This window comes from Helicobacter sp. 219-2, assembly GCF_030053225.1.
GTDB lineage: Bacteria > Campylobacterota > Campylobacteria > Campylobacterales > Helicobacteraceae > Helicobacter > Helicobacter pylori_C.
In genome coordinates this window covers 1266450-1497135 of the sequence record NZ_JASGBS010000001.1, presented here as the reverse complement: position 1 = coordinate 1497135, position 230686 = coordinate 1266450, and the positions used below count along the sequence as shown (strand labels likewise).

Here is a 230686-nt window from a genome sequence, read left to right as displayed (position 1 = left end):
GCGTTGTATAGCTCTTTAACGGTTTTAGAAAATGTGGGTGTCATGCTAGAGCAATACGGCGCTTATTCTAAAAAAATTGTTGAAGAAATTTCTAAAATGTGGATTGAAAAAGTGGGTTTGCCCCCTAGGGCTTACCACCTTTACCCCTATGAATTGAGCGGGGGGATGAAAAAGCGCGTGGGTATCGCTAGGGCTATGGCGACTAATCCGGAGATCTTATTTTTAGATGAGCCAACAAGCGGACTAGATCCTTATAGCGCGGGCAAATTTGATGAACTTATCATGACGCTCAAAGAGAGCTTGCAGCTTACGGTGGTGATGATTACGCATGATTTAGACTCCGTGCATGATTGCGTGGATCGGTTTATCATGCTCAAAGACGGGCTATTAGAGTTTAATGGGGATTTAAAAGATTTTATCAAAAAAGCTCAAACTCAAGGGCTAGATGAAGGCAATTTATTCAATTCAACACGAGGAGAGAAATTTTGGAAAGGCATGTGAATTACACTTTAATCGGTGGGCTCTTCTTTTTATGCTTAGTGTGCATGGTAGGCTTTATTTTATGGCTGGGCCATTTGGGATTAGATGACGGGAAATATTATGAATATGTGGTTTATACGGACAAAGACTTGGGGGGCATTGCGACCAACTCGCCCGTTAATTACAAAGGGATTCAAGTGGGTAATGTCATCAAGGTGGGTTTTGCAAAGGATAAAGTGGGGGTGGTCCGTTTGGATTTGATGATTAAATCCAGCGTTAAGATCCGTAAAGACTCCAAAGTGGCGGTTTCTTCTAGGGGGCTTATGGGGTTAAAATTTTTAGCATTAGAGCAAAGCCACAACGAAGAATTTTATGGCAGTGGCGATAAGGGGGAGCGGATTTTGATCTTTAAAGAAGGGCTTATAGATCGCTTGAGCGTGGATGCTAATCAAGCGATGCAAGAAGTGATGAAAGCGATTAAGAATGTGAATAAGATTTTAGATGATGAAAATGTGGAAAAATTCAAGCACATTCTTGCTTCAATAGATGATCTCATCGCTAACTTGGATTCAAGAAAGGCGCAATTTGATTCCTTGATTGGCAACGCTAACAATCTTGTTTCTAATGTCAATAATGTGGTTTTAGATGTGGATAAACGCATCAAACAGGGGCAATACGACTTTAAAGCGATGTTCACTCCCTTGATCATGCAAGCGCAGTTGAGTTTAAGAAACATTGATAATTTTGTGGAAAAAGGCTCTGCTTTGATAGATAAATTTGACGCTAACCCCTATAAAACGATTTTTGGAGAAAGGAAATAATCATGAGAGCTACGGCGATAAAAATCTTTTCACTCTCATCAGCATTAGCCCTATTGCTTCAGGGTTGCTTGAGCATCAATTTAAAACAAATGCTACCAGAGATCAGAACTTATGATTTGAATGCGAGTTCTTTTGAAATCACGCAATGCCCTAAACCTTTGATCGAAGTGAGGCTTATTAGTATTTTGAGTGCGGATTTATTCAACACTAAAGAGATCGTGTTTAAAGCCCAAGACGGGCAGATCACGCATGGGAAGCACCAAAAATGGATAGACTTGCCTCGCAACATGTTAAAAACCATGTTCATGCAAGAAGCGCAAAAAGCATGCTTAGGCGTGGCTTTGCCCCCTTATGGCGCGGGCGCGCCAACTTATGCGGTTCGTTTTACGATCTTATCGTTTTCTCTTTTAGAAAAAGAAAATTCTACCTATAGGGCGGAATTTGCACTAGGCTATGATATTAGCGTGAAAGGCGATTCGCATTCTGGAGTGATCATTAAGCATGAAAATATTTCTAGTTTGGAAAACAAAACGACCAAAACGACTAAAAATGGCAATCAAGATTTTCAAGAAAGCGCGATACAATCCCTCCAACATGTAAGCGAACAAGCGATGCAAGAAGCGATTTCTTTGATTAAAAAAGCGGTTGAAGCGCAAAGCGTAAGCCCGTTAAAAAAATAAAACATGAGGAGGAATTGTTTGAATTTACGATTGGCTGGAGCAAGCGTTTTAACGGCTTGTGTCTTTTCTGGGTGTTTTTTTTTAAAAATGTTTGATAAAAAACTTTCTAGCAATGATTGGCATATCCAAAAAGTAGAAATGAACCATCAAGTGTATGACATTGAAACCATGCTCGCTGATAGCGCTTTTAGAGAGCATGAAGAAGAGCAAGATTCCTCTCTAAATACCGCTTTACCTGAGGATAAGGCAGCGCTTGAAGCCAAAGAGCAGGAGCAAAAAGAAAAAAGAAAACACTGGTATGAGCTTTTTAAAAAGAAGCCAAAGCCTAAAAGCTCTATGGGAGAGTTTGTGTTTGACCAAAAAGAAAATCGTATTTATGGCAAAGGCTATTGCAACCGGTATTTTGCCAGCTATGTATGGCAGGGCGATAGGCACATTGGAATTGAAGATAGCGGGATTTCAAGAAAGGTGTGTAAAGATGAGCATTTAATGGCGTTTGAATTGGAATTTATGGAGAATTTTAAGGGTAATTTTACGGTAACTAAGGGCAAGGACACGCTCATTTTAGACAACCAAAAAATGAAAATTTATTTGAAAACGCCTTGAATGGGTTTTTGATTTCAAAAACAATCTAAAACCGCTAAATTAGGGATTAAAAAGAAATGTTTGAGCGCTTTTTAAGAGATGATCGCTTGCTTTTTGCTGGCTTTTTTATCCCACTAGTGCGAAAAACTTTGTCCTTTAGGGTGCAAAGAGCGCATAGCCGTTAGGCTGTATTCAAAGCTAAAAGAGGTTAAAACCCCCCTAGTCTAGGAAATATCCATGCAGACTTTAAAGAACAAAGCCTTTCGTGTTGGCATTCACATGTTGGCATTCAATGGAACGCTTTAGTTAGGAAGCTCCTTTCTTTAAGAAAGGGTGCTCTCATTATTGATCGCAAAAGACGCTTGGAGCGTTTTTAGATTTAAGCGCCAAAAGCCCCCTAAAAAGACTTTTTAAAATCAAAAAGAGGGTTTAGGGGTTTTGTCTGTTATTACAGGGAGTTCTGGATAGAGTATTTTAGGTTTTTTACCCTTTAAGGCTTCAAAGAAAGTTTCAATTTTTTTCGCTTCTTCATCGCTGATTTCAATGCCTAACTGGATAGAGCCCATTTCTTTAATCGCATCCTTGACATCCCAAAATTGCCCGTTATGGAAATAAGGCATCGTTTCGGTGATATTCCTTAAAGTAGGCACTTTCACAAGCCCGTTTTTATCGCCTTTGAAATCGCCCACATTAGCGAATTTATAAGGTTTGACCACCCCAAAAGGCTGCATCGTTCCCCCAAGATTAATGCCGTTATGGCAAGCCACACAGCCTTTAGAAATGAATAAATCCAGCCCTTCTTTTTCGGCTTTACTGAGCGCTTTAGGACTGCCTCTTAAAAAATCATCATAACGGCTTGGGGTGATAAGCGTGGCTTCAAACATAGCGATACTATCTGCGATCAATTTAAAATCAATTTTGACTTTAGTGCCATAAGCTTTTCTAAAGAGTTTGACATAGCCTGGCATGGAATTGATTTTTTCTACCACCACTTTTGGATCGGCCCCCATTTCAAAAGAAGACTGGATAGGCCCTTGTGCTTGTTCGTTTAAATGCGTAACCCTCCCATCCCAAAACTGCACATCGTTAAACACAGAGTTATACACCGTTGGGGAGCTTAAAAGGTGGGGGTTTTTCTTCCATTGAGAGCCTACAGCGCTTGGGATCAAATCCACCCCGCCTAATCCTAGGTTATGGCATGTGTTGCAAGACACGAGATAGGAAGTGGAAATCCTAGGGTCAAAGTAGAGCATTTTGCCTAATTCCACTTGAGCGGGGGTCATAATCTCGCTGTTTTTGGTGCCAATACCCACATCTTTAGTTTTTTTAATCTGGTATTCTTTGAGCGCTTTGCCCATAGGCATAGGCTCTAATTGGCTTTCCCTCGCTTTTTTGATCAAATCCATATCGCTTAGAGCATGAACGCAAGAAAAAGCCAAGCAAACGCCCAATAAAATGGATTTCTTCATGATGAACTCCTAAAATGGCATTAAAAATAATAAAAACTTTCTTATTATAACCACCATTTTAAAATAATTTACCACTAAATGAACCGATAAAGAGTTTTTTAAAGAGCGATAGGTATAATGGCATTAAATCCAAATAGGGGTTATACAATGAAAGAGAATAAAGCCTTCACGCATCTGCACTTGCACACGGAATATTCGCTTTTAGACGGAGCGAACAAGATTAAAATTCTGGCCAAACGCATTAAAGAATTGGGCATGAAAAGCGTGAGCGTAACTGACCATGGGAACATGTTTGGAGCGATTGATTTTTATACGAGCATGAAAAAAGAAGGCATTAAGCCTATCATCGGCATGGAAGCGTATATCCATAATGACGACAACCTTTCTAGCAAAGAAACCAAACAACGCTTCCATTTGTGCTTATTCGCTAAAAATCAAGAGGGCTATGAAAATTTGATGTTCTTAAGCTCTATGGCGTATTTAGAAGGGTTTTATTATTTCCCGCGCATCAATAAAAAGCTTCTAAGGGAGCATTCTAAAGGCATTATCGCTTCTAGTGCGTGCTTGCAAGGGGAAGTCAATTACCATTTGAATACTCATAATGAGAGAAACCGCAAGTATGGGGCTAAAGGCTATGATGAAGCCAAAAAAATCGCTTGCGAATACCAGGAGATTTTTGAAGACGACTTTTATTTAGAAATCATGCGTCATGGCATTTTAGATCAGCGATTCATTGATGAGCAAGTCATTAAAATGTCTTTAGAAACGGGGTTAAAAATCATTGCCACCAACGACACCCACTACACCATGCCTAATGACGCCAAAGCTCAAGAAGTGGCGATGTGCGTAGCGATGGGTAAAACCCTAAACGATAAGGGGCGCTTGAAACACTCCGTGCATGAGTTTTACATCAAGTCTCCCGAAGAAATGGCAAAGCTCTTTGCAGATATTCCAGAAGCTTTAGAAAACACCCAAGAAATCGCTGATAAATGCGTTTTAGAGATTGATTTAAAAGACGATAAAAAGAACCCCCCAACCCCTCCAAGCTTCAAATTCACTAAAGCTTACGCCCAAAATGAGGGGCTGAATTTTGAAGATGACGCTTCTTATTTTGCCTATAAGGCTAGAGAGGGCTTGAAGGAGCGCTTAGTTTTAGTGCCTAAAGAAAAGCATGATCAATACAAAGAACGATTAGAAAAAGAAATTGAAGTCATTACGAACATGAAATTCCCGGGGTATATGCTGATTGTGTGGGATTTTATCCGTTACGCTAAAGAAATGGGCATTCCTGTAGGGCCTGGTAGGGGGAGCGCGGCCGGGAGTTTGGTGGCTTTTGCTTTAAAAATCACAGATATTGATCCCTTGAAATACGATTTGCTCTTTGAAAGGTTTTTAAACCCTGAAAGAGTCAGCATGCCTGATATTGATACGGATTTTTGCCAGCGCCGGCGTAAGGAAATCATAGAATACATGATTGAAAAATACGGCAAATACAATGTGGCTCAAGTCATCACCTTTAATAAGATGTTGGCTAAAGGCGTGATCAGAGATGTCGCAAGGGTTTTGGACATGCCTTATAAAGAAGCCGATGATTTTGCCAAACTCATTCCTAACCGCTTAGGCATCACGCTTAAGGGCTATGAAAAAAATGGCGAGTTCATAGAGGGGGCGTGGGAATTAGAGCCTAAAATCAAGGAATTAGTAGAGAGTAATGAATTAGCCAAACAAGTGTGGGAGTATTCGCTCAATTTAGAGAATTTGAATCGCAACGCAGGCGTGCATGCTGCAGCCTTAGTGGTGGATAGCCAAAAAGAGTTGTGGCACAAAACCCCTTTATTTGCCTCTGAAAAAACCGGCGGTATCGTTACGCAATATTCCATGAAGTATTTAGAGCCGGTGGATTTGATTAAGTTTGACTTTTTGGGGCTTAAAACCTTAACCGTGATTGATGATGCGCTTAAAATCATTAAAACGCAGCATAAAATTAGCGTGGATTTTTTATCGTTGGATATGGACGATCCGAAAGTGTATAAAACGATCCAAAGCGGGGATACGGTGGGGATATTCCAGATTGAATCCGGGATGTTTCAGGGGCTTAACAAACGCTTAAGGCCTTCAAGCTTTGAAGACATTATCGCCATTATCGCGCTAGGGAGACCGGGTCCCATGGAATCAGGCATGGTGGATGATTTTGTGAACAGAAAGCATGGCATTGAGCCTATTGCTTATGCGTTTAAAGAATTAGAGCCGATTTTAAAGCCCACTTACGGCACGATTGTCTATCAAGAGCAAGTGATGCAAATCGTGCAAACGATCGGCGGTTTTAGTTTGGGTGAAGCGGATCTCATCCGCCGCGCTATGGGGAAAAAAGACGCTCAAATCATGGCGGACAATAAGGCTAAGTTTGTAGAAGGCGCTAAAAATTTAGGGCATGATGGCCAAAAGGCGGCTAATTTGTGGGATTTGATCGTTAAATTTGCCGGCTATGGTTTCAACAAATCGCATTCGGCCGCTTATGCGATGATCACTTTCCAAACGGCGTATTTAAAGACTTATTACAAGCATGAGTTCATGGCAGCGATGCTCACTAGCGAATCCAATAAGATTGAATCCGTGGCACGCTATATTGATGAGGTCAGGGCTTTAGAAATTGAAGTGATGCCCCCGCACATCAATTCTTCCATGCAAGATTTCAGCGTGGCGGAGTTTAAAAACCAAAAGGGCGAGCCAGAAAAGAAAATCGTGTTTGGTTTAGGAGCGATTAAAGGGGTTGGGGGTGAGCCGATTAAAAACATCATTGAAGAAAGGGCTAAAGGGGATTATAAGAGTTTAGAGGATTTTATTTCACGGGTGGATTTTTCTAAACTCACTAAAAAATCTTTAGAGCCATTAGTGAAATCAGGGAGCTTGGATAATTTAGGCTACACCCGAAAAACCATGCTCGCTAACTTGGATTTGATCTGTGATGCTGGGCGCACTAAAGACAAGGCTAATGAAATGATGCAAGGGGGTAATTCCCTTTTTGGAGCCATGGATGGCGGGACAAAAGAGCAGGTTATTTTGGACATGATTGATTTGGGCGAACATGATGCTAAAACGCTTTTAGAATGCGAATACGAGACTTTAGGCATCCATGTTTCAGGCAATCCCTTAGACGAGTTTAAAGAAGAAATTAAGGGCTTTAAAAATTTAGTCAAAAGCATTGATATTGAAGAGTTAGAGATTGGCTCGCAAGCTTATTTGCTGGGCAAAATCATGGAAGTTAAAAAGAAAATTGGTAAACGAAGCGGTAAGCCTTATGGCACAGCGGACATTTTGGACAGATACGGCAAGTTTGAACTCATGCTGTTTGAAAAGCAATTGAGCGCTTTAGAAGAGTTGGATATTAATAAGCCCCTAGTGTTTAAATGCAAGATTGAAGAGCAAGAAGAGGTCGCGCGATTAAGGCTTTTTGAAATCTTGGATTTAGAGAGCGCTAGGGAGGTTAAAATCCCTAAAGCCCGCTATAAAGACCCTGAAAAGCAAAAAGAAGAGGTGCGCGAAATCCCCCCCATTGAAATACTCGCCTCCAGTTCTTGCTCTTTAGCGATCGTGTTAGAAAACGATGTGAAAAAAGAGTTTTTAAGACAAATCAAAGAGAGCGCTTTAAAACACCAGGGCAAACGCCCCTTGTATTTGATCATCAAAGATAAGAATAAGCAATTCAAAATCCAAAGCGATTTAATGGTAAATGAAAAGATTAAGGACGATTTTAAAGGGTTAGAGTGGAGGGATTTAGCTTGAGGATCAACCAGTTTTTAGCCCATTACACCAAGCACTCAAGAAGAGAAGCTGAAAAATTGGTTTTAGAAGGGCGGGTGAAAATCAATCATGAGCATGCCAAACTCGCTAGCGTGATTAAAGAAAACGACAAGGTGTTTTTAGACAAGCGACTCATCAAGCCCTTAAAAAACAAAAAATTCAGCGTGCTGGTCTATCACAAGCCAAAGGGCGAATTAGTGAGTAAAGCCGATCCCTTAAAACGGCGCGTGATTTATGAAAGCTTGGAGAAAAAATACGCCCATTTTGCGCCTGTGGGGCGTTTGGATTTTGCGAGTGAAGGGGTGCTACTATTGAGCGATAGTAAGGCGGTGGTGAGCGCTTTAATGCATGCGAATTTAGAAAAAGAGTATCTTATTAAAATTCAAGGCTTTGTTACAAGAGAGATGGAAAATGCGATGCAAGAGGGCTTGAAATTAGAAAACGCTACTAAGGGAGCGCACCAAAAAACCCCCATTAAAAGCATGGAATTTGCCCCCTTTATTGGTTATGAAATTATCAAAAACCATGCCAAATACTCTAAACTTAGAGTCATTATCAATGAGGGGAAAAACAGAGAATTGAGGCGTTTTTTTGCGTTTTTTAACGCTGGAGTGTTGGATTTGAGGCGCGTTCGTTATGGTTTTGTGAATTTGAACGCCTTGCCGGTAGGGAAAATGCGTTTTCTAAACCGCCAAGAATACAACGAGTTGCATGCGTTCATGGCTAATGCGGCTAATCTTAAAGGGGATTAGCTTACGAGTTATGCTATACTTTGGAGTTGGGGGAAATAAAAAATAAGGGTTATCATGTCAGAAATTATTAATGCGAAGAATTACGCAGAGAAAATCGCTCATCAAGCGGTAGTGGTTAATGTTGGGGCGAGCTGGTGTCCAGATTGCAGGAAGATTGAGTCGATTATGGAAAATTTAGCCAAAACTTACAAAGGCAAGGTGGAATTTTTTAAGGTTTCTTTTGATGAGAGCCAGGATCTAAAAGAGAGCTTAGGCATTCGCAAGATCCCTACTTTGATTTTTTACAAAAACGGGAAAGAAGTGGGTGAAAGGCTTGTAGAGCCTGGATCTTCAAAGCCGATTGAAGACGCGATTAAAACGCTCTTATAAAGGGCGTTAAAGAGCCTTGTTGTTAAAAAGAACCCATGGGAATCTTTTTTAGCCCCTTTTTTGATAGGGGGCTAACTTCAAATAGCTTTTATCTTTCTTTATCCTAAAAAATCGTTTTTTATCGTTTTTAAATGAGCATGTTTGTTAAAAAAGTTTTTTTAATTAAACTAAAAATGAGCGAATTTGTGGTATTAATGCTCGCAGTGTGAAATTTGTAGGGCTAGAACTTGTAAAATGTGAAAAAAAAGACACATAAAATGCTAAAATCCGCAAAAACACTGTGTGTTTATATTAGAAGTTTAAAATTAGGAACGGAAGTATCTGTTTTAAATTTTGAATAGGGAGTTTCTATCACTATGGTATTGAAAACAAAATTAAAAATTATAAGCTCGGTGATTTTGAGCGCTTTATTATGGGTGGGTTGCTCAAGCGAAATGGCAACTTATCAAAATGTGAATGATGCCACTAAAAATACGACTGCAAGCATTAATAGCACGGATTTATTGCTAACCGCTAACGCGATGTTAGATTCCATGTTTAGCGACCCTAATTTTGAGCAACTCAAGGGCAAGCATTTGATTGAAGTTTCAGATGTGATTAACGACACCACACAGCCCAATTTGGATATGAATCTTCTCACGACTGAAATCGCGCGGCAGTTGCGGTTGCGATCTAATGGGAGATTCAATATTACAAGGGCGAGTGGAGGGAGTGGCATTGCAGCCGATAGCAGAATGGTGAAACAGCGCGAAAAAGAACGAGAAAGCGAAGAGTATAATCAAGACACCACTGTAGAAAAAGGCACTTTAAAAGCCGCTGATTTATCTTTAAGTGGTAAAGTATCTAGTATCGCAGCCTCTATTAGTAGTTCTAGGCAACGCTTAGACTATGACTTCACCCTAAGCCTTACCAATAGGAAAACGGGTGAAGAGGTATGGAGCGATGTTAAGCCTATTGTGAAAAACGCTAGCAATAAGCGTATGTTTTAAATTTATATTTGAAAGGATGAGCGATGAAAAATCAAGTTAAAAAAATTTTAGGAATGAGTGTGATAGCAACGATGGTGATCGTAGGTTGTAGCCATGCCCCAAAATCAGGTATCAGTAAAAGCAATAAGGCATACAAAGAAGCGACTAAAGGCGCTCCTGATTGGGTTGTAGGGGATTTAGAAAAAGTGGCGAAGTATGAAAAATATTCAGGCGTGTTTTTAGGAAGGGCTGAAGATTTGATCACTAATAATGATGTGGGGATTATTCCACTAACCAGGCTACAGCGAAAGCTAGGGCTAATTTAGCGGCGAATTTAAAATCCACTTTACAAAAAGATTTGGAAAATGAAAAAACTAGAACCGTAGACGCTTCTGGTAAAAGGTCCATAAGTGGCACTGATACTGAAAAAATTTCCCAATTAGTGGATAAGGAATTGATCGCTTCTAAAATGCTTGCCCGCTATGTTGGTAAAGATAGGGTTTTTGTTTTAGTGGGCTTGGATAAGCAAATTGTGGATAAAGTGCGCGAAGAGTTGGGCATGGTTAAAAAGTAGGGTTTTAATGAAACGCCTTACTATCGCACTCGCTTTGGTATTGGGGGTTGCGTGGGGGAAAGCCTTGCCTAAGTGGGCGAGAGATTGCTCAAAAGAAGTGCGGATTGAAAAGACCCAAACCAAAGATGAAAAAATTTTAGTGTGTGGGATGAGCGATATATTGCTTTCGGATATGGATTATAGCTTGTCCTCAGCCAGACAAAACGCCTTAGAGAAAGTGATGGAAGCTTTCAAGGGGGGTAAAATAGAGATTAAGGCTAGTGAGCTAAAGGCCACTTTTATTGATACGGATAAAGTTTATGTGCTTCTAACAATCACTAAGAAGCATATCGCTTTAACGAATGAGTAAGGATTAATAATGAAAAAGATTATTCTTGCATGCCTTATGGCTTTTGTGGGTGCCAATTTAAGTGCAGAGCCCAAGTGGTATAGCAAGGCCTATAACAAAACAAACACCCAAAAAGGCTATCTTTATGGGAGCGGTTCAGCCACTTCTAAAGAAGCTTCTAAACAAAAAGCGTTAGCGGATTTAGTGGCGTCTATTAGCGTGGTGGTCAATTCCCAAATCCATATTCAAAAAAGTCGTGTGGATAATAAGCTAAAATCCAGTGATTCGCAAACGATTAACTTAAAAACCGATGACTTGGAATTGAACAATGTAGAAATAATCAATCAAGAAGCGCAAAAAGGGATCTACTACACCAGAGTAAGGATTAATCAAAACTTGTTTTTGCAGGGTTTGAGGGATAAGTATAACGCTCTTTATGGGCAGTTTTCTACCTTAATGCCTAAGGTTTGCAAAGGGGTTTTTTTACAGCAATCTAAGAGCATGGGGGATTTGTTGGCTAAAGCGATGCCTATAGAAAGGATTTTAAAAGCGTATTCTGTCCCGGTGAGTTCGTTAGAAAATTATGAAAAAATCTATTATCAAAACGCTTTCAAACCTAAAGTGCAAATCACTTTTGATAACAACAGCGATGCAGAGATTAAAGCCGCTCTCATAAGCGCTTATGCCAGAGTGCTAACCCCTAGCGATGAAGAAAAACTCTATCAAATCAAAAATGAAGTTTTTACAGACAGCGCTAATGGCATCACACGCATTAGAGTGGTTGTTAGCGCGAGCGATTGTCAAGGCACGCCTGTATTGAATAGAAGCCTTGAAGTGGATGAAAAGAATAAGAATTTTGCTATCACGCGCTTACAATCTTTGCTTTATAAAGAATTGAAAGATTATGCCAATAAAGAAGGGCAAGGCAATACGGGGTTATAAGCAAGATATTAATCTTGCTTGTGCTTATTGATCCAGTTTTGTAGCGTTATTATTTGTTTGGCTTTTGCACCCATTAAAATAACTTTCCGAAAGTTTGTGGCTTTTGTTCTTGCCAAATAAACTAAAACACTATTCAACACTCTTTGTTTCACAACCTCACTTAAAACCACACTCGCTAAAAACTAAAATCTTTTTAAAACCGCCCAAGCAGAAATCCCAAACATCTTTAGCGTTTGGAATGAATGCCGCTAATTTGTTATAATACCCCCATATTTGTATCTAGTGTAGGAAGCGTGCAAAGTTACGCCTTTATAGATATGATGCGTGAGAGCTGTAGGGAATGCGTTGGAGATCAAACTCTGTAAAATCCATTACGGACACAGAGTGAGAGCTCTCCCCCAACATCAGGAAGCCCAATCATCTTTAGCGTTTGGCGCTTTAAGAGCCTACACAAGCGAGATTATTTGAAAAACCAAATGACTTTGGGCTTTCAAATCCCCAAGCTAGGGTCTGTCTTTTCATCCCACAAACTAACAACTTTTTTAAAGGCTAATGCAATTTTAAACCAAACAAACGCCTAAAAAGGAGCGTTTGAATACGAAAGGAAGTAGTAGGCGATATATCCAATGATGAAAGACCCAATCACGCAAGCGATACGAGAATAAAAACAGCGGACTCTCACACCCACACATAAAACAAGGTTAAAACCGCTTACAAGAGAGCCTAAAAAGAGCGTTTTAGAGCCAGAGTTAAAGAATTTTAACCCCTAAAACACCCACCCATAATTAAAAAACACTTTAAAATGGCTGCCCCCTTCATTGAGGGTGATAGAATTGGTGGTTGCGCCATCGCTAGAAACGACCCTAGATTTCAACTGGACTAAAGGAACGCTAATGCCTACAGAATATTTAGAATGCTTGTAGCGGTAATTCAACCCACCGGTTACATTTAAATTACCGCTCCCTTTGTATTGATTCAACAAATAATAGCTGTTGTATAAGCCCCTTAACCCCCCAAACACCCCAAGAGATGAAGTGAAAACTTTCTTGGTTAGATTGTTTTTAGGGTTCTTTTCGTTAGTGTAATTGGTGATAAAATCAAACAACACATCCATTCCCACACCATAGCTTAATTGTTGGATTTTTTCGTTATTGGCTTGGGCGTAGTTGTATTTGATAATGCCATAAGAAGACAACCCTAGGTAATCATTAAAATATTTTTGATAGCCCATTTTAAGATTAACGCCTAATAGGGGGGCTCCAAATGGTCGTGAGGTTTTTGAAGCGCGATAGGTAGTGGCACTAGATTTAGAAGATGAAAGGCTTTGACTGATCGCACTAAGCATAGTGGTCGCAAAATCTTGCGTGTTCAAACTAGCGTTTAAATAGTTGGTTTGGCTGCTCAAATTAGTGTAATCCACCGGTAGGGCGTTTTGATCAATGAGTTGCTGCCAAACCGCACTTGTAACGCCTATAACCCCAGCGGGGACTTGAGAGCAATCAGTATAGATGGAGTTAGGATAGCTGCCCGCTGTATAGGGCTTATCTTTAAAACGAGAACACACATCATAGAAAGAGCCATCGGTGTCTCGCACTTCGTGCCCGTTGTCAAACACTTGCACTTCTTTCCCATCCACTTGCTCTATCCTCCCACCCTTACAACGCTCTTCTGGCCCACTGCCTTCTTCGCACATGCGCACCCTTTGATAAGTCATGTTCCCATTATGCGTATAGCCTAAAGTATGCCCATATTCATGGATAATATCTCTTAATTGCATGATGGCGACTTTATTTAAATCTTTGCCAAACAGTATTTCAGGATCTAAGAAAGGAGACAATATCCCTAAAGCGCCATAGTTGATGCCATCATCGCCTGGGCCATTCGGACCACCATATTGAGACCCTAACCCTAAATCCCCTCCTCTTGGGGGCAAGAGATTCACATAAATATTATTAGCGACTCTATAGCTATAGATGACATCTTGCGGCGTTAATATCACTGAGCCCGTTTGCCCGTTTTCTATATTGTATTCATCTCCAGCGTTTTTAGCGATCAATTTAGGATCAACAAGCCCATCGTTGTAAGGATTCACGCATGTAAGGTAATCAGAATAACATGGCGCTGACAGGTTGTTGTCGCTAAACTGGAAAGGAGCGTTTTTAACGGCATCTTCCCAAGATTTAGAATCAAATACCGCCATCATGTTCAGCATTAAATTGGTCAAATTTTTAGCGTCTTGAGAGGTGAAAGGCGGCACTTTAGCCACACAATTTGCATGATCTTCGTATGGAGGGCATGGGGGTTTAGAACCACTGCCATTACCGCTAGAAAATTGGTTGTAATTGATATAGGTCATTTGAAGATTGGTTGTAACCTTACTGAGCTTATCAAACAGATTCTGCGTGCTGGCATCAGAAAATCGTGTGGTGGTGGTTTGGAGTTGTTGGAAACCATCAGCGTTAAGTTGCGGATCGTTAAACAAGCTTGCGGGCAGAATGATTTGAGATTGTTTAGGGATAGTTTCTATCACGCCCAAACTTACTACATTGCCTTGATCGTCTGTATAGCTAAGCTCAATATTGTTTAAATTATAAGGCAAGAAGTTTTGTATCATAATCAAGCTGTTATTGCCATAGCCTGCTTCCTCAGCGCTTTCTTGGTTGTAAGCGGTTACATACACAGGGGTTAAAGAATAAAAGGTTAAGTTGGTGATATTGTCCTCTGCAAATAACTCAGTCGCATTCTTTAAAATGGTGCTTTGGGATATGTAGTATTTCCCATAGGTGCTTTGAGGGGTAATGGGTTTGGGTTTGGGTTTTGGTTTGGGTTTTTCTTGAGTTGTGGCTATGGTTTGTTCTTGGGTTTGCGTGCCTTGTAATAGCCCAGTTTCAAACCCGGCTTCTATAAAAAAGCCGTCTTTTTGGTGCTTTTGGTAGGCTTCTAAAGCAGTGAATGAGCTGATTAGGGACAAACAAATCGTTTTGCTAACGAGTTTTAACATAAAATCTCCTTAATGGTCTTTTCTAACATTTTTACTCAAAAATAGCTTATAGTATGTATATATTTTAAACTAGCTTATTTTACCCCTTTTTGAAAAATGGCAGTATTGTTTTTGTGAATAATATGGGTATTAAATGGCGCTAATGCGTAAAAAAGTCTTAAAAAGTGGCACTAAAAAGGGGTTTTAACCCATTCTTTAAGCGGTTTCACTTGCCTAAGCAAAATTCGCTAAACATGCTGTCTAGCATTTGGCTGGTTTCATAAGGGCGGGTGAGCGAGTTCAAGTTTTCTATCGCGCTTAAAAGATGATAAGAAAAAAGCTCTAAAGTTTCTAAATGGTCTTTAGCGTTTTGCAATTCAAAAATGGCATTTTCTAGGGCGGTTTTTTGGGCTAGGGAAGTGAGTAAGAGCTTGTTTTGAGTGTCTAGTTTGGGGAAAAAGGTGCTGATTTTTTGGCTCAAATCTTTCAGACAAGCCTTGGAATTTAGGGTGTTGGTCTCTAGTAAAGAATAAGGGATTTTAAGATAAGATTTTAAGGTTTCAAGCTCCAGCTTGGGCGCTAAATCGTTTTTATTCAAAACAACAATGCAAGGCTTTTTAGCGCGATTGAGGGTGTCAATAAGGTTAAAATCTTCTTGTTCTAGGGGTTTAGAAAGATCAAACACGCCTAAAACGATGTCGCAATTTTCTAAACTTTTAAGGCTTTTTTCAATCCCTAATCGTTCTATTTTATCCGCGCTCTCTCTAATGCCAGCCGTATCAATCAAGCGCACCTTATGCCCTTGCAATTCAATGACTTCTTCTATAGTGTCTCTTGTTGTGCCTTTAATATCGCTCACTAAAGCCCTTTCTTCTAAAAGCATGGCGTTTAATAGGGAGCTTTTGCCAGCATTGGGTTTGCCAACAATGCTTAAGGCATGCCCTTTGTTTCTTTGTTTTTGCGTGTTAGAAAAATCTAGTAAGTCTTTAAAAGAGGCGATTTGTTTTTCTAAATTAAGAGACACTTCATCTAAAAAATCGCTAGGAATGTCTTCTTCGCTATAATCAATCAAAACTTCTGAGCTGGCTAAAAGCTTTAAAAGATTGCCTCTAGCCTCTTCAATAAAAATTTTTAACTCACCCTTAAGCTGCCTGGCTAGAGCGTTTAAAACGCTTTCATCTTCACAAAGGATGAGCTGAACGCTCGCTTCAATCTCGCTCAAGTCCATTTTATGGTTTAAAAAGGCTTTTTTGCTAAATTCCCCCGCTTTAGCAAGCCTAGCCCCTAAATTCAAGCAAGCTTGTAAGATATTTTGCGCTAAAAGGGGGTTTCCATGGCATTGGATTTCGCACACATCTTCGCCGGTGAAACTATAGGGGGCTTTGAAATAAATCACTAACGCTTTGTCTAATAAAACACCACTAGAAAAAATATTGCGCACATAAGCGTATCTGGGGGTGAATTCTTGTTTTTGGGTGAGTTGTTTGAGGATGTTTAGAGCGTTATTGCCGCTGATTTTAATAACGCTAATCGCTCCCTTGCCTAAAGGGGTAGCGATAGCGGCAATGGTGTCATTCATTGTTAAAGTCGTTGATGACGATGTATTTTTCATCGTTCAAGTTGGTTTTGATGGAAACATATTTGTTAGGGAATGCTTTTCGTAACTTCTTTAAAGCGATATAAGTTAAAACGCCATCAGGGGCTTTCATCTGCCCCTTACCCACTTCATGAACGGTCATGATCGTGTTTTGGAGTTGGGTGTCCATAACCTTTTCTTGGTTTTGTAAAAAGGTGGAGATTTCTAAGCGGATATTATAGCCATAAGCAGGGTGGATCCAGTTAAAGAGCAAGTAAGAAAGGGCTTTGTAACGATAACCTTTTTCGCCAATCAAAAGAGCGGAATCTTCGCCATCAATATTAATCAATAAAACCCCCGGTTCATAAAGACTCACTTCCACTTTGTTGATTTTATAGGGCAAGTGGGAGAACAAGTCTTTCAATTCTTGTTTAATCTCATGGAGTTTGTCTCCATTATGAGATTCTTCTTTAAGGTTTTTTTTAGGGGGTTTAGGGGTGGTTATTTCTTCTTGCGGTGTTTCTATTTCTGAGTTTTGTTTTTTTTCTTCTACACTTTGATGGATTTCTTTCGTGTTGGTTTCTTTAACGCTCTCTTCTTGAATCTCTTTAACGCTTTCTTTAACGCCCACTAAAATAATGGCTTCTTTTTTGCCTATATTTAAAAAACCTTTAGAGGGCGTTTGAATGACTTCGTATTGCAAATTGATAATGGGGCAATTCAAGGCGATAGAAGCTTGAATGAGGGCTTCTTCTAAGGTTTTGGCTTTGATTTCAATAAAATTTTGCATCAACTTTCCTTTTTGTTTTGCGCATGCGCGCGTTTTTTATTCTCTAATACTTTATTAATAATGAGTTGTTGCAACACCGAAAGGATGTTGTTCGTGGTCCAATACAAGACTAACCCTGCAGGGAAAGTGATTAAAAAGATTGTGAATAATAGGGGTAAGAATTTAAAAATCTTCGCTTGCATGGGATCGGTCACGCTACTTGGCGTAACGCTTTGGTGCCAATACATAGACGCTCCCATAAGAAGCGGCAAAATAAAATACGGATCCATGATGGATAAATCATGGATCCATAAGATCCACTCTGAGCTTTTCAATTCCACCGCATTATAAAGCACTCTATAGATCGCAAAAAACACCGGGATTTGTAAGATTAAGGGCAGACAACCCCCTAGCGGGTTAGCCCCATGTTTTTTGTAAAGCTGCATCATGTGGGCTTGCAACTTTTGGGGTTCGCCCTTGTATTTTTCTTGGAGTTCTTTCATTTTAGGGGCTATTTCTTTGAGCTTTTGCATGCTCACCATGCCCTTATAGCTTAAGGGGTAAAGGATTAGGCGCACGATAATCGTTAAAAGAATGATGGCCCAACCCCAATTGCCCACAAATTGATACAAATAATCCAGTAAAACAAACACGCCTTTCGCAAAGAAAGTGATTAAGCCATACTCTATCACATCAGTGAGCATGGGCGAAATCGCTTTCAAAGAGCGGTAATCTTTAGGGCCAATATAGCCATGCAAATTCGCTTCATTTTTAAGGGAAATGAACCCTAAGGGGTTTTTAGTGCCGATTTCTGAATCAATTAAGGCTTCAAAACCTTGAGGATCTTTAGTGAAAAGCAAGGTGGTGAAATACCTATCCACGCTGGATAAAAAGAGAGTGTTAGAAAAGCGTTTGATCTCTTTAGCGTCTTTATCTTCAATTTTTTCAATTTTTTTGTCGTTGTTTTCTAAAAGCACGCCTGAAAAGGTGTAGCTGTCCAAATCAGCCACCGGCTTATAACCATTAGTGATCACATAGCTAGGGATAATATTGTTGGGCGATTTGAATGCGATTTGCAAATCATAATGCAAATCATCATAAAAAGTCAGGGTTTTAATGATGGTAAGAGCACCTAAATCTTGGGTTAAAACAAGCTGTTCATTAGGCCCAAGAGTGGTTTTTGAAGCGCTATAAGGGGTGTTGAACGCTTTGTTATTGAGCGTGGGGTCTAAAAAACGCACTTCTAAAGGCTTGAGTTTATCGGCTGCTAAAAGGGGGAGCTCTTTTAGGGGGGTTTGCGGGTTAGCTTTGGGGTTAAAAAGATGGCTCACATGCTCTAAAAAGCCCTTTTGTTTGGGGGTTAGATACTTTTTATCCTTGAGATAAACCTGTTTGATACGCCCTAAAGAATCAATTTCAATTCTGGCATGCTCAAAAGAAATCGCGCTTAACAAATTCTCTTGGGGGATTGTTTGAGTGGCGCTAAAAGCGTTGGGTGTGTTGGAATTTGTTGCTGTGTGGTTGTTAGTTGTTTCTTGCTTTGTGGTTGTTGTTTGGTTTGGTTTTTGGAAAAAATAGCTATAAAGAGCGATAAACAAAAAAGACAGAGCGATCGCTAAAATCAAGCGAATATTGGTATTGTTGTTTTTATCCATTGTGATTAAACCTTAATGATGTAGTAAGTTGTGCGGCTTTTTGTGGGAACGAGCCAAAAAGTAATGGTTTTAAAATGGCGATTAAAATCTTTATGAGATTGGAGCAAACTCGGGCGTTTCAAGCGAGTAGTGGGGTAAGCGATGCCTCCAGAGCAAAAAGGGTTGCATGAGAGTATCCTTATAGCGATTTTACCCATAGCGCTCAAAGGGTTTTCAAAATAAAGCAACCACAGAGCGTAGTTGGAGCAAGTGGGGTAAAACCGACAGCTTGAAAAGGTGAAAGCCGAAAAAAAGCGTTGGTAACCCCTAATCAATGCCGTAAAAATTGCACTCAAAAAAGGCGTTTTATTGTTTCGCATAGGTATGAGTTAATCCTTTTTTCAAGTCTTTTAAGGCTTTGTTCATATAGTTTTTAATGGAAGTTAGCATTTCTAAAAAATGTTTTTCTAAAGCCCAAAAATCTAAATGGTAACAATCGCTTCTAGGCACAAACACCAAAGCAAGCCCTTGACAAAGCGCAGCATGCTTTAAAACAAGCGAACGCAAACGGCGTTTGATAAGGTTTCGTTTCACGGCGTTGCCGACTTTTTTGGACACGCTTAAACCTAATAAATAAAGCGCTTTTTTGTCTTTAAGCCTACAAGAGAGTGGATCTTTAAAGCCCTCTTTTTCTTTTGGTGGCTCTTTTGATAAATCCAAAACAAAGAGCGAAAAAAAAGGGTTGTGTTTTTTGAAACCCTTTTGATAAACCCTATCAAACTCACTCTTGTTTTTTAAAGAGTCATAGGGTTTAGACGGAAAGCTTTTTTCTGCCCTTAGCTCGTCTGGCATTAATCACCTTGCGCCCGTTTTTGGTTTTCATTCTTACAAGAAAGCCATGGGTTCGCTTTCTTGGTGTGTTGTGTGGTTGGTAAGTGCGTTTCATTTAAAACTCCCTTGATAAAAATTAAACATAAGCACAGATTTTAGCTAAAGAATGCTAAAAATTGACTAAAACTAATTTTTTTGGTTCTTTTTATCTTCAACAAGAATGTAAAGTTGCTTCAGATCGTTAGTTTGCAACAAATCCACTACTTTGATGAAGTTATCCAAATTGCTTTTTTTATCGCCTTGCAAGACAATAGGGGTGTCTTTAGCCAAAGTGGAAACCTTGTGTTTTAAATTTTCAAAGCTGATTTCTTTATCGTCTAAATAGAAAGAGCCTTTATTGGAAATGGAGATCGTAACTTGTTTTTTGTCCAACACATCTTTAGAATCAGTGCTATCTTTATCCACTTGGGGAATGCTGATAGGGAGCTTTGAAGTTTGCACAAAAGACGCTGTTGTAAGCACGATCACTAACAACACAAGCATGATGTCAATGAAAGGCACCACATTCATGGATTCTACTTTTTTCACCACTTAATCCTTAGCTTTGTTGTAAATCTCATGGGATTGCGTGTCAACCGGGTGGTGGAAAATATCCCATTTAGTGACTAAAATCTCGCTTTTTCTCACTAGCAAGTTATAAATCACAATCGCAGGGATCGCTACCAATAACCCCATGCCAGTCGCTTTTAAAGCAAGGGCTAAATTAGTCATGATCGCTTTAGTGTCAATGCCAGAAGCGGAGCCTAAATCCATAAAAGTGAGCATGATCCCCATAACCGTTCCTAAAAGACCGATATAAGGGGCGTTAGAGCCAATCGTGGCCACTAAAGTCAGTCGTTTGTGTAAGGCCAGTTCTAATTTACGCTTGTCTGTGTAGTCATCTACACGAAGAGTGGCAAAAAACCACAACCTTTCTATTGCGATCGCTATAACGATAACAGAGAGAAAGATCAAAAACCCTATAACCCCATAATCTACCATTTCTTTCATTATTATCCTTTAAAGTGGTGTTTTAAATCAGCAAGAATTTCTTTATTGAGTGCTTTTTCTTTGAGACTTTGTCTTTTATCGTGCAATTTTTTTCCTTTCACTAAAGCAATTTGGATTTTAGCTTTATTTCTTTGGTTAAAATACAATTTCAATCCTACGATACTCAAGCGTTCTTTAGACGCTTCAATCTGCCATTTCAATAATTGCTTTTTGTGTAAAAGCAACTTACGCTCTCGCCTTTCATTGGGCTTGTAATACGCATGGATTGTATCTAAATATGATATATGAACACCAAATAAAAAAGCTTCTCCTTTGATTATTTTAACAAAATTATCTTTTAAATTCACCCTAGTTTGCCTCAAAGCCTTCACTTCAGAGCCTAAAAGCGCTAATCCCGCTTCTAAAGTTTCCAAAATTTCATAGTCAAAATAGGCTTTTTTATTGCTGGCAATGAGTTTCATTCGCCCCCTTTTAGTGTAGGCTTTAGCCTAAAAAACGCGCTCCCGCTCCCGCTAAAAAACCACTCCTTGCCCAGTTCGCTTTCTATACCTCTTAAGGCTTGGTTAGTGAGTAAAGCCGGTTTTAAAAGATCGTTTAATCCGTTTCTGTCGCAAGTCTTTAGGCATTCTAAACTCGGTTTTTTAAGCCATTCTTTAGCTTGAGAAAAACAAGTTTCAGGCTTATAGGCTTGATAAACGGCTTTGGTGCTGCAAAAAACATGATTTGGCGCATAGATTTCTAGGCGATTTTCTAAAGGCTCTTCTTCAAAATTTTCAATAACTTCGCCATAAGAAGTAGCGTTAGCGCTTTTGTATTGCGAGATGAAAAAGTTGGTGTCTGCACCCACTAAAGATCCCATGCGATAAAGCTCTTCTAAACTCAAACGCCAGTCAAAAATTTGATTCAAATGATACAATAGCCCCCCAGCATCAGCGCTCCCACCGCCTAATCCAGCTTGAGTGGGGATGTTTTTTTCCACTTCAATCGCTAGGGTGTCTAGGGATTTGATGGCAGAATGAGAGAAATTTTTTGATTTTAAAAAATTTTTTAAAATTTGGAGGGCCTTAAAGAGCGAGTTTTCTTCTAAAGGGCAATCAAAATCCCCTTTTAGCGAAAAAGAAAGCGCGCTTTTGACGCTAATAATATCCTTTAGCTTATCTTTGACTAAGCACATGCGAGAAATGAGCTTATGGTAAGCCCCTTCTTTGTGAAGGATTTTTAAAAAAATATTGACTTTAGGATAAACTTCAAAAACATGCATCAAGGCTTAATGACCTTTTTGATGTTTTCTAACAAGCTTTCATCTACGGATGCAGAAGCTTTTTGGTTTTCGCTCACAATGGCCTCTTTGAGTTCAGCGCGCAAAATAAGGGTGCTTTCAGGCGCTTCAAACCCTAAACGCACACTCCCTCTATCTATGGAAATGACTTTAATGTGGATGTTATCATCAATGACAATCCCTTCATTAACTTTGCGGCTGAGTATGAGCATGTCTAATTTCTTGTTCCTTATAGAGAAGAGCTAAACACAACGCTCTCTATAATATCGCCTTGCTTGATTTTGTCCAAGACATTAAGGCTTTCTGCGTTTTTGATTTTGCCAAACACGGTGTGCTCGCCATCTAAGTGGGGCAAATCCACAAAACACAAGAAAAATTGACTCCCCCCTGTGTCTCTTCCAGCATGTGCCATAGAAATAGAGCCTCTTTTGTGTTTGTTGGGGTTATGGGCCACTTCGCATTTAATGCGGTGTCCTGGCCCGCCTGTGCCTGTGCCATAAGGACAACCTCCTTGAGCCACAAAGCCGGCGATCACACGATGGAAATTAAGCCCGTTATAAAAACCCTCTTTAGCTAGAGCTACAAAGTTACTCACCGCTTGGGGCGCGTCTTTGTAAAAAAGCTCTAGGGTGATATGGCCTTTATTGGTTTTGATCGTGGCGTAAGCGGTTTTTGCAAGCTCTTCTTCTTTGATTTCATAAGTTTTAATTGGATCCATACATAAACCTTTGCGATAAGCTTTTGTCATTCAAATGCTCTATTATAGCAACAAATTAAAACAAATGGTATTTTGGCCGATAGTGTTGTAGGATACTTTTGAAATTTAAGCGGTAAGTTGGATAATGGTGTGTTGGCATAAAAGATTGGCGGTGGGTTGTTGTATCGTTTTATTTTCGTGCATGATGAACGCTAATAACATTCAAATCGTCAGAGACGATCCGCCCCTTGATCCAACGCTTCCTGCATGGGTTTATTCTGTTGCATTATTGAAAGTGTATTTTAGCGATGGGACTTATAAAGAAGGCTATGCGACTTTGCTCAAAAACGGGCGTTATATCGCTTCTTCTGAAACGCTTTATTCTAATGGCTTATACCCTAAAACGATTTTAGCCAAAATGCAAGACAGCAGCGCTAAAGAGCTGATTTGTATAGCCAGCTTGCACCTTGAGGCGATGGATAGGGATCAAGGGCTTTCGCTTTTAAAAACCGCCGATTTTAGAGACGATTATTGCCATAAAAGAGAAGAGAGTTATTATCACGCAAGGATTTACACAAAATACGCTCAAACTTTTCATTCAAATCCTTACACAAACCAAAAAACACCCAATTCTGATCTCTACTACCCGGCGTTGAATGAGGGGAATTCTTTTTCTATACAGACAACGGACATTTCTGTGGCTGAACTTTTGAAATCTAAAAAGTTTCTTTCGCTTGATGCTTCTTTTAAAAAGGGGAGTGTGTTGTGGGGAGGGAGGCCTTATTTTAGCGAAGTGGGGGAGTTTATGGGAATGGCTAGCAGCACTTTAGAAAACCAAGAAAGTTTGGTGATTATCCCTAAAGAAAAGATTGTGCAATTTTTAAGCGATCTAAAAAATCAAAATATTTTTCAAAACATTCCCTAAATTTAAGCAAACCTTAAGCTTTCTATGACTATACTTTCATTTCCTTGTTTCAGCAAGGGCTTTTAAAAAGCCGCTTGATAGCTTGCAAGGGTAGCTGATTAAAGCAAACGATCTTTGAAAACTAAGCAAATTGATAGAAGTTCTTTTTAAAGGGATATTCTAACATTATTTAAGGATAACTTATTTGAAAGAGTGAGGATTCATTTTCATTCTTTTATAAGAAATTCTTATCCAACTAGTGCCATTCAATACCATTGATTGTATTGTTATATATAATGTGATGGTTGAATAGCATGAGAGTATTTTTAGGTTAGCGTTTAGATAAACCTTTTTAAAAAGTTTCTTTCTGTTTTGTTGTTGTAATACTTAAGAACACAACCCGTTTTATTCAATAAAGTATAAAACGAGTTCTTGTGATACGCTAGAGCTGTTATTAGGAATGATAACAGCCTATCAAAAAACAAAAGAGCTTTAGGACAAACACTTTTATGGAGAGTTTGATCCTGGCTCAGAGTGAACGCTGGCGGCGTGCCTAATACATGCAAGTCGAACGATGAAGCTTTCTAGCTTGCTAGAAGGCTGATTAGTGGCGCACGGGTGAGTAACGCATAGGTTATGTGCCTTTTAGTTTGGGATAGCCATTGGAAACGATGATTAATACCAGATACTCCCTACGGGGGAAAGATTTATCGCTAAGAGATCAGCCTATGTCCTATCAGCTTGTTGGTAAGGTAATGGCTTACCAAGGCTATGACGGGTATCCGGCCTGAGAGGGTGAACGGACACACTGGAACTGAGACACGGTCCAGACTCCTACGGGAGGCAGCAGTAGGGAATATTGCTCAATGGGGGAAACCCTGAAGCAGCAACGCCGCGTGGAGGATGAAGGTTTTAGGATTGTAAACTCCTTTTGTTAGAGAAGATAATGACGGTATCTAACGAATAAGCACCGGCTAACTCCGTGCCAGCAGCCGCGGTAATACGGAGGGTGCAAGCGTTACTCGGAATCACTGGGCGTAAAGAGCGCGTAGGCGGGATAGTCAGTCAGGTGTGAAATCCTATGGCTTAACCATAGAACTGCATTTGAAACTACTATTCTAGAGTGTGGGAGAGGTAGGTGGAATTCTTGGTGTAGGGGTAAAATCCGTAGAGATCAAGAGGAATACTCATTGCGAAGGCGACCTGCTGGAACATTACTGACGCTGATTGCGCGAAAGCGTGGGGAGCAAACAGGATTAGATACCCTGGTAGTCCACGCCCTAAACGATGGATGCTAGTTGTTGGAGGGCTTAGTCTCTCCAGTAATGCAGCTAACGCATTAAGCATCCCGCCTGGGGAGTACGGTCGCAAGATTAAAACTCAAAGGAATAGACGGGGACCCGCACAAGCGGTGGAGCATGTGGTTTAATTCGAAGATACACGAAGAACCTTACCTAGGCTTGACATTGAGAGAATCCGCTAGAAATAGTGGAGTGTCTGGCTTGCCAGACCTTGAAAACAGGTGCTGCACGGCTGTCGTCAGCTCGTGTCGTGAGATGTTGGGTTAAGTCCCGCAACGAGCGCAACCCCCTTTCTTAGTTGCTAACAGGTCATGCTGAGAACTCTAAGGATACTGCCTCCGTAAGGAGGAGGAAGGTGGGGACGACGTCAAGTCATCATGGCCCTTACGCCTAGGGCTACACACGTGCTACAATGGGGTGCACAAAGAGAAGCAATACTGCGAAGTGGAGCCAATCTTCAAAACACCTCTCAGTTCGGATTGTAGGCTGCAACTCGCCTGCATGAAGCTGGAATCGCTAGTAATCGCAAATCAGCCATGTTGCGGTGAATACGTTCCCGGGTCTTGTACTCACCGCCCGTCACACCATGGGAGTTGTGTTTGCCTTAAGTCAGGATGCTAAATTGGCTACTGCCCACGGCACACACAGCGACTGGGGTGAAGTCGTAACAAGGTAACCGTAGGTGAACCTGCGGTTGGATCACCTCCTTTCTAGAGAAAAGCTTTTGATATTCGCTTATTGAAAGCCAAGAGTATTACCTGACAAAAGAACTTCTTGTTGCTTAGTTTTGAAGGATTGGGCTTAATCTTTCTTTTTGTTTTGCTTGTTATCTTCTTTGTTTTATTGGATTATTGATTTTGGTTTGATTGATTTCAATCGCTTGTTTTTGGTTGTTTAAATCCTATTTTTTCATTCTTGTGTTTGAGCTTTTACTTCTTATTTTTTGTTTTCTGTTTTAAATTTTTTACTAGTTGTGTTGGATTTTTAAATCTTATTTTTTCATTCTTGTGTTTTGATTGCTTGTTGTTTGTTAATGTTTAATGTTTGTTTTTGTTTGATGTTTCTTAAATCTTGTTTTTATCTTATACTTGTATTCCTTGCTTGTTTTGCTTCTTGCTTCTTTTGTTTAAGTTTTGGTTGATTATGATTGAATGCGTTTGGATTTGAAAACTCCGTTTTTATCAGGTATTGATGTTTAAAGCCTTATTTTTAGAGTTTTAAACGCTCAAGGATTTGGGTTTTAATTTCTTTCGGATCTAGTTGAACAAGTGGTTGGCGTTCAAAATTGCGTGCTTAAAAATCAATGCAATAACTCAAAAATCATAGAATCGTTTTCATAGGGGACCACTAAGCGCATGCCTAAATGATGGAATTGAGCGCAAGAAAGCGCAATAAATACGCTGTAGGGTTTTAATAAGGGATTTCTATCGTGTGGGTTGAGTTTGATAACACTTTCAAAAGCAATTGGTTTTATATTTTTGTTTCCATCAGATGGGCTTTGTAAAATAACTTGTTCTAAAAAATGATTGATGGGTGGTTCTCTATGCGTTGATTTAAATTAAATTGATCTCATTCTATTATAAAATATAAAAAATCAAATCTTAAAGGAAAACCATGCAAGAAAATCAAACCCATTCTTTTAAATGTCCTAATTGTCAAGCACCAATTGATGTGAATGAAGCGCTATACAAACAGATTGAGCTAGAAAATCAAAGCCGGTTTTTAGCCCAACAAAAAGAGTTTGAAAAAGAGGTGAAGGAAAAAAGAGCACAGTATCAGAGCCATTTCAAAGCTTTAGAGCAAAAAGAAGAGGCCCTAAAAGAGCGAGAGAGGGAACAAAAGGCTCAATTTGATGATGCAGTCAAACAAGCGAGCGCGCTAGCCTTGCAAGATGAAAGGGCTAAAATCATTGAAGAAGCCAGAAAAAACGCTTTTTTAGAGCAGCAAAAGGGCTTGGAATTGTTGCAAAAAGAATTAGATGAGAAGTCCAAACAGGTCCAAGAATTGCACCAAAAAGAAGCGGAAATTGAAAAGCTAAAAAGAGAAAATAACGAAGCAGAGAGCCGATTGAAAGCGGAAAATGAAAAAAAATTGAATGAAAAATTAGATTTGGAAAGAGGAAGAATAGAAAAAGCCTTGCATGAAAAAAATGAATTGAAATTCAAGCAGCAAGAAGAGCAGTTAGAAATGTTAAGAAACGAGTTGAAAAACGCTCAAAGAAAGGCTGAATTAAGCTCACAGCAACTCCAAGGCGAGGTGCAAGAATTGGCGATTGAAGAGTTTTTGAGGCAAAAATTCCCCTTAGATTGCATTGAAGAAATCAAAAAAGGGCAAAGAGGGGGCGATTGCATTCAAGTGGTGCATACTAGGGAATTTCAAAATTGCGGGAAAATTTATTATGAGAGCAAACGCACGAAAGAATTCCAAAAAGCTTGGGTGGAAAAGCTTAAAAGCGACATGCGAGAGATTGGGGCTGATGTGGGGGTCATTGTGAGTGAAGCACTGCCTAAAGAGATGGAGAGGATGGGGTTATTTGAGGGGGTGTGGGTGTGTTCGTTTGAAGAGTTTAAGGGGTTGAGTGCGGTGTTAAGAGAGGGGGTTATTCAAGTGGGTTTGGCTAAAAAAAGTCAGGAAAATAAGGGCGATAAAGTGAATCTGCTCTATCATTATTTGACAAGCTCTGAATTTTCTATGCAAGTGAATGCGATTATAGAGGGGTTTGAGCAATTGAGAGCGGATTTAGAAAGCGAAAAACGCGCGATGGCTAGGATTTGGAAAAGCAGGGAAAAGCAAATAGAAAAAGTGTTTGAGGGCACGATTAACATGTATGGCTCTATTAAGGGCATTATGGGTAATGCGATAGGGCAAGTGAAGGCGTTGGAGCTTGGGTATGATGGGGAAGATTTAGAAGATTAGTTTTTGTGGGTGCTTTGAGATAATAATATTTAGGAGAGAAGATGGGTAATAAAGATAAACAACAACAGAATATAAGTAGTGGGATTTCTCAAATCGTATTAAAAAATGCGGCAACTTTTGATGAAAGTGGGGCGAGTTTTGAGGATTTAAATTCTATCAATTTTATTTATGGGACTAATGGGAGCGGTAAGACGACCACTTCTAGTTTTTTAAAAAATCTAGCTGAAAATAGGATTGAAGACAAGTTTGCTAATAGCAAAATAGAGTGGCATAACGATGAGATTTTAAAGATTGAAGTTTATAACAAGCAATTTAAAGAAGAACAATTTAGAAACTCTCAAGTTAAAGGCATTTTTACGCTCGGCAAAAAAACAAACGAGAATTTAGAAAACATTGAGAGCAAGAAAGAATCAATAAACAAAGAGAATGAAAAGAAGACAAAGAATGAAAAAAGCTTGCAAAAATTAAAACAAGAAAGGGAAGAGAAAGAAAAGGATTTTACCGATAGTTGTTGGGAAAAGCTTTATAAGAAAAATGAAGAGGATTTTAAAGAGACGCTAGAGGGTTTTAAGCTTAAAAAGAAGTTTAAAGAAAAAATTCTTGAGGAATTTAAAAACAATGAGCACAATGAAATCGAGATAGGAAAACTAGAAAAATTAAAAGAAAACATTAGGATTGTTTTTAGTAAAAACCAAACAGAATTGGTGCCATTGGAATGCAATTTAACAGATTTTGATTCTGTTGAAAATCATTCTATTTGGGAACAAAAAATTGTAGGGAGTGGTGATGTAGCCATTGCAGATTTAATAAAAAAATTAAGTAATGAGGATTGGGTAGCTCAAGGCAGAGAGTATCTCTCAAAAGATGGCAATGCATGCCCTTTTTGCCAAAAAGAAACCATTACCGAAGAATTTAAAAAACAATTAGAATCGTATTTTGATACAAGTTATCAAGAATCTACTGACACAATCAAAAAAATGAAAGAAGACTACGCAAGCAGAACCGCTGAAATGCTAGAGCGACTTGATGAAATTGTTAAAACGGAGCAGAATAATTTACAAACTAAATTGGACACAGAGATTTTTAAAAGAATTATTGAAACCTTGAGAAGTAAAATCAATGGGAATCGGCAAAAGATGCACGATAAGAGTAAAGAAATGAGCAGAAGTTTTGATCTGGAAAGCACCAAAAATGAGATAAAAGAAATTAGAGATCTGATTGATACGGCTAACCAGCAAATAGCCAATCATAATGAGATGATAAAGGATATTCAAAATCAGAAAAAGATTTGCGTGGAGCAAACTTGGAAATTTTTAGTCAATGAATTTAAAAGTGATATACAAAAATATAATGAAAAGGATTGCGGTTTGGAGAAAGGGATAAGCAATTTAAATAAAGAAATTAGTGAAAATCAAGAAAAGATAGAGAAATTAGAAAATGAAATTAGGGAATTAGAAAAAACCATGGTAAGTATAAAGCCCATTGTCAATGAAATCAATGCGCTTTTAAAAGGGTATGGATTCACGAATTTTAGTTTGGCATGCGCTGAAGATGAAAAATCTTATCGTATTCAAAGAGAAGATGGTCAATTGGTGGGAGAAACACTGAGTGAGGGTGAAGTTACTTTCATCACTTTCTTATATTATTATCATTTAACAAAAGGCTCTTTAAAAGAGAACGATATATCAAAAAATAAGGTTTTAGTGATTGATGACCCCATTTCAAGTTTGGATAGTAATATATTGTTTATAGTGAGTGTTTTAGTTAAGGATCTTATGAAAGAAACCATGGAAGAAAAAACAAACATCAAGCAAGTTATTATACTAACCCACAACACATATTTTTACAAGGAAATTACATTAGAATATGATTTAAAACGCTATCAAGGGAAATATTCTTTTTGGATAATTAAAAAGGATAGTAATATTTCAAAAATTGAAAAATTTGGAGAAAATCCTATTAAAAATTCCTATGAGTTACTATGGCAGGAAGTAAGATGGGCAAAAGAAAAACAAGCAAAAGAAAATAATATTTCTTGGGTATCTTTACAAAATGTTATGCGAAGAATTATTGAGTATTACTTTAGGATTTTAGGCGGTTTTAAACATAATCATAACTTGAGTGAATGTTTTGAGGATATTAGAGAACAGCAAGTGTGTAACTCTTTCATTTCATGGCTTAATGATGGTTCTCATGGGATTTCAGATGATTTGTTGGTGCAAAGTCAATATACAAGTATTGAGACATATTTAAAAGTTTTTGAAAATATATTTAAAATAACCGGTCATGAAGCTCATTATAAAATGATGATGGGAATAAAGTAATAAAACTAAAAACAAGGAATAACATGCGCATCGTATTTATGGGAACGCCGGGGTTTGCTGAAGTGATCTTAAGGGCGTTAGTTAAAGATAAAGAGATAGAAGTGATGGGGCTATTCACCCAAATGGATAAACCTTTTGGGCGTAAAAAGGAATTGAAAGCTCCAGAGACTAAAACATACATTCTAGAAAATCATTTAAATATCCCCATTTTCCAGCCACAAAGTTTGAAAGAGCCTGAAGTTCAAATCTTAAAAGCTCTAAAACCTGATTTTATCGTGGTGGTGGCTTATGGTAAGATTTTGCCTAAAGAGGTTTTATCAATCGCTCCTTGCATCAATGCACATGCATCGTTATTGCCTAAATACAGGGGGGCTTCGCCCATTCATGAGATGATACTCAATGACGATAAGATTTATGGCATAAGCACCATGCTTATGGATGTGGGGCTGGATAGCGGGGATATTTTAGAAAGCACTTCTTTTTTAAGAGAGGATTACTTGGATTTGGAAACTCTGAGTTTAAAATTAGCGCATATGGGGGCAACCTTACTCCTTTCAACACTCAAAAATTTCTCTTCCATCACAAGAAAACCTCAAGATCACGCACAGGCTAGTTTTTGTAAAAAAATCACCAAAGCCGATGGTTTAGTGGGTTTTAAAGACGCTAAAAGCTTGTTTTTAAAATCGCTTGCGTTTAATAGTTGGCCAGAAATATTTTTAGAAAATAGCCTTAAACTTTTAGGAGTGGAGTTGGTGGAGAATGAAAAGAACTACAAGGAAGGCGAGATTTTAGAAATTGATGAAAAAGGCGTTCTTGTGGGTTGCTTGAAGGGGAGCGTGCGTATAGCAAGGTTGCAAGCGGTGGGTAAAAAGCCTTTGAAAGCGAAGGATTATTTGAATGGCAAGCGTTTGAAAGCGGGCGATATTCTAACATGAGAAAATGTGAAAAAAGAGTTTTTGATAGCCTACCTTCCACGCAAACCTATCTTTTAGAAAAACTTAAAAACGATGGACTCAAAGCCCCTATTTTGATCGTGGCTAAAAACCAAAGCGCTGGGATAGGCAGTAGGGGGAATATTTGGGAGAGCGTAAAAAGTGCTTTGACTTTTTCGCTCGCTTTAAATGCAAGCGATTTGCCTAAAGATTTACCCTTGCAAGCGAACGCTTTGTATTTAGGGTTTTTATTCAAAGAAGTTTTAAAAGGTTTAGGCTCTCAAACTTGGCTTAAATGGCCTAACGACTTGTATTTAGGGGATCAAAAAATAGGGGGCGTGTTGGTTAATGTTTATAAAGACATGCGGGTGTGTGGCATTGGCGTGAATAGGGTTTCACAGAAATGGGCATGTTTAGATATTGGCGCGAGCGATGATTTGATTATAGAGGGCTTTTTAAAAAAAATAGAAGAAAATCTTTTTTGGGGGGAAGTTTTAAGTAAGTATGCGTTAGAATTTCATAGAAGCAACTCTTTTAGCTTCCATAATGATTGCGGTGAAGCGATGAGTTTGAAAGATGCGGAATTGTTAGAAGATGGCCGCATTTGTATTAAAGGTAAGATTTATGATAGGATGTGAGTATGATGAATGAAATCATTGCAGTGGCTAATCAAAAAGGGGGTGTGGGCAAAACGACAACAGCGGTTAATTTAGCGGCTTCTTTAGCAGTGCATGAAAAAAAAATCTTGCTGATTGATTTTGACCCTCAAGCCAACGCCACTTCAAGCTTGGGTTTTAGGCGCGATAAAATTGATTACGATATTTATCATGTGTTGATTGGCCGTAAGCAAATTTCTCAAGTGATCTTAAAAACCCAAATGCCTTTTTTGGATCTAGTGCCTTCTAATTTGGGTTTAGCCGGGTTTGAAAAAACCTTTTATGATAGCGTTCAAGATGAGAATAAACGAGGCGAACTCATGCTCAAAAACGCCTTAGAGAGCGTGGTGGGGCTTTATGATTATATCATTATTGATTCCCCGCCAGCTCTAGGGCCTCTCACGATCAATTCGCTTTCAGCAGCCCATTCGGTGATCATTCCTATCCAATGTGAATTTTTTGCCCTTGAAGGCACTAAATTATTGCTTAACACCATTAGAATGCTGCAAAAAAGCACGAACCCTAAGCTCAAAATCAGAGGTTTTTTACCCACGATGCATGTCCCTCAACTCAATTTGACAAAAGGGGTTTTAGCGGAATTGTTTAAGTATTTTGACTCAGAGTTTTTTAGAGATTCAACTACAGGAGAGTATATTATGATCCCTAAAAGCGTGAAACTAGCGGAATCGCCTAGCTTTGGTAAGCCCATTTTGCTCTATGATATTAAATCTAATGGCAGTATCGCTTATCAAAAATTAGCTCAAAGCATTCTTCAAGGGTAGCATATGGCAAAAAATAAAGTGTTGGGTAGGGGTTTAGCGGATATTTTCCCTGAAATCAATGAAGTGTATGAGCAGGGGCTGTATGAAAGAGCGAATCGGGTTGTGGAGCTTGGTATTGATGAGGTGATGCCTAATCCCTACCAGCCCAGAAAAATCTTTAGCGAAGATTCTTTAGAAGAATTAGCACAATCCATTAAAGAGCATGGTTTGTTGCAACCGGTTTTAGTGGTGAGTGAGAACGGGCGTTACCATTTGATCGCTGGTGAAAGGCGCTTAAGAGCGAGCAAATTGGCTAAAATGCCCACGATTAAAGCGATTGTTGTGGATATTGAGCAAGAAAAAATGCGTGAAGTCGCTTTGATTGAAAATATCCAGCGCGAAGATTTAAACCCTTTAGAGTTGGCTAGATCTTATAAAGAATTGCTTGAAAGCTATCAAATGACCCAAGAAGAGCTCTCTAAAATCGTTAAAAAATCCCGAGCCCATGTGGCTAATATCATGCGTTTATTGACGCTCTCTTCTAAGGTTCAAAACGCTCTTTTAGAAGAAAAAATCACTTCAGGGCATGCAAAAGTTTTGGTGGGTTTGGATGAAGAAAAACAAGAATTGATCTTAAATTCCATTATAGGGCAGAAACTCAGCGTGCGCCAGACAGAAGATTTAGCACGTGATTTTAAAATAAACGCAAATTTTGAAAATAAAAAACATGGTTTCAAGGAAACCCAAACGCTCATCGCTGAAGATGAATTAAAACGCTTTAATCAAAGTTTGTGGGATCATTACAAGCTTAAAGCCACTTTGAAAGGGGATAAAATCGTTTTACGATGTTATGAAAATTCTCTTTTAGAGGCTTTTATGAAAAAAATGATGTCTTAACGCTTGAGTATTCTCAAATTTTAAGCGATTTTTTGTTACAATGAAGCTAATGTTTTTATAACAAATGCGAGTTTTCAAATATTTTTAGGTTTTCAGGAAAGAAATAGGTCATGAATATATCGGTTAACCCCTATTTAATGGCGGTCGTTTTTGTGGTGTTTGTGTTATTGTTGTGGGCGATGAATGTTTGGGTGTATAGGCCTTTGTTGGCTTTCATGGATAACAGACAAGCAGAGATAAAGGATAGCTTGGCTAAAATCAAAACGGATAACACCCAAAGCGTGGAAATCCGCCATCAAATTGATGCCCTTCTTAAAGAAGCGGCTGAAAAGCGTAGGGAAATGATAGCAGAAGCGATTCAAAAAGCTATAGAGTCCTATGACGCTGTGATCAAGCAAAAAGAGAACGAGCTCAATCAAGAGTTTGAAGCGTTCGCAAAGCAATTACAAAATGAAAAACAAATCTTAAAAGAGCAGTTACAAGTGCAAATGCCGGTATTTGAAAACGAATTAAACAAGCGTGTGGCTATGGGTTTAGGGAGTTGATGGATGTTTTTAGTTAAAATGGTGTTAGGGTTTTTGATCCTTTTAAGCCCTTTGTGTGCTACTGGATTGGATATTTCACAAACAGATATTATAGAGCGTTCTTTAAATTTCCTCTTATTTGCGGGGATTTTGTGGTATTTTCTGGCTAAAAAACTGCGTTCATTTTTACACTCCAAAAGCCTTGAAATCTCCAAACGCTTAGAAGAGATTCAAGCCCAACTTAAAGTGAGTAAAGAAAATAAGAAAAAACTCTTAAAAGAATTAGAGCAGGCCAAAGAAAAAGCTGAATTAATCATTTCTGATGCGAATAAAGAAGCTTACACGATCACGCAAAAATATGAGTTGCAAACCAAAATGGATGTGGAAAATTTGATCAAAAATTCTAAGGCGTTGATGGATTTAGAAGTTAAAAAAATCAAAAGAGAGCTGGTTGAAAGCGTTTTTAAAGATCTAAGAGAGAGCAAAAAAGTCTCTTTCAATGCACAAGATTGCGTGAATATTTTGAAACAAAGGCTTTAAATGCAAGATTTAAAAGTGATCGCTAATCATTATACTAAAGCGTTGAAAAATCACACTAAAGGCGATTTAGCGTTACTAGAAGAAATTATTATGGGGCTTAAAAATGTAGCAGAAGCCATAAAATTGCACAAACTCAACCGGGTTTTAGCCCATGTTTCTTTAAAAGTGAAAAAAGAGGTTGTATTTGAAATCTTAGAAAAAATAACTTCCACAAAAGCATGTTCAGTTTTAAAGCCTGTGATGGAAGTGGTGTTAAAAAATAACAGGCTTGAGATGCTGGAATTGATCATTCAAGAGCTGTCTTTTGATTCTAAAAAGACTTTAGAAGCCACGCTTTTAGTCCCACAAAAGCTTGAAAACAATGAACTAGAAGCCGTGCAGCAAAAATTGCAAGCGCGTTTTAACGCTCCTGTAGAAATCGCTCAAGACACTTGGTCTAAAAAAGGGGTTTCTTTGAGCATTTCAAGCCTAGATTTAGAAATAGGCTTTTCTAAAGAAGATATTTTAAAGAAAATAGAAAAACAGGTTATTCAATCTATTTAATCAATCTAAGGAGATAAAGATAATGTCCCAACTAAAATTGGAAGAAATCAGCTCGGTTATTGAAGAAAAAATCAAGAATTTTGAACTTGATTGCGATATGGCTGAAGTAGGAAAAGTCGTTTCATACGCTGATGGTGTGGCTAAGGTTTATGGCTTAAATGGTGTGATGTCGTATGAAGTGCTGGAGTTTGAAACAGGAGATAAAGGCGTTGCGGCTAACTTAGAAGAAGATAGCGTTGGCGTGATTGTGTTTGGTTTTGGTAACAATATTAAAGAGGGGACTAGCGTTAAGCGCACGAAGAGTTTGATGAAAGTTCCTGTGGGCGATGCGGTTGTGGGGCGTGTGTTGAACGCTTTGGGTGAGCCTATTGATGGCAAGGGTGAGATAGAAACAAATGAATTTAGTCTTATTGAGCAAAAAGCCCCGGGCATTATGGACAGAAAATCGGTGCATGAGCCTTTGCAAACAGGCATTAAAGCCATTGATGCGTTGGTGCCTATTGGGCGCGGGCAAAGGGAATTGATCATTGGGGATAAACAAACCGGTAAAACCACCGTAGCGATCGATGCGATCATTAACCAAAAAGGGCAAAATGTGATCTGTATCTATGTGGCTATTGGGCAAAAAGAATCCACTGTCGCGCAAGTGGTCCGCAAATTAGAAGAATACGGAGCGATGGAATACAGCGTCGTGATCAACGCTCCGGCTTCAGATTCAGCTGCGATGCAATATTTAGCCCCTTATTCAGGTGTGGCTATGGGGGAATACTTTAGAGATCATGCCCGCCATGCCCTAATCATTTATGATGATTTGAGTAAGCATGCTGTCGCTTACAGAGAAATTTCTTTGATTTTGAGAAGACCCCCAGGTAGGGAGGCTTTTCCTGGAGATGTGTTTTATATCCACTCACGGCTTTTAGAAAGAGCGGCTAAACTTTGCGATGAAAAGGGTGCAGGCTCTTTGACCGCGCTCCCTATTGTGGAAACTCAAGCGGGCGATGTTTCAGCCTATATCCCTACGAATATCATTTCTATTACAGACGGGCAAATTTTCTTAGAAACGGATTTGTTTTATTCAGGGATCCGCCCGGCTATCAATGTGGGCTTATCGGTTTCAAGGGTTGGAGGGGCCGCTCAAATCAAAGCGACCAAGCAGGTTTCAGGGACTTTGCGCTTGGATCTAGCTCAATACAGAGAGTTGCAAGCTTTCACGCAATTCGCTTCTGATTTAGATGAAGCGAGTAAAAAGCAATTAGAAAGGGGGCAACGCATGGTAGAAGTGCTGAAACAAGCCCCTTATTCGCCCTTGCCTATTGAAAAGCAAGTGGTCATTATTTATGCTGGGGCTAAGGGCTTTTTAGATAGCGTGAGCGTGAAAAAAGTCGTGGATTTTGAAGAGCAACTGCACCCTTTCTTGGAAGCAAAATACCCTCAAGTTTTAGAAGAAATCCACACTAAAAAAGTGCTAGATAAGGATTTAGAAGCCATGCTAAGGAAAGTCTTAGAGGAATTTAAGCTCACTTATAGCGAGTAGGAGAGGGCTGGAATATGGCGAATTTAAGAGACATTAGAAAGAAAATTGGAAGCGTTAAAAACACGCAAAAGATCACGCATGCGATGAAACTCGTTTCCACTTCCAAGCTAAGAAAGGCCGAAGAAGTTGCAAGAAATTCCAGAGCGTATGCCTTGAAACTAGACGCTGTGTTTGATGATGTGCTGTCTAAGATGAAAAATCAAGGGATTGAAGACATTCAAAGCAAGTATTTTAGGGAACTAGAAAGACTTGAAATTAAAAAAGTGGATATTATTTTTATCACAGCCGATAAGGGGCTTTGTGGGGGCTTTAACACCAATACTATTAAAAAAGTTTTAGCATGCACGAATGAATACAAAGAAAAAGACATTAAAGTGCGTTTGCGCGGTATTGGTAAAAAGGGTAATGAGTATTTTAGCTTTAACGGGATAGAGGTTTTAGACAAGATCAATAATTTGAGTTCTATGCCTAATTATGAACGCGCTCAAGAATTCATGAAAAAAGTGGTAGAGGATTATTTGAGTGGGAAAACCGATAAGGTGATTATCATTCATAATGGCTTTAAAAACATGATCAGCCAAGAAATAAGAGTCAAAACAATTTTGCCTATTGGGTATAAAATCATCCACCAAAACCCTCAGCCTAATGAGACGCAAGAGACTATTACTAGCGAACCAAGCGGGAGTGAAGATGAAATTTTAGACTCTTTGGCAGAAAAATATGTGGAGTATAGTTTATACTATGCTTTGATTGATTCTTTAGCCGCAGAGCATAGCGCTAGAATGCAGGCTATGGATACAGCGACAAATAACGCTAAAGATTTGGTTAAAACTTTAACTATTTCTTATAATAAAGCCAGACAAGAGGCGATTACGACCGAGCTAGTAGAAATCAATGCAGGCGTAGAAGCCCTAAAATAAAAATTACATTTAAGGAGCGATGAAAGCGATGGAAGGTAAAATCATTCAGGTTTTGGGCCCGGTGGTAGATATAGAGTTTGAGTCCTATCTACCGGCGATTTTTGAAGCGTTAGACATTAATTTTGAAGTCAATGGCACTCAAAAATCTTTAGTTTTAGAGGTGGCAGCCCATTTGGGCGGTAATCGGGTGCGAGCGATTGCTATGGATATGACAGAAGGCTTAGTGCGTAACCAAGCCGTCAAAGCTCGTGGAAAAATGATTGAAGTGCCTGTGGGCGAAGAAGTGTTAGGGCGCATTTTTAATGTTGTGGGCGAGAGTATTGACAATTTAGAGCCTCTTAAGCCGTCCTTAACTTGGCCCATTCACAGAAAAGCCCCTAGTTTTGAGCAACAAAGCACTAAAACAGAAATGTTTGAAACCGGTATCAAAGTCATTGACTTACTAGCCCCTTATTCTAAGGGCGGTAAGGTAGGCTTGTTTGGTGGGGCTGGCGTAGGGAAAACGGTGATCATTATGGAGCTTATCCATAATGTGGCTTATAAGCATAATGGGTATTCGGTGTTTGCAGGTGTGGGGGAGCGCACCAGAGAAGGGAATGATCTGTATTTTGAGATGAAAGAAGGGGGCGTTTTAGACAAAGTCGCGCTGTGCTATGGGCAAATGAATGAGCCACCAGGTGCGAGAAACCGCATTGCATTCACCGGCTTGACGATGGCAGAGTATTTTCGTGATGAAAAGGGCTTAGATGTGTTGATGTTTATTGACAACATCTTTAGATACGCTCAAAGCGGTGCGGAAATGAGTGCGCTATTAGGCCGTATCCCTTCAGCCGTGGGGTATCAGCCCACGCTAGCCGGGGAAATGGGGAAACTTCAAGAGCGTATCGCTTCCACTAAAAATGGCTCTATCACTTCGGTTCAAGCGGTGTATGTGCCAGCAGATGACTTGACTGACCCAGCCCCTGCTTCAGTGTTTGCGCATTTAGATGCGACTACGGTATTAAATAGAAAGATCGCTGAAAAAGGGATTTATCCGGCGGTGGATCCTTTGGATTCCACTTCAAGGATTTTAAGCCCTCAAATGATCGGCGAGAAGCACTATGAAATCGCTACCGGTATCCAGCAGGTTTTGCAAAAATATAAGGATTTGCAAGACATTATTGCGATTTTGGGATTAGACGAATTGAGCGAAGAGGATAAAAAGATTGTTGAGAGGGCCAGAAAAATTGAGAAGTTTTTATCCCAGCCGTTTTTTGTGGCTGAAGTGTTTACAGGAAGTCCTGGTAAGTATGTGACTCTTCAAGAGACTTTAGAGGGCTTTGGAGGGATTTTAGAGGGTAAATACGATCACATTCCTGAAAACGCGTTTTACATGGTGGGCAACATTCAAGAGGTTTTAGAAAAAGCTAAAAACATGAAAAATTCCTAAAGGTTTTGCCATGGCTTTGTTGAAAATTAGTGTGGTAGTTCCTGAGGGGGAAGTTTATACAGGAGAGGTTAAAAGCGTTGTGTTGCCAGGAGTTGAAGGGGAATTTGGGGTGCTTTATGGGCATAGCAACATGATCACTTTGCTTCAAGCTGGAGTGATTGAAATTGAAACGGAAAACCAAAAAGAGCACATTGCGATCAATTGGGGTTATGCAGAAGTTACTAAAGAACGGGTGGATATTTTAGCCGATGGGGCGGTCTTTATTAAAAAAGGATCAGACGATAGAGATGATGCTATCTCTAGGGCTAAAAAGCTTTTAGAGGACGCAAGCTCTGACAGGTTAGCGGTCTCTAGCGTGCTTGCTAAGATTGAGTCTCTTTAAGGGGATAATCATGTTAGATTCAATCGTTTATTTTTTCAATAAGAGCGGGTTTGTTACCACGCTTGTGTTAGTTTGGATTTCGCTTTATTTGGTGATGACTTTATGGGTCTTTTTGTATAAAAGCATTGTGTTAAAGATTGAACTCAAGCACGAGATGCAATCTTTATCTAACATTCTTAATGGGGTGCAAGACGCTCCAGAGCATTTCATGTTTAATAAAAAAAGAAATGATGAAACCAAAAGGTATTCTAATGAATTGTTGCAGGCTTGGAAACACCAGGTTCTTAAGCAAAGCACGACAGGTTTAGTGGTATTGAGCATTATCTCTTCTACAGCCCCCTTTATTGGTTTGTTTGGAACGGTGGTTGAAATTTTAGAAGCGTTTAACAATTTGGGTGCGTTAGGTCAAGCTTCTTTTGGGGTGATTGCACCCATTATTTCTAAGGCTCTTATCGCTACCGCTGCAGGGATTTTAGCGGCCATTCCAGCCTATTCTTTTTACTTGATTTTAAAGCGCAAGGTGTATGATTTATCGGTTTATGTGCAGATGCAAGTGGATATTTTGTCTTCTAAAAAATAAAGCTTTTAAGGGGATTGTATAAATATCTTAAATAGGGAGTTAGAAGGTTTTTATGAATTATGATAACTATTGGGATGAGGACAAACCAGAACTCAATATCACGCCCTTAGTGGATGTGATGCTTGTTTTATTGGCTATTCTTATGGTAACAACACCCACTCTTACTTATAAAGAAGAGATTGCTTTGCCTTCTGGCTCAAAAACTGCTAGAGCCACTCAAGATAAAATGATAGAGATCCGCATGGATAAAGACGCCAAAATCTATATAGATAGTCAAACCTATGAATACAACTCTTTCCCGGATACTTTTAACTTGCTTTCTAAGAAATACGATAAAGATACTAGAGTTAGTATCCGTGCGGACAAACGATTGACTTATGATAAAGTGATTTATTTGTTAAAAACGATTAAAGAAGCGGGTTTTTTAAAAGTTTCTTTAATCACAAGTCCTTAAAAAGTAGGGCTAATTTGCATGAGTAAGAGCGCGATCTTTGTTGTTTCTGGCTTCTTAGCGTTCTTGCTCTATGCTTTGTTGTTGTATGGTTTGTTGCTAGAAAGACACAATGAAGAAGCGGAGAAAATTCTTTTGGATTTGGGCAAAAAAAACGAACAAATCATTGATTTGAATTTAGAAGATTTGCCAAGCGATGAAAAAAAAGATGAAAAAGTAGTTGAAAAAAATGCAACTGATAAGGAGGGCGATTTTATTGATCCTAAAGAACAAGAAGAAAGTCTTGAAAATATTTTTTCTTCACTCAATGATTTTCAAGAAAAGACAGACACAAACGCTCAAAAAGATGAGCAAAAAAATGAGCAAGAAGAAGAGCAAAGGCGTTTAAAAGAACAGCAACGCTTGAGAAAAAACCAAAAAAATCAAGAAATGTTGAAAGGTTTGCAACAGAATTTAGATCAATTTGCACAAAAACTAGAAAGCGTTAAAAACAAGACTTTAGATTTGCAAATCCCTAAACAAGATGGGGTTGATGAAAAAGCCTATCAAGAGTGGTATGCTCAAATCTATCAGATTTTATATAAAGGTTGGAAAGGGGTTTTTTACCACAAGGCTTCAGTGAGCGTACTGATTATGATCACTAAAGATGGAGAGTTTGATTATACCATTCTTAGCTACTCCGATTTTAAGGATTATAACAAGAGCGTGATGACCCTTTTAAATGATTTAAAGAAAGTGGATTTTCCCCCATATCCTGGAGGAAACATGGTTTCTATTAAAGTTAATTTCACCACTAAGGAAGAACAATGAGGTATTTATGGCTTTTTTTAATACACACTATAGGGCTTTTTGCAACAGATAAAACACTAGATATTATTAAAACCATTCAAAAACTTCCTAAGATTGAAGTGCGCTATTCTATAGATAACGATGCCAATTACGCTTTAAAATTGCATGAAGTCTTGGCGAATGATTTAAAGACCAGCCAGCATTTTGATGTTTCTCAAAACAAGGAGCAAGGCGCTATCAATTACGCAGAACTCAAGGATAAAAAAATCCATCTTGTAGCGCTTGTGAGTGTGGCGGTAGAAAACGGCAATAAAATTTCACGATTAAGGCTTTATGATGTGGATACAGAAACGCTCAAAAAGACTTTTGACTACCCCATTTTAAGTTCAGATTTATACCCTTTTGCAGCACACAACATGGCCATTGTGGTGAATGATTATTTAAAAGCCCCTTCTATCGCTTGGATGAAGCGCCTCATTGTTTTTTCTAAATACATTGGACCAGGAATCACAAACATCGCCTTAGCCGATTATACGATGCGTTATCAAAAAGAAATCATCAAAAACAACAGGCTCAATATTTTCCCTAAATGGGCGAACGCTGAGCAAACGGAGTTTTATTACACGCAATATGGCGAAAGAACGCCCATGATTTTAAAATACAACATTCAAAAAGCCACTCATGAGAATATCGCTAGTTCTCAAGGAATGGCTGTGGTTTCTAGCGTGAGTTCTGATGGCTCTAAAATTTTAATGTCTTTAGCCCCTGATGGCCAACCGGATGTGTATTTGTATGACACGCATAAAAAAACGAAAACCAAAATAACGCGCTATCCTGGGATAGATGTCTCAGGAGTGTTCTTAGAAGATGACAAGTCTATGGCTTTTGTTTCAGATAGATCCGGTTATCCTAACATCTATATGAAGAAATTGGGGTTAAAAGAGAGCGCGGAGCAACTCCTTTATGAAGGAAGAAGCAATGAATCCATTGACGCTTATAAAGATAGCATTGTGTATGTGAGCAGGGAAAATCTTAATGAATTTGGCAAAACGGTGTTTAATTTGAATTTGATCACTCTAAACAGCAAGTATATCCGTAGGCTTACCGTGAATGGCTCTAACCAGATGCCTCGTTTTTCTATGGATGGGAGAAATATCATGTATATCAAAAAGACACCCCAAGAATACGCCATGGGGCTTATTTTACTAGACTATAATCAGAGTTTTTTATTCCCTTTAAAGAATGTGAAAATACAAGCCTTTGATTGGTAAGGTTAGATTAAGCGAATATGAGTTAATATTGACATTTATTAAATTTTATTCTTGGAGAATTTATAATGAAAAGATCTTCTGTATTTAGTTTCTTGGTGGCTTTTTTATTCATAGCTGGTTGTAAACACAACATGGATAAAGAAACCGTGGCTGGTGATGTGAGCGCTAAAGCGGTTCAAAGCGCACCTGTTTCTACAGAGACAGTTCAAGAAAAACAAGAGCCTAAACAAGAGCCAGCTCCAGTGGTTGAAGAAAAGCCGGCTGTTGAGAGCGGGACTATAATCGCTTCTATTTATTTTGATTTTGACAAGTATGAGATCAAAGAATCCGATCAAGAGACTTTAGATGAGATCGTGCAAAAAGCTAAAGAAAACCACATGCAAGTGCTTTTGGAAGGCAATACCGATGAATTTGGCTCTAGCGAATACAACCAAGCGCTTGGCGTTAAAAGGACTTTGAGCGTGAAAAACGCTTTAGTCATTAAGGGGGTAGAAAAAGATATGATTAAAACCATCAGTTTTGGTGAAACCAAACCCAAATGCACTCAAAAAACTAGAGAATGCTACAGAGAAAACAGAAGAGTGGATGTCAAATTAGTGAAGTAATTCTAGGATGAAAAGGTTTTTTTTTATCCCTTTTATCGCTCCCTTTTTTCTCAATGGGGAGCCTTCAGCGTTTGATTTGCAAAGCGGAGCTACCAAAAAAGAACTCAAGCAGTTGCAAGTCAATAGTAAGAATTTTTCTAATATTTTGACCAAAATCCATTCGCAAGTAGAGGCTAACACTCAAGCTCAAGAGGGTTTAAGGAGCGTTTATGAAGGGCAGGCTAATAAGATTAAAGATCTCAATAACGCTATCCTTTCCCAAGAAGAATCCTTGCGAGCCTTAAAAGCTTCGCAAGAAGTGCAGGCTAACGCATTAAAGCAGCAATCGCAAACTTTAGAGGATTTGAGGAATGAGATTCACGCTAACCAGCAAGCTATCCAGCAGTTAGACAAGCAAAATAAAGAGATGAGTGAATTATTGACCAAGTTAAGCCAGGATTTGGTTTCACAAATCGCCTTGATCCAAAAAGCTCTCAAAGAACAAGAGGAAAAAGCTGAAAAGCCGCTCAAATCAAGCGCTCCGGCTAATAAAAACCCCCCTTTGAAAGCCGAATCCCCAAAAAATCAAGAGAGAAAAACTCAAGAAAAGGCGAAAATTGAGTTTGATAAAGACTTGTCTAAGCAAAAAGAGATTTTTCAAGAAGCTCTGTCTTTTTTTAAAAATAAATCCTATGCAGAAGCCAGAGAGCGTTTGTTGTGGTTAGAAGCCAATAGTTACCGCCTTTATTATGTGCGTTATGTGCTTGGAGAAGTGGCTTATGGGGAAAAAAAGTATAGAGAAGCGATCAAGTATTACAAAGAGAGCGCTCTTTTAAATAAAAAAGCGTCTTACATGCCTGTGCTTTTGTGGCATACGGCATGGTCGTTTAAAAAAATCAAGGACGATCAAAACTATTATAAATTTTTAAACACTTTGCAACACTTGTATCCTTCAAGCGAACAAGCTAAAATGGCAAAAAAAATCTTAGAAAACAAGGAGAAATACCATCATGCAAAACCATGATTTAGAGTCAGTCAAACAAGCCGCTTTGATTGAATATGAAGTGAGGGAGCAGGGGTCTAGCGTTGTGCTAGACAGCAATATTTCTAAAGAGCCTTTAGAGTTTATTATAGGCGCTAATCAAATCATAGCAGGGTTGGAAAAAGCGGTATTAAAGGCTCAAATTGGCGAGTGGGAAGAGGTTGTTGTCGCTCCAGAAGAAGCTTATGGGGTTTATGAAAGCAGCTATTTGCAAGAAGTCCCTAGAGATCAATTTGAAGGCATTGAATTAGAAAAAGGCATGAGCGTTTTTGGGCAAACTGAAGACCATCAAACCATTCAAGCCACCATCAAAGACTTTAGCAACACGCATGTGATGGTGGATTATAACCACCCGTTAGCTGGGAAAACTTTAGCGTTTCGTTTCAAGGTTTTAGGTTTTAGGGAAGTGAGCGAAGAAGAAATTTTAGCTTCACACCATGGCGGTGGGACAGGTTGCTGTGGCACTCATGGGGGTCATGGCGGAAAGAAAGGTGGGGGCTGTGGTTGCTCATGCTCGCATGGGTAGTAGGGTATAGGAATATTTAAAAGGCAAGGTCATGAATAGTTCTAATCTCAAAAATTGGCTGTTCCCTACCATTTGCTTTTTTTTGTTTTGTTATATTTTAATTTTTTTGATGTTTTTTATGTTTAAAAGTTTGCAATCGCAATCTTTTGGCTCTGTGGCAGAAACCGGAAAAAAACCCATCACCACCACCAAGAAATTTGGTAAGGAATTGCAAAAACAGATTTCAAAGATCCATTAACTTTTTTTCTTTTTTGCCGATACTTGCTGTAATGGAATGAATATCAAATTAAAGGATTTTACAATGATCAATGCCGTTTCTTCTCTTGCTCCGGTGCAATCTTTGGGGAATTACAAGCGTGTGGAAAGGAATGAAAAAGTTGAAAATAGCGAGATCGCTCTTGATAGGGTAGCTGAAATCAAGCAAGCTATTGAAAACAACCAGTATAAAATCAACTTGCATGAGACTTCTCACAAAATGGCACAGGATTTATTGGGGATAGGCTAGGGGTTTAAGGGCTTCATTTCTAGGGGGGTTTATTCTTGCTGTCGTTTTGTTTTTCATTAAATTTTAGTTTCTTTATGTTTTGAGTTTTTTGCTCTCTTAAATAGGGCATGTTTTTGTTGTGTGTTAGGAATGATTGATTGGGAATTTTAACTTTTATGGATTTTTGTTCTGGTATTGGTGGAGGCCGTTTGGGCTTGGAGCAATGCCATTTAAAATGCGTAGGGCATGCAGAAATCAATCATGAAGCCCTTAGAACTTATGAATTATTTTTTAAAGATACCCATAATTTTGGGGATTTGATGCGAATCAACCCTAATGATTTACCCGATTTTGATGTGCTCATTAGCGGGTTTCCTTGTCAAGCTTTTTCTATCAATGGCAAAAGGAAGGGGCTTGAAGATGAAAGAGGGACTATTATTTATGGGCTTATTCGCATTTTAAAAGTCAAACAGCCCAAATGTTTCTTGCTTGAAAATGTTAAGGGCTTGATCAACCATAAGCAACAAGAAACTTTTAAAACCATTGTTAAAGCCTTGCAAGAAGCGGGCTATACAACTTATTATCAAATTTTAAACAGCGCTGATTTCCAATTAGCCCAAAAGAGAGAACGCCTTTATATCGTAGGGTTTAGGAAGGATTTGAAACACCCGTTTAATTTCCCTTTAGGTTTAGCCAATGATTATTGTTTCAAGGATTTTTTAGATGCTGATAATGAATGCTATTTGGATACCAATAACGCTGCATTTCAAAGATACTTGCATAACCAATACAACCATAACCGGGTTTTTTTAGAGAATATCTTAACTTTAGAAAACGCCGTTTTAGACACAAGACAATCTGATTTGAGGCTGTATTTTAATGTTTTTCCTACTTTAAGGACTTCTCGGCATGGTTTGTTTTATGCCCAAAAAGGCAAGATCAAAAGATTGAACGCTATTGAAAGCCTGCTTTTACAAGGATTTTCTAGGGATTTGATCGCTAAGATTAAAGATAATCCTAACTTCAAAGAAAGCCATTTGCTATCCCAAGCAGGGAATGCGATGAGCGTGAATGTGATTGCTGCAATCACTAAACAAATGTTAAAGGCGATTCAATAAGGGAGCTTTAAGGGGAGAATGATTCCAAAATACCCCCTATCCCCTTAAAAAAATGGGTTTTATCATCAAATAAAATGGCATAGTATTTGCTTGAATACGGCTGAAACAAGAGCTAAAGGATTTGTTATGGTCGTTTTACATTCTCATTTAGAAAACGCGCTCAACCAATTGAAAGCGTTGATTGATTTAACGGAGCGCGATATAAGAGACATTAAGCTCGCTAAACACGCCGAAATTTTTGAAAGAAACCATCAAAAACAGCTAGCGATTCAAGCTTTTGAAAAAGAAAAAGCGAATATAGATGCGCAAATGTTGTCTTTAAAAAACCAATTCCCTAATAAAGAAATGAGTGAATTATTAGACGAAAAAACGAGCGATTTTTTAAACCAAATGCGAGAGTCCTTGCTTGTTTTGAAAGAAAAAAACTTGATTTATTCGCGCGTGGCGTTTGCGGTTTCTGAGTTTTATTCTTCGCTCATCCAACAAATCATTCCCCATGACACTTGCGATTATAAAGGCTCTAGGCATGTGGGGAGCCATTTTTTGAGAGTGCAGGCGTAAAATGGGCGGAATCTTATCTTCACTCAACACTTCTTACACCGGTTTGCAAGCCCATCAAAGCATGGTGGATGTTACGGGGAATAATATTTCTAACGCCAGCGATGAATTTTATAGCCGTCAACGCGTGATTGCAAAGCCCCAAGAGGCTTACATGTATGGCACTAAAAATGTGAATATGGGCGTGGATGTAGAAGCCATTGAAAGGGTGCATGATGAGTTTGTTTTTTCTCGCTACACGAAGGCTAATTACGAAAACACCTATTACGATACAGAGTTTTCGCATTTGAAAGAAGCGAGCGCGTATTTTCCGGACATTGATGAAGCGAGTCTTTTTACGGATTTGCAAGATTATTTCAACTCATGGAAAGAATTGTCTAAAAACGCTAAAGACTCCGCTCAAAAACAAGCCCTTGCGCAAAAAACAGAAGCTTTAACGCACAACATTAAAGACACTAGAGAAAGATTAACGACCTTACAGCATAAGGCGAGTGAAGAATTAAAAAGCGTGATTAAAGAAGTCAATAGCTTGGGTTCTCAAATCGCTGAGATCAATAAACGCATTAAAGAAGTGGAAAATAACAAAAGCTTAAAGCATGCGAATGAATTAAGGGATAAGCGAGATGAGTTGGAATTCCATTTGCGAGAGCTTTTAGGGGGGAACGTTTTTAAAAGTAGTATCAAGACTAGCTCGCTCACCGATAAAGACTCAGCGGATTTTGATGAGAGCTATAACCTTAATATCGGGCATGGGTTCAATATTATTGATGGCTCTATTTTCCATCCTTTAGTGGTTAAAGAGTCCGAAAATAAAGGGGGTTTGAACCAGATTTATTTTCAAAGCGATGATTTTAAGGTTACTAATATTACTGACAAGCTCAATCAGGGAAAAGTGGGAGCGTTATTGGATGTGTATAATGACGGCTCTAACGGGACTTCAAAGGGCAAATTGCAAGATTATATTGATTTGTTGGATTCTTTTGCTAGGGGCTTGATAGAATCCACTAATGCGATTTACGCTCAAAGCGCGAGTCATCATGTTGAGGGCGAGCCGGTGGAGTTCAATAGCGATGAAGTCTTTAAAGACACCAATTACAATATCAAAAACGGCTCGTTTGACTTGATCGCTTACAACACCGATGGTAAAGAAATCGCTAGAAAAACCATTGCTATCACGCCCATTACAACCATGAACGATATTATCCAAGCCATTAACGCTAACACTGATGACAATCAAGACAATAACACCGAAAACGATTTTGATGATTATTTCACGGCGAGCTTTAACAATGAGACTAAAAAGTTTGTTATCCAGCCTAAAAACGCTTCGCAAGGGTTGTTTGTCTCTATGAAAGATAACGGCACGAATTTTATGGGAGCCTTAAAGCTCAACCCTTTTTTTCAAGGCGATGACGCTTCTAATATCAGCTTGAATAAAGAATACAAAAAAGAGCCTACCACTATCCGCCCATGGCTTGCCCCCATTAATGGGAATTTTGATGTGGCGAACATGATGCAGCAATTACAATACGATAGCGTGGATTTTTATAACGACAAGTTTGATATTAAACCAATGAAAATCAGCGAGTTTTATCAATTTTTAACCGGTAAAATCAATACGGATGCTGAAAAATCAGGGCGTATTTTGGACACTAAAAAGAGCATGTTAGAAACCATTAAAAAAGAGCAACTCTCTATTTCGCAAGTGAGCGTGGATGAAGAAATGGTGAATTTAATCAAGTTTCAAAGCGGCTATGCGGCTAACGCTAAAGTCATTAGCACCATTGATCGGATGATAGACACTCTATTAGGGATTAAACAATAAGTTTTCTACCAATAGCGTTTTTATCAAATAGGCCTTATTTAACTTATTTTTTAAACTCTGTTTATTTTAAAACTCATTTTGAGCCTTTTTTATAACCAACACTCAAACGATAATGGTTAATAGCACCATATAAGCTATAAGCGAGAGGGTGTTTTGTAAAGCTTGTGTTATAATAACGATTATTGTTGATTGAAAGGAAAACAGATGAGACGGAGTTTTTTGAAAACGATTGGCTTGGGCGTGATAGCGTTCTCTTTGGGTTTGTTAAGCCCTTTGAGCGCGGCGAGTTACCCCCCTATTAAAAACACTAAAGTAGGCTTAGCCCTTTCTAGCCACCCGCTAGCTAGTGAGATCGGGCAAAAGGTTTTAGAAGATGGGGGCAATGCGATTGATGCGGCGGTAGCGATAGGTTTTGCGCTAGCGGTCGTCCATCCTGCAGCAGGCAATATTGGTGGTGGGGGTTTTGCGGTTATCCATTTGGCTAATGGTGAAAATGTTGCCTTAGATTTTAGAGAAAAAGCCCCCTTAAAAGCCACCAAGAACATGTTTTTAGACAAGCAAGGCAATGTAGTCCCTAAACTCAGCGAAGATGGCTATTTGGCGGCTGGGGTTCCTGGAACGGTGGCGGGCATGGAAGCGATGTTGAAAAAATACGGCACAAAAAAACTATCGCAACTCATTGATCCTGCCATTAAATTGGCTGAAAATGGTTATGCGATTTCACAAAGACAAGCAGAAACCCTAAAAGAAGCAAGGGAGCGGTTTTTAAAATACAGTTCTAGCAAAAAGTATTTTTTTAAAAAAGGGCATCTTGATTATCAAGAAGGGGATTTGTTTGTCCAAAAAGATTTAGCCAAGACTTTGAATCAAATCAAAACGCTAGGCGCTAAAGGCTTTTATCAAGGGCAAGTCGCTGAGCTTATTGAGAAAGACATGAAAAAAAATGGAGGGATTATCACTAAAGAAGATTTAGCCAGTTACAATGTGAAATGGCGCAAACCTGTGGTGGGGAGTTATCGTGGGTATAAGATCATTTCTATGTCGCCGCCAAGTTCAGGAGGCACGCATTTGATCCAGATTTTAAATGTCATGGAAAATGCGGATTTAAGCGCCCTTGGGTATGGGGCTTCTAAGAATATCCATATCGCTGCAGAAGCGATGCGTCAAGCTTATGCGGACAGATCGGTTTATATGGGAGACGCTGATTTTGTTTCAGTGCCGGTGGATAAATTGATTAATAAGGCGTATGCCAAAAAGATTTTTGACACTATCCAGCCAGATACGGTTACGCCAAGCTCTCAAATCAAACCAGGAATGGGGCAGTTGCATGAGGGGAGCAATACCACGCATTATTCTGTAGCGGACAGGTGGGGGAATGCAGTCAGCGTTACTTACACCATTAACGCTTCTTATGGAAGCGCTGCTAGTATTGATGGGGCAGGATTTTTATTGAACAATGAAATGGATGATTTTTCCATAAAGCCAGGAAATCCTAATCTCTATGGTTTAGTAGGGGGCGATGCGAATGCGATTGAAGCCAATAAGCGCCCTTTAAGCTCCATGTCGCCTACGATTGTGTTGAAAAACAATAAGGTTTTCATGGTGGTAGGAAGCCCTGGAGGGTCTAGGATTATCACTACAGTGTTGCAAGTGATTTCCAATGTCATTGATTACAATATGAATATTTCTGAAGCGGTCTCAGCCCCTAGATTCCACATGCAATGGTTGCCTGATGAATTAAGGATTGAAAAGTTTGGCATGCCCGCTGATGTGAAAGATAACCTCACTAAAATGGGCTATCAAATCGTTACTAAGCCGGTCATGGGCGATGTGAATGCGATCCAAGTTTTGCCTAAAACTAAAGGGAGCGTTTTCTATGGATCAACGGATCCAAGGAAAGAATTTTAACTTTTTAATTTTGACTTTTTGAAGAATGCAGGCTTTTTATCTCTCATCTTTCTCTATTTTTTTGGGGGGGGGGGACTTTTTAGCGAGAAAATCTTAAATTTAGTTTTAAAATTTATAAAAATAGTGTAAAATCTCTCATTACAAGAGACGATATTAGATCTAAAATGGTGTATGCAGAATGGAGTTTGAGAATGTTTTCTGGTTCTAGAACGCATGCAGTTTCTTTTTTAAGATTGGTAGCTATTGACATCATGTTTGATCTTATTAGTAACAGAGGAGCAACAATGGGATACGCAAGCAAATTAGCCTTGAAGATTTGTTTGGTAGGTTTGTGTTTATTTAGCACTCTTGGTGCAGAACACCTTGAAGAAAAAAGGAATTATATTTATAAAGGGGAAGAAGCCTATAATAATAAGGAATACGAGCGAGCGGCTTCTTTTTATAAGAGTGCTATTAAAAATGGCGAGCCGCTTGCTTATGTTCTTTTAGGAATCATGTATGAAAATGGTAGGGGTGTGCCTAAAAATTACAAGAAAGCGGCTGAATATTTTCAAAAAGCGGTTGATAATGACATACCTAGAGGGTATAACAATTTAGGTGTGATGTATAAAGAGGGTAGGGGCGTTCCTAAAGACGAAAAGAAAGCCGTGGAGTATTTTAGAATAGCTACAGAGAAAGGCTATACTAACGCCTATATAAACTTAGGCATCATGTATATGGAGGGTAGGGGCGTTCCAAGCAACTATGTGAAAGCGACAGAGTGCTTTAGAAAAGCGATGCATAAGGGTAATGTAGAAGCTTATATCCTTTTAGGGGATATTTATTATAGTGGGAATGATCAATTGGGTATTGAGCCAGACAAAGATAAGGCGGTTGTCTATTATAAAATGGCGGCTGATATGAGTTCTTCTAGGGCTTATGAAGGGTTATCAGAGTCTTATCGGTATGGGTTAGGCGTGGAAAAAGATAAGCAAAAAGCTGAAGAATACATGCAAAAAGCATGCAATTTTGACATTGATAAAAATTGTAAGAAAAAGAATACTTCAAGCCGATAACTCTCAAATTTGGGCTTGATTCAAGGATTTTTTGTTTTATGCTAAGTAGCGTGTTTTTTGAACAATTGATTTGAAGCGATAGATTAAAGATATTGCATTTTTCATGGCTAGATGGCTTTATACTAAAAACTTTAGCCAGAAAACATTGCTTGCTATAACTTTGCTTTGTTGGTCTCGCCTAAATATTCTCTTAACAAACCCCTAAATTCACCAACTCCAAACAATAGCGAGCGGTTTTCACAAGCTATTCAAAAACGACGCCAAGATCGCCGAGAGCTTAAAGCCAGCCACCACCAAGAACTTAAGCCAAGGTTTAGCGACCACTCTAAGCGGAGCGTTAAAATACCAATGGACTAAATTCACTTTAGGAACGCTATACAGAAACGCACCCGATCGCAGGCGTGAAATTAAGCCCTAAACGAAGCCGCTCTGCAAGCGAGTTTAGTAAGAATTTAAGGGCATTTACGATTTCATGCATTATTTTTTGATGGTGGATAGAGAAGCCAACAAATGAATTGCCCTAATTTGCCTAGATTTAGAGATAAGCGAACAAAGAGAAGTAAAAGAAACCACTAACGCATTACTGAAGTAATTACAAAGCACTTTAAAGAGTAACGTGCTTTTTATGGATCAAATACAGCTAATCCTTAAAGGGATTGTTAGGGTTTTAGAAGCGCTTAAGTTTGGATTTTTAAAAACGCCAACGAAATAGATCGCAGTTTAAGAAATTCCATTGAACGGCTTAGCCGGCGAGAGCTTGAAAGCGAAAATACAAGAATTTGAAAACTTTTTAGCGAGTTGTTAGCATGCATGCCAACCAGCAAGAAGCAACCGCTACACTAATACACTAAACGCTAATTAGCAAAAAACATTAGAAGCGAGGTTAAAAAGCTAGAAAACCAAATGATAGAAACCACAACCAAGCTTTTAACGAACCATCAAATCTTTTTAAAAGAAGCCAAAGGTAATGCTACAAATCAAATCAATAAGACCGAAAGCCTTGAAGCGATAGGGCAGCCAAAACGAGCAAGCTAAAAATGAAATTAGTGGAGTGAAAAACCGCTCATTATCAAAACATTGATTTTTTTGAGATTGAATAAGGCGTGTTAAAAAACCACTATAATACCCCTAAAAAATGCGAGTTTTAAAGATGCCTTTATTTGATTTAAAAAGCCCTTACCCACCAGCAGGCGATCAGCCACAAGCCATAGAAGCCTTAACGAAAAGCTTGAAAAATAACAACCATTATCAAACTTTAGTGGGGGTTACAGGGAGCGGTAAAACTTATACGATGGCCAATATCATCGCTCAAATCAATAAGCCCACTCTGATCATGAGCCATAATAAGACCTTATGCGCACAGCTTTATAGCGAGTTTAAAGCGTTTTTCCCGCATAATAGGGTGGAGTATTTTATCTCCCACTTTGACTACTATCAGCCTGAAAGCTATATCCCTAGAAGGGATTTATTCATTGAAAAAGACAGCTCTATTAATGATGATTTAGAGCGTTTGAGATTGAGCACGGCCACCTCACTTTTAGGTTATGATGATGTGATTGTGATAGCGAGCGTTTCGGCTAATTATGGTTTGGGTAACCCTGAAGAATATTTAAAAGTCATGGAAAAAATCAAAGTGGGCGAGAAGCGCGCTTATAAGAGCTTTTTATTAAAGCTAGTAGAAATGGGTTATAGCCGTAATGAAGTGGTGTTTGATAGGGGGAGTTTCAGAGCGACCGGAGAATGCGTGGATATTTTCCCCGCTTATAATGACGCTGAATTTATCAGGATTGAATTTTTTGGCGATGAGATAGAAAGGATTGCTGTCTTTGACGCTTTAGAAAAAAATGAAATCAAGCGCTTGGATTCTGTCATGCTTTATGCGGCCAGTCAGTTTGCCGTAGGGAGTGAGAGACTGAATTTAGCCATTAAAAGCATTGAAGATGAACTCGCTCTAAGATTGAAATTTTTTAAAGAGCAGGATAAAATGCTTGAATACAACCGCCTCAAACAACGCACTGAGCATGATTTAGAAATGATTAGCGCGACCGGTGTGTGTAAGGGCATTGAAAATTACGCGCGCCATTTTACAGGCAAAGCCCCTAATGAAACGCCTTTTTGCTTGTTTGATTATTTAGGGATATTTGAGCGGGAGTTTTTAGTCATTGTGGATGAAAGCCATGTGAGTTTGCCGCAGTTTGGGGGGATGTATGCAGGGGATATGAGCAGGAAAAGCGTTTTAGTGGAATATGGTTTTAGATTGCCTAGCGCTTTAGACAACCGCCCTTTAAAATTTGATGAATTTATCCATAAAAATTGCCAGTTCCTTTTTGTGTCCGCCACACCCAATAAGCTAGAATTAGAGCTTTCTCAAAAGAATGTTGCTGAGCAAATCATTCGCCCTACAGGGCTTTTAGACCCTAAATTTGAAGTGCGAGACAGCGATAAGCAAGTCCAGGATTTATTTGATGAAATCAAGTTAGTGGTGGCTAGAGATGAAAGGGTGCTCATCACCACGCTCACTAAAAAAATGGCAGAAGAATTGTGCAAATATTATGCTGAATGGGGCTTGAAAGCGCGTTACATGCATAGTGAAATTGATGCGATTGAACGAAATCATATCATCCGCTCTTTAAGGCTTAAAGAATTTGACATTTTAATAGGGATCAATCTCTTAAGAGAAGGGCTGGATTTGCCTGAAGTCTCTTTAGTAGCGATCATGGATGCGGATAAAGAAGGGTTTTTAAGGAGTGAAACAAGCCTCATTCAAACCATGGGACGAGCCGCTAGAAACGCCAATGGCAAGGTTTTATTATACGCTAAAAAAACCACCCAAAGCATGCAAAAAGCCTTTGAAATTACGAGCTACAGGCGCGCTAAGCAAGAAGAGTTTAATAAGCTTCATCATATCACCCCCAAAACCGTTACTCGCGCTTTAGAAGAGGAGTTGAAATTAAGAGACGATGAGATTAAAATCGCTAAAGCCTTAAAAAAGGACAAAATACCTAAAAGCGAAAGGGAAAAAATCATTAAAGAACTGGATAAAAAAATGCGAGAATGTGCGAAAAATTTGGATTTTGAAGAAGCGATGCGTTTGAGAGATGAAATCGCTAAATTAAGAACGCTTTAAAAACTATAAGTGTAGTTGAAATAAACCGAGTAATTGCGCCTGAAATCAACCCGATATAACACGCTGTTGATCCCGTATTCTAAAAATCGTAAAACCTTTAGGACATCTCCACTATTATTGCTAATGTTGTTCATGGAATAATAGTGGTTAAAATAATAAGTAGGGACTTTAATCCCAAAGCCAAATTGGTTGCGCTCATTCCCTAAACGAACCCCTAAATCCACCAAAAACTGGAAGCCACTTGGATCCACTTTCCCGCCAAAAGTGTCTTGAAGAAGCGTTTGATACAATAGTGCATCGCTTAATTTATTATACACCCCAGCAAAAGCAATCCCCAGATTGAACCCGGCAAAAAACTTATCCCCATTATAAGCGTTAAATAATAAATCCATATAAGTGCCGTAAGTGGAAATGATAATAGACTGCGATTCTTGTGGGCCATAAAGAGAGACGCTCAAATCATAAAATAGCCCCCACCTGAAACCAAACCACTTCGTTTCTTCATGCTTACCCACCCATTTATAACCCACTTGCACGCCAAGACCATTAGACACATACGAATTTTTAAAAACAGGGCTTAAGCCATCGCTGAAAATAATTTGGGTTCTGGTGAAGTTTTGGAATAAATTCAAGTTGCTAGAGTTGCACTGAATGCTCCCTAATTGATACCCAAGCCCCAGATAAAACGCCGATCTATCCGCATAGCGTTTGATGGGCGAAACCACCTTTTTATTAAAAAAAGTGTAATCCCCTTTAGTCAAAACATCTTTAAAACCCTTTGCATTAAGCACACAAAAAAGCCCTAAAATCAAACATAACGCTCGTTTCAAAAAACCCCTTAATTTAATTTTTTAGCGCTTATTGTATAGCTTTGTTTTTGTAAAAACGCGCCTTATTCAAACACCCTTTTAAAAATCGCCCCCACATTTTTAGTGTAATAACTGTAATCAAAACATGCTTTGATTTCATCCTCGCTCAAATATTTTTTCAAGCGTTCATCGTTGAGTAGGGCGTTTAAAAACAAATTTTCATCAGCGTTTTTAAAAGTGCCTTGTTGCAAAACCTCCCATATTTTCATCGCATTTTCTTGCACGATTAAATAGCTTTCTTCTCTGCTCAAACCTTTTTTAGGCAATTCCAATAACACCCGTTGCGAAAAGACTAACCCCCCACTCAAAGCTAAATTTTTAAGCATGTTTTTAGGATAAACCACCAAATTTTCAATCACGCTATTCAGGCGGCTGAGCATAAAATCGCTAGTGACAAACAGATCGGGTAATGCAAAACGCTCCACAGAGCTATGGCTCATGTCCCTTTCATGCCATAAGGCGACATTTTCTAGCATAGGGGTAGTAAAAGAGCGAATCACCCTGCAAAGCCCGGTGATATTCTCGCTCAATATGGGGTTTCTTTTGTGAGGCATCGCCGAGCTTCCTTTTTGTCCTGTTGAAAAAGCTTCTTCCACTTCATAGACTTCACTGCGTTGCAAATGGCGGATATTGACAGCGATTTTTTCACAACTGCTCGCTAAAAGAGCCAGATCGCATGCAAGCCTAGCGTAGCGGTCCCTTTGAATGACTTGATTATTGATATTGGCGGTTTTTAAGCCTAAAAATTTGCACGCTAATTCTTCTAATTCTAAGGGGGCGTGCGCGAAATTCCCCATAGCCCCACTGATCGCTCCCACGCTGATAAATTCCATCGTTAAATCCAAGGCCTTTAAATGCCGTTTGATTTCATCAGCAAAAAGGGCTAACACTAAACCAAAAGTAATGGGTTCGCCAAACACCCCATGGCTTCTGCCCACCATCAGCGTGTCTTTATGCTCTAAAGCCCTGTTTTTAAGGGTTTCATAGAGGTTTTTAACGCCTTTTTGAATGAGTTTTAAGCTTTTTGTCATCAATAGCGCCATAGCCGTATCAATGCAATCGCTAGAAGTGATCCCATAATGAAAAAAGCGCGATTCTTCGCCCAGGCTTTCAGCCACGCAAGTAGTGAAAGCGATTAAATCATGCTTAGTGGTTTTTTCAATTTCTTTGATGCGCTCAAGGTTGAATGCCGCTTTAGCGCAGATTTTTTCACAATCGCTATCTTGGATTTGCCCAAGCTTGTTCCACGCCCTAACGACAGCTTTTTCCACTTCTAAATAGGCTTCAAACTTGGTTTGCTCATTCCATAGAGCTTTCATTTTTTCATTCGCATAGCGTTCTAGCACCGACAATCCTTACAATCAAAATGGGATTTATGTTACTTTAAAGGGGTTTAAAAAGTCAAGGGGGAAAATCACACAAGACGCAACAGAGCGCCTTGATTTGAGAGAAGGGTTATACTTTAGCTTCTTCTCTGCGTTGCAAGTATTCCCAACGCTCATTCACATCTTTTTGCAATTCTTCAATAATGTGTTCGTTTTCCTTTTTGAAAAGGTGTTTGAAGCGCTTCTGAGCCCCTAAATAATCCCTTACAGGAATGATATTTCTTGGGCGGTAAGTGATTTTCAATTCCCTGCCATTAAAGATTTCAAATAGGGGGAACATCAAGCTATCCACAGCCATATCCGCTAATTCAATGGTTTTATTGGATTCAAATTTCCATTCAGTCGTGCATGGGCTAAGAGCGTTGATGAAGCAAGGTCCTTCAGTGTCTAGCGCGGTTTTAATCTTTTTGTTCATGTCTTTCCATTTGTTAGGCGAGAGCTGCGCCACATAAGGAACCCCATGGCTTGCCATGATATTGACGATGTCTTTTTTCTTTTCTTTTTTACCAAAGCTAACCGATCCTGATGGCGTGGTAGAAGTGCTAGCCCCTAATGGCGTAGAGCCGCTTCTTTGACCACCAGTGTTGGCATAGTTTTCATTATCCAAGCAAATGTAAGTCATGTCATGCCCTCTTTCCATGCAACCGCTGATGAATTGAAGACCAATATCATAACTGGCCCCATCGCCCCCAAACGCCACAAATTTTGGTTTTTGACCTTGATAGCGGCCCTTATTCGTAAGCGCTTTATACATCGCTTCCACCCCTGAAATCGCCGTAGAGCCATTTTCAAAACCAATATGAATCCAAGGCACATCCCATGAAGTGTGCGGATACACCGCCGAGCATACCTCTAAACAACCGGTAGAATTGCCTAAAACAATAGGCCCATCTACAGCGTTTAAAACTTCGCGCACAATAATGCCATGCCCACAACCCGGACAAAGCAAGTGCGAGCCTTGGAATTTTTCAGCGCTTTGGCTAAAACCTTTGAGTGTTTTGACTTCTTTTACCATGATATTTCCTTTTTAAAAAAAGCTCATTTTAGGACCACGCAAGCCTACGAATTGTTGGGTAGGGTGCGTGAGCGTGCCTTTAAGAGCGTCTTCATTGATTTCTTCAAAAATTTCGCATAAATGCACGATTGTCATATCCCTTTCGCCTAAACCATAGATATAGTTAGACACCACGGGGTGTTTAGTCCCTTGCGTTTGATACACCGCGCTCGTTACTTCGTTAAACATCGCCCCCATAGCACCCGCTGGAGAGCTCTTATCTAAAATCGCTAAAGCTTTAAGGTTTTTCAAATCCTGCCCTAATCTTTCATAAGGGAAGGGGCGCAAGGAATGGATAGTCGCCACGCCGGCCTTAATGCCTTTTTTACGCATTTCTTTAGCCGCTACGATCGCTGATTCATAAGTAGTGCCTAACGCAAAGATAGCGATTTCAGCGTCTTCTAGCTGGAAAGTTTTGGTCAAATGGTATTGTCTGCCGGTGAGTTTAGCGAAATCATTGAACACTTCTTCAATCACAGAAGACGCGCTCATGATCGCATGGTGGAGTTGGGCTTTATGCTCATAATGCCATTCTTCTTCAGCTTGCGCACCATAGCTTACCGGTTTATCAAAATCCAAAAGGGAATGCTTGGTTTGGTATTCGCCTACGAATTGGTAAGCCACTGCATCGCTCAAAGGGCGGACATTTTGCACGGTGTGCGAGCATAAAAAACCATCTTGATTGACAATAGTAGGCACACGCACCTTTTGATGCTCTGCGATTTTAAACGCCATTAAAGTGAAATCATAAGCCTCTTGAGGGTTGCATGTGCATAAACTTATCCAGCCAGAATCCCTACTCAAATACATATCAGAATGATCGCCATGGATATTCAAAGGGGCTGCTAAAGCGCGATTGACTAAATTCAAAACGATAGGCAAACGCATGCCAGAAGCTTGGTATAAAACTTCTACCATTAACGCCAAACCTTGGGAGCTAGTCGCAGTGCTGACCCTTCCCCCAGCTGCTGCAGCTCCCACGCATGCACTCATGGCGGCATGTTCAGACTCCACTAAAACAAATTCGCCATCAATATAGCCGTTATCCTTAAACGAGCCGTAATTTTGCACAATGGGCGTTGATGGGGTGATAGGATAGGCTGCGATGACATCAATTTGAGCCTGTCTTAAAGCGTTAGAGCTAGCGGTATTGCCATCCCACACCTCTATCTCTTGTAATTCAATACTTCTTGCCATATTTTTTCCTTACGATTTTTTCTTTTCTTGTTTTTGCGGCCATTGAGTGAGGGCGGTAGCAGGCTCAATTTGTTCTTCAAACATCCATAGCGATTTAGGGTTGGTGGGGCAGACATCCACGCATACGCCACAGCCTTTACAATGAGAATAATCCACGCCTTTTAACTTGCCCTCTCTTGAAAGAATAGCAGCGTCTGGGCAATAAACCCAACAATTAAAGCAATTGATGCAAATGTTATTGTTATGCACGGGCTTAACTACGCGCCAATGAGCCACCGAAGTGGTGAAGTAGCTTTGCTCGGTGTAATGGCGCTCATCATTGTGTTTTTCCATTTCGCTTTGTGCGTTTTTTTCAAAAGGGAAGAGCACCGCTCCCATTTCAAATTCATTCCAATCTTTCATCTTTGCTCCTTAATGTTATTGAACTTCTTCATAAGCTCTTTGGATAGCGAGCATGTTAGCGTCAATGACTTCTTGCGTGAGTTTTTTGCCTAAAACTTTCTTAAAAGCTTCTTTAAAAGCCCCAATTTCAAGCATACCAGACACTTTCATCAACGCCCCTAGCATGGGCGTGTTAGGGATGGGGCGTTTTAAGGTTTCCATAGAGATTTTTAAACAATCCACCAAAAACACCTTACGGGTTTTTAATTCAGGTTTTTTTTCAAACAATTCTTCTTTGTTAAGATAGCTGGTGATGATATAGGTCGTGTCTTCTTTTTCATTGGCGAAGATGTTTTCAATGAAAACCAAACCGGGATCAATCACCAGCACATAATCAGGCTGCATGAAGCGTTCATGGTTTAAAATAGGCTCATCATCAATGCGGTTATAAGCCATCATAGCAGCCCCCCTTTTAGCTGAACCATAGGAAGAGAACGCTTGCACTTCTTTGCCTGTTTTTGAAATCACATCAGCCAGCCCTTTAGCACCAGTGATAGCACCTTGACCCGCTCGTGCATGCCATCTAATTTGAAACATGGTAATATGTCTCCTTAATATCGTATAAGATAAATTGAATTTAGCCTAAAATTATACAATAAAAACTATTAATGTGTCTTATAACAATATCTTTTTAGGAATTTTTATAGAAAAATGGGGGCATACCCACAAGAATTATGGCTATTTTATGGCTATTTATTCTAAAAAGATAAGCGTTCTTAATAAAAATCACTAATATTTATTTTAAACTTTGTTATTATTTAGGGTGTGATTTGATTTTAGTCTGCATGGGGCAAGTGTGGGGCAGGATAACATAAGGAATTGGGTTATGAATGAAACAATGGTTAAAATATTGATGGGCATGGCGTTATTATCATCGCTTCAAGCCACAGAGGCAGAGCTTGATGAAAAATCAAAAAAACCTAAATTAGCGGACAGGAACACATTTTATTTAGGGGTTGGGTATCAACTTAGCGCGATCAACACATCTTTTAGCACCGAGTCTGTAGATAAATCGTATTTCATGACCGGCAATGGCTTTGGTGTGGTGTTAGGAGGGAAATTTGTGGCTAAAACGCAGGCTGTAGAGCATGTGGGTTTTCGTTACGGGTTGTTTTATGATCAGACCTTTTCTTCTCACAAATCCTATATTTCTACCTATGGTTTAGAATTTAGCGGTTTGTGGGACGCTTTCAATTCACAAAAGATGTTTTTAGGGTTAGAATTTGGCGTAGGCATCGCTGGGGCGACTTACATGCCAGGAGGGGCTATGCATGGGATTATCGCTCAAAATTTAGGCAAAGAAAATTCGCTTTTCCAATTGCTTGTGAAAGTGGGTTTTCGTTTTGGCTTTTTCCACAATGAAATCACTTTCGGGTTGAAATTCCCTTTCATTCCTAACAAAAGAACTGAGATCATTGATGGCTTGAGCGCGACTACTTTATGGCACCGCTTACCGGTCGCTTATTTCAATTATATCTATAATTTTTAGATATAGTTATTTAGAGGTTTTAGATTTGACAAAATCAATTAACTCTCGTGTGTCTATGGTTAGGGTTAAGAATTGCTGATAAGTAGTGATCCACTTGCCCCCTTTCCCATACAAATGATACCCATCACCCCCACCTAAAAAGTTAAAAAACGCATCCGCTCGCACGCTCACCCATTTATTTTTATAAACATAATAAAGCCCTATCATGTCAAAATTGGGGGCTCTATACCATGGCAACCCGGTATAAAGGGATTGGCCATAAGTGGCATAAAAGTGCATTTGGGGTTTGTTGGAAAAATAGTATCTGTTAAAAATCCCAAAGCCCTTGTATTGCGCTTGAGCGTAAAATTCCCCCCCAAAGCTGTTATAAAATTGGGCGTTTTTACACTCGCTAGCATAACGCACGCAATAATGGGTTTGAGACGACTGCGTGCCAAAGGTCATAAAAATATTGTCCATATAAGGCATGAGATTTTTAAAATCCGCTTTAAGATAAGCGTGGTAATAGACTCTATCTAAAATAGTAGGGTTAGAGTATTTCCCTATTTCTCCGCCTTGCGGGTTATTTTTTTGACTGAAATAGGGGTAGCCATTAGGCCATTGTGGGGTTGCATCGCCTGGTTTTAAGTAGGAATTTCCGCCATAAGGGTAGTTATCTCCCATGCTATGAGGGCTAGCGTTATGAAAAATGACAAGCTGGCCCCCTAAACCTAAATACCCTTTAAGAAACTGAAATTCTGAAGAAACAAAATACAAGAATTGATCAAAATCGTAATTTTTCTTTTTGGGCTGGTTGTTCCAATTACGCCCCCCATACCAATCAACAACGCCCTCAAACCACCCGTTCCACCAGCGATTAGGATCATAAGCCGGTTTGAATTGAAACGCTCCTCCCCTAAAAGTAGGGTCTATAAACCAAAAAAGTTTTTTAAAAGCGCTTAAAGGGTAATGCCCTATTTGATAGCTTCGTGGCACAATGCCTAAAAAAAATCTCAAATTTTTCCCTATGTATTGGTAATACATCGTAACCCCCCATGAGTAAGGGAAATAACTATAATGCGTGTGCAAATTTTGAATGAACCACGCTCCAAACATCAAGGCCTGTCTTTTGTCTAATTGAACGCCAATTTGAGGCATGAGACGCCCTTGCATTTTGGTTAGGCTATTCCAATAGGGGTTGTTATTTGGGGCCACTAAATTGAAATTAAAGCTCATAAACTTCAAGTCATAGACAAAACTAGCCGCTTTTATTAAGGGTGGTGTTAAAAAACCTGAAAATAACAACGCGCAAAGAGATTTTTTTGAGAAAATCAAATTAAAATACAGCCCCTTTCATCATCTTTTAAAATGGTAGCATTTAAAATAGCAACACTCAAAGACAAGATGCGATTTTAAATTAATTTTCATTAAAAACAACATAAAGATCAAAAACAGAACCTTTTCAAGTTTGGTTTTTTTTTTTTTGGATAAAATAGCTTTAAAAAAGGGTGTTTAATTTTTATGACTTCAGCTTCAAGCCATTCTCTTAAAGAACAAGATTTTCATATCCCTATCGCTTTTGCTTTTGATAAGAATTACCTCATTGCTGCGAGCGCGTGTATTTATTCCTTGCTAGAAAGTATCGCTAAAGCCAATAAAAAAATTCGTTACACCCTATACGCTTTAGTGGTAGGCTTGGATGAAGAAGATAAAGCAAAACTCCACCAAATTACAGAGCCTTTTAAAGAATTTGCTGCTTTAGAAGTGAAAGACATTGAACCTTTTTTAGACACTATCCCCAACCCTTTTGATGAGGATTTCACCAAGCGTTTTTCTAAAATGGTGTTAGTGAAGTATTTTCTAGCGGATTTGTTCCCCAAATATTCTAAAATGGTGTGGAGCGATGTGGATGTCATCTTTTGCAATGAATTTAGCGCTGATTTCTTAAACATTAAAGAAGATGATGAGAATTATTTTTATGGGGTTTTAGAAGTTGAAAAGCACCACATGATGGAAGGGTTTTTGTTTTGTCATTTAGATTACCAGCGCAAGAAAAATTTCACCTTAAGAATGCATGATCTTTTAAAGGGGAATGAGGCTAAAGAGGAGTTGGATTTTACGAAATGGTGTTGGCCTAACATGAAAGCTTTAGGGATTGAGTATTGCGTTTTCCCTTTGTATTACACCATTAAAGATTTTTCTAATGTGTATTTAAACGAGAATTACAAGAAAACCATTTTAGAGGCGCTCAAAAACCCTATAATCATCCACTATGACGCTTGGTGGGGGGCGGTGAAGCCTTGGGATTACCCCTTTGGTTTAAAAGCGGATTTATGGCTGAACGCTTTGTCTAAAACCCCTTTTATGAGCGATTACACTAAAAAAATGCACACCAATGAGAGCTTTTACACCACAAAAATGGCTCAACAACATTATTTTTCTTCAACAGCGCCTTCAAAAGAAATTCTTTTTAAGGCTCCGTATTTGTTTTTCAAATCGTATTTGTTTGTTGTGTTTAAAGAAAGGAAAATTCATTCAAGAGTTTTTGAATTAACTTGTGGTTTAGTGAAAAAATTTTTCAATAAGCTTATTTATTTTGGGTTTTTTATGCCTAAAGCGTTAGCTAAAAGGGTGGTTAGTAAGATCCTTAGAGTTTTAGGGCTTCATGGGATTGCTAAAAAAATCCTAATCAAACTCAAGCTCTTAAAAAAGAGCTAGAGTAAAGGGGTTAAAACCTTTCTTTAAATTAATTTATTAATTTTCATTAAAAACAACATAAAGATCAAAAACAGAACCTTTTCAAGTTTGGTTTTTTTTTTTTTTGGATAAAATAGCTTTAAAAAAGGGTGTTTAATTTTTATGACTTCAGCTTCAAGCCATTCTCTTAAAGAACAAGATTTTCATATCCCTATCGCTTTTGCTTTTGATAAGAATTACCTCATTGCTGCGAGCGCGTGTATTTATTCCTTGCTAGAAAGTATCGCTAAAGCCAATAAAAAAATTCGTTACACCCTATACGCTTTAGTGGTAGGCTTGGATGAAGAAGATAAAGCAAAACTCCACCAAATTACAGAGCCTTTTAAAGAATTTGCTGCTTTAGAAGTGAAAGACATTGAACCTTTTTTAGACACTATCCCCAACCCTTTTGATGAGGATTTCACCAAGCGTTTTTCTAAAATGGTGTTAGTGAAGTATTTTCTAGCGGATTTGTTCCCCAAATATTCTAAAATGGTGTGGAGCGATGTGGATGTCATCTTTTGCAATGAATTTAGCGCTGATTTCTTAAACATTAAAGAAGATGATGAGAATTATTTTTATGGGGTTTATGACAAAATATACCCATATGAAGGCTTTTTTTATTGCAACTTAACTTGCCAGCGAAAAAATCAATTTTGTAAAAAAATATTAGAAATCATACTCGCACAAAAAATAGATAAAGAACCGCAATTAACAGAATTTTGTCGATCAAAGATCGCACCATTAAAAATAGAGTATTGTATTTTCCCACATTATTATAGTCTTTCTGAAGAGCATTTAAGGGGTGTGGTCAATGCAATTTATCATAACACCATTAAACAAGCCTTAAGAGAACCTATCGTTATACAATACGACTCCCATCCTTATTTTCAAATAAAACCTTGGACATATCCTTTTGGTTTAAAAGCGGATTTATGGCTGAACGCTTTGGCTAAAACCCCTTTTATGAGCGATTGGTCTTATTTGATTACAGGAGATGGGGAGATAGGTGGAGAAAAATGGCACTACTACCATAGCATTATCGCTTACCATTACTACTTCCCTTTATGGAAAACAGAAGAACAGATCGCCCATGACGCTTTTAAGACCTTTTTAAATCATTATTCTTTACACATTCATGAGATTCCCAAAAACGCAAGGCGAAGATTATTTAAATACTGCATTCTCATACCGCTTAAGAGTCTTATTAGTAAAACCCTTAAAATCCTAGGACTTCATGGGATTGTTAAAAAAATCCTACTCAAGCTCTTAAAAAAGAGCTAGAACCAAAGCCTTTAATCAAACGATTTTTTCATATCAATCACATAGCGGAATTTCGCTTTCCCATGGGTTAGGTTGTGATAAGCGGTGTCAATATCCTTGCCTAAAATCAAATCTATTTCAGGGTAAATATTGTGTTTGATAGAAAAATCCATCATCTCTTGGGTTTCTTTAATGCCCCCAATCAATGAGCCATAAACCTTGCGATTGCCTAAATGGATAAAATCAAAAACGCTAAGCGTTGGAGCGACTTCTACAGGGGGGAGTCCCACAAGAGCTAGATCGCCATTATAAGTTAAGAGCTTGAGGTAGTCTTTTAAATCATAATGGGTAGGAATGGTTGAAATGATAAAATCCAATTCTTCTTTGCATTGTTTAGGGTCAGTGTAGAAATGTTTAACCCCCATGCTTAAAGCGTCTTGTTTTTTGTGTTCATTTCTTGCAAAAACGCTCACTTCAGCCCCCATAGCCACAGCGTATTTAACCGACATGCTTCCTAGCCCACCAAACCCAGCGACACCAACTTTTGTGCCTTTAGTAACCTTAGAAAATTTTAAGGGTGAATAAGTGGTGATGCCCGCGCAAAGCAAGGGGGCTACTTTTTCTAAAGGAGCGTTTTTATCCACGCTAATCACATAGTTTTCATCCACTACAATATTATTAGAGTATCCGCCCATGTGGGGTTCGTTGCCATGGAAAGAATCCAAACAATCGTAAGTGAATACCACTTTGGTGCAAAATTGCTCTTGGTGTTCTTTGCAGGGCTTACACGCTTTGCATGAATTGACAAAACAGCCCACGCCCACCACATCGCCAACCTTAAACTTCTTAACTTCCTTACCCACTTCTTTGATGACCCCAGCAATTTCATGCCCAGGAATCATAGGATAAATGCCTTCTTTCCATTCGCTATAAGCGCTATGAATATCGCTATGGCAAATCCCTGCATAAAGAATGTCAATCAGCACATCTTTAGGGCCTACAGCATGGCGGCTAAAATCATGGGGTTTGAAATGCCCGTCTTTAGAAAAAATAGCAAAACCTTTAGATTGAACTCTCATTAAAACTCCTTGTTTGATTAAAATACCGCTATTGTATCGTTTTTATGATTTGCTTATATTTCTATAGGTTTAACTAATTTTATAATTGTTGGTTATATGGTATCGTTGTTTGGTGTGCTTAAACACACCCCTTGTATAAGCCGCTTCTATTTTAATGCTGTTATATCTTATCATGCAGTAAATAATTCTCTAACGCAATGCCCGCCCCATTAAGTCCCGGAGTTTTTTTCAGCACGACATGCACAGGGATAGAAGCGAGAAACGCTCCCATGCGCCCTTTCGTTTCAAAACGCGCTCTAAAGGGCGAAGTTTTAAAATAATCAATGAATCGTGGGATAATCCCCCCACACAAATACACGCCCCCTCTAGCCCCCAAAGTGAGAGCCACATCAGCAGCGAGCGTGCCTAGCATGGAGCAAAAAGTATCCAAAGTCAATCGGCATATAGGGTAATCCCCATTCAAAGCGCGTTCGCTAATGATTTGTGGGGTTAATTCAGCCTTGCTTAACTTCGCCACTTTTTCTAAGCCTTTGCGTTTAGACAGGGCTTCATAAATCAACACCAAACCGCTCCCGCTCAAAAACCTTTCCGCGCTCACATGATTGAATTTAGAGCGGGCGTATTGCCACACTAAAATTTCTAAATCATCAAAAGGGGCAAAGCTCACATGCCCCCCTTCACCGGGCAAGACTTTTAAAGAGCCATCGCTGTTTTGGATAAGAGTGCTTACCCCAAGCCCAGTTCCTGGCCCTAAAATCGCTTTAGGAGCGTTGATTTCGCATTTAATCCCGCCTATTTGAGCCAGATCGTTTTCTTGCATCGCGCTAATGGCATAGGCTTGCGCGACAAAATCATTGATGACAAGCAATTTTTTTAAATTCAAACATTGCCGTGTCGTTTCAATGGAAAAAGTCCAGTGGTTGTTAGTCATTTGGACAAAATCCCCCATAATGGGCGTAGCCACCGCAAAAGAGCCATAAGTAGGGTGCAGTTTAAGGCTTTCTTTGCATTTAGAAAGATAAAATCGCACCGCATCGCTCAAGCTTTCAAAATCTTTGCATGGCAAGACTTCAATGCATTCAATCTGTCGTGGGGCGACTTCCAAGCCAAAGCGCGCGTTCGTGCCGCCAATATCGGCTAATAGTCTTGGGTAAGTTTCAGTTTTTGGCATAAAACACCTCCGTGGTAACTTTTTGAGAATGCAAAATCCGAGCAATCGGCAGAGAATAGGGAGCGTTTTCTTTTAAAGCTTTTTCTAAAACTCCCCTTTTTTGCACTCCGCTAATGCTTAAGAAAAGTTTTTCGCAATTTTCTAAGGCGTTAATAGACATGCTCAAGCGCTCATAAGGAGCGTTAGCTGGCTTAGTTAAGACGATATTTTCTTTTTCTTCGTTTAAAAAAGCGCTCGTTTCAGGAAAAAGACTAGCCGTATGCCCATCAGTCCCCATGCCCAAAATGGCTAAATGGGGCTGTTTGAAATGCTGGTTAGCAAAATTAAAAAGCGCGTTTGTATCGTTAGAAATCTTTTCAGGCAAAAGCGGGATGAAAGAAGCTTTTAAGGCGTTATTTTGCAACAAGTAGTCGTGTAATAGTTTGGTGTTGCTGTCATCATGATTGGTGTCTATAATGCGCTCATCCACCAAACTGACTAAACACGCATGCCATTTGAGATCTAAAACGCTCAATTTTTGCAACAAGCTAATGGGCGAACGGCCCCCAGAAAAAGCGATAGAAACTTGATGGTGCTTTTTTAAGGCGGCGTTAAAAAATTCTTCAAAACGCTCTGTTAAAGCCTGGTGGCAATCTTTCAAATTTTCAAATTCAAACAATTGATAACCCATGAAATCCCTTTTATTGGTAGAGTGGTTTTAAAAATTCTGATTCGTTTAGATTATGGCTTTCATAGGAATGTAAGGGCGTGGCGTTATTCATAAAACCTTCTATGAGCGTGTCAATAAAAACCCATGACGCTTCCAATTCCAACTGGTGGGCGAAATTATTGTGGTTATTTTGTATCGCATCATAGAGCAATTTAGCGTAGGGCTGTAAAAATTCTTGTTTGTTATGGGTTTCTAAAATAAGGGGGTTTTGATGATCTTGTAGGGTGAGGGTGATTTTATCTTGAGAGAGAAAAAATTCTAGCGTATTGACTGCATTAAAATGGATTTTCGTGCTCGCTTGGTTGTGGGGCATTTTTTTAGCGTGTTTAAGGTAGAAAGGCACGCCTTTAAATTTAGGCGTATCCAAAAAGGCTTTAATAGCGACAAAAGTTTCTGTCTGACTCTCTTTATTGACCTTATTTTCATCTCTATAGCCTTGATACTGGGCCCGAATAACCTGTTTTTTAAAATCTTTAGGGGGTTGTAAGGTTTTTAAAACTTTGATTTTTTCTTTCCTCAAATCCTTTAAATCGTTGGGTAAATCTGTAGCGATAAGGGATAAAACTTGCAAGAGATGGTTTTGAACCATATCCCTTAAAGCCCCGATTTTATCGTAAAATTCGCCCCTTTCTTCCACCCCTAAAGTTTCATACACGCAGATTTCAACCGCGCTGATTTGATCCCATAAAATGTTTAAGATAGGGTTATTTAAGCGCAATTCAAGGATATTTTGAACGCCCTTTTTCCCTAAATAATGATCGATTCTAAAGATTTGTTCTTCTTTAAAAAAAGTGCTAATGCTTTGGAAAATCTCTTTACAAGTCTTTAAATCATGCCCTAAAGGCTTTTCTAAAATCAAGCGCGTATTGGCGTGATTGAGCGCGTTTTTGGCGAGATGTTGGGCGGTCGTTGCAAAAAAACTAGGGGAGATAGAAAAGTAGAAAATCAAGAGTTTATTTTTTGTAGCGATTTTACTCAATTCTTCAAAGTCTTTAGGGTTATCCAAACGAACGCAAAAATAACTGATATGGGCTAAAAATTCCTCACCCTTTTCTCTTGAATGCAGTTGTGTCTTTTCGCAAAGAAGTGCTAAAAATTCTTCATTGGATAGCTCCTTACGCCCAGATGCGATAATTTTAGAATCTTTTTTAAAACCATAATGGGTATAAATTTCATAGAGCGAAACAAAGAGCTTTCGCATGGCTAAATCCCCAGTCGCGCCAAAAAGAACCAAATCAAAATCTAACATCAATAACCCTTTTAGAGTGTTTTTGAGTTATTATTATATATTAAAAATCTTAATTGAAGGGGTGTTCATGCCTAAGCATTCTTTAGAACAAATCAAAGAAAAAATTACAGAGCGTAGCAAAAAAACCAGAGAGCTTTATTTAGAAAATATCTTTAACCCTAAAAACCAGCCCAAGATTGAGAGCTTGGGTTGCGCGAATATTGCGCATGTTACAGCGAGCATGCCAGAGCATTTAAAAATGCCTTTAGGTTCGCATAAAAGAAAGCATTTTGCGATTATCACGGCTTATAACGACATGCTTTCAGCCCACCAACCTTTTAAAAATTACCCTGATTGGATTAAAAAAGAATTGCAAGAGCATAACGCTTATGCGAGCGTTGCTAGTGGGGTGCCAGCGATGTGTGATGGTATCACGCAGGGTTATGATGGGATGGAATTGAGCTTATTCAGTAGAGATGTGATCGCCTTAAGCACCGCCGTGGGATTAAGCCATAATGTTTTTGACGGGGCGTTTTTTTTGGGCGTGTGCGATAAAATCGTGCCAGGCTTGCTCATAGGAGCGTTAAGCTTTGGGAATTTAGCGAGTGTGTTTGTGCCAAGCGGGCCTATGGTGAGCGGGATAGAAAATTATAAAAAAGCCAAAGCACGCCAGGATTTTGCAATGGGAAAGATCAACAGAGAAGAGCTTTTAAAAGTTGAAATGCAAAGCTACCATGATGTAGGCACTTGCACTTTTTATGGCACGGCTAATTCTAATCAAATGATGATGGAGTTTATGGGGTTGCATGTGGCTAATTCTAGCTTTATCAACCCTAACAACCCCTTACGGAAGGTTTTAGTAGAAGAGAGTGCCAAAAGATTAGCGAGCGGGGAAGTTCTGCCTTTAGCCAAACTCATTGATGAAAAAAGCATTCTTAACGCTCTTATAGGCTTAATGGCAACCGGAGGTTCTACTAACCACACTTTACATTTGATCGCTATCGCTAGATCTTGTGGGGTGATTCTCAATTGGGACGATTTTGACGCTGTTTCCAATCTCATACCCCTTTTAGCTAAAGTCTATCCTAACGGATCGGCGGATGTGAATGCTTTTGAAGCGTGTGGGGGATTAGCGTTTGTGATCAAAGAATTGTTAAAAGAGGGGCTTTTGTTTGAAGATGTGCATACGATTATGGATACCAAAACGCAAAAAGGCATGCAAAATTACACCAAAACCCCCTTTTTAGAAAACGGCCAATTGGTGTATAAGGACGCTGTTAATCATAGCTTAAATACGGATATTTTACGCCCTGTTAGCGAGCCTTTTGCCGCTAATGGGGGGCTTAAAATCTTAAAGGGTAATTTAGGGCGCTCCGTGATTAAAATTTCAGCCATTAAAGATGAGCATAGGAAAGTCAAGGCTAGAGCGATTGTTTTTAAAACCCAAAGCGAATTTTTAGAACGCTTTAAAAATAAAGAATTAGAAAGGGACTTTGTGGCTGTCTTGCCTTTCCAAGGGCCTAAGTCTAACGGCATGCCAGAATTGCACAAACTCACCACGAATTTAGGGGCTTTGCAGGATATGGGCTATAAGGTCGCGCTGGTTACGGATGGGCGCATGAGTGGGGCGAGCGGGAAAGTGCCTAGCGCGATCCATTTAAGCCCTGAGGGAGCGTTAAACGGGGCGATCATTAAGATTAAAGATGGCGATTTGATAGAATTAGACGCTCCTAATAACGCCTTGAATGTGCTTGAAAAGGATTTTGAAGATAGAGGCATCAACCCCTTGTTTTTAGAAACCTTAGAAAATTTAGAAAAGCCCAGTTTTGGGTTGGGTAGGGAATTATTTACGAGTTTGAGATTGAATGTCAATACGGCTGAAGAGGGCGGCATGAGTTTTGGCATAAAGGTATAAAAATATAAAGGAGATAAAATGCAAGATAAAATAATAGAGGTTTTACAAATTAGCCCCATTATCCCTGTGGTGGTAATTGAGAATATAAAAGACGCTGTACCTTTAGCGCAAAGCCTAGTAGAGGGGGGTATTCACATCATAGAAGTTACTTTGCGCTCCAGTTGCGCTTTAGAGGCCATAGAGCTTATCGCTAAGAATGTGCCAAAAATGCGCGTGGGTGCTGGCACGATCCTAAATCCCACCCAATTAGAGCAAGCTCAAAATAGGGGGGCAGAGTTTTTGATTAGCCCAGGCCTTACGATAAAGCTTTTAGAATACGCAAAGAAAAAAGACATGCCCCTAATACCTGGGGTTTCTAGCAGTAGTGAAGTCATGCAAGCCTTAGAATTGGGCTATAGTGCTTTAAAATTTTTCCCGGCAGAGTATTGCGGGGGCGTTAAACTTTTAAACGCTTTTAATGGCCCTTTTAAAGGGGTGAAATTTTGCCCTACTGGGGGGATTAGCATAGATAACATGCATTCTTATTTAAATTTAGAAAATGTTTTGTGCGTGGGAGGGAGCTGGCTTACCCCTAAACATTTGATTCAAAACAAAGAGTGGGATAAAATCACAGAAATTTGCAAGCGATCGTTAGCTTTAAAATAACAAAGAGATCATGGCATTTTGTATTTGCTTAATAACACTATAATAAAATTTTTAATAAGGAGATACATCATGTTAGAAAATGTCAAAAAATCCCTTTTTAGGGTTTTGTGCTTGGGTGCGTTGTGTTTAGGGGGGCTAATGGCAGAGCAAGACCCTAAAGAGCTTGTGGGTTTGGGGACAAAGAGCTACAAAGAGCAAGATTTCACTCAAGCTAAGAAATATTTTGAAAAAGCTTGCGATTTGAAAGAAAATAGCGGGTGTTTTAATTTAGGGGTGCTTTATTATCAAGGGCAAGGGGTGGAAAAGAACTTGAAAAAAGCCGCTTCATTTTACGCTAAAGCTTGCGATTTAGATTACAGCAATGGGTGTCATCTATTGGGGAATTTATATTACAGCGGGCAAGGCGTGTCCCAAAACACCAATAAAGCCCTACAATACTATTCTAAAGCGTGCGATTTGAAATACGCTGAAGGGTGCGCGAGCTTAGGGGGGATTTATCATGATGGCAAAGTGGTAACTAGGGATTTTAAAAAAGCGGTGGAATATTTTACTAAAGCTTGCGATTTAAACGATGGCGATGGTTGCACGATATTAGGGAGTTTGTATGATGCGGGCAGAGGCGCACCTAAAGATTTGAAAAAAGCGCTCGCTTCGTATGACAAAGCTTGTGGGCTAAAAGACAGCCCAGGGTGCTTTAACGCAGGGAATATGTATCATCATGGCGATGGCGTGGCGAAGAATTTTAAAGAGGCTCTCGATCGTTATTCTAAAGCATGCGAGATGAAAAATGGCGGAGGGTGTTTCAATTTAGGGGCCATGCAATACAATGGCGAAGGCGTAACAAGGAATGAAAAGCAAGCCATAGAAAACTTTAAAAAAGGCTGTAAATTAGGCGCTAAAGGGGCGTGCGATATTCTCAAGCAGCTTAAGATCAAAGCTTAGTTTGAATAAGGCTTGATTAAACGGCTTTCAAAAGCGGTCTTTTGGGGATTAGGCGGATTTTAGGGAGGATTGTTTCAAAATACTTCCTATCCTCTTAAGATAATGAGTCTAAAATAAAGTAACCAAAATCCCTTTTTTTGAAGATAAATTAAAAGTTGTTAAAGTTTAAATTTATTTAAAACCCCTTAAGGGTTTTTATGGGTAGGTAGGGGAGCGAAAGTTTGGCTTATGGGCATGATTTCTATGCGGTTGATATTGACATGCAAGGGTTGTTCATAAATCCATAGCACGATGTTAGCAATATCTTGTGGTTTGAGGTAAATGGTGTTTTCATAGACAGATTGGGCTTTTATTTTATCGCCTTTAAAGCGCACCATACTGAATTCGGTTTCGCCGCACAAGCCGGGTTCAACATTACTCACTCTAATGTTAGTGCCAGCCAAATCTGCTCGCAAATTTAAAGAAAATTGTTTCACAAACGCCTTGCTCGCTCCATAGACATTCCCTCCAGGATAGGCGTAAGTGCCAGCGATAGAGCCAAGATTGATGATGATCCCTTGGTTATGCTCTATCATAGAGGGCAAGATCAAACGAGTGAGATGCAACAACCCCTTGATATTCGTATCTATCATGACTTCCCAATCGTCTAGATCGCATTCATAGGCCTTGTTTAAGCCTAGCGCTAGGCCGGCGTTATTGATTAAAGCGTCAATGCGATCCGTCATGGAAAAAATAGTTTCTATCGTCCGCTTAGTTTCAGGCTTGTTTTTAAGATCAAAACACAGAGGAATGAAATGCTTGGGATAAGCGAGCTGCAATTTTTGCAAATTCTCTTCTCGCCTCCCTGTGCCAAAAACCACATGGTTTTTTTGTAAAAACGCCTTAGCGATTTCTAGCCCAAACCCTGAAGTCGCCCCGCTAACTAAAATGTGCGCCATTTCTATCCTTAAAAATAGGGTTAAAAAAGCCCCTTAAGCCCTTTTTCAAGCTTTTCTTTAAGCTTATCATCTTTAAGCAAATGGTCTAAACCTTTTTTTAGGGTGTCGTTTTTTAGGATTTCTTTCAAGCCTTGTTGCAGGTTTTGTTGGATGGCTTTTTCGTTTAAGATGAGGGAAAATTTTGGCTGGTGCATGTTACCTTGAAGTTTCAATTTAAAAATGAATTTTAAAATTTCCGCATCCATGAGCATGTCTATTTGCTTGGTGTTTAAATCCAATAAGCCGTTATGGATTTTTAATTGGGTTTTGGGGCTTTTTAAGCTGAGGTTGGAGAGCAGGCGTTGCTGGTTGATTTGGCTTACTAGATTGACATCGTTATAAATTTCTTTAGTAATATCAAATTTAGAAATGGAGTAGAGGAAATCGCTGAATGAATTTTTAAGGAATCTTGCGTTTTTTAGGTGGGCTTTCAATACACCTTGCTTAGCGCTAAGGTCATAATCCAAATTAGCGTCTGCAACGGATTGGAAAAACTTGGGGTAATTGAATAAATCTAAGGCTTTTAAAGTGGAAATATTGGAAAAACGCCCTTTCAAATCTTTATTTAAAAGCGTGAAATCCAGCGTGCCGTCTAGTAAATTTGAATGGCCGCTGACTTTTAAGAATTTGGGGCTTTGCTCTATAGCGCCTTTTAAAGTCAAACTCCCTTTTAAGGGGTGGTTGGTAATGTTTTGGAATTTGGTTAGGTTGGGTATTTCTAAAGTGTAGGGGGCGTTGAGTTTTAAAGCAGAGAAAAGATATTCGCTTTTTAGGGCTGTAAAATTGGCTAAAGGGCTAGTTAGGGTGGTGTCGCTGATGGCTTTGTTCTCTTTAAAGTCGCTTGAGTGCGAGAGGTTGAAAACCAGCGTGTCTTTAAGGTTTAAATGAAAAATTTGATTGATTAGGGCGTTATTGATTAAAGCGTTATTGGCTGTTAGGATCAAATGCCCTTCTAAAGGCTTTAGAGAGTTAAAATCCGCTTGTAAGGACACTCTTGCGTTCGCATAAGCGGGGCGGTTGAATAAATAAAGCAAATCTTCTAAATTGGCGTCTTGCGCGTTCAAGTTTAAGTGAGAAAGCTTGAAATCATCTAAAAGGGCGTTGTAGGCAGTGTGGGATTGAGCGACATTAGAGACGCCTTGAATCAAGAGGGCTTTTCTATGCCCTTTAATATTCCCAGAAGTAATAATAGCCCCCCTTAAAGGGTAGGGTATCCATTCTTTGAAAGAGCGTAAATTTTTAATATCTATATGGTAATTCAAATCCACGCTTTGCTTTAAAAGTGAAAAATCCCCCTTAAGAATGAGAATAGAATCATCGTTGGCTTGAGCTTTAAAATCCAAAGAATTGAATCTCAATTTAAAGGCTTTAACGTTCAAGTAGCGCTCGTTTGGGTTGATTTTTTTCTCTATATACGAAGCGATGATTTTGTTCCCCCATTCTGTAAAAAGAATAAGATAGGTTGTTAAAAGGCCGATTAAAAGAAGCGCGAGTATGGTATAAAGAAATTTTTTCATGTTTGTTTGTCCTTGAAGCAAATTGAATAGAATATATTAGCTTGTTTTATAAGGGTTTCTAGCATTTTTTTATAAAGCCTTAACGAGCGGTAATAAGAATTTTTATAACCAAAAATCCCAATTTAATTCAATCTTTTATCAAGGAGTTTTAAGTTAAAAGACTTGCGGCGTTAAACAAGGACGATTCAATCGTTTAGGATTTTCTCAGCCAAACATGATTGATAAAAAGAAAAAATTCAAGGAGAAAAAAATGGTGGAGAATAGCGGGATCGAACCGCTGACCTCCTGCGTGCAAAGCAGGCACTCTCCCAGCTGAGCTAATTCCCCAAAGATGGTAAAAAATGGTGGGCTTAGGAGGAGTTGAACCTCCGACCTCACCCTTATCAGGGGTGCGCTCTAACCACCTGAGCTATAAGCCCTTTAAAGCCAATAAAGACGAAATTATAGGTTAAACTTTCTTAAAAAATCCTTAAATAATAAATGGGATTAAGATGTTATAATATTCGTTATTTTTTCATTTCAAAAGGGGTTTTTATGGCATTATTATTCACAGGGGCGTGCGGGTATATAGGCTCGCATACCGCAAGGGCGTTTTTAGAAAAAACCAAAGAAAACATCATTATTGTAGATGATCTCAGCACCGGTTTTTTAGAACACATCAAAGCGTTAGAGCATTATTACCCTAATAGGGTTGTGTTTGTTCAAGCCAATTTGAATGAAACGCAAAAATTGGACGCATTTTTGAACAAGCAGCAATTAAAAGATCCCATTGAAGCCATCTTGCACTTTGGGGCTAAAATCTCAGTAGAAGAATCCACGCGCTTGCCTTTAGAATACTACACCAACAACACGCTCAACACTTTAGAGCTTGTCAAACTTTGTTTAAAGCATGCGATCAAGCGTTTTATTTTTTCTTCTACGGCCGTGGTTTATGGCGAGTCTGATTCAAGCTTGAATGAAGAAAGCCCCTTAAACCCCATTAATCCTTATGGAGCGTCTAAAATGATGAGCGAAAGGATTTTGTTAGACACTTCTAAAATAGCGGATTTTAAATGCATTATTTTGCGCTATTTCAATGTGGCTGGGGCATGCATGCACAATGATTATACCACCCCTTACACGCTAGGACAGCGCACGCTCAACGCCACGCATTTGATCAAAATCGCATGCGAATGCGCGGTGGGGAAAAGGAAAAAAATGGGGATTTTTGGCACTAACTACCCCACAAGAGATGGCACTTGCATCAGGGATTATATCCATGTAGATGATTTGGCTAACGCGCATTTAGCGAGCTATCAAACCCTTTTAGAAAAAAATAAGAGCGAGATCTATAATGTCGGCTACAATCAAGGCCATAGCGTGAAAGAAGTGATAGAAAAGGTTAAAGAAATCTCAAACAACGATTTTTTAGTGGAAATTTTAGACAAACGACAGGGCGATCCAGCAAGCCTTATTGCCAATAACGCTAAAATCTTACAAAACACCCCTTTCAAACCCCTTTATAACAACCTAGACACCATTATTAAAAGCGCTCTAGATTGGGAAGAACACCTCTTAAGATTTCAATAATACACCCTGTGCAAATACAAGCCATTAGCCATTATGGGCGTTCTTATAGTAGCTTTGATGTTGTGGATTTGCGCTTGAATTTCAGCGAGCGTGATTTTTTCTAAGGAGTATTGAACGCACGCTTGAATGATCAAACGCACGTTGGAGCGCAAAAACGCATCGCCAATGATTTTAAACACCACGCACTCATGCCCTATGATAAAGGTTTTATAAGCAAAAGCGTTAAAAATGGTGCGTTTAGGGTTGGTTGTCGCCCCACCTTCTTTTTTAAACATGGAAAAATCATGCTTGCCTGTGAATTGCTTTAAAGCGGTGTTTAACGCATCCAGTGATCCATAATCCCCACAAGCGATATAAGGCGCTAAAAAAGGCGTTTTTAAATTCTTCGTCAAAAGGTAACGATACGCTCTTTTTTGAGCGTCAAAACGTGCATGGAAGTTTTTTTCTTCTAGCTTTTTTAAGACAATATGCGGGGCGAGTTTAGGGGCTAGATAATAAAATAATTTAGCGGCATTCCAGTGTTTTGGAGCGTAAAAAGACAGCACTTGGTTGTTCGCATGCACGCCTTTATCCGTGCGCCCAGCCGCAACCACAACGCTTTTAATCCCTAGCGCATTTAAAGCGCTCTCTATCTTATCTTGAACGCCGAGTTTGTTAGGCTGTTTGGCATAGCCTAAAAAATACGCCCCATCATAAGCGATAGTAGCCTTAAAACAACGCATTTAATAACGCTTTAAAATGAATTTTCTAAACAACAAATAAGAGACAAACGCCCAAATAAAGGGGAAGAAAAAGGTCATCAAAAACAAATCCGTAGAAATCACATGCACCATTAAAAAATAAACCCCAACCGCTCCAAGGACATAAAAATAACTCCAATTCGTTTTGAATCGTGGGTTGGCGATGCCAAATAAGGGGATTAAAAACACGCTCGCTAAAGGGAACAATGAAACTAAAATCGCTTGAGAAAAACGGCGTTTTTGATTTTTATTAGCGTTTTTACCAAAGGCTTTTTTCCAATAACCCAAATAATCCATGCCTTGCAAATAAGCCGCATCATTAGAATTGAAAGACTTGAGCTTGTTGCGCAAATGCAATTCTTCAAAATCAACTTTACGCATTTTATCGCCTTGAGTGAAATACGCATGCCCGCTGTATAAATTCAATTCAAACACGCCGTTTTGGTTGTTGATATCGCCTTTTTGAGCCAAAATAAAGCTTTCTTGAGAGAGGCTTTTATTGGAAAAAAGCACTAAATTATCATAGGAATTGTTCTCAGCTTTATCCACATACACGAGCCAATCGCCTAATTTTTGTCCAAATTCACCCGCTCTGATATTAATATCAATCTTGTCTTTTTTTTGACGCAAAAACCCGTAATAAGCGCTCTTAGAAGTGGGGATTAAAATCAGTGAAAACACCAATAAAATCGCACTCACTAACAAACTTAAAGGCACAAACGCTTTAGTCATTGTTTTAGGCGAAACCCCTAAAGAGAAAAACACTAACAATTCATGGTCATAGCTAAGCCTTGAAAGCCCTAAAGCGCAAGCCGCAAAAAAAGTGATCGGCAAAATAAAAAAAATGGTTCCAGGCAAGGAATACAAAAAGAGTTGCACCAGATCCAAAAAGCTCACTTTAATCACGAGCGTTACGCTTGCAATACTGATTAATAGCACGATAGAGGAGATGAAAAACAGCACTAAAAAGAAAGAGAAAAAGACTTGCGAAACTGCCATGAAAAGATAGTGTTTAATCATGCCTTAATCTTTATTGCACCCCATCTACAACAGGCACAAACAAGCATTTTTCTAACACTTTTTGGACGCGTAAGGCGTTATTTTGCTTCACGAAGCGTTTGATCACTTGCTCGTTATTTTCTTGAATGGGCGCGACTAATATCCCGCCTTCTTCAAGCTGATCAATGAGCGCTTGAGAGATATTTTTAGCGCAAGCAGAGAACAAAATCCTATCATAGGGGGCGTATTGCTCCCAGCCCTTATTCCCGTCAGCGAATTTAACATGGACATTGTTTAAACCGAGAGTTTTAAGGCGCAAACGCGCTTCTATATACAAGCTTTCAATCCTTTCAATGCTAAAAACGCGCCTGAAAATTTGAGACAAAACTGCCGCTTGATAGCCGCTCCCACAGCCAATTTCTAGCACGCTATCCACATGATCAATTTCTAAATATTGCGTCATTTTGGCCACGGTTAGGGGCGAAGAAATGTATTGTTGCGCTTGCATAGAAAGCGCGTTTAAAGTGTAAGCAAAATGTTTAAAGGGGGCTGGCACAAAGATTTCCCTTTCAACGCTCTCCATAGCCTCTCTCACTTTGGGGTGCAAATTGAAACGCTTATTGATTTCTTCACACATCAAATGGTTTTTAATACTATTCAAGAAAGCCCCTTAAAAATCATCAAAACTCACGCTCCCTTTAGCGTAATTGCTCACCCTAGCTTCAAAGAAATTAGAGCGTTGCTCGTTGAAACTTGAAAAGCTCTCTACCCATTTAATGGGGTGTTGGACGCCATAAACCTTAGCGATACCCACCTTACTCAAACGGCTATCCGCTAAAAACTGGATGTATTGCTCAATCAAGCTTGAAGTGAGCCCTAAAATCTTGCCTTGCGTGATATAATCCCCCCATGAAGCTTCAATTTCTACCGCTTTTTTAAACATTCCTATGACTTCATTAATCAATTGCGGCGTGAATAGATCCGCTCTTTCATTCCTTAAAGCGTTGATCATGTTTTGGAATAAAATCAAATGCGTTACCTCATCTCTTTGGATAAAACGAATCATTTGTGCTGATCCTAGCATTTTACCGCTCCTAGCCAAAGTGTAAAAATAGCTAAACCCGCTATAAAAATAAATCCCCTCTAAAATCTGGTTCGCAAAAAGCGCTTTGAGAATGTTTTCTTCTGTAGGGTTTTTGGCTAATTCCATATACACTTGTGCGATATAGTCATTCTTGCTTTTTAATTGCATGTCGTTACGCCACATGTCATAAATCTCTTCAGTATTCGCACTTATGCTTTCTACCATCACCGCATACGCATGGCTGTGTAAGGCTTCTTCATAAGCTTGACGCACCAAACACAAATTGATTTCGGGGCTGGTGATAAAGGGATTGACATTGTCAATTAAATTATTGGTTTGCAAGCTGTCCATAAAAATGAGTTGCGCTAAAGCTCTGTCATAGCCGATCTTTTCTTCTGCGCTTAATTTCAAATAATCTCTTTTGTCATCATTCATGCTCACTTCTTCAGCAAACCATGTGTTAGCGAGCATCGTTTTCCACAAATGATCCGCCCATTGATACTTGATTTTATTCAAATCAAACATGCTTGTAGGATTGCCTCCAAAAATCTTTCTTTCATTCACACTTTCTGTAGAATTGGGGTTGTAAATTTTCTTGCGTGAAACTTCCATTTTGTTCCTTAATTTCCTTAAGACTATCTAAATATAGCCTTGTTAGAATACCTTAAAAGAATTTAAAACTCCCTAAAGCCAGAAAAAACTTCAAATCTTAAAAAAACTTCAATTTTTCAGTATTTTTAAAGGATTAAACAGCTAAAATACTGCTTCTTTGTTTTCTACTTCTTATTGCATGCGATTGCGTGCGGTGTGCGGAAGTGGCGAAATTGGTAGACGCACTAGACTTAGGATCTAGCGCCGCAAGGCATGAAGGTTCGATTCCTTTCTTCCGCACCATTCTTAATGATTAAAATTTGAAGCCCTAAATGAAACTCATTCTATCTTAAGATTCTCAAAAGTTTTTAAAACGCCATGAGCGATGGTTTGAACGCTCTCTAAATCTAAATTCGCATGACAAGGTAAGGAAATTTCAGCGCGATAAAAAACCTCTGCGCTTTTTAAGGGGGCTGTGTTAAAGAGCTGTTGATACAATTGGTATTGGTAAATGGGTTTGTAATGCACTTGGGCTAAAATGCCACGCTTGTGCAAATTTTCTAAAATGAGTTTTTTGCGTGTAAAAAATTTTTGGCGCATTAAAATAGGATAAAGGTGGTTAGAGCTTTTGTCTTTTAACAAGGGGTGTAAAGGGGTGAAATAGGGGTTATCTTTAAAAATCCTATCATAAACTAGAGCGATTTCTTCTCTTTTTTGCATTAAAAGGGGGGCTTTTTTAAGCTGGCTCAAACCCAAAGCGCTTTGGATTTCATTCAAGCGGAAATTATGCCCTATGCTTTTGACTTCGCCTTCAAAAAAATCTTTTTTGATCATACCATGAGAACGAAACAATTTTATTTTCTCATACAATTCGCCATCGTTAGTAACGACCGCTCCCCCTTCAGCCGTAGTGATAGGCTTAATGGCATGGAAACTAAACACGCTCGCTAACGCAAAGCCTCCTACTTTTTTGTTTTGATACTCGCTCCCTAGAGCATGCGAGCTGTCAGAAAGGAAACTCAAAGAATGCCTTTTGCAAAGCTTTTGAATGCTTTCTATTTCCACGCTTTTACCGGCATAATCCACGCTCGCTATGGCTTTGGTTCTTTTGTTAATGAGCTTTTCTAGGGCCAATTCATCTATATTGCCATCGTTTTTAATTTCAGCAAATACGGGTTTGTAACCGCTTTCTAAAAGCATGTTAGCCGTCGCTACAAAGCTTATAGGGGTGGTGATTATTTCATTGCAATCAGCGTTAAAATCGCTAAAATTCCTATAGAGCGTTAAAAGGGCTGAAGTCGCGCTGTTAAACACTAACGCATGCTTAACGCCCAAAAACTCGCACAAAGCTTCTTCAAACAAAAGAGAGCGTTTGCCTTGCGTGAGCTGTTTGGAATTTAAAACCTCTAAAACGGCCTTTTTATCTTCTTCATCTAAACAAGGCTCGCTATAAGCAAACTCTTTCAAGCGAGCAAGTCTTGCAAGCGAGATGGGGTGATCTTGCTTGTGTCATGGACATCTTGGAATTTTTGAGCGTTTAGTCTTGTTTTATCTAAGGTGTTGTATTCCTTGTTTAAATGATTCGTTTCAGCGAGCTGTTTTTTCCACTGGTGCAAAGAGTTTTGAATGTTTTCTTTCTCACTTTCTAATGATTTTGAAAATTTTTCCAAAGCTTTCGTGTCGTCAATGTCAATATTGTTAGGGAGCTTCAAACTATCATTGCCTGATTTTTGATTGAAAGAATCAATCGCTTTATCCAAACGGCTTTTGAAATGCTCAAAATCGCTTCGATCTTTTTCATTATTATGAGCGTAAGCTTTAGAAATCCCCACCAATTCTTTAGCGTCTTTATCCATGCCCTTTAAGCTTTTAAGACGGCTTTCTAAATTCCCTATGGCTAGGTTATCCTGCTTGGCTTGTTTGGCTAATTTGATTTTTTCATCATTCTCTGAAAGATTTTGAATTTCCTTATTTTCTTCTTTTCTTGCGTGCGAGCTAACCCTTTGGGCGTGGTAATCTCTCATCATCAAAGACGGGTTATAATTATTTGAAATCTTAGACATCCTATCCTCCACTTCATTGGTTTTTCTTAAAGACAAGATAAGCAAACTCTATTCCTAAAAACATTTTGATCCACTCAATTCTATCTAAAAATATTAATCTAATCCTAAAACCCTTTCTAACTCTTTGATGAGATTTGTAATTTCTTTCAATTCTTTAATATTGAGAGTGAGTTTATAATTGACTTGATTATCAGGATTCATTGGCACCAATTGCTTTTTAAACTCATTTTGTTTCATAAAGTATTTTCTTTCTTTATGAATGTAATTGATTTCATCCTTTTTAAAAATTCTATAAAGCAATTTGTCTTCGCACACTCCTAAGCAAATCAAAAAATCATAGTTGTATCGTGGGTTTATACCATTGAACTGAAAAGTGTTGTTAGCTCTGCCTTTTCGCGCTGTTTTAACTTCAAAGGATACACCGCTTTTTGTCATAATATCGTATTCATCATGAATAATGCCATCATTGATGACTCCATCTATAGCGTTAAGCACACTTTTTAAAAACTCTTCACCAATCTGCCCTATAGCGTTGGCTTCAAAATCTCTAATTTTTGAAAAAATAGCGTTGTAATCTTGTCCTAAATTCAATTCTTCATGTTTTTTTCAATAATTTTTAAAAAAGTTTGTTCTAAGTCCATCAATTATCCTTTAAACTATCCAAGTGATCATATAAGGCTTGAAAAATATGACTTTTTCCTAAATGATAGCAAGAATTAGTCGCTAAACTTGCGTATTTTGTCCAATCAATCTCTTTGAATAGTTTTTTTAATTTAGTGTTTAAAGCCTTGTTGGCGCTAGTAAATACCACAGCAATACCAGATTTATACTTAACTTCCTCAAAGTTCTCTACAATTTGTGTGCTTTTATAAAAAGTTGATGAAAGGTAAAAAGACGCTTTTTGATTAAAAATCCACTCTTTACCGCATTCTCTGTTTTTAGCTAATGAAACCGTGAAAACCTTGATATACTCGCCAAAGGGTTCTTTATGGCGATTCTTATACCAAGAAAATTCACTTTTTTTGTTTTGATACTTTTTGCTCCAAATTTGAAACACGCAATGCACATCCACTTCTTTATTTTTAAAATCTATAAACGCATTTTTTTCTAAGCGTTCGCTATAAAGCAGATTTAAACCTTTCACACGATACTTAATAGAGCCCTTTCCTTGACTTTCAAAGAACATGGGTAGGATAAAACACACAAAATCACAATTTCTAGCATGGTTGATAAATTCTAACGCCATAACCCCACGATGCCCAAAAGGAGGGTTACCCAAGCAAATCACTTTTTGATGCGTAGGCAATTTATAATTTAAAAAATCGTATTGAATAAATCCATCTCTTTTGGGTTCAATGTCTATACCAATGCGTCTATTTTTAGGAAACAAGTCATAAAACACCCCATCGCCTGCACTTGGCTCTAAAAAAATAAAGTCATCTAGATTTTCATATTTTTTAATAATTTCACAAGCTTTTTGAAAGCATTTTAAAGCCACACTAGGCTTAGTGAAATACTGATCTAAAACATTGCTAGAATTTTCTTTCATCTCATTGCCATTGACATAGCGTTTAGGGGTAACTTCTTTGAACAAGGTTTGCATGAAAAAACTTTACTATAAAATCATAAAATTAAATGCCGATTTTTTCTGATCGTTTAAAATCCTTAAATCATGCTTAAGAAAATCCTTAAAACTTAAAAATTTTCTTCTAAATACTTCGTGTGGATTTTTGCTTGCCTGAAATCCGCATTTTCAAGCATTTCAAGGTGGAAAGGAATGGTCGTTTTAATGCCTTCTACTTTAAATTCCTTTAAAGCCCTTTTCATCTTAGCGATCGCTCTTTCTCTGTTTTCACCCCACACAATGAGCTTGCCAATCATAGAATCATAGTGCGTAGGCACGACATAATGGGCATGCGCATGCGAATCAAGGCGCACATTCACCCCACCAGGGGCGATCCATTCGGTGATTTTACCCGGGCTTGGGTAGAATTTTTTAGGATCTTCTGCAGTGATTCGGCATTCTATCGCATGCCCTTTGAGAGAAAAGCTTTCTTGCTTGGGCAATTCTTCGCCTTGAGCGATTTTAATCATCCATTCAATGAGGTTTAACCCGCTCACCATTTCGCTAATGGTGTGTTCCACTTGCAAACGAGTGTTCATCTCCATGAAATAAAAATCTTTCATGTTGGAATCCAGCAAAAATTCAAAAGTTCCAGCCCCCACATAGCCGATATATTTAGCGGCCTTGATCGCTGTTTCTAGCAAACGCTTACGAACGCCCTCTTCTAAAACCACTGCCGGGGTTTCTTCAATGAGCTTTTGTTGGCGTCTTTGCACCGAGCAATCCCTTTCGCCCACATGGATGACATTGCCATGCTTATCGGCTAGAATTTGGACTTCAATGTGCTTGGGTTTGTTGATGAATTTTTCTAAATACATGCTCCCATCGCCAAACGCGCTCAAAGCTTCCGTTTCTGCGGCTAGATAAAGGTTTTTAAGCTTGGATTTATCTTCTACGACACGCATGCCTCTCCCGCCCCCACCAGCGGCTGCTTTAATGATGACAGGGTAGCCGATTTTATCAGCGATTTCTTCAGCTTCTTGATAGCTTTTAAGCAGCCCATCACTGCCCTCAATCACAGGCATGCCGGCTTCTTTCATCACGCTTTTGGCTTTGGATTTATCGCTCATTAAAGCCATGACTTTCGCGCTCGGGCCAATAAATTCTAAAGAATGATGCGAGCAAATCTCTACAAAATTCTGATTCTCGCTCAAAAACCCATACCCAGGGAAAATCGCATCCGCTTCAAACAATTCCGCCGCGCTAATGATCGCAGGGATATTCAAGTAACTCTCGCTGGATTTTGCCCCCCCTATACACACTTTTGCGTTAGCTGTATTGAGGTAGTGGGCGTCCTTGTCAGCGATAGAATAAATGGCTATGGATTCTTTACCCATTTCTTGAATGGTTTGGATCGCTCTTAAAGCGATCTCGCCTCTATTAGCGATCAAAATGCGCGAAAGCTCTTTTTTTTCTACCTTTTTATTTTCTTTATTCATGGGTTTTAAAGCTTTTCAACTTTGATGAGTTTCGTGCCGTATTCTACCGGCTGGGCGTCCCCCACTTCAACAGAAATCACCTTGCAAGGGTATTCCACTTCAATTTCATTCATGATTTTCATCGCTTCTACAATGCCCACGATTTGCCCTTTTTTAAGCGTATCGCCCGCTTTGACATAAGGCTCAGCCCCAGGTGAGGGCGCATGATAAAAAGTGCCTACCATAGGCGAAAGCACAAATTCTTCTTTTTTATCCACAATAGGGGTGCATACCATAGGCACAGGGGTTTGAACGCTTGGCATGCTCGCTTCTACCATAATGGGGGCTGGAGAATGGGCGGGATTTAACGCATTTTTTTTCGCATAAGCGGATTCTTTATCCAAAACCAACTCAAAATGCTCATGCTTTAATTTCAAATGCCCCAAATCAGAAGCTTTAAATTCTTTGATCAACTCTTCAATTTCAGAAAGGTTCATAACGATTTATTCCTTATATTGTTTTAAAATATGCCACAAACACATAATCTTACTAAGCGTTTTAGCAAAAAATTATTGTTATAATAACATAATTATTAACAAACTTTAAAGGCTTTGTGCGTATGGGATTGAAAGCGGATTCTTGGATTAAAAAAATGAGTTTAGAGCATGGCATGATTAGCCCTTTTTGCGAAAAGCAAATCGGTAAGAATGTGATCAGCTATGGTTTGAGCAGTTACGGGTATGATATTAGAGTGGGGAGTGAGTTCATGCTCTTTGATAATAAAAACGCTTTAATTGACCCTAAAAACTTTGACCCTAACAACGCGACTAAAATTGATGCGAGCAAGGAGGGCTTTTTTATCTTACCCGCTAACGCGTTCGCTCTAGCCCATACGATAGAGTATTTTAAAATGCCTAAAGACACCTTAGCGATTTGTTTAGGCAAAAGCACTTACGCCAGATGCGGGATTATTGTGAATGTTACGCCTTTTGAGCCGGAATTTGAAGGCTATATTACGATTGAAATTTCTAACACCACTAATCTACCAGCTAAAGTCTATGCCAATGAGGGGATCGCGCAAGTGGTGTTTTTACAAGGCGATGAAGTGTGTGAGCAAAGCTATAAAGACAGAGGAGGTAAGTATCAAGGACAAATGGGCATCACTTTGCCTAAAATTTTAAAGTGATTTGAAGAAAAAGATAAAAGCGCTTATCCTTTGAGCGTTGTTTATTTTTTAATACAAACAATACCGCAATTTCTCAAAAATGTATTATAATACGAAACTTCAGTTTGATTGAATTGCAAACTCTTTGAGAACAAAACGCTAAACCATTTAGGAAATTACCATGCTAAGATTCGTTAGTAAAACGATTTGCTTGTCTTTAATCGGCTTGTTCAACCCTTTAGAAGCCTTTCAAAAACACCAAAAAGACGGCTTTTTTATAGAAGCCGGGTTTGAAACCGGGTTATTAGAAGGCACGCAAACTAAAGAAGAAGTCATAACCACCCAAAAAATCCAAAAAAACCCCCTAACCCACCCACAAACTAACGAGCAACCTAAAGAACAAAACAAAAGCGATACAGCCACCCCACAAAGCGTTTATGGGAGATACTACATCCTCCAAAGCACCATTTTAGAAAAAGCGACTGAGTTATTCACAGCGGCTAATATCAACGGCAACGGCTTAACTTTTTATTCTCAAAACCCTGTGTATGTGATGGCATACAATAAGGATAATGCCGAGTTTGAAGGCTATGGCAATAACAGCGTGGTTGTGATACAAAACTTTCTGCCCTACAATTTAAACAATATTGAGCTGAGTTATACAGACGCTCAAGGCAAGGTAGTCAATTTAGGCGTGATAGAAACCATCCCTAAAGATTCTCAAATCATTCTGCCGGCAAGCCTGTTTAATAATTTTTCAAACGATTCGCCATTCAACTCTGATGGTCTCCAACAACTTCAAACCACTACCACCCCCTTTTCTGACGCTAACACGCAGAGTTTGTTTGAAAAGCTCAGTCAAATCACGACCAACCTTCAAATGACTTATGAGAATACAGACCCATTTTCTAGCGGCAACAATGATCCTAGTGGCCCTCTTGCTTCTCCTAAACCTCATTATGAATGCCCTGGTTATAAAAAGAGTTGTCAAGTCGCTTCGGTGTCTTTCACCCCACAAACCGCAGAAGAATTGACCAATTTAATGTTAGATATGATTGCGGTGTTTGACTCCAAATCTTGGGAAGAAGCCGTTTTAAACGCCCCTTTCCAATTCGCTAACAGCCCATCAGAGTGCGGTATTGATTACCCTAAATGCGTGAATCCCTTTAATAACGGGCTTGTTGATCCTAAAGATGAAAAATATGTGCTAACCCCAGAAGAAGTTATCAATAGTTATAGAGTCGCTAATGAGCTTACGGTGAATCTCTTGAATGCGGCCAAGGGGTTTTTAGGGCTAGGATCCCAACTAGGCAGTGCAAACGCTCCCGGTGATAATGGCTTCAATCAAGGTGTTTTAGGGATAGCGCCTTTTGCCTTAAACCCTGAAAAATTGTTTGGCAAAAATTTGAATCAAGTTGCTATTTTGGCATTAAGAGATATTATCCATGAATACGGCCATACTTTAGGTTATACCCATAATGGGAACATGACTTATCAAAGGGTGCGTTTGTGCCAAGAAAGAAACGGGCCAGAAGTGCGGTGTGAAGGCGGGCATGAAGTGGAGAAAAACGGGAAAGAAGAGCTAGAATTTAGTAACGGGCATGAAGTGCGAGACCATGATGGTTACGACTATAATGTTTGCTCTCGTTTTGGCGGCAAAAATCAGCCTGCTTTCCCTAGCAATTACCCCAATTCCATTTATACGAATTGCGCTCAAGTCCCCGCTGGGCTTATAGGGGTTACCACCGCTGTCTGGCAACAGCTCATCAATCAAAACGCTCTTCCCATTAATTTCGCTAATTTGAATAGCCAAGCCAACTATTTAGACGCCAGTTTGAACGCAAGAGCTTTTGTTGGCTCTGTGTTTAACGCGTTCAATCAAAGCTTTTTGACTTCTAGCATCTCACAATCCTTTAGAAGCCCTATTTTAGGGGTTAATGTTAAAATAGGCTACCAACATTATTTCAACGACTACATAGGGTTAGCCTATTATGGCATCATCAAATACAACTACGCTCAAGCTAACGATGAAAAAATCCAGCAATTAAGCTATGGTGGGGGAATGGATGTGTTGTTTGATTTCATCACCACTTATACCAATAAAAAGCAAGATAATCCTACTAAAAAAGTTTTTGCTTCCTCTTTTGGGGTGTTTGGGGGGTTAAGGGGCTTATACAATAGCTACTATGTTTTCAACCAAGTCAAAGGAAGCGGTAATTTAGATATAGTGACTGGGTTTAATTACCGCTACAAGCATTCTAAATATTCTGTAGGTATTGGCGTTCCTTTAATCCAAAGCGATATTAAAATCGCTTCTAATAATGGCATCTATGCGGACTCTGTTGTTTTGAATGAAGGGGGCAGTCATTTTAAAGTGTTTTTTAATTACGGGTGGATTTTCTAGGATTTAAAACCCCCAACAACCCCCTAAACTTGCGCGACACTCGCTACAAACACGCATGCACTCTCAGACTTTAGCACCATATCCAACGGGATACGATAAATTTCGCGCTCTTTAAAATACCCTCTTTCTTGTCCGCTAAAGCCCCCTTCAGGCCCTATGATAACGCCCTTTTCAAAATCCACGCTTGCGGGTAAGGTTTCGCCCTTAAAATCCAAAACGCTCGCTTTTGGGTAAGCGTTTAGCACCTCTTTAGTGTTTGAAAACACTTCCAATTCCATTAAAGCGCTACGGCCGCACTGCTCGCAAGAATGAATCAAAATCTTTTGAAAGCGCTCTAATTTGGTGCTGTCTATTTTTTCATTGCGTTGGCTAAAATCCGCATAGAATAAACTCAGCTTGCTCACGCCTAACTGATTTAAAAAAGGTAGAATTTTTTCAATGCTTTTGATTTCAATCACGCTTAAAATCAAATGCGTTTTTTTACTGGCCATAACCTCTAACGCTTGCGCGCCCACTAGCCTTAAAAGGGCGTGTTTTTTAGTGATTTCTGCATGCTCATAGGTGTATAAAAAGCCGTCTTTTAAATTTCTTAAATCCAAACGACTCGCGCTTTTGACGCGTCTTGAGCGGTATAAATGCGTGTAACTCTCGCCTTCTATTTTTAAAACAGGCTCTTTGGCTAAAGGGTGATAGACAAAACGCATTCAAAGACCCATTAACACAACAATAAGAATTGTTTCTAAAAAATACAGCATTTTAGCTTTTTTGATATAGGCTTCCATCCTTTCTTTTTTAGTGATAGCGAATTTCACGCTTTTATGGCGTTTGATTTCTGCTATAAGCATTAACAACAGCCCCAAAAGCATGATAACAGCGCTAAAAGAAAATTCAAATTGTTGCATCGCCCAAATAAAAGTCCCGCTCAAAAGAGCGATGCTTAAAAGAATGTAAATCGCTGGCATGACAAGATAGATTTTTTTATTTAATTGGATAAAATTCTTTTCTTTAAAAAGGGTGTAAAGATTGATCATAAAGGCTAGGGCGAGCAAGGCGGCAAAAAAGGCATGGATAAGCAAGGATTGAGCCATCACAGAAGAATCTTGTGTATTTAATGCTTGCAAACTCATCTCTAACATTAACTTCTTTCTAACGATTTGTTTTTTATTAATCGTTTTATTTTAGCATGACCTAATGAATTTAATCAATGAAAAGCTTGATAATTTAGAAAATAACGCCACAAAATCCCCTAAAGAAGCGGTCATTCTTTTGAATATGGGAGGGCCTAACAGCCTTTATGAAGTGGGGGTGTTTTTAAAAAACATGTTTGATGACCCCTTTATCCTTACCATTAAAAATAATTTTATGCGTAAAATGGTGGGTAAAATGATTGTCAATAGCCGCATAGAAAAATCCAAAAAAATCTATGAAAAATTGGGAGGCAAATCCCCTTTAACGCCTATCACATTCGCCCTTACAGAGCGTTTGAATAAATTAGATCCTTCTCGCTTTTACACTTATGCGATGCGCTATACCCCCCCTTATGCGTCTATGGTCTTGCAAGATTTAGCCTTAAAAGAGGTAGAAAGCTTGGTGTTTTTTTCCATGTATCCGCAATATTCTAGCACCACCACCCTTTCTAGTTTCAATGACGCTTTTAACGCCCTAAAAGCTTTAGAAGCTTTCCGCCCTAAGGTGCAAGTAATAGAGCGTTTTTATGCCAGCAAAAAGCTTAATGAAATCATTTTAAACACGATTTTAAGCACCCTAAACAACCGCAAAAGCCAGGATTTTGTCTTAATCTTTTCCGTTCATGGCTTACCTAAAAGCGTTATTGATGCCGGCGATACTTACCAACAAGAATGCGAACACCATGTGAATTTGTTAAAAGAGTTAATGCAACAAAAAAATATCCCTTTTAAAGAAGTTTTACTCTCTTACCAATCCAAACTAGGGCCTATGAAATGGCTAGAGCCAAGCACTGAAGAATTGATAGAAAAGCACCGCAAATCTCATATTATCATCTATCCTTTGGCTTTCACGATTGATAATTCTGAAACGCTCTATGAATTAGACATGCAATACCGCTTGATGGCGGAGCGCTTGGCGGTTAAAGAGTATTTGGTTTGCCCATGCTTAAACGATTCCATAGAGTTTGCAAAATTTATCATTGAATTAGTGAACAACCTTAAAAGTGAGTGAAATTTGCATAAAAGAGCGATTATTATAGTAAAATACCGAGTTTCCAAATCTATTAAAAAATAAAGGTTATTACATGTTTTCACTTTCTTATGTTTCCAAGAAATTTTTAAGCGTTTTGCTATTGATTTCGTTATTTTTAAGCGCTTGCAAATCCAACAATAAGGACAAATTAGATGAAAATCTTTTAAGTTCCGGTTCTCAAAGCTCCAAAGAATTAAATGATGAGCGAGACAACATAGACAAAAAGAGCTATGCCGGTTTAGAAGATATTTTTTCAGACAATAAGTCCATTAGCCCTAACGATAAATACATGCTTTTAGTGTTTGGCCGTAATGGTTGCTCCTATTGTGAAAGATTTAAAAAAGATCTCAAAAATGTCAAAGAATTGCGCAACTATGTTAAAGAGCATTTTAGCGCTTACTATGTCAATATCAGCTACTCCAAAGAGCATGATTTTAAAGTCGGCGATAAGGATAAAAATGATGAAAAAGAAATCAAAATGTCCACAGAAGAATTAGCGCAAATTTATGCCGTCCAATCCACCCCTACGATTGTTTTATCCGATAAAACCGGCAAAACCATCTATGAATTGCCCGGCTATATGCCCTCTACGCAATTTTTAGCGGTGTTAGAATTTATCGGCAGTGAAGAGTATCAAAAAGCCACAAGCGATAAAGATTTCATCAAAAAATTAAAGGCTTACATCAAATATAAAACCGATCTTTCTAAAAACAAATCCAGCTAGGAAAACGCATGAAAAGCCTTAAGAGCTTGATTTATTTTTTGTTCGGTTCTTTTTGGGTCGCTATCCCTTTAATAGCACTCTATGCCTTAGCGTGTGCGATAGCCACTTTTATAGAAAACGATTATGGCACGAGCGCGAGTAAGGCGATTGTGTATAACACCCCTTGGTTTAATTTCTTGCATGCGTATTTATTGGTGGTTTTAATAGGCACATTCATCAATTCTAAAGCCTTAGAGCGCAAAAGATACGCAAGCCTTTTTTTCCACAGCTCCTTGATTTTAATCATTTTAGGGGCAGCCATCACACGATTTTTTGGCACAGAAGGGCTTATGCATGTGCGAGAAAATAGTGCGCAAAGCTCTTTTGAAAGTGCGGACACTTACCTTAATATCACTCTTAATGACACCACTAAACTTTCTTTAAAAACGCCTTTTACCTTTTATTATTCCAAACGATTAAAACCCATTCATGCGACTTTAGATCACAAGCCTTTAATTTTAGAACCCTTAGAGATTTACAAACAAAACGCCATTAAAAAAGATGACGCTGCTATTTTAGTGTTAAAAGCGACTTATAACGGCGTGAGCCGCAAATTCAACCTCATCAAAACCAACAGGAATGAAGGCATAGAAGAAAGCGAGATGTTTAAAGACGACAAGCTCTCTTTAAGTTTTGGATCGGCTTATATTGAATTGCCTTTTCAAATCAAACTGAAGCGTTTTGAATTAGAGCGCTACGCTGGCTCTATGAGCCCTTCATCTTACGCTTCAGAAGTGGAAGTTTTGAAATTGGATAACACCTTGATCAAACCTTATAGGATTTTTATGAACCATGTTTTAGATTATGAGGGCTATCGCTTTTTCCAATCTTCCTATGATACAGATGAAAAAGGCACGATCCTTTCTGTCAATAAAGATCCGGGTAAAATCCCCACTTATTTAGGGTATGCGATGCTTATTTTGGGGGCTTTGTGGTTGCTTTTGGATAAAAATGGGCGTTTTTTGAAGCTTTCACGCTTTTTAAAATCCCAACAAGTTGCTAGTTTCTTGCTCGCTTTAATTTTAATCAGCCCTTTTACTCCCTCGTTTGCTAATGAGGCTCCAATTGACATGCATGGGGGCAAAAGCACTCCAATAGAACGACAAAATGTAGAAAATTCTGCTAATAAAGAGGATTCTAAAAGCGTGATTTTAGAGCGTTTGAAGCATTTAAGAGAGTATTCCAAAGACCACTTAAAAGCCTTTCAAAGGCTTCAAGTCCAGGATTTTGACGGGCGTATCAAACCCCTTGACACCATTAGCATTGAATATGTCCATAAGATTTTAAGGAAAGATGATTTTCAAGGGCTAAACGCCATGCAGGTGCTTTTAGGGATCATGTTTTTCCCCAATGATTGGCGCAGTGTTAAGATGATTTACACTTCTAATAAAGCCTTAAGAAAGCTTATCGGCACGCCTTTAGATGAGAGTCGTATCGCTTTTAGAGATGTGTTTGATAGCCGTGGGTATAAATTAAAAAATCTTGTTGAAGAAGTCAATCAAAAATCCCCCAATGCGCGCAACGAGTTGGATAAAGATGTCTTAAAAGTAGATGAACGAATCAACTTAGTCTATACGCTTTTTAGCGCTCAATTTTTACGCATTTTCCCTAGCGATAAAACCACTGCATGGCTTTCGCCCATTGAAGCGATCAACAGTCCCAATAAAGAAATTTCAAGCGTGGCAACGGAGTTTTTAAAAAATATTTTTAACAGGTTTGATGACGCTTTAAAAACCAATCAATGGGATAAAGTAGAAAAAACCCTACAAGATTTAAGCATTTACCAAAAAGAGCATGCCAAAAACCTCTATTTACCTTCTTCTAAAGTGGATTCTGAAATTTTTTTAAACCACACCAATTTTTTTAACAGCCTGACTTTGCCTTATATCTTTCTTGGGCTATTGCTTTTTATCGTTGTGATCAGCTCTCTTGTTAAAAACACGATTCCAAATATTTGGCTCACTAAAACCCTTTATATGGCTATCTTGCTTTGCGCGATCGCTCATTCTATAGGGCTTGTTTTGCGCTGGTATGTGAGCGGGCATTCGCCTTGGAGTAACGCTTATGAGTCCATGCTTTATATCGCATGGGCTTCTGTTATTGCAGGGTTTGTTTTACGCTCCAAACTCGCGCTATCGGCTTCTAGCTTTTTAGCCGGTATCGCGCTTTTTGTGGCTCATTTAGGCTTTATGGACCCTCAAATTGGCCATTTAGTGCCGGTGTTAAAATCCTATTGGCTCAATATCCATGTTTCTGTCATCACCGCCAGTTATGGCTTTTTGGGCTTGTGTTTTGTGCTAGGGATTTTGAGTTTGGTTCTGTTTATTTTGCGCAAACAAGGGCGTTTCAATTTGGATAAAACCATTCTCTCCATTAGCGCTATCAATGAAATGAGCATGATTTTAGGCCTGTTCATGCTCACAGCCGGGAATTTCTTAGGCGGGGTGTGGGCGAATGAATCTTGGGGGCGCTATTGGGGGTGGGACCCTAAAGAAACTTGGGCGTTGATTTCTATTTGCGTCTATGCTTTAATCTTGCATTTGCGTTTTCTAGGCTCTCAAAATTGGCCCTTTATTTTAGCGAGCAGCAGCGTTTTGGGGTTTTATTCGGTTTTAATGACTTATTTTGGCGTGAATTACTACCTTTCTGGCTTGCACAGCTATGCCGCAGGCGATCCCTTGCCCATCCCCACTTTCTTGTACTTTTTGGTAGCGATACCTTTTGCTCTCGTGATCTTGGCGTCTTTCAAACGCCATTTGAGTTTGCCTAAATTGGTTTAAAGGATAACCATGTTCCAGCCCCTATTAGACGCTTTCATAGAAAGCACCCATTTAGATGAAACAACCCATAAGCCCCCATTAAATATAGCCCTAGCCAATTGGTGGCCCTTAAAGAATAGCGAAAAAAAAGGATTCAGAGATTTCATTTTGCATTTCATCCTAAAACAACGCTACAAAATCATTCTACACAGCAACCCCAACGAACCATCAGATCTAGTCTTTGGCAATCCTTTGGAACAAGCTAGAAAAATCTTATCGTATCAAAACACCAAAAGAGTGTTTTACACCGGCGAAAATGAAGCGCCTAATTTCAACCTCTTTGATTACGCCATAGGCTTTGATGAATTAGATTTTAACGATCGCTATTTGAGAATGCCTTTGTATTACGCTTATTTGCATTATAAAGCCATGCTTGTTAATGACACCACTTCACCCTATAAGCTCAAAACCCTTTATACTTTAAAAAAACCCTCCCATAAATTTAAAGAAAACCACCCCCATTTATGCGCGCTAATCCATAATGAAAGCGATCCTTTGAAAAGAGGGTTTGCCAGTTTTGTAGCGAGCAACGCTAACGCTCCCATCAGAAACGCTTTCTATGACGCTTTAAATGCTATTGAGCCAGTGGCTTCGGGAGGGAGCGTGAAAAACACTCTGGGCTATAAGGTCAAAAACAAAAACGAATTTTTAAGCCAATACAAATTCAACCTCTGTTTTGAAAACTCACAAGGCTATGGCTATGTAACCGAAAAAATCCTTGATGCGTATTTCAGCCACACCATCCCTATTTATTGGGGGAGTCCTAGCGTGGCGAAAGACTTTAACCCTAAAAGTTTTGTGAATGTCCATGATTTTAAAAACTTTGATGAAGCGATTGATTATATCAAATACTTGCACACCCACCAAAACGCTTATTTAGACATGCTCTATGAAAACCCTTTAAACACCATTGATGGGAAAGCGGGTTTTTACCAGGATTTGAGTTTTGAAAAGATCCTAGATTTTTTTAAAAACATTCTTGAGAACGATACGATTTATCATTGCAATGATGCCCATTATTCTGCTCTTCATCGTGATTTGAATGAGCCGTTAGTGTCTGTTGATGGGTTGAGGGTTAATTATGATGATTTGAGGGTTAATTATGATGATTTGAGGGTTAATTATGATGATTTGAGGGTTAATTATGATGATTTGAGGGTTAATTATGATGATTTGAGGGTTAATTATGATGATTTGAGGGTTAATTATGATGATTTGAGGGTTAATTATGATGATTTGAGGGTTAATTATGAACGCCTCTTATCAAAGGCTACCCCTCTTTTGGAATTATCCCAAAACACCTCTTTTAAAATCTATCGCAAAGCTTATCAAAAGTCCTTACCTTTGTTGCGTGCCATAAGGAGGTGGGTTAAAAAATAGGTTTGTAAGATAAATTAATCAAACCCCTTGCGCTATCATCGCAGACGCTACTTTTCTAAAACCAGCGATATTAGCCCCTAAAACAAAATTAGTAGGGTCTTTAAACTCTTTAGCGGTTTGAGAAACATTCTTATAAATCTCTTTCATAATGTGGTGCAATTTCGCATCCACCACTTCAAAACTCCAAGGGTGCATGCTCGCATTTTGCGCCATTTCCAAGCCGCTCACGCTCACCCCCCCAGCATTAGCCGCCTTGCCTATGCCATAAGAAATCTTAGCCTGTAAAAACAATTCAACCGCTTCATTGCTTGAGGGCATGTTCGCCCCTTCAGCCACGCATTTACACCCGTTAGAAAGGAGGGTTTTAGCGTCTAAAACGCTCAATTCGTTCTCGGTCGCGCTAGGAAAAGCCGCAAAACAAGGCACATGCCATACAGCATTCCCCCCTTTGGGGTAATTTTCTGTAGGCGTGTATTTCGCGCTTGGTTTTTGCAAGGCGTATTCTTTGATCCTCCCACGGCGTGCTTCTTTAATCTCTTTTAAAAGCTCTAAATCAATGCCGTCTTTATCATAAATCATGCCATTAGAATCGCTCGCCGTTACCGGTTTGGCTCCTATTTGAAGCAATTTTTCAATGGTATAAATAGCGACATTACCGCTCCCAGAAACGCTGCAAACCTTACCCTCTAAAGAGCTGTTCCTTTCTTGCAACATTTCTTCAGCAAAATACACGCACCCATAACCGGTAGCTTCTTTTCTGCACAAACTCCCCCCATAAGTGAGTCCTTTACCGGTCAATACACCTTCAAAACGATTGACTAATTTTTTGTATTGCCCAAACAGATAGCCAATCTCTCTTTCGCCCACTCCAATATCCCCGGCTGGCACATCAGTCGTAGCCCCAATATGGCGGTATAATTCATTCATGAACGCCTGGCAAAAACGCATGATCTCATGCTCGCTCTTTCCTTTAGGGTCAAAATCGCTCCCCCCCTTAGCGCCCCCCATGGCCAAAGTGGTGAGCGAATTTTTCAACACTTGCTCAAAGCCTAAAAACTTGATCACGCTTTCATTCACGCTAGGGTGGAATCTCAAGCCCCCCTTATAAGGGCCAATCGCTGAATTGAATTCAACCCTACACCCCCGATTGACCTGGATTTGGTTGTTATCATCTAGCCAACACACTCTAAAAAAAATCTCCCTTTCAGGCTCAATCAAACGCTCTAAAATGGCATGCTTTTCATAACTTTTATCGCTGTCTAAAAGGGGTTTTAAAGAAGTGATAGCTTCATAGACGGCTTGATGGAACTCTTTTTGATAGGGGTATTTTTTCTGTAAAGATTGGAGGATTTTTTCAATATACATAGCGGCATCCTTTATTATTTTAAGTGTTTTTATTGTAACACTAAAAGGGTAATTAAGTTTTAACTTTATCTTAAAAAACTTTTTAAAATGCCTATGAACCCTCTATCAAAGCCGCTCCAATCCTTGTAAAACTCCGCATCATAACCGCAAAATTCCAAGCATTCTTTCAAGCTTTTTAACTGATCATGCCCCATTTCACAAGCCAAAAAAGGGATTTTTAATTCAGCGGCTAAAAAGATGATTTCTTTTAAGATTTCATCGCCTTTAACCCCCCCAAAAAGGGCTTCATGCGGTTCTTTGAGAACGGATTTTTCCAAAGGATAATCTCTAGCGATATAGGGCGGGTTAGAGATAAGCATTTGTATCGTTGGCATGCGATCCCAAAGGCGCGTTTTTTTTAAAAAAACACGCTCTTTTAAATTAAAGCGTTCAATATTTTTGGACGCCACTTCTAAAGCTTTTGGTGAAATATCGCTCGCATGAATGGAAATTTTGGGGTTTTCTAAAGCCAAACTAACAGACACGCAAGCGCTCCCTATGCCTATTTCGCCTATCTCTTTTAAATGGTATTGAGAAATAATATCAAGGGCTTTTTTGACTAAAATCTCCGTTTCAGGCCGTGGGATTAAAACATGCTCATTCACGAAAAAAGAGTGCCCATAAAAATCACAGCTTTCTAATAAATACTCTATGGGGCAGTCGTTCAAGCGTTTTTCTACCAGTTCAAAAAAGCGCGCCTCTTCTTCGTGGTTTAACTCTAAATAAGCATGCGTGTGCAAAAAAACCCTTTCTTTTTGCAAGACAAAGCCCAATAAAATTTCAGACTCTAAGCCCCCCCTAAAACCTTTTTGCGATAATTCTTTTTTGGCTTTGTTTAGGGCTTGTGAAAGGGTCATTCAATTTCATAATCCAAAGCTTTCAAGCGCTCTAATAGGGGCGGGTGCGTGAAATGCAAGAAAACATAAAAAGGGTGCGAATAGGGGAACGCTTTATTCTCGCTCACAATAGACACTAACGCTTTGGCTAAAACCTCTTTAGAGCTTAAACTCGCCCCAAATTTGTCCGCATTGTATTCATTCTTTCGGCTAAAAAATCCGATCAAAGGCATAGCGTAAAAAGAAAATACCGGCAAAAACAAGAGCAAGATCGCAATCAAACTCGCTGGCGTTTGTGAAACATTAAAGCCTTCAAAAACCAACGGCGGCAAATGAGCGATCAAAGCAAAAACAAGAGCGAGCAAGCCTCCCATAATCCCCAAACTTTTCAGTAAATCCTTATTTTTAAAATGCCCTAATTCATGCCCTAAAATGGCTAAAAGCCCTTCTGTCCCAACTTTAGAGATCAAAGTGTCAAACAACACCACCCGCTTGTTTTTACCCAAGCCTCCAAAATACGCATTCAAACGCCCATTCCTCTTGCTAGCGTCCATCACAAAGATGCCTTCGGATTTAAAACCCACCTTATCCATCATGCTCTCAATTTGACTCTCCAAATCCCTATTATTCAAGGGAGTGAATTGGTTGAAAAGCTGAGCGATTTTAGGGTAAAAAAGATTAGCCAAGATCATAAAAACAAACACGACAAAAAACGAGCTAATCTCCCAATGTTCCACATGTTCAATGATCATAATGAGGATGTAAATCAACAACAATCCCACGCTTAAAGTGAGTAATAACTCTTTGAAAAAATCCTTAAAAAACAACGACAAGCTCACTTTAGAAAAGCCAAATTCCTTATCCAAATGCATGGTGGTGTAGAGTAGCTAATAGGTAAGGATAAAACGCTTTGAATCGCTAAAAACAACAAGGCAAACACCAAGTAGCCTAGCGTTTCAGAAAGGTTTAAATAATGCGTCAAATCTTCTAAATGCGTCAAACCAAAAAAGACCCAACCAGCAAAAATTATCTCGTCTAAAATTTGAGAAATAATGGATAATTGCATTTTCCTAATGGCGTAATTTCCCGCTTCTTCATAATCCTTTTGTGGGAGTAAAACAGGCTTCTCGCAGAGCTTTTGACGGATAAATTTCAATTGCAAAATATCGCCTACAATGTAAGGAGTCGTAAAAAAGAGCAAATAAAAAATACAAATTATCATATCTATCCATATGTCAAGCATGTTCTAAACTCCTCTCTTAATTAAATTTGCCAATAAAAGTGTAGGAATTATAACAATTTTTCAAAAATTTACCATAAAATTAAATAAATATGGTAAAAAAAAGGGCTGTTTTTGAGCGTTTTTAATCCTAAAAAGCTGTGTTATCCAACCCGCTATAAACAAAAAGGTTTGTCATGCCCTATTCTTTTAAAAAGCGTTTTTTAATCATTTACGCCCTTTCTACCTTGCTTTTAGTGGGGGTTTTGTTAGCGTTATTTTTCTTTTATGCGAAAAATAACCTCTTAGAAAACACCCAAATACGCATGCAATACACCGCTGATGCGATCGCTAAAAGCCTTTTAGAATTGGATAATGCCTCTTCTTTAGAGCCTTTAAAAATCTTAGAGGAACGATTCAAAAACACCCCCTTTGTTTTATTGGATGGGGACAATAAAGTCAAGTTTTCTAATATCGGGGCGTTTGTGGCCTCTTTTAAAAATGACGCCATCAAAACCCCTTATTTTATGCTTAAAAAACAAGGCTTTTACCTCACAGACAGCACCCCAACTAACCGCTTAGGGGTTTCTAAAATCATTATCGCAGAAGAAGAGATTCAAAAAAATTTTATCCCCCTTTATAAAATGATAGGCTATGTGTTTTTGGGCACGAGTTTGTTTGTCGCGCTAATAGCCATGTGGCTTTATAAGATCCAATCAAACTAAAGTAAAAATTACTTTTCCACCAACACAGGCTTATTCTTAAAATTTTTAGCCGCATTTTCAAGCTGTTTTAGGGCTTCTTCTTTCGTTTGATAAGGGCCGATAAAATAATGCGTGAGGGAGTCTTTTTTCTCCATTTGGTAAGGGAAAGTTTTGAGCGTTTGCAAAAAATCCTTACTGGGCGCGTTCAAAAAAGCACCAATTTGCAAGTAATACCCTTTAGGGATACTCGCATCTTTTAGGCTAGGCTTGATTAAATTTTCTTTATTCTCGCTTTTAGGCGGCTCTTTTGTTAGGGGCTTGGATTCATTTTGGATAAGCGCATGTTTATGGGCTTTCTTGATTTTTCTTTTCACCTTTTTGCTTTCTATATAAAAATCATATAAATCATGGATTCTTTGCTGCACATAAGCTTCATAGCAATTCTTATAAATCGGGCTATTTTTAATAGAAGCTTTGGGGCTTATTAGCATGACCAACGCCACGCATTCTTCATGGGCGACTTTGAGCCATTCTTCTTCGCTTTGTTCTAGGATTTCTTTAACTTTAGAGAACTCATACGGCGTGCCTTTCTCCATATTTTCTAACATTTCTATAAGTTCTTCATGGACTTGATTGAGCCTTAATTGGATAGGGGGTAAATTTTTGGGCGTATTTTGAACGCTTTTAGGATCCGCTTTTTTATCCTCTAAACCAACAGCGTTTTTTAAAAAGAGGAAAACCAACAACAGAGTCATTTTTAATATATTTTTTTGCATTTATCACTCCCATGTCAAGTTTTCTATCTTGTTGCTTTATGGTAATCAAAAATACCAAATACCGCCATAAGAATGGTTTAAAACATGGGGTTTTAGTTACTTTATTTTATGCTAAAGGTCATTACCTTAAGGGGATAGGGGTATTTTGCGATAATTAAATAGCTTTGATATAATAACTTTTAAAAACCATGAAAGGCTTACTATGCAATCTTTAAGTTTGTTAAACCAATTGGACGCTAAAATTGATGAATTGATTGAAAAAATCAAAAAACAAGAAGAAGAGTTGAACGCTTTACGCCAAGCAAACACCACACTGAATGCGCAAAATGAAGAAAAAGACATTCAAATCGCTATTTTATACGATGAATTGAGCGCTAAAGATAAGGGCATTCAAGGTCTTTATGACAAAATCTCTGATTTATTGTCATAAACCATTAAAAACATGCATTCAGAAAACGACAGCTTAGAAATCACTTATTTGGGCAAACGCTATAAAATCTCTCTCAATAACACCTTTAGCGATGAGATGAAACGCACCCTAAAGGAGCGTTTCCATAACCAAGAATTAAACGCTTTAGAGCTTTTAAAGGATTATTTGCATGAAAGTTGTCAAAACGAGTATTTGCACAATGAACTCAAAAAGCTTTTAGAAAAAATCTCATCATGTTCTATCACTTAATCGCTCCTTTAAAAAATAAAACCCCCCCTTTAACTTACTTTTCTAAGGAGCGGCACCAAAAAGGAGCGTTAGTCAATATCCCTTTAAGGAATAAAACGCTTTTGGGCGTCGTTCTTGAAGAAGTTTCAAAACCCTCTTTTGAATGCCTAGAACTAGAAAAAACCCCTTATTTTTTACTCCCCTTTCAAATAGAGCTCGCTCTATTTATCGCTCAATATTACTCGGCTAATCTTTCTTTAGTCTTAAGCCTTTTTACCCCTTTTAAAGAATACGATTTGGTGGGGTTAGAAAAAATTGAGCCTGTTCTTAATGCGTTAAGCCAAACGCAAACAAACGCTTTAAAAGAATTGCAAAAACATTCAGCAAGCTTGCTCTTTGGCGATACGGGTAGCGGGAAAACCGAGATTTATATGCACTCAATCGCTCAAACTTTAGAGCAAAAAAAAAGCGCTTTATTGTTAGTGCCAGAAATCGCCCTCACCCCTCAAATGCAACAACGCCTTAAAAGGGTCTTTAAAGAAAATTTGGGCTTGTGGCATAGCAAACTCTCTCAAACCCAAAAAAAACAATTTTTAGAAAAGCTTTATTCGCAAGAAATCAAATTGGTGGTAGGCACACGAAGTGCGTTGTTTTTACCCCTTAAGGAGTTGGGTTTAATCATTGTAGATGAAGAGCATGACTTTTCTTATAAATCTCATCAAAGCCCTATGTATAACGCTAGGGATTTATGCTTGTATTTATCCCATAAATTCCCTATTCAAGTGATCTTAGGCTCTGCTACGCCAAGTTTGAATAGTTACAAACGCTTTAAAGATAAGGCTTTAGTGCGCTTAAAGGGGCGCTACACCCCCACGCAAAAAAACATTATTTTTGAAAAAACGGAGCGTTTTATCACGCCCAAACTCCTAGAAGTGCTGCAACAAGTGATAGACAAAAACGAGCAAGCCATTATTTTTGTACCTACAAGGGCTAATTTCAAAACCTTGCTGTGTCAAAATTGCTACAAAAGCGTTCAATGCCCCTTTTGCAGCGTGAATATGAGTTTGCATTTAAAAACCAACAAACTCATGTGCCATTATTGCCATTTTTCAAGCCCTATCCCTAAAATTTGCAGCGCATGCCAAAGCGAAGTTTTAGTGGGTAAAAGGATAGGCACCATGCAAGTGTTGAACGAATTAGAAGGCCTTTTGAAAGGCGCTAAAATAGCCATTTTAGATAAAGATCATACCAGCACGCCAAAAAAACTCCACAATATTTTAAACGATTTCAACGCTCAAAAAACCAATATCTTAATCGGCACTCAAATGATAAGCAAAGGGCATGATTACGCTAAAGTGAGTTTAGCGGTTGTTTTAGGCATAGACAATATCATTAAATCCAATAGTTATAGGGCTTTAGAAGAAGGCGTGTCGTTACTTTATCAAATCGCTGGGAGGAGCGCTAGGCAAATTTCTGGTCAAGTGTTCATTCAAAGCACCGAAACGGATCTATTAGAAAATTTTTTAGAAGATTATGAAGATTTTTTACAATACGAATTGCAAGAAAGGTGCGAACTCTACCCACCTTTTTCAAGGCTGTGCTTGTTAGAATTTAAGCATAAAAACGAAGAAAAAGCCCAACAATTGAGCCTAAAAGCCTCTCAAACCCTTTCTTCGTGTTTAGAAAAGGGCGTAACGCTCTCTAGCTTTAAAGCCCCCATTGAAAAAATCGCTTCTTCTTACCGCTACCTTATTTTATTGCGTTCCAAAAACCCTTTAAGCCTAATCAAAAGCGTGCATGCGTTTTTAAAAACCGCCCAAAATATCCCTTGCAGCGTGAATATGGATCCTGTGGATATTTTTTAAAAAACTTAAGTTTTAATATTATTTCAAAAAACTCATGTTTTATATCTTTTTTAGAAAACTTAAGTTTTTCTAGCGACTAGTAGCGTGAAATTCACCCATTTAAACAGCGCTTCCACATGCTTAAACCCTACGCTTTCTAAAAGAGCGACATTTTCTTTTAAACTATAAGGCACAAGCACATTTTCTAACGCTTCCCTTTTGAAAGCGATTTCATTGTGGCTATAGCCTTGATTTTGTTTATAAAGGTAGTATAGCTCTATCATTTGCTTGTCTAATATCCGATCTTCGCTCATGATCTTTTCGCCCACCAATAAAACCCCATTCAATGCAAGGCTGTTATAAATCTTTTTGAGCAGCACCTCTCTTTGCATGGGGCGGACAAATTGTAGCACAAAAAGCAATGAAAACGCACTCGCTTCTTTAAACTCAACCTCTAAAAAATCCATGCATTCAAAACGGGCATTTTTAAAATCTTTTAATTTTTCTTGCGCTTTTTTAAGCATGGGCATGGAATTGTCAATCCCTACAAGCTCAATATCTTGTTGGATTTGTTGGTTAAGCGCGATAAAAAAGTTCCCGGTAGAACAGCCCAAATCATAAATCAAGGGTTTAGCATTGATATTTTCTTTTAAATTTTGAGCGATAAAATACGCCCCCAAATCCAACATTTCATAATAATAGGGGATGGAGCGCTCCAGCATGTCATCAAAAACATGAGCGACTTTCTCATCAAAACAAAAGCGTTTGTTTAGAGATTGGTTAAACAGAGTGTCTTTCATTCAAAAAAGAAGCGTGGTTTAAAAATCTTTAAACCACAACAGCAGTAACGCTTAAGCTTTTTTATGCACCAACTCGTTGATGTAGTAATCCACTGAGCCTAAGCCTTCTTTTTTCGCCCATTCATAGCATTGAGAAACAAAATGCCAATTGATATGCCCATAGAATTTTTCCAAATACACAGGGCGCGCGTTTTTATGGTCAATATAATAAGCATGTTCCCACACATCCACCACTAAAAGCGGCACTTTTTTATCCGTAACTGGGGTTTGAGCGTTGCTCGTTTGAATGATTTCAATTTTTTGAGTGTCTAAATTATACGCTGCCCAATTCCAGCCAGAGCCAAACAAAGTGGTCGCGCTCTTAATGAAGTCTTCTTTAAATTTTTCCAATGAGCCAAAATCTTTTTCTAAAGCCCCTTTTAACTCATCGCTTAAGGCAGTCGCTTTGGGGCTTAGGCAATCCCAATAAAAATCGTGGTTATAAATTTGAGCGGCGTTATTAAACACGCCTCCGCTAGATTTTGTCAAAATAGCAAACAAAGAACTTTTCTCAAAATCTGTGCCTTTGATGAGGTTGTTCAAATTATTCACATAAGTTTGATGGTGTTTCCCATGGTGGAAATCAAACGCTATGGGGCTTAAAAAATCTCCCATGCTGTCTTTAGCAAAAGGCAATTCTCGTAATGTAAACATGTTTTCTCCTTGTGATTAGATAGCCGTATTGTAATCATTTTTTAATACTTTTTGGTAAATCTTTTCTTAAAAATTGATCGTTATGCAAATTTTGTAGATTTTAAGGGGTTTTTTAAAATTGAAACGATTTTTTAAACAAATTCTTTTTAAATTTTTTAAAAGTTAATCTTAATGGGCTACTATTCTAACGCTATATAGCAATTCAATTAGAAAGGATTTAACAATGCAAAAAGTTACTTTTAAAGAAGAAACATACCAATTAGAGGGGAAACCCTTAAAAGTGGGCGATAAAGCTCCTGATGTGAAATTGGTAAATGGCGACTTGCAAGAAGTCAGTTTATTGAAGCAGGGCGTGCGTTTTCAAGTCATTAGCGCGCTTCCTAGCTTAACTGGATCGGTTTGCTTGCTCCAAGCCAAACACTTCAACGAGCAAGCCGGCAAACTGCCTTCTGTGAGTTTTAGCGTTATTTCTATGGACTTACCTTTTTCTCAAGGGCAAATTTGTGGCGCTGAAGGCATTAAGGACTTAAGAATTTTAAGCGATTTTAGGTATAAGGCTTTTGGGGAAAATTACGGCGTGCTGTTAGGCAAAGGCTCTTTGCAAGGCTTACTCGCTCGATCGGTGTTTGTTCTTGATGATAAGGGAGTGGTTATCTATAAAGAAATCGTTCAAAACATTTTAGAAGAGCCTAATTATGAAGCGCTTTTAAAAGTGTTGAAATAGGAAATCCTTAAAAGGAGGGGGCTATAATCTAGCGAGTTTCAATGCAAAAAGCCCCACTTATTAAAAAGTGTTGGTGATAAAAACTAAAAAATAAGAAGTTCTTTTTAATCCGTTTAAAAAAGTTTCACGCTATGTTTAAAAGAAAACATAAAGACTCTGTTTTCAATCAAACGCTTATCGCTTGATTAAAATCAAGCTTTTTTAATGGAATAAGTCTTTCTCAAAGCCCGCTTATGGATAAACTAAAATTTTTAGAAGTCTTTTTTTAAGATTTCTTCCACTCTTAAAATGGTTACGAGTCTGTCGTTTTGCTTCCCAATGCCGTAAGTTAAATTATTGTTATCGCTTAAAGTTTCTGGCACCGGGTCAATATCTGTTTGCTTGATGCGAATGGCTTCGGTTAGGCGATCAATGAAAAACCCAGCGATCTGATCGTTATGGCGCACTACCAAATAACGAGTGTCTTTGTTTTGCTTTTCGGCTTTCAAGCCAAATTTTAAACGCAAGCTGATCAAAGGGAAGACATTACCCCTTAAATTGAACACGCCAAGCACATAATTTGGGGTTTCAGGAACTCTCGTGTAACCAATGGGTTTGACGATTTCTAAAATATTCAAAATAGGAATGGCGTATTCTTCATCGCCAATAATAAAGCCAATGAATTGCAAAATTTCTTCATTGTCTTCTTGTTTAGAACCCGCACTAGCTTCTTTTTGTTTTTCAAATAAGTCTTTTAATTGATTGCTCATGATTCGCCTCCTTCTAATTTGATGCTGCGTTTCACTACGGTGGTTAAATACTCACCACTATAAGGTTTGGTGATGTATTCAGTCATGCCGGATTCAACGCCACGCATCCTATCGGTTTTAGTGACCCGACTGGTTACTGCAATCAAAGGCAGGTTTTTGAATTTATTGTATTTACGCACTTCAGAAGCGAAAGTGTAGCCGTCCATTTTAGGCATTTCAATATCCACTAAAATAGCGTCTGGGGTTTTATCGCCATTTTTAAGCATTTCTAAGCCTTCTAACCCGTTAGAGGCTTCTAAAAGCGTGATGCCTAATGGTTTTAAACATTTGCGGATAATCGCTCTATCCGTGCTGCTGTCATCAATCGCTAAAACGACATAATCGCTAGGGGAATTTTTGCTTTTCGTGTTTTCGGATTCGTTCATCAAGGTAGTGATATTGACCTTGATGCTTTTTACCATATCCATCATCGCCCCCACATCTACAATGAGAGTGATTTTCCCATCGCCTCTCACCGTAGCGCCAGCAATGCCTCTAGTGTTTTTAAGGTAATAACCTAAAGATTTGATGACCACTTCTTCTTGACCGATTAAATAATCCACGATCACGCCAATTTTTTGATCGGCCAAGCCAATGATAACCACATACACATCTGAGTTGGATTCCAAAATAGCATCCACTTTAAAAATATCAGAAAGGCGCACCAAAGAAAGCACCTCATCTCTCAAACGCAACACGCTCTTGCCATCAACGGTGTAGATTTCATCTTGGCTGATGCGCACGGTTTCTAAAACTGAAGAAAGCGGGATAGCGTAATATTCTTCTTGAACGCCCACGAGTAAAGCTTGAATGATAGCTAAAGTGAGAGGGATTTTAAGCTTTTGAGTCGTGCCTACCCCCACTTCTGAATCAATTTCAATGATCCCATTGAGCTTTTCAATATTGGTTTTCACCACATCCATGCCCACGCCTCTGCCTGAAACATTGGAAACGACTTTTGCAGTAGAAAAGCCTGGCTTGAAAATGAGGTTAAACGCTTCCCTATCGCTCATGCCTTCAGCGTCTCTTTCGCTAATCACCCCTTTTTCAATCGCTTTTTCTTTAAGCATCACAGGGTCTAACCCCTTGCCGTCATCAGAGATTTTAATCACAATGTGGTTACCCTCATTATACGCGCTCAATTGCACCTTACCGGTTTCAGGCTTGTTAAGCCTTCTTCTTTCTTCTAAAGGCTCAATCCCATGATCGCATGAGTTGCGGATAATGTGAATGAGCGGATCGCCAATCTCTTCTACAATGGATTTGTCTAATTCGGTTTCTTCGCCCTCAATGATTAGTTCAATACTCTTGCCTAATTCCCGGCTCAAATCCCTTACCATGCGAGGGAATTTATTGAACACTTTGCCTACTGGTTGCATCCTGGTTTTCATCACCGCAAGCTGCAAGTCTGTCGTTACCGCTGAAATAGAAGAAACCACCTGGTTTAATTCCTCTAAAAACTTTTCCCCATCATAGCGTTCTTCCACATCGCCATAAATCCTAATCAAGCGATTTTTTCCTAACACAAGCTCACCGATTAAATTCATTAAGTGATCCAAGCGGCGCACATCTACCCTAACGGTTTGCTCCACGCCAATAGAGGGGGCTTTATTTTCTTCAGTATCTGCCTTTAGCCTTAGTTTTAGTTTCGGTTTTAGGGGCTTTGGGGGTTTCTGTTTTGGGGGCAACTTCTTGTTTAGGTTTGGCTTCTTGCTTTTTTTGAGCTCTTCGTTCTTTATCGGCCTCTTGGCGTTTGTTCAACAGCCGCTCAATCTCCGCTTCCACTTCTTCAGCACTCATGTTAGTGTAATCCAAATCCGGCTCATCGGCTAGAGGGTTATCGCTTGCAAAATCTTTTGCAGTAGGGGATTTTGCCTTGTTTTCTTGATTTTCTTTTATATTTTCTTTTTTCGCTTCTTTTTTTACTTCTTTTTCATTTTCTTTTTGGGGGGCTTCTTTAGTCCCTTCTTTAGCGCCCTCTAAATTTTGGCTTGTAATGGCTTGAAGCTGTTTGACCGCTTCTTCAATCTCGTTTTCCTTGCCGTTATTAGTATCAGAGCCGGTATCTCTAATCGTTACGAGTAAAGTTTTCATCAAATCAATGGAGCGCAACACGACATCCATAATATCAGGCGTGATTTTGATTTCGCCCTTTCTGGCGCGATTCAAGACATCTTCCATGTTGTGCGTGAGATGCGTGAGAATGTTAAGATTCAAAAACGAGCTAGAGCCTTTAATGGTGTGAGCGACTCTAAAAATGCGATTGAGCAAATCCAAATCCTCAGGGTTATGCTCCAATTCCACTAAATCCTGATCCAACTGTTCGTTCATTTCAAAGGCTTCAATCAAGAAGTCTTCCATTATTTCTTGCAAATCATCCATTTTAAAACCCCTTTTTAGCGTTTGAGATAAGAGTATTTTACAATTTTATAAAAAGAATTACGCATTCTTGTCTAAAATCTTAGAAATTTCTTCGGTGAATTTTTCTGCGTCAAACTTGACTAAATACGCTACAGCCCCCATTTCTTTAGCCCTTTCAGCGCTATAATTATCGCAAATAGAAGAATTAAAAATCACAGGAATATAAGCAAACCTGGGGTCTTTTTGGAGCTTGAATAAGAAATGATAGCCATCCATTTTAGGCATTTCAACATCCGAAATAATGAATTTCAAATGTTTCCTCAAATTATCCCCGTATTTTTTGAACAACATTTCTAATTTGTTCAACCCATCTTCCCCATCCACAGCTTCAGTGATGCTAAAACCCAATTTACTCAAATGATTTTTTAAGGTTTTTCTTGCGGTCTTGCTATCGTCTAAAAACAACACTTCGCCTTCAAAACGCTCTTTAGGGGTATCTTTAGCGTTTTTAGCGTCTTCATTAAGCTTTAGATCGTCTAAAATGCTTTCTAAATCCAAAATGAGCATGGTTTTGTCGTTTTCAATGCGTGTTGTGCCGGTGATATTTTCCTTATTGATGCTATTAGATGCACTAAAGGATGCAGGTTCCACATCTTTCCAGCTAATGCGCCTGATACGCCTAGCGGAATGGACTAAAAAGCCCATTTTAACATTGTTAAATTCAGTGATAATGACGATTTTTTTGTTTTCCTTGCTTTTATCCGGGATAATCCCTATCCATTTAGCCAAGTCTATAAGCGGAATGATCGTGGAGCGCAAATCAAACACGCCGATAATGTAATCCAAATTCGTAGGGTATTCAAAAAGGGTGGGCATGGGGATGATTTCTTGGACTTTAGCCACATTGATGCCATAAATCCCCTCATAAGGGACACCCTCTTGCATGCCATAAATACGAAAATCCACGAGTTCTATCTCACTCAATTTTAAATCGTTAGCTGTTTTTTCTGCCATGATTTAGGCGTCCTTATTTTGAGATGGTTCTAAAATGCTTGATGATACCTTAAAAAGGCTTTGTTCGTAATAAAAGGAAGGCAGTGGGCAATAAATAGGTGCATTCAAGGGGATTTTTGCGCCGCTTTTGAGATGAAAATGCCCCTCTATAATGCCGTCAATGCTACCAATGTTAAGATCTTTAATATAGTTTTGGTAGGCTTTTAGGCGCTTTTCAATAAAAGATTGCAATTCTTTTGGTTCTAATTCCCAAAGGCGGATGGGTTTTTGATAGATGCGTTTTTTAAAAAGAGGGTATAAGGTTTTAAAACTTAATAAATTTAAAAAAGTTAGAAAAAATCTAGCCCAAGTGGAGGTGAGCTGCGTGATGTAAAATTCATACGCTTTAGTAATGAATAAATCCCCATGGGCTAGTAAAAAGCGTTTGTTATCGTATTGGAATAATACGGGCTGGTTTTGGCGCTCAAAAACCACCACTTTAAAATTGAATACAAAACGCATGGAAAAATCATGGTTGCCTTCAAAATAAAAGACTTGTGAAATTTCGCTTAAAGCATGGATTAGATCAATGATTTTTTGCTGCTCTTTATCTAGGGGTAAATAGCCCACAAGAACATGGAAAATATCGCCCATGAAAAAGACTTGTGGGGGTTTGGCGCTTAAAAGTTCTTTAAGCGTATTGATTAAATGAGGGCTTTTAGGCAAAAAATGCGCATCAGAGATAAAAACAGCCCCGCTTTTAAGCGCATAAGATTCTAGCATCTTACTCTTTGAACAAAAAAGAGCCAATCCTCAAAAGATTCGCCCCGCAAGCAATCGCTAATTCAAAATCATCACTCATGCCCATTGAAAGAACGCTCGCATTCTTTAATCGGTCAAAAAGCTTTTTGGTGGTGGTAAAGGATTTTTCAATTTCCTTTTCATCATCAGCATGAGCCCCTATACACATAAGCCCCTTAAGTTTGAGATGCTTGCAAGTTTCACTGATTTGAGAATAAATTTCTAGCGTTTCTTCAGGCATCACCCCGCTTTTACTTTCCTCATACGCGCTATTAACCTGTAAAAGAGCGTTTAAATTGACGCCCAACATTTCGCAACGCTTTTCTATCTTCAAAGCGAGTTTTAAGGAGTCTAAAGAATGCAAAAGAGCGGGTTTTAAACTCAAAAACGCATTGACTTTATTCTCTTGTAAAGAGCCTATCATGTGCCATTCAAGGGGTAAATGCTCTAAAGAATGCATTTTAATTTTTAAATCTTGAACTTTATTTTCTCCAAAAGCCCTTTGAGAGCAGTTGTAGTAATTTTGAATGGCTTCTAAGGAAGCGTTTTTTGAAACAGCCACGATTTTTACAATGTGGTGCCTTGAATAGGCGATGCGAGCCTTTTCTATTTTTGCGATGAGGGTATCAATCCTTTGGCTATAATCTGTCATAGCTCTTCTTTATGCGTGCTAAAAGAATGCGTGAGGTGGAATTTTTGATTTAAGGTTTCAAAATCTTTTAAAAGCCCTTTCTTTTTCAAATTCTCTATGATCTCCATGGAGCAATTGGTTTCTGCAGGCCATTCTCTAAAATGTTTATCCATAACGCCCTTATTGGTAGCGTCTATAAAAAAACAATGTTTAGAGGTGAGAATATCGCGTTGCGCATCAATGTTATTAACGATGCGCCATAACAGCATGTAAGGGTTGTTTAAATCGTTGCTGATATGCTCTACAAAGATGACAATGCGTAAATATTCTTCAAAACCGAGCAAATTTTTAGCCAATTCAATGACGCTTTTGTCTTTCTTTTCCACGCTAATGACGCAAATGGGGTTACGGGTGTGCGGATAATATTGCTTCAAAAGAACGATATTGGGCATTTTATCTTGTAAAAGCGCTAATAAGGCGTTATCGTTTAAAAGCGTGGGGTGGGGGGTGTTGCTTTTAGAGGTCGCATCAATACCGAGTTTCCCCCCCATAGCGTATTCAGGGCTTGCATGATCTAAAGCGTCGCATATGCCTTGAGAGATGAGAATTTTTTCTTTAGAAAAATTTTCTAGTATATACTCAATAATAGCGTTAGCGTCTCTTAGATTGGGAGCGTCTTCATTGACAAAAATCGCATGTTTGACAAAACTCATCTGCCCCACACCCCAAAAAGCATGCATGACTTGTTTGGCATGAGCGTTATAGCGCGTGTGTATTTTGGCTAAAATCAAATTATGAAACACCCCATTTTCCGGCATGTAATAATCTATGAGATTGGGGGCGTTCATTTGAAGCAAGGGCAAGAACAAGCGCTCAGTCAAATACCCCATGTATTTGTCTTCTAAAGGGGGCTTACCCACCACAGTGGCCAAGTAAATGGAATCTTTTTTATAGCTAATGGTTTTGACTTCTAAAACAGGGTAAGACTCAATGGGGGTATAATAGCCCGTGTGATCCCCAAAAGGTCCTTCAAGCTCTAGTTTTTCGCAATCCACAAACCCTTCTATCACAATATCGCAATCCCTTGGCACGCTCAAAGAATTACTCAAGCATGGCATTACTTGCGCTTTTTTTCCTCTCATAAAACCATAGAGCATGAGCTCATAAACCCCATAAGGTAAGGGGGCTGTCGCACACCATGTGTAGAGCAAATCCCCACCAATAGCGATACTGACAGGCATTTTGACTTTAGCCTTAGCGTATTCGTGGAAAAAGAGTTGGGAGTCTTTATGGATTTGCCAGTGCAAGCCTAAATGGTTTTTATCATAAACTTGCAAACGATACATGCCTAAATTCTTTTTTTGATGATCTAGGCTTTGGGTATAGACTTGCCCCATAGTGATAAAAGCCCCGCCATCTTTTTCCCAGGTTTTTAAAATGGGTAGATCCAACAAATTGACTTCTTTATCTTGCTTGATAATGAGATCTTTAGGGCGAGTGGTTTTTTTAGGGAAAATGTGTCTTAAATCCCATAAATCTTTTAAGACTTTCAAACCCTCAGTGAAATTTTTAGGAGCGTTAAAGTGCAAGAACGCTTGCATGCGTTGTTGCAGACTTTCTATAGGGGTTTTTAATAAAAGCTCCAAGCGTTTGAAAGAGCCAAAAGCGTTCATTAAAACAGGCATATCAAAGGTTTTGATTTGGTTATGTTCTTTTCTTATGGGTTGCGTGAATAAAAGAGCTTTGCCCCCATTAGGCTTTTTCGCTTCTATATAGGCCAAATGAGCGATTTCTAAATCCACTTCAAGGGGGGTATCAATGACTTCTAATTCATCATGCTCTTTTAAAAGCTTTAAAAAATCTCGCATCCAACTACCTTAAATAACCACATAATGAACGCTTAAGCACGCAGGAATGTTTTTAAGCTCTTCTAAAACTTCCAAAGAAACTTCTTCATCTACAATAATGAGCGCTAAGGCTTCTTTTTGCGTGTTACGCCCCAAACGAAAATCAGCGATGTTAATGCCATGCCTAGCGAACGCATTCCCCACACTCCCAATAACGCCTGGAATATCCGTATTCCTGAATAAAAGCATTTTACCCTTTGGCTCTATATCAATATGAAACCCATCAATCTCAGTGAGTTTTAAAATATCTTCTTCAAACACCGTGCCGCTCACGCTGATTGAACCATTAGCTGCATTTAAAGTTAAAGAGAGCATGTTTTTATAGGGCGAAGCGCTTTCTTTAAGGCTAACCTTAATCTCAATGCCTCTTTCTTTGGCCACAAAAGGGGCGTTAATGTAATTGATTTTATCCCCTACAACAGGTTTTAATACCCCCACTAGTGCAAAGGCTACAAGAGCGTCTTTAAATTGGTTGATCTCCCCACAAAGACTGAGCTCAATTTTTTGGCACACGCCCTTATGGATTTGACTGGAAAAATAACCCAATTTTTGCGCTAAATTCAAGTAGGCTTTTGCACTCGCATCAAAAGCTTGCATGGGTAAATTCAAAGCATGCGGGTGGCTTGAACCCCTTAAAGATTCCATAACCCCTTGAGCGGCTTGTTTGGAAATTTCTTCTTGGGATTCTAAAGTGTTCGCGCCAATATGGGGGGTCGCATAAACATTAGGCAAATCTAAAAGCTTGTTATGAATGCCAGGCTCTTTAGAAAAGACATCAATGCCAAGCCAACGCACTTTTTTAGTTTCTAAAGCTTCATAAAGAGCGTCTTCATTATAAAGCCCCCCTCTAGCGCAATTGATCAAAATAACCCCTTTTTTCATGCGTTCGATCTCTTTAGCGCCTATCATGTTAATGGTTTCTTTATTTTTAGGGGTGTGGATAGTGATCATATCGCACTGCAAAATATCTTCAAAATTTTTTGTGTAAATGACCCCTAAATCAGTGGCTTTTGAAGAAGGGATATAAGGATCATAGGCTAGGACTTCCATTTCAAAAGCTTTAGCCCTAATGCCCACCCTAGAGCCAATATTCCCAAAACCAATGATGCCCAGCTTTTTATTTTTCAATTCCGTGCCATACCAATCTTCTCTTTTCCACAACCTTTGGCGTTTGATTTGATCGTTTGCGCAAGGGAATGAGCGTACCGCATTGATCAAATGCGCCATGGTCAATTCCACAGCGGCAATCGTGTTAGCGGTAGGGATATTCATCACTACAATCCCTTTTTGAGAACAGCTTTCTAAATCAATATTATCCACTCCCACGCCCGCTCTCACGATGGATTTTAAGTGGGTTAAGGGCTTTAAAAAATCGCTGGTGATAGGAGTCATGCTGCGCGTGATGAGCGCATCCATGAGAGTGAGTTTTTCTAAAAGCTCATTTTTGGGGCATTTGGAATAATCATGCAAGACAATGTCTTTTTGAGCTTCTAAAATTTGAATGCCTTTAGCATGGATGGGGTCGCAAATGGCTACTTGATACATTTTTATCCTTTGAATTTAAAAAACAGCATGATAGCGTATTTTATAATAGTCTAAATCAGCTAAAAAGCGTTCTTTTTTATTTTTATCTAAATAGATGATGAGGTTAGGTTGGTTTTTGGTGTTATCGTAAGCGTAATCAATTTGTTCTTTTTTAAGGATTTCTTTTAAACACCACCATTGATAACCCTTTAAATCCTTAATGATAAGCTTTGAATACTCCCTTTTTTTTTCTTCAAAAGGGATTTCAAAATGATGCTCTATAACAGGGTAATTGATAACTTCTTGCGCATCAAGGTTTTGAGAAAGAGCGTTGTTGCGATCTTCTTGGTTATGGGGGGCTTTTTCATTATGAGAGATTTCATTTTCATTATGAGAGACTTCATTAGGGCTATTTTCTTCTAGGTTGATGCCATGGCTTTTTGCATCTGTTTGAGAGAGATTTTTATCGGCATGAGAAATAGCGGGCATTTCTTTTTTAACACTTAAAAACAAATAGGCTAAAACGCCAAGAGCGACAGCTAGGGAAATAAAAGCAACAACACTCTTAAATCTCATGCCATTCTCATGTTTTTAAAATCACTCTTTAGAGTTTTTCTTTAAGAATATCCCCTAAAGTCATTTTATCATCGCTCGTGTTAAAAGCTTGCAACTCTTCTTTTTCTTTTTTGCGCTCTAACCTATGCACAGAAGCACGCACCTTGTTGTTAGATTTTTCAATCGCAACCACCACGCATGTGATTTCTTGCCCTATTTTAATTTCATCTTTTTTCAAGGGGTTCAAATCTTCATTTTTGATGAGCACATCAATGCCATCAGCATTAATGAAGACGCCAAAATCCTTAATACTCACCACTTTGCCTTGAATCACGCTGTCTGTTTTATGCTTTTGAGCGAATTCTTCTGTAGGGGAAGTAACTAGGTGTTTCGCGCTCAAAGAAATCTTTTTATCTTTTTTGTTGATTTTAAGGATTTTCACTTTGATCACATCGCCAATTTTATAGTGGTCTTTGCATTTTTTATCTTTATCCCAAAAAGCGTCGTGATTGTGGAGCAAACCATCCACCCCACCCAGATTCAAAAACGCCCCAAAATCCGTTAAAGTCGCTACTTTGCCTTCTAAAACATCCCCCACTTGGTGTTTGGATTCAAAAACATCAAAAGGCCTGTTAGTGAGTTGCTTTAAAGAAACTCTTAAGCGGCGATTTTTTGGATCAATGTCAATGATCTTCACATCAATCTCTTGCCCCACGCTCAAATACTTGCTAGGGTGGCTGACATTTTTATCCCAAGAGATTTCAGAAACATGCAAAAAGCCTTCAATATCATTACCAATATCCACAAACGCCCCATAATTTTCAATATTGCTCACCACCACCTTAATGGCGTATCCGGGTTTTAGCTTGTCTTGGATCTCTTCCCATGGGTCTTCTATGGTCGCTTTTATGGAGAGTGAAAGGCGTCTTTTTTCTTCATCATAAGCGATGGCTTTGACACAGACTTCATCGCCTTCTTTATAGTATTTTTCAGGGTTGACCGGTCCTTTATGGCTGATTTCAGAATAATGGACTAAACCCTCAACCCCCTTAACTTCTACAAAAATACCAAAAGGGGTGATCTGGCGCACAACCCCTAACACCGGCTCTGTAGCTTCTAACAATTCTTTAGAAACTTCAAGCTGTCGTTTGTCATTGACTTCAAAGAATCGTTTGCGAGAAATATTGATAGAATGGTTTTCCTTATCCACACGAATGATGCACGCTTTAATGCGTTTGCCGATATGGTTTGCGTCATTCTTTAAAGAAGAGTGCGAGCGGGAGAGAAAATACTCCACGCCTTGAGACTCCACGATATAGCCCCCTTTATTCTTGCCTACAATCTTGCCTTCAATAATGGCGTTTTCATAGTTTTCGCCTAATTCTTCAATTTTAGCTTGAATCTTTTGTTGGGAAATGGCCTTTTTGTAGGAAACGCTAGGGTGTTCACCTTTTTCGGACACATGCACGATAATGGGGTCATTTTTTTGATACAGCAACTGCCCCCTTTCATCGGTGATCTCGCTCAAAGCCAAACGACCTTCTGTCTTACCGCCCACGCTCACCATGGCATAACCATCATTCTCATTGATGGAAACGATTAGCCCTTCTTTGATAGTGCCTTTTTCTAGGGTTTCTTCTTTTTTTAAGAGTTCTGCGAAGTTTTCCTCCTCGTCATTAAAGTTCTGATCATCTGGTATCTTGCTCATTGACTGCCTTACTATAAAATAAATATAAAATCCTTAGGGGTATTGTATCCTTTTTTGGCTTACAAAATCGTTTAAAAACTAACAATTAGCGGTTTTTTTAAAGAAAATTTTCAAAATGTGTTAAATCGTGCTGATTTTTTGCTTGACATTTTCTATAATCCAATCCGGCGTGGAAGCCCCAGCGGTAATCCCACACAATTTTTTATCCTTAAACCACGCTAACTCTAATTCGTTTTCATCTTCTACCAAGTAGCTGTCTTCACAATGCTGTTTGGCGATACTTAAGAGCTGTTTGGTGTTTGAAGAAGTTTTACCGCCCACGACTATCATAATATCCACTTCCTTACTCAAATCCAAAGCGGCTTTTTGGTTGTAAGAAGTAGCGTTACAAATCGTGTTAAAAATACGCACTTCAGTGCATCTTTCCACCAAATAAGAAGCGATTTGCAAGAGTTTGGGGGTTTGTTTGGTGGTTTGAGAGACTAAAGCCACTTTTCGTTGCAATTTTTTTTCTTGCAATTCTTCTAACGAATTGATGACTAAAGCCTGGTTAGTGGCATAGCTGATCACGCCCTTGACTTCAGGGTGGTTAATATCCCCAAAAAGCACGATTTGATACCCTTCTTTGCTCATGGATTCCACGATTTGCTGGGGTTTGATCACATACGGGCAAGTCGCATCAGTGATTTTGGCCCCCTTATTTTTCAAGTATTCTAAATCCTGCTTAGGAATGCCATGGGTTCTTATGATCACGCTCTTATTTTTAGGGATTTTTTTAGGGTCTTCTTCAATTTTCACATTGAAGTTTTTTTCCAAACGATTGATTTCTTTAGCGTTATGAATGAGCGAACCAAAAATCAAGCTGTTTTGATTTTTTTCAGCGATTTGTATCGCTCTTTTGACGCCAAAACAAAAACCATAATCCTTAGCCATTTTAATTTCCATTGAGACTCCCTTTTTTGAATAGATTGAGTAAGCGTTTGAATTGCGGGAAAGAAATGTTTGTGCATTCTAAATTGTCAATTTCTAAAGGCAATGCTAAAGTTAAGATAGCGAAACTCATCGCAATCCTGTGATCATTAAAGCTTTGGATAAGGGGGGTTTTTTTTTGAGAAAGGCGCTGTTTTAATTGAGTTATATCTTCTAATCCCTCTATGTAAAATCCGTCTTCAAACTCTTCGCACTCAATCCCTAAAGCTTTGAAATTAGAAACAACCGCTTTAATCCTATCGCTTTCTTTAGATCGTAAATCTTTAGCGTTTTTGACCATGCTTTTGCCTTTTGCAAAAAGCATAGCGATACTTAAAGCAGGGATTTCATCAATAAGGCTAGCGATATTTTGATCAATGTTAATCGCTTTTAAAGGGGCATGCTCTATATAAATATCGCCAATCATTTCTAAATCTCTGGATTGAATCGCATACTCTATGGAAGTGCCCATTTTTTTCAACGCTTCAAAAGCTTCTATGCGGGTGGGGTTAAGCAAGACATTTTTTAAAAGAAGGCGGCTTTTTGGCGTAATCGCGCAAGCGAGAGCGAAAAAAAACGCGCTAGACGGATCATTAGCTATGGTAAAATCAAAGGCTTCTAGGGGTTTTTCTAGGGGTGAAATCGTTAAAACGCCGTCTTGATTTTGAATATTAGCTCCCAAACTTTTAAGCATGATTTCTGTGTGGTTACGGCTAAGCTCACTTTCTTTATAGATGCTTGAGCCTTGAGCTTGTAGGGCACTTAAAATAAAAGCGCTTTTGACTTGAGCTGAAGCGATAGGGCTTTCATATTCGCAAGCTTTTAAAGGACTCCCTAAGATCACTAAGGGGGCGAAATGGTTATCCTCTCTCCCTAAAATCTTTGCCCCAAAAGCCTTCAAAGGCTCAATGATTCTTTTCATGGGGCGCGCGTTTAAGGAATTGTCCCCGCTTAAAACAAAAAGGCCTTTTTGAGCGCTTAAAAGCCCGCTGTATAAACGCATACTGGTGCCAGAATTGTTGCAATTTAAAATCTTGTTAGGCTCTTTTAAAGCCGTTGGGGGCGTGATTTTAAAAGAATTTTTGGCGGTATTTTCCACTTTAGCCCCTAAATTTTGAGCGATTTCTAAAGAGCTTAAACAATCCTCTCCCATTAAAAAATTCCGCACGACACAAGGCTTTTGAGCGAGCAGGCTAAAAATAACGGCTCTGTGTGAGAGCGATTTATCGCTAGCGTTAATGTCAAGCTCTATCACATGTCATCCTTTATTTATCCCTTAAGGCGGGCGTTAAATTCTTTTTCTAAAATTTCAAGCGCTTTTTGCACGGCTGAATTGACCTCTTCGTCATTTAGGGTTTTTTCTAAAGAATGAATCACGCAACGCACGCTTAAAGCTATGGAATTATTACTTTCTTTAAAAATATCAAGGGGTAGAATCTCGCTTAAATTAGGGATTTTGGCGTCTTTTAGGGCTTTTTTAATCCCGCTAAAAGCGGTGTTTTCATCAATGATTAGAGTCAAATCCCTCACACTGCTAGGATAAATGCTAAAGGGTTTTAATAGCATGGCATGGCGTTTGAGTTTAAAAGCGTCTATCTCAGCGTAATAGCTTTCAAACAAATCTAATTCCTGGATCACTTTAGGGTGGATTTTAGCGATCACGCCTATGATTTTGTGATTTTGAATGATTTTAGCGCTCTGGTAGGGGTGGTTAATGGGGGCTTGAGTGGTCAGTTTTTCCAAGCTAAAATCCCCTATAACTTTTGAAACGCATTCGGCAAAAGAATAAAAATCCCAAGCCTTGCCTTTAGCATCAGGGTAGCTTTCTTTTTTTTGTAAGCCGCTCGCTAAAAAGCCTAGTTTTTGGATTTCTTCTCTTTTAGAGTTATACACGCTCCCTTTTTCATAAAGGGCTATGCTTTTAAACCCTAAATTTTTATTCCTTAAACTGGCGTCTAAAAGCCCGCAAACAAGGCTCGTTCTCAGGGTGTTTAACTCCGTTGTGATAGGGTTTTGCAATTCTAGGGGATCTTCTAAAACTTCAAAGCCTAGTTTTTGCTGCTTTTCTTTAGAATAAAACACATAATGAATGACTTCTTTAAAACCGCAAGCGAGAGCCTTGTGTTTAAGGTTTTCAAAAAAGCGGTGCGTGTCGTAATGGGGGTTTGATTTCTTGTTACTGACGCTATCAAGGGGCTTTGAAATCAAATGATCAATCCCTACAAAGCGTAAGATTTCTTCAGCAATATCTTGGATCGTTTTAATGTCATGCCTGAAATTTGGTGCAACAACCTCTAAAATTTGGGGTTTTGAGTTTGGCTCTTTGATGCTGACTTTAAAGCCTAAATCTTTTAAAATGCCTTGAATGGTTTCTTCTTCTATGGCAAGCCCCAAAATCTCGGTAATGTCTTCAAGTTTGAATTTAAGGGTGCGATCTTTTAAGGCATGCTTAGTTTGTTTGCTTTCTAAAATTGCCGCTTTCAAATGAGCGCTTAAAAAATTCAAGCCGTCTGATAAATTAGGGTTGCTCCCCCTAGCGCTTCTATAAATAAGGGCGTTGTCTTTTTGAAGCGTTTTATCTTTTAGGGCGTGTAATTTTAAAGACAGGCTTATAGGATCAGTATAGCTCGCTTCTAAAAGCAAATACTCGCTCAAATCTTTTTGATCTTGATGCTTGATAGCGATAGTGGAGCGTTTTTGATGGTTAATATAAACGCTTTCAAGGTTGTTTTCATCGTTTTTCACGCTCAAATCAATAGGGGCTGCATTCATGCTATAAGCGTTCATTACCACCCCACTAAAATGCGCGCTAAATTCTATGAAATTGTTTAGGTCGTTTTCGCTTAAGGCATTGTTATGAGCGAGCGAAAGTTTGACGCTTAAAGGGGTTTTTAAAGAATGGTTGCAAATCAAATAATAGGCCAGATGCGATTCAATATTTTCACCCGCACAAAGCGTGATCAGATCGCTTTTTGGCGTAAAATTTAAAGCCTTAATAGGCTTTAGGGGCGTGTGATAAAACGCGCTAATTTCTCTGGCAATCCCTAAAACGCTCAAGCAATCCCCACGATTAGGAGTCAATGAAATTTCTAAAACATGCGTGTTGAAAGGGGCGTATTCGTTTAATCCTTTCCCTAAAACCAACTCCCCAACGCTCTCATCTAATTCCAAGATGCCATCATTGATTTTAGGGAAGCCCAATTCATTGCTAGAACAAATCATACCGTAGCTTTCAACCCCCCTAAGTTCAGTTTTAGCGATGGTTGTTGAGCCTATTAGCGCCCCATTTAAAGCGACTGGCACGAATTGGTTTGGCGCGACATTTTTAGCCCCACACACGATTTGTAACACTTCCTTGCCCACACCCACTTGACACACGCTGAGTTTTTCAGCGTTTTTATGGGGGGCTTTTTCTAAAACTTTACCAACAACCACATTTTTAGGAGCAACACAAGGGACAGAGCTCTCCACCTCTAAACCTAAGCGGCTCAAATCCTCACAGAGTTTGGCTATATCTTTAGGCGTATCTACAAAAACATTCAAATCATTAACGCTCAGTTTCATTAAAAGCTCTCCAACACTCTCAAATCAGTTTCAAAGAAACTGCGCAAATCATTGATTTGGCAAGTCAGCATGGCTAATCTTTCAATCCCCATGCCAAAAGCAAACCCGCTCACATTCTCATACCCTATGGCTTCAAACACCGCATTATTGACCATGCCACAGCCTAACACTTCCAGCCAGCCTGTGTGCGAGCAAACCCTACAGCCTTCTTGCTTGCAAAAGACGCAACTAATATCCACTTCAGCGCTTGGCTCTGTGAAAGGGAAAAAGCTAGAGCGCCATCTTAATTGCACGCCTCCAAAGAAATAATGCAAAAAGTCTTCGATCACGCCCTTTAAATGCGTGAAACGGATATTCCCTTTTTGATCCACGACAAGCCCTTCAATTTGATGGAACATGGGCGTGTGGGTCAAATCATAATCGCGCCTAAAGGTTTCGCCTAAACAAATCATTTTAATGGGTGGGGTTTGTTCTTGCATGGTGTGGATTTGAACGGGCGAAGTGTGGGTCCTTAAAAGCTTGTGATCTTTAAAATAGAAAGTGTCTTGCATATCCCTTGCAGGATGGTAAGGGGGCAAGTTTAAAGCGCTGAAATTATGGAAATCATCTTCCACTAAAGAGCCGATTTCAAGCTTGTATCCTAATGGGGTAAAAAATTCAATGATTTTATTTTTAGTGTGATTTAAGGGGTGAGAAGAGCTTGTTTTAATAGCGTTAAACAAACTCACATCAATTTTTTCTTTTTTCAAGCGTTCTTCTAATTCAAGCTCTAAAATCGCCTTTTTTTTCAACTCAAAGGCCTTTTCAAACGCTTGTTTATAATGGTGGATTTCTTTAGCAAAGGCGTTTTTTTCTTCGCCGTTCAGATTTTTGAGCTGGTTGAATTTATCCGCAAAAACCCCTTTTTTACCCAAAGCATTCAAACGCACTTCTTCTAACTCTTTGCTATTAGTAACCTTTTCTAATCGCTCTATTAAGGTGTGCAATAACGATCCTTATATTTTATTTTTAAAAAGCTATAATACAACTTTAATAAAAGAAAAACCTTAAAAGGGAGCAAAAAAGCATGAATGTGTTTGAAAAAATAATCCAAGGCGAAATCCCTTGTTCTAAGATTTTAGAAAACGAGCGTTTTTTATCCTTTTATGACATTAACCCTAAAGCTAAAGTGCATGCGTTAGTGATCCCCAAACAAAGCATTCAGGATTTTAATGGCATCACCCCAGAGCTTATGGCGCAAATGACAAGTTTTATTTTTGAAGTGGTGGAAAAATTAGGCATCAAAGAAAAGGGCTACAAGCTTTTAACGAATGTGGGTAAAAACGCAGGCCAAGAGGTGATGCATTTGCATTTTCATATTTTAAGCGGGGATAAACATTAAAAGCGTTGGTGGTATTTCGTGCAAGCGTTTTTAAATAGGAGTTTTGCTCCCTTACTCAACCCTAATGAGAGTCCTTTAGAGCAGGTTAAATCTAGTATTATTTTAAAAAAAGGGGTGTCTTATTTTGACTGGGGGGCTTCAGGTTTAGCGAGTGCTTTAGTGGAAAAGCGCGTGAAATCTTTACTGCCTTATTATGCGAACGCTCATTCTGTGGCTTCTAAACATGCGATTTTGATGGGCATGCTTTTAAAAGAGTGCCAAGAAAAGTTAAAGCGTTCTTTAAATTTGAGCGATGATCATTGCGTCTTGAGCGCGGGGTATGGGGCGAGCTCAGCGATTAAGAAATTTCAAGAAATTTTAGGGGTGTGTATCCCTTCAAAAACGAAGAAGAATTTAGAGCCGTATTTGAAAGATATGGCTTTAAAGCGTGTGATTGTAGGGCCTTATGAGCATCATTCTAATGAAATTAGCTGGCGTGAAGGCTTGTGTGAAGTGGTGCGTATCCCTTTAAACGAACATGGCTTATTGGATTTAGAAATTTTAGAGCAAATTTTAAAAAAATCCCCTAACAGCTTGGTTTCTGTGAGCGCGGCTTCTAATGTAACCGGACTGCTTACGCCCTTAAAAGAAGTTTCATCATTGTGCGAGAAATATAAGGCCGCTTTGGCTTTGGATTTAGCGAATTTTAGTGCGCATGCTAACCCTAAAGATTGCAAATACCAAACCGGTTTTTATGCGCCTCATAAGCTTTTAGGGGGCATTGGAGGGTGCGGTCTTTTAGGCATTTCTAAAGATTTGATTGACACGCAGATTGCCCCGAGTTTTAGCGCAGGGGGCGTGATTAAATACGCTAATTGCACACGGCATGAATTTATTGATGAATTGCCTTTGAGAGAAGAGTTTGGCACGCCAGGATTGTTGCAATTTTACAGGAGCGTTCTAGCGTATCAATTAAGAGATGAATGCGGTTTGGATTTTATCCACAAGAAAGAAAACAACCTTTTAAGAGTGCTCATGCATGGCTTAAAAGAATTGCCCGCTATTAATATCTATGGGAATTTAACAGCGAGTCGTGTGGGGGTAGTGGCTTTTAATATTGGAGGGATTTCGCCCTATGATTTAGCGAGAATTTTAAGCTATGAATACGCTATTGAAACCCGGGCAGGTTGCTCTTGCGCGGGGCCTTATGGGCATGATTTATTGAATCTTAACGCTCAAAAGTCAAGCGATTTTAACGCTAAACCCGGATGGCTTAGAGTGAGCTTGCATTTCACGCATTCCATAAACGATATTGATTATTTGCTAGACAGCTTGAAAAAAGCGGTTAAAAAATTGCGTTAAGCTAAAACTATTTTAAGGAAAAATTTGGATATTTTAGATTTGAATAAAGCGCAAGCGGTGCAACAAAATGAGCAAGAGGTAGAGGATAAAGAGCGAGAGTCTAAAGAGCCGGTGGTTTTAGAAGATTTGAGCGCTTTAGCATGGATTGAATTAGAAGAGTTTAGCCGCCTTTCAGGGCTTCCTAAAGAAAGGATCTTAGAATTAGTGAATATTGGTAAGATTAAAAGCAAAATAAGCGACAACAAGCTTTTAATTGATGCGAGCAGTGGGACAAACGCTTTAATCAAAAAGGTAGAAAACAATTTGATTTCTATGGATATGAACGGGCGTTCTTTAGAGCCTGTGTTTGTGGAAAAGACCATTAACACGATTTTAAACTTGCATGATAAGGTCATTGGCGCTAAAGATGAAACGATTTCAGCCTTTAAAAATGAAAACATGTTTTTAAAAGACGCTTTAATCTCTATGCAAGAAGTCTATGAAGAAGATAAAAAAACCATTGATCTTTTGCGAGACGAACTCAATCAAGCGAGAGAAGAAATTGAATTTATGAAGAGGAAATACCGCTTGATGTGGGGGAAAGTCGCTGACATGAGCAGCGTGAATAAAAAGTAGTTTTAAATTAACACCCCAGGCTTTGCGGGCTTATTAGCGATAATTTTATGTAAATATATATTAGAATTTGGGGTATTTTAATAAAATGTAAGCTTGAAGGAAAACCATGTCCATTTCACGCAGAAGTATCCTAACAAAAATCCCAATCGCACTCGCTAGCACTAATGTTTTAAAAGCTGTTGGTGTTTTTGAAAAAGTAGAATCCATTCCGCATGCAACGCATTTTGGCCTCTTTATCGCAAAGGTTCAAAATGGAGTGATTAAAGATATTATCCCCCAAAAGAGCGATTATAACCCTACCATGATGTTAAAAGCGATGGTTGATAGGGTGTATTCAGATAGTAGGGTGAAGTATCCTTGCGTGCGTAAGAGCTTCTTAGAAAACAAAAAAAACCACAAAGAATTGCGCGGGAGAGAAGAGTTTGTGCGTGTGAGTTGGGATGTGGCGTTGGATTTAGCGGCTAAAAAGCTTAAAGAAATCCCTAAAGAAAACATCTATAACGCCAGTTATGGTGGCTGGGGGCATGCGGGTAGCTCTTGCATCGTTGTCATCATTTGGCATGGCGTTTTTTTAACACGACTTTAGGGGGGGCTATTGGCACTGATGGGGAATATGGCAATGGCGCGGCCGCAAGAATAAACCCTATGATTGTAGGGGATATGGAAGTCTATTTGCAACAAACCACTCATGAAGAGATGATTAAAATAAGGTGTATGTCATGTGGGGGGCGGATTTATTCAAGTGCAACCGCATTGATTATTTTGTGCCAAACCATGTCAATGATGGCTACTACCCTAAATATAAAAGAGCTGGTATCAAATTCATTAGTATCGATCCCCTTTATACCGAAACCGCTCAAGCCTTTAGTGCTGAATGGATACCCATTCGCCCTAATACTGATGTAGCGTTAATGCTAGGCATGATGCATTATCTTTATACGAGCAATCAATACGATAAAGCGTTTATCGCTAAATACACTGATGGTTTTGATAAATTCTTACCCTATTTGCTAGGAGAGAGCGATAATGCGTCTAAGACTTTGGAGTGGGCGTCTCAAATCACTGGAGTGAGTGCAGAAAAATCAAAGAATTAGCGGATTTGTTTGTTTCTAAACGCACTTTTTTAGCGGGTAATTGGACCATGCAAAGAGCTCAGTATGGCGAGCAACCTGATTGGGCGTTAATTGTTTTAGCCAGTATGATTGGTCAAGTGGGCTTATCTGGTGGGGGCTTTGGCTTTTCTATGCATTATGGAGGGAACGCTCAAGCAAGCTCAGGGGCAAGAATTGTTCCTATGATCTCACAAGGGCATAATTCTGTAAAAAGCGTTATTCCAGCATCTAGGGTTTCTGAAGCGATTTTAAATCCGGATAAAGAAATTGATTTTATGGGTAAAAAACTCAAATTGCCTAAAATCAAAATGATTCATAATTGTGGGGCGGATTTATTGGGGCATGAAGCTGATACAAACGAGCTGATTCGCGCTTTAAGGACTTTAGATTGCGTGATCGTGCATGAGTCTTGGTGGACGCCTACGGCAAAATTTGCTGATATTGTCTTTGTTTCCACTAGCGCTATGGAAAGAGATGATATTACTTTTGGAGGGAGTTATTCTAAAAATGTGGTTTATGCCATGCGTAAGGTGATAGAGCCTGTTTATGAATCTAAAGACGATTATGAGATTTTCGGACAGCTTGCTTTACGCATTGGGGGCAATGAAACGGAGCAGAAATTCACTGAATCTAAGAGTTACATGGAATGGATTAAGAGCCTTTATGAAAAAAGCGATGGCCCTACTTTGAAATCGTTTGATCAGTTTTGGAGAGATGGCTTTGTGGAGTTTGAAATCCCTGAAAATGCGAGAAAGTTTGTGCGTCATGCGAAATTCAGGCAAGACCCTATTAATAATAAGCTGGATACAGAGAGCGGGAAAATTCAAATTTTTTCTCAAAAATGCGCGGATTTTAAACGGGCCGATTCTAAAGGGCATCCTACTTGGTTTGAGCCAGCTGAGTGGCTAGGCTCTAAAATGGCTGAGACTTACCCGTTCCATTTAATCTCCGCACCCAAAATACCGTGTCAATTCACAGCTTGATAACACTTGGGTTAGGAATGTGTATAAAATTCAAGGCAGAGAGCCTGTAATGATCAACGAACTAGATGCTAATAAATTAGGCATTAGGCATGGTGAAATTGTAGAAGTGTTTAACGCTAGGGGGAGGTTGTTAGTGGGGGCGTTTGTAACTAAGAATATCCGTCAAGGGGTTTTGAGTATCCAAAAAGGGGCGTGGTATGACCCAGAAGATGTGGGGGTTAGAAACCCACGATGCAATGCAGGGCATGTGAATACGCTCACTTCTTTACGCCCCACAAGCAGCATGACACAAGCCATTTCAGCCAATACCGCCTTAGTTAATATCAGAAAACTCAGAAGGTATGAATTAGTCAAGCCCTATCATTCCATTTCAACACCAAGCATTATTGGGGCTTAAAAGGAGTGAAAATACCAGCATGAGAGTGTTTTAGAAAGACTTGAGCACTAGCCAAGCTAAAGCATAATTCTCAATTTTTATATTATAATACCTAATCAATGCGTTTAATTTCTGTTTTTAATATTGATGCTTATAAGGATAAAAGATGAATATTTTTCAAACGAGTTTGAAATATTGCATGGGGTTGGTTTTGTCTATGGGAGTCTTATTAGGGGATTCCAAAGCCTTTAAGGTTAGGGTGGATAAAAGTTTAACTCCGCCCTTTTTGAATGTGCTTTCATTAGCTTTTAAACAAGACATGAAAAAAGAGGTTATTTTTGTGATTACCAAAAGCAACAAGTTGAGTAAAAAAGTGCTTTGTGATTTTGACGCTTTTTTATTGCCTGAGACTCTGATGAGCGGCATGCCTGAAAAAGCGCTATTCCATAAGGAGTTTTTATTCCAGTCTAAAGAAAATAAAACGCTCTATGCGTTTTCGCTGATTGATACTCAATATTGCTCAAAAGGTGGAAATTACAGATACGAATTAGAAAAATTAGAACGCTGGTTTGTGCAAAAAGTGCCTGAGTTAGCTGAGAACTACAGAGTGGATTATAAGAGCCAGTATGATAAAACACAAACAAAGATTAAAGAATGAGCGATGATTTTAGTATTAGATTTTGGGAGCCAATACACACAGCTGATTGCTAGAAGATTGAGAGAGAGCGGGATTTATGCGGAAATAGTCCCTTTTTTTGAAAGCATAGAAAACATTCAAAAAAAAGCCCCTAAAGGTTTGATTTTGAGTGGGGGGCCAGCGAGCGTGTATGCTAAAGATGCTTACAAGCCTAACGGGAAAATCTTTGATTTGAATGTGCCGATTTTAGGGATTTGTTATGGCATGCAGTATTTGGTGGATTTTTTTGGGGGGGTAGTGGCCTATGCGAACGAGCAAGAATTTGGCAAGGCTGTTTTAGAAATCACTCAAGATTCTGTGATTTTTGAAGGCGTGAAAATTAAAAGCCTTGTGTGGATGAGCCATATGGATAAAGTTATAGAATTGCCTAAAGGCTTCACTACCCTTGCAAAAAGCCCTAATTCCCCCCATTGCGCGATTGAAAACGGCAAGATTTTTGGCTTGCAATTCCACCCAGAAGTCATTCAAAGCGAAGAAGGGGGTAAGATTTTAGAAAATTTTGCCCTTTTAGTTTGCGGCTGTGAAAAAACTTGGGGGATGCAGCATTTCGCTCAAAGAGAAATGGCGCGCTTGAAAGAAAAAATTGCTAACGCTAAGGTTTTGTGTGCGGTGAGTGGGGGCGTGGATTCTACGGTGGTCGCTACGCTATTACACAGAGCCATTAAGGATAATTTGATCGCTATTTTTGTGGATCATGGCTTGTTGCGTAAAAATGAAAAAGAAAGGGTGCAAGCGATGTTTAAAGACTTGCAAATCCCTTTAAACACGATAGACGCTAAAGAAATCTTTTTGTCTAAATTAAAGGGCGTGAGCGAGCCTGAATTGAAGCGAAAAATCATCGGCGAAACCTTTATTGAAGTGTTTGAAAAAGAAGCCAAAAAGCACCATTTAAAAGGCAAAATTGAGTTTTTAGCTCAAGGCACTTTGTATCCTGATGTGATTGAATCCGTGAGCGTTAAAGGGCCTTCAAAAGTGATCAAAACCCACCATAATGTGGGCGGATTGCCTGAATGGATGGACTTTAAACTCATAGAGCCTTTAAGGGAATTGTTTAAAGATGAGGTCCGTTTGTTGGGTAAGGAATTGGGCGTTAGCCAGGATTTTTTAATGCGCCACCCCTTTCCAGGGCCTGGACTTGCGATAAGGATTTTAGGCGAAGTCAGCGAGAGTAAGATCAAACGCTTGCAAGAAGCGGATTTTATTTTTATAGAAGAGCTTAAAAAGGCCAATTTGTATGACAAGGTTTGGCAAGCTTTTTGCGTGCTATTGAATGTCAGTTCTGTGGGGGTTATGGGGGATAATCGCACTTATGAAAACGCTATTTGCTTAAGGGCGGTGAATGCGAGCGATGGCATGACGGCGAGTTTTTCATTTTTAGAGCATTCTTTTTTAGAAAAGGTTTCTAATCGTATCACTAATGAAGTGAGCGGTATCAATAGGGTGGTGTATGATATTACCTCTAAACCACCAGGAACGATTGAATGGGAATGATTATCCGTAAAAATAGTGCTAAAAGTGGGATTTTTTGGGTAAGATTAGAAATTGATTTTAAAAAAGAAAGGAAGTTAATGAAAAAAGGTAGTTTAGCGGTAGTTTTAGGATCGTTATTAGTGAGTGGGGCGTTTTATACGGCTTTGGCTGAAGAAACGCCTATGAAACAGCAGCACAATAATACGGGCGAGTCAGTGGAGTTGCATTTCCACTATCCTATTAAAGGCAAGCAAGAGCCTAAAAACAGCCATTTAGTCGTTTTGATCGAACCTAAAATAGAGATCAATAAGGTTATCCCTGAAAGCTATCAAAAAGAGTTTGAAAAATCTTTAGCCCTTCAATTGAGTAATGTTTTGGAAAGGAAGGGTTATAGCGTTTCGCAATTCAAAGATGTTAGCGAAATCCCTCAAGACATCAAAGAAAAAGCGTTGCTTGTCTTACGCATGGATGGGAATATGGCGATTTTAGAAGATATTGTAGAAGGGAGCGATGTGCTTAATGAAGAAAAGGTTATAGACATGTCTTCAGGGTATTTGAATTTGAATTTTGTTGAGCCTAGTAGCGAGGATATTGTCCATAGTTTTGGCGTTGATGTTTCAAAGATTGAGGCTGTGATTGAAAGAGTGGAATTGCGGCGCACCAATTCTGGAGGTTTTGTCCCCAAAACTTTTGTGCATAAGATTAAAGAAACCGACCATGACAGGGCTATTAAAAAGATCATGAATCAGGCTTACCATAAAGTCATGGCGCAAGTTTCTAGGGAATTGAGCAAAAAACACATGGATCATTATGAAAAAGTGGCGAGTGAGATGAAAAAACGAAAGTAATTTTTAAGAAACGAAAAGCTTAAAAATCCTTTAGAGCTGTTTTTAAAAAAGCAGTTTTTTAAAAGGGTGGGGGGAGTTGGATTAATAATTTTTGAATGCCGCTTTTGATTTTAGCGGCATTTTTGAAAAATTACGCTCAAAAATCAAAAAATTCAGCTATAATAACGCTTCATGTGAAAATTTCGGGGCGTAGCGCAGTCTGGTTAGCGCACTTGGTTTGGGACCAAGGGGTCGAAGGTTCGAATCCTTTCGCCCCGACCACTTTTTTGCATAATTTATTGTTCTGTTTAAAATTCTTTGGTAGAATATCGCTTCCTTTCATTGAATGGTGGGAGTAGCTCAGTCGGTTAGAGCATCAGATTGTGGTCCTGAGGGTCGTGGGTTCAATTCCCATCTTCCACCCCATCTCATAAAAATAAGCGTTTTACCAAATTTATATTAGTCGTTTCTTTATTTGAATTGTAAGCGTTCGTAGCTCAATTGGATAGAGCACCAGACTTCGGATCTGGGGGTTAGGGGTTCGACTCCCTTCGGGCGCACCACCTAACGCCAGTATCATGCGCTTGTAGCTCAGCTGGATAGAGCAACAGCCTTCTAAGCCGTAGGTCGCAGGTTCGAGTCCTGCCAAGCGCACCACTTTTGACATTCTTTAAAGAGGAGTTATGGATTCTTTAGAGTGGGGATTACTCATTTTCTTAATTCTTGTTTTTCTTATAGGCATAGGATACTACATCTTTATGGTTTTTTCTTCTAAAGATTGATCATCAAAATAGTCCAATCATAAGAGATAGGGTTGGAAATCTCTAAAACACAGATCTTACATGGAAACATTAATAAAAGCGGTTATCGCACCGAACAAGGAAAGCTTTTTGACTGCGATCTATTTTGAAATCCTACTATAAAAATATTAAAAATATTAAATAAAGCAATTTAATTGAACTTCAATCATAAAATTAAAAAATACTCAAAGCCATCAAGCAATATAGCGATCTGAAAAGAGGTTTACAATTGGGATAAAGCCCGCTTTTTAGGGATAAATAAAAAGCGCTTCCAAATTGCATGGGCAACTTTATGGGGTGAAGCGTTTCTAATTTTTGGTATAATCGCAAGAAATTATGAGAAAGATTTTATCTTGTTTTAGTAGGGTTTTGCATGCGTTGGTTATTGTATTGGGCATTGGTATTGTCATTGTTTTTAAATCCTTTGAGAGCGGTTGAAGAGCATGAAACAGATGCGGTGGATTTGTTTTTGATTCTCAATCAAATCAACCAACTCAATCAAGTCATTGAAACTTACAAGAAAAACCCTGAAAAAAGCGCTGAAATCTCTCTGTATAACACCCAAAAGAATGACTTGATTAAAAGTTTGACTTCTAAAGTGTTGAATGAAAGGGATAAAATTGGCATTGACATCAATCAAAATTTAAAAGAGCAAGAGAAAATCAAAAAGCGTTTGTCTAGAAGCATTAAGGGCAATAATTTCTACACTTTCATGAAAGACAGATTGTCTTTAGATATTTTGTTGATAGATGAAATTTTGTATCGTTTTATAGATAAAATCAGGAGCAGTATTGATATTTTTAGCGAACAAAAAGATGTGGAAAGTATCAGTAATGCTTTCCTTTTGCGTTTAAGGCAATTCAAACTCTACACTTTCCCTAAAAATTTAGACAATGTCAAAATGCATGAATTAGAGCGGATGTTTAGCGATTATGAATTGCGTTTGAACACTTATACCGAAGTCTTGCGTTACATTAAAAACCACCCTAAAGAAGTGCTTCCTAAAAACCTGGTCATGGAAGTGAATATGGATTTTGTGTTAAACAAAATCAGCAAAATCTTGCCTTTCACAGCCCATAGCTTGCAAGTGAGTAAGATTGCGCTTGCTTTGATGATTTTAACCTTATTGCTAGGTTTGAGGAAGTTGATCACTTGGCTTTTAGCCAAATTCCTGGATTGGATTTTTGAAATCATGCAACGCAATAAAAAAATGCATGTCAATGTGCAAAAAAGCATTGTTTCGCCGGTTTCTGTCTTTTTAGCCCTGTTTAGTTGCGATATAGCTTTAGATATTTTCTACTACCCTAACGCATCGCCCCCTAAAGTTTCTATGTGGGTGGGTGCGGTGTATATCATGCTTTTAGCATGGTTAGTGATAGCGCTTTTTAAAGGCTATGGGGAAGCGTTAGTTACGAATATGGCTACCAAAAGCACGCACAATTTTAGAAAAGAAGTGATCAACTTGATTTTAAAAGTCGTGTATTTTTTGATCTTTATTGTCGCGCTTTTAGGGGTTTTGAAACAACTAGGGTTTAATGTTTCAGCCATCATCGCTTCTTTAGGGATTGGGGGGTTAGCGGTGGCTTTGGCGGTTAAAGATGTGTTGGCGAATTTTTTTGCTTCTGTCATTTTATTATTAGACAATTCGTTTTCTCAAGGGGATTGGATCGTGTGCGGTGAAGTGGAGGGCACGGTGGTGGAAATGGGGTTAAGACGCACCACGATCAGAGCCTTTGATAACGCTCTTTTATCCGTGCCTAATTCAGAATTAGCCGGAAAACCCATCAGAAATTGGAGTCGCCGTAAAGTGGGAAGGCGTATTAAAATGGAAATAGGCTTAACTTATAGCTCCAGTCAAAGTGCTTTACAGCTTTGCGTGAAAGACATTAAAGAAATGTTAGAAAACCACCCTAAAATCGCTAATGGAGCCGATAGCGCTTTGCAAAATACGAGCGATTACCGCTACATGTTTAAAAAAGATATTGTTTCTATTGATGATTTTTTAGGGTATAAAAACAATTTGTTTGTCTTTTTAGATCAGTTTGCAGACAGCTCTATCAATATTTTAGTGTATTGCTTTTCTAAAACAGTGGTTTGGGAAGAGTGGCTAGAAGTCAAAGAAGATGTGATGTTAAAAATCATGGGGATTGTAGAAAAGCACCATTTGAGTTTTGCTTTCCCATCACAGAGCTTGTATGTGGAGAGTTTGCCAGAAGTTAGCCTAAAAGAAAGGGCTAAAATCTAAAATTATTGGTAGATGTATTCTTTAGTTAATGGGAAAGTGTTATCCACGCTGTTGGTTAAAAGCAATTGGAATAAATCCGCACTCCCCACCCTAAAGGCAGACGCGCAAGTCCTTAAATACAGATCCCACATGCGGATAAAGCGTTCGTCATAGCCGAGTCTTTTCACTTGGTCTAGATTGTGGTTGAAATTGTCTCGCCAAATGTCTAAAGTCTTAGCGTAATGGATGCGTAAGCTTTCCGCCATGAGCAAGTGGAAATCGCATTCGCTCATCACGCTCATCACTTCTCTTAAAGAGGGCAAGTAGCCGCCCGGAAAGATGTATTTATCCACCCATGCGTTAGTCTTGCCTTCAAAACAGCATAAAATGGAGTGGAGCAAAAACATCCCGCCTCTCTTTAACACTTCTTTAACTTTTTTGAAATAAAAGGGCAAATTATCCTTACCCACATGCTCAAACATGCCCACGCTCACCACCTTATCAAAGCGGTATAAACGCCCGTCTAAATCCTGGTAATTCAATAACTTGATCGTTACTTTATCCTCTAACCCTAACGCTTGGACTCGTTTGTTAGCCTGCTTGTATTGCTCGCTAGAAATGGTGATCCCCATCACTTGCGCCCCGTATTCTTGCGCGGCTTTTATAGAGAGATAGCCCCAGCCACAGCCTATATCCAGCAGTTTTTCGCCCGGCTTTAAATGGAGCTTTTTTAAAGTGTGATCCAATTTTTGGAGTTGGGCGGCATGGAGAGTGTCATCGTCTTTCTTAAAATAAGCGCATGAATAGCTTAAGGTTTCATCCAACCAGATAGAATAAAAGTCATTCCCTAGATCGTAATGTTTAGAAATGTTGGAGCTTTCTTTGATCGGTTTTTGGATAGCTTTAGCGCCATCATGTTTGTGCAAATGCTCGTAATTGGTTTGCAAATACAAAGAATGCATCACCTCATCCATAGAGCCTTCAATATCAATCACGCCGTCCATATAAGCCTCAGCAATCGTCAAAGACATGTCTTTTTTAATATCGCTAAATTTTAGAGGGCGGTGGATCTTAAGGGTGAATTTAGGCGAATGTTCGCCATTCCTATAAACGCTATTGTCCCAAAAAACGACCTGATAATCGCCGTTTTTCCACTGCTTGAACATGCTTTTGAGCAAAAATTTTGAAATCATCTGTCTATTCCTTAACTCATTTTTCAATTTTTTGAGCGTCAATTATAATGAATTTTAAGCTAAAAACACCCCATGAATACGCATAAATTCAACCTCTATTCTCTAAATTTTTAAAAGCATGTTAAAATTAAGAGATTTCAAACAATTTTAAGGTAACACGATTATAAAGATGCAAAAATCACTGATCACAACCCCCATTTATTATGTGAATGATGTCCCCCATATTGGTCATGCTTATACGACTTTGATTGCGGATACTTTAAAGAAGTATTACACGCTTCAAGGCGAAGAAGTCTTTTTTTTAACCGGCACCGATGAGCATGGACAAAAGATCGAACAAAGCGCAAGACTTAGGAATCAAAGCCCTAAAGCTTACGCTGATAGCATTAGCGCGATTTTTAAAGACCAGTGGGATTTTTTCAATTTAGATTATGATGGTTTTATCCGCACCACAGACAGCGAGCATCAAAAATGCGTGCAAAACGCCTTTGAAATCATGTTTGAAAAAGGGGATATTTATAAAGGCGCTTATAGCGGGTATTATTGCGTGAGCTGTGAGAGTTATTGCGCGATCTCTAAAGCGGACAACACGAACGATAAAGTCTTATGCCCTGATTGCTTGAGAGAGACCACGCTTTTAGAAGAAGAGAGTTATTTTTTCAGATTGAGTGCGTATGAGAAGCCTTTATTGGATTTTTACGCTAAAAACCCTGAAGCGATTTTGCCCGTTTATCGTAAAAATGAGGTAACTTCTTTCATTGAGCAGGGTTTATTGGATCTGTCTATCACGCGCACGAGCTTTGAATGGGGCATTCCTTTGCCTAAAAAAATGAACGATCCTAAACATGTGGTGTATGTTTGGTTGGACGCTTTATTGAATTATGCGAGTGCGCTAGGGTATTTGAATAATTTAGACAATAAAATGGCACATTTTGAACGCGCTAGGCATATTGTGGGTAAGGATATTTTACGCTTCCATGCCATTTATTGGCCGGCTTTTTTGATGAGTTTGAATTTGCCCTTATTCAAACAGCTTTGCGTGCATGGGTGGTGGACGATAGAGGGCGTGAAAATGAGTAAGAGCTTGGGTAATGTTTTAGACGCTCAAAAAATCGCTATGGAGTATGGGATTGAGGAATTACGCTATTTTTTATTGCGTGAAGTGCCTTTTGGGCAAGATGGGGATTTTTCTAAAAAAGCGTTAATAGAAAGGATCAATGCGAATTTGAATAACGATTTGGGGAATTTGTTGAATCGCTTGCTAGGCATGGCTAAAAAATATTTCAATCATTCTCTAAAAAGCGCAAAAATCACCGCTTATTATTCTAAAGAGCTAGAAAAAGCGCATCAAATTTTAGATAACGCTAATTCTTTTGTGCCTAAAATGCAATTGCATAAAGCTTTAGAAGAATTGTTTAATGTTTATGATTTTTTAAACAAACTCATCGCTAAAGAAGAGCCGTGGGTTTTGCACAAAAACAACGAATCAGAAAAACTAGAAGCCTTATTGAGTTTGATCGCAAACGCGCTTTTACAATCAAGCTTTTTGCTCTATGCGTTCATGCCAAAGAGCGCGGCTAAATTAGCGAGCGCTTTTCATGCAGAAATCACGCCTAATAATTACGAACGCTTTTTTAAAGCTAAAAAATTACAAGATATGATTTTACAAGACACCGAGCCTTTATTTTCCAAAATTGAGAAAATTGAAAAGGCTGAAAAAGCGGAAGAAGTCCCACTAGAAAAAGAAAAAAAAGAAAAAAAAGGCGCAAAAGAAAAAGCCCCACTAAAACAAGAAAACTATATCAGCATTGAGGATTTTAAAAAAGTAGAGATTAAAGTGGGGCTTATCAAAGAAGCTCAAAGGATTGAAAAGTCCAATAAATTACTGCGCTTAAAAGTGGATTTAGGCGAAGGTTATTTGAGGCAGATTATCTCAGGGATTGCTTTGGATTATGAGCCTGAAAGCTTGGTGGGTCAAATGGTGTGCGTGGTGGCTAATTTAAAACCTGCAAAGCTTATGGGTGAGATGAGTGAGGGCATGATTTTAGCGGTGCGAGATAATGATAATCTGGCCTTAATCAGCCCTACCAGAGAAAAAATTGTAGGAAGTTTGATTAGCTAAATGCGATTAGGGGTGAATGAAGCCGTAGAATTGAGTTTGGGCGAATTGCAAAACACGCCCTCAATCAGCTATTTTAATTCTATTGTTTTGTCTTTAAACAAAGTCCAAAAAGGCTCTTTATTTGTAGCTAAAGATCACACTCTCATTCCTAAAGCTTTAGAGTTAGGGGCTTATGGGATTTTATACGCAGGAGAATACCCTTTAAGCGATAGGGATGTGGCATGGATCAAGCTTAAAGATATAGAGCATTCTTTGAATCATTTGTTTAAATTTTGCTTGTTGAATGAGCGCGTAATTGGAGCACTGTTAAGCCCTATAGAATTAGAGATCGCTTCTAAAATCATGGTGAGCGATTTTGTGTGGTGCTTGAAAGAGAGCCTTGAAGATTTGTTCATTATAGAGGGGTGTAAAATAGCCTTTTTTGATAAATTGGAGTGGCTTCATTTGTTTTATAAGCAAGAGCGTTTAAAAGAAGATTTAAAAGAAAGCCGTTTAATCGTTCTCAACCAATCGTTTTTTTGCAGCGCTTTAGTCTATGAAAAACAAGAATACGAATTGAAAATGCCATGCATCTTTTTAGAGCCTTTAAAAAGGGTCATTCAATTGTGCGAGAAATTACAAATTGAGTTTGATTTGAATCTTTTGGGCAAAAAAGAATACCCTTTAGATCATTGCAAACCCTTTTTTGTGAATAAGAATCTAGAAATAGCTCCTTATGGCACAACAGCAAGGGTGATTGTCGCTGAGATTTCAAAAGAATTGTTTGAAATGATGCTTCAAAAAGCCCTTGAGACTTTATCGTGGGGGAAAATTGTCGTGTTTTGCCGTAAAAACAGCGCGGCTTTCTTTAAAAAAGCCAACCCTTATTTTTACACCACCCAAAACAACTTAAAAGAGCAATTAAAAAATTTAGCGTTTAATTTCGCTTTTATTTATGGGATTAGCTCCCATCATTTAGAATCCCTTCTAAACCCCCCCTTTTTTAAAAAAACCCCCACGCTATGGTAAGTCATGCTCATTTGTAACGATAAATCCAATCCAAAAACCCTTTTAGAAGAAATCATGGCGTTAAGACCATGGCGTAAAGGCCCTTTTGAAATTTCTCAAATTAAGATTGACAGCGAATGGGATAGCTCTATTAAATGGGATCTAGTCAAAAACGCCACTCCTTTAAAAGATAAGGTTGTGGCTGATGTGGGTTGCAATAACGGCTATTACTTGTTTAAAATGCTAGAACATGGGCCTAAAAGTTTGGTGGGGTTTGATCCGGGCGTTTTGGTCAAAAAACAATTTGAATTTTTAGCCCCCTTTTTTGATAAAGAAAAAAAAATCATTTACGAGTCTTTAGGGGTAGAGGGTTTGCATGAAAAATACCCTAACGCTTTTGATGTTATTTTTTGCTTAGGGGTGCTATACCACAGAAAAAGCCCGCTAGAGGCTTTAAAAGCCTTATATTATGCCTTAAAGATAAAAGGGGAGTTGGTGTTGGACACTTTAATCATTGATTCGCCCCTAGACATCGCCCTTTGCCCTAAAAAAACTTATGCTAAAATGAAAAATGTTTATTTTATCCCCAGTGTTAGTGCTTTAAAAGGGTGGTGCGAAAGGGTAGGGTTTGAAAATTTTGAAATTCTTAGCGTTCTAAAGACCACACCTAAAGAGCAGCGTAAAACGGATTTTATTTTGGGGCAGAGTTTGGAAGATTTTTTGGATAAAACGGATCACTCTAAAACTTTAGAAGGGTATGACGCTCCTTTAAGGGGGTATTTTAAAATGCTTAAACCAAGCAAGCTTTAAATAAAGGATTAAGATAGTGCAAGAATCAGTCGTTCGTGTGGATTATGACTCTTTGGAAACTTGTAAGAATTTCAAACCAAGCGTTGGCACTGAATTGGTCGTTTTAGAAAAAGATATAGCCCATGCGCGTTTCAAGGGCAATGAAAGCATGGTGTATGAGGAAAATTTTGTGCATGCCGGGTTTGTGCTTATTGCGTGCAATTATGCGGCCTTGTGCGCGTTGAATAAAAGACACAGCGTGGTGGTTTCTAATAACATCAATTTTTATGCCCCCCTAGAATTGAATCAAGAAGCGCTCATTAAAGCGCAAGTGATTCAAGATGGCGTGAAAAAAGCTGAAATAAAAATAGAGGCGTTTGTGTTAGACATTCAGGTTTTAGAGGGAATGATAGAAATCGTGGTGTTTGATAAAAAGCCTTTTAAATTCAATTTTAAAGAAGAGTAGTTAAATGGTTATTGTTTTAGTCGTGGATAGCTTTAAAGACACCAGTAATGGCACTTCTATGACGGCGTTTCGTTTTTTTGAAGCGCTGAAAAAAAGAGGGCATGTTATGAGAGTGGTTGCCCCTTATGTGGATAATTTAGGGAGTGAAGAAGAGGGGTATTACAACCTTAAAGAGCGCTACATCCCCCTAGTTACAGAAATTTCACACAAACAACACATTCTTTTTGCTAAACCGGATGAAAAAATCTTAAGAAAGGCTTTTAAGGGAGCGGATATGATCCATACTTATTTGCCTTTTTTGCTAGAAAAAACAGCCGTAAAAATCGCGCGAGAAATGCAAGTGCCTTATATTGGCTCTTTCCATTTACAGCCAGAGCATATTTCTTATAACATGAAATTGGGGTGGTTTTCTTGGTTTAACATGATGCTTTTTTCGTGGTTTAAATCTTCGCATTACCGCTATATCCACCATATCCATTGCCCGTCAAAATTCATTGTAGAAGAATTAGAAAAATACAACTATGGAGGGAAAAAATACGCTATTTCTAACGGCTTTGATCCCATGTTTAGATTTGAACACCCGCAAAAAAGCCTTTTTGACACCACGCCCTTTAAAATCGCTATGGTAGGGCGCTATTCTAATGAAAAAAATCAAAGCGTTTTAATCAAAGCGGTTGCTTTAAGCAAATACAAACAAGATATTGTATTATTGCTCAAAGGCAAAGGGCCTGATGAGAAAAAAATCAAACTTTTAGCCCAAAAACTAGGCGTAAAAACGGAATTTGGGTTTGTCAATTCCAATGAATTGTTAGAGATTTTAAAAACTTGCACCCTTTATGCGCACACGGCCAATGTGGAAAGCGAAGCGATCGCGTGTTTAGAGGCTATTAGCGTGGGGATTGTGCCTATTATCGCTAATAGCCCTTTAAGTGCGACCAGGCAATTTGCACTAGATGAACGATCGCTATTTGAGCCTAATAACGCTAAAGATTTGAGCGCTAAAATAGACTGGTGGTTAGAAAACAAGCTTGAAAGAGAAAGGATGCAAAACGAATACGCTAAAAGCGCTTTAAATTACACTTTAGAAAATTCAGTCATTCAAATTGAAAAAGTTTATGAAGAAGCGATTAAAGACTTTAAAAATAACCCCCATCTCTTTAAAACCTTATCGTAACAAAAGGATAAAAAATGCAAGAAGTCCATGATTATGGGATTAATTTTTGGAGCAATAACGAATTTAAGATAGAAAAAGGCTTGGTTAAAGTTTGCCATGGCAAAAACCCCTCGCTTTTAGAAATCGTTCAAAGCGTGCGCGATAAGGGCTATAGAGGGCCTTTGTTGGTGCGATTCCCCCATTTGGTGCAAAAACAAATCAAAAGCCTGTTTGATGCATTTTCTTCAGCGATTAAAGAGTATCAATACAGCGGGGCTTTTAAGGCGGTTTTCCCTTTAAAAGTCAATCAAATGCCCTCGTTTGTTTTCCCTTTAGTGCAGGGGGCTAAGGGTTTGGATTACGGCTTAGAGGCCGGGAGCAAGTCTGAACTCATTATCGCAATGAGTTACACTAACCCCACAGCCCCTATCACTGTGAATGGCTTTAAAGATAAAGAAATGATTGAGCTTGGCTTTATCGCTAAAAGCATGCAGCATGAAATCACTTTAACCATTGAGGGTTTGAATGAGTTAAAAACCATTATCGCCGTGGCTAAACAAAACGAGTTTTTAGCCTGCCCTAAAATTGGCATTCGCATCCGTTTGCACAGCACTGGCACTGGCGTTTGGGCAAAGAGTGGGGGGATCAATTCTAAATTTGGTCTTAGCAGCACTGAAGTTTTAGAAGCGATGCGCCTTTTAGAAGAAAACGACTTGTTAGAGCATTTCCACATGATACATTTCCACATAGGCTCTCAAATCAGCGATATTTCGCCCTTAAAAAAGGCTTTAAGAGAAGCGGGTAACTTGTATGCGGAATTGCGTAAAATGGGCGCTAAAAATCTTAATAGCGTGAATATTGGAGGGGGGTTAGCCGTAGAATACACCCAACACAAGCACCACCAAGACAAAAACTACACTTTAGAGGAATTCAGCGCTGATGTGGTGTTTTTATTGAGGGAAATTGTGAAAAATAAGCAGGAAATAGAGCCGGATATTTTCATTGAATCAGGCCGTTATATTTCCGCCAACCATGCCGTTTTAGTGGCCCCGGTGTTAGAATTGTTTTCGCATGAATACAATGAAAAATCCCTAAAAATCAAAGAAAGTAATAACCCTCCCTTGATTGATGAGATGCTAGACTTGCTCGCTAATATCAATGAAAAAAACGCCATTGAATACTTGCATGATAGTTTTGATCACACCGAGTCGCTATTCACGCTTTTTGATCTGGGCTATATTGATTTGATTGACAGGAGCAATACTGAAGTTTTAGCCCATTTGATCGTCAAAAAAGCGGTGCAGTTGCTTTATGTCAAGGATCATAACGATATTTTACGCATTCAAGAGCAGGTCCAAGAGCGCTATTTATTGAATTGCTCGTTTTTCCAAAGCTTGCCTGATTATTGGGGCTTAAGACAGAATTTCCCGGTCATGCCCTTGAATAAATTAGATGAAAAGCCCACTAGGAGCGCGAGCTTGTGGGATATTACTTGCGATAGCGATGGGGAAATCGCTTTTGATTCCACAAAGCCCTTGTTTTTGCACGATATAGATATAGATGAAGAAGAATACTTTTTAGCGTTCTTTTTGGTGGGAGCGTATCAAGAAGTTTTAGGCATGAAACACAATTTATTCACGCACCCTACGGAATTTAGCGTGGTTTTTGATGAAAAAGGCGATTATGAAGTGGAAGATATTTGCGAAGCCCAAACGATTTTAGATGTGCTAGATGATTTAGACTATGACACTAAAGAGATCGAGCGCCTTTTAAAACAAAAAATTGAAGACAACAACCAACTGGACATGGAAGAAAAGAAAGAAATCATGGGGCGCTTGTATGTCATGCTGAGCGAAAACGGGTATTTGCGCACGATTTCTTAAAGAGCACTATCAATGGATTCAAACGACTTTAATCGCTATCAATCAATGAAAGAAAAAATAAGAGAATAAAAGAGAGAAAAAAAGAGCCACCCCATAAGGGTGGGGGGGTTATTCTACCTCCTCTATTGCCTCCGATAATCCATAATAATCGAGATTATCAGCTAATAACCCAGCGGTAAGACCCGCACAGCTTAAGCCGTATTTATTGATACCGCCATCGCATAAGAGTTGTGCCACAAACAACGCCTCATTTTTGTTTTTAGGTAAGACTTGTGCCCAAAAACCACTCGGCGAGAAATCGTTAAAATCGTTTTGAAACTCCTCACGCCCCTCCGCATAAGCCTTAATTACATTACAATACAAAGTAAGCGCAACCCTATCCAAATTATCAAAAGTATCCACCTCGCACTCATCCTCGTTGCGAGCCTCAATCATTTTAAACCACTCCGCATCGCTATGCTTATTTAAGTCTTTAGCGTGAGCAAGGGCAATAATAATGATAGCGGTAATTTGATTTCCCTTACCCTCATAAAACATCGGAGATAATAACACGCCGAGCCTACTTTTTCTCTCCTCTAAAGTATAGCTCTCAATCATAATCTCCGAGCTAGACATACCCTCTCTATTAAATCCAAAAGCGAGTTTATATTTGTCCTCTTTCTCTTTAGGAGTAGTAGTCCTTTGCTTAATAGTCGGACCGCTCGTTACGATTTTAAGACCCTCTAAAATGTCTTTCTTGCCGCTTTCGGCGTGATTTTTCGCAATTTCATTCAACGGCACTTGATTAAACCATTTTAAGAATTTTTCGCTATTGAAAGCGTAAGAAACTTCATTGCCTTTTTCACTCCTTAGGGTTACACGATTAAACCCAATACCAATGACTTTAGCCTCCACCACTTTGCCGTTGATCGTGGCTTTGACCAACGCGCCTACTTTTAACTGATTTTCGTTTTGAAAACCCATAAAATACTCCTTGATAAAAATTTTAAAATCCGCTTGCAATCAGTTATTCAATGTTCTTTATCTTTTCAGCATGGCGTTATTCCTCCTTGTTGTGGTTTGAATTTTGCTTAAAATTTTCATGATCTATTGCCCTTAAGATCGTTTTGAAAGCGATAAGCGCCATTAAAAATACAGCCAGTCAATATTTCTTCAATTTGCGATAATTGCGCATTTTTTAGCGCTTCTCTAGGCGCTTTAATAATCAGTTTAGTTTCTGTTAATCGCACCCACTCTAACGCTTCTTTTCTAGAAGATCTAAAACTCCCCAATTCCCCAATATGGTTGAGAAACTGCTCGCTCATGGGTCTATCAATGTCAATCACAAGATCAAGGGTAACATAAAGCGACTGAATGCTCAAAGAATCCCCAATAATAAAGGTAAAATCAAGCGTGTCATCAAGCGTGTTGTGTTGGATATTGTCTATTAGCGCGTAGTTAAGCTCTAATTTTTCTGCTTGCTTTATCGCTATTACGATGTCTTTAGAAAGAGAAGCACTAATTTTTTCTAATTGTTTTAACAAGTCTTTAGGCGGGATAAAACCACGCTCTAAATCAGCGTCTATCACGCTTAAAATCGTTATTTTATCCACTACCTTATTGCACTTTAAATCGTTAGCGATTTTGTTGATTTGAAGGTTTTGTTTATAGCTTTGTTCTGATGCTCTATTTTTTTCTCGCCATTTAATGACTTCCCTCTCTTCTTGTTCTATGTCTGCAACATCAAAGATTTTAGGAAAACCATAACGATTTTTTTTCGCTCTGATAAAACTTTTAATGCTATCTTCAAGATCCTTGCGAAAATCATCAAAATCATCACTAGATTGCGGCATATAAAACGCTTCTATTTGAGTTTTAGCTATTTCATTAAACTCCATGCCGTTATGTTTATCAGGGTGTTTTGAAAAGAATGCGGCTAGCTTGTTTTTAAGAGCGTTGAGGGATCGCTCTAATTGATTGGGTGTTGAGAATTTGATGTCTGGGAAGCTGTCTTGTGTCTTGTTAAAATCCTTACCCGGTGAAGCGTTGATTAATTCTATAGGGCATTTGCTTTCACAATAACAGATCGCTTGTTGGCTAAAGATTTGCACTAACACCAATAAATAATCCCTTAAATTAAACACGATAGTAGGCTCATTAGCGAACACTAAAAAGCTCGTTTCTTCATTGGGTAAAAAAGGATCTTGCGGGTTGTCTTTTAAAGAATTAAGCGTTTGAACAAACCCTATAAAATCACGCTTACTCTCTAAATACGATTGTAACTTTTTTGCTCTTTCTGTATTTTGCTTGGGGGTGTATCGGTATTTACTGACAAACTCCTTACTGGAAATAAAGTCTTTCACGCTCGCCTTAGCGTTATTTTTTAAAAATCTATCCATAAAATGCTTCCCTAATAAAAAACAAAACTTCCTATAAAGGTAATTATTGCCTTTAAAGAAGCCCTTAATCCCAATGGGTTTATCCCAATCCACTTTAACAGATTTGTCTTGCCAATAGAGTAAGCGCGTTTTTAACTGAGCCAGTTTATCAGCGCTAGATTGAATACAACCGCTTTTAGCTGCTCCTATGATTATTATTGAAATCTCTGTAAAAAGCGTCTTTAAAGGGTTTAAAGGCTGAGATGATCCCAAAGGGTAGTGCGCTTTTGATTTTCTCACACACCTTTTTAAGATCGCCGCTTCCAGTCGTTTCGTTCTTAATAGCAGAAGCTTTCGTGTTAGAAACTTCAAGGGCGCTGTTTTTAGTTTTAGAGGCTTTCTCGCTCCCAATGATCTCCTTAACGAATCGCTTCGCTCCATTTTGAGCCACTTCCCTAGCCACAAAATCCTTTTCAAAATCTTGTAACAAATAGTAGTATTTGGTTGGATTCGCGCTCTCATCATTCAATAGCAATAAAAAATCATAATCTAATAACATGTCAAGTCCTTTTTTTTAAAATTCATCATTAGCGTTATTTGACTTTATAAGGCTTGTAAGCTTTTTACCTTTTTTAAAATCCTCTTTTGCAAAGCTCAACCCAAAAGCTTCCTCATGCCCTCTAGCTTGTATTAAAGGAATGGTTTTAATCTGGCTTAAAAAATTCCTATCACCTCTAGCACTACCGCTATACTCGTCTTTATTATCCCTATAGATACAAAGGGAGCGATTGGAAGAATATCTTTTTAAAAAGTTATTAGTCACTAAACCGCTGATCCCCAATTTAACAGAGTAGCTTTCATCTAAAAGAGCCACTAATATTTTGTTACAAGAAAAAATTTGAGCGTTTTCTTCGCTTTCTTTCACCATTTTCTTTTTAATGTCGTTGTATCTTTTGAATTCCTTAACATTAAAGACGCTTAAATGCGGATCGCTTATGGGATTGAAATGTTTTAAAACCAGATAATGCAAATAGCTATCATAACAACCCTTAAACTCTCTAGCCCCACTCAAACGGCTTAAAGCGTTGATGTAATTGATGCAATTAAAGCCGTATAAGTTAGAAATTCCATCTAAATCGTCTTGGGCTAAAGAAAGATCTTTATCTTTGAAAAAGCATTGAATGCACTCATGTTTAGCTTGCACTAAATTCAAAACCATATCCAAATTATCCCCATGATCTAAATCAATGCAATCGCTTAAAAGCGTGATAGCGATCAATTCGTTTTCTAAAGGAGTGGTTTGCGTTTGAAAGATTTGACTAAACACTAAAGCGCTTGTGAAAGCCCCGCTATAATAATTAGCGTCTTTTTTGTTATTCAGGTTAATGTAGGCGATTTTATTTCCATCAATCAAACCAACTTCAAAACTCTTATGGTGGTCTGTGATGATGCATTGTTCAAAACGCTCTAATAAGATTTCTTGCAATTGTGTATCAGCGGCCAAATCCGCCCCCAAATCAGCGCTAAACAATAAGGGGTCTTTTTGAAATTGGTTTTTAATGCAATCCAAGCGGACTAATTGGTTGGTTTTAGGGTTAAAGATACAAGGTTTAGACAATAAATCATTGATAGCTAAATCAGTGAAACCATAGCCATGCGCATTCCTTAAGGGGCTAAAGAAAAAGAAATCCTTAATCCCCAATCTGTAACACATAGACATTAAAACGCTGCTAGCTAACATGCCATCACAATCATTATCTGTATAGAAAATAATGGGGCGGTGTTGTTTGGCTTCTTTTAAGAAGTCTTTAAAAATCCTTTTCTTTGACATCTTTAACAGCTCTTTTTTAGGCATTGATCACTCCTTTGTTGTTTTGATGCTTGATGATTTTTAATCATTCTAGATCAATTTTCTCTTCAAATTCTTCTTCTTGCCCTTCTATGTGTAAAATGGGTGTGATAATTCCATACAAAAAGTTGCGTCGCTTTTGGAGAGATTTCTCATCCCACTTCTCATAATCTCTATACAATTCTTTAGTGATGTCATAACAGCTAATCACTTTGCTCGTGTCTTTGCCGCCATAAATTTTTATTTTTTCATCAAAATCCCCGTTTAAAGCTTGTGCGTTCTTTTTACGCTTTAAAAGGGTTAAATTCGCGATATTATTTACCCATTCTTCTCTTTTTTTTTGTCAAAATCCGCATTCCATTGACTGCCTTCTTTGGGCTTTTGGGGCAAAATGTGCTCTACTTGGGTTTCTGCATCCATAACGATAAAATTGGGTTTCTCTTCATCCACCATGAAATAATTAGCTAGGGCTAAGACAGGACGCACCCATTTGCTAGGATAAACAGAAGAGCTATCCCATAAGTTATAAAAGTATTGGTCAAAGGTGTTATGAGAGTCTATGTTATTCAATATAAGCTCTTGGATGGTTTTAATGCCCTTATTGCTTTTAACATTTTTGATAATGTTGATACTCGTTTGCTTGATGCGCGTGATCGCGCCTCCTGCAATCTAAATTTGGTAATAATAAGACACCAAAAGCTTTTTCAAAGCGTCAAAATCAGGGTATTTGACATAAAGAGCTGTCGTTAAAATACTGGCCCAATACCTAGAGGGGAGATACCTCAATAAGTAGATGTATCGGTCTTGTTTTTTTAACAAATCGGTATAAGATTTCATAAAAGCGCTCACGCCATAAATAAACTCGCAAGCGTCTTTTTTGCTGTCTTTGAACACCTTTTTTAATCCCTTATCGGCTCTCTTTTTAGAAGCACTAGGATCAGCGTATTCCAAATACATGTTAAAAAAGTCTTCCAAATCAATATCCACGCCCTCAACGCTCTTGCAAGCTTCAACCAATTTGTCCCAAGTGGTTATAAAATCCTTACGCTTTTCACTATCTTGTTTGATTTCTTGCATTAAATTGGATTTTAAAATATCAATAGGGCTTAAGGGTTGGCCTCTATCGTTTAACACTTGAAAGATTTGCATCGCGCTGTCTTGTTCAAAACAAATGATCCTAGTCAAAACAATGTGTTCATAAAACCACTTGACAAAATCATCCATATCGCTTATTGAACCATTTTCCACGCTCTCATTCAATAGCTCCTTGAAATAATAAGCGTTACGCAAATAAGTGTTTTCTTCAAATTTCTTATTCAACTCGCTCTTTTTAATGTTGTCTTCAAACTCCAAATGGTTTAACACCGTGTTTTCAAAAATATTATTGTAATTTTGAGCGGTTAAGAACTTCAGACGCTCTTTTTCTTCATCGTGTCTGTCATGAATACTCTCTTTAATAAAAGCTTTAGATTTTTGCCCAAGACTATTTTTATAAAGCTTTAAAATCGTGCAAGCCAGAATGATAAAACTCGTTAACCGCTGTTGGCCATCCACAACATCCCATCTGTTATCTTTTTGGTTTTCAGCGATCACAATAGAGCCGCAAAAATACTCATCTTCTTTATTGTTTGTGTAGCTCTCCACCAGATCATCAATCAAAGCCCCTAAGTGATCCTTATCCCACACATAAAGGCGTTGGTAATCGGGAACTTGGTAAAAATATTCACTATCCACTAAAATTTGATGGAGTTTTTTTAACTCTACTTCTACTTTTGCCATCATCTCTCCTTTAAATTTAACTCTGTAAGCCCCACTGATTGAAAAATGGGGCTTATCGAATCAAATGGTTTAAAAATGTTGTGTGGGTTAATGAAAGGGGGAATAATAAAAAATAGGGGATTTTTAAATGGGTTTTTGTAAAAGTTATAACAACAGAGTAGCGTTGATTGATTAAATGATTAAATGATTAAATGATTGGATGATTAAATGATTAAATGATTGAATGATTGAATGATTGAATGATTGAATGATTGAATGATTGAATGATTGAATGCCATTTCTACCCCTTTTTAAAAAAAGATAACATGGGGTGTTGTATCTAGTGGGTATTTAATCAATGGTTAATGATGCGTTTTATCTTCTTATCTTATGATGCGTTTATTTGATGATGCGTTTTATTTTGCGATGCACTTTATCTTAATTCATTTAAGGCTTTATTGATTTAAGGCTTTATTTAATTTAAAGCTTTTTATTCCTACACCCTTCCCAATCATTTCCAAATCGCTTTTATCCATTTCTTTCAAATTCTAAAAAGTTTAAGCAAACTTTAAGCATTGCATGTCTATAATTACATTTCGTTTTTAAAGACAAGCTTTAAAAAGTTCTTTAATTTGAAACAACTCAAACAAGTTATAAAAGCTAAAAAGTTTTTAAACAAGTTCAAGTCATAAAAGCCAAAAAGCTTTCAACAATAAAAAGCTCATTAGCTGATAAAACTTGGCAATTAAAAAAGATTAAAGATTAGGGATCAAGCATTTTTAGTCTTCTTTAAAGGGTTTAACATTTAAGAGCGATTATAGCAAGTTTTTAAAGAAAAACGAAGTTATTTGATTTAATATTGTTAATAGCCTATGTAAAAGTAAAGTAAAACTACAATAACTCTGTCTTATATTCATTAAGGCAGTGGTAGCGCTGAAGAATATTCGTGCAATTGTCGTTATTCATTATAAAAGGGCGGGTTTTAAAGGATATTTTAAAATTTAAAACAAGCTTTTAAGAGCAGATGGCGGATGCCTTGCCAAAGAGAGGCGATGAAGGACGTACTAGACTGCGATAAGCTATGCGGAGCTGTCAAGGAGCTTTGATGCGTAGATGTCCGAATGGGGCAACCCAACTAATAGAGATATTAGTTACTCTAATTTAGAGAGCGAACCTAGTGAAGTGAAACATCTCAGTAACTAGAGGAAAAGAAATCAACGAGATTCCCTAAGTAGTGGCGAGCGAACGGGGAAAAGGGCAAACCGAGTGCTTGCATTCGGGGTTGAGGACTGCAACATCCAAGAGAACGCTTTAGCAGAGTTACCTGGAAAGGTAAGCCATAGAAAGTGATAGCCTTGTATGCGACAAGGCGTTCTTAGGTAGCAGGATCCAGAGTAGGCCAGGACACGAGAAATCCAGGTTGAAGCCGGGGAGACCACTCTCCAACCCTAAATACTACTCTTTGAGCGATAGCGAACAAGTACCGTGAGGGAAAGGTGAAAAGAACCGCAGTGAGCGGAGTGAAATAGAACCTGAAACCATCTGCTTACAATCATTCAGAGCCCTATGATTTATCAGGGTGATGGACTGCCTTTTGCATAATGATCCTGCGAGTTGTGGTATCTGGCAAGGTTAAGCGAATGCGAAGCCGTAGCGAAAGCGAGTCTTAATAGGGCGATTAAGTCAGATGTTGCAGACCCGAAGCTAAGTGATCTATCCATGGCCAAGTTGAAACGCGTGTAATAGCGCGTGGAGGACTGAACTCGTACCCATTGAAACGGGTTGGGATGAGCTGTGGATAGGGGTGAAAGGCCAAACAAACTTAGTGATAGCTGGTTCTCTTCGAAATATATTTAGGTATAGCCTCAAGTGATAATAAAAGGGGGTAGAGCGCTGATTGGGCTAGGGCTGCTCGCCGCGGTACCAAACCCTATCAAACTTCGAATACCTTTTATCGTATCTTGGGAGTCAGGCGGTGGGTGATAAAATCAATCGTCAAAAGGGGAACAACCCAGACTACCAAATAAGGTCCCTAAGTTCTATTCTGAGTGGAAAAAGATGTGTGGCTACTCAAACAACCAGGAGGTTGGCTTAGAAGCAGCCATCCTTTAAAGAAAGCGTAACAGCTCACTGGTCTAGTGGTCATGCGCTGAAAATATAACGGGGCTAAGATAGACACCGAATTTGTAGATTGTGTTAAACACAGTGGTAGAAGAGCGTTCATACCAGCGTTGAAGGTATACCGGTAAGGAGTGCTGGAGCGGTATGAAGTGAGCATGCAGGAATGAGTAACGATAAGATATATGAGAATTGTATCCGCCGTAAATCTAAGGTTTCCTACGCGATGGTCGTCATCGTAGGGTTAGTCGGGTCCTAAGCCGAGTCCGAAAGGGGTAGGTGATGGCAAATTGGTTAATATTCCAATACCGACTATGGAGCGTGATGGGGGGACGCATAGGGTTAAGCGAGCTAGCTGATGGAAGCGCTAGTCTAAGGGCGTAGATTGGAGGGAAGGCAAATCCACCTCTGTATTTGAAACCCAAACAGGCTCTTTGAGTCCTTTTAGGACAAAGGGAGAATCGCTGATACCGTCGTGCCAAGAAAAGCCTCTAAGCATATCCATAGTCGTCCGTACCGCAAACCGACACAGGTAGATGAGATGAGTATTCTAAGGCGCGTGAAAGAACTCTGGTTAAGGAACTCTGCAAACTAGCACCGTAAGTTCGCGATAAGGTGTGCCGCAGCAATGCGGTCTCAGCAAAGAGTCCCTCCCGACTGTTTACCAAAAACACAGCACTTTGCCAACTCGTAAGAGGAAGTATAAGGTGTGACGCCTGCCCGGTGCTCGAAGGTTAAGAGGATGCGTCAGTCGCAAGATGAAGCGTTGAATTGAAGCCCGAGTAAACGGCGGCCGTAACTATAACGGTCCTAAGGTAGCGAAATTCCTTGTCGGTTAAATACCGACCTGCATGAATGGCGTAACGAGATGGGAGCTGTCTCAACCAGAGATTCAGTGAAATTGTAGTGGAGGTGAAAATTCCTCCTACCCGCGGCAAGACGGAAAGACCCCGTGGACCTTTACTACAACTTAGCACTGCTAACGGGAATATCATGCGCAGGATAGGTGGGAGGCTTTGAAGTAAGGGCTTTGGCTCTTATGGAGCCATCCTTGAGATACCACCCTTGATGTTTCTGTTAGCTAACTGGCCTGTGTTATCCACAGGCAGGACAATGCTTGGTGGGTAGTTTGACTGGGGCGGTCGCCTCCTAAAAAGTAACGGAGGCTTGCAAAGGTTGGCTCATTGCGGTTGGAAATCGCAAGTTGAGTGTAATGGCACAAGCCAGCCTGACTGTAAGACATACAAGTCAAGCAGAGACGAAAGTCGGTCATAGTGATCCGGTGGTTCTGTGTGGAAGGGCCATCGCTCAAAGGATAAAAGGTACCCCGGGGATAACAGGCTGATCTCCCCCAAGAGCTCACATCGACGGGGAGGTTTGGCACCTCGATGTCGGCTCATCGCATCCTGGGGCTGGAGCAGGTCCCAAGGGTATGGCTGTTCGCCATTTAAAGCGGTACGCGAGCTGGGTTCAGAACGTCGTGAGACAGTTCGGTCCCTATCTGCCGTGGGCGTAGGAAAGTTGAGGAGAGCTGTCCCTAGTACGAGAGGACCGGGATGGACGTGTCACTGGTGCACCAGTTGTTCTGCCAAGAGCATCGCTGGGTAGCTACACACGGATGTGATAACTGCTGAAAGCATCTAAGCAGGAAGCCAACTCCAAGATAAACTTTCCCTGAAGCTCGCACAAAGACTATGTGCTTGATAGGGTAGATGTGTAAGTGCAGTAATGCGTTTAGCTGACTACTACTAATAGAGCGTTTGGCTTGTTTTTTGCTTTTTGTATAAGATAATGACAATAAGCGCGGATAAGTTACCACTGCCTTACTGAGTGTAAGAGAGTTGGAGTTTTATAAAGACTTTTATACGATTAAACTTTAATGAGAAACAAGATAAAATCTAACTTGTTTTAATTAAGGGCTATTAACTATCTTCTAAAAACAGCTCCCTATAAAGAGAAAGGGGAGTTAAGGGTAAATGCGTTTTATCTTTAGCTCCCTTTTCCTTGTGCCTTTAGAGAAGAGGAACTACCCAGTTAACCATTCCGAACCTGGAAGTCAAGCTCTTCATCGCTGATAATACTGCTCTTTTCAAGAGTGGGAATGTAGGTCGGTGCAGGGATAGGGAAATGTTTTTTAGTCTTGCTTTTTTATCTTTTTCTTTAATCTTATTTTTAATGTTTAGTGTTTGGTTTCAATGTTGTTGGTTTGTTTTAGGGGTTTATGGTTTTATAAGCTGTTTTTATCATAAAAGGAAGCGCTCAAAAAACTTTTGGCAAAAATTATTGTAGAATTATTCTAAAAAGGATCTTCATGCCACCATTAAAAGGGATTCTTGCCGATCGCAACGATTCTAATCAATCCTGCCTGTGCATTTTTAATGTAACCATTTCAAAAGACAAAATTTTATCCAATAGTGCGCTTCAAAGCTTCACTATTAAATATTCACAGAAAAGATTGGAACTTTATGGGAAAGTTAATCAATTTATTTTAAAAGGAAAAATTTATGGACGAAATTAAAACGCTGTTAGTGGATTTTGTCCCGCAGGCAAAGCATTTTGGGATAATCTTGATCAAGGCTGTCGTTGTCTTTTGTATAGGTTTTTATTTTTCGTTTTTCTTACGAAACAAAACCTTGAAACTTTTATCCAAAAAGGATGAGATTTTAGCGAATTTTGTCGCGCAGGTTACTTTTATCTTAACCCTTATCATCACCACAATCATTACGCTCAGCACGCTAGGCGTGCAAACCACCTCTATTATCACTGTTTTAGGAACGGTGGGGATTGCTGTGGCGTTGGCTTTAAAAGATTATCTTTCAAGCATTGCTGGAGGGATAATCCTTATCATTTTACACCCTTTCAAAAAAGGAGACATCATTGAAATCTCTGGCCTAGAGGGCAAAGTAGAAGCACTTGATTTTTTTAATACCTCTTTACGCTTGCATGACGGGCGTTTGGCGGTTTTGCCCAATAGAAGTGTCGCTAATTCTAATATTATCAATGGCAATAACACTGCATGTCGGCGCATTGAATGGGTTTGTGGGGTAGGGTATGGGAGCGATATTGAACTAGTGCATAAGACGATAAAAGATGTTATTGATACAATGGAAAAAATTGATAAAAACATGCCCACTTTTATTGGAATCACGGATTTTGGATCCAGCTCATTGAATTTCACCATTAGGGTTTGGGCAAAGATTGAAGACGGGATCTTTAATGTGCGTAGCGAACTCATTGAACGCATCAAAAACGCCCTAGACGCTAACCACATTGAAATCCCTTTCAATAGGCTAGATATTGCTATTAAAAATCAAGACTCTTCTAAGTGATTGGTGTGAGGTGCATTGTAGTAATACTTGAATTTTAAAGGAGTAACATGTGTCAAGCGATTTTAAAAACATTTTCATCGGTGCAAATAATTCTAAATGCACCAAGTCTAACTTGATTGATAACGAAAAAGATCCTATCAATTCCCATTCAGTGGGTTATGATGATTTGACTATGGCTCAAAAGATGAACACCACCGCTTTATTTGTATGAGCCGATTATACGAGCGAATGCTAACTGCCTAGTAGCGGTTATCTCTGGTTGTAGGACATATAACGATGGGGCCCATTATTAAAGAGTTTGGATCAAAAGAAGCCACCCCTTTTAAAGCCAATCAATTTGACACTAACGCTTGAGTATTGTTTCATTAACGAACAAGACCTTTTAAGTCAGCTCATCAATGTTAGCGGAATTATCCCACGACATCTCATTAGCGATAAGACAAGTAGAGAACATAGGCCTAGTTTATGTGTTGGTTAAAGGCATCGCATGCAAATAGCTTAAATAAGTGCCATGACTTCATCTTTGATGCAGATTGATAACCCTTTTGAGCGATAAAGTATTAATCAGCTAGTCATTGAAGTCCCTAAATCAGCCCTAAAGAATGCAGAACTCAATCAAATTAAAAATGTATTGACTTCTCAAATCTATAACGGAGTTTATGGATTTATGGGTGGCAAGCAATGGGTGGCAAGCATGAAAAACAAAGCCCTTGGTTTTTGCCCAATGAGTTTCTAGTGCTTCATTAACTAGGGGGTGTTTTTGGGATAATTTCCCTCTCTTTAAGTGCTTTAAAAAATCCCCCAAACGCCCTAAAAGTCAGCACACAGAAAATCAAAGCTCTTTAATTTTATTCTAAAAAATGAATGAGAAAAACCCAACAAACCGCTTTATTATGACCCTATAAAAATAGGGGAGAAAAGCGAGATCTGCAATTAATCTTGCTGGATCCTCATGGTTGTGGGTATGGATAGCTCTTCTTCAGTAGGGATCTTTAAATACTCACCATTACCCACTTTTCTTGTTTGTTTCACTACAGGCTGAGAGGGCGTAGCGATCGATTCCAAACTCGCTCCAGTGCTGTTTCTTTCAGCACCGGTTGCAATGATGGTAACACGCACATGATCAATGGGGATATTCTCGCTCGTGTGTTGGCCAAACTTAACATCAACATCTTGATGGGCTTGATCTTGAATAAAATCGCATGCGTTGGAATAAGCCATCATAGGATAATCAGGGTGGTGCTCAAAAAAGACAATGATGCTCTTAGCCCCTTCAATAGAAGCGTCATCAAGAAGAGGCGATTGGATCGCATTTTCCACCGCTGCTTTAGCAGAATCTTCGCCAGTCGCTTCACCAATACCCATTAACGCAAAGCCTTTAAAACCAAGAGCGCTCTTTAAATCGGCAAAATCAACATTGATATTACCGGGTTTAGTGATGATGGTAGAAATGCCGCTCACCGCCCTAACCAAGACATCATCAACTTCCCTATAACATTCCGTGGTGCTAGCGTTTTTTTTCATGGTGAGAAGGATTTTGTCATTAGGGATAACCAAAATAGAATCGCTAGATTGCTCCAATTCTTTCAATCCCTCTTCAGCCCTCTTCTTTTTTTGATTCCCTTCGTATTTGAAAGGCTTGGTAACGACAGCAATCGTGAGCGCTCCCACTTCTTTTGCGATTTTAACGATAGTAGGGGTGGCTCCAGTCCCAGTCCCTCCTCCAAGCCCTGTAGAGATAATGACTAATTTAGCGTCTTTAATCGCTTCTCTCACTTCATTAGCGCTTTCTTCAGCGGCTTTTCTACCAATATCAGGAATCCCTCCAGCACCCAAACCTCCAGTGGATTCTTTGCCTAAAAGGATTTTAACCGGAGCGGGATTGTTTTTGAGATGCTGGCCATCAGTATTAACAGCAATGGGGGTAACATCTTGATGCACGCCGTATTCAACCAAGTGTTTAATCATGTTAGATCCCCCACCTCCAACACCGATAACGACAATCTTAGCCCCTTTATAAGCTGGATCGCTTACTTCTTCAATGCTTGCTTGACCAATATTATAATTTTCCATCTCTGATTGATGAACCATAGCCACATTCCCCTTGAGATACGATTTTTGCAAATCTTAAACTTTGATAAATAGCTAAAGGATTATACCATGTTTTCTAGCTTTTGATAACTATTTATTAAGGCGTCTTTATCGCATAAAGAAATTGTTATATCTTAAAAGATTTTAGAAATCTTATCAAGGAAACTTTTAAAAAAACCTTTTTGCTCGGTGGGTTTTACGGGTAAAAAATCATCGTTTTTAGCGGTGTTTAAAGGAGCGCTAGGGGCTTTTAAATCGCTCAAATTCCTTTCTGTAGGCGATGAATGGATATGGGGGGTAGGGCTTGATTGGTGGGCTGTTCTTGTGTAATCATCAATTTCATGGTAGCGGATAATCCCTTTAGAGTCTCTTTCGTAATTGGTATGCCCCCCTGCTTTGTATAAAATCAAGCCGACCACGACTGAAAAGCGAGGGTCTTTCAAGTCTTCAAACATGCCCATGATATTGTATTTTTCCATAGGGGCGGCCAAACGCACGGGGTAATTAGTGAAATGGGCTTTAGCCAGCTCTTTAATCCCTTTCATTAAAGCCATCCCGCCGGTTAAAACAACGCCCCCACCCAAATGCTCTTCTAAACCGCTATCTTGAATGCTTCTGTGAATGATTTGAAAAGTTTCCAAAGCCCTGTCCCTCATGATATTTTGGATTTTGCTAAGAGGCACTATATGGCTTTCATTGCCATCCGATCCGGTGGTAGGGATTTGAACACTTTGAGAGGGCGTTTCTTCGCCGCTTTCAAAAGAAAGATCCCCGTATTTGATCTTAACTTCTTCAGCGTAAGGGAATGGGGTGTTGAGCATGGACGATAGATCCGTGCTTAAATGGTGAGAGCCTATGGGTAAGTATTTGTTATAGCGTATGGAATTGCCGCTATAAATCGTAAGGTTGCATGTCTCTCCGCCTATATCCACGCAAGCCACGCCCAATTCCCTTTCATCATTAGACAAGGTAGCAATTGAAGCTGCATAAGAATTGATCACGATGTTTTCAATCTCTACCCCAGATTGGATCATGATTTTTTCTAAATTTTCAATGTTGTTTTTTTCTGTATAGACAATGTGGATAAAGACTTCTAGGCGAGTGCCGCTCATTCCTAAAGGGTCATTCACTTCTTGTTTGTCTAAAGTGAAGCGATAGGGGAGGGCATGCAAAATATGTTTGTCGTTATCCAAGCCTGCTTTAGCGCATGCGTTATTGATAGCACGATTGATTTCATCAATGGTTACCACATTATCTTTGGTGCTCGCCACACCGGTAACATCTCTAATGCTTTCCGTATAAGCCCCAGAAAAAGAAACAATCGCTTTGGTTTTAGGGTAATACGATTCCCTAAAGGAGGAAATGGGGTTATTTCGGTCTTCATCAGCGTTCAAACCCGCCATTTTTTTAGCGCTATTAATCACTTCTTTAATGGCGTTAGAAGCGTGAGCAAGGCTATTGATACGCCCTCTTTTAATGGCTTTTGAATTGATTTCTTTGGAGTCTTGATGGGCTGTGCCAATGATGCGCAAAATCCCTTCTTTAAATTCAGCCACTATCGCGCAAATCTTTCTAGAGCCTATATCAACCCCTATAACGATTTCTTTATGTTCCATGATTTCCCCTTGCATTATTGAATGTATTTGACTATCTTGTAGCGTTTTTTTAATTCTTCTATCAACGCTTTATCAAAAAAATCCGTTTTAGTGTTATTGACTAAACGCTGCATATACTGGCTTTCTTCTGCGCTAAATGAGTGGTTGAAATTTTGTTCTGTGATTTGATAGAGCACCATTTTATTATTAATAGCGATAAACCCCTTTTTTTCCTGGCGGTTAAAAAGGGCGTTGATAAACTTAGCGCTTTCTTCTTGGTTAAGCTCATTAATAGTGCCTCCAAAATTAGGGCTCACATAGCCCACGCTTTTGCCTTTAAAATCCTTAAGTTTTTCTTTGGCTAAGGTTTGTAACGCTATAAGGGTTTTTTCTTGAGTCAAGCGGGTTTTAAGAGTGCTTTTAGCTTCATTGAAATTCTGCAATTCGTCTTTGGTTTGAGAGATGAGCTGCACCACAATAAAACCATCTTTAAAAGGCTCTGGTTTTAGGATTTCAAGGGGCTTGAGAGCGGCGAGTTTTTGTGTGATTTCAGCAGTATAGGGGGAGTTGTTTTCTTCAAAATCTTGCGTGGTGTAGTTTTGCGCGTTCGCTTTTTTTAAAGCGATATAACTCCTTAAGGCTTTTTCATTCGCTTTTTGCATGCTTAAATCATGCTTGACTTGCTCTTGAACGCTTTTAAAATCCTGTAATTTCCCCTCTTTATCCAAATAAGACACCTTGTTTTTATGGTAGTATTCCTCCAACTCTTTCAAATCAGGTTTTTCCAAACTAGCGTCAAAATATAAAGAGCGTGTTTTAAAGCTTGTGGGCTTTTTAAAATCCTTTTTATGGGACTCGTAATATTTTTTCATCTCTTCTTCATTAAGAGAAATTTTAACATCATTAGGGTTTAGGATAAGAATGTCTAATTTGTCTTGCAATTTTGCCCAAAGCGATAAACTGGATTGCTCCAAAGGGGTAGTGGTTTTGGGGAAGAGAGCGCTGATTTTTTGAAGGATTAAAAGCCTTTCAACGCTTTCTTCAAAGTGTTTGGGGCGGTAATGGCTTTGCTTTAAGATATTTTTATACAATTCTTCATCAAAAATGCCATCTTTTTGAAAAACACTCGTTTTTTTGATCTCTTTCGCCACTTCTTGCTTTGTAGCGCCAAGCCCTAAATCTAAAGCGAGATTTCTCAATAGGGCTTGATTGATGAGCGAATCTAAAGCGCTTTTTTCTAAATGCATGGCTTTGATTTGATCTTCAGTGAGTTCTTTAAAATTGGGGATAGACTCAGCGTATGCGTCTTTAAGGCGGCGGTATTCTTGGGCTAATTCTTCTTGAGAAATCTTAATCTGTCCCACTTTGGCAGCGCTACCGCTATCTAAAGAAAAGCTGTATTGCCCCCAGCCTATCATCCCGGCGGCAATAAAAGCGATCGTGCTTATCCATATTGTAACCACTAAATACTTTCTATGATTTTGCATCCATTCAATCATAAGAACTCTAATCCCTTTTAAAAGATAAAAAATGTGAAATTCAGGTTTAAACAACCTTATAGTAAAATCAAATAACCTTATTTTAACCAAAGGTTATTAAAATTATCCTTATTATAGAGAGTTTTTAACATGAATTTTCAAGAAAATTTAGCCGCTTTGGATTTGGAGTATCTTTGGCACCCTTGCTCGCAAATGCAAGAGCATCAAAATTTCCCTATTATCCCCATTAAAAAGGCTCAAGGGATTTACCTCTATGATTTTAATGGTAACGCTTACATGGATTTGATCAGCTCATGGTGGGTGAATCTTTTTGGGCATAATAACGCCTACATCAGCCAGCAGCTTAAAAATCAAATTGATAATCTAGAGCATGTCCTTTTGGCTTCTTTTAGCCATAAGCCCATCATTACGCTCTCTCAAAGGCTTTGCCAGCTCACTCATATGGACAAATGCTTTTATGCGGATAACGGCTCATCTTGTATTGAAATCGCTTTGAAAATGAGCTATCACGCCCATTTTTTAAAGAATCAAACGAGCCGCAAAAGGCTTTTTTTATCGCTCTCTAATTCCTATCATGGCGAAACTTTGGGAGCTTTAAGTGTGGGCGATGTGAAACTCTATAAAGACACTTACACCCTTTTATTACTCAAAAATCTCACTACGCCTGTGCCTAAAAACGACAATGAAATAGAAAATAGTTTGAACGCTTTGAAGCGTTTGTTAGACAAGCATCATGAAGAAATTTGCGCCTTCATTGCAGAGCCTCTTTTGCAATGCGCGGGGAATATGCATATTTATAGCGCAAAATATTTAAAACAAGCCGTTTTATTGTGCAAGCAAAAAAATATCCACATTATTTTTGATGAAATCGCTACCGGGTTTGGGCGCACAGGGAGCATGTTCGCTTTTGAACAATGCGAGATTGAGCCGGATTTTTTATGCTTGTCTAAAGGGATTAGTGGGGGGTATTTGCCTTTAAGCGCGCTATTAACCCATAATGAAATCTATAACCAATTTTACGCTCCCTATGAAGAAAATAAAGCGTTTTTGCATTCGCACAGCTACACAGGAAACGCCCTAGCATGTGCATGCGCGAACGCTACGCTGGATATTTTTGAAAAAGAAAATGTTATTGAAAAGAACAAGGCTTTAAGCGGGTTTATTTTTAACGCGCTCCAAAACGCATTAAAACCCTTGATAGAGCAACAAGTGGTGTCTGATTTAAGGCATTTGGGCATGGTCTTTGCCTTTGAAGTCTTCATTCAAACCAAAGAGCGTTTGAGTTTGGCGGTTTTTAAAAAAGCGCTAACCAAAGGCCTGTTATTACGCCCTTTAAACAACACCATTTACCTCATGCCCCCTTATATTATCACGCATGAAGAAATCAAAAAGGCGATTGTGGGGCTAGTGGAAATTCTTGATGAGTTAAAAAAAGGCTGAAAGCGCTTTTTTCTGTCTGTTTGATTTCAAGAATCAAGTTTTTAACTTGATATGAAACCTATTCAATAAACCTATTCAATAAACCTATTCAATGATTTTTGGCACAACGAAGTAATGATCTTGGCTGTGTTTGTTTTGGCTTAAAATCTCTTTGGCAATGTGGGGTTGGCTTTTGGGCTCATCTTCTCTTAAGGGGGTGCATAGCTTTGTATCTGTTTTTAGCGTGCTAGTTTCTAAAGCGAAAATGTTTTCTACAAAGCCTAAAATCTCTGCTAAATGGCCTTTAACGCTCTCTTTATGCTCATCTTTAATCTCTAGCATGCTCAATTTTTCTAAGCGTTGCAGTAATGCGTCATCAATTTGCATTCTCTTCCTTTAGTTTAAAATAAGGGTTCGTCCATCGTTGCTGGGGCTTTAATGCCCATGAGTTTTAACACGCTACTAGCGATATTGTTTAGCGCTCCGTTTTTAATGGATCTAACTCCATTCCCTAAAACAAAGCAATACACGCTCCCGGCGGTGTGGTTGGTTAAGGGGTTTTGATTTTCATCTTTCATGCGTTCGCAATTCCCATGATCGCTGGTTAAAAGCATGGCGTAATCCAATTTTTTAGCCAGTGAAAGGATTTCCCCTAAACATGCATCCACCGCTTCTACCGCTTTGATGCTCGCTTCAAAATTCCCCGTATGCCCCACCATATCGCCATTAGCAAAATTCACAATGATCAAATCCGTGCCTAATTTCATTTGCTCTAACACCGCAAGGGTTACTTCTTTAGCGCTCATTTCAGGCTTTAAGTCATAAGTGGTAACTTTTGGGCTTTGGATAAGCACTCGGTTTTCATTTTTAAAAGGCGTTTCCACTCCGCCATTGATGAAAAAGGTTACATGTGCGTATTTTTCAGTTTCAGCGATATGGCTTTGGGTCAGGTTGTGCTGAGAGACCACTTCAGCGAGCGTGTTTTGAACGCTTTCTTTGGGGAATAAAATAGGGTAGGGGAAAGTGTTATCATAAGGCGTCATGGTAGCGATATGGAGTTTTTTAAAAGTTTCGCGCTTAAAGCCGCTAAATTCCTTTTGGCCTAAAGCGCTCACGATTTCTCTAGCCCTATCATTCCTGAAATTGATAAAAATAAAACTTTCATCATCTTGCATGCCGCAATAATCTTTAAAACAAGCGGGCATGATAAATTCATCGGTGGTATTTTTATCATACTGGCTTTGGATATACTCGCTAGGGCTTAAAGGCGTGTGATTAAGCCCCATTAAGCTATGATACGCAAGCTCAATCCTTTCAAAGCGATTATCCCTATCCATGGCATAAAAACGACCGCTTATGGTAGCGATTTGAATGTTTTCATTGCAGATATTTTGCATTTGTTTTAAATAAGTTAAAGCGCTTTTAGGAGCCACATCGCGCCCATCGGTGATTAAATGCAGACAGACTTTTTTATGGGATTTTTCACACTCTAAAGCCAAAGCGATAAAATGCTCAATGTGTGAATGCACGCCTCCATCGCTCATTAAACCCATAAGATGCACCACTTTGCTTTTGTGGATCGTGTTTAAAAAAGCGGGGTTGTTTTTTAAGCCATCGTTTTGAAGGCTTAAAGAAATTTTAACTAAATCTTGATACAGCACCCTGCCAGCCCCAATACACATATGCCCCACTTCAGAATTCCCCATTTGCCCCTCAGGTAAGCCCACGCTCAAGCCATGCGTATCAATCAGGCTATAAGGCAAGGTTTTAAACATCAAGTCGTAAGTGGGTTTTTTAGCATGAAAGAATGCGTTATGATCGCTATCTTTACGATACCCAATGCCATCAGTGATGATCAAAAGAGTTTTTTGCGCCATTTTTAGGACTTTTTAAAGCTCTTGCATGAGGGTGATGTGGTTAGCTAAAATCGCATTCCTTTGCCCTGGAGAGCAATTTTTGCACACTTCTTGTTTTTTGGAAGCGGTTTTGGTGCTGCTTTTTGCATTATTTTTATTGTTTTTGGGGCGTTTTTGACTCACTTTAGCCGGTTTTTGAGGGCTTTTTTTAGCGGGTGTGAAATCAGCGTTGTTGATTTGAGCCAAATACATGGGTTTATCTTTTGCTTTTTCTGGCTTACTGGTTGTTTGCTCGCTAGTTGTCTCTTTCATTTCTTGGGATTTTTCTGCTTGGGTTTGCTCTGTTTGAGTTTCTTTGGTGGCTAAGGTTTGGGGCATGGCGTCGCCGATAGGGTCTAAATCCAGATTGCTATTAGCGCTTTTTTGCAATTCTTGGTCATTACTAGACTGCGAATCAAAGATTTTAGATTCTTTCAAACGCCTGATCCTGTCTTGTATATCTTCATAATATTTTTCAGCATCAGCGTTAGACTTTTCGTTTTTTTCCCAACGACTGCCCTTGTTGTAAGATTTAATCATGTTTTTTAGATTGTCATGGTAGCGTGTTTTCCAATAGAGCAACTCTTTTAAAGCCACTTCAGAAGCAAACGCATCGTTTTTAATGAGCAATTCCCCCATCACATTACGCAAAAAGGGGCTATCATTATGCCCATAGCTTTTTAGAACGCTTGGGATATAAGAATGATACACGCCCGCACTCGGATCTGAAAAATTGATTTTATAAACCCCTGCGCATGACTCTTTCCATGCAATGCCTGCCATTTCATAGCCTAAATTTTCTTTAGAGCCGAATTGATAAGCGGCTTTTAAGACTTCTTTTTGCTTAGCGTTAAAGTCTTTAATACTATCGCAATTGGTCATCATGACTTTAGTAACGGGCGATTTGAGTTTGTTTTTAACCCCTTTAGCGGACTTATGCTCTGTTTTAGTGGGGCTTTCTGTTGCGGCTAAGCTTAAAGATGCGCTTAAGGCTGTGCCTAGAAATAAGGCTTTAAAGATGGTGTGAGTGAGTGGGGTTAAATGTTTCAAAACGCCTACCTTTTGTATTGAGAAATAAACTAAACTAAGAATAAATTCAAGTATAATTCTAACATGATTTAGTCTTAAAAGTGATTTTGTTTTTTAGGGAGAATTGAGATTTTGCATTCAGATGAATTGTTAGTAGAGATTTTAGTTGAAGAATTGCCCGCGCAAGCGTTATTGAATGAATATAAAGAAATGCCTAAAAAACTCCACGCTCTTTTTCAAAAGTGCACTTTAGAAGTGGGAAATATAGAGATTTTTTACACCCCTAGGCGTTTGTGTTTGTTGGTTAAAGATTTTCCTCTTTTAACCCAAGAAACCAAAGAGGAATTTTTTGGGCCTCCCGTTAAAATCGCATGCAATCATCAAGATAAAACGCAAGGGTTGAACGAGTTAGGTTTAGGGTTTTATCAAAAATTAGGGTTAAAAGATCACCAGCATTTCCAAACAGCGTTTAAAAACAATAAAGAGGTGCTTTATCACGCTAAAATCCATGCGAAAGAGCCTACAAAAGACTTAATCATGCCCATTGTGTTAGAGTTTTTAGAGGGTTTGAATTTTGGGAAGTCTATGCGTTGGGGCAGCGTGGAAAAAAGCTTTATCAGACCCATTCATAATATTTGCGTGTTGTTTAATGGGGAAAATTTTAACGGTATTGAAGTTAAAGAGTATGGTTTTAAAACCAAGCAAGCCACAAAAGTGCACCGACAAGAGGGTTTTGATTTTATTCAAGTGGATAGCCCTAAAGCGTATTTTGAAGTTTTAGAAAAAAACCATGTCATTTTAGACCCTAAAAAGCGCGAAGCTAAAATCTTACAAGAAATTAAAGAGTTAGAAACAAAGCATAACATCATCGTAGAAATAGATAGGGATCTATTAGATGAGGTGGTAGCGATCACGGAATACCCCAGCGCGCTTTTAGGGGAGTTTGACAAAGCGTTTTTAAAATTACCCAGTGAAATCATCACCACTTCCATGAAAGAAAACCAACGCTATTTTGCAGCCTTTAATCAAAAAGGCCAAGAAAGCCCAACATTGCACAACGGCTTTATTGTGGTGAGCAACGCTATCAATAAAGACAAGCAAAAAATCATTGCAGGCAATCAAAAGGTTTTAAAAGCCCGTTTGAGCGATGCGGTTTTCTTTTATGAAAACGATCTCAAAAAGCCTTTAGATAACGCCCCTTTAGAGAGCGTGGTTTTTGTGCAAGGTTTAGGGACTCTGAAAGATAAAATGGAGCGAGAAGCAATCATCGCTCAATATTTGACGCAAAAATACGCTTCATCTTTAAACATGCCTTTAGAAAAAGCCCTTGAGTTGGTTGGTCGAGCCGTTAGAATCGCTAAGGCGGATTTACTCAGTGAAGTGGTGTATGAATTTAGCGAGCTTCAAGGGATCATGGGCTATTACTACGCTTTAAAACAAAACGAAAACGAGTTAGTCGCCTTGAGTGTGAAAGAGCAGTATTTGCCCGCAAGCGAAAACGCTCCCTTGCCCTCTAGCGTTTTTAGCACGATCGTGGCTTTGAGCTTGAAATTAGACAGCTTGTTTTCTCTTTTTAGCGTGGGTAAAATCCCTAGCGGATCTAAAGATCCTTTTGCTTTAAGGCGCTTGAGTTTTGGGCTATTGAAAATCGTTGTGCATTATGGGTTAGAATTTGATTTGAAAGCGGATTTAAAAAACCTCTTTGAAAGAGTGGGCGTTTATCAAAGCTTTGATTTAGAGATTTTAGAGAAGTTTTTACTGGAACGCTTTAATAATTTAATAGATTGTAACCCCTCTATTATAAGGAGCGTGTTAAACACCAACGAGCGAGACATTGTTAAAATCATTCAAAAAGTCAAAGCCTTAAAACGCTTTTTAGACGATCCCAAGAACGCTCAAAAAAAAGAGTTGCTTTTTAGCGCTTTCAAACGCCTAGCCAATATCAATAAAGACAGAAGCCCTAACGAATCAAGCGAGTTTTCTATAAGTCTTTTCAAAGAATCGCAAGAGCATGCCCTTTTTGAAGCGTTCAATGCGATCAAAACAAGCGCTTTTGAGAGTTTGGATAGCAAAATAGAGGCTTATTTTGGTTTGCATGCGCCTTTAGAAGAATATTTTAAAAGCGTGCTAGTGATGGATAAAGATATAGAAATCCAAAAAAATCGTAAAAATTTCTTGTGGAGCGTGTATCAAAGTTTCTTAGAAATTGGGGACATTAAAGAAATTGCGATTTAGCGGCTTCAAACGCAAAGTCCAGCGTTTTTGTTTGGGGGTAACTTTTTTGATGAGTATGTTTGGTGCGAGCATGCTTGAAGCAAAAACCTTTACCCTACAAGAATTTTTCAAAGAAGTAGAAACCAACTCTATGGAGTTGATCGGTAAAAAAGCCGATTTTAAAAGCCGTTTGAATGAGCAACGCTCCGTGAACGCTTGGGATTTCCCTTACATTGAGAATGAAACTTCTATGGTGAAAAACTTCCAAGGCATTATAGAAGCGCAACCCAGAACCCTTTTAGTGGTAAGACCCAAGCTCCCATGGGTGAGTTCGCTTTTATCCAAAAGCCTTTCTATTAAAACCATTCAATACGATAAAAGTTATCAATTAAATAAAAATCTCGCTTTTATTGGCGCTAAACGCCTTTATTTGACTTATGTGATGACTAAAGAAAAATATCAGGTGTATGTGCAACGAGAAGCAAACTTTTATTCGCAGCTCAAAATCGCTAAAGAAAAAGTCAAAGCCGGCAGCATGAGCGAAAAGGACTATATCAACTTCAATAATTCTTATTTGGAATCCAAACTCGCTAAAACCAATGTGGAAACCAAACTCATAGATTTAGAAAAAATGCTAGACACGATGCTAGCGATTGTGGAGCCGGTCAAAGAGGGGGCGCATTTTGACACTTATTTAAACCATTTGCATGATGTCAAGGTGATCGGTTTGGATTTTGAATACGTGCGATTAGAACCTGAAGCTTTAAAGTTCAAATTGGATCGCTCGTTGTATGTGGATATTTTGGATTTGACGGCCAAAGATTATCAGGTGAATGCGAAATTGGCTAATAGAGATGTGTTTAATGAGTTTGAATTTGGGATTGGCTCTGAAAGCTACAACTCTTCCACTAATCTTTCTGTAGAAGTGCGTATCCCTTTACCGGTAACGCCTAAAAATATCTATCAAAAGCGTAAATTCTTGGATTTGCAAAGCGGGACGCTCGCGCAAAATGAAGTGATGAAACGAAACATTAGAATCAACGCCAATTCCTACTTAAACCAGCTCAAAACCAAAGAAGCATACATTGAAACCCAAAAAGAAGCCATTGCCAATAAGAAGCGTTTGATGGAAATGGGGCGCATCGCTTATGAAGCCCAAAAAATCGGACTTTTTGAATACTTGATTTATCAAAATTCTTACATGGACGCCCTCATCACTCTAGCGGAAGCTAAAATTGAATACATTGACATTAGCGCGCTTTTAGAAGAAACTTTAGGGGAGAGCTTGACCAGATTAGGAGTATTGCATTGAAGCGATCACTATTGTGGCTGATGTTAATGGGCGTTTTTTCAATGGGCGTTTCTTTAAAGGCTAGAGAGTATCCAGAAATTGTTTTAGAAGAAAAAAATTTGCAACCCATGGGGTTAAAGGTTGTTAAATTAGATAAAGAAATTTTTAGTAAAGGGCTTCCTTTTAACGCTTATATTGATTTTGATAGTAAAAGCTCTGTGGTGCAGAGCTTGAGTTTTGATGCGTCTGTGGTCGCGGTTTATAAAAGAGAGGGCGAGCAGGTGAAAATGGGGGATGCGATCTGTGAAGTGAGCTCTATTGATTTGAGCAATTTGTATTTTGAATTGCAAAACAACCAAAATAAATTAAAAATCGCTAAAGATATTACTAAAAAAGATTTAGAGCTTTATAAGGCTGGGGTGATCCCTAAAAGAGAGTATCAAACTAGCTATTTAGCCAGCCAGGAAATGGGCTTAAAGGTGGAACAATTAGAGAGCGCGTTTAAAAGCTTTGGGGTGGATCCCAAAAACCCTAAAGGGCAGTATGGTTTTAGGATTGTGGCTAGCGATAGCGGTCTTTTAGCGTTAGCGCCTAAAAATGTGGGCGAGAAGATTTTAGCTTTCACTAGCTATGTGCGTATTTCAAAAAGCGATGATTTGATCGCTCAAATTAAATTACCTATAGGCGTTTCTAAATCCATTAAAAGAGATTCGCCGGTCTATAATGAAGAGGGGGAAAAAATTGGAAAGATTCAAAGCGTTTCGGTGGTGTTGGACAAAGGCTCTAACACGATTTTAGCCACCGCTTTATTAGATGAGGGCAATTACCATGTGGGGGAAATGGTAGAAATGTATATTCAAGGCTCACAGCCTAAAGGCTCGGTTTTGATCCCTTCAAACGCTTTGATTAGAAACGGAAAGGATTACCTAGTGTTTGTGAGGACGCCTAAAGGTTTTAGGCCTGTGGTGGTTCAAGTTTTAGAAGAGCGCAGCAAGATTTTTATCGTGAACGCTCAAAATTTACACCCTAATGACAGCGTGGCAGTGGGGTCATTGATAGGGTTAAAAGGCATGATCAACAATTTAGGGGAAGAATAATGCTCGCTTCCATTATTGAATTTTCCTTACGCCAGCGAATAATCGTGATTGTTTGTGCGATTCTTGTTTTGTTTTTTGGGACTTATAGTTTTATCAATACTCCAGTAGATGCTTTCCCGGATATTTCGCCCACTCAAGTTAAAATCATTTTAAAACTCCCTGGCTCTAGCCCTGAAGAAATGGAAAACAACATCGTGCGCCCTTTAGAATTGGAGCTTTTAGGGCTAAAAGGGCAAAAATCTTTAAGAAGTATTTCAAAATATTCTATTTCAGATATTACGATAGATTTTGATGACAGCGTGGATATTTATTTAGCGAGAAACATTGTTAATGAACGCTTGAGCAGCGTGATGAAAGATTTACCCGTAGGAGTTGAAGGGGGCATGGCGCCCATTGTTACGCCGTTGTCAGACATCTTTATGTTCACTATTGATGGCAATATCACCGAGATAGAAAAACGACAGCTTTTAGACTTTGTGATCCGCCCGCAATTAAGAATGATTAGCGGCGTGGCGGATGTCAATTCTATTGGAGGCTTTAGCAGAGCGTTTGTGATTGTGCCGGATTTTAATGACATGGCAAGGCTTGGGATAAGCATTTCTGATTTAGAAGAGGCTGTGAGAGTGAATTTAAGAAACAGCGGAGCGGGGCGCGTGGATAGAGATGGCGAAACCTTTTTAGTCAAAATCCAAACCGCTTCTTTGAGTTTAGAAGACATTGGCAAAATCACCGTTTCCACTAATTTAGGGCATTTGCACATTAAGGATTTTGCAAAAGTTATCAGCCAATCTCGCACCCGCTTAGGGTTTGTTACTAAAGATGGTGTGGGCGAGACCACAGAGGGCTTGGTGCTTTCTTTAAAAGACGCTAACACCAAAGAAATCATCGCTCAAGTGTATCAAAAACTAGAAGAATTAAAACCCTTTTTACCGAGTGGCGTGTCCATTAATGTTTTTTATGATCGATCAGAATTCACGCAAAAAGCCATTGCCACGGTTTCTAAAACGCTCATTGAAGCCGTTGTTTTAATCATTATCACGCTCTTTTTATTCTTAGGGAATTTAAGAGCGAGCGTGGCTGTGGGGGTGATCTTACCCTTAAGTTTGTCCGTGGCGTTTATTTTTATCAAACTTAGCGATTTGACTTTAAACTTGATGAGTTTAGGGGGGTTGGTTATCGCTATAGGCATGCTCATTGACTCAGCTGTAGTGGTGGTGGAAAACGCTTTTGAAAAATTGAGTGCTAACACTAAAACCACTAAACTCCATGCGATCTATCGCTCATGCAAAGAAATCGCTGTTTCGGTGGTGAGCGGGGTGGTGATTATTATTGTGTTTTTTGTGCCGATTCTAACCTTACAGGGGTTAGAGGGCAAGATGTTTAGGCCTTTAGTGCAAAGCATTGTGTATGCGCTTTTAGGCACTTTAGTTTTATCCATCACTATCATTCCTGTAGTGAGCTCTCTTGTTTTAAAAGCCACGCCCCATAGCGAAACCTTTTTAACGAGGTTTTTAAACAGAATCTACGCCCCTTTATTGGAATTTTTTGTGCGTAACCCTAAAAAAGTGATTTTAGGAGCGTTTGTTTTTTTAATCGCAAGCCTTTCTTTATTCCCTTTCGTGGGGAAGAATTTCATGCCCGCTTTAGATGAGGGCGATGTGGTTTTGAGCGTGGAAACCACCCCTTCTATTTCTTTAGATCAATCCAGGGATCTCATGTTAAACATTGAAAGTGCGATTAAAAAGCATGTCAAAGAAGTCAAAAGCATTGTCGCACGCACAGGGAGCGATGAATTGGGGCTGGATTTAGGGGGCTTGAATCAAACCGATACTTTTATTTCTTTCATCCCTAAAAAAGAATGGAGCGTTAAAACCAAAGATGAATTACTAGAAAAAATCATAGATTCTTTAAAAGACTTTAAGGGGATTAACTTTTCTTTCACCCAACCCATTGAAATGAGGATTTCTGAAATGCTTACAGGGGTTAGGGGGGATTTAGCGGTTAAGATTTTTGGAGATGATATTAGCGAATTGAATAAATTGAGTTTCCAAATCGCGCAGGCTCTAAAAGGGATTAAAGGATCTAGTGAAGTTTTAACCACGCTCAATGAGGGCGTGAATTATTTGTATGTAACCCCTAATAAAGAAGCGATGGCGGATGTGGGGATCACTAGCGATGAATTTTCCAAGTTTTTAAAATCCGCTTTAGAGGGCTTGATCGTGGATGTGATCCCTACAGGGATTTCACGCACGCCGGTGATGATCCGCCAAGAGAGCGATTTTGCAAGCTCTATCACTAAAATCAAAAGTTTAGCCTTGACTTCAAAATATGGCGTTTTAGTGCCTATCACTTCTATCGCTAAAATTGAAGAAGTGGATGGCCCTGTTTCTATCGTGCGTGAAAATTCAATGCGCATGAGCGTGGTTCGCAGTAATGTGGTGGGGCGCGATTTGAACTCTTTTGTAGAAGAGGCTAAAAAAGTGATCACTCAAAACATCAAACTCCCTCCCAGCTACTATATCACTTATGGAGGGCAGTTTGAAAACCAGCAACGGGCCAATAAAAGGCTTTCCACCGTTATCCCTTTAAGCATCTTAGCGATTTTTTTCATTCTTTTTTTCACTTTTAAAAGCATTCCTTTAGCCTTACTCATTCTTTTGAATATCCCTTTTGCGGTTACTGGAGGCCTTATTGCGTTGTTTGCGCTAGGGGAGTATATTTCAGTGCCAGCGAGCGTGGGCTTTATCGCTCTTTTTGGGATTGCGGTTTTAAACGGCGTGGTGATGATAGGTTATTTTAAAGAGCTTTTATTGCAAGGAAAAAGCGTAGAAGAATGCGTTTTATTGGGCGCTAAAAGGCGTTTGAGGCCGGTTTTAATGACCGCTTGCATCGCCGGTTTGGGTTTGATACCTTTATTGTTTTCTCATAGCGTGGGATCAGAAGTCCAAAAACCTTTAGCGATCGTGGTGCTTGGAGGCTTAGTCACCTCAAGCGCTCTAACCTTACTCTTACTGCCGCCCATGTTCATGCTCATCGCTAAAAAGATTAAAATCAATTAAGGGATTTCACATGCTCGCTTTAGAAATTTATATTGATATTTGCTTGAAAGACGCTTTAATAGATTATTTATTTGGAAAAGGCTTTGATGATTTTTTTTATGTGGAATGCTATAAATACGCCGCTTCTTCGCTGCTTTTAAGCCAAAAAGAGCAGGTGAGCGGGCGTAAAGACTACGCTAAATTCAAGCTTTTTTTAAGCGATGAGATCGCTTTATCTCTGGCAAAAGATTTAAAAAATCAGTTCGCTTCTAAAGAAATGAAATTGTTTTATTCTCAAACGCATGGGCTGTAAAACGCATGCGCTTATCAAACGGATTTCAGTAAAATATGCTATAACACAAACCAATAAAGGAGTGAAGATGTATGCTATAACCTTTGATCTTGACACCAATTGCCTGAATGAAAACGCAGTGAATCTCTCAAAAGTTTATTCGGATATTCGTAAATTCATGGAGCAACACGGCTTCAAATGGCAACAAGGCAGCGTGTATTTTGGCGATGAGACCATCAACGCCGTTACTTGCGTCGCTACGGTGCAAATTTTAGCCAAGCAAATACCAAGCTTTGCGATCTGTGTTAAAGATGTGAGAATGTTAAAAATAGAAGAAAATAACGATCTGATGCCAGCGATTAAAATTGTTTTGTGAAATTGAGTATAATAAGAGTCGCATAAATTGTATTAGCAATTTGTAATGATTGTTATTCTTAAAAATTCGCTTTCTCTCTCTAGTCAGCCGCTTTATCTTTTCACCCCCATATAAACCCACACCCATATAAATCTTATAAACCTTTTTTGGGGATTTTTTGGGGATTTTTGCGTCTTGTTTGGATTTTAGTTTTTAATTTTTAATTTTAAAGGATTGATGATGATTTTACACGCACAGACAAATTTTGTGAAGTTTTTAGAACAGGTTTTAGAAGTTTTAAAAGAAGTAGAGATTGATAAAACAGAATGCTCTACTCTTTTAGAAAGCATTCAAAAACAACAGCTTGTGATACCCATTGTGGGGAATTTTAGCGCAGGGAAAAGCACGCTATTAAACCGCTTTTTAGAAAAGAGCGTTTTGCCTACCGCTATCACGCCAGAGACTTCTTTAGCCACAGAGTTGCACTATAGCGCTAATGAACGCATAGAGGCTTTTTCAAACAATGATGAAAAAGCAGAAAGTTTTGAACTGAATGAGCAAAGTTTTGAGGTCATTAAATAGAATGCGCCTAAGTATTCCTACCTTAAGGTCTATTTGAATAATGAAGCTTTGAAAAACAGCGCTCCTTTAGTGTTTGTGGATATGCCCGGTTTTGATAGCCCTATTTCAAGCCACACCAATGCCATTTTGGAATATTTAGAAAGAGGCGTGCATTTTGTCATTCTCACAAGTGCAGAAGAGGACAGTCTTACTAAACGCATGGTTAGGGAATTAAAAAACCTTTTAGAGTTTGACAAAGGCCTTAGCTTTATTTTGAGTAAAACGAATTTAAGAACGCCTTCGCAAGTGGAAGAAATCTCTCATTATATTCAAGATCAAATCCAAGATCACCTTGATTTGACAACGCATCTTATTTATTCTAATAAAGACAATAACGCTCTTTTAGAGGTAGCGGATAAAATAGACGCTGAAAAGCTTTTCAGCTCTTTGTATTTGAAACAATTGAAGTTTTTAATTCCCGGTTACAAAACAGCTTAAAAAGCGTAATTGAAAGCTTTGATTACTCTAAAGAAAAGGCTTTAGAAGAGATCAAAGCTTTGGATTTGGGCGTTAAAGACATTGAAAAAAAAACTATGAAAAATCAAGGGCTAATTTAGAAGAAGAATATTCTAGCGTGGCTGTGGGATCTGTGGTTAAAAAAGTAATAGAAGATGTAAGGGAGGAAAAACTTTATTTAGTCTCTTTAACCAACAAACCTGATGAGCTTAATAGCGAAATAAAAAGCATCACGCAACAAAGCTTGATCAAAAACGCTAAATTAGAGATTGAAAAAATCAACCTTTCTTTTTCAAAAGATTTCCATGCGGAATTTAAAAGCTTGAACAAGCTTTCTAGCGGTTTTTCTGTAAATTTAGAGCATGGCCTTGAATTAGGGATCAACGCCTTAAGCGTGATTTTATCCAAGAACCCGGTTACAAGACCGTTCGCGCTGATTTTACAAGGGTTAAAACCTCTTTTAAAAGATTTACTGACATTGTTGCCTAATATCATTAATTCATTCTTTAGGAATGAAGAAAAAGAGCGGGCAAAATTAGAAAATCTGATTGAAGTCAAAGTGATACCAGAGATTCAATACGAGCTTAAAAAAGTTTTACCAGGCTTGTTTAATGAAGCTTTGCAAAATTCCCTAAAATCCCTAAAAGATCGGTGCGAATTAGAAATCACGCATAAAAAACAAGAAATCGCGCTCGCTCAAACAGAAAAAGAAAAACACCTAAACGATCTAGAATCTCAAAAACAAATCTTAGAAAACAAGATCAACGCTTTAAGCAATTTAGAACAACAATATTTAAAGGATTAAAATGAACGCTCAAGAACTCATTCAAAAAAGCGCTTTAATTGAAAAAGTCATCAAAGAGCAAGGCTTGCAAGAAAAAGCCGGGCCTTTTATGAGCGATAACGCTGTGATCAAAACAGAAGAGTTAGAGAAAACCCTAAAGGGCATGCAAGCTGAAAATAGGGGGCTTAAAGTCGGCATTATCGGGCGCGTGAAAGCGGGTAAAAGCTCGCTCTTAAACGCTTTGATTTTTGAGGGTGTAGAGGTTTTACCCAAAGCGGCAACGCCCATGACCGCTAGCCTCACTGTTTTAAAATATGCAAAAACCCTGAGCGCTCAAGTGGAGTTTTATAGCCCAAAGGATATTTCAGAGCTTAAAAACGAACATGAAAGGTATGTAAGGGAGTTTAACAGGATTGTTGAAGAAGAAGTCAAAAAGCAAAAAGAAAAACAGAATTGGAAAAATAAGACTAAAGAGCTTCGTAGCAAAGCGTTGAGTATGTTTAGCAAAGACAAAAGCGATAAAGAAGCGCCCAAAGAGAGAGTTTTAAGCGATGAAGAAATATTAGAAAAGTCTAGAAAAATTGCTAAAAACACATTAAATGAGGATACGAAGCTCGTTTCATCACACGATCAATACGAAAAAATGAAAAAAAGCGGATTGCTCAACACGGAAAAATTGGATCCACACATTCAAGCCAACAGCTTAGAAGAGCTGAATCAAAAATTGCTTCAATTCGTGGGCGCAAACGGGAAATATATGCCCTACACTAAAGCGGTGCAAATTTCTTTGAATAACCCCAACCTTAAAGATTTAGAGATCATTGACACCCCGGGCGTGAACGATCCGATTGCCTCAAGAGAAGAGCGCACCAAAGCCTTGTTGAAAGAATGCGATGTGGTGTTTGTGATAAGCCCTTCCAATCAGTTTTTAACGGATAGTGGCATGGATTTGTTTGACAGAGTTTCTAACAAGGAAGGCATTCAGAGGGTTTATTTTGTGGCGAGTCAAGCAGACTCTGCTGTCTGCGCTCCCAGTGAAGTGCAAAACTCTCGCCACCATCTCCCCACAGCCTTAGAAAATGCGCAAAAGATCCTTTCATCTTCCTTCAATGCGACCATGAGTTTGTTGGAGAAAAAATACCCCCATCAACAAGAGATCTTTGAAAGCGCGATCAAAAACGGCATCATTTTGACTTCAGGGGCTTGCTTTAGCATGTATAATGATTTCAAAAACCAAGCTTCTTGGGAAAGCAAAAAAGAAGAGTATTACAATGCATGGCGGAATTTAACCAACGCTTACCCTGACGCTTTCAGTAGCGATGATAAATCTAAAGAAAGTTTATTGCTCTTAAGCAACATTGATGCGATCAGAGGGCGATTGGAAGAAGCCGCCAAAGAAAAAGAATACATCATTTCTCAAAGACTGCAAAAATACCTAGAAGCTCAAGCCAACAACCTCCATAATTTGATCACGCAGTTATCACAAGACCTAGAAAAAGAAAAAAATAGGATTAAAGACGCTGATATGGGCGCTATTACTAAGCAAATAGAGGCTTATAAAAAGCTCTCTGATGAAATTGAAATAGGGTTTAGGGATGCGTATGAAGAATTTATCTTTGGTTTCATCAAAAACATTAGAGATGGTTTGGATGAAACCTTAACGAAAGCTATCCAAAAGGCTAGTGCGGGCGCTCAAAACGAAGAGGAAGAAGAGTATTACACCGAAAGAGTGAAGCAAGGCGGCACATTGGGAAGCTTTAAAAGAAATTTTTTGTGGTGGGCTGATGACGATGCGGGCTATGATGAAGTGGGACGCACAAGAGCAGTGGTTAAAGCCGGAGCGGTGGTGGATTATTTAATAGAGATGCATAAAATCTGCGAAAAAGCTTTGAACGACAGCGTTGGATCTTTTAAAATCGTTTTTAAAAAAGAACTCTACGCTAAAGTCTTTCCTGTCTTGCGTCAAATAATCAATGATGATGATTTGATTGATGAGGTGGCTTTCAAAAAAAGCATGCATGCCGTTTTAGATCCCATTGAATTTGAAGAGTTTGATTACACTCTTCCTAGCGAGATAGGAGCAAAGACAGGTTTTTTAAAAGGCGATGAAGCCGATCAATTCATACAAAGCGTGGAAAAGCATTTGAGGGATTTTGAAGCTGAGACTGAAAACGATGTGAAAGAATACTGCACTGATTTAAGAAAGGAGCTAGAAAAACAAGATTTTGCTAGTGGGGTGCTTTCAAAGCTTAAAACAGACATGCAAAATTTGAAAAATCAAGTTCAAAACAAAGAGCAATCCATCGCTCAATTAGACGCACAAATCAAGGCTTTAAAAGGGATTCAATGAGTGTTAATTTTTTTAAGGGCATTTTTAATGACAATAGCAAGGCTGAAAACCACCAAAACAACCACCAAGTGGGCTTAAAAGAGCGCTACGATTTAATCGTTCGTATTTTAAATGCTAAAATGAAAAATGAAGGGCTAGAAGAATACCAGAGCGTCTTGGATAACGAGTTTTTAGAGTTCTCTAGCGGAGTGGATTCGCTCAAAGAAAAGGAAATAGCGTTACTAGCGCTCCAAGAAATTAAAAAAGAATTGCAATTAGTAGCGAGCTACCCTAGTTTGTTTCAAAAGAGCATGGTTGCGGTGGGGGGAGGGTTTAGTGCGGGCAAATCCACTTTTTTAAACCAATTGTTGGGTTTGAAATTAAAACTCCCTGAAGACATAAATCCCACTACAGCTATCCCCACTTATTGCTTGAAGGGTAAAAAAGAGGTTTTAATGGGGTTTTCTCAAAATGGGGGCATGGTGGAATTACCCCATCTCGCTTTTGACCATCAGTTTTTAAAATCCCTTGGCTTTAATTTGAAAGAGATCATGCCTTTCATGCTTTTAAGCGCTCCTAGCGTGCCTTTTGAATCTTTATGCTTCATAGACACGCCTGGTTTTAACTCCTCCAATCAAGGCTATACGGAGAGGGACGAACAAGCCTCTAAAGAATCCCTAAAGCACGCCAAACACATTTTATGGCTCATTAGTTGCGAGCGTGGGGGTATTGAAGGCGATGATTTAGACTATTTGCAAGAATTATACGAAGAAGGCAAGCAAGTTTTTATCGTGTTGAATAAGGCTGATTTGAAAATAACAATCCAATTAGAAGAAATCGCTGTCCAAACTAAAGAAACTTTAGAGAATAATGGCATTGAGTTTTTAGGGATTGGCGCTTATAGCTCTGAAGGGTATCAAGAAATTAAAGAGTTCAGCGAAAAAAGCCCCGTTTTTGACTCGCTTGAGAAATTTTTAACGGAGTTAAATAAAAAGGGCGAAAAACAAAACGAAATTTTAAGCGTTTTATACGAGGTGCATTTGGCGTATGAAAAGGCTATCAAAGAAGATCTGAGCAAGTTCAAACGCTACCAAGATGCTTTGCATTCTATCAAATTGGATTTAATGCAAAAGGGCTTTGATGATTTTAGCGATGCTAGCTTTAATAAAATTGAATCGCTCAAAAAAGAATTTTCTGAGCAAGAGCGATCCAAAAGAGAGAATTTAGTGCAACTAAACCAAGTGATCAACTTGTTCAAAAAGAGCATTGATAAAGTCTTTGATCGTGTGAGCGCTTTTACTTGGGAAAAATACAAAGAAGAAACGACGATGAAGAAAACAATGATGAAGAAAACTACCAGGAGTTTGAATAGATCAAGGAAGAAACAAACCGCCGAGAGCGAGAGTTTGAAGAGATCAAAAAATAGTTTCAGAGTGTCGGGATTACAACAAGCTTTATATAGAAAACAGCGGGTTGAGTTTTGAAGAGCTTCAAGGGCATAGAGATGAAATAAATTATTTTAATGAATTGCTCCAACTAGAGTTTTCTATGAAAAACTTACTAACGCTCAGGCAATTCAAAGACACATATAGGGAATGGTATTCAAAATTAAGGCAATTGAATGAAGCTAAAGAGGTTGTCTCAGAACTTAGAGATTATTGGCTTCAAGAACTACCCCCTTCAGCAAAAGACTTGATAAGCTATTGCAGTACTCTGCTCAAATTAGATTACTCTTTAGAAAACTTGCAAAAGCTCCGACGATTTAAAGACAATTTTAAGAAAGATTACCAAAAATGTAAAAGATCAAGATAACCCACGCATAAAGACCGCATGCTTGTGCCAAAGAATTTGCTGATAAGGGCTATTTTAAACTTATTATTGTAAAATGGTGAGTTTTACAATCAATGAGATTAGGAATTTAATGGAAATTGCAGTATTTGGTGGCGGGGCGTGGGGGAGGGCTTTAGCCTTTGCTTTTGGAGAAAAGAATGAAGTCAAAATCATTTCAAGGCGCGATTTAAACGAGCCGTTAAAAAAGCTCAATGACGCTTTGATTTCTAAAGGTTCTGCCCCCATAGAGCAAGTGGATTTACAAAGAGGCTTAAAAGCAGTGCTCTATGTCATCGCTATTAGCGTGCAGCATTTAAGGGAATGGTTTCAAAACGCTTCTTTACCCAAAAACGCTAAGGTTTTAATCGCTTCTAAAGGGATAGAGGTTTTAAACAGGGCGTTTGTGAGCGAGATCGCAAAGGATTTTATCGATCCTAATTCTTTGTGTTTTTTAGCGGGCCCGAGTTTTGCGGCTGAAATCATTCAAGGCCTGCCTTGCGCGTTAGTCATTCATTCTAATAATCAGGCTTTAGCGCTAGAATTTGCCAATAAAACCCCCTCTTTTATCAGAGCCTACGCCCAACAAGATATCATAGGGGGTGAAATCGCTGGCGCGTATAAAAATGTGATAGCCATTGCTGGGGGGGTTTGTGATGGTTTGAAATTAGGCAATAGCGCTAAAGCGAGTTTATTATCTAGGGGTTTGGTGGAAATGCAGCGCTTTGGGGCGTTCTTTGGGGGCAAGACGGAGACTTTTTTAGGGCTTTCTGGGGCTGGGGATTTGTTTTTAACCGCTAATTCTATTTTATCTAGGAATTATCGTGTAGGTTTGGGACTAGCCCAAAACAAGCCTTTAGAGGTGGTTTTAGAAGAATTAGGCGAAGTGGCTGAAGGGGTGAAAACGACCAACGCCATTGTGGAAATCGCTAGAAAATACGGCATTTATACGCCCATTGCGAGCGAATTAGCCTTGCTTTTAAAGGGTAAGAGTGTGCTAGAGAGCATGAACGATTTGATCAGACGCGCTTAAAGGGAAAGAGAGCATGCAAGATTTTTCAAGTTTATTATTAAAATTACAAGAGTATTGGAAGAATCAAGGCTGTTTGGTGATCCAGCCTTATGATATTCCTGCAGGAGCTGGGACATTCCACCCGGCCACGCTTTTAAGGAGTTTGGATAAAAAGCCGTGGAATGTGGCGTATGTCGCGCCCTCTAGAAGGCCTACTGATGGGCGCTATGGGGAAAACCCTAACCGCTTGGGGAGTTATTACCAATTCCAAGTAGTCATCAAGCCAAGCCCTTCTAATATCCAGGAACTCTATTTAAAAAGCTTAGAAGTGTTAGGGATAAACCTTAATGAGCATGATATACGATTTGTAGAAGACAATTGGGAGAGTCCGACTTTAGGGGCATGGGGGCTTGGCTGGGAAGTGTGGCTTGATGGCATGGAGGTTACGCAATTCACTTATTTCCAGCAAGTGGGGGGCATTCCTTGTAACCCTATCCCCGTAGAAATCACTTACGGCTTAGAAAGATTGGCGATGTATGTCCAAAAAGTGGAAAATATCCTAGAGATTGAATGGGCTAAAAAAGATCATGGTAGCGTGAATTACGCGCAAGTGCATTTAGAAAGCGAATACGAATTTAGCAAATATCATTTTGAAATAGCGAGCGTGAAAAGGCTGTTAGAAATGTTTAAAAACGCTCAAGCCGAAGCCTTGCATTGCTTGGAAAACAAACTCCCGCTACCCGCTTATGATTTTGTGATGCTATGCTCGCATTTTTTCAATGTTTTAGACGCCAGAAAAGCGATTTCGGTGGCTGAAAGGCAAAATTATATTTTACAAATCAGGGATTTGGCAAAAGGGTGTGCCGTTCTTTATAAAGAGCAAGAAGAAGAGAGAGAAGAGCACCTAAAAAACGCTTTAACAAAGGCTTAAAATGGCGTTAGTTAAGGAAGTGTTGGAAGTTTTGAATCGCCTTTCTCCTTTTGAACTTCAAGAATCATGGGATAATAGCGGGTTGAATGTGGGGAGTGAAAATCATGAGTTTAGCCAGATTATCGCATGTTTAGAAATCACGCTTAAAATCGCTCTAAACGCTCCCAAAAACGCTCTAATCATCACGCACCACCCTTTAATTTTCAAGCCCTTAAAAACGCTTAATGATGAGGCTTATCCGGGTAATATTTTAAAAATCTTAATCCAAAAAAACATTTCAGTCATTAGCATGCACACGAATTTTGACAAGACGCATTTAAACAAGCATTTCGCTAGCGCGCTTTTAGGGTTTGATGGCTTGATGGAAAAAGGCCTTATGTTAGTGAAAGAAAACGCTAATATGGAATTTGATGCGTTGGTAAAAAAAATCAAATCTTCTTTAGGGGTGGGATCATTAGCGTGTGTCAAAAGTTCTCCAATCATTAAAGATTTAGCGTTTGTGTGCGGATCGGGAGCGTCCATGTTCTATTCTTTAAAAGCGCAAAGCTGTTTGGTTACAGGCGATGTGAAATACCATGACGCTATGATCGCTCAATCTTTAGGGATAAGCCTGATTGACGCCACGCATTATTATAGCGAAAGGGGTTTTGCGCTGATTATGGCTGAAATTTTGCATTCTTTCAATTATTTGGTTACAATAGAGAATTTTAAAAACCCCTTGCAAATCATTTAAAGGAAAGCGATGAACACCCATCTCAAACAATTGATTGAAATTTCGCATTTGGATAAAGAAATTGACTCCTTAGAGCCATTGATCAGAGAAAAACGGAAAGACTTGGATAAAGCCTTGAATGATAAAGAAGCTAAAAATAAAGCGATCTTGAATTTAGAAGAAGAAAAATTAGCCCTAAAATTACAGGTTTCTAAAAACGAGCAAACCCTACAAGACGCGAACGCTAAAATCGCCAGTATCCAAAAGAAAATGAGCGAGATCAAATCCGAAAGGGAATTGTGCTCTTTAAACATTGAAGAAGATATTGCTAAAGAGCGATCCAACCAGGCCAACAGAGAAATTGAAAACCTGCAAAATGAAATCAAGCACAAAAGCGAAAAACAAGAGGATTTGAAAAAAGAAATGCTAGAGCTTGAAAAATTAGCGTTGGAATTGGAAAGCTTAGTGGAAAATGAAGTCAAAAACATCAAAGAAACCCAACAAATCATCTTTAAAAAGAAAGAAGATCTCGTGGAAAAAACCGAGCCTAAAATCTATAGCTTTTATGAAAGGATTAGAAGATGGGCGAAAAACACGAGCATTGTAACGATCAAAAAACAGGCTTGTGGGGGTTGTTTTATTAGATTGAACGATAAGATTTATACTGAAGTGCTAACGAGTGGGGATATGATCACTTGCCCGTATTGTGGGCGTATTTTATACGCTGAGGGCGCGTATGAAAACAGCGCTCAATCTCCAAAAGAAAGCCAAAAAGAAAGTCAAGAATCAGTTTGATTGTTTAAGTTTTTCTACCTTTTATTTTTAACTTTGGGGCATCTTCTTGGTGCGCCTTTCATCTTTTTTTGGAGTTTTAAAGAAAAATACCGCCATTCTTTAAAAGCTCGTTTTTTCCTCAAAGACAATTTTTTAAAAAGCGAGCCGGTTTTTTGGTTTCATGCATGTTCTTATGGGGAGGTCAAATCCTTAGAGCCAATCATTCAAGCTTTAAAAGAGCCGATTTTAATTAGCGTTACCACTAATACCGGTTTTGAATTAGCCGCTCAAACTTACCAGAATTTGGAGCATATAGAAGTGCGTTACTTGCCTTTTGAAACCCTATTATTTGCATGGAAAAAAAACTTAAAACGCTTAAAAACTTTGGTGGTTACAGAAGCGGAATTGTGGTTTAATGTGTTTGATACGGCTCAAAAATTAGGGGCAAAAACCATGCTCATTAACGCTAGGATCAGCGTTCGTTCTTACCCTAAATACCAGCGTTTTTCTTTTTTTTATGCGCTTTTATTCAAACGCATTGATTTAGTTTTAGCGCAAAGCAAGGAAGATAAAAAGCGCTTGTTGAATCTAGGGGCAAAAAAAGTGGTGGATTTTTTGAATATCAAGCGTTTTTCAAAGCCTATAATCGCTTCGTTTTACCCTAAAAACCCAAGCGCTTTAAACATTGTTTTAGCTAGCACGCATGAGGGCGAGGAGGAATTAGGGTTAAAAGCGTTTTTGGAGTTCAAAAAGACTTTTAAAAACGCAAGGCTTTTTGTTGCGCCGCGCCACCCTGAGCGTTTTAAAAGCGTGCAGAATTTATTGCAAGATGTTTTAAAAACGACTCGTTTTAATTTGGAGTGTTTTTCTTCAAAAGGTTTTGTGGAATGCGATGTTTTGTTAGTGGATCGCTTGGGGGAATTGAATAATTTCTACAAAATCGCAGATATTGTCATTTTGGGGGGTTCGTTTGTCAAAATGGGGGGGCATAACCCTTTAGAGCCGGCGTTTTTTAATGCGCGTCTGATCACGGGGGAGTATATTTTCAACCAAGTAGCGTTGTTTGAATTAATCAAGCCTTATAGAATCGTTCAAAAAGAGGATCTGTTAGACGCTCTTTTGGATTACAAAAATTTAGGCGTGGCGCGTTTTTTAGAAAACGGGCATGATTTAAACGAATTGCTCGCATTCATTAAACATTAAAAAGGATAAACATGGAAAAAGCTTATAAAATATTGAGCGTTCAAGAAAACATTTCGCATAAAAAAGCCAAAGCTTTGATTGATTTGGGGTTAGTGAGTGTGGGGGGGAAGAAATTGATGGTCGCCAGAAAAGAATTGCCCAAAAACACGCATTTTAGCGTCCAAAAGGTTGAAAAACCCAGCGTGATTTTTGAAGATGAAAACATTCTAGCCCTTTTTAAACCCCCCTTTATAGAGAGCTATGATTTAGTTTCTTTTTTCAAAGGTTGGGCACTGTTGCACCGCTTGGATAAAGAAACAAGCGGGGTGATTTTATTGGTGAAAGAAAATTCAGAATTCCACTTAAAAGCTAAAAAGGCTTTTAAAGACAGGGCGCTTAAAAAGGAGTATTTAGCGCTCGCTCAAGGCATTATAGAAGAAGAGCAAGAAATTAACGCTCCCATTCTTACGATTAAAACCACTAAAGCTTTCAGTAAAATCTCTAAAAAAGGGCAAGAAGCGGTTACGATAATCACGCCTTTAAAAATCATCAACAAAAAAACCCTTTTAAAAGTGGGAATCAAAACCGGAAGAACGCATCAAATCAGGGTCCATTTAAAGCATATCAACCACCCCATTATAGGCGATACGCTTTATAATAATGAGCCAGGTTCAGCCAAACGCTTGATGCTCCATGCGCATAAAATCGCGCTACTAGGGTATGAATTTGAAGCGATCCCCCCTAAAGAATTTGAAATTTAAGGATTGATCATGAACGCTTGGAATACGATTTATGATCAATTTAACCCTATCGCTTTTAGTCTTGGCAGTATTGAAGTGCATTGGTATGGTTTGGCGTATGCGTGCGCGATTGTTACCGCTTTTTATATGGCGTTAAGAATGATCCAAAAAGACCCCAAGCGATTCCCCATTGAAAGGAAGGAATTTGAGAGTTATTTTCTATGGGCGGAGCTTGGCATCGTGCTAGGGGCAAGGGTAGGATACATTCTTATTTATGAGCCTAATTCCAGCTATTATTTGACGCATTTTTGGCAAATCTTTAACCCTTTTGATAGCAATGGGGATTTTGTAGGCATTCGTGGGATGAGCTATCATGGGGGGTTGGTGGGGTTTTTGATCGCTTCGTATCTTTATAGCCGTAAGGATCTAAAAAAGCTTTTGATTTATTTGGATTTGATTGCGATTAGCCTGCCTTTAGGGTATGTTTTTGGGAGGATTGGGAATTTTTTAAACCAGGAGCTTGTGGGGAGAATTGTCCCCAAAGACAGCCATTTAGGGCAAATCATAGGCATTATGGTGGGTAATGAATTGCGTTATCCCAGCCAATTGATTGAAGCGTTTTTAGAGGGGGTTATCGTGTTTTTAATGGTAATGTGGGCTAAAAAACACACCAAAACGCATGGGTTGCTGATTGTGGTTTATGGCTTGGGGTATTCCTTGATGCGCTTTATTGCGGAATTTTACAGAGAGCCGGACAGCCAAATGGGGGTTTATTTTTTAAATTTGAGCATGGGGCAGATTTTAAGCTTGCTTATGGTAATTGTTTCATTAGGGATTTTATTGTATGCTACGAAAAATTCTAAAAAAATAAAGGAAAATCAATGAAATTTTTGGATCAAGAAAAAAGAAGACAATTACTAAACGAGCGCCATTCTTGCAAGATGTTTGATAGCCATTATGAGTTCTCTAGCGAAGAATTAGAAGAAATCGCTGAAATCGCCAGACTATCGCCAAGCTCTTACAACACGCAGCCATGGCGTTTTGTGATGGTTACTAATAAGGATGTAAAAAAACAAATTGCAACACACAGCTATTTTAATGAAGAAATGATTAAAAGCGCTTCAGCGTTAATGGCGGTATGCCCTTTAAGACCCAGCGAGTTGTTGCCGCACAGCCACTACATGCAAAACCTCTATCCGGAGCCTTATAAAGTTAGAGTGATCCCGTCTTTTGCTCAAATGCTTGGCATGAGATTCAACCACAGCATGCAAAGATTAGAAAGCTATATTTTAGAACAATGCTATATCGCTGTGGGGCAAATTTGCATGGGCGTGAGCTTAATGGGATTGGATAGTTGCATTATTGGAGGCTTTGATCCTTTAAAAGTGGGCGAGATTTTAGAAGAGCGTATCAATAAGCCTAAAATCGCATGTTTGATCGCATTGGGTAAGAGGGTGGCAGAAGCGAGCCAAAAATCACGAAAATCAAAAGTTGATGCAATTACTTGGTTGTGATTAAACAAAATCAAAAACTTTTTAACTATAATCAAACCTAAAATTAAAGTTTAAGGAGTGGTATTTTGTTTAAAAGAATGGTTTTAATCGCTCTTTTAGGGGTGTTTTCAAGCGTTTCATTAAGCGCTAAGAGTATTTTAAGAGATGATGGGATTTTAGTCTCTGATTTAAAGAGCATGAAATCAGAATTGTCTGATGCTCCTGCTTGGGTTTTTGAAGACGCTAAAATCCCCTACGAAGAAATGGGCGTGGCGTATATCCCCGTTAGTAATAAATATTTAGGGATTGAGCAAGCGACTTTAAACGCTAAATTGAGCCTGATCGTGGTTTTTCATGAAATCATGATAAAGTATAAAAAGCGCTTCATGGAGCAATTCCATGAGTCCGAGCAAACGACTACGAATATCAGCTACGCTATCTATAATTACCTAGCGACTAAGATCCAGGTATCTGACACCTATACGAATTTAAAATCGGAGGTGGCTGTGGTGAAAATCAAGCTAGTGGGTTGCCAGATTGAGCAAATCAAAAGGTATTTAAAAGCGAGCGTTGAAAACCTTAACGATAATGAAATCGCTTACATCGCTAAGGTCGCTCAAAAAGAATTTGGTAGCGTTTGCGCATTAAGGTAGTTTATAGCATTCTAGCGAGCATGTTTAGGGCATGCTCTACGCTTTTATTTTGAATGCTTTCTCTGTTCCCTTCAAAAAAACAGCGTTCAATTAAAGCTTGAGATCCTAATTTTTGCACGCCAATATAAATCGTGCCTACAGGATTAGCCTTGCTCCCCCCATTAGGGCCAGCCACCCCGCTAATCGCCAGCACTAAATCCACTTTAAAATTTAAAAACACGCCTAGTAGCATTTCTTTCACGCATTCTTCGCTATAAACCCCAAAGACTTTTAAAGTCGTGGCATTGACTTTCAACAATTCGCGCTTAACCTCTTCATTGTAACACACAACACCCCCCATAAAAACCGCTGAAGCCCCGCTAATGGAAGTGAATGCATGCGATAACAACCCCCCAGAGCAGCTTTCAGCCACCGCAATTTTTAAACCTAAAGATTTCAAGCACTCTATTAAAGCGTTTGCACTTTTTTTATGATCGTCTAATTCCACAATATTGGAGTTAAAAAGCGTTTTAAGATAGATTCTTGCTTGTTTGATATTTTCGCCTTTTAATTCAATGCAATCTTCTTTGACTTGAGCGAGAATGTCCAATCGTTTCAATTCTTTTTCAATCAAAATAAAACCGCTCTCATTATCCATATTCAAAAATTTAAATTTCATTTTTAACCTTTCAAAACCCTAAATTCAGCGTGCGCCATAATTCTTCCACTTCTTCTATTTCTAAATCAATCGTGCTTTGAGTGCGAAAAAAAGCTTGGATTTTTTCTAAATTCAGGCTTTTAGTTTTCAAACAAGAGGGGTGTGCTAAAATAAACCCTTGCGCTAAAGCGACAGAATGCTCTAATTTTGCATCGCATAAAAAACAAGAATTGTAATTTTGCAAGCGCCCTTCAAAATTCAAAAGCGTGGCATACATTTCTAAAATCACTCTTAAGGGGTGCTGTTTGGAGAGTTTGTTAGCCCCATCATCTAAAGTGTCAAAATAGATACTATCCAAAGAATGCACGCCTTCTAAATGCTTGAACAAGAGGGCGCAAAAGCGTTGCCAAAAAAACAAGCGCTCCATTTCTCTTTCCCAAAGATAGCCTAAATGCAAAACATTCCTTAACTTGGGTAAAAATTGATCATCGTTTTCTTCTTCAAAATCAATTTTACGCCCCACATTCAGCACGCTATGGCGTTTGCCGTAGAAGCGATAGAGGGTTTTGATTTGGTTTTTGGTTAAAACGTGCACGATCAAATCTTCATCTCTTATGCTTTGTGTTTGTAAAAGAAACCCTTGCATCACTACTCTTAAGCTAATTTTGTTTATTATAAGCAAAACTTGGATACAATCCTAATAAAACTGCAAAATTAAGGAAAAACATGGGATTTGCAGATTTCTTTAAAAATTTCAAGATCAATAAATTGCGGACAGCGCCAAGTAAGGAAGAACAGCCAAGCCATTGGGTGAAATGCCCTAAATGTTATGCGTTAATGTATCATAAAGAAGTGTTTGGTAAATACAGCGTGTGTTTGAAATGCCATTACCATTTCCGCATGAAAGCGGCTGAAAGGATTGAATTTCTATGCGATGTGGGGAGTTTTGAAGAGTTTGACAAGCACTTGCGGCCTAATGATCCTTTGAATTTCGTGGATAAAGAGAGCTATAAACAACGTATTAAAAAATACGAAAAAAGGACTAACCGCCCAAGCTCAGTGATCAGCGGTGAGGCTAAAATCAACCGCATGCCTTTGCAGATCGTGGTGTTTGATTTCAGCTTTATGGGGGGGAGTTTAGGCTCTGTGGAGGGGGAAAAGATCGTAAGAGCGATCAATCGCGCGGTCGCTAAAAGAGAAGCGTTATTGATTGTTTCAGCGAGTGGGGGGGCTAGGATGCAAGAATCCACTTATTCGCTCATGCAAATGGCTAAAACGAGCGCGGCTTTGAACCGATTGAGTGAGGCCAAACTCCCTTTCATTTCGCTCTTAAGCGATCCCACTTATGGGGGCGTTAGCGCATCTTTTGCGTTTTTAGGGGATCTCATTATCGCAGAGCCTGGGGCGATGATAGGTTTTGCAGGGCCTAGAGTGATTAAGCAAACTATAGGGGCGGATTTGCCTGAGGGCTTTCAAACAGCGGAATTTTTATTAGAGCATGGCTTGATTGATATGATTGTGCACAGGAAGGATTTGAAAAAAACTTTGAGCGATCTCATCGCTATGATGATGCATAAGACTTCAAAGATTTTTTAAAGTTTTAACATTGATGCGTTGCGTGGTGTATTCTATCGCTAAAAGTTCGCCTTTAGAGTTAGTGAAAATCTATCAAAAGCAATGCAAGCAATTTGATTGCGAGCTGGAATTAGTGGATTTATTCCCTAAAAATACCGCCAACGCTCAAAAAGTTTCTAAAGAACTCGCTCAAAAGAGCTACTCTCTAGCTTTTGAGCCGTATTTAAACCCTAAGGCAAAAAATATTGCCTTACACCCTAAAGCTCAAAGGGGCGATAGCTTTGCGTTTAGTAAAATGTTAGAAAATCATCTTAATATTAATTTTTTTATCGCTGGAGCGTATGGGTTTGAAGAAAATTTTTTAAAGGATTGTCAAGCTTGGAGTTTGAGCGAGATGACTTTTAGCCATGAAGTGGCTAAAATTGTCTTATGCGAGCAAATCTATAGGGCTTTAAGCATTATTTTTAAGCATCCATACCATAAATAGGAGGTGCACATGCGTTTTTACATTATCTTTACATTTTTGTTTATTGTGGGTTTTGGTGTGTTTGTTTATAGTATTGATCCGCAAGCTTACGCCTTTAATTTAGGGAGTTACAGCTTTAATCTTCCCATTGCGGTATGGCTTATGGGCGTTTTGGGCATGTTCGCTTTTTTTTCATGGGTTTTTTTATTCAAACACAATCTCAGCCATAAAATCCGCTTATACCATGAAAAAAGGGATTTTGACAAATTGCTCAAACAAATCCTGTCTCAAGACACCCAAAAGACTTTTTTAAAAACGAAATTTAAAAGCGATCTCGCTAAAAACCTCTCTCAAATTTTAGCCCGCTATGATTTAAAGGCTGATTTAAACACGCCAAATAGCGGGTGCGAAAAAGTGGATAACCTTTTTAAGCATTACCACAATATAGAAAATAACACCCTTGAGCCTAAGGATCACGATAAGCACTCTCTGGCCTATGAGCATGCTTATTTTTCTAAACGCTTGAAAGCTTTCATTCATAACGATTTGAAAAACGCCTTTGAAGTTTTAACAAATGCACAAATCCCTTTGGAATTACGCCGCTACGCTTTTATAGAAATCGCCCAAAAAGGCAGCAAAAAAGAGGTTTTGAAGGCTTTGAATGCGATGCAAGATAACTTGGATAAAGAGTGTGTGAAATCTTTTTTAAAAGCCTTTTTTGAAAAATCTTTGAACACAGACACTTTAAAGATTTCAGAGCTTTGCAAAAGGGTGGGTTATGACAAGAACGATTATTTGAAGCTTGCGCAAAAAGCGCAAAAATTTCTTGTCCCTGATCAATGGTTCCAATTTTTTGAGATTTTAAGCCAAGAAGACGATAAGGCGCAAAAAGCCTTTTTATTCGTGTTGTTAGAATTAGAAATGAACGATCTCGCTAAGGAGCATCTAGCGGTTTTATCCTTTGAAGAATACATGCTTTTAAACGCTTACATGGATTTGAAACAAGAGCATAAAAAAGCTTATAAATTAGAAGCGTTTTTGTAGGGGTTTGTTTGGCTTCATGTTTTTAGGGCAGATAAAAATAGATGCTTGCAAAAAATTCAAGAAATGGGCTAATTGAGTCGCTTTTAGCGCCAAATGATAAGAGAAAAGAGAGTAATGCTTTAAACCTTAAACTAATCCTAAAAAGAAACAACTAAAGCCTACGCTATAACCCACCATAAAAAGCTTTAGTAATCCGTATTTGATAAAAACAAAAGCCTTTTTATTTTCTTCTATGAATTTTATCAATATCTTGAAAATACCCCACTCAATCAATGTGAGAAGCGCCCCTTTCTAAAGAAAGGGGTTTCCTAACTAAACATTGAATGCTAACACGAAAGGCTCTTTAAAGCCTGCATGGATATTTCCTACCCTATAAAAGACTAGGGGGATTTTAACCTCTTTTAGCCTAACGGCTATGCGCTCACATCTTGCGACCTAAAGGGCAGAGTTCTTCGTGCTAGTGGGATAAAAAATCCTAAGAATATTAAAAAAAGCTAGAAAAATAAATTTGTGTTTTTAAAAGATGATAAAGGTATTAAAGAATACCCCAAATAATGCTTTAAAAACGCACCACCATAGTGGCCATGTATGAACCTGATTTGAAGTTGCTAGGAGCGCCTTCAGGCAATTTGATATGGAAATACTTTTGACAACCATTGATCGCTTTTTCATAATTTTTAGTGAAAGAATGATGATGGCGGTTTTCCAAAGGCCCTTTCATGTGTTTGCTCATCAACGCAGAATGCTTTAATTTGACAAACAAAAGCAAGTTTTCACCGAACAACGATTTCATCGTGAAAGCGAACGCTCGTTTATAAAATGTCCGTTTGTCAATATCAATCCCAATAATCCCAGTTCCAGCCGAATAGACTAAAGGCTTTGGATACAATCTCAGATCATCGCCATTCAAAACGCTTAACAAAATCCCTAAACTTATTAGTGTCCTAACCCCATTTTCTTTCCTTAAGATATAACATTATCCGTATGTTTAACAGATAAGGAAATTTAACCTAAAACACCTTAATGGTTGATTAAAAAATTAAAAAAAATGTATTTTTTAAAAAAGCGTTACGATTTAGAGAATTGTGAAGATTTTTATAATTGATGGTTATTTTTGAATAATTTTTTTAAATTGATTGATAATGAGATAAGACTCTTTTTTAATCCAATAGGGATCGCTAAAACCTTATTTTAATTTTAAAAAATGAGATTTTTAAGCTTTACTTGAGTCAATATTCAAGTTTTCAGATTTTCACCATACAACCTTTTTAAAAGATAAAACACCCCCACAAGCAAAGCCACACCGATTACAAGCGCGAGCGAGCGCGAATGCATAAAACTTGCCACCCCTAAACTCACCGCGCTACAAAGCATCGCAATAGTCGCATAAGGGAGTTGCGTGATGAAATGGCTTTGCACCGAACACCCTGCCCCCGTAGCTGATAGTATAGTTGTGTCAGAAATGGGGCTTGTGTGATCGCCATAAACCGCGCCTGAAAGGATCGCTGAGACAATCAAAATAATATCGCTTTCATGAGCCATGCCCGCTCCAATGGGAAGCATGATCGCAAACGCCCCCCAGCTTGTGCCGGTAGAAAAAGCGATAAACCCAGAGATTAAAAAAAAGATTAAAGGCATATACGCACCTCCCCCACTATTTAAAAACTCCTTGCTGATGTGGGCCAAGTAAAGCCCTGTTTGAGCGTCATCTCTAATCACAGGCCCAATAGCCCAAGCGAGCGTTAAGACTAGTATCGCCGGCCCCACACTCTTAAAGCCATCAAGCATGAGTTTAAAAAAGCTCCCTTTTTCTAAAAACTTATAAGCTAAAAGATAAGTAACCATGAGCGAAAACAGCCCTCCATAAAAGAGCGAAAAACTCGCATCGGTGTTTTTTAAGATCACTCCTGTATAAAAAATCAATGATGAAATGGACACAATCAATAATAAAATAGAAAGGGGCAACAAACTCAAGGGGGCCAGTTTTGAAGAACTTTCTTCTTGTTCGCTATAAAAATCCTTCACGCCTATGTTTTGATACTTTCTCATGCTAGGGAGGTTGATTTGCCATAAAATGGTGAGAAAGACTGCAATGAGTGCAAAAATCGCATAATAATTACTGCTCAAGCTTTGCACAAGCACCGAAAAACTATCCTTTAATAAGGGCGAGCTGTCGTTATTCATGATCCCCATAATATATGCCCCCCAGCTAGAAATGGGGACTAGCAAGCACACCGGCGCTGAAGTGGAGTCTATGATATAAGCCAAGCGCTCTCGTGTGGAATTATGAGCGTCGTTTAAAGACTTTGAGATTTGCCCCACGGTCAGGGCGTTAAAATAATCATCTACAAAAATAATGATGCCTGAAAAAAAGGCGATAAATTCAGGGGTTTTGGCGTTTTTTGAGTATTTTTTAGCTTTTTTGACAAAGTTTTGCACGCTACCGGATTTTAAAATCACTTGGCTTAAGACGCCTAGAAAGATTAAAAACCCAAAAACATAGAGGTTGGAAAGATTGAAAATAAGCCCCTTTTCTGGCTCATAAGTGTAAAAAACGGAAGTGATTTTATGATAAATATATTCTACAAGTTGAGAAAGGTGTAAAGAATGCATTAAAACAGCGCTCACTAAAATGCCCACAAACAACGAGAGCGCGACTCTTTTAGTGAAAACCACCATTAAAATAACGCTAAAAGGAACAATAAGGCTTGATGCTGACAATCCCACCGAATAAAATCCTTTAAACTAATCTTTAAATTTCAATTAAAAGAGACAATCAATATTCACAAAATTCTTTGTTATAAAAGAAGAGATGAATTTGCCAAAACAAATCGCTTAAAAGATTTTAATCAAGTGGCCGGGAGAGAGGGATTCGAACCCCCGGAGGTATGACCCTCAACGGTTTTCAAGACCGCCGCTTTCAACCACTCAGCCATCTCCCGCTATTTTCATAAAAGTCCCTTACAAAAGTCCCTAAATGACTACAATATGGAGGCGACACCCGGATTCGAACCGGGAAATCAAGGTTTTGCAGACCCATGCCTTACCACTTGGCTATGTCGCCTTAAATTTAACAATAACACATCTATTGAGATAACAAAATCAAACCATGTTTAATTTGGTTTAATTTGCAATGATGGTGCCCAAAGCCGGACTTGAACCGGCACGGTATTGCTACCGAGGGATTTTAAGTCCCTTGTGTCTACCAATTCCACCACCTGGGCAATTCAGGCTTTAAGCCTAGAGTGGAACGAAGGATGATTCAACTACGCTCTCTAAATATTAAAACTAGTCGCCTTGAACGATCGTGGTGTATTTGCCAACAATACCTAAAAAGTTGTTTGTCTCACGGCTCACCATTTTAATCTTGGTAACACCGCCACTTTTAGCTGCTTTTTCTACCGAACAATTGCCGGTAGCCACAAGACTAAAAAAACTCCAACAACTCGCACGCCCTTCTTTGGAGTATTGTGCATCATTCCCAGAAACTGGCATCGTTACCATGGTGATAAGAGCACCAGTTGGTTGATAAGATGCACAACCACTCATCAAAACGCCCAAGCATGCACTAGCTAACTTCAAACGCAATCTTAAATCCTCTTAAATACTAATTAAGTTATGGAGCGGGAAACGGGGATCGAACCCGCGGCCCCGACCTTGGCAAGGTCGTGCTCTACCACTGAGCTATTCCCGCACTCTTTATTCAAAAAGACGATTGTTATTGTATCTAAACTCAATAATAAAAGTCAAGGTTTTGTTAAAATTTTCAATTCTCTTTTAAAAACAGATTGTGGATCTGCTCTCTTTTAGGCAGTGTCTATAAAAATGCTTTGTAAAATAAGCCATAAATTCAAACAAAACCCGTTTAAGAGTTGCTAAATATGGGTAAAAAATATACAATACCTTATAATGAAGATGAAAATTCAAAGCGTTTTGCGCTCATTTTTTATTTCTTTTTAATTTGATTGCATAATAATAGCTGTCATAACACATAATTATAGGAGTTTCAATCATGAAAGAAGTCATTCATTCAACGCTAGCCCCAAAAGCGATAGGTCCTTATTCTCAAGCTATCGCTACTAACGATCTTGTTTTTATCTCTGGGCAATTAGGTATTGATGCGAGCACCGGCGAATTTAAAGGCACAGATATTCATTCTCAAACCACGCAATCAATGGAAAATATCAAAGCGATTTTAAAAGAAGCAGGGTTAGGGATGGATAGCGTGGTTAAAACGACTATTTTATTGAAAAGTTTAGACGATTTTTCGGTGGTGAATGAAATCTATGGGAGTTATTTTAAAGAGCCTTATCCGGCCAGAGCGACCTTTCAAGTGGCTAAACTGCCTAAAGACGCTTTAGTAGAAATTGAAGCGATAGCCATTAAGTAATCTTGTTAAAGGGATTATCAGCATGAAAAAAGAAGTCGTAGTAATAGGTGGTGGGATTGTAGGGCTTTCTTGTGCGTATTCTATGCATAAATTAGGGCATAAGGTTTGCGTGATTGAAAAAAGCGATGGTGCAAACGGCACTTCTTTTGGGAATGCCGGGCTTATTTCTGCGTTTAAAAAAGCCCCGCTCTCATGCCCTGGTGTGGTGTTAGACACTCTAAAACTCATGCTCAAAAACCAAGCCCCTTTAAAATTCCATTTTGGGCTTAATTTAAAGCTTTATCAATGGATTTTAAAGTTTATGAAAAGCGCGAACGCCAAATCCACGCACCGCACCATGGCGTTGTTTGAACGCTACGGGTGGCTGAGTGTTGATATATACCATCAAATGCTAAAAGATGGCATGGACTTTTGGTATAAGGAAGATGGGCTTTTAATGATCTACACTTTAGAAGAAAGTTTTGAAAAAAAGATTAAAACTTGCGATAACAGCGGTGCTTATAAGATTTTGAATGTGAAAGAGACCAAAGAATACATGCCTATTGTTAATGACAATATCTGCGGGAGCGTGCTTTTAACCGAAAACGCGCATGTGGATCCGGGCGAAGTGATGCGCTCTTTGCAAGAATATTTACAAAACGCAGGCGTGGAGTTTCTTTATAATGAAGAAGTGATCGATTTTGAGTTTAAAAATAACCTTATTGATGGCGTTATCACGTATAAGGAAAAAATCCAAGCAGAAAAAATCATTCTAGCCACCGGGGCTAACCCCGCTCTCATTAAAAAAACCAAGAACGATTTTTTAATGATGGGGGCTAAAGGTTATAGCATCACCTTTAAAATGCCTGAAGAATTAAAGCCCAAAACCTCTTCTTTATTTGCGGATATTTTCATGGCAATGACCCCACGAAGAGACACCGTTAGAATCACCTCTAAATTAGAATTAAACACCAACAACGCTCTCATTGATAAAGAGCAAATCGCTAACATGAAAAAGAATTTAGCCGCTTTCACGCAGCCTTTTGAAATGAAAGACGCTATAGAGTGGTGTGGTTTTAGACCCTTAACCCCTAATGATATTCCTTATTTAGGGTTTGACAAACGCTATAAAAACTTAATCCATGCGACAGGATTGGGGTGGCTTGGTATCACTTTTGGTCCGGCCATTGGTAAAATCATCGCCGATTTAAGCCAAGACGGAGCGAATGAAAAAAATGCCGATGTTATGCTTTTTTCTGCATTTTTTAGGGATTAAGGAATTTCTTTTTTAAACCCTAGTTTATTAAGGAGTTTTTATGGAAACGATTGATTCGGTGGTGCGTTTGTTATCTAATTTTGTGTGGGGGATTCCCATGCAAATTTTATTAGTAGGCACCGGCTTGTTTTTAACCTTCTATCTTAGGGGTTTGCAATTCAGTAAGATTTTTTATGCGATCAAAATCCTTTTTGACAAAGAGTCCCAATCTAAGGGCGACATTTCGCAATTTTCCGCTCTCATGCTCTCTTTAGGAGCGACTGTAGGCATTGGGAGTATCGTAGGCGTAGCGACCGCTATCAGCATTGCAGGGCCAGGTGCGGTGTTTTGGATGTGGGTTACTGGGCTTGTTGGCATGGCGACTAAGTATTCTGAGGGGATTTTAGCGGTGAAATACAGGGAAAAGGGGGCGTTTGGATACAACGGAGGGCCTATGTATTACATCAAAAACGGTCTTAACATGCCCAAACTCGCCATGGCGTTTGCGATTTTTACGATTATTGCAAGCATTGGCACCGGTAACATGACGCAATCTAATGCGGTTTCTTCCATTTTGAGCGAACAAGCGAGTTTGCCCGGTTGGGTTTCAGGCTTGTTGCTCACGATTTTAACCGCTTTCATTGTCATTGGGGGGATTAAATCCATTGGCAAATTCACTTCTTACTTGGCTCCTGTGATGGTGCTTTTGTATTTGATCGCTATTATTTATATTATTGCTAGCCATTTTGATTTAGCCATTCAAGCGATCAAACTCATTTTTGAAGAAGCCTTTAACCCTAAACCCGTTGTGGGCGGAGCGAGCGGCGCGTTGGTAGCGACGATGATAAAAACGGGCGTGGCTAGGGGGTTGTATTCTAATGAAGCGGGGTTAGGAAGCTCAGCCATTATTGCTGCAAGTGCTCAAACGCACCACCCGGTGCGCCAAGCCTTAGTGTCCATGCTCCAAACTTTTATTGTAACTTTAATAGTGTGTTCGGCAACAGCGAGCGTGATTTTAATGGCGCCAGAATACAACACCTTGCTCCCTAATGGGGAAAAATTAAGCGCTAATTTGCTCACTCTAAAAAGCACGGAGTATTTTCTAGGCTCATTAGGGACGGTGGTGATTTTTACAACCATGATCTTTTTTGCCTACTCTACGATTATTGGTTGGGCTTATTATGGGGAAAAATGCACTGAATACGCCTTTGGTGAAAAAAAAGTGAAATATTACCGCTTGATCTTTTTAGCGAGTGTGATGGTGGGGGCTATGGCTAAAATTGATTTTGTGTGGAATTTAGCGGATCTTTCTAACGGGCTTATGACTATCCCTAATTTGATCGCTTTGATTTTGTTGCATAAGGTGGTTTCTTCAGAAACGCACTGGTATTTTAGCAAGCATTCTAACAAGTAAGACAGCATGTTAAAAAGGGCGAGTTTTGTAGAAGTGAATAGCGCTTCTTTAAGGCATAATTTTAGCACAGTCAAAAGCATTGTCCCTAAAGACGCCCACATCATGGCGGTTGTCAAGGCGAACGCTTATGGGGCAGGCGCCATTAAAGCGAGCGAAATTTTCTTACAAGAAGGGGCTAATTATTTAGGGGTAGCGGCCTTAGATGAAGCTTTAGAGTTGCGCTCTCATTTCCCTAAAACCCCCATTTTGGTTTTAGGCTATAGCCCTAATTCTAACGCTTCCATGCTGATTGATAACGATTTGAGCGCTATGGTTTTTAGCCTTGAACAAGCGGAAGTTTTTTCTCAAATGGCTTTAAAATCTCAAAAACGCTTAAAAATCCATCTCAAAATTGATACCGGCATGCACCGCTTGGGTTTAGAGCCTAATTTTAAAAGCATAGAAACCATTAAAAAAATCCGTGCTTTAAAGGGCTTGGAAGTGGAAGGGATATTTACGCATTTAAGCAACGCTGATGCTAAGATTAAAACCCATGCTAAAAACCAAATGAAAGCCTTTAACGCTTTTTTAGAGCAGCTTTTGGATCAAAAAATAGAGTTTCAATACCGCCATGCCTACAATTCCGCCGGTATCCTTTCTTTGTGTAACGGGAATGAAAATCGTTTGTTAAACCTCTATCGCCCAGGCATCATGCTCTATGGTTTTTACCCCTCTAATGGAATGAAAGAATCATGCCCAACCATCTTAAAAAATGTTATCAGTTTAAAAGCCCGAATCGTTCAAATCAGAAGCGTTAAAAAAGGCGAATTTATTGGCTATGGCGAGCATTTTTATACCAATGAAGAGACTTTAGTGGGTGTTTTAGCTCTAGGGTATGCGGACGGGTTAATGCGCGCTTTAGGCAATCGCATTCAAGTAGCGATCAATAATCAATTAGCCCCCCTTATTGGCAAGGTGTGCATGGATCAGTGCTTTGTCAAGCTCAATAATATTCAAGCCAAAGAGGGCGATGAGGTCATCTTGTTTGGGGATAAAAGCGCTAAGGCTAATGACGCAAGCGAAATCGCTGCACTTTTAAACACCATTGCTTATGAAACCATCAGCACCCTATCCAAACGCTTGGAGCGCGTCTATATTTAAAATCAAACCATGCAAAATCTTTATTTTGCGCTAGAATGCGCGAAAAATAAAAATGTAGGATTGATTAAAAAATGAAAAAAGTTTTATTTCTCTTTTTATTGGTAATAGGCTTTTTTTTGGGTTTTTTGAACGCTTCTGGCTTGTATGAAAAGCTGATTAATAAAGAAACGATCAGCGTTGGCACAGAAGGCATTTACCCCCCTTTCACTTACCATAATAAAGAAGGCAAGCTCACCGGCTATGATGTGGAAGTGGCTAGGGAGTTGGCTAAAGAGCTTGGCGTGAAAATCAAATTCCACGAAACTTCATGGGATATTATGCTTACAGGCTTGAAATCGGGGCGTTTTGATATGGTCGCTAATCAAGTGAGTTTGACGACTAAAAAACGCCAAGCGACTTTTGATAAAAGCTTGCCCTATAGCTATTCAGGCACGATCATGCTAGTTAGAAAAGATGAAAACCGCATTAAAGACATCAAAGACATTAAGGGTTTAAGAGCGGCTAACACTTTAAGCTCCACTTATGGGGAAATCGCTTTCAAATACGACGCTGAAATCGTTTCCGTGGATTCTATGGTGCAAGCTTTGTTGTTGGTGGCGCAAAAACGAGCCGATTTGACCTTAAATAGTTCTTTAGCGATCTTAAACTACCTAAACACCCACAAAAACAACCCCTTTAAAATCGCATGGGAGTCCAAAGAAAAAGATGGGGGCGCTTCCTTTGTCATCAACAAGCACCAAGAAAAAGCCTTAGAGCTTATCAACCAGGCGATGCAAAGATTGATAGATAAAGGGGTTTTAAAACGCTTAGGCGAACAATTTTTTGGAAAAGATGTCAGCCAGCCATAATCTGTCTTTGTTTTTTGAATCTTTAGATTTGAGCAAGGAGCGTTTGGAATTACTATTAGAGGCTTTCTACCCCATGCTAAAAGCCGCTTTTTGCATTTCTTTGCCTTTAGCGATCATTTCTTTTATTTTGGGCTTATTCATTGCGGTTTTTGTGGCCCTCATTAAAATCGCACCCCCTAAACGTTTCATTCATAAGGCTTTATTAGCGGGCGTGAATTTCTATGTTTCGCTCATTAGAGGCACGCCTTTATTGGTCCAAATCGTGGTGGTGTTTTATGGTTTGCCCGCCCTTGGGGTTTATATTGATCCAATCCCGGCAGGCATTATTGCGTTTTCTTTTAATGTGGGGGCATACGCTTCAGAGACTTTAAGGGCGAGCTTTCTTTCTGTCCCTAAAGATCAATGGGATTCAAGCTTGAGTTTGGGTTTGAATTACTTGCAAACCTTTTGGCATGTCATCTTTTTTCAAGCACTCAAAGTCGCCACGCCAAGCCTAAGTAACACCTTCATCAGCCTTTTTAAAGAAACTTCTTTAGCTTCTGTAGTAACTATCGCAGAGGTTTTTAGAATCGCGCAGCAAAAAGCGAACGCCAGCTATGATTTTTTGCCTATTTACTTGGAAGCCGCTTTGATTTACTGGCTTTTTTGCTTGGTTTTAGAAGTGATCCAAAAGCGCGTGGAAAAAATCTTAAATTAAGTTGGCTCAAAAAAGCCGATGAAAAAAGATAGAGCAACTTTTTGACTCCGTTCTTAGGGGCTATCCTATTGGCTCTTTTTTATTTTGGAAATTACAAAAGGAAGATATAGCCAAGAGCGACGAACAAGACGAGAATAAACTCAATTTCCAACTCTATCAATTCATTACAAATTACGATGAGCGAAAGCCTCACAATGAAAAAATCTATATTGAACAAATCAGTCGTGATGATTTGTCTATTGTCCTAGATGGCCAACAGCGCTTAACCTCGCTTTATATTGGGCTTAAAGGCAACGCTTAAGAAAAAGGGGGCTAGATACGATAACCCCAACGCTTATGAAGAGAAGCGTTTGTATTTGAACTTGAAGCACCAGCCAAACATGGACAATCCAGAAGACAATTACCAATTTGAATTTTATGCCAAAGCGCCTGCAAATGATGAAAATCATTTTTGGTTTAAGGTGGGGGATATTTTAGAGTTGGAAAGTGTTTGGAATTATGCAAAAGATCATGGCATAGAAGGTAATGCATTGAATTTACTAGAAAAGCTAAAAGACGCTTTTCACACCAAACAACTCATCTCATTTTTTGAAGAAAAAGAAAAAAATCTTGATAAAGTTTTAAATATCTTTATCCGTGTCAATAGCGGTGGGGAGAAGTTAAGCTATTCAGATTTATTGATGTCCATTTTGACAGCAAGCTTTTCAAGCGATATTAGAGAAAAAATGAACGAGTTAGTGGATGCTTTAAAAGACAAAGGCTTTCCAAATGTGGAGCAAGACCAGGTGCTAAAAACTTGCTTGCTTCTCATTGGTAAAGACACTACTTTTGAATTAAAAAATTTTAATAAAAATAATGTCAAAGAGATTGAAGAAAATTGGGAAAAAATTACAGAAAGCATCTATAACGCTGCAAAACTATTAGAAACTTTTGGTTATGCCGGCCATCTAGGTTCAGCTTATATTCTATCCAGTTTAGCCTATTTTTATTTTTTAAAACAAAAAATGGATAAAAACGATGAAGAACAAGCCCTAAAATTTGTCCGCAACGCTCAAATCATGGGTTATTTTGGTGGATCAACGGATGCAAAATTAAGTATCATATCTCATAGCATCAAAGAAGCTCGCACTTTTGAAGCATTCAACCACAATTTAGCCAAACACCAAACAAACCCTTTAAAAATCACTAATGATGCTATAGAAGGCATGGTGTTTTTTAATAGCCTTGCTAAAGTCTTTCCTGTTTTGCAAATCTTATACCCCAACTTGAACTATAAAACCACCACTTTTCATATAGACCATATTTATCCAAAGTCCAAGTTTAAAAAGGAAAATGAAAAATTGGATAAAGATTTCTATGAGTGTGGGAATCATTTATACAACCTCCAGCTTTTAGAAGGCACAGAAAACAGCGCCAAAAAGGATAAAGACCCTGAAGTGTGACTCAAAGAAGAATATAAAAATGAGCAAGCCATAGAAGAATATAAAAAAAGAAATTATATTGACCCTACCCTAAAATTAGAATGGGAAAATATAAAGGAATTTCGTAAGAAAAGAGAAGAAGCTATCATCAAAAGATTAAAAGAAGTGTTATTGCCCCAGTCTTAATAGGGGGTGTTTTCGTGGCTGATATAATTTAGGTAAGCGTTTTGACAAAACGGATAAAACAAAATTTAAATCCTTTTAAGTGATGCTTAATGATAAAAAAGATAAAATGACTCACTTTTTGAGCGCTAATTAAGATTTCATTTAATGCTTGTTATCTAAAAAATGCCGTTAGGGTGTAAGGTAGTTATAAATTAATCTTATCCATATTAGTTTCAAAATGAAAAATTTAAAATAGGGCGATAGCCTTAGTGAAAGGATAATCAATAAAACATTTAGGCAAAAAAGAGATAAGGACCTTAGGATTATCTTCGCTTGGAGGGACTTTAGAGTTTTATGATTTTATCATCTTTGTATTTTTTACGAGTATCATTGCCAAACACTTTTTCCCCAACACGCTCAGCCCTATTTGGTCTGAAATCAACACTTATGGTATCTTTGCTGCAGGTTATCTAGCGCGCCCGCTTGGCGGCATAGTGATGGCCCACTTTGGGGATAAATTCGGCCGTAAAAACATGTTCATGCTCTCTATTTTATTGATGGTAATCCCAACCTTTGCGCTAGCTTTGATGCCAACTTTTAATCATTTTGTGAGTTTTGGCATTAATAGCATGGGACTTGCCCAAAAAACGCTCATTATCTTGGTTACATAGCTCCTGTTTTTTTGATATTTGTTAGGATCTCTCAAGGCGTTGCTGTGGGTGGTGAATTGCCTGGCGCTTGGGTTTTTGTCCATGAACATGCTCCGCAAGGCCAAAAAAACACTTATATTGGCTTTTTAAGCGCTTCTGTAGTTTCTGGGATTTTGCTTGGGAGTTTGGTTTATATGGGGATTTATATGGTTTTTGACAAGCCTGTTGTTGAAGATTGGGCTTGGCGGGTTGCTTTTGGGCTTGGAGGGATTTTTGGTATCATTTCTGTCTATTTGAGACGCTTTTTAGAAGAAACTCCTGTTTTTCAGCAAATGAAGCAAGACAATGCCTTAGTTAAATTCCCGCTTAAAGAGGTGTTTAAAAATTCTCGCTTTGGCATATTAATCTCCATGCTTATCACTTGGGTTTTAACCGCTTGTATTTTGATTTTTATCCTTTTTGTTCCAAATTTTACCCTCATGCATCCCAATTTTAATTTCACTCCTTTTGAAAAAACCTATTTTCAAATTTTAGGGCTTGTAGGCATTGTAAGTTCTATTATTTTAACCGGGCTTTTGGCCGATAAAATCAAACCACACAAAGTTTGCATGGCTTTTAGCGCGGTCTTTGCTTTTTTTGGCTTTTTATTTTTTAAAGAATTTTATTCTAACGCGCCAAGTTTAGTGAATACCATAGTTTTATACTTTTTAGCTTGCTTTTGTGCGGGTATTATGAATTTTTGCCCCATTTTTATGAGCGATGTGTTTAGCGCTAGAATCCGTTTTAGCGGGATCTCTTTCGCTTATAACATAGCCTATGCTATAACCGCTGGCTTTACCCCTCAACTTTCAAGCTGGTTAAATGCAAAAGCTATAGCAGCACCTGAAAGTTTGCAAAGTTATGGTTTAAGCTTTTATATTGTTGTGGTTGCTTTAATCGCTTTTATCGTATCGCTTTTAATGGCGCCAATTTACAACAAATCTAACACCCAACACGAAGTGCCGCCCATAACATGAAAGAAGCGCCAACCTTTGAGTGATTTAATCAAAACTTAGCCGATAGCGTTGGTGGATTTGGTGGTGATGAAATCTTAACCCCACGCATCACAATGAAATCATCGTTTGATTAAGCTCTTTAATATTTTAGCGTTTTAAAACACCCACCCGTAATTAAAAAACACCTTAAAATGGCTAGCCCCTTCATTAAAAACAAAAGAGTTCGTATAATCGCCATCGCTAGAAACGATGCTGGCTTTTCTTTGGATTAAAGGAATGCTAATCCCTACAGAATATTTAGAATGCTTATAGCGGTAGTTCAATCCAGTAGCCACATCTAAATTGCCGCTTCCTTTGACTTTATTGAGCACATAATAGCTGTTATACAAGCCCCTTAACCCACCAAAGATACCAAAAGATGATGAAAAATTCCTTCTGGTTTGAATGTCTATAGGGCTATTTTTATTGGAGTAAGTGGTGATGAAATCCACCAATAAATCTATCCCCCCACCATAGCTCAGTTGCTGGACTTTTTGGTTAGCGGCTTTAGCGTAATTGTATTTGATGATGCCATAATAAGCTAATCCTATGAAATCATTAAAGTAGTTTTGATAGCCTATTTTAGCATTAACCCCTAAAATAGGGCTTCTAAAATTTTGCGAAGCACTTGAAAAATAGTGGTTAGTAACGCTAGAAGTTACAAAGGTTTTTTGAATGGTGCTGAGCATGGAATTGGCTAAATCTTGCGTGTTCAAACTAGCGTTTAGATTGTAGTTTATTTGACTACTCAAATTAGCGTAATCTATGGGTAAAGCGTTTTGATTAATAAGCTGCTGCCAAACCGCTGCTGTTACCCCTAAAAAGCCAGCTGGGACATCCGCGCAATTGTGATAGATGGAATTAGGGTAGTTGCTAGGGAAAGCGCTCTGACCTGAACCATTGAAGCGAGAGCACACATTATAGGGGAGGCCATCAGAATCTTTTGGTTTGCCATTATTATCCTTTTCCACTTGACCATCTTTCATCACCGGCACTCTTTGATAAGTCATGTTCCCGTTATGGGTGTAGCCTTTGGTGTGGCTGAATTCATGCAAGATGGTTCTTAAATCCTCTAACTTGATAGTCTTAAGGTCATTACCAAAGAGTTTTTTAGGATCTAATGCAGAAGCTACTACCCCCAATTGACCATAATGCTTACCATCATCATTGTTGCTAGGGGTAATATCACTCCCAAGCCCTACAACCCCTGAATCCTTTAAAACAACGACATCAAGATCCGCTTTGTTTCTAAATTTATTGACAATGTCTTGTTTGTTTAACACATATTTTTGATCGACTTTAGAATTGACGCGCCCGTTTGTCCCGGGATTTACGCATTCATTCTCTTTACTAGTATCGCATTCCTCTCCGCCTTTATTAGTGAACTCAAAAGGAGCGTTTAAAATCGCATCGCCCCAAGATTGGGAGTCTAAGACAGCGATCATGTTCAACATCAAATTAGTGAATTCCTCTGCGGTTTGTGGGGTAAAGGCTTCCCAATGATTTTGGTGACCTTCAAATTTGTTTTCATTCCTATAATTTACGATTAAATTTGTCTTAATCTTATTGAGCGTTTCAAACACCCTTTGCGTGTTAGCGTCAGAAATAGAAGTGCTGGTGGCTTCAATCTTTGGAAGAAATAAAGTATAGGGGTCAATTTTTAGACCATCAAACGCCTCCCCAGGTAAAACAATCTTAGAATGTTTGGGGATAGTCTCTATCACCCCTAGATCGATTACATTGCCTTGAGCGTCTGTAAAGCTAAGCTTAACATTATTTAAATTATAGGGCAAGAAGTTTTCTATAGTTAATTGACCATTATACATATATAACACTCTAACAGGGGATAAAGATGAGAATTTTAATTGTGATATGGATTTAGCGTCTGTGAACAAATTAGCCGCTCTTTTTAAAATCGTGTCTGTGGGTAAATAATTATAAGTCGCGTAAGTGTTTTTTGTGGTGGTGTGTCTTTTTTCTTGCGTTTGCGTGCCTTCTAATAGCCCGGTTTCAAACCCGGCTTCTATGAAAAAGCCATTTTTCTCATTCGCTTCTAAAGCGCTGAATAATAAAAGTGGGATGAATAGTTTTCTCATGGTTATCTCTTTTTAGTTTATAGTGTCTTTATTATACAATTTAAGGGGATGGTTTGTTTATTTTTTGAAAATTAAAGTTTTTACAAGGGATTAGTGTTTCATATTAAAACAAAATTTTAACAACAAGCGTTTGTTTTATAGTTTATTTATCATTAATTAGGCTATGTTAATGAAAGTTTGGTAGTTAAAAGGCGTGTGTCAAATGGATGCGCCAATCAAGATAAAATCTTTTCCATAAAAAGAGTAGGGAAAATCAAAGTCTCTTCGCCCAAATCCACCACGCAATCCTCTTCTTTGGTTGGCATAAAACCCAGCTTTTGATAGAGGTTGCATGCCTTGATTTGACTCTTGCTCACATGCAAAGAGATTTTAGTATAGCCTTTAATGAAAGCGTATCGCTCCACGCTCTCATAGAGTTTTTGACCCAACCCTTGGGATTGATAAGCGCTATTTATGTGGAATTTACACAGCTCTGCTTCTGTTTCATTGATACGATTAAGCCCACAGATCCCAATGAGCTTGTTACCCTCTCTCATTTCAAAAAATTCCCCGCCATGCTCGCACAATTTTTGAACGAACCCGCTAATGCTAGGCAAAAGATCCAAGCGTTGGATAAACCCTAAAGGGTTATCAGCGATACGCTCAGCATAAAATTCTTCCAATTCAGTAGGGTATTTGGGCGAAAAAACTTTGATGGTCATGATTAACTTTTTAAAACCCTTTTTGATTGTCCCACAAGCGGATATGGAGCCTGTCGCTAAGGTTAAAACCATGCTCTAGGGCTAGGGGAGCTAGGGTTTTGAGGTTTTTGTCTAATTCCTTACTCGTTGCGCCTAAGGGCATTAAAAAGATTTCATTATTTTTTAATGAAAGTTGTTTCAAAAGATTTTGAATTTCTATGATAGATTGAGCGGCGTTTTTGCTCTCTAAAACAAATTTAAAATGCGTGCTTTTAGCGTTATTTAAGATATTTTGTAAGGCCTTAAGGTTGATTCGCTTGCTTTCTTCCTCTAAAGAAAAAGAGAGTTTGACGCTCAGAGTGAAATGCAATTCTTTTAAAATAGGGCTAAATTCAAAAAAAATAGAGCCGTTACTCTCCACAAATAAAGGGATTTTTTTGTGATAAAAATGCTCTAAAACGCTGATTAAAATAGGGTTATTAAAATACAAACTTGGCTCCCCGCCTGTAAGAATGAAATCAAAATGTTTATAATTAGGGGCTAAATCCTCTAATCGTTCAATCAAAGATTTAGGCTCATGGTAATAATCCCAAGTTTCTTTGAATTTAGGATGCACCGCATACAAGCTATCACAACCTGTTAGGATTTCATCATGCAATATGGTCTTACAATTAAAGCCCTTACACGAAAGGTTACACCCCCCTAAGCGTAAAAAAAGACTGGGTTTGCCTATCCTTTTTCCTTCACCTTGTAAGGAAAAAAAGCTCTCAACGACCGGGAGTTTCATGGGATCTGGTGTAAGGGTTTAGCGTGGAAAAAGCATTGTTTTTCATCGCTAATGATTTTATTGAAAAAATCCTTATCATGCCACAATTTTTGAATGCCTTGCGAGAAAGAGACGCAATTTTGATGCACTAAAGATTTAAAGTGTGGGTTTTCTAAATCTTTTAAAAAGCTCTCCGCATAGCCGTTTTTAGTCTCATGCACGCGCACGCTAGAGATTTTTAACTCCCCTTCGTTATTGGAAAAAACGCTCTTTTGTAAAATCCTTGTCAGGTAGTATAAAAACATGAGAGCGTAACTCTCTGCGCTCAAATTGAACGAGCATTTCACATAACGAACGCAATGATTTTCTATAAAACGCTGAAACTCATCGCTTTCTTTGTCCCAAAAATGATGGGCATGATCAAACGACTCAATGAAAACTTGCATTTCTTGTTGCATCAGCCCAAAATCTAATGCCATGCTCGCGCTGTCTAAGTGGTTGGTTTCAATAAAAACCTCTACTTCATAATTATGCCCATGGATATTTTGAGCGCATTTTAAAGAAGAGCAATTGCGCACCACATGGCTAGCGCAAAATTGATACAATCGCCTGATAACCATTACTCATTCCCTATAACATGGCTGATAAAGGGGCAGTCTTAAATTATAATAGTAGCGTTCAGGGCGGTTAAAATCAATGCGTTTGATCGTGCTTTTAATCAAATCCCTATAGAGCATTTGATAGCCACAAGTCCTCCCGCTCACGCTCCCATCCACATATAAAACCCGTTTTTGCAGCACCACATCATACCAATCCAAAATAAAATGCGAATTAGCGCTCATTAAAATTTGCTCGCTAAAGCCATTGATAGCGTAGTAATCGGTAGGGGTTTGAGAGCAATAAAACTGCCCCCCAAGAAAATAACAAGGTTTATTGACTTGATCGATCAGTTGGTAATTGTATTGGTAGAACGGCACAGCTGAGATGTTACGGACAATGCGCGCATAGATCACATTTTTGGCTTTATCCAGTGGGAATTCCGCTTGCGTGAAGACATTGTAAAAGCCTAATTTTTGCAATTCATAAACAATCACATTGATATAATAAGAAGTCATCGCATCGCTTCTGTCATAAGCCACCACGATAGTGGAATTATAGTTGAACAAATAATCCCCTGTAACTTCTGAATAATACCCCATGTGCAAGCGGTGTTGGCATGCGCTAAAGAAGAATAGAACCCCAACAATCAGCCCTAAAAAAGCCAAGCGGTGATTTTTACTCACTTTAACATTCCCTTATGCCAAGATTCCAAATTTTTCAAATCATCATAACTGGTTAAGTCTAAATTTAAAGGCGTGATAGAGACATGGTTTGAAGCAATAGCGTCAAAATCAGAGAGTCTGTCTTCATTTTCGCGCTTTTGCCATTCTAAAGGGTGTAGCCCTAGCCAAAAATAGCTTTCATTTTTGGGGTCTGTGCGCTTATGCACTTCTTTTTTATACAACCTATAGCCCTTAGGGGTGATGCATTCGCCCTTATATTCTTGTAAGGAGCAATTAGGGACATTCACATTCAAGAGTTTGCGCCCTTTTAAAGGGTAGCCGTTTGTGAAAATGTTTTGGACTAAATCCTGGATAATCTTTTGAGCCAGATCAAAATTTAGGGGCGTGTTTTTGTTTTTGTTAGAAAGGATTTGAGAAATCGCAATGGAAGGCACGCCCTGAATGGTGCCTTCAATCGCTCCGGCCACCGTTCCAGAATAAATCGTGTCTTCACCCATGTTAGATCCAAGATTGATCCCTGAAATCACTAAATCAAAACAAACATGCTTAAAAAGCTCATTGATCGCTAAATACACGCAATCGCTTGGCGTGCCATCATCAATCCTGTAATGCCTGCCTTCTTTGCCCTTAATTTTCTCCGCTCTTAAAGGTGCAGTGATGGTGATGCATTGCGAGCATGCGCTTTTTTCATGCTTGGGAGCGACCACATAAATTTCTGCCATCTCTTCTAAAGCTTGTTCTAAAGCTTTAATGCCTTTTGCATGGTAGCCATCATCGTTGGTGAGTAAAATTTTTTTCATGTCTTGCCTTTAAATAGAGTGTTCAATAATGCGTTCAAATTTTCTTGCAATAGAGAATAAGCGGGTTTTAGCAGGTTTAAATCGTTTAAAACCTCTGTTTTTAAAGCTTGAGCGTAACCGCTTGCCTCCTCTAACCCCAATAAATTCACAAAGCTGTTTTTAGCGCTGTCTAAATGAGTGGTTTTACCGCTTTCTTCTTCATCTTGTGTAACATCTATAATATCATCTAGCACTTGAAAACAAAGCCCCATTTTTAACCCAAAAGCCTGAAGCCATTTAAAAAGCTCTTCATCTTTAATACCGCTCGCAACAAGCCCCATCATCAGACTTGCACTAATCAATTTAGCGGTTTTATGCTCGTGTAAGAAAGTGAGCTGCTCTAAATTTAAGGGCGTGTTCTCAAAATAGCAATCCAAGGCCTGCCCTAAGATCATGCCTTTAATCCCCCCATTAGCGCTTAAGATTTTGACTAATTCCACAATGATGTGGCTTTCTAGTAAAGCGTTTGAAAGCAATTCAAAAGAATAAGTGTTGAGCGCATCGCCGATTAAAACGGCTGTGGTTTCATCGTATTTAGCGTGTAAAGTGGGGTGGTTTCTCCTTAAAGAGGCGTTATCCATGCAAGGCAAATCGTCATGGATGAGCGAATAAGTGTGCAAGCATTCAATGCTTAAAGCGATTTTAAAATATTCTGTTTGTTGGTTAGGATAATCTTTTTGACCCACTAACGCGCAAAGCACGGCTAAAAAAAGCTTAGGGCGGAACCTTTTACCCCCATTAAGCACCATTTCAAAAAAGGCTTTTTCCAAATAAGGGTGGAAGCTTTCAAGGTGTAAATGATGGTGGTTTAAAAAGCTTTCAAAACGCTCACACTCATTATAGTAAAAGGATAAATTAGGGTTATTCATGTGTAGAATTATAACCTAAGATTTTAAGAGTTGCATAAATTCAGATCTGGTTTTAGGGTCTTTTTTAAAGAGGCCTTTTAGAACGCTTGTTTTAATGATCGCATTTTGCTTTTGCACCCCTTGCATGCTCATGCACAAATGCTTGGCTTCACAAACCACAATCACGCCCCTTGGCTCTATGATTTCATCAAAGGTTTCGGCAATTTGAGTGGTCAGCCTTTCTTGGATTTGCAAGCGTCTGCTATAAATTTCAATGAGTTTAGCGATCGCGCTAATGCCTACAATCTTTTCTTTAGGGATGTATCCTAAACTGATATTCCCCCAAAAAGGGAGCAAGTGGTGTTCGCAAGTGGAGTAAAATTCAATGTTTTGAGCCACTATCATTTCATCGCAAACGCCTTGAAAATACGCGCTTTTTAAAGCCACTTTAGGATCTTCTTTATAGCCTTTATACAAGAATTTCCATAATTCTTGAACCCTTTTAGGTGTCTCTTTCAAGCCTTCTCTGTTTTTATCTTCGCCGATATTTTCAAAAAACTGGTTGAAAAAATTTTCCATTTAAATGACACGCCTTGATAAAGATTGGATACGATTTTTAATGCTAGGGTGGGTGCTAAACATTTCAGTGCTAAAAAGATAAGCCGCCGATCGGGTGCTATTTGTATCTGTGTCTTTATAATCGTTTTCTTTGTAATCGTTAGAAATTTTTTGTAAGGCTCTAATCATGGGCTTATTGTCATGCATTAAAAACGCCGCCCCGCTATCGGCCATGTATTCTCGTGTGCGACTCAAATACATTTGCAAAAGGAGCGTTAAAAAAGGCAAAATGATCTGTAAAACTAATAAAATCATTCGGGCTAAATTCGCCCCGCTATTCTTGCGATTCCCCATGAAAAAATACACGCTAAAATTAGCCACCAACAGCATGATATTGCTTAAAATCCCCACACACATGGTCAAGCGAATGTCATTGTGCCTGATGTGGCTGAGCTCATGAGCGATCACGGCTTTTAATTCATCTCTATCCAACCTCTCTATTAAAGCGCTTGTAAGAGCGATAAGGGAGTTAGATTCATTCCACCCGCTCGCAAAAGCGTTCATGTAAGGGGCTTTAATGATATAAAGCTTAGGCTCAAAATGAAGCTTAGCCTCTTCTAAAAGCTCTAACAAAAGGCGATGGATTTGATTTTCTTTAGAGCTTAAAACCTTGCTTGAATCAATAAGCTTGTATTCATCACCGCTTAACATGATAGAGCTAAAATTTTGGATACAAACAACAATAATAATAAAAGCCACTAAAAACATAATGATGGTGATCGTAGGAAAAATTTGAAAAGTCATGAGTTTAAAAAGAGCTGTTCCTAAATCATTAGCATTAATTCTAATAACATCCACCAACAACCCAATAAAAGCAAAAATCACGCAATAAGTCGCTAAAACCGCGTTCGTTTTGAGTCTATTTTGCGCGATAATTTTTTCAAAATTCGTCATTATTTTCTCCTTTCTCATGCTTGATTTCTTTGAGCAACGCGCTCGCATAACTCCCTTTAGGCAAGTAAAATCCCAATTCAAATTGCGCTTTTTCTTTCACATATTGAGAAGTTATATTTTCTGCAAACACCCAAAAAAACCGCCTAGAGCCTAGCGTTTTAGCATGGCTACTTAAAAGATTATGCTGGAATTCTTTTTCAATTTCTAAACTCAAATTTTTTGCATAAAGAGCTTTTTTGCCGTCTAGTAACCCCGTAGGCGCAGCTTCTTTTTTCAAAAACCTTTCGCTCTCTTTTTCTAATTCTAAAGCGTCAAAAAACTTCCCATAAGGGTAATGGCACATCACATCGCCTTCTAAGATTTTAAAGGGATGGGCTTGGTTTTTGAGGGCTTTTAGGGTGTCTGGATTAATATTTAAATTTTTTTGTTTAAAAAATTTTAAATTTTCTTTGACACTAAAAGCGCTAATGATTTTACTGATTTCTAATCGTTTGCTTAAAAGCGCGTTAAACAAATAACTTTGATAGCTTGAAATTAAAAAAGCGTTTAATTTTTGGTGGGCGAATTTCGTTTGATTTTGCAAGATTTTTAAACCCTCTTGGTGGTTGTCATTGAACTTCCCAAAGCGTTGCGGGCCAAAATAATTAGGCATGCCAAACTGCGCGATTTGTTCTAAAACCTGTTCAGTCTTTTGAGCGTTTAAGGGGGTCATTTTTTTAAAACGCATAAAAAAGCGATTCCCTTTCAAATGCCCTAATTTGATCTTATTATGGTGGTAATTCAAAGACAAGATTTTAAGGTTTCTTTCTTGTAAATTATGCGTATTTTTTTCTAATAAAGGGGCGTATTTTTTAGGGAGTGAGATGAATTGAGTCGTCAGCGCGTTTTTATCTTTCAAGCCCGCATAACCCAATTCGGCGATTCTTACTCCTAGAATTTGAGAAAAAATTTGAAGCATTTCTAAAGTGCTTAAACCGCTTTTTCTCACTTGGATAACGGCATGTTCGCCTGTGTTGCTAAATTCATACAAAGGCACTTCATGCACGCAAAAATCCCTAGTGCTAGGATTGAAATGAAAATCAATGCTCGCATGGTTATAAGCATGCAATAGGGGCATAAAATTTAAATTCATGCTTTGATCCTTGAATTAAACGCCCTTGAGAGCGAAACTGAGTCAATGTTTTCAAAATTCACTCCAGTAGGCACGCCTTGAGCGATTTTAGTGAAAGTGAGCTGGAAATGCTGTAATTTATCTTCAATATAAAGCATTAGAGAATCATTAGCCAAAGTGGGAGGGAAAGCAAAAATGATTTCTTTAATGTTTTCTTCAATCAGGCGTTTTTCTAGGGCGTTAAAATCCACTTCTTCTATAGAATTTAACACATAATAGCGCCCTAAAAAATCCTTTAAATCTTCTAAAATAAACACATCTCTTGGGTGTAAAACCATGCAAAGCTGAGAATTTTGTCTGCTCTCATCAGAGCAAATCTCACAAACCTCACTCTCACTGAGCGCGTTACAAGATGAACATGTTTTAAGGTTTTCTAGGGCGTTCTCTAAAGCGTGCGTGATCCTAAGTGCCAGATAGGGGTTTTCTAAACCCAAATGATACGCCATTTTAAAGGCGGATTTTTTACCCACATTGGGGATTTTTTCTAAACAATCCACTAAATTTAAAAAGTGATTCAAGCTGTTTTTATAAGTATTCATTTTGTTAGTATATCAAACTTAACTTGACTTGAAAGCCACTAAAAGGGCTTTTATGGTTTTTTAAAAGAGGGTTTGATATGAAAGGCGCTAATAAAGCGTTTAAATAAAAGCGCTATAATGCGTTATCTCAAATTAAAGGAATACTATGCCGTTTATCAATATCAAACTTGTGCCAGAAAATGGAGGGCCAACAAACGAGCAAAAACAGCAATTGATTGAAGGGGTTTCAGATTTGATGGTTAAGGTGTTAAACAAAAATAAGGCTTCTGTTGTGGTCATTATAGATGAGGTGGATTCTAATAATTATGGTCTTGGGGGCGAGAGCGTCCATCATTTGAGGCAAAAAAACTAAATTTGGTTTTTAAAACTCAAAGGTTGCGATAACATTTAAGGGGTGCTTATTTTCTAACCCCCTAAAAACTATAAACATAACTCACATTAAACACCACAAGGCGTTTGAAAAAGAGAGAAGTGTTTAACCCTTTGCCATGCGTTTCATAAAAGGAATTCACCGCTAAAGGGATTTTTAAGCCCATTTCAAAGCCGTTATGCCTGTCCACATTCACACGAACCCCAAAATTCAAAGGGATTTGGAAAAAACTCGTGTGCATTTTAGCTTGATAGCCCGTCAAGTAATGGTTGATAAAATCCGTTTCACTCACCCACATGCTCAAACCACTCCCTACCCACGAACTCCCCGCTAAAGCAAAGCCCGCATAAAAACCCACGCTAGAATGTTTTTGTGAATTATCAATGAAATTATACAGATAGTCTATTCCAAGCCCATAGAGGTGGTTATTCATTTTGCCCAAACCATCAAAGCCATTACCCACAAAACCAAAATTAGTATAACCATAGTCATAGAACAAGTAATAGCGAAACCCTTGATTTTTTTTCTTGGTAAAGAAATGCTTATAACCCACATTCAAAGTTACCCCATACATGTTTGAAATGTTTTTAGAATAAGAGTTAGGATCAAGCGCGTTTAGGGAATTTGAAATTTGAGCGGTTTGAGAAGATAAAGAAGAAAGCATGCGGTTTTGGGATTGATTGAATTGCAATTCTAAATTTTTTAAGTTTTCTTCAAATTCCAAAGGGTTAGTGGTGGGTTCTCGTATTTTTTCTAACGCTTGGACTAATTGGGGGTTAGATGCAGCGCCACCACTAAGCATCACGATTTTTTCAATATTTTCAAAGCTGGATTGGAGGTAGTATTTCTCAGCTTGCATTTCAGTAGGGGTTAATTGAGAATGGTTTTTCAAATTGTTGTTGATGTATGCAAAGGTGTTAGGCATGTTGGTGATTTCATTTTTGACTTGATTGAGTTTAGAAATTTTATTTTGAGCGTTAGAAATGGTTTGGATGCGTTCTTGATTCAAAAAAGGGTTATTGTGTTGGATGGCATGACTGATAGAATATTCAAACCCCACGCTCGCATACGCTCCATTTTCTTCAGCGATGCAAAAAGATAAAAATAAAGGCAAAGATAAAAAAGAAAATAAGGTTTTTTGCATGGGTTGATCCTACTATGAATTGGGCTTGTTAAAAACGGGTTTAATGATACCATTAAAAAGCATAGCGCATACCAATATTTCCGGTAATATTAATATCTTTATAATCAAGCCCAAACCTAGCCCCTATGCCGGCATTCACATAAAAGGTTTTGAATAACCTTAGCTCCCCGCCTGTGATAATACTAGCAAAAGTGTTGTATCTGCCGCCATCTCTATAGCTTAGGGTGTTATTACCGATGAAGCGCACCATTTTATCCCCCATAGAATTGATGAATAAATCCCTGCCCACATCCGCAATCACAAAATAATAAGAGTTTTTGTTGAAATAATGCCGACTTTCTAGGGCAAAATTAATCGTTAGAACGGATTTTTTATTAGGGTCAGCATTGGCTCTGAATTGGTTGTAAATAGGATCATCCATAATACCCCTTAAACCAGACAAACCAATGTAATAATAGGCTAATCCTATTTGAGGTTTAAAAATAACGCTTTTATTTTTAAACATGAAATCATAGCCGTAATTGATTTTAGCGTCAGTCGTCCAGGTGTCGTATTTGTAAGACTGGTTGATGATTGAAAGTAGGGAGTCATAAGAGTTGATGAAAGTCTTATTGTATCCCCAAGTCTCATTCAAGCTCATCGTTAATTCGCTTCTTTTGATAAACGCTCGGCTATAAACACCCATATTGACATTGCTAGAGCCTGATTGAGTGATGTTTGCATGAAACCCGCTATACCCATAAGCGGCATAACCCCCCACAATCACGCCCTTAATAAACCTGTCATACCCTATATTGATACCATATAAAGTCCCAGTGCCTCCATTAATAAAACTAGCCCCTCCAACTCCTGTCGCCCACACATTATTTTTAACTCTGTTTCTTTGAGAGTATTTTAAAATCACATCCATAGCGTTAGGGATCGCATCAGCGAATCGCTTGTTTTTAAGGGCTTCTAAACGCTCATGGAAATCAGCGCTAGCAAAGGTTGAAGTGTCAGAGAGTTTGGCTAAACGGCTCATTTGTTGCGTGTAGGTGTTGATCTGTAAAATATTAGTGGCGTCATTTTTAAAATTAGGGTTAGCGATGACTTCTAAAGTGTTAGCAATGTCTCCAGCGATCGTGGTTAAATCTTTTGTGGAATGGCTTTCTAAATAATAGGGAGCGAATAAAGGACTTCCCTTAGTTTCAAAGATTTTATTGAGCCAATTAATCGCTTGAGTGCCTCCAGCTTGCTCAATGCTATCCACGCCTTGAGTGCCCTGAATTTGAGCGATATATTGTTTTAAAGTGGGGGCTTGTAGGTTATTGATAGGATCATTAGAAACAGCGATTTTCACTTTATTATAAAGAATGGAAGTGTAAATGTATTGATTTTGAGAATCCTTAAAGCCTACAATTAAACCGCCATCTTTAATATTCACGGCTTGGTCGTTATAAGTTAAGCCGTTATCAGTCATCACCATGTGTTTGCCATTAATGTTAATGAGCGTGTAAAGCTTAAGGTAATTATCTAGGCTACTGCCTCCTGTGATTTGGTCGTTATACCCGTAATAAATGGCCTTAGCGCTATCAATGAGCGTGTAAGCGCCTGTTTCTTTTGAAGAAGTGTTGAATTGGATTAAGGGGTTATTGTTATTAGCCATAATCGTCGCTGTGCCTTGAGCGTTGATAATGGCATGGCTAACTGAATGGCTGAGGTTAAACACCAAATCGCCATAGCTATTAAAATTCCCCATGACATTCAAACCACTAGCGTTAGTGCTTAAAGTCGCTTGTTGGTTTAAGGTGAAATTACCATTAATGTTAGCTGTAGAGTTAGAGGCGTTGTTAAAAGCGTTAGTGATCGTTAAATTATTGGCTTGCAAAGTCGCGTTTTCATTAAGATTGAGCGTGCCTATAACGCTATTATTTTTTACTTGAGACAAATCAATAGCCCCATTAGAAGCGATTGTGCCTAAGAAAGTGAAGTTGTTAGCGCGCACGCTTAAAGATTCATTAGTGGGGATTACGCTAGAATTTGTAGAAGAGCTGTTTTTTGTTGTGGGGCAATTGGCTAAATTGACGCAAATTTCCCCTTTTTGAACGCTCACATTATTCAAACCCGCATTAAGGCTTAAGCCATTAGTAGCGTTTAGGGTTGTGATATTGATATTAGAAACACCATTAGAAGCAAAAATCAATGTGCCTTGATACTTGCTAAAATCAATCGTATTATCGCCATTAAAAATAATAGACTTGTTGGCGACAAAATTCAAACTGCCCCCTGTAGCGTTGCTAAAAGAGCTATTATTGACAAAAACATAGCCATTGCTTAAAAAGTTAAAATACCCTTTTTGCCAAAAATCATGCAAGCCTCTAGGCGATAAAAGAGCGCCTAAATCGTTTTCTTTGAGTGCGTTTTGTAAAGAGGGTGGCAACACGCTCCCCAAACCTTGATTATAAACGCCGCTTAACCCGCCTTGAGAAATAATATTATTAATGATATTGCTCACTAAACCTTGACTTTCTAGCTTTTTAACAACATCTTGTCCTAAAAACTCGTTCAACAAGTCGTTCGCCACCACACCAATGTCTTTTTGCAAGCTTGTAGGGGGATTAGTAATATCTTTTAAAATCACGCTTAAAATAGAGCTTAATTCAGAAGCGTCTATATACCCACCGATAAAATTCAAAAGCCCTTTATCGTCTAGCATGCTTTTTAAAGACTGCTTAGCAAGGTAGTTTTCTATGATTGATGGGGTAACAAAATTACCAAAAATGCTTAGTTTTTTACTGATAATATTTTGGATTGCATTCATGACTCCACTATTATTCAATAAATTATCTAAATTATTTTGACCCATAAGTTGGCCTAAGGTTTCATTTTGCAAGCTAGTGGGCAATTCCTTACTCAAAGGGCTTAGAGCGTTTTCTATAAAGTTTCCTAAACCGCCGGCTTGCTTGATTTTTTCCATAGCCACTTGACTGAGAACATTCGCTAAATTCCCTTGATTAAAGATTTTATCAATCCCTTCTTGACCCAAAAGATTAAAGATATTGTCTGTGGCTTGAGCTTCTATGTTAGCTTTATCCAACACTAAGTTATTAGCGCTTTGAAAGGTTACATCCGCGCTCCCTCCGCTTTCAAAGGCGTTACCGCTTCCAAGCGTTCCAGTGATATAAATGCTTTTAGCTTTAAAATCAGCGTTGATGTAGCCTAAATAGGGGGAAGTTGAGCCTAATAATTGCCCCAAGTAAGTGTTTCTAAAAGAAGAACAAGTGGCGCTATCTAGCGCACAAGGACTGCTATAGCCATTGCCCCCAAACCATATAGAGCTAGTAGAGTTTGTAACATTATCTTGAGTAGCGCCTATGACCAAATTCCCGTTACTAAAGGTTTGATTGATGTTGTCAGTCAAATGGTTGATGGTTTCTAGGAGCGCTTGTTTTTGCGCTGGGGTGATCTTGATCTCATCTAAGAGTTGCAACACTTCATTGATGCTAGTGATATTATCTAATTGATTGGATTCAATCATTTCTTTTAAGGTAGCGGAATTTTGAGAAAGAATCCCTAAAAGCGTTTTTAAATTCCCACTAGAAAAACCCTTATTGTAGATATTTAAACTATTCAAAGGCTGGTTAAACGGGCTATAAGTGCCTGGGGTTTGAGGCGTTTGAGAGCCTTTAGGGGTGAAGAGACCTTTAATGTTGCTTGTCAAGTAATAAGTGCCTGCTTGGTTATCGCTATAATCATAGCTATAACCGGTAGGATTTTGCTTAGAAGCTTGGTAATTATAAAGCTCAGGAGCGATATTAAAAATAGTGTTAGAAGCTGAGTTAGGGTTATTTAAAACTTCTATGGTTAAATCCCCATTTTTAATGCTCTCTTGAATGATTTGAGAAGAATTGAGAGGGTTTATAAACGACCAAGTTTGAATGTTATTGTTGCCGCTATAGGTAGCGTTTTGGATTTTCATGCCATAAAAAAGGATTTTTTCATAGCCATTAGCCCCACTAATGCCAGTAATGCCTTTTTGAGCGTTTAGGATGTTGTAAGTTACAGATTTTGTAATGTTGTCAAAAATATTGATGTCAGATAAATTAATATCCCCATTATTCCCTAAAACAAACTGCCCGCTAACGCTCATTAAAGCCTTAGATAAAGAGGGCGCATAACCATTAAAATTTAACGCCCCATTAGCCGTAAGGTTATTAAAACCCAATGAGCTTGTGCTGTCAAAATTAAAGCTTGCTGCATCAATAGTCGTGTTGCCTCCAAAATTAGCCTGGCTTGCGCCTTGAAAATTGATATTAGCGTTTAAAGAGCTTGTGTCACTAGCCGATAAAACGCTATCGTCTAAATTGATAATGGTGTTGTTTGAAAAACTAGCGCTAGAAGCGTTGAGCTTGCTATTAGCGTTAAGACTGAGTATCCCGCCATTAAAAAAGAGGCTGTTAAAGGTTGCTTGACTCCCGTTATAAATATTGAGACTCGCTTGATTGTTAAGAACGCTTGATCCATTGGCATTCAAAACGCTTTGATTGTCTAAGCTTAAATTAGAATTATTATCAAGCGTTAAAGAATTTTTAAAAGTGGCTTGACTTTTATTGCCAAGCGTGATATTGGCGTTGTTTTGCAAGGTTGTATCGCCATTAAAGTTCAGCAAACTTTGAGAGCTGAGCGTAAAACTCGTGTTGCCCAAAAGCTGTGTGGTAGCGTTAAAATTGCTTGTCCCCCTAGAATACAAGACATTAAAAACCGCTTGCGTGTTATTGAAAATAAGGTTATTAGCCCACAAATTATAAACCGCTCCCCCATTCAAACGAGAATTGTTAAAGCTTAAAGAATTAGCGGCATTAGCGCTGATCACGCTTGATCCTCCAGGGTTTGTAAAGCCGCTAAACGAAGCGTTAGAAAACGAAATATTCTTAGCGCTAAAACTGAATTTCCCCCAAGTCATATCGCTAAAGCTGGAATTAGTCACGCTGATATTGTTTGTAGCGTCAAAAGCGGCATAGGAATGCTGACTAGCCCCCGTTTGAATCATTTTAGTAACGGTTTCAGCGTCATTATAATTCAAGCCATCCATAGTGATATTATCGCTTGCTTTAAAGGTGATGTTCGCTCCCCCACCATCTGAGCCTGAAACGCCTTCACCGGTTTTAAAATTATTGGTCAAGTAAATATTAGCCGCATTAAAAGTCCCCGTGATATAGCCAAAGCCTCCATGCCCTATCCAAATCAACCCATTATCATTCACGCTCTCTGTGTTATTCCCTATGATCAAAGTGCCATTTTGGATATTCACGCCAAAACTTCTTCCTAACAAATTGGCTGTATAAGTGTTGAGCGTGTTGCCGCTTTGACCGCTCTGTCCTGAAAGATTGGGATCAATATAATAAATGCCTTGTTTTGAGTAAGTTTGATTTTGAAGCCAATAAACCCCACTCCACACATTCGTTGTGGGTAAATTTTGAGTAGGGGGTGTGGGCGGAACTTTATTAGGGGGAGTGTTTGGCGCTGTGTGCTTTGTGGGTGTAGGGCTTGGTGTAGGGCTTGTAGGCTTAGCGTTAGCTATCGCTTGTTTTAACCACTCTTGTTCAGTGTTAAAAGTCTTTTCTTCGCCTTGTAAGGTTTGTTCATCTTGTTGTTCTTTATCTTGTGCTTGATTGAAAGCTTGTTGGTTAAAGCCTGTTGGAGCGTTGGCTAATTGTTTGACATTAGCTAAATCTTTTTCTAACGCTTGTTTGTCTTGAGCGATTTGTTGGCTAGTGTTTTCTAAACTTTGAGCGTCTTTTTTGATAGTGGTGTTTTGATTGTTGGTGTAGCCTGTATCAGCGCTTGCGATCTTATTATCACTAGTAGCGTTATTTAAAGCGGTTTGGGAGTTACTCAAGTCTTGTTGGTAGGTTGCTTGGGCTTTGGCTTGTAAATCGTCCCCTAAAAATTGGGTGGCAATGGACTGATTGTTAAAGGTTTCTTGTAAGGTTTCATCTTGCCCGTTAATGTCAAAGGTTACATCATAAGTGTTACTACCCACTTCAACATGGCCAATAGCTTTATCGCCCTTATAGTTGATCAAATCCCACAAATAGCTTTGATAAACCCCATACTGAATGGTCCCATTTGTAGTGAGAATGTCATAGGTTTGGTTGTTATTAAGGGTTTGATTGAGGTTAAAAATCGCATCAGAACCAAAGGACACGCTGCCTTTAAGGCTAGCAAAAGGCGAACTTGAATTTAAAGTGTTAGCGCCTGAAAAACTCACCTGGCTGGTATTAAAACTATAAGTCCCTTGATTGAAGGTGTCGTTATTGAAGCTGGCGTTGTCAGTAAAGTTATAAGTGCCTTGATTGAAATTGCTGTTTTCAAAAACAGATTGAGCGCTATTAAAGTTATAAGTCCCTTGATTGAAAGTGCTGTTATTGAAGTTTAAGTTAGCGCTGTTAGTGAATTTGTAAGTCCCTTGATTGAAGTTTGTTTGATTAAAAGAGAGATTGCTGTTAGCCCCATTCCCGCTGAAACTAAAGCCCCCATTGGTGTCGTCTGTAAAGATAGAAGCGCTCACATTGATGTTAGAACCGCTGAAATTCATGTAAGAGTGCTGTGTTCCTGCATCGCTATTATCAAAGCTGGCTTGATTGATAGTGATATGGTTAGCCGCATTAAAATTGAGAGTGGCCCCACCGCCAGTAGAAAATGAGTTGCCGGTTGTGATACGGCTAGAATCAAAATTAATCGTTTGAGCGTCATAAGTGCCTGTGATATACCCTACATTACCCCCATTAACACCTGTGCCTCCAAAGCGGATATTCCCTCCCACATCAAGCGTGCCATTATTGAATTTTTGCGTGAAACTAGCCCCACCAGGGCTATAAGTGGTAAGGGTGTTCAAATAGTAAGTTCCAGAGCCTTGAGCGCTATTAAAAAGACAATAAGAGTTGTGCGTGGGGGAATTAGAACCGCTTTCAATATTGTCATGATAACTCCAAGACGACCATGACCAATAACGGCACTCGCTAGCCCTTAGGTGGGATAATCCCCCCAACGCTCCTATCAATAAAACCGAAGCTTTTAAAAAAGATTTGCTTTTATTAAAGGGCTTTTTAATGGATTTTGTTTTTTTATGGCTTAAGGGCTTTTCACGCTTCAAGATTAGATTCAATTTGAAAATTTTCTTTGAGATCTTATTTAATTTAAAAGATCCCTTTGAAATAAACTTAGAAATCAATCCAGCCTTTTCAAACGCCATTTAAACTCCGATCGTTTTTGTAAATCCCACACTATACAACTTGATGTTAAACAAACTCAAAAAGATTCGCAAAATGACTTAATAATGATACATAAATTGCACCATATCCACCAAACGATGAGAATACCCCCATTCGTTATCATACCACCCCATGATTTTGACCATATTCTCCAGCGTGAAAGTCAAATCAGGCGCGATTATGACGCTGCTAGGGTTAGAAATGAAATCAGAACTCACCCTTTCTTTTAAATCTATCTCTAACACGCCTTTAAAACCCCCTTTGGAAGCTTCAACCAATAAATCATTGATGGGATCTTTGAAGGCCTTTTTTTCTAAAAACAAACTCAAATCTATCATGGACACATCAAGGCTAGGCACCCTCACGCTATGCCCATGCATTTTGTTTTTGAGGTTGGGTAAAACTTTATGCAAGGCCAGAGCGGCTTTAGTGGTGGTGGGGATAATGTTGCTTGCAGCCGCTCTTGAGCGTCGTTTGTTTAAAGGGTGGGCCAAATCAATGAGTTTTTGATCGCTTGTGTAGCTATGAATGGTCGTTAGCATGCCCTCTTTAATGCCAAAAGCTTTATCTAAAATCGCGCAAATGGGCGCAATAGCGTTAGTTGTGCAAGAGGCGTTAGAAACAATAGCCTGGTTTTGATAGAGAGAATGATTGACCCCATACACCAAAGTAGGGTATTGTTTTTCATCGTATTCGCCCATAAAGGGAGCGGATAACAGCACCTTTTTAGCCCCAAGCAAAAGATAATTTTCTAGCGTTTTAGGCTCTAAAAACTTCCCTGAACACTCTATGATAACATCCACGCCCCTCAAGTCTTTGATGCTATTAAAAACAGGGATTTCTAACGAGCCGATAATAAGCTTATGATTAGAGTAACGCACCTCTTTATTGAGCAGCCCATGCGTGCTGTCATGCTCTAAAAGATAAGCGAGAATTTCCCAATTAGCAGGGTCATTGATACCTATCACTTCTAAGTTGGGGTTTGTATCGCTACGCTCTAAAATCGCTCTTAAAACGCATCTCCCAATGCGGCCAAATCCATTGATAAAAATTTTCATCGTAACTATTATCCTATTTTCAGACTTCAATTTCAATTTTAGGGGGTTTTGTTTGGTATTTTACTACATTTTGCGCTATTATATTGAACCTAGCTGTAGGGTTAATTAAATTATTTATTGAGTTGAAATTCAAGGAGTAAAACATGGCATTGTATGACAGAGCTAATTCTCATAATGCGTATGCAGAAAATTCTTTATTGCATGAAAGCGAGCTGGTGGGTTTTGTTAAAACGACTTACAAGTTCTTTGCAGGCAGTTTGTTACTAGCGACTATCGGAGCGTTATTAGGTTTGATGAACTTTCAAGCCGTAGTGCAGTATAAATGGGTGTTTTTTATCGCTGAAATTGCGGCGTTGTTTGGTTTGATGTTTTCTAAATCCAAACCCGGATTGAATCTATTCATGCTGTTTGCCTTCACTTCATTATCAGGGGTTACTTTGGTGCCTTTGTTGGGTATGGTGATCGCAAAAGCTGGTTTAGGAGCGATTTGGCAAGCTTTGGGCATGACGACTATTGTCTTTGGTTTGATGAGCGTGTATGCCCTTAAAACTAAAAACGACTTAGCGAATATGGGTAAAATGCTCTTTATCGCTTTGATTGTGGTGTTGGTGTGTTCGCTCATTAACTTGTTTTTGGGTAGCCCCATGTTCCAGGTTGTCATTGCGGGAGCGAGTGCGATATTATTTAGTCTTTACATCGCTTATGACACCCAAAACATCGTTAAGGGCATGTATGATAGCCCCATTGATGCGGCGGTGAGCTTGTATTTAGACTTTTTGAATGTCTTTATTTCTATCTTGCAAATCATTGGTATTTTTTCAGACAGAGATAAATAGTTTGAAAAAATAGGGGGGGGAAGCCACGCAAAAACCTAATAAAAAATATTCTAAAATATTGATAACGCTTGATATTCTTTCTTTAAGGATTAGTTATGCCTAAACGCACCGATATTTCCAACATCCTACTGATAGGCTCAGGCCCTATTGTGATTGGGCAAGCTTGCGAGTTTGACTACTCAGGGACTCAAAGTTGTAAAACCTTAAAATCTTTAGGTTATAGAGTGATCTTAATCAATTCTAACCCGGCCACCGTGATGACTGACCCTGAATTTTCTCATCAAACTTATATCCAACCTATCACCTCAGAAAATATCGCTGCTATCATTGAAAAAGAAAAGATTGACGCTATTTTACCCACAATGGGCGGGCAAACCGCTTTGAATGCGGTCATGCAAATGCACCAAAAGGGCATGTTAGAAGGCGTGGAGCTTTTAGGGGCTAAGATTGAAGCGATTAAAAAAGGCGAAGACAGGCAGGCTTTCAAAGAAGCGATGTTAAAAATCGGGATGGATTTGCCTAAAGGGCGTTACGCTTATAGCGAGTTAGAAGCCCTAGAAGCCATTAATGAAATTGGCTTTCCAGCCATTATTAGAGCGAGTTTCACTCTGGCTGGTGGGGGGAGTGGGGTTGCTTACAATATTGAAGAGTTTCAAGAATTGGCTAAAAACGCCCTGGACGCTTCGCCCATTAATGAAATTTTGATTGAAGAGTCCTTATTGGGGTGGAAAGAATATGAAATGGAAGTCATACGAGACAGCAAGGACAATTGCATCATTGTGTGCTGTATTGAAAATATTGACCCCATGGGCGTTCATACCGGCGATAGCATCACCATCGCTCCAAGCCTAACCTTAACCGATAAAGAATACCAACGCATGCGCGATGCGAGCTTTGCGATTTTAAGAGAAATTGGCGTGGATACGGGCGGGAGCAATGTGCAGTTTGCTATCCACCCAGAGACTTTAAGAATGGTCGTGATTGAAATGAACCCACGAGTGAGCCGCAGCTCCGCATTAGCTTCAAAAGCGACCGGGTTTCCCATTGCAAAAGTGGCTACTATGCTTGCGGTGGGTTTTAGTTTAGATGAAATCCAAAACGATATTACCAACACCCCAGCGAGTTTTGAACCTAGTTTAGATTATATCGTGGTGAAAATCCCTCGCTTTGCGTTTGAAAAATTTGCCGGTGTTTCTAGCACTTTAGGGACTTCTATGAAAAGCATTGGCGAAGTGATGGCGATAGGGGGGAATTTCTTAGAAGCCTTACAAAAAGCGTTATGCTCTTTGGAAAACAATTGGCTAGGGTTTGAATCGTTAAGCAAAGATTTAGAAATGATAAAAAAGGAAATCCGCCGGCCGAATTTCAAGCGCTTGCTCTATATCGCTGATGCGTTCAGGCTTGGCGTTTGTGTTGATGAAGTTTTTGAATTATGCCAGATTGACAGGTGGTTTTTATCTCAAATCCAAAAGCTAGTCAAAGCAGAAGAAAGCATCAATTCTAGCGTTTTAACGGACGCTAAAAAATTAAGAGGGCTTAAAAATTTAGGCTTTAGCGATGCCAGGATTGCCGCTAAAATCAAAGAAAATGAAAATTTAGAGGTGAGTCCTTTTGAAGTGGAATTAGCCAGATCTAATTTGCAAATCGCACCCCATTTTGAAGAGGTGGATACTTGCGCGGCGGAGTTTTTATCGCTCACGCCTTATTTGTATTCCACCTATGCCCCTAACCCTTTACCTCCTATTGAAAACAAACAAGAAAAACAAGAAAAGAAAATCCTAATCATAGGCTCTGGGCCTAACCGCATCGGTCAAGGCATTGAATTTGATTATTGTTGCGTGCATGCGAGCTTTGCTTTAAAAGATTTAAACATCAAAAGCGTCATGCTCAATTGCAACCCAGAAACTGTGAGCACGGATTATGATACCAGCGACACGCTCTATTTTGAACCCATTCATTTTGAATGCGTGAAGAGCATCATTCAAAGAGAGCGCGTGGATGGCATTATCGTGCATTTTGGGGGACAAACCCCTTTAAAACTCGCTAAAGATCTGGCTAAAATGCAAGCCCCCATTATTGGCACGCCTTTTAAGGTGATTGATATTGCAGAAGACAGGGAAAAATTTTCCCTCTTTTTAAAAGAGCTTGACATCAAGCAGCCTGAAAATGGCATGGCTAAGAGCGTTGATGAAGCCTATAGCATCGCTAATGTGATTGGTTTCCCTATTATTGTGCGCCCTAGTTATGTGCTAGGCGGCCAACACATGCAAATTTTGGAAAATATTGAAGAACTGCACCATTATTTAGAAAGCGTTACGCATGCTTTAGAGATTAGCCCTAAAAATCCACTCCTCATTGATAAGTTTTTAGAAAAAGCGGTGGAATTAGATGTGGATGCTATTTGTGATAAAAAAGAGGTCTATATTGCCGGCATTTTACAGCATATTGAAGAAGCCGGGATCCATTCAGGCGATTCGGCGTGCTTTATCCCTTCCACTTTAAGCCCTAAAATTTTAGATGAAATTGAGCGAGTGAGCGCAAAAATCGCTCTGCATTTAGGCGTAGTAGGGCTATTGAATATCCAATTTGCTGTGCATCACAATTCGCTCTATTTGATTGAAGTCAATCCCCGAGCCAGCCGAACCGTGCCTTTTTTAAGCAAGGCTTTAGGCGTTCCTTTAGCCAAAGTTGCGACTAGGGTTATGGTGTTAGAAGATTTGAAAGAAGCCTTGAAGTTCTATGATAAAAAAAATATCGTGGGATATTCTAAAGGCGTTTATAAGCCTAAAATGCCCCATTTTGTGGCTTTAAAAGAAGCGGTTTTCCCCTTTAATAAACTTTATGGATCGGATTTGATTTTAGGGCCTGAGATGAAAAGCACCGGCGAAGTGATGGGGATTGCTAGATCTTTAGGGCTGGCTTTTTTCAAGGCTCAAACGGCTTGCTTTAACCCCATTAAAAACAAGGGGCTTATTTTTGTTTCTATTAAAGATAAGGATAAAGAAGAAGCGTGCGTTTTAATGAAGCGCTTGGTTCAGTTAGGCTTTGAATTGTGCGCTACAGAAGGCACGCATAAAGCTTTGGAAAAAGCCGGGGTGGAGTCTTTGAAAGTGCTTAAAATCTCCGAAGGCCGCCCCAATGTCATGGATTTAATGATGAATGGGGAAATCAGCATGGCTATCAACACCAGCGATCACAAATCTCAAGATGACGCCAAACTCATTCGCGCTTCTGTGCTTAAAAACCATGTGAGTTATTTCACGACTTTAAGCGCGATAGAAGTTTTGATTTTAGCGTTAGAAGAAAGCTCTAAAGAAGACGAGTTGTTAGCCTTACAAGATTATTTAGTTTGATGGCGTTAGTGTATCTGGCTCAAAGCGATACCACGATAGGACTGCTTTCTAAAGACAGAGAAAAGCTCAACGCCTTAAAAAATCGCCCTAAAAATCAAAGCGTTTTAATAGAAAGCGCTGATTTTACCACCTTAAAAAGCCTGGTGCGTGCGCCCAACGCTTTTAAAAACCTCATCAGAAGAAGCGCTAAAACCACTTTTATTTATCCTAACTCTAAGGCCGTTCGTGTGGTTAGGGGCAGGCATGGGGATTTTTTAAAGCGTTTTAAAACGCTCTATAGCACCTCAGCCAATCTCACCCAATGCGCTTATGATAAAGAGATCGCTTCCAAGCTCGCTGATGTGATTGTGAGCGATGAAAGGGGTTTGTTTGAAAACTCTAGCTCTAAAATATTCAGGCTCTATAAAGATAAAAAAGTGAGAGTGAGGTAGAAAAGACCTTTCGCATTCTGCGCGTTTGAAATGGGTTTTTGTGGGATTTTTCTAAAAGTTTATCATTTGTTTATCAAAAACGGCTAGCTCTTTTAAGGTGGTTGTAATATTTTTTTGAATACAATAACACCTTTATTTTTTAATAAAAATTATTATTATAAGTAGGATTTTAAGAATGAATGACAAGCGTTTTAGGAAATATTGGAGTTTTTCTCTTTTTTTATCCTTATTAGGAATGTTTGAATTGGAGGCTAAAGAAGAAGAAAAAGAAGAAAGAAAGACAGAAAGAAAAAAGGATAAAAAAAAGAACGCCCAACACACTCTAGGCAAAGTTACCACTCAAGCGGCTAAAATCTTTAATTACAACAACCAGACAACCATTTCAAGTAAGGAATTAGAAAGAAGGCAAGCCAACCAAATCAGCGACATGTTTAGAAGAAACCCTAATATCAATGTGGGTGGTGGCGCGGTTATAGCGCAAAAAATTTATGTGCGCGGTATTGAAGACAGATTGGCTAGGGTTACGGTGGATGGCGCGGCGCAAATGGGTGCAAGCTATGGGCATCAAGGCAATACGATTATTGACCCTGGAATGCTCAAAAGCGTGGTGGTTACTAAGGGAGCGGCTCAAGCGAGCGCGGGGCCTATGGCTTTGATTGGCGCGATTAAAATGGAAACTAGAAGTGCCAGCGATTTTATCCCTAAGGGTAAAGACTACGCCATGAGTGGGGCTGTTACTTTTTTAACCAACTTTGGGGATCGAGAAACCGTGATGGGCGCTTATCGTAACAATCATTTTGATATGCTCTTATATTACACGCATCAAAATATTTTTTACTATCGTGATGGGGATAATGCCACAAAGGATCTCTTTAGACCTAAAGCGGACAATAAAGTTACAGGAAGTCCTAGCGAGCAAAATAATGTGATGGCTAAGATCAATGGTTATTTGAGTGGAAGGGATACCTTGAACCTCAGTTATAACATGACCAGAGATAACGCTAATCGCCCTTTAAGAGCGAACTTTACAGGCACTTTTTTACCCTATTCTTGCGGTGATTTTAACGCTTTCCCTAACGAGAAAAACCCTAGCGATTGTTTGTTTGAAAATGACGCTAGTTTGTTTAAAACTTATAGCGTCAATTTGGTGCATAATGTGAGTTTGAACTATGAAAGAGAAGGGGGGAGTCGTTTTGGTGATCCTAAATTAAAAATCAATGGTTATACAAGTATTAGGAATGTCCAAATTGATCCACTTTTTAGGCCTAACGATATAGCAACTATCATTCCTTTCACCCCAAACCCAAAACTTGGCGGAGAAAATGAATGCGTGGCGCAAGGGGGTATTTATGACGCTGTTAAGCAAACTTGCTCCATCACTTTTAAAAGCCTTGGAGGGGGTTCTGTGGTGGCTAATAAAAATTTATTCATCATCAATTCCGGGTTTAATGCGAATGTGATCCACACCATAGACCATAAGAATGACAATCTTTTTGAATACGGGTTGAATTACCAAAATTTAACCACTTTTGATAAAGCGATCCCTAATAGCGAATTAGTCAAACCCGGCGATGCCCCTGACGCATGCTTAAGGGTTACAGGCCCCAATGATCCCAACATAAATGGGCGTTGCCAAAGGAATGGCGCTACTGCGAATGTGGTTGGGGTGTATGCGCAAGCGAATTACACCTTGCACCCTATGGTAACTTTAGGGGCAGGGACTCGTTATGATGTCTATACTTTAGTGGATAAAGATTGGCAGTTGCACATAACCCAAGGGTTTAGCCCTAGCGCGGCTTTAAATGTCTCGCCTTTAGAAAATTTGAATTTCAGGCTTTCTTACGCGTATGTAACCAGAGGCCCTATGCCTGGAGGTTTGGTGTGGATGCGTCAAGATAATTTGCACTATAACCGTAATTTAAAGCCAGAAATCGGGCAAAATGCGGAATTTAACACCGAATACAGCAGTAAGTATTTTGATTTCAGGGCTGCAGGTTTTGTCCAACTGATTTCTAATTACATCAACCAATTTTCTTCAACGCTTTTTGTAACCAACTTGCCCGCAAAAGATATTATTTATGTGCCTGGTTATGAAGTTTCAGGGACAGCTAAATACAAGGGCTTTTCTTTAGGCTTGAGTGTGGCAAGATCATGGCCTTCTTTAAAAGGGCGCTTGATCGCTGATGTGTATGAATTGGCTGCCACAACAGGCAATGTGTTTATTTTAACGGCAAGCTATACAATCCCACGCACCGGTCTTAGCATCACTTGGCTTTCACGATTCGTTACGGATTTGAGTTATTGCTCTTATAGCCCTTATCGCAACGGCCCCACAGATATTGACAGACGGCCTAGCAATTGCCCCAAAACGCCCGGGATTTTTCATGTGCATAAGCCCGGTTATGGGGTGAGCAGTTTTTTTGTAACCTACAAACCCACCTATAAGAAGCTTAAAGGCTTGAGTTTGAATGCGGTGTTTAACAATGTTTTTAACCAACAATATATTGATCAAGCAAGCCCGGTGATGAGCCCTGATGAACCCAATCAAGACAAATACGCAAGAGGCATGGCAGAGCCTGGATTTAACGCTAGGTTTGAAATTTCTTATAAGTTTTAATAATGGATCTAAAAATGAGGGTTTCATGGGTAGCGAGTTTAATCAACAATAAAACATTCTTTAGAAGTAACAAATATATGATTTTAATCCTTTAATTTTTAAACTAATTTACAATGAATGGTTATTTTTTGTAAAATAGGGTTGTGGATTTTAATTAATATTTTAACTTCATGCTGTTTTTTTTTTTTTGATTATAATTATAATATCAACAAAAAAGATCATGCAATTAAAATTAGGGAGAGTTTAGTGAGGCAAGAAAAATATTTTTTGACTTCTTCTTTATCGCTTTTATCGTTTTTATTATGTCCTGCAGAAGCTTTTGATTATCGCTTTAGCGGTCGTGTGGAGAACTTTTCTAAGATTGGTTTTAACAATTCTCAAATCAATACTAAAAAAGGGATTTATCCTACTGAAAGTTTTATAGATATTGTAACTTTAGCGCAAGTCAAAGTCAATTTACTCCCTAAAGGCATCGAAAACCATAGGCTCTCTTTCTCTTTGGGTGGGGCGATTGCAGCCATTCCTTATGATAAGACTAAGAACGATATTAACCAAGCTAACGGGAAGATTTTTGGCTCCATTGTAGAGAATTTCATTGGGGGCTATCATGGATACTTTTTTAATAAGTATCTTGGCCCTGCTTATGCGGGGACTTCTCAATCAGCGAGCTATCATGCAAGGCCTTATGTGGTGGATACCGCTTTTTTACGATACGATTACAAAGATGTTTTTGGGTTTAAGGCGGGGCGTTATGAAGCGAATATTGATTTTATGAGCGGTTCCAATCAAGGGTGGGAAGTGTATTATCAGCCCTATAAGACTGAAACGCAAAGGTTAAGATTTTGGTGGTGGAGTTCTTTTGGGAGAGGATTGGCGTTCAACTCTTGGATTTATGAGTTTTTTGCGACAGTGCCTTATTTGAAAAAGGGAGGCAATCCTAATAACAGCAACGATTTCATCAATTATGGCTGGCATGGGATCACCACGACTTATTCTTATAAAGGTTTAGACGCTCAATTTTTTTATTATTTTGCGCCTAAGACTTATAACGCTCCTGGCTTTAAGCTAGTCTATGACACGAATAGGAATTTTGAAAATGTCGGCTTTCGCTCTCAAAGCATGGTAATGACAACCTTTCCTTTATATTATAGGGGATGGTATAACCCAGAGACAAAAACTTATAGTTTAGAAGACAGCACGCCTCATGGCTCGTTGTTGGGGAGAAATGGCGTTACTTTAAATATCCGCCAGGTTTTTTGGTGGGATAATTTCAACTGGTCCATTGGCTTTTATAACACCTTTGGCAATTCGGACGCTTTTTTAGGCTCTCACACGATGCCAAGGGGTAATAACACTTCCTATATCGGTAATGAAATCTCCATAACGACTAGGCATGCCGGAATGATTGGCTATGATTTTTGGGACAATACGGCTTATGATGGGTTGGCTGATGCGATCACTAACGCTAACACTTTCACTTTTTACACTTCTGTTGGAGGGATCCATAAGCGTTTTGCATGGCATGTTTTTGGGCGCATCTCTCATGCGAATAAAAATGCGTTAGGGCAAGTGGGGAGGGCCAATGAATACTCCTTGCAATTCAATGCGAGCTATGCGTTCACTGAATCAGTCTTTCTTAACTTTAGGATCACTTATTATGGGGCTAGGATCAATAAAGGCTATCAAGTGGGGTATTCTGGAGCGCCCAAATTCAATAACCCGGATGGCGATTTTAGCGCTAATTACCAAGACAGAAGTTACATGATGACCAATCTCACGCTGAAGTTTTGATTTTCAATCACAGCAAGTTAAAAACACTTCAAAGGCATTTTTTAAAATCTGAGTATAAAAGACTTTGTGTAAAGCTAGTTTTGTGAAGTGCCCAACCGCTAAAGCGATTGGGCTTCCTGATGTTGAGGGAGAGTTTGGTTCTTGTTCTGTGTCCCTAATGGATTTTACAGAGTTTGATCTCCAACGCATTCCTTACAGCTCTCGCGCATCATATCTTATAAAGGCGTAACTTTGCACGCTTCCTGCGCTAGATGCAAATGTATGGGGGTATTATATTGCAAATTAGTGGCATTCATTCCAATTGCTAAAGATGTTTAGGATTTCTGCTTGAGAGTTTTAAAAGCGGTTTTTTTGGGTTAGGGGAACGCCTTTAGCATCTGATCGCTTCACAAAATAAAAGACTTTGAAGCGCTTGAAGCAAAATAACAGCTTTTAATAAGCGTTCTCTAGGCGGATTAATTCTTTGATTAGGATTTTGGGTTTGTTTTAAAGTGGGGTTAAAAGGTTAAATCAAAGCCTATAAAAGGCCTTGAGCTTTTTTAGAAGGCGTAGCCATAGACCCAATACACGCTATAAGGGCGGTAGTATTTCACTTCAGCACCACCAGATTTATAATAAGTGTTGTAAATCGTAGGGACTTGCACACCGATTTCTATAGAATGCTGGTTATGGCTTTTCAAGTCTTTTTTCAAGATACCAAAGCTCATGCGTAACCCCACATCAAACAAGAATTGGAATTTTGTCGCTGTAGGTCTGCTCGCAAGCTGAGGGCTATTTCTTAGCGTGCTGATGTAAGTATCCCCTGCGAGTTGGATCCCCCCAAAGAAGCCCGCATTAAGACTTCGGCTACCAAAAGAGCGGCTAA

Annotated in this window: 192 protein-coding genes, 11 tRNA genes, 3 rRNA genes and 14 pseudogenes (2 of these 220 only partly in view); 121 read left to right on the top strand and 99 right to left on the bottom strand. The window is 38.9% G+C overall.

Annotation, left to right across the window (positions count from 1 at the left end):
* The 4 genes in view from P6280_RS07245 to P6280_RS07230 are tightly spaced (at most 18 nt apart) and all read left to right on the top strand, a layout consistent with a single transcriptional unit that may run on beyond the window.
* Positions 1–501: the 3' portion of an ABC transporter ATP-binding protein gene (locus P6280_RS07245; protein ID WP_283237473.1), read on the top strand. The gene continues 285 nt to the left of window position 1, outside the view; the window shows 501 of its 786 coding nt (coding positions 286–786); its start codon lies beyond the left edge, outside the window; the stop codon is at positions 499–501.
* Positions 486–1301 carry an MlaD family protein gene (locus P6280_RS07240; protein ID WP_017281032.1) on the top strand — a complete coding sequence of 272 codons (816 nt, stop codon included), beginning with the start codon at positions 486–488 and terminating at the stop codon, positions 1299–1301. The genes P6280_RS07245 and P6280_RS07240 overlap by 16 nt, the downstream gene beginning before the upstream one ends.
* A 2-nt stretch (positions 1302–1303) precedes the next feature.
* Positions 1304–1981 carry a hypothetical protein gene (locus P6280_RS07235; RefSeq protein WP_212872639.1) on the top strand — a complete coding sequence of 226 codons (678 nt, stop codon included), beginning with the start codon at positions 1304–1306 and terminating at the stop codon, positions 1979–1981.
* An 18-nt stretch (positions 1982–1999) separates the two neighbouring features.
* A complete protein-coding gene (locus P6280_RS07230) occupies positions 2000–2587 on the top strand; it encodes an META domain-containing protein (protein ID WP_001053512.1) in 588 nt (195 codons plus the stop codon).
* Between the two features lie 395 nt (positions 2588–2982).
* On the opposite strand, the gene P6280_RS07225 is transcribed toward P6280_RS07230, so the two are convergent.
* Positions 2983–4035 (bottom strand): cytochrome-c peroxidase, encoded by a 1053-nt coding sequence (locus tag P6280_RS07225; protein ID WP_283237397.1) that lies wholly within the window; start codon positions 4033–4035, stop codon positions 2983–2985.
* A gap of 147 nt (positions 4036–4182) precedes the next feature.
* Here P6280_RS07225 and dnaE point away from each other — a divergent pair, with 147 nt between their 5' ends.
* The 7 genes and pseudogenes from dnaE to P6280_RS07190 all read left to right on the top strand — a co-directional run bounded on the left by dnaE (position 4183) and on the right by P6280_RS07190 (position 11769).
* The gene (dnaE, locus tag P6280_RS07220; protein WP_283237396.1) at positions 4183–7818 is read left to right on the top strand and encodes a DNA polymerase III subunit alpha; all 3636 of its coding nucleotides are present in this window, start codon (positions 4183–4185) and stop codon (positions 7816–7818) included.
* Complete coding sequence (locus P6280_RS07215; RefSeq protein WP_283237395.1) at positions 7800–8588, top strand: pseudouridine synthase; 789 nt, start codon at positions 7800–7802, stop codon at positions 8586–8588. Before dnaE ends, P6280_RS07215 begins: the two co-directional genes overlap by 19 nt.
* 54 nt (positions 8589–8642) lie before the next feature.
* Positions 8643–8957: a thioredoxin family protein gene (locus tag P6280_RS07210; protein ID WP_283237394.1), complete on the top strand. Its 315-nt coding sequence runs from the start codon at positions 8643–8645 to the stop codon at positions 8955–8957.
* A 356-nt stretch (positions 8958–9313) separates the two neighbouring features.
* A complete protein-coding gene (lpoB, locus tag P6280_RS07205; RefSeq protein WP_000243392.1) occupies positions 9314–9946 on the top strand; it encodes a penicillin-binding protein activator LpoB in 633 nt (210 codons plus the stop codon).
* 23 nt (positions 9947–9969) lie between these two features.
* Positions 9970–10499 (top strand): annotated as a pseudogene (locus tag P6280_RS07200) (LPP20 family lipoprotein).
* Positions 10500–10506: 7 nt separating this feature from the next.
* Positions 10507–10848: a hypothetical protein gene (locus tag P6280_RS07195; RefSeq protein ID WP_283237393.1), complete on the top strand. Its 342-nt coding sequence runs from the start codon at positions 10507–10509 to the stop codon at positions 10846–10848.
* Positions 10849–10857: 9 nt separating this feature from the next.
* The gene (locus P6280_RS07190) at positions 10858–11769 is read left to right on the top strand and encodes an LPP20 family lipoprotein (RefSeq protein WP_050835208.1); all 912 of its coding nucleotides are present in this window, start codon (positions 10858–10860) and stop codon (positions 11767–11769) included.
* Between the two features lie 549 nt (positions 11770–12318).
* Here P6280_RS07190 and P6280_RS07675 read toward each other — a convergent pair.
* From P6280_RS07675 to P6280_RS07125, 14 genes and pseudogenes are all read right to left on the bottom strand, one after another.
* Positions 12319–12424, bottom strand: a pseudogene (locus P6280_RS07675) (histidine kinase).
* Positions 12425–12535: 111 nt separating this feature from the next.
* Entirely contained in the window at positions 12536–14770 is a 2235-nt protein-coding gene (locus P6280_RS07185) for an outer membrane beta-barrel protein (protein ID WP_283237392.1), read from the bottom strand.
* Positions 14771–14975: 205 nt separating this feature from the next.
* Complete coding sequence (gene mnmE / locus P6280_RS07180; RefSeq protein WP_283237391.1) at positions 14976–16328, bottom strand: tRNA uridine-5-carboxymethylaminomethyl(34) synthesis GTPase MnmE; 1353 nt, start codon at positions 16326–16328, stop codon at positions 14976–14978.
* Positions 16321–17115: a Jag N-terminal domain-containing protein gene (locus tag P6280_RS07175; RefSeq protein ID WP_283237390.1), complete on the bottom strand. Its 795-nt coding sequence runs from the start codon at positions 17113–17115 to the stop codon at positions 16321–16323. The genes mnmE and P6280_RS07175 overlap by 8 nt, the downstream gene beginning before the upstream one ends.
* Positions 17115–18749, bottom strand: coding sequence for a membrane protein insertase YidC (yidC, locus tag P6280_RS07170; RefSeq protein ID WP_283237389.1), 1635 nt, complete (start codon positions 18747–18749; stop codon positions 17115–17117). Before yidC ends, P6280_RS07175 begins: the two co-directional genes overlap by 1 nt.
* Positions 18750–18754: 5 nt before the next feature.
* Positions 18755–19108: a membrane protein insertion efficiency factor YidD gene (gene yidD, locus P6280_RS07165; protein ID WP_001245455.1), complete on the bottom strand. Its 354-nt coding sequence runs from the start codon at positions 19106–19108 to the stop codon at positions 18755–18757.
* Positions 19095–19580, bottom strand: coding sequence for a ribonuclease P protein component (rnpA, locus tag P6280_RS07160; protein ID WP_001112444.1), 486 nt, complete (start codon positions 19578–19580; stop codon positions 19095–19097). Before rnpA ends, yidD begins: the two co-directional genes overlap by 14 nt.
* Positions 19540–19674 carry a 50S ribosomal protein L34 gene (rpmH, locus tag P6280_RS07155; RefSeq protein ID WP_001847286.1) on the bottom strand — a complete coding sequence of 45 codons (135 nt, stop codon included), beginning with the start codon at positions 19672–19674 and terminating at the stop codon, positions 19540–19542. The genes rnpA and rpmH overlap by 41 nt, the downstream gene beginning before the upstream one ends.
* A gap of 71 nt (positions 19675–19745) precedes the next feature.
* Positions 19746–20147: an ExbD/TolR family protein gene (locus tag P6280_RS07150; protein ID WP_000755085.1), complete on the bottom strand. Its 402-nt coding sequence runs from the start codon at positions 20145–20147 to the stop codon at positions 19746–19748.
* Positions 20148–20150: 3 nt separating this feature from the next.
* Positions 20151–20609: a TonB-system energizer ExbB gene (exbB, locus tag P6280_RS07145; protein ID WP_015428336.1), complete on the bottom strand. Its 459-nt coding sequence runs from the start codon at positions 20607–20609 to the stop codon at positions 20151–20153.
* Between the two features lie 2 nt (positions 20610–20611).
* Positions 20612–21070, bottom strand: a complete 459-nt coding sequence (gene smpB / locus P6280_RS07140; protein WP_000766474.1) for an SsrA-binding protein — start codon at positions 21068–21070, stop codon at positions 20612–20614.
* The gene (locus P6280_RS07135; RefSeq protein ID WP_283237388.1) at positions 21067–21870 is read right to left on the bottom strand and encodes a 4-(cytidine 5'-diphospho)-2-C-methyl-D-erythritol kinase; all 804 of its coding nucleotides are present in this window, start codon (positions 21868–21870) and stop codon (positions 21067–21069) included. Before P6280_RS07135 ends, smpB begins: the two co-directional genes overlap by 4 nt.
* Positions 21870–22100, bottom strand: coding sequence for a carbon storage regulator (locus P6280_RS07130; RefSeq protein ID WP_000906444.1), 231 nt, complete (start codon positions 22098–22100; stop codon positions 21870–21872). The genes P6280_RS07135 and P6280_RS07130 overlap by 1 nt, the downstream gene beginning before the upstream one ends.
* A 17-nt stretch (positions 22101–22117) precedes the next feature.
* Positions 22118–22606 carry a peptidylprolyl isomerase gene (locus tag P6280_RS07125; RefSeq protein WP_180515599.1) on the bottom strand — a complete coding sequence of 163 codons (489 nt, stop codon included), beginning with the start codon at positions 22604–22606 and terminating at the stop codon, positions 22118–22120.
* Between the two features lie 124 nt (positions 22607–22730).
* Between P6280_RS07125 and P6280_RS07120 the strand changes: the two genes are divergently transcribed.
* Both P6280_RS07120 and P6280_RS07115 read left to right on the top strand, forming a co-directional pair.
* Entirely contained in the window at positions 22731–23510 is a 780-nt protein-coding gene (locus P6280_RS07120; RefSeq protein WP_283237387.1) for a hypothetical protein, read from the top strand.
* Positions 23511–23995: 485 nt separating this feature from the next.
* A 16S ribosomal RNA gene (locus P6280_RS07115) occupies positions 23996–25500 on the top strand.
* Between the two features lie 499 nt (positions 25501–25999).
* Here the strand turns inward: P6280_RS07115 and P6280_RS07670 are convergent.
* Positions 26000–26348: pseudogene (locus tag P6280_RS07670) on the bottom strand (hypothetical protein); the annotation flags it as partial.
* Positions 26349–26404: 56 nt separating this feature from the next.
* Between P6280_RS07670 and P6280_RS07110 the strand changes: the two are divergent.
* The 27 genes from P6280_RS07110 (at position 26405) to P6280_RS06980 (ending at position 51339) form a co-directional block, all read left to right on the top strand.
* Positions 26405–27706 (top strand): DUF2130 domain-containing protein, encoded by a 1302-nt coding sequence (locus tag P6280_RS07110; protein ID WP_283237386.1) that lies wholly within the window; start codon positions 26405–26407, stop codon positions 27704–27706.
* A 41-nt stretch (positions 27707–27747) separates the two neighbouring features.
* On the top strand, positions 27748–30030 hold the full coding sequence (locus tag P6280_RS07105) for an ATP-binding protein (RefSeq protein WP_283237385.1): 2283 nt from the start codon (positions 27748–27750) through the stop codon (positions 30028–30030).
* A gap of 23 nt (positions 30031–30053) precedes the next feature.
* Positions 30054–30965, top strand: a complete 912-nt coding sequence (gene fmt / locus P6280_RS07100) for a methionyl-tRNA formyltransferase (protein WP_283237384.1) — start codon at positions 30054–30056, stop codon at positions 30963–30965.
* Positions 30962–31600 carry a biotin--[acetyl-CoA-carboxylase] ligase gene (locus tag P6280_RS07095; RefSeq protein ID WP_283237383.1) on the top strand — a complete coding sequence of 213 codons (639 nt, stop codon included), beginning with the start codon at positions 30962–30964 and terminating at the stop codon, positions 31598–31600. The genes fmt and P6280_RS07095 overlap by 4 nt, the downstream gene beginning before the upstream one ends.
* Before the next feature lie 5 nt (positions 31601–31605).
* Positions 31606–32400, top strand: a complete 795-nt coding sequence (gene soj, locus P6280_RS07090; protein ID WP_001869624.1) for a chromosome partitioning ATPase Soj — start codon at positions 31606–31608, stop codon at positions 32398–32400.
* Between the two features lie 3 nt (positions 32401–32403).
* Positions 32404–33276 carry a ParB/RepB/Spo0J family partition protein gene (locus P6280_RS07085; RefSeq protein ID WP_024948672.1) on the top strand — a complete coding sequence of 291 codons (873 nt, stop codon included), beginning with the start codon at positions 32404–32406 and terminating at the stop codon, positions 33274–33276.
* Between the two features lie 110 nt (positions 33277–33386).
* Positions 33387–33821: a FoF1 ATP synthase subunit B' gene (locus tag P6280_RS07080; RefSeq protein ID WP_096424183.1), complete on the top strand. Its 435-nt coding sequence runs from the start codon at positions 33387–33389 to the stop codon at positions 33819–33821.
* Positions 33822–33824: 3 nt separating this feature from the next.
* Complete coding sequence (locus P6280_RS07075; RefSeq protein WP_000480441.1) at positions 33825–34340, top strand: F0F1 ATP synthase subunit B; 516 nt, start codon at positions 33825–33827, stop codon at positions 34338–34340.
* Positions 34341–34883, top strand: coding sequence for a F0F1 ATP synthase subunit delta (locus P6280_RS07070; RefSeq protein ID WP_283237382.1), 543 nt, complete (start codon positions 34341–34343; stop codon positions 34881–34883).
* Positions 34884–34905: 22 nt separating this feature from the next.
* Entirely contained in the window at positions 34906–36417 is a 1512-nt protein-coding gene (atpA, locus tag P6280_RS07065; RefSeq protein WP_154438146.1) for a F0F1 ATP synthase subunit alpha, read from the top strand.
* Positions 36418–36431: 14 nt separating this feature from the next.
* The gene (gene atpG / locus P6280_RS07060) at positions 36432–37337 is read left to right on the top strand and encodes an ATP synthase F1 subunit gamma (protein ID WP_000002171.1); all 906 of its coding nucleotides are present in this window, start codon (positions 36432–36434) and stop codon (positions 37335–37337) included.
* A gap of 28 nt (positions 37338–37365) precedes the next feature.
* Complete coding sequence (gene atpD, locus P6280_RS07055) at positions 37366–38766, top strand: F0F1 ATP synthase subunit beta (RefSeq protein WP_283237472.1); 1401 nt, start codon at positions 37366–37368, stop codon at positions 38764–38766.
* Between the two features lie 10 nt (positions 38767–38776).
* On the top strand, positions 38777–39148 hold the full coding sequence (gene atpC / locus P6280_RS07050; RefSeq protein WP_001196322.1) for an ATP synthase F1 subunit epsilon: 372 nt from the start codon (positions 38777–38779) through the stop codon (positions 39146–39148).
* Between the two features lie 10 nt (positions 39149–39158).
* Positions 39159–39728: a MotA/TolQ/ExbB proton channel family protein gene (locus P6280_RS07045; protein ID WP_000887311.1), complete on the top strand. Its 570-nt coding sequence runs from the start codon at positions 39159–39161 to the stop codon at positions 39726–39728.
* 52 nt (positions 39729–39780) lie between these two features.
* Positions 39781–40182: an ExbD/TolR family protein gene (locus P6280_RS07040; RefSeq protein ID WP_001105106.1), complete on the top strand. Its 402-nt coding sequence runs from the start codon at positions 39781–39783 to the stop codon at positions 40180–40182.
* A gap of 18 nt (positions 40183–40200) precedes the next feature.
* Positions 40201–40989: an energy transducer TonB gene (locus P6280_RS07035; RefSeq protein WP_283237381.1), complete on the top strand. Its 789-nt coding sequence runs from the start codon at positions 40201–40203 to the stop codon at positions 40987–40989.
* A complete protein-coding gene (gene tolB / locus P6280_RS07030; RefSeq protein ID WP_220907841.1) occupies positions 40986–42239 on the top strand; it encodes a Tol-Pal system protein TolB in 1254 nt (417 codons plus the stop codon). The genes P6280_RS07035 and tolB overlap by 4 nt, the downstream gene beginning before the upstream one ends.
* Positions 42240–42304: 65 nt before the next feature.
* Positions 42305–42844 carry an outer membrane protein Omp18 gene (locus P6280_RS07025; protein ID WP_000831123.1) on the top strand — a complete coding sequence of 180 codons (540 nt, stop codon included), beginning with the start codon at positions 42305–42307 and terminating at the stop codon, positions 42842–42844.
* 7 nt (positions 42845–42851) lie between these two features.
* Complete coding sequence (locus P6280_RS07020) at positions 42852–43847, top strand: tol-pal system YbgF family protein (RefSeq protein WP_283237380.1); 996 nt, start codon at positions 42852–42854, stop codon at positions 43845–43847.
* Positions 43834–44391, top strand: coding sequence for an FKBP-type peptidyl-prolyl cis-trans isomerase (locus tag P6280_RS07015; protein ID WP_001179364.1), 558 nt, complete (start codon positions 43834–43836; stop codon positions 44389–44391). Before P6280_RS07020 ends, P6280_RS07015 begins: the two co-directional genes overlap by 14 nt.
* Before the next feature lie 31 nt (positions 44392–44422).
* On the top strand, positions 44423–44629 hold the full coding sequence (locus tag P6280_RS07010; protein WP_001088955.1) for a hypothetical protein: 207 nt from the start codon (positions 44423–44425) through the stop codon (positions 44627–44629).
* A gap of 63 nt (positions 44630–44692) precedes the next feature.
* Positions 44693–44896 (top strand): flagellar biosynthesis anti-sigma factor FlgM, encoded by a 204-nt coding sequence (locus tag P6280_RS07005; RefSeq protein ID WP_283237379.1) that lies wholly within the window; start codon positions 44693–44695, stop codon positions 44894–44896.
* Between the two features lie 137 nt (positions 44897–45033).
* Positions 45034–45993: a DNA cytosine methyltransferase gene (locus tag P6280_RS07000; protein ID WP_283237378.1), complete on the top strand. Its 960-nt coding sequence runs from the start codon at positions 45034–45036 to the stop codon at positions 45991–45993.
* A 126-nt stretch (positions 45994–46119) separates the two neighbouring features.
* A complete protein-coding gene (locus P6280_RS06995; protein WP_283237377.1) occupies positions 46120–46554 on the top strand; it encodes a hypothetical protein in 435 nt (144 codons plus the stop codon).
* 1 nt (position 46555) lies between these two features.
* Entirely contained in the window at positions 46556–48376 is a 1821-nt protein-coding gene (flgK, locus tag P6280_RS06990) for a flagellar hook-associated protein FlgK (protein WP_283237376.1), read from the top strand.
* A gap of 204 nt (positions 48377–48580) precedes the next feature.
* Entirely contained in the window at positions 48581–50284 is a 1704-nt protein-coding gene (gene ggt, locus P6280_RS06985; RefSeq protein WP_052937021.1) for a gamma-glutamyltransferase, read from the top strand.
* A gap of 284 nt (positions 50285–50568) precedes the next feature.
* Positions 50569–51339 (top strand): HP1117 family Sel1-like repeat protein, encoded by a 771-nt coding sequence (locus P6280_RS06980; RefSeq protein ID WP_283237375.1) that lies wholly within the window; start codon positions 50569–50571, stop codon positions 51337–51339.
* A 237-nt stretch (positions 51340–51576) separates the two neighbouring features.
* Here the strand turns inward: P6280_RS06980 and P6280_RS06975 are convergent, their stop codons facing one another.
* Complete coding sequence (locus P6280_RS06975; RefSeq protein WP_283237374.1) at positions 51577–51702, bottom strand: hypothetical protein; 126 nt, start codon at positions 51700–51702, stop codon at positions 51577–51579.
* 540 nt (positions 51703–52242) lie between these two features.
* Here P6280_RS06975 and P6280_RS06970 point away from each other — a divergent pair.
* A complete protein-coding gene (locus P6280_RS06970; RefSeq protein WP_212877993.1) occupies positions 52243–52374 on the top strand; it encodes a histidinol dehydrogenase in 132 nt (43 codons plus the stop codon).
* Between the two features lie 115 nt (positions 52375–52489).
* On the top strand, positions 52490–54466 hold the full coding sequence (gene uvrB, locus P6280_RS06965) for an excinuclease ABC subunit UvrB (RefSeq protein WP_283237373.1): 1977 nt from the start codon (positions 52490–52492) through the stop codon (positions 54464–54466).
* Here the strand turns inward: uvrB and P6280_RS06960 are convergent.
* From P6280_RS06960 to P6280_RS06935, 6 genes are all read right to left on the bottom strand, one after another.
* Complete coding sequence (locus tag P6280_RS06960) at positions 54463–55296, bottom strand: outer membrane protein (RefSeq protein ID WP_283237372.1); 834 nt, start codon at positions 55294–55296, stop codon at positions 54463–54465. The genes uvrB and P6280_RS06960 overlap by 4 nt on opposite strands.
* 62 nt (positions 55297–55358) lie before the next feature.
* Positions 55359–56681, bottom strand: coding sequence for an adenylosuccinate lyase (gene purB / locus P6280_RS06955; protein ID WP_283237371.1), 1323 nt, complete (start codon positions 56679–56681; stop codon positions 55359–55361).
* A 109-nt stretch (positions 56682–56790) separates the two neighbouring features.
* Positions 56791–57735 carry a thiamine pyrophosphate-dependent enzyme gene (locus tag P6280_RS06950; protein ID WP_000238137.1) on the bottom strand — a complete coding sequence of 315 codons (945 nt, stop codon included), beginning with the start codon at positions 57733–57735 and terminating at the stop codon, positions 56791–56793.
* 12 nt (positions 57736–57747) lie between these two features.
* Positions 57748–58971 carry a 2-oxoacid:ferredoxin oxidoreductase subunit alpha gene (locus P6280_RS06945; protein ID WP_050841301.1) on the bottom strand — a complete coding sequence of 408 codons (1224 nt, stop codon included), beginning with the start codon at positions 58969–58971 and terminating at the stop codon, positions 57748–57750.
* Between the two features lie 9 nt (positions 58972–58980).
* Positions 58981–59373, bottom strand: coding sequence for a 4Fe-4S dicluster-binding protein (locus P6280_RS06940; protein ID WP_126474611.1), 393 nt, complete (start codon positions 59371–59373; stop codon positions 58981–58983).
* A gap of 15 nt (positions 59374–59388) precedes the next feature.
* Entirely contained in the window at positions 59389–59949 is a 561-nt protein-coding gene (locus P6280_RS06935) for a pyruvate flavodoxin oxidoreductase subunit gamma (RefSeq protein ID WP_000486478.1), read from the bottom strand.
* A gap of 289 nt (positions 59950–60238) precedes the next feature.
* Here P6280_RS06935 and P6280_RS06930 point away from each other — a divergent pair, with 289 nt between their 5' ends.
* On the top strand, positions 60239–60901 hold the full coding sequence (locus P6280_RS06930) for an outer membrane protein (RefSeq protein ID WP_024773566.1): 663 nt from the start codon (positions 60239–60241) through the stop codon (positions 60899–60901).
* Between the two features lie 6 nt (positions 60902–60907).
* Here the strand turns inward: P6280_RS06930 and P6280_RS06925 are convergent, their stop codons facing one another.
* Entirely contained in the window at positions 60908–62215 is a 1308-nt protein-coding gene (locus P6280_RS06925) for a hypothetical protein (RefSeq protein WP_283237370.1), read from the bottom strand.
* Between the two features lie 186 nt (positions 62216–62401).
* Between P6280_RS06925 and P6280_RS06920 the strand changes: the two genes are divergently transcribed.
* Positions 62402–63598: a glycosyltransferase family 8 protein gene (locus P6280_RS06920; RefSeq protein ID WP_096522136.1), complete on the top strand. Its 1197-nt coding sequence runs from the start codon at positions 62402–62404 to the stop codon at positions 63596–63598.
* Between the two features lie 141 nt (positions 63599–63739).
* Positions 63740–64900: a glycosyltransferase gene (locus P6280_RS06915; RefSeq protein ID WP_180589144.1), complete on the top strand. Its 1161-nt coding sequence runs from the start codon at positions 63740–63742 to the stop codon at positions 64898–64900.
* Between the two features lie 11 nt (positions 64901–64911).
* On the opposite strand, the gene P6280_RS06910 is transcribed toward P6280_RS06915, so the two are convergent.
* The 4 genes from P6280_RS06910 to P6280_RS06895 all read right to left on the bottom strand — a co-directional run bounded on the left by P6280_RS06910 (position 64912) and on the right by P6280_RS06895 (position 69087).
* Entirely contained in the window at positions 64912–65958 is a 1047-nt protein-coding gene (locus P6280_RS06910) for an NAD(P)-dependent alcohol dehydrogenase (protein WP_283237369.1), read from the bottom strand.
* A gap of 160 nt (positions 65959–66118) precedes the next feature.
* On the bottom strand, positions 66119–67129 hold the full coding sequence (locus P6280_RS06905; protein ID WP_001126873.1) for a glucokinase: 1011 nt from the start codon (positions 67127–67129) through the stop codon (positions 66119–66121).
* Entirely contained in the window at positions 67116–67799 is a 684-nt protein-coding gene (gene pgl, locus P6280_RS06900; protein WP_283237368.1) for a 6-phosphogluconolactonase, read from the bottom strand. The genes P6280_RS06905 and pgl overlap by 14 nt, the downstream gene beginning before the upstream one ends.
* A 10-nt stretch (positions 67800–67809) precedes the next feature.
* Positions 67810–69087 (bottom strand): glucose-6-phosphate dehydrogenase, encoded by a 1278-nt coding sequence (locus tag P6280_RS06895; RefSeq protein ID WP_283237367.1) that lies wholly within the window; start codon positions 69085–69087, stop codon positions 67810–67812.
* Between the two features lie 67 nt (positions 69088–69154).
* Here P6280_RS06895 and edd point away from each other — a divergent pair, with 67 nt between their 5' ends.
* The 3 genes from edd to hcpC all read left to right on the top strand — a co-directional run bounded on the left by edd (position 69155) and on the right by hcpC (position 72568).
* Positions 69155–70981 (top strand): phosphogluconate dehydratase, encoded by a 1827-nt coding sequence (edd, locus tag P6280_RS06890; protein WP_060869996.1) that lies wholly within the window; start codon positions 69155–69157, stop codon positions 70979–70981.
* Between the two features lie 18 nt (positions 70982–70999).
* Positions 71000–71626, top strand: coding sequence for a bifunctional 4-hydroxy-2-oxoglutarate aldolase/2-dehydro-3-deoxy-phosphogluconate aldolase (locus tag P6280_RS06885; protein ID WP_283237366.1), 627 nt, complete (start codon positions 71000–71002; stop codon positions 71624–71626).
* 69 nt (positions 71627–71695) lie between these two features.
* Positions 71696–72568, top strand: a complete 873-nt coding sequence (gene hcpC / locus P6280_RS06880; protein WP_283237365.1) for a Sel1-like repeat protein HcpC — start codon at positions 71696–71698, stop codon at positions 72566–72568.
* 185 nt (positions 72569–72753) lie between these two features.
* Here the strand turns inward: hcpC and P6280_RS06875 are convergent, their stop codons facing one another.
* From P6280_RS06875 to P6280_RS06860, 4 genes are all read right to left on the bottom strand, one after another.
* Positions 72754–73506, bottom strand: coding sequence for an SDR family oxidoreductase (locus P6280_RS06875; protein WP_283237364.1), 753 nt, complete (start codon positions 73504–73506; stop codon positions 72754–72756).
* A gap of 20 nt (positions 73507–73526) precedes the next feature.
* Positions 73527–75062 carry a hypothetical protein gene (locus P6280_RS06870; protein ID WP_283237363.1) on the bottom strand — a complete coding sequence of 512 codons (1536 nt, stop codon included), beginning with the start codon at positions 75060–75062 and terminating at the stop codon, positions 73527–73529.
* 251 nt (positions 75063–75313) lie between these two features.
* Positions 75314–75389: transfer RNA gene (locus P6280_RS06865), tRNA-Ala, on the bottom strand.
* A gap of 15 nt (positions 75390–75404) precedes the next feature.
* Positions 75405–75481: transfer RNA gene (locus P6280_RS06860), tRNA-Ile, on the bottom strand.
* Positions 75482–75596: 115 nt separating this feature from the next.
* Between P6280_RS06860 and galE the strand changes: the two genes are divergently transcribed.
* Positions 75597–76631, top strand: a complete 1035-nt coding sequence (gene galE / locus P6280_RS06855) for a UDP-glucose 4-epimerase GalE (protein ID WP_212868934.1) — start codon at positions 75597–75599, stop codon at positions 76629–76631.
* Here galE and truA read toward each other — a convergent pair.
* The 4 genes from truA to P6280_RS06835 are packed head-to-tail and all read right to left on the bottom strand — an operon-like array spanning position 76625 to position 80066.
* Positions 76625–77353, bottom strand: coding sequence for a tRNA pseudouridine(38-40) synthase TruA (truA, locus tag P6280_RS06850; protein ID WP_283237362.1), 729 nt, complete (start codon positions 77351–77353; stop codon positions 76625–76627). The two genes, galE and truA, sit on opposite strands and share 7 nt — an antisense overlap.
* Positions 77354–78391 carry an LptF/LptG family permease gene (locus P6280_RS06845; protein WP_000589924.1) on the bottom strand — a complete coding sequence of 346 codons (1038 nt, stop codon included), beginning with the start codon at positions 78389–78391 and terminating at the stop codon, positions 77354–77356.
* A gap of 10 nt (positions 78392–78401) precedes the next feature.
* A complete protein-coding gene (gene pcm, locus P6280_RS06840; protein WP_283237361.1) occupies positions 78402–79031 on the bottom strand; it encodes a protein-L-isoaspartate O-methyltransferase in 630 nt (209 codons plus the stop codon).
* A 9-nt stretch (positions 79032–79040) separates the two neighbouring features.
* Positions 79041–80066, bottom strand: coding sequence for a ribonucleotide-diphosphate reductase subunit beta (locus tag P6280_RS06835; protein ID WP_000454022.1), 1026 nt, complete (start codon positions 80064–80066; stop codon positions 79041–79043).
* A 197-nt stretch (positions 80067–80263) separates the two neighbouring features.
* On the opposite strand from P6280_RS06835, the gene P6280_RS06830 reads away from it, so the two are divergent.
* Positions 80264–80348 (top strand) — tRNA-Leu (locus tag P6280_RS06830).
* A 36-nt stretch (positions 80349–80384) separates the two neighbouring features.
* Here P6280_RS06830 and pseC read toward each other — a convergent pair.
* From pseC to accB, 6 genes are all read right to left on the bottom strand, one after another.
* Positions 80385–81512 (bottom strand): UDP-4-amino-4,6-dideoxy-N-acetyl-beta-L-altrosamine transaminase, encoded by a 1128-nt coding sequence (pseC, locus tag P6280_RS06825; protein ID WP_283237360.1) that lies wholly within the window; start codon positions 81510–81512, stop codon positions 80385–80387.
* Positions 81509–82108, bottom strand: a complete 600-nt coding sequence (locus P6280_RS06820) for a Laminin subunit alpha-2 precursor (RefSeq protein ID WP_120891791.1) — start codon at positions 82106–82108, stop codon at positions 81509–81511. Before P6280_RS06820 ends, pseC begins: the two co-directional genes overlap by 4 nt.
* Before the next feature lie 93 nt (positions 82109–82201).
* Positions 82202–82699 carry a restriction endonuclease gene (locus P6280_RS06815; protein WP_180400193.1) on the bottom strand — a complete coding sequence of 166 codons (498 nt, stop codon included), beginning with the start codon at positions 82697–82699 and terminating at the stop codon, positions 82202–82204.
* Positions 82700–82748: 49 nt separating this feature from the next.
* Positions 82749–83711, bottom strand: coding sequence for an SAM-dependent methyltransferase (locus tag P6280_RS06810; protein ID WP_283237359.1), 963 nt, complete (start codon positions 83709–83711; stop codon positions 82749–82751).
* Positions 83712–83803: 92 nt separating this feature from the next.
* Positions 83804–85171: an acetyl-CoA carboxylase biotin carboxylase subunit gene (locus P6280_RS06805; protein ID WP_283237358.1), complete on the bottom strand. Its 1368-nt coding sequence runs from the start codon at positions 85169–85171 to the stop codon at positions 83804–83806.
* A 5-nt stretch (positions 85172–85176) separates the two neighbouring features.
* A complete protein-coding gene (accB, locus tag P6280_RS06800) occupies positions 85177–85647 on the bottom strand; it encodes an acetyl-CoA carboxylase biotin carboxyl carrier protein (RefSeq protein ID WP_096524800.1) in 471 nt (156 codons plus the stop codon).
* Between the two features lie 122 nt (positions 85648–85769).
* Here accB and dcd point away from each other — a divergent pair, with 122 nt between their 5' ends.
* Both dcd and P6280_RS06790 read left to right on the top strand, forming a co-directional pair.
* Positions 85770–86336 (top strand): dCTP deaminase, encoded by a 567-nt coding sequence (gene dcd, locus P6280_RS06795; RefSeq protein WP_000523089.1) that lies wholly within the window; start codon positions 85770–85772, stop codon positions 86334–86336.
* Positions 86337–86496: 160 nt separating this feature from the next.
* A complete protein-coding gene (locus P6280_RS06790) occupies positions 86497–88719 on the top strand; it encodes an outer membrane beta-barrel protein (RefSeq protein ID WP_283237357.1) in 2223 nt (740 codons plus the stop codon).
* A 23-nt stretch (positions 88720–88742) separates the two neighbouring features.
* On the opposite strand, the gene P6280_RS06785 is transcribed toward P6280_RS06790, so the two are convergent.
* Both P6280_RS06785 and P6280_RS06780 read right to left on the bottom strand, forming a co-directional pair.
* Entirely contained in the window at positions 88743–89423 is a 681-nt protein-coding gene (locus P6280_RS06785; protein ID WP_283237356.1) for a 16S rRNA (uracil(1498)-N(3))-methyltransferase, read from the bottom strand.
* A complete protein-coding gene (locus tag P6280_RS06780; RefSeq protein WP_283237355.1) occupies positions 89424–89855 on the bottom strand; it encodes a hypothetical protein in 432 nt (143 codons plus the stop codon).
* Positions 89856–89910: 55 nt separating this feature from the next.
* On the opposite strand from P6280_RS06780, the gene hemH reads away from it, so the two are divergent.
* The 4 genes from hemH (at position 89911) to P6280_RS06760 (ending at position 95901) form a co-directional block, all read left to right on the top strand.
* A complete protein-coding gene (gene hemH / locus P6280_RS06775) occupies positions 89911–90918 on the top strand; it encodes a ferrochelatase (protein ID WP_154443935.1) in 1008 nt (335 codons plus the stop codon).
* Positions 90919–90991: 73 nt separating this feature from the next.
* The gene (locus P6280_RS06770; protein WP_000492171.1) at positions 90992–91663 is read left to right on the top strand and encodes a SoxW family protein; all 672 of its coding nucleotides are present in this window, start codon (positions 90992–90994) and stop codon (positions 91661–91663) included.
* An 8-nt stretch (positions 91664–91671) separates the two neighbouring features.
* The gene (locus tag P6280_RS06765; protein WP_283237354.1) at positions 91672–94482 is read left to right on the top strand and encodes a cytochrome c biogenesis protein; all 2811 of its coding nucleotides are present in this window, start codon (positions 91672–91674) and stop codon (positions 94480–94482) included.
* Between the two features lie 9 nt (positions 94483–94491).
* Positions 94492–95901: a glycosyltransferase family 10 domain-containing protein gene (locus tag P6280_RS06760; RefSeq protein WP_283237353.1), complete on the top strand. Its 1410-nt coding sequence runs from the start codon at positions 94492–94494 to the stop codon at positions 95899–95901.
* A gap of 18 nt (positions 95902–95919) precedes the next feature.
* Here the strand turns inward: P6280_RS06760 and gdhA are convergent, their stop codons facing one another.
* The 3 genes and pseudogenes from gdhA to P6280_RS06745 form a co-directional block, all read right to left on the bottom strand.
* Positions 95920–97266: an NADP-specific glutamate dehydrogenase gene (gene gdhA / locus P6280_RS06755; protein ID WP_180430173.1), complete on the bottom strand. Its 1347-nt coding sequence runs from the start codon at positions 97264–97266 to the stop codon at positions 95920–95922.
* A 65-nt stretch (positions 97267–97331) separates the two neighbouring features.
* Positions 97332–98162, bottom strand: coding sequence for a peptide chain release factor N(5)-glutamine methyltransferase (locus P6280_RS06750; RefSeq protein WP_283237352.1), 831 nt, complete (start codon positions 98160–98162; stop codon positions 97332–97334).
* Positions 98159–99384, bottom strand: a pseudogene (locus P6280_RS06745) (M48 family metallopeptidase). Before P6280_RS06745 ends, P6280_RS06750 begins: the two are co-directional and overlap by 4 nt.
* A gap of 173 nt (positions 99385–99557) precedes the next feature.
* On the opposite strand from P6280_RS06745, the gene P6280_RS06740 reads away from it, so the two are divergent.
* The gene (locus P6280_RS06740) at positions 99558–100085 is read left to right on the top strand and encodes a hypothetical protein (RefSeq protein ID WP_017283211.1); all 528 of its coding nucleotides are present in this window, start codon (positions 99558–99560) and stop codon (positions 100083–100085) included.
* Positions 100086–100093: 8 nt separating this feature from the next.
* On the opposite strand, the gene P6280_RS06735 is transcribed toward P6280_RS06740, so the two are convergent.
* The gene (locus P6280_RS06735; RefSeq protein WP_283237351.1) at positions 100094–100840 is read right to left on the bottom strand and encodes an SPOR domain-containing protein; all 747 of its coding nucleotides are present in this window, start codon (positions 100838–100840) and stop codon (positions 100094–100096) included.
* Between the two features lie 202 nt (positions 100841–101042).
* Here P6280_RS06735 and zapB point away from each other — a divergent pair, with 202 nt between their 5' ends.
* From zapB to P6280_RS06720, 3 genes are read left to right on the top strand one after another with little or no spacing between them, the layout of a single operon-like run.
* Positions 101043–101270, top strand: coding sequence for a cell division protein ZapB (gene zapB, locus P6280_RS06730; RefSeq protein ID WP_015429233.1), 228 nt, complete (start codon positions 101043–101045; stop codon positions 101268–101270).
* 12 nt (positions 101271–101282) lie between these two features.
* Complete coding sequence (locus P6280_RS06725) at positions 101283–101519, top strand: hypothetical protein (protein WP_000555362.1); 237 nt, start codon at positions 101283–101285, stop codon at positions 101517–101519.
* Positions 101504–103363 (top strand): primosomal protein N', encoded by a 1860-nt coding sequence (locus P6280_RS06720; protein ID WP_283237350.1) that lies wholly within the window; start codon positions 101504–101506, stop codon positions 103361–103363. The genes P6280_RS06725 and P6280_RS06720 overlap by 16 nt, the downstream gene beginning before the upstream one ends.
* 59 nt (positions 103364–103422) lie before the next feature.
* Here P6280_RS06720 and cmoA read toward each other — a convergent pair whose 3' ends face one another.
* Together cmoA and sodB are read right to left on the bottom strand one after the other, a co-directional pair.
* Positions 103423–104142, bottom strand: a complete 720-nt coding sequence (gene cmoA / locus P6280_RS06715) for a carboxy-S-adenosyl-L-methionine synthase CmoA (RefSeq protein ID WP_017283207.1) — start codon at positions 104140–104142, stop codon at positions 103423–103425.
* Positions 104143–104193: 51 nt separating this feature from the next.
* Positions 104194–104835 carry a superoxide dismutase [Fe] gene (gene sodB, locus P6280_RS06710; protein WP_000494599.1) on the bottom strand — a complete coding sequence of 214 codons (642 nt, stop codon included), beginning with the start codon at positions 104833–104835 and terminating at the stop codon, positions 104194–104196.
* 223 nt (positions 104836–105058) lie between these two features.
* On the opposite strand from sodB, the gene tpx reads away from it, so the two are divergent.
* Positions 105059–105559 carry a thiol peroxidase gene (gene tpx / locus P6280_RS06705; RefSeq protein WP_245049480.1) on the top strand — a complete coding sequence of 167 codons (501 nt, stop codon included), beginning with the start codon at positions 105059–105061 and terminating at the stop codon, positions 105557–105559.
* A gap of 251 nt (positions 105560–105810) precedes the next feature.
* Here tpx and cheW read toward each other — a convergent pair whose 3' ends face one another.
* The 13 genes and pseudogenes from cheW to pheS form a co-directional block, all read right to left on the bottom strand.
* The gene (cheW, locus tag P6280_RS06700) at positions 105811–106308 is read right to left on the bottom strand and encodes a chemotaxis protein CheW (protein WP_000070752.1); all 498 of its coding nucleotides are present in this window, start codon (positions 106306–106308) and stop codon (positions 105811–105813) included.
* A pseudogene (cheAY2, locus tag P6280_RS06695) lies at positions 106305–108729 on the bottom strand (chemotaxis histidine kinase/response regulator CheAY2). The gene cheW and the pseudogene cheAY2 overlap by 4 nt, the downstream one beginning before the upstream one ends.
* Before the next feature lie 57 nt (positions 108730–108786).
* Positions 108787–109722: a chemotaxis protein CheV3 gene (gene cheV3 / locus P6280_RS06690; RefSeq protein ID WP_283237349.1), complete on the bottom strand. Its 936-nt coding sequence runs from the start codon at positions 109720–109722 to the stop codon at positions 108787–108789.
* A 3-nt stretch (positions 109723–109725) separates the two neighbouring features.
* Positions 109726–110484, bottom strand: coding sequence for a UDP-2,3-diacylglucosamine diphosphatase (locus P6280_RS06685; protein ID WP_283237348.1), 759 nt, complete (start codon positions 110482–110484; stop codon positions 109726–109728).
* Between the two features lies 1 nt (position 110485).
* Positions 110486–111154 (bottom strand): YggS family pyridoxal phosphate-dependent enzyme, encoded by a 669-nt coding sequence (locus tag P6280_RS06680; RefSeq protein ID WP_283237347.1) that lies wholly within the window; start codon positions 111152–111154, stop codon positions 110486–110488.
* On the bottom strand, positions 111151–113001 hold the full coding sequence (locus P6280_RS06675; protein ID WP_283237346.1) for a menaquinone biosynthesis decarboxylase: 1851 nt from the start codon (positions 112999–113001) through the stop codon (positions 111151–111153). Before P6280_RS06675 ends, P6280_RS06680 begins: the two co-directional genes overlap by 4 nt.
* 9 nt (positions 113002–113010) lie before the next feature.
* Entirely contained in the window at positions 113011–114585 is a 1575-nt protein-coding gene (serA, locus tag P6280_RS06670; RefSeq protein WP_029568038.1) for a phosphoglycerate dehydrogenase, read from the bottom strand.
* A 15-nt stretch (positions 114586–114600) separates the two neighbouring features.
* Positions 114601–115140 carry a hypothetical protein gene (locus P6280_RS06665; RefSeq protein ID WP_283237345.1) on the bottom strand — a complete coding sequence of 180 codons (540 nt, stop codon included), beginning with the start codon at positions 115138–115140 and terminating at the stop codon, positions 114601–114603.
* A gap of 28 nt (positions 115141–115168) precedes the next feature.
* Positions 115169–116827, bottom strand: coding sequence for a 30S ribosomal protein S1 (locus tag P6280_RS06660; RefSeq protein WP_283237344.1), 1659 nt, complete (start codon positions 116825–116827; stop codon positions 115169–115171).
* A gap of 120 nt (positions 116828–116947) precedes the next feature.
* A complete protein-coding gene (locus P6280_RS06655; protein WP_283237343.1) occupies positions 116948–117772 on the bottom strand; it encodes a 4-hydroxy-3-methylbut-2-enyl diphosphate reductase in 825 nt (274 codons plus the stop codon).
* Entirely contained in the window at positions 117762–119051 is a 1290-nt protein-coding gene (gene aroA / locus P6280_RS06650; protein WP_283237342.1) for a 3-phosphoshikimate 1-carboxyvinyltransferase, read from the bottom strand. Before aroA ends, P6280_RS06655 begins: the two co-directional genes overlap by 11 nt.
* Before the next feature lie 14 nt (positions 119052–119065).
* Complete coding sequence (pheT, locus tag P6280_RS06645) at positions 119066–121360, bottom strand: phenylalanine--tRNA ligase subunit beta (protein ID WP_283237341.1); 2295 nt, start codon at positions 121358–121360, stop codon at positions 119066–119068.
* Complete coding sequence (gene pheS, locus P6280_RS06640; protein WP_000557105.1) at positions 121360–122346, bottom strand: phenylalanine--tRNA ligase subunit alpha; 987 nt, start codon at positions 122344–122346, stop codon at positions 121360–121362. Before pheS ends, pheT begins: the two co-directional genes overlap by 1 nt.
* Positions 122347–122426: 80 nt before the next feature.
* On the opposite strand from pheS, the gene P6280_RS06635 reads away from it, so the two are divergent.
* The 12 genes and pseudogenes from P6280_RS06635 (at position 122427) to P6280_RS06580 (ending at position 133207) form a co-directional block, all read left to right on the top strand.
* The gene (locus P6280_RS06635) at positions 122427–122741 is read left to right on the top strand and encodes a histidine triad nucleotide-binding protein (RefSeq protein ID WP_001100349.1); all 315 of its coding nucleotides are present in this window, start codon (positions 122427–122429) and stop codon (positions 122739–122741) included.
* A gap of 18 nt (positions 122742–122759) precedes the next feature.
* Complete coding sequence (locus tag P6280_RS06630) at positions 122760–124082, top strand: aminotransferase class V-fold PLP-dependent enzyme (protein ID WP_283237340.1); 1323 nt, start codon at positions 122760–122762, stop codon at positions 124080–124082.
* Positions 124083–124106: 24 nt separating this feature from the next.
* Positions 124107–124697, top strand: coding sequence for a DUF3972 domain-containing protein (locus P6280_RS06625; RefSeq protein WP_000352078.1), 591 nt, complete (start codon positions 124107–124109; stop codon positions 124695–124697).
* A gap of 106 nt (positions 124698–124803) precedes the next feature.
* A pseudogene (locus P6280_RS07725) lies at positions 124804–127189 on the top strand (molybdopterin guanine dinucleotide-containing S/N-oxide reductase).
* A gap of 145 nt (positions 127190–127334) precedes the next feature.
* The gene (locus P6280_RS06615) at positions 127335–127826 is read left to right on the top strand and encodes a hypothetical protein (RefSeq protein WP_283237339.1); all 492 of its coding nucleotides are present in this window, start codon (positions 127335–127337) and stop codon (positions 127824–127826) included.
* Between the two features lie 3 nt (positions 127827–127829).
* Positions 127830–129356, top strand: coding sequence for a glutamine-hydrolyzing GMP synthase (gene guaA / locus P6280_RS06610; protein ID WP_283237338.1), 1527 nt, complete (start codon positions 127830–127832; stop codon positions 129354–129356).
* Positions 129357–129433: 77 nt separating this feature from the next.
* Entirely contained in the window at positions 129434–130183 is a 750-nt protein-coding gene (locus P6280_RS06605; protein WP_283237337.1) for an HpaA family protein, read from the top strand.
* A 183-nt stretch (positions 130184–130366) separates the two neighbouring features.
* Positions 130367–130444, top strand: a tRNA-Pro gene (locus tag P6280_RS06600).
* A 67-nt stretch (positions 130445–130511) separates the two neighbouring features.
* A tRNA-His gene (locus tag P6280_RS06595) sits at positions 130512–130588 on the top strand.
* A 60-nt stretch (positions 130589–130648) separates the two neighbouring features.
* Positions 130649–130725: transfer RNA gene (locus tag P6280_RS06590), tRNA-Arg, on the top strand.
* 17 nt (positions 130726–130742) lie between these two features.
* Positions 130743–130819: transfer RNA gene (locus P6280_RS06585), tRNA-Arg, on the top strand.
* 516 nt (positions 130820–131335) lie between these two features.
* A complete protein-coding gene (locus tag P6280_RS06580) occupies positions 131336–133207 on the top strand; it encodes a mechanosensitive ion channel family protein (protein WP_283237336.1) in 1872 nt (623 codons plus the stop codon).
* 2 nt (positions 133208–133209) lie between these two features.
* Here the strand turns inward: P6280_RS06580 and cfaS are convergent, their stop codons facing one another.
* Positions 133210–134379, bottom strand: a complete 1170-nt coding sequence (gene cfaS, locus P6280_RS06575; RefSeq protein ID WP_000623783.1) for a cyclopropane fatty acid synthase — start codon at positions 134377–134379, stop codon at positions 133210–133212.
* Between the two features lie 169 nt (positions 134380–134548).
* On the opposite strand from cfaS, the gene metG reads away from it, so the two are divergent.
* From metG to speA, 6 genes are read left to right on the top strand one after another with little or no spacing between them, the layout of a single operon-like run.
* Entirely contained in the window at positions 134549–136501 is a 1953-nt protein-coding gene (metG, locus tag P6280_RS06570) for a methionine--tRNA ligase (RefSeq protein WP_283237335.1), read from the top strand.
* Positions 136502–137509, top strand: a complete 1008-nt coding sequence (locus tag P6280_RS06565) for a ferrochelatase (RefSeq protein ID WP_283237334.1) — start codon at positions 136502–136504, stop codon at positions 137507–137509.
* Positions 137510–137512: 3 nt separating this feature from the next.
* The gene (cmoB, locus tag P6280_RS06560) at positions 137513–138298 is read left to right on the top strand and encodes a tRNA 5-methoxyuridine(34)/uridine 5-oxyacetic acid(34) synthase CmoB (RefSeq protein ID WP_212854352.1); all 786 of its coding nucleotides are present in this window, start codon (positions 137513–137515) and stop codon (positions 138296–138298) included.
* A gap of 16 nt (positions 138299–138314) precedes the next feature.
* A complete protein-coding gene (locus P6280_RS06555) occupies positions 138315–138743 on the top strand; it encodes a hotdog domain-containing protein (protein WP_001158316.1) in 429 nt (142 codons plus the stop codon).
* A 4-nt stretch (positions 138744–138747) separates the two neighbouring features.
* Positions 138748–139917: a glycosyltransferase family 4 protein gene (locus tag P6280_RS06550; protein WP_015642567.1), complete on the top strand. Its 1170-nt coding sequence runs from the start codon at positions 138748–138750 to the stop codon at positions 139915–139917.
* A 14-nt stretch (positions 139918–139931) separates the two neighbouring features.
* Positions 139932–141779 (top strand): arginine decarboxylase, encoded by a 1848-nt coding sequence (gene speA / locus P6280_RS06545; RefSeq protein ID WP_001158596.1) that lies wholly within the window; start codon positions 139932–139934, stop codon positions 141777–141779.
* A 108-nt stretch (positions 141780–141887) separates the two neighbouring features.
* Here the strand turns inward: speA and P6280_RS06540 are convergent, their stop codons facing one another.
* The 5 genes and pseudogenes from P6280_RS06540 to P6280_RS07720 all read right to left on the bottom strand — a co-directional run bounded on the left by P6280_RS06540 (position 141888) and on the right by P6280_RS07720 (position 148094).
* Positions 141888–142742 (bottom strand): hypothetical protein, encoded by an 855-nt coding sequence (locus tag P6280_RS06540; protein ID WP_283236833.1) that lies wholly within the window; start codon positions 142740–142742, stop codon positions 141888–141890.
* Between the two features lie 76 nt (positions 142743–142818).
* Positions 142819–144695, bottom strand: a pseudogene (locus tag P6280_RS06535) (hypothetical protein).
* A gap of 44 nt (positions 144696–144739) precedes the next feature.
* A pseudogene (locus tag P6280_RS06525) lies at positions 144740–145991 on the bottom strand (single-stranded-DNA-specific exonuclease RecJ).
* A gap of 40 nt (positions 145992–146031) precedes the next feature.
* Positions 146032–147764: pseudogene (locus tag P6280_RS06520) on the bottom strand (DUF262 domain-containing protein).
* A 52-nt stretch (positions 147765–147816) separates the two neighbouring features.
* Positions 147817–148094, bottom strand: a pseudogene (locus tag P6280_RS07720) (hypothetical protein).
* A gap of 653 nt (positions 148095–148747) precedes the next feature.
* On the opposite strand from P6280_RS07720, the gene P6280_RS06515 reads away from it, so the two are divergent.
* From P6280_RS06515 to P6280_RS06495, 5 genes are all read left to right on the top strand, one after another.
* Positions 148748–151634, top strand: a 23S ribosomal RNA gene (locus P6280_RS06515).
* Between the two features lie 229 nt (positions 151635–151863).
* Positions 151864–151981 (top strand): 5S ribosomal RNA (gene rrf / locus P6280_RS06510).
* A 191-nt stretch (positions 151982–152172) separates the two neighbouring features.
* Positions 152173–152379: a hypothetical protein gene (locus P6280_RS06505; protein ID WP_283237330.1), complete on the top strand. Its 207-nt coding sequence runs from the start codon at positions 152173–152175 to the stop codon at positions 152377–152379.
* On the top strand, positions 152366–153190 hold the full coding sequence (mscS, locus tag P6280_RS06500; RefSeq protein ID WP_096398703.1) for a small-conductance mechanosensitive channel MscS: 825 nt from the start codon (positions 152366–152368) through the stop codon (positions 153188–153190). Before P6280_RS06505 ends, mscS begins: the two co-directional genes overlap by 14 nt.
* Positions 153191–153239: 49 nt before the next feature.
* A complete protein-coding gene (locus tag P6280_RS06495; RefSeq protein WP_283237329.1) occupies positions 153240–153401 on the top strand; it encodes a hypothetical protein in 162 nt (53 codons plus the stop codon).
* A gap of 722 nt (positions 153402–154123) precedes the next feature.
* Here P6280_RS06495 and ftsZ read toward each other — a convergent pair.
* From ftsZ to P6280_RS06480, 3 genes are all read right to left on the bottom strand, one after another.
* Positions 154124–155281 (bottom strand): cell division protein FtsZ, encoded by a 1158-nt coding sequence (gene ftsZ, locus P6280_RS06490; RefSeq protein WP_015642573.1) that lies wholly within the window; start codon positions 155279–155281, stop codon positions 154124–154126.
* Between the two features lie 134 nt (positions 155282–155415).
* The gene (gene ftsA / locus P6280_RS06485) at positions 155416–156912 is read right to left on the bottom strand and encodes a cell division protein FtsA (RefSeq protein ID WP_283237328.1); all 1497 of its coding nucleotides are present in this window, start codon (positions 156910–156912) and stop codon (positions 155416–155418) included.
* Positions 156912–158375, bottom strand: coding sequence for a peptidylprolyl isomerase (locus tag P6280_RS06480; protein WP_283237327.1), 1464 nt, complete (start codon positions 158373–158375; stop codon positions 156912–156914). Before P6280_RS06480 ends, ftsA begins: the two co-directional genes overlap by 1 nt.
* 129 nt (positions 158376–158504) lie before the next feature.
* On the opposite strand from P6280_RS06480, the gene P6280_RS06475 reads away from it, so the two are divergent.
* Positions 158505–159815 (top strand): adenosylmethionine--8-amino-7-oxononanoate transaminase, encoded by a 1311-nt coding sequence (locus tag P6280_RS06475; RefSeq protein ID WP_283237326.1) that lies wholly within the window; start codon positions 158505–158507, stop codon positions 159813–159815.
* Positions 159816–159899: 84 nt separating this feature from the next.
* On the opposite strand, the gene gatC is transcribed toward P6280_RS06475, so the two are convergent.
* Genes gatC through P6280_RS06460 form a run of 3 tightly spaced genes read right to left on the bottom strand, consistent with a single transcriptional unit; the run spans position 159900 to position 162739 of the window.
* A complete protein-coding gene (gatC, locus tag P6280_RS06470; RefSeq protein WP_021308694.1) occupies positions 159900–160181 on the bottom strand; it encodes an Asp-tRNA(Asn)/Glu-tRNA(Gln) amidotransferase subunit GatC in 282 nt (93 codons plus the stop codon).
* Between the two features lie 14 nt (positions 160182–160195).
* Entirely contained in the window at positions 160196–161671 is a 1476-nt protein-coding gene (gene gpmI, locus P6280_RS06465) for a 2,3-bisphosphoglycerate-independent phosphoglycerate mutase (RefSeq protein ID WP_283237325.1), read from the bottom strand.
* Between the two features lie 12 nt (positions 161672–161683).
* Positions 161684–162739, bottom strand: a complete 1056-nt coding sequence (locus P6280_RS06460) for a hypothetical protein (RefSeq protein ID WP_283237324.1) — start codon at positions 162737–162739, stop codon at positions 161684–161686.
* A gap of 111 nt (positions 162740–162850) precedes the next feature.
* On the opposite strand from P6280_RS06460, the gene glyS reads away from it, so the two are divergent.
* The 18 genes and pseudogenes from glyS (at position 162851) to P6280_RS06370 (ending at position 184519) form a co-directional block, all read left to right on the top strand.
* On the top strand, positions 162851–164953 hold the full coding sequence (gene glyS, locus P6280_RS06455; protein ID WP_283237323.1) for a glycine--tRNA ligase subunit beta: 2103 nt from the start codon (positions 162851–162853) through the stop codon (positions 164951–164953).
* Entirely contained in the window at positions 164943–166244 is a 1302-nt protein-coding gene (locus P6280_RS06450) for a TolC family protein (RefSeq protein ID WP_283237322.1), read from the top strand. Before glyS ends, P6280_RS06450 begins: the two co-directional genes overlap by 11 nt.
* On the top strand, positions 166241–167320 hold the full coding sequence (locus P6280_RS06445; protein ID WP_283237321.1) for an efflux RND transporter periplasmic adaptor subunit: 1080 nt from the start codon (positions 166241–166243) through the stop codon (positions 167318–167320). The genes P6280_RS06450 and P6280_RS06445 overlap by 4 nt, the downstream gene beginning before the upstream one ends.
* Positions 167320–170379, top strand: coding sequence for an efflux RND transporter permease subunit (locus P6280_RS06440; RefSeq protein ID WP_283237320.1), 3060 nt, complete (start codon positions 167320–167322; stop codon positions 170377–170379). The genes P6280_RS06445 and P6280_RS06440 overlap by 1 nt, the downstream gene beginning before the upstream one ends.
* 10 nt (positions 170380–170389) lie before the next feature.
* Complete coding sequence (locus P6280_RS06435) at positions 170390–170671, top strand: DUF3240 family protein (protein WP_283237319.1); 282 nt, start codon at positions 170390–170392, stop codon at positions 170669–170671.
* Positions 170672–170738: 67 nt separating this feature from the next.
* Positions 170739–171026 (top strand): endoribonuclease VapD, encoded by a 288-nt coding sequence (locus P6280_RS06430; RefSeq protein WP_000270927.1) that lies wholly within the window; start codon positions 170739–170741, stop codon positions 171024–171026.
* A gap of 219 nt (positions 171027–171245) precedes the next feature.
* A pseudogene (locus tag P6280_RS06425) lies at positions 171246–172887 on the top strand (dynamin family protein).
* A 1-nt stretch (position 172888) separates the two neighbouring features.
* Positions 172889–175216 (top strand): dynamin family protein, encoded by a 2328-nt coding sequence (locus P6280_RS06420; RefSeq protein ID WP_283237318.1) that lies wholly within the window; start codon positions 172889–172891, stop codon positions 175214–175216.
* Positions 175213–177007 (top strand): annotated as a pseudogene (locus tag P6280_RS06415) (dynamin family protein). Before P6280_RS06420 ends, P6280_RS06415 begins: the two are co-directional and overlap by 4 nt.
* A 109-nt stretch (positions 177008–177116) precedes the next feature.
* Positions 177117–178055, top strand: coding sequence for an NAD(P)H-dependent glycerol-3-phosphate dehydrogenase (locus P6280_RS06410; RefSeq protein ID WP_000401716.1), 939 nt, complete (start codon positions 177117–177119; stop codon positions 178053–178055).
* A 13-nt stretch (positions 178056–178068) separates the two neighbouring features.
* Positions 178069–178965, top strand: coding sequence for a glycine--tRNA ligase subunit alpha (gene glyQ / locus P6280_RS06405; RefSeq protein WP_283237317.1), 897 nt, complete (start codon positions 178069–178071; stop codon positions 178963–178965).
* Between the two features lies 1 nt (position 178966).
* Positions 178967–179698: a GTP cyclohydrolase I gene (locus P6280_RS06400; protein WP_283237316.1), complete on the top strand. Its 732-nt coding sequence runs from the start codon at positions 178967–178969 to the stop codon at positions 179696–179698.
* Between the two features lie 9 nt (positions 179699–179707).
* Positions 179708–180472: a zinc ribbon domain-containing protein gene (locus tag P6280_RS06395; RefSeq protein ID WP_283237315.1), complete on the top strand. Its 765-nt coding sequence runs from the start codon at positions 179708–179710 to the stop codon at positions 180470–180472.
* On the top strand, positions 180473–181654 hold the full coding sequence (gene waaA, locus P6280_RS06390; RefSeq protein ID WP_283237314.1) for a lipid IV(A) 3-deoxy-D-manno-octulosonic acid transferase: 1182 nt from the start codon (positions 180473–180475) through the stop codon (positions 181652–181654). It abuts the gene before it with no gap.
* Positions 181655–181665: 11 nt separating this feature from the next.
* Positions 181666–182394: an RluA family pseudouridine synthase gene (locus tag P6280_RS06385; protein WP_283237313.1), complete on the top strand. Its 729-nt coding sequence runs from the start codon at positions 181666–181668 to the stop codon at positions 182392–182394.
* Between the two features lie 9 nt (positions 182395–182403).
* Positions 182404–183258, top strand: a complete 855-nt coding sequence (gene lgt, locus P6280_RS06380) for a prolipoprotein diacylglyceryl transferase (protein ID WP_180428143.1) — start codon at positions 182404–182406, stop codon at positions 183256–183258.
* Positions 183255–183887: an oxygen-insensitive NAD(P)H-dependent oxidoreductase RdxA gene (gene rdxA / locus P6280_RS06375; protein ID WP_283237312.1), complete on the top strand. Its 633-nt coding sequence runs from the start codon at positions 183255–183257 to the stop codon at positions 183885–183887. Before lgt ends, rdxA begins: the two co-directional genes overlap by 4 nt.
* 65 nt (positions 183888–183952) lie before the next feature.
* Positions 183953–184519, top strand: coding sequence for a hypothetical protein (locus P6280_RS06370; RefSeq protein ID WP_283237311.1), 567 nt, complete (start codon positions 183953–183955; stop codon positions 184517–184519).
* Position 184520: 1 nt separating this feature from the next.
* Here P6280_RS06370 and P6280_RS06365 read toward each other — a convergent pair whose 3' ends face one another.
* The gene (locus tag P6280_RS06365) at positions 184521–185177 is read right to left on the bottom strand and encodes a CinA family protein (protein ID WP_283237310.1); all 657 of its coding nucleotides are present in this window, start codon (positions 185175–185177) and stop codon (positions 184521–184523) included.
* A gap of 10 nt (positions 185178–185187) precedes the next feature.
* The gene (gene recO / locus P6280_RS06360; protein ID WP_283237309.1) at positions 185188–185802 is read right to left on the bottom strand and encodes a recombination protein RecO; all 615 of its coding nucleotides are present in this window, start codon (positions 185800–185802) and stop codon (positions 185188–185190) included.
* Positions 185803–185882: 80 nt separating this feature from the next.
* On the opposite strand from recO, the gene accD reads away from it, so the two are divergent.
* From accD to P6280_RS06345, 3 genes are read left to right on the top strand one after another with little or no spacing between them, the layout of a single operon-like run.
* The gene (gene accD / locus P6280_RS06355) at positions 185883–186752 is read left to right on the top strand and encodes an acetyl-CoA carboxylase, carboxyltransferase subunit beta (RefSeq protein WP_000505036.1); all 870 of its coding nucleotides are present in this window, start codon (positions 185883–185885) and stop codon (positions 186750–186752) included.
* A 13-nt stretch (positions 186753–186765) separates the two neighbouring features.
* A complete protein-coding gene (rlmH, locus tag P6280_RS06350) occupies positions 186766–187218 on the top strand; it encodes a 23S rRNA (pseudouridine(1915)-N(3))-methyltransferase RlmH (RefSeq protein WP_001203873.1) in 453 nt (150 codons plus the stop codon).
* Positions 187219–187227: 9 nt separating this feature from the next.
* Positions 187228–188241, top strand: coding sequence for a LapA family protein (locus tag P6280_RS06345; RefSeq protein WP_283237308.1), 1014 nt, complete (start codon positions 187228–187230; stop codon positions 188239–188241).
* A gap of 559 nt (positions 188242–188800) precedes the next feature.
* Here P6280_RS06345 and P6280_RS06340 read toward each other — a convergent pair.
* The 7 genes from P6280_RS06340 to P6280_RS06310 form a co-directional block, all read right to left on the bottom strand.
* Positions 188801–189163: a hypothetical protein gene (locus P6280_RS06340; protein WP_180515438.1), complete on the bottom strand. Its 363-nt coding sequence runs from the start codon at positions 189161–189163 to the stop codon at positions 188801–188803.
* A gap of 314 nt (positions 189164–189477) precedes the next feature.
* Complete coding sequence (locus P6280_RS06335) at positions 189478–190968, bottom strand: Na+/H+ antiporter NhaC family protein (protein ID WP_283237307.1); 1491 nt, start codon at positions 190966–190968, stop codon at positions 189478–189480.
* A gap of 127 nt (positions 190969–191095) precedes the next feature.
* Positions 191096–191183 (bottom strand) — tRNA-Ser (locus P6280_RS06330).
* A 47-nt stretch (positions 191184–191230) separates the two neighbouring features.
* Positions 191231–191305: transfer RNA gene (locus tag P6280_RS06325), tRNA-Cys, on the bottom strand.
* A 73-nt stretch (positions 191306–191378) separates the two neighbouring features.
* Positions 191379–191465, bottom strand: a tRNA-Leu gene (locus tag P6280_RS06320).
* A 64-nt stretch (positions 191466–191529) separates the two neighbouring features.
* Positions 191530–191829, bottom strand: coding sequence for a TRL-like family protein (locus tag P6280_RS06315; RefSeq protein ID WP_025451289.1), 300 nt, complete (start codon positions 191827–191829; stop codon positions 191530–191532).
* Between the two features lie 31 nt (positions 191830–191860).
* A tRNA-Gly gene (locus tag P6280_RS06310) sits at positions 191861–191935 on the bottom strand.
* A gap of 318 nt (positions 191936–192253) precedes the next feature.
* On the opposite strand from P6280_RS06310, the gene P6280_RS06305 reads away from it, so the two are divergent.
* The 9 genes and pseudogenes from P6280_RS06305 (at position 192254) to P6280_RS06265 (ending at position 201216) form a co-directional block, all read left to right on the top strand.
* Entirely contained in the window at positions 192254–192631 is a 378-nt protein-coding gene (locus tag P6280_RS06305; RefSeq protein ID WP_000665781.1) for a RidA family protein, read from the top strand.
* 22 nt (positions 192632–192653) lie between these two features.
* A complete protein-coding gene (locus P6280_RS06300) occupies positions 192654–193886 on the top strand; it encodes an NAD(P)/FAD-dependent oxidoreductase (protein ID WP_283237306.1) in 1233 nt (410 codons plus the stop codon).
* Between the two features lie 40 nt (positions 193887–193926).
* Positions 193927–195279 (top strand): alanine/glycine:cation symporter family protein, encoded by a 1353-nt coding sequence (locus P6280_RS06295; protein ID WP_283237305.1) that lies wholly within the window; start codon positions 193927–193929, stop codon positions 195277–195279.
* Between the two features lie 6 nt (positions 195280–195285).
* On the top strand, positions 195286–196419 hold the full coding sequence (gene alr / locus P6280_RS06290) for an alanine racemase (protein WP_283237304.1): 1134 nt from the start codon (positions 195286–195288) through the stop codon (positions 196417–196419).
* 71 nt (positions 196420–196490) lie between these two features.
* Complete coding sequence (locus P6280_RS06285) at positions 196491–197267, top strand: amino acid ABC transporter substrate-binding protein (protein WP_283237303.1); 777 nt, start codon at positions 196491–196493, stop codon at positions 197265–197267.
* The gene (locus P6280_RS06280; RefSeq protein WP_283237471.1) at positions 197251–197964 is read left to right on the top strand and encodes an amino acid ABC transporter permease; all 714 of its coding nucleotides are present in this window, start codon (positions 197251–197253) and stop codon (positions 197962–197964) included. The genes P6280_RS06285 and P6280_RS06280 overlap by 17 nt, the downstream gene beginning before the upstream one ends.
* A 28-nt stretch (positions 197965–197992) precedes the next feature.
* On the top strand, positions 197993–198265 hold the full coding sequence (locus P6280_RS06275) for a GmrSD restriction endonuclease domain-containing protein (protein ID WP_331273351.1): 273 nt from the start codon (positions 197993–197995) through the stop codon (positions 198263–198265).
* Positions 198243–199571 (top strand): annotated as a pseudogene (locus P6280_RS06270) (GmrSD restriction endonuclease domain-containing protein). Before P6280_RS06275 ends, P6280_RS06270 begins: the two are co-directional and overlap by 23 nt.
* A gap of 263 nt (positions 199572–199834) precedes the next feature.
* Positions 199835–201216 (top strand): annotated as a pseudogene (locus P6280_RS06265) (MFS transporter).
* 134 nt (positions 201217–201350) lie between these two features.
* Here P6280_RS06265 and P6280_RS06260 read toward each other — a convergent pair.
* The 11 genes from P6280_RS06260 to recR all read right to left on the bottom strand — a co-directional run bounded on the left by P6280_RS06260 (position 201351) and on the right by recR (position 210968).
* Entirely contained in the window at positions 201351–203330 is a 1980-nt protein-coding gene (locus P6280_RS06260; RefSeq protein WP_283237302.1) for a porin family protein, read from the bottom strand.
* Positions 203331–203545: 215 nt separating this feature from the next.
* On the bottom strand, positions 203546–204031 hold the full coding sequence (locus P6280_RS06255) for a GNAT family N-acetyltransferase (protein ID WP_283237301.1): 486 nt from the start codon (positions 204029–204031) through the stop codon (positions 203546–203548).
* Between the two features lie 10 nt (positions 204032–204041).
* On the bottom strand, positions 204042–204797 hold the full coding sequence (locus P6280_RS06250) for a 7-carboxy-7-deazaguanine synthase QueE (RefSeq protein WP_283237300.1): 756 nt from the start codon (positions 204795–204797) through the stop codon (positions 204042–204044).
* Entirely contained in the window at positions 204794–205396 is a 603-nt protein-coding gene (locus tag P6280_RS06245; protein WP_283237299.1) for a 6-pyruvoyl trahydropterin synthase family protein, read from the bottom strand. Before P6280_RS06245 ends, P6280_RS06250 begins: the two co-directional genes overlap by 4 nt.
* Before the next feature lie 3 nt (positions 205397–205399).
* The gene (locus P6280_RS06240) at positions 205400–206059 is read right to left on the bottom strand and encodes a hypothetical protein (RefSeq protein WP_000041797.1); all 660 of its coding nucleotides are present in this window, start codon (positions 206057–206059) and stop codon (positions 205400–205402) included.
* The gene (surE, locus tag P6280_RS06235) at positions 206056–206859 is read right to left on the bottom strand and encodes a 5'/3'-nucleotidase SurE (RefSeq protein ID WP_000722439.1); all 804 of its coding nucleotides are present in this window, start codon (positions 206857–206859) and stop codon (positions 206056–206058) included. Before surE ends, P6280_RS06240 begins: the two co-directional genes overlap by 4 nt.
* Positions 206856–207767 (bottom strand): polyprenyl synthetase family protein, encoded by a 912-nt coding sequence (locus P6280_RS06230; protein ID WP_283237298.1) that lies wholly within the window; start codon positions 207765–207767, stop codon positions 206856–206858. Before P6280_RS06230 ends, surE begins: the two co-directional genes overlap by 4 nt.
* Positions 207768–207782: 15 nt before the next feature.
* Entirely contained in the window at positions 207783–208325 is a 543-nt protein-coding gene (gene folE / locus P6280_RS06225; RefSeq protein WP_029568317.1) for a GTP cyclohydrolase I FolE, read from the bottom strand.
* Entirely contained in the window at positions 208326–209276 is a 951-nt protein-coding gene (gene htpX, locus P6280_RS06220; RefSeq protein ID WP_283237297.1) for a zinc metalloprotease HtpX, read from the bottom strand.
* Positions 209245–210390, bottom strand: a complete 1146-nt coding sequence (gene truD, locus P6280_RS06215) for a tRNA pseudouridine(13) synthase TruD (RefSeq protein ID WP_283237296.1) — start codon at positions 210388–210390, stop codon at positions 209245–209247. The genes htpX and truD overlap by 32 nt, the downstream gene beginning before the upstream one ends.
* Positions 210387–210968 carry a recombination mediator RecR gene (gene recR, locus P6280_RS06210; RefSeq protein WP_283237295.1) on the bottom strand — a complete coding sequence of 194 codons (582 nt, stop codon included), beginning with the start codon at positions 210966–210968 and terminating at the stop codon, positions 210387–210389. Before recR ends, truD begins: the two co-directional genes overlap by 4 nt.
* Before the next feature lie 145 nt (positions 210969–211113).
* Between recR and P6280_RS06205 the strand changes: the two genes are divergently transcribed.
* On the top strand, positions 211114–211320 hold the full coding sequence (locus P6280_RS06205; RefSeq protein WP_001115888.1) for a 2-hydroxymuconate tautomerase family protein: 207 nt from the start codon (positions 211114–211116) through the stop codon (positions 211318–211320).
* Between the two features lie 61 nt (positions 211321–211381).
* Here P6280_RS06205 and hopJ read toward each other — a convergent pair whose 3' ends face one another.
* The 3 genes from hopJ to gap all read right to left on the bottom strand — a co-directional run bounded on the left by hopJ (position 211382) and on the right by gap (position 220793).
* The gene (gene hopJ / locus P6280_RS06200; RefSeq protein WP_283237294.1) at positions 211382–212482 is read right to left on the bottom strand and encodes a Hop family outer membrane protein HopJ/HopK; all 1101 of its coding nucleotides are present in this window, start codon (positions 212480–212482) and stop codon (positions 211382–211384) included.
* 52 nt (positions 212483–212534) lie between these two features.
* Positions 212535–219716 carry a vacuolating cytotoxin domain-containing protein gene (locus P6280_RS06195; RefSeq protein ID WP_283237293.1) on the bottom strand — a complete coding sequence of 2394 codons (7182 nt, stop codon included), beginning with the start codon at positions 219714–219716 and terminating at the stop codon, positions 212535–212537.
* Between the two features lie 78 nt (positions 219717–219794).
* Positions 219795–220793, bottom strand: coding sequence for a type I glyceraldehyde-3-phosphate dehydrogenase (gap, locus tag P6280_RS06190; protein ID WP_283237292.1), 999 nt, complete (start codon positions 220791–220793; stop codon positions 219795–219797).
* A gap of 143 nt (positions 220794–220936) precedes the next feature.
* Here gap and P6280_RS06185 point away from each other — a divergent pair, with 143 nt between their 5' ends.
* The 5 genes from P6280_RS06185 to hofG all read left to right on the top strand — a co-directional run bounded on the left by P6280_RS06185 (position 220937) and on the right by hofG (position 229821).
* Complete coding sequence (locus P6280_RS06185) at positions 220937–221629, top strand: Bax inhibitor-1/YccA family protein (RefSeq protein WP_001240252.1); 693 nt, start codon at positions 220937–220939, stop codon at positions 221627–221629.
* 95 nt (positions 221630–221724) lie between these two features.
* Entirely contained in the window at positions 221725–224982 is a 3258-nt protein-coding gene (carB, locus tag P6280_RS06180; RefSeq protein WP_283237291.1) for a carbamoyl-phosphate synthase large subunit, read from the top strand.
* Positions 224982–225413, top strand: a complete 432-nt coding sequence (locus P6280_RS06175) for an L-threonylcarbamoyladenylate synthase (RefSeq protein ID WP_283237290.1) — start codon at positions 224982–224984, stop codon at positions 225411–225413. Before carB ends, P6280_RS06175 begins: the two co-directional genes overlap by 1 nt.
* Before the next feature lie 175 nt (positions 225414–225588).
* A complete protein-coding gene (locus tag P6280_RS06170; protein ID WP_283237289.1) occupies positions 225589–228030 on the top strand; it encodes a TonB-dependent receptor domain-containing protein in 2442 nt (813 codons plus the stop codon).
* Positions 228031–228276: 246 nt separating this feature from the next.
* Positions 228277–229821, top strand: a complete 1545-nt coding sequence (hofG, locus tag P6280_RS06165; RefSeq protein WP_283237288.1) for an outer membrane beta-barrel protein HofG — start codon at positions 228277–228279, stop codon at positions 229819–229821.
* A 539-nt stretch (positions 229822–230360) separates the two neighbouring features.
* On the opposite strand, the gene alpB is transcribed toward hofG, so the two are convergent.
* On the bottom strand, positions 230361–230686 hold the 3' portion of the coding sequence (gene alpB / locus P6280_RS06160; RefSeq protein ID WP_283237287.1) for a Hop family adhesin AlpB. 1270 nt of this gene lie beyond the right edge of the window; 326 of the gene's 1596 nt are visible here — the last part of the coding sequence; its start codon lies off the right edge, out of view; the stop codon is at positions 230361–230363.

What these genes read in the sequence shown, in the direction of transcription:
- P6280_RS06895 (WP_283237367.1), bottom strand. Translation starts at nt 69,087, where the DNA reads ATGTTAGATTTTGATTTGGTTCTTTTTGGCGCGACTGGGGATTTAGCC.
- P6280_RS06195 (WP_283237293.1), bottom strand. Translation starts at nt 219,716, where the DNA reads ATGGCGTTTGAAAAGGCTGGATTGATTTCTAAGTTTATTTCAAAGGGA.
- P6280_RS07120 (WP_283237387.1), top strand. Translation starts at nt 22,731, where the DNA reads ATGGTGTGTTGGCATAAAAGATTGGCGGTGGGTTGTTGTATCGTTTTA.
- P6280_RS06785 (WP_283237356.1), bottom strand. Translation starts at nt 89,423, where the DNA reads ATGCGTTTTGTCTATCACCCTTTAGCCAAAGAGCCTGTTTTAAAAATA.
- P6280_RS06420 (WP_283237318.1), top strand. Translation starts at nt 172,889, where the DNA reads ATGAACGCTCAAGAACTCATTCAAAAAAGCGCTTTAATTGAAAAAGTC.
- P6280_RS07235 (WP_212872639.1), top strand. Translation starts at nt 1,304, where the DNA reads ATGAGAGCTACGGCGATAAAAATCTTTTCACTCTCATCAGCATTAGCC.
- yidD (WP_001245455.1), bottom strand. Translation starts at nt 19,108, where the DNA reads ATGCGAAACAATAAAACGCCTTTTTTGAGTGCAATTTTTACGGCATTG.
- gap (WP_283237292.1), bottom strand. Translation starts at nt 220,793, where the DNA reads ATGAAAATTTTTATCAATGGATTTGGCCGCATTGGGAGATGCGTTTTA.
- P6280_RS06765 (WP_283237354.1), top strand. Translation starts at nt 91,672, where the DNA reads ATGAAAAGCCTTAAGAGCTTGATTTATTTTTTGTTCGGTTCTTTTTGG.
- atpC (WP_001196322.1), top strand. Translation starts at nt 38,777, where the DNA reads ATGGCTTTGTTGAAAATTAGTGTGGTAGTTCCTGAGGGGGAAGTTTAT.
- P6280_RS06885 (WP_283237366.1), top strand. Translation starts at nt 71,000, where the DNA reads ATGCAAGATAAAATAATAGAGGTTTTACAAATTAGCCCCATTATCCCT.
- cheV3 (WP_283237349.1), bottom strand. Translation starts at nt 109,722, where the DNA reads ATGGCAGAAAAAACAGCTAACGATTTAAAATTGAGTGAGATAGAACTC.
- galE (WP_212868934.1), top strand. Translation starts at nt 75,597, where the DNA reads ATGGCATTATTATTCACAGGGGCGTGCGGGTATATAGGCTCGCATACC.
- accB (WP_096524800.1), bottom strand. Translation starts at nt 85,647, where the DNA reads ATGAACCTTTCTGAAATTGAAGAGTTGATCAAAGAATTTAAAGCTTCT.
- P6280_RS06250 (WP_283237300.1), bottom strand. Translation starts at nt 204,797, where the DNA reads ATGAAACTCCCGGTCGTTGAGAGCTTTTTTTCCTTACAAGGTGAAGGA.
- yidC (WP_283237389.1), bottom strand. Translation starts at nt 18,749, where the DNA reads ATGGATAAAAACAACAATACCAATATTCGCTTGATTTTAGCGATCGCT.
- hopJ (WP_283237294.1), bottom strand. Translation starts at nt 212,482, where the DNA reads ATGCAAAAAACCTTATTTTCTTTTTTATCTTTGCCTTTATTTTTATCT.
- zapB (WP_015429233.1), top strand. Translation starts at nt 101,043, where the DNA reads ATGCAATCTTTAAGTTTGTTAAACCAATTGGACGCTAAAATTGATGAA.
- mnmE (WP_283237391.1), bottom strand. Translation starts at nt 16,328, where the DNA reads ATGAATGACACCATTGCCGCTATCGCTACCCCTTTAGGCAAGGGAGCG.
- speA (WP_001158596.1), top strand. Translation starts at nt 139,932, where the DNA reads ATGCAAGAAGTCCATGATTATGGGATTAATTTTTGGAGCAATAACGAA.
- P6280_RS07225 (WP_283237397.1), bottom strand. Translation starts at nt 4,035, where the DNA reads ATGAAGAAATCCATTTTATTGGGCGTTTGCTTGGCTTTTTCTTGCGTT.
- P6280_RS07085 (WP_024948672.1), top strand. Translation starts at nt 32,404, where the DNA reads ATGGCAAAAAATAAAGTGTTGGGTAGGGGTTTAGCGGATATTTTCCCT.
- P6280_RS06995 (WP_283237377.1), top strand. Translation starts at nt 46,120, where the DNA reads ATGGTCGTTTTACATTCTCATTTAGAAAACGCGCTCAACCAATTGAAA.
- P6280_RS06770 (WP_000492171.1), top strand. Translation starts at nt 90,992, where the DNA reads ATGTTTTCACTTTCTTATGTTTCCAAGAAATTTTTAAGCGTTTTGCTA.
- P6280_RS06740 (WP_017283211.1), top strand. Translation starts at nt 99,558, where the DNA reads ATGCCCTATTCTTTTAAAAAGCGTTTTTTAATCATTTACGCCCTTTCT.
- rpmH (WP_001847286.1), bottom strand. Translation starts at nt 19,674, where the DNA reads ATGAAACGCACTTACCAACCACACAACACACCAAGAAAGCGAACCCAT.
- gatC (WP_021308694.1), bottom strand. Translation starts at nt 160,181, where the DNA reads ATGCAAATTGATGACGCATTACTGCAACGCTTAGAAAAATTGAGCATG.
- P6280_RS06980 (WP_283237375.1), top strand. Translation starts at nt 50,569, where the DNA reads ATGGGATACGCAAGCAAATTAGCCTTGAAGATTTGTTTGGTAGGTTTG.
- P6280_RS06345 (WP_283237308.1), top strand. Translation starts at nt 187,228, where the DNA reads ATGCGTTTTTACATTATCTTTACATTTTTGTTTATTGTGGGTTTTGGT.
- P6280_RS06400 (WP_283237316.1), top strand. Translation starts at nt 178,967, where the DNA reads ATGGCGTTAGTTAAGGAAGTGTTGGAAGTTTTGAATCGCCTTTCTCCT.
- lgt (WP_180428143.1), top strand. Translation starts at nt 182,404, where the DNA reads ATGAACGCTTGGAATACGATTTATGATCAATTTAACCCTATCGCTTTT.
- P6280_RS07195 (WP_283237393.1), top strand. Translation starts at nt 10,507, where the DNA reads ATGAAACGCCTTACTATCGCACTCGCTTTGGTATTGGGGGTTGCGTGG.
- smpB (WP_000766474.1), bottom strand. Translation starts at nt 21,070, where the DNA reads ATGAAACTCATTGCCAGCAATAAAAAAGCCTATTTTGACTATGAAATT.
- truA (WP_283237362.1), bottom strand. Translation starts at nt 77,353, where the DNA reads ATGCGTTGTTTTAAGGCTACTATCGCTTATGATGGGGCGTATTTTTTA.
- P6280_RS07045 (WP_000887311.1), top strand. Translation starts at nt 39,159, where the DNA reads ATGTTAGATTCAATCGTTTATTTTTTCAATAAGAGCGGGTTTGTTACC.
- P6280_RS06385 (WP_283237313.1), top strand. Translation starts at nt 181,666, where the DNA reads ATGGAAAAAGCTTATAAAATATTGAGCGTTCAAGAAAACATTTCGCAT.
- P6280_RS06305 (WP_000665781.1), top strand. Translation starts at nt 192,254, where the DNA reads ATGAAAGAAGTCATTCATTCAACGCTAGCCCCAAAAGCGATAGGTCCT.
- P6280_RS06285 (WP_283237303.1), top strand. Translation starts at nt 196,491, where the DNA reads ATGAAAAAAGTTTTATTTCTCTTTTTATTGGTAATAGGCTTTTTTTTG.
- atpG (WP_000002171.1), top strand. Translation starts at nt 36,432, where the DNA reads ATGGCGAATTTAAGAGACATTAGAAAGAAAATTGGAAGCGTTAAAAAC.
- P6280_RS06675 (WP_283237346.1), bottom strand. Translation starts at nt 113,001, where the DNA reads ATGCGAGATTTTTTAAAGCTTTTAAAAGAGCATGATGAATTAGAAGTC.
- P6280_RS06480 (WP_283237327.1), bottom strand. Translation starts at nt 158,375, where the DNA reads ATGATTGAATGGATGCAAAATCATAGAAAGTATTTAGTGGTTACAATA.
- ftsZ (WP_015642573.1), bottom strand. Translation starts at nt 155,281, where the DNA reads ATGGTTCATCAATCAGAGATGGAAAATTATAATATTGGTCAAGCAAGC.
- P6280_RS06185 (WP_001240252.1), top strand. Translation starts at nt 220,937, where the DNA reads ATGGCATTGTATGACAGAGCTAATTCTCATAATGCGTATGCAGAAAAT.
- P6280_RS06205 (WP_001115888.1), top strand. Translation starts at nt 211,114, where the DNA reads ATGCCGTTTATCAATATCAAACTTGTGCCAGAAAATGGAGGGCCAACA.
- P6280_RS06255 (WP_283237301.1), bottom strand. Translation starts at nt 204,031, where the DNA reads ATGACCATCAAAGTTTTTTCGCCCAAATACCCTACTGAATTGGAAGAA.
- P6280_RS06280 (WP_283237471.1), top strand. Translation starts at nt 197,251, where the DNA reads ATGTCAGCCAGCCATAATCTGTCTTTGTTTTTTGAATCTTTAGATTTG.
- P6280_RS06605 (WP_283237337.1), top strand. Translation starts at nt 129,434, where the DNA reads ATGAAAAAAGGTAGTTTAGCGGTAGTTTTAGGATCGTTATTAGTGAGT.
- P6280_RS07130 (WP_000906444.1), bottom strand. Translation starts at nt 22,100, where the DNA reads ATGCTCATACTCAGCCGCAAAGTTAATGAAGGGATTGTCATTGATGAT.
- P6280_RS07210 (WP_283237394.1), top strand. Translation starts at nt 8,643, where the DNA reads ATGTCAGAAATTATTAATGCGAAGAATTACGCAGAGAAAATCGCTCAT.
- P6280_RS06835 (WP_000454022.1), bottom strand. Translation starts at nt 80,066, where the DNA reads ATGGAAGTTTCACGCAAGAAAATTTACAACCCCAATTCTACAGAAAGT.
- folE (WP_029568317.1), bottom strand. Translation starts at nt 208,325, where the DNA reads ATGGAAAATTTTTTCAACCAGTTTTTTGAAAATATCGGCGAAGATAAA.
- P6280_RS07190 (WP_050835208.1), top strand. Translation starts at nt 10,858, where the DNA reads ATGAAAAAGATTATTCTTGCATGCCTTATGGCTTTTGTGGGTGCCAAT.
- P6280_RS06780 (WP_283237355.1), bottom strand. Translation starts at nt 89,855, where the DNA reads ATGTTAGAGATGAGTTTGCAAGCATTAAATACACAAGATTCTTCTGTG.
- edd (WP_060869996.1), top strand. Translation starts at nt 69,155, where the DNA reads ATGCCTAAGCATTCTTTAGAACAAATCAAAGAAAAAATTACAGAGCGT.
- tolB (WP_220907841.1), top strand. Translation starts at nt 40,986, where the DNA reads ATGAGGTATTTATGGCTTTTTTTAATACACACTATAGGGCTTTTTGCA.
- hemH (WP_154443935.1), top strand. Translation starts at nt 89,911, where the DNA reads ATGAATTTAATCAATGAAAAGCTTGATAATTTAGAAAATAACGCCACA.
- serA (WP_029568038.1), bottom strand. Translation starts at nt 114,585, where the DNA reads ATGTATCAAGTAGCCATTTGCGACCCCATCCATGCTAAAGGCATTCAA.
- P6280_RS07070 (WP_283237382.1), top strand. Translation starts at nt 34,341, where the DNA reads ATGCAAGATTTAAAAGTGATCGCTAATCATTATACTAAAGCGTTGAAA.
- P6280_RS06725 (WP_000555362.1), top strand. Translation starts at nt 101,283, where the DNA reads ATGCATTCAGAAAACGACAGCTTAGAAATCACTTATTTGGGCAAACGC.
- P6280_RS07020 (WP_283237380.1), top strand. Translation starts at nt 42,852, where the DNA reads ATGAAAAGGTTTTTTTTTATCCCTTTTATCGCTCCCTTTTTTCTCAAT.
- P6280_RS06940 (WP_126474611.1), bottom strand. Translation starts at nt 59,373, where the DNA reads ATGAAAGATTGGAATGAATTTGAAATGGGAGCGGTGCTCTTCCCTTTT.
- pheT (WP_283237341.1), bottom strand. Translation starts at nt 121,360, where the DNA reads ATGAAACTGAGCGTTAATGATTTGAATGTTTTTGTAGATACGCCTAAA.
- cmoA (WP_017283207.1), bottom strand. Translation starts at nt 104,142, where the DNA reads ATGAAAGACACTCTGTTTAACCAATCTCTAAACAAACGCTTTTGTTTT.
- P6280_RS06300 (WP_283237306.1), top strand. Translation starts at nt 192,654, where the DNA reads ATGAAAAAAGAAGTCGTAGTAATAGGTGGTGGGATTGTAGGGCTTTCT.
- P6280_RS06615 (WP_283237339.1), top strand. Translation starts at nt 127,335, where the DNA reads ATGAATATTTTTCAAACGAGTTTGAAATATTGCATGGGGTTGGTTTTG.
- P6280_RS07080 (WP_096424183.1), top strand. Translation starts at nt 33,387, where the DNA reads ATGAATATATCGGTTAACCCCTATTTAATGGCGGTCGTTTTTGTGGTG.
- P6280_RS06680 (WP_283237347.1), bottom strand. Translation starts at nt 111,154, where the DNA reads ATGACAGATTATAGCCAAAGGATTGATACCCTCATCGCAAAAATAGAA.
- tpx (WP_245049480.1), top strand. Translation starts at nt 105,059, where the DNA reads ATGCAAAAAGTTACTTTTAAAGAAGAAACATACCAATTAGAGGGGAAA.
- rdxA (WP_283237312.1), top strand. Translation starts at nt 183,255, where the DNA reads ATGAAATTTTTGGATCAAGAAAAAAGAAGACAATTACTAAACGAGCGC.
- P6280_RS06930 (WP_024773566.1), top strand. Translation starts at nt 60,239, where the DNA reads ATGAATGAAACAATGGTTAAAATATTGATGGGCATGGCGTTATTATCA.
- P6280_RS06430 (WP_000270927.1), top strand. Translation starts at nt 170,739, where the DNA reads ATGTATGCTATAACCTTTGATCTTGACACCAATTGCCTGAATGAAAAC.
- alr (WP_283237304.1), top strand. Translation starts at nt 195,286, where the DNA reads ATGTTAAAAAGGGCGAGTTTTGTAGAAGTGAATAGCGCTTCTTTAAGG.
- recR (WP_283237295.1), bottom strand. Translation starts at nt 210,968, where the DNA reads ATGAATACTTATAAAAACAGCTTGAATCACTTTTTAAATTTAGTGGAT.
- P6280_RS06810 (WP_283237359.1), bottom strand. Translation starts at nt 83,711, where the DNA reads ATGCAAACCTTGTTCAAAGAAGTTACCCCTAAACGCTATGTCAATGGC.
- rlmH (WP_001203873.1), top strand. Translation starts at nt 186,766, where the DNA reads ATGCGTTGCGTGGTGTATTCTATCGCTAAAAGTTCGCCTTTAGAGTTA.
- P6280_RS06790 (WP_283237357.1), top strand. Translation starts at nt 86,497, where the DNA reads ATGCTAAGATTCGTTAGTAAAACGATTTGCTTGTCTTTAATCGGCTTG.
- P6280_RS06580 (WP_283237336.1), top strand. Translation starts at nt 131,336, where the DNA reads ATGCGTTGGTTATTGTATTGGGCATTGGTATTGTCATTGTTTTTAAAT.
- P6280_RS06760 (WP_283237353.1), top strand. Translation starts at nt 94,492, where the DNA reads ATGTTCCAGCCCCTATTAGACGCTTTCATAGAAAGCACCCATTTAGAT.
- hcpC (WP_283237365.1), top strand. Translation starts at nt 71,696, where the DNA reads ATGTTAGAAAATGTCAAAAAATCCCTTTTTAGGGTTTTGTGCTTGGGT.
- lpoB (WP_000243392.1), top strand. Translation starts at nt 9,314, where the DNA reads ATGGTATTGAAAACAAAATTAAAAATTATAAGCTCGGTGATTTTGAGC.
- accD (WP_000505036.1), top strand. Translation starts at nt 185,883, where the DNA reads ATGGGATTTGCAGATTTCTTTAAAAATTTCAAGATCAATAAATTGCGG.
- P6280_RS06295 (WP_283237305.1), top strand. Translation starts at nt 193,927, where the DNA reads ATGGAAACGATTGATTCGGTGGTGCGTTTGTTATCTAATTTTGTGTGG.
- cfaS (WP_000623783.1), bottom strand. Translation starts at nt 134,379, where the DNA reads ATGATTTCAAAATTTTTGCTCAAAAGCATGTTCAAGCAGTGGAAAAAC.
- P6280_RS06655 (WP_283237343.1), bottom strand. Translation starts at nt 117,772, where the DNA reads ATGGAAATTAAAATGGCTAAGGATTATGGTTTTTGTTTTGGCGTCAAA.
- P6280_RS06665 (WP_283237345.1), bottom strand. Translation starts at nt 115,140, where the DNA reads ATGAGATTTAAGAGTGTTGTTGCTTTTATTTCCCTAGCTGTCGCTCTT.
- P6280_RS06540 (WP_283236833.1), bottom strand. Translation starts at nt 142,742, where the DNA reads ATGGGTTTTCAAAACGAAAATCAGTTAAAAGTAGGCGCGTTGGTCAAA.
- dcd (WP_000523089.1), top strand. Translation starts at nt 85,770, where the DNA reads ATGGGATTGAAAGCGGATTCTTGGATTAAAAAAATGAGTTTAGAGCAT.
- rnpA (WP_001112444.1), bottom strand. Translation starts at nt 19,580, where the DNA reads ATGCCAGACGAGCTAAGGGCAGAAAAAAGCTTTCCGTCTAAACCCTAT.
- P6280_RS06365 (WP_283237310.1), bottom strand. Translation starts at nt 185,177, where the DNA reads ATGAAATTTAAATTTTTGAATATGGATAATGAGAGCGGTTTTATTTTG.
- P6280_RS07010 (WP_001088955.1), top strand. Translation starts at nt 44,423, where the DNA reads ATGAATAGTTCTAATCTCAAAAATTGGCTGTTCCCTACCATTTGCTTT.
- P6280_RS06945 (WP_050841301.1), bottom strand. Translation starts at nt 58,971, where the DNA reads ATGGCAAGAAGTATTGAATTACAAGAGATAGAGGTGTGGGATGGCAAT.
- P6280_RS07025 (WP_000831123.1), top strand. Translation starts at nt 42,305, where the DNA reads ATGAAAAGATCTTCTGTATTTAGTTTCTTGGTGGCTTTTTTATTCATA.
- P6280_RS06875 (WP_283237364.1), bottom strand. Translation starts at nt 73,506, where the DNA reads ATGGCGCACATTTTAGTTAGCGGGGCGACTTCAGGGTTTGGGCTAGAA.
- truD (WP_283237296.1), bottom strand. Translation starts at nt 210,390, where the DNA reads ATGAATTTAAATTTTATGCCCCTATTGCATGCTTATAACCATGCGAGC.
- fmt (WP_283237384.1), top strand. Translation starts at nt 30,054, where the DNA reads ATGCGCATCGTATTTATGGGAACGCCGGGGTTTGCTGAAGTGATCTTA.
- P6280_RS06660 (WP_283237344.1), bottom strand. Translation starts at nt 116,827, where the DNA reads ATGAGCAAGATACCAGATGATCAGAACTTTAATGACGAGGAGGAAAAC.
- P6280_RS06260 (WP_283237302.1), bottom strand. Translation starts at nt 203,330, where the DNA reads ATGAGAAAACTATTCATCCCACTTTTATTATTCAGCGCTTTAGAAGCG.
- P6280_RS07175 (WP_283237390.1), bottom strand. Translation starts at nt 17,115, where the DNA reads ATGCAAAATTTTATTGAAATCAAAGCCAAAACCTTAGAAGAAGCCCTC.
- P6280_RS07105 (WP_283237385.1), top strand. Translation starts at nt 27,748, where the DNA reads ATGGGTAATAAAGATAAACAACAACAGAATATAAGTAGTGGGATTTCT.
- P6280_RS06395 (WP_283237315.1), top strand. Translation starts at nt 179,708, where the DNA reads ATGAACACCCATCTCAAACAATTGATTGAAATTTCGCATTTGGATAAA.
- P6280_RS06870 (WP_283237363.1), bottom strand. Translation starts at nt 75,062, where the DNA reads ATGAAAAAATTTCTTTATACCATACTCGCGCTTCTTTTAATCGGCCTT.
- exbB (WP_015428336.1), bottom strand. Translation starts at nt 20,609, where the DNA reads ATGAAAGAAATGGTAGATTATGGGGTTATAGGGTTTTTGATCTTTCTC.
- soj (WP_001869624.1), top strand. Translation starts at nt 31,606, where the DNA reads ATGAATGAAATCATTGCAGTGGCTAATCAAAAAGGGGGTGTGGGCAAA.
- P6280_RS07185 (WP_283237392.1), bottom strand. Translation starts at nt 14,770, where the DNA reads ATGTTAAAACTCGTTAGCAAAACGATTTGTTTGTCCCTAATCAGCTCA.
- P6280_RS07015 (WP_001179364.1), top strand. Translation starts at nt 43,834, where the DNA reads ATGCAAAACCATGATTTAGAGTCAGTCAAACAAGCCGCTTTGATTGAA.
- P6280_RS06910 (WP_283237369.1), bottom strand. Translation starts at nt 65,958, where the DNA reads ATGAGAGTTCAATCTAAAGGTTTTGCTATTTTTTCTAAAGACGGGCAT.
- P6280_RS06230 (WP_283237298.1), bottom strand. Translation starts at nt 207,767, where the DNA reads ATGAATAACCCTAATTTATCCTTTTACTATAATGAGTGTGAGCGTTTT.
- cheW (WP_000070752.1), bottom strand. Translation starts at nt 106,308, where the DNA reads ATGAGCAATCAATTAAAAGACTTATTTGAAAAACAAAAAGAAGCTAGT.
- guaA (WP_283237338.1), top strand. Translation starts at nt 127,830, where the DNA reads ATGATTTTAGTATTAGATTTTGGGAGCCAATACACACAGCTGATTGCT.
- P6280_RS06905 (WP_001126873.1), bottom strand. Translation starts at nt 67,129, where the DNA reads ATGCCAAAAACTGAAACTTACCCAAGACTATTAGCCGATATTGGCGGC.
- P6280_RS06170 (WP_283237289.1), top strand. Translation starts at nt 225,589, where the DNA reads ATGAATGACAAGCGTTTTAGGAAATATTGGAGTTTTTCTCTTTTTTTA.
- P6280_RS06820 (WP_120891791.1), bottom strand. Translation starts at nt 82,108, where the DNA reads ATGTCTAAGATTTCAAATAATTATAACCCGTCTTTGATGATGAGAGAT.
- P6280_RS06435 (WP_283237319.1), top strand. Translation starts at nt 170,390, where the DNA reads ATGCTCGCTTTAGAAATTTATATTGATATTTGCTTGAAAGACGCTTTA.
- pgl (WP_283237368.1), bottom strand. Translation starts at nt 67,799, where the DNA reads ATGGGTTATCAATTGTTTGAATTTGAAAATTTGAAAGATTGCCACCAG.
- P6280_RS06935 (WP_000486478.1), bottom strand. Translation starts at nt 59,949, where the DNA reads ATGTTTCAAATTAGATGGCATGCACGAGCGGGTCAAGGTGCTATCACT.
- cmoB (WP_212854352.1), top strand. Translation starts at nt 137,513, where the DNA reads ATGCTCATTTGTAACGATAAATCCAATCCAAAAACCCTTTTAGAAGAA.
- htpX (WP_283237297.1), bottom strand. Translation starts at nt 209,276, where the DNA reads ATGAGAAAGGAGAAAATAATGACGAATTTTGAAAAAATTATCGCGCAA.
- flgK (WP_283237376.1), top strand. Translation starts at nt 46,556, where the DNA reads ATGGGCGGAATCTTATCTTCACTCAACACTTCTTACACCGGTTTGCAA.
- uvrB (WP_283237373.1), top strand. Translation starts at nt 52,490, where the DNA reads ATGCCTTTATTTGATTTAAAAAGCCCTTACCCACCAGCAGGCGATCAG.
- P6280_RS06245 (WP_283237299.1), bottom strand. Translation starts at nt 205,396, where the DNA reads ATGGTTATCAGGCGATTGTATCAATTTTGCGCTAGCCATGTGGTGCGC.
- dnaE (WP_283237396.1), top strand. Translation starts at nt 4,183, where the DNA reads ATGAAAGAGAATAAAGCCTTCACGCATCTGCACTTGCACACGGAATAT.
- recO (WP_283237309.1), bottom strand. Translation starts at nt 185,802, where the DNA reads ATGCAAGGGTTTCTTTTACAAACACAAAGCATAAGAGATGAAGATTTG.
- P6280_RS06735 (WP_283237351.1), bottom strand. Translation starts at nt 100,840, where the DNA reads ATGCAAAAAAATATATTAAAAATGACTCTGTTGTTGGTTTTCCTCTTT.
- P6280_RS06475 (WP_283237326.1), top strand. Translation starts at nt 158,505, where the DNA reads ATGAATTTTCAAGAAAATTTAGCCGCTTTGGATTTGGAGTATCTTTGG.
- P6280_RS06635 (WP_001100349.1), top strand. Translation starts at nt 122,427, where the DNA reads ATGAATGTGTTTGAAAAAATAATCCAAGGCGAAATCCCTTGTTCTAAG.
- P6280_RS06750 (WP_283237352.1), bottom strand. Translation starts at nt 98,162, where the DNA reads ATGACCCTTTCACAAGCCCTAAACAAAGCCAAAAAAGAATTATCGCAA.
- P6280_RS06410 (WP_000401716.1), top strand. Translation starts at nt 177,117, where the DNA reads ATGGAAATTGCAGTATTTGGTGGCGGGGCGTGGGGGAGGGCTTTAGCC.
- P6280_RS06970 (WP_212877993.1), top strand. Translation starts at nt 52,243, where the DNA reads ATGATAGAAACCACAACCAAGCTTTTAACGAACCATCAAATCTTTTTA.
- ftsA (WP_283237328.1), bottom strand. Translation starts at nt 156,912, where the DNA reads ATGCAAGGGGAAATCATGGAACATAAAGAAATCGTTATAGGGGTTGAT.
- atpD (WP_283237472.1), top strand. Translation starts at nt 37,366, where the DNA reads ATGGAAGGTAAAATCATTCAGGTTTTGGGCCCGGTGGTAGATATAGAG.
- P6280_RS06565 (WP_283237334.1), top strand. Translation starts at nt 136,502, where the DNA reads ATGCGATTAGGGGTGAATGAAGCCGTAGAATTGAGTTTGGGCGAATTG.
- P6280_RS07035 (WP_283237381.1), top strand. Translation starts at nt 40,201, where the DNA reads ATGAGTAAGAGCGCGATCTTTGTTGTTTCTGGCTTCTTAGCGTTCTTG.
- carB (WP_283237291.1), top strand. Translation starts at nt 221,725, where the DNA reads ATGCCTAAACGCACCGATATTTCCAACATCCTACTGATAGGCTCAGGC.
- P6280_RS07135 (WP_283237388.1), bottom strand. Translation starts at nt 21,870, where the DNA reads ATGCATGTTTTTGAAGTTTATCCTAAAGTCAATATTTTTTTAAAAATC.
- P6280_RS07075 (WP_000480441.1), top strand. Translation starts at nt 33,825, where the DNA reads ATGTTTTTAGTTAAAATGGTGTTAGGGTTTTTGATCCTTTTAAGCCCT.
- P6280_RS06685 (WP_283237348.1), bottom strand. Translation starts at nt 110,484, where the DNA reads ATGCTAGAATCTTATGCGCTTAAAAGCGGGGCTGTTTTTATCTCTGAT.
- P6280_RS07110 (WP_283237386.1), top strand. Translation starts at nt 26,405, where the DNA reads ATGCAAGAAAATCAAACCCATTCTTTTAAATGTCCTAATTGTCAAGCA.
- gdhA (WP_180430173.1), bottom strand. Translation starts at nt 97,266, where the DNA reads ATGTATATTGAAAAAATCCTCCAATCTTTACAGAAAAAATACCCCTAT.
- glyQ (WP_283237317.1), top strand. Translation starts at nt 178,069, where the DNA reads ATGCAAGATTTTTCAAGTTTATTATTAAAATTACAAGAGTATTGGAAG.
- metG (WP_283237335.1), top strand. Translation starts at nt 134,549, where the DNA reads ATGCAAAAATCACTGATCACAACCCCCATTTATTATGTGAATGATGTC.
- P6280_RS07125 (WP_180515599.1), bottom strand. Translation starts at nt 22,606, where the DNA reads ATGGATCCAATTAAAACTTATGAAATCAAAGAAGAAGAGCTTGCAAAA.
- P6280_RS06505 (WP_283237330.1), top strand. Translation starts at nt 152,173, where the DNA reads ATGCCACCATTAAAAGGGATTCTTGCCGATCGCAACGATTCTAATCAA.
- P6280_RS06175 (WP_283237290.1), top strand. Translation starts at nt 224,982, where the DNA reads ATGGCGTTAGTGTATCTGGCTCAAAGCGATACCACGATAGGACTGCTT.
- P6280_RS07095 (WP_283237383.1), top strand. Translation starts at nt 30,962, where the DNA reads ATGAGAAAATGTGAAAAAAGAGTTTTTGATAGCCTACCTTCCACGCAA.
- P6280_RS07040 (WP_001105106.1), top strand. Translation starts at nt 39,781, where the DNA reads ATGAATTATGATAACTATTGGGATGAGGACAAACCAGAACTCAATATC.
- mscS (WP_096398703.1), top strand. Translation starts at nt 152,366, where the DNA reads ATGGACGAAATTAAAACGCTGTTAGTGGATTTTGTCCCGCAGGCAAAG.
- surE (WP_000722439.1), bottom strand. Translation starts at nt 206,859, where the DNA reads ATGAAAAAAATTTTACTCACCAACGATGATGGCTACCATGCAAAAGGC.
- gpmI (WP_283237325.1), bottom strand. Translation starts at nt 161,671, where the DNA reads ATGGCGCAAAAAACTCTTTTGATCATCACTGATGGCATTGGGTATCGT.
- P6280_RS06920 (WP_096522136.1), top strand. Translation starts at nt 62,402, where the DNA reads ATGACTTCAGCTTCAAGCCATTCTCTTAAAGAACAAGATTTTCATATC.
- P6280_RS06950 (WP_000238137.1), bottom strand. Translation starts at nt 57,735, where the DNA reads ATGGTAAAAGAAGTCAAAACACTCAAAGGTTTTAGCCAAAGCGCTGAA.
- P6280_RS06805 (WP_283237358.1), bottom strand. Translation starts at nt 85,171, where the DNA reads ATGAATAAAGAAAATAAAAAGGTAGAAAAAAAAGAGCTTTCGCGCATT.
- P6280_RS06915 (WP_180589144.1), top strand. Translation starts at nt 63,740, where the DNA reads ATGACTTCAGCTTCAAGCCATTCTCTTAAAGAACAAGATTTTCATATC.
- ggt (WP_052937021.1), top strand. Translation starts at nt 48,581, where the DNA reads ATGAGACGGAGTTTTTTGAAAACGATTGGCTTGGGCGTGATAGCGTTC.
- P6280_RS06440 (WP_283237320.1), top strand. Translation starts at nt 167,320, where the DNA reads ATGCTCGCTTCCATTATTGAATTTTCCTTACGCCAGCGAATAATCGTG.
- P6280_RS06720 (WP_283237350.1), top strand. Translation starts at nt 101,504, where the DNA reads ATGTTCTATCACTTAATCGCTCCTTTAAAAAATAAAACCCCCCCTTTA.
- P6280_RS06550 (WP_015642567.1), top strand. Translation starts at nt 138,748, where the DNA reads ATGGTTATTGTTTTAGTCGTGGATAGCTTTAAAGACACCAGTAATGGC.
- P6280_RS06845 (WP_000589924.1), bottom strand. Translation starts at nt 78,391, where the DNA reads ATGATTAAACACTATCTTTTCATGGCAGTTTCGCAAGTCTTTTTCTCT.
- atpA (WP_154438146.1), top strand. Translation starts at nt 34,906, where the DNA reads ATGTCCCAACTAAAATTGGAAGAAATCAGCTCGGTTATTGAAGAAAAA.
- sodB (WP_000494599.1), bottom strand. Translation starts at nt 104,835, where the DNA reads ATGTTTACATTACGAGAATTGCCTTTTGCTAAAGACAGCATGGGAGAT.
- P6280_RS07005 (WP_283237379.1), top strand. Translation starts at nt 44,693, where the DNA reads ATGATCAATGCCGTTTCTTCTCTTGCTCCGGTGCAATCTTTGGGGAAT.